Raw genomic sequence first — 230,686 nt, 5'->3', positions numbered from 1 at the left:
GGAATCTTAGTTTTAGTCCAGGGTAAGTTCATTTACATGTGTCAGCTCAGGCAATTGAATAAGCTGTTGAAGAACTTCCTTAGGTGTCTTTTTATCTGTTGACAAGACCATAATGGCCGAGCCGCCAACAACCTTACGGCCAACCTGCATCGTAGCGATGTTGACATCATTGTTGCCAAGCAGAGTCCCTACTTTACCGATGATACCAGGCTTGTCATTATGAGAAATGAGCAGCAAATTGCCGTTTGGTGCGATATCGACCGGATACTGGTCAATTTGTACGATCCGCTCGCCATATCCGGCTAGCAGGGTTCCAGCAACAACACGCACCTCGTTTTTGGATTTCAGCGTAACCGAAACCAGATTAGTGAACGTTTGTGTGGCTGCCGATTGTTGAATCACGATGTTCACATCGCGAGTTTTGGCAAGGTGCATCGCATTTACGATATTAACACCTTCCAGTTGATTAGCAAGAATACCGCGTACGATATAACGGGTTAATGGTGCTGTGTCCACATCAGCCAAATCTCCGGAGTAATTAACTACGATCTCTTTGATCGCAACTTCGGTAGTTTGACCGATAAATTTGCCAAGCTTGTCTCCAAGGTTGAAGTAAGGCTGGAGTTTGCTTAGTACTGCTGGTGGAACCGGAGACATGTTAACAGCATTTTTGAAAGGCTCGTCACGTAAAATATGAAGCACTTCTTCGGAAACGTCGATAGCTACATTTTCTTGAGCTTCAACTGTAGATGCACCCAAATGCGGGGTCACGATGATTTTCGGATTATTCAGGAATGGGTGGTCGGCTTGAGGAGGCTCCTGCTCATATACGTCAAACGCAGCTCCTGCCACGATACCGGCATCAATAGCTTCAACCAAAGCAGCTTCATCGATAATACCGCCGCGAGCACAGTTAATAATGCGTACGCCTTTTCTCATCAATTCAAATTGAGGGCGGGCAATGATATGACGCGTTTCAGGAGTTAACGGCGTATGCACAGTGATAAAATCAGCCTGAGCTGCGATTTCATTCACGGTTCCGAGCTTAACACCCATTTGTTCTGCACGTTCTTCAGTAAGGAAAGGATCATAGCCGATTACGTTCATGCCAAAAACCTTAGCGCGTTTAGCCACTTCACTTCCGATACGGCCCATACCAAGAATACCCAGCGTTTTATTACGCAGCTCAACACCTACGAAAGTTTTGCGATCCCACTCACCACTGACGGTTTTTTTGTAGGCCTGTGGAATGGAGCGTGCTACGGACATCATCATAGCAAAAGTTAATTCACAAGTTGCAATTGTATTTCCATCAGGAGCATTGATGACAACAATACCACGGCTGGTAGCCGCTTGAAGATCGATGTTATCTACACCAACACCTGCGCGTCCTACAACCTTCAGCTTAGGAGCAGCAGCCATAATGTTATCGGTCACTTTGGTTTGGCTTCTTACCATCAATGCGTCATAATCAGCAATAATCTCGATTAATTCGCTTTCCGATAAGCCGATTTTTTTGTCGACTGTTACGTCTGCTGCGTCATTAAGCAGTTGAATTCCCAAATCACTGATTCCATCCATTACTAATACTTTGTACATGTACGCCAACCTCCACTTTTTTCTAGACAAACTAAAAAACTCTCCATCCTCGTACGTTAAACGTATACAAGGGACGAAGAGTTACTTTCGTGGTACCACCCTAATTCACTGTCTGATTGCACAAACAGCCTCATGAGCCGCAAGGACTCAGAAATGTAACGGTTTCTAACCGGCTGCACCTACAGCGTCTGGAATCACGAGATTCAGGCGGCATTCAGAACAGCAACTCTGGAGTGCTCTCTTGTAAACCCTAATGTCCGATTTGCACCTGTTCATCGGCTCTCTGTGCATTAAAGGTGTTACAGGTTCTCCGTCAACGTTTTGTAACAAATTGAATTTTCATAAGCGTAACATGACCCCAAAGGCGATGTCAATAGGGGTAATGGGGTTGTCACAGCTTGTTCAAAAGCTGTCAGATCAATGTCCTTTTTTTAATTTTGTGTAAAAAAGAACGGGAGCTGAGGTAAGGTTTCATTCGGATATAAGCGATTTTTATTGCGAATAAAATCCCCGGAGCGGACGGCATCTGTAGCATTCAGGAGATCAATAATCTGCTGAACATCAGTCAGGTTTAATTTGCTTGATTGTCCAGAGCTTACCATTTCATCAATTCGGCTTGAAAGGTCCTGAGGCGTATATAGTTTGAACAATTTGCCATTCAATAATGCATTGGATATGTATTCATTCTTCATACTTAAACTCAGCGGGGTCCAATCCTTGAGCGACAAAGGTTTACTAACATCGACCTGCTTAAGCTGAGGATTATCAGCCAAATTCCATTTGATGATGGAATCGTAGTAATCTTTTTGGGCTGACAGAGAGAATTTTTTGGCCTCAACCAAATAAGCATCCTTATTCATTTCGGCTACAAGCTCATAGCTTGGAGTACTGTTGGCTTTTCCCTGGATATTACTCATTGCCTCACTGAACAGTTTCAAGCTTTTCAAATAATTTTGCAGACCTTCCTGCAAGAGCGGAGAAGAATCTGGCATTGACTTATTGCTGAGCTCGTTGTATTTTTCTTTGGCAAGCAAGCCGAGATCCTTGAGAATAGCTGATGCGTCTGAGGAGCGGTTGGTCTCTAGCTCGTTCATTTTTTCAAACCATTTCATGTGAAATTCCCTGTAAGGCTGATAAATGGTATGATAGTAGGACACCAGATACTGTTGATGATAAGCGGAATACCCATTCTGGACTTCTGTTTTTTTGAATAGAAGCTCCTCATACTTGGCTGTGGCACGTTCTTGTCCCATTCGAAGACCGAAGAAAAAAGTTCCTAAAGCTAAAACAAGCATAAAAATAAAGGTTAATGCAAACAAGTAATCATAACGTGACAATCGTTTGTTCATAGCCAAGGACACCTCGTTTATTTTCTAATGATAGTATAGGTGATAATGTCGAAAAAGGGAATAATAGATGAAAAAATTTAATTTTAGGCAATTTAAGTTTCAGAAGCTGGATATTACGACTGTTGATGAACGTACCGTTGTTCTCAATGTTTATATCACGCAGTTTCTCGTATTCGCGGCGGGTTGTATTATCATGCTTTTTCAAAAACCTTGGTTTCAACAAATGTTTTCGCTTAATCAGGGAATGCTTTTGCTAGTATGGGGGGCAGCATTTGCTGTTGTGGTCCTGATCGTTGATGTGTTGATTTCGAATTGGGTACCTCCGGAGGTTACAGATGATGGGGGCATCAATGAGCTTATATTTAAAAATCGACCCTTGTGGCATATTATTGTGCTGTCCTTTGTTGTCGCTTTTTGTGAAGAATGGTTATTCAGGGGGGCGATTCAGGCGTCGTGGGGGCCCTATTGGACCAGTATTTTATTTGCCGCGATTCATATACGGTATCTGCAGCACTGGCTGATGACGGGTCTTGTATTCGGGATCAGCTACGGACTTGGATGGATTTACATACAAACAGGTTCGCTGTGGACGCCGATTATTGCGCATTTTATGATCGATTTGATTATGGGTTGTATCATTCGTTATAGGAGAGAGAAATAATGAGTTCCAGCATAACACCGAACCGGCAAGGCCAAGAGGATACAACACCTCTAACAGAGACAGACGAGGATGAAACGTTTCTGCCCCCTCGAAAAGTAGTACACCCGGCGGAAAGCGACAGATGGCTGCGAATTTTTTACTTGTCATTGTTGTGGGTGTTTATATTGTTAGTCGCCGGTTTATTAGTATGGGGCTGGCAGCGTGTAAAAGGAGAGTCTTAACAAAAAGGTGAACCGATCAGCGATGATGCTGAGGGTTCACCTTTTTGTTAAGCTTATAGTGTTGTATCGATCGTTGCGGGGTCTACGAAGCCATAATTTTTTTGTTCCAGCTGTGTCAGCAGCTTATCCATGGCCTGGACAGTCCATTGCAGCTCGTGCATCAGAATATTGCTGCCTGGCCGCAGCTGCTCAAGCACGTTGCTGACAACCTTGTCAGGATTGTTATTCTTGGTGGTCATTTCCCAGTCCAATGAGCCGTTGGACCATGTCATGAACAGCATATTCTCCTGTTTCACCTTTTCACGGACGAGATCTCCACCTGATCCAAAAGGGGGACGGAAAAATTGGGGCGCCTTTCCGGTCAGCTCCGTAATCTGCTTTTGCACATCCCCGATTTGCTGATCGATCTTGTCTTTATTTTCTTTCTTTAAATCAATATGATCCCAGGAATGGTTACCTATCATATGACCGTGGTCCGTAATGAGCTTGATCAATTCGGGCTTTTGCTTGACACGATATCCATTTACAAAAAATATCGCCTTTGCGTGATGCTTGTCCAATGTCTCAAGCAGAGGTTCCAGCATGTCCTTGTCCTTGGGACCATCATCAAAGGTTAATAAAACAACATTTTTATTGGTCGCGGCAGAATCAATCGGCACAATATCATAGGATTTGGGATTTAATTTGTACAGCTTGGCAGCTGCTTGTGGTACTGCTGCCGCAGGCGGTGTGGAAGGTGTCTGTGGGGCTGGCGCCGTACCTTCTGGTGCTGTTTGTATAGGTTTAGCAGGCTCTGCCGGCGTGGCTGGTGGTGGTGACGGGTTGTCAGCAGGCTTGGGAGTTGTGGGAGCAGGGCTGACGCTGCTGGTCGGCGGATTGGCGGATGCAGCAGGCTGCGTAGTGGACCCGCAAGCTGTGGCTGAAGCCAGCAGTGCTGCTGCCGTGAGGCCCATCAGCGTTTTTTTTATCATGGTGGATGTACTCCTGTTCTATGTGAATTTGGGTGTTTCCTGATTTTATCATGCATGGAACGCTAGTACATAGTCAAAAATAAGTATCGTACCTAAATAGATGGAGGGATAACGATGAGAGTAGGGTCTTTTTTACTTGGCGGACTTGTAGGTGCAGCGGCAGTTGTCTATTTAAGCGGCAGGAGCAGGTCGATGTTGATGTCCTCCTTTAGCAGCAATAACCAGTCTATAGGCAATAACGTAAATAAAAATGGCAGCAGCCATCAGTCTGCCGGTCATAATGCGAACAAATCCGCCAGCACGGAGAGGGCCGGGTTAGGACGCGTTGAGGAAATCATTAACAAAGAGCCTGCTTTGAAGGCAACTGTAGACGAAATTTTGCGCGACAGCAAGCATAAAGAGCAGTATCAGACGCAGTAAAACAGGCTTTATACAAGGGATTGTAAGGCATGAATGGGAATTTTCCTGTTCGTGCCTTTCTTTTTTTATAGCCACAATAGATTTATTGTTATGTTGTGATATAATACTCATATAATTGAATACAAGCTTGAAGCTTATTCACCTTTTTAAGCTTACTTCATAAGCTGTTATTAATAGTGGCGGCAAGGGAGGAATCCTGTATGAAAATGGAGCGTTTGAGTCAGGACAAGATACGGATTTTTCTCACTTTCGACGACTTGACGGAGCGAGGTATTCAAAAGGACGACATGTGGAGAGAAATCCCCAGAGTTCATGAGTTGTTCAGTGACATGATGGATCAAGCATACGCTGAGCTGGGCTTTGACCCTACAGGGCCTTTAGCTGTTGAAGTGCTTGCTCTACCCGCTCAAGGGATGGTCGTCATTGTGACACGCGGCAAGATGGAGTTTCATCATACTTCGGAAACATTTGATGAAGAAGTGGAAGAAATGTATGAGCTTGAAGTGACTCTTGAACAAACGGATCAGATCTCCTATGTGTTTCACGATTTTGAAGATTTGCTGCGTATGGCAAAGGTTATTCAACCCTTGCTCACGGATGGAGGCATTTTATTTTCTTATAAAGAGAAATGGTATTTGCAGCTTGATGCTGTCGATATGGAAGAGAGTGGGTATCAATCCATTATTGCCGTCTTGTCCGAATATGGCGATGCTGCTTCGGTAACCCGATCTGTTCTTGAGGTTTATGGCAAAACGGTGATAGCGGCCGATGCCATCAATGTGCTGTGCACGCATTTCAAATAGGGTCAAAGTTATTAAAGCTGTACGCGGCATTCTCAAAAACAGTATTGTTTTTGTGAGTGCTTTTTTTATTGCTTACAACACAGGAGGGCAACATGTCTATCAACCAAATGGGGACGTCCAAATCAGCCTTGAATCTGGAAGAAATGGTCGTATATTATCAAAAGCAGCTTCGTGAGGATGCGTTATATTATCTTGGCAAAAGAGGAATCGAGCAGGAAACGATTGAACTGTTTCGGATCGGTTTCGATCCTGGCAAAATAGGCTTTTATGTGAGTCCCAATCAGTGGGGGGATTATTTTGAAAACCGGATTATTATTCCTGTGACGAACGCGCAAGAGGTCACTGTTGATTTGATTGGCAGGTCCATCGACCATCGGGAACCGAAATACAAATCTCTGACCGGTGAGGATTTTATGTTCAACGAGGAGATATTGGAGGACACAGAGGACGTCATTTTGTGCAACGGCGTATTTGATGTGTTAAGTCTCGCACAAGCAAGGCTGCCAGGGGTGAGTGTCCCTTATTGGCTTGGATTTAAAGAAACACATGTCGAGCTTTTAAAAGATAAACGTGTATTTATATGCATGGGCAACGATGAATTGGGACGGCGGGAAAGCGTAAAAATTCAATCGATGCTTCAGCAATCGGCCAAGGAAACCTATATCGTCCATTTACCGGAAACGATCCGTGATGTGAATGATTTTTTTGTCCGGGTCCAAAACCCGTTGGAAACGTTCATCGAAATTCTCAATCAAACGATGGAAGATACGATGATGGTACCCGTTGCGCCTGACTCGAATCATATCACGATTTATACCGAGGAATATATGAAACGCTATCGTGGACAAGTCTCGGGCACGCCGAGCGGCATTACCAAGCTGGATGAAGCGTTGTTCGGTGGATTTGGTTGTGGGCTGTATTTGTTGACAGGAGCTGCGTCCATCGGGAAAAGCATGCTGATGAAGCAAATGGCTGACCATATTGCTCTAGATGAGACACCCGTCATTTATGTGTCGTGGGATATGACAGGCTTTGAGCTGTGGGCAAGAAGCATTGCGCGTATTCTTGGCGTGGAGCCGCAGCTTGTGATGAGTGGTAAAATGGATCCGGATCAAATCGGTGCGGCCAATGCTCAGTATATCCCGATCAGCAAAATGCTGTGGACACTGGAATGCACGATGGAAACAACACTGGAAAAGGTGATTGCCTCCATAGGTAAAATTGCAATGGTCGTGGGCAAAATGCCGGTCGTGTTCATCGACCATCTGCAGCGGGTGCCGATAGTAGGCGGAAAATCACTTCCTGTAACAACAGCCGATAGCAATGCAATGATCACCTATGCTTTAAAGCAATGGTCCAAGGAAGCTAATGTGACTGTCATTGCCGCTATGCCTGTGGGTGATACGATTCCGATCTCTATTCCCGAGGGTGTTGAAGCCTCCGCTGATGTGATAATGCTGCTTAAGCCGCAAGGTTTGTCCGATAACGGAGAGGAGCAGCGCATTGATCTCCAGCTTCTGAAAAACAGAAATGGCTCCCTTGTGCAAATTCCGCTCGTGTTCCAGCATCAAAAAGCCTTTTTTTCACAATAACTGTGGTGAATAGGGTGAAGGCTTAAGAAGTGATGGAAAAAAGCTTTGAAAATGTCTATAATATTTATATAGTGAAAAATATCGAAATTCGTTTGTATGCTTTGAAAACTTTTAGGAGGTGGCACCTTGAGCATTGTTTCAGTCATCTTGGCAGCAATTGCGCCGGGTGTCGCTCTGCTTGCTTATTTTTATTTAAAGGATCGATATGATACCGAGCCGATTCATCTCGTTGGCAAGATGTTTTTGTTCGGTATTTTACTTGTATTCCCTGTGATGGTGCTGCAGCGGGCTTTTGTTCATGGCTTTGGCGATGATCCATTGGTGTTTTCCTTTTTGATTTCGGCGGGTGTTGAGGAATTCTTGAAATGGTTTTTGGTTTACTTTCTCATTTTCCGGCATGCGACCTTTGATGAGCCATATGATGGCATTGTATATTCAGTAGCGGTTTCGCTTGGGTTTGCTACGCTTGAGAATGTGTTTTATGCACTGCTGAATTCGGCCTCCATCTCCACGCTGCTGATGCGAGCCTTTCTGCCTGTTTCCGGTCATGCGATGTTTGGCGTTATGATGGGCTACCACCTGGGTAAAGCCAAGTTTAATCCGGAGCAGCGAACAAGGCAGCTGTTCTACTCCTGTTTATTGCCTATATTATGGCATGGAGTTTTTGATTATGTGCTGCTTACCGCGAAAACCTACTGGATCTGGATCATGCTTCCTTTGATGGCCTTCCTGTGGGGACGAAGCCTGTGGAATGTCAAACGAGCCAACGCCAGATCACCGCTTCGTGTGCTTAGGCGGGAAGAACGGGTTGAAATGTAATTTGCTTGTCCATACTTATAACACATAAGACAAGCAGGAGGGAAGGCATGATCACTAAGGATCGAATCAAGGTGTTAATTCGCTGCAACCTGTGCGGTGAGCGGTTTGTATTGAAAGGCAAGCAAGATAAAGGAAAGATTGACACAGGCTTCAAGCAATGTTTGTGCAGCAACGAAAAAGATTTTTTCATAGAAACCCGTTGTTTTTGAACATCCTCTTCAAGAAGCCTTGACAGGCTTTTTTTTTATGCATGAATAAGACCGCTTCCTTCGACAAAAGCTAAAACCAATATTGGGTGATGAAGGGGGATTTGCTACCATGTACAGCCGTTTAAGCATTGTTATGTTTCCGATTTTGCTAGTCGTCCTGATTGGTGCCGGAATGTGGGGATATCTGGAGCATCAGGAGAAAAATGCGATTTTAATCAAGGCCGAGAATCAGTATCAGCGAGCGTTTCACGATCTTTCGTTTCATGTGGATAGCCTGCATACTGAGCTTGGCAACACCTTAGCCTTAAACACGGCTTCACAGGATTCTTATAAAAAAGGTCTGATCAATGTATGGCGAATTACGAGTGAAGCTCAAAATGAGATTAATCAGCTGCCTTTGACACTGCTTCCTTTTAACAAAACAGAGGAATTTTTGGCCAACATGGCTAATTTCTCTTATCGCGCAGCTTTACGCGACCTCGGGAAGCAGCCGCTCAATGAACAGGAAATGCAAACGTTGAATGCTCTTTACCAGCATGCCAATGAAATATCTACGGATCTCCGCGGTATGCAAAGTAAGGTTCTGGCGAATAATCTGCGTTGGATGGACGTTGAAACAGCGCTGGCTACACAAAAGGAGCCACTCGATAACGCGATTATTGACGGGTTTCAATCCGTAGATAAAAAAGTCGCAGACTATGCGGATGTCAAGTGGAGTCCTTCCGTCATGAGCACGTATCAAGCCTATGATGCGAAAATGCTGACAGGCAATGATGTTTCTGCAGAGGACGTGCGGCAAAAGGCGGCGAAGTTCTTGAATATCGCTGATCCATCCGCAGTTAAGGTCGTCGAGAATGGAGTCGGCACCGAGTTTGAATCATACAGCGTCACTGCACCCAAAGATAACATACCGGATGGTACACAAATGGATTACAGCCATAAGGGTGGAGAGCTTCTATGGTATTCGGCTGCCAGAGATGTGCCGGATAAGAAGCTTGATATAAGAGGCGCCCGTGATGCGGCTGCCGAATTTCTCGATACACATGGTTACTCCAATATGACGGCCGTTTCCTATGATGAATATAATAATGTGGCTAATGTAACATTTGCGAGCCGTATGAATGACGTCATCAATTTTATTGATAAGGTTGCTGTTAAGGTAGCTTTGGATAATGGCGATGTGACAGGACTTCAGGCTGCTGATTATGTATATAATCATAAAGAGCGGCAGATGAAGTCGCCTAAGATTACCACCGAAGAGGCTCGCAAGGTATTGAATTCGCAAATGCAGGTGGATCGTCAAGCATTAGCCTTGATTCGCAATGATCTGCAGGAGGAAGTGCTGTGTCACGAGTTTACCGGACGCATTAACGGTGGCGTGTATCGTATTTATATTAACGCAGAGACAGGCGTTGAGGAAAAAGTTGAACATTTACGCAAGGAAGAACAGGCTGCAAGTCAAGTCTAATTTATAATATTTAGGGAGAGTCTTCGACAAGACTCTTCTTTTTTTGCTTCCCATCTGTTATTCGCATGTTATAATAAAGGATAGACTCCAGAAATGAAATTCTGGTTGAGATCAAATTGCGGGGGGTGCACATATTGCTTCCAAAGGTGAACCATATTTTACATATACAAATTAATTCAATCGACGAGGATGAAGCAAAACAGGAATATAAATCCCGGATTGCTGATCAGGATGACAATTCGATATTTATGGAAATCCCGATAAATGAGAAAACAGGTCGTTTGAAGAAGCTTTATATCGGTGATGAATTATCGGCTTATTTTATATTGGATGGCGGTGTGAAAAACTATTTTACAACCTCTGTACTGGGTTTTACCGATGATGTGATCCGTCTCGTGCAGATTCGCAAGCCGGCACCCGAATCCATTACCAAAATTCAGCGTCGCAGCTTCCTTCGTGTACCGGCGGAGCTCGAAATGGCAGTGAAATATTCCGATCAATTACAGTTTATTGCGGTTACCGATGATGTGGGCGGGGGCGGCATTTCATTTTTGTGTGACGGCTATATTCCGCTTGCTGCACAACAAATGGTCAGCTGTTGGCTGCTGGCTAACTACAAAAATGGACAAATTGAACACATTCCCTTCAAGGGGGAGATGGTTCGGATCAAAATGCTCGAATCAGGCAGACAACAGGTTATGATGCGGTTTGCCGAAATAACCGACAGAGATCGTCAAAAGATCATCAGATACTGCTTTGAAAGACAGCTGGAATTTCGCAAAATGTGATTATTTCTATGAAAATAGCCCGGGGATGATCCGTACCCCGCATGCGATTTAACAACTGTAAATCAGCAGAAAGGCTCACCTTTCTGTTAATAAGTATGAGACAGCTTTGCAATCCCACTTTCACCTATGGTATAATTTTCATTGGTTAAAGGCGGGGTCTGTTGTCACATGCATGACTTTTATTTCTGGGAGGCCCTTGTTTTGGAGAAATTTAATATTGCTATAGATGGTCCGGCGGGAGCAGGAAAGAGCACAATTGCCCGACTCGTTGCCAATACATTAGGATTTATTTATGTGGATACGGGGGCTATGTACCGCGCGGTCACCTGGAGTATACTGCAAGCCGGCCTTATACCAGAGCAGGAATCTGAAGTTATTGCTATGACCCGTGAGCTTGACATTCGTCTTGAACCTGGCCCAAGTGGTCAACAGGTCATTGTTAACGGAAGAGATGTGACCTTGGATATCCGTACTGTTCAAGTGACGAGCAATGTCTCGCAAATCGCAAGAATTGCTGAAGTACGTCACATTCTGACAGATAAACAAAAGCTTCTTGCAATTGACAAAGGCGTTGTGATGGATGGCAGAGATATCGGTACTCATGTTCTTCCTGATGCAGAGCTGAAGTTTTTTCTCACGGCAAGTGTCAAAGTAAGAGCTGAGAGAAGATTCAATGAAACCAGTGATCGACCAGAGGTAACACTGGAACAGCTGGAGCAGGAAATTGCTGCTCGTGACCAGATGGATGCGCAAAGAACACATGCTCCATTGATCCAGGCCGCTGACGCTGTATTGCTGGACACGACCGACTTAACCATTCCTCTTGTAGTAGAGCGTATTTTGGAGCTATGCAGAACCAAAGTCGGCGGAGGGAAGTAATATGCTTTATTCTACCTTACGTGCTCTATTTCATTTTATATTCCGTTTGATATTCCGTTTGAAAGTAATTGGAATTGAGAATATTCCTGAGGACAAACCTGTTATCTTATGTGCAAATCATACAAGCAATATGGATCCGCCATTATTGGGGAGTCCGCTTGTCACAAGGCGTGTACATTACATGGCAAAGGCAGAGCTTTTCGATTTGCCGGTATTGGGCTGGGTACTTCCAAGAATTAGTGCGTTTCCTGTAAAACGCGGAGGTGTAAGCAAGGAATCGATTCGCCTATCGCTTCAGCTTTTACAAGACAAACAGATCCTTGGAATTTTTCCGGAAGGATCTCGCAGTAATGCGGGTGGAATAGGGAAGAAGGGTGCGGCAAGCTTGGCACTAAAGTCAGGAGCGGTTGTTATTCCTTCTGCTATAGTGGGTGGCTACAAGCCTTTTCGCAGAATGACGCTTGTGTATGGCAAACCTCTCGATATCAGTGAATTTGCTGAGAGCGGTAGCGCGGGCGTGGAAGAAGCAACAAACCGCATCATGGAAGCCATTCGTGAGCTGGTTAAGAAATACGAATCAAAATGAGAATTAGTGGAATACTTAGAAAAACAATTAACCGCGTAATTTTTGCGTTGGTAAATTATATTAGAAAGCAGCAATTGTAACTAATTTATTTGGTTGAGGTTGCTAACATAGGAGGAATTGAACCATGTCCGAAGAAACTAAAGCAGAAATTCAAGTAGAACAATCCACACAAGAGCAAGAGCTTTCCCAAGAGGAATCTATGGGTAACGTATCCATTCTCAAAAAAGGCGACACTGTAAAAGGTAAAGTCATTAAAATTGAGGATGACCAAGCTTTCGTTGATGTAGGCTACAAGTATGATGGTGTTGTACATATTAAGGAGCTTTCTTCTGTACAACTTGGCAGTGCAAGTGAAGGTGTTGAAGTGGGTCAGGAAGTTGAGTTGAAAGTTCTGACTATTGATGACAACAAGGAAAAGCTTGTACTTTCCAAACGCGTAGTAGACAGCGAAAAAGCTTGGGATCAGCTTCAGGCTGATCTTGACAACAAAACCATTCTGGAAGCAAAAGTAGCCGAAGTTGTAAAAGGCGGACTTGTTGTTGATGTTGGTTTGAGAGGTTTTGTTCCTGCTTCTATGGTTGAACGTAATTTCGTTGAAGATTTCAGCGATTACAAAGGACGCACTTTGAAGCTACGTGTTAAAGAAATCGATCGTGAGAAAAACAAAGTTATCCTTTCACAAAAAGACGTTCTGGATGAAGAGTTTGAAGCGAAAAAGAAAGAAATTATCGGTCAACTATCGGTAGGTCAAGAGCTGACGGGAACTGTTCAACGTCTAACGCAATTTGGCGCGTTTGTTGATATCGGTGGTATTGATGGATTGGTGCATATTTCCGAAATGGCATGGCACCATGTTGAAACACCTTCGGAAGTTGTAAAAGAAGGTGATCAGGTAAAAGTGCAAATTCTGAAGCTGGACCCTGCTAATGAGCGGATCAGCCTAAGCATTAAAGCAACTCAACCGGGACCATGGCAGCAAGGAACCAGCAGCTTTAACGTTGGTGATATCATCACAGGAACTGTTAAGCGTCTGGCTCAATTCGGTGCATTTGTAGAAGTGGCTCCAGGTGTTGAAGGTTTGGTGCATATTTCCCAAATCGCTCATCGTCACGTAGCTACTCCGGCTGAAGTATTGAAGGAAGGTCAAGAGGTTCAAGTGAAAATTTTGGATCTTAACCTGGATGAGAAACGTATCAGCTTGAGCATTAAGGAAACTGAAGAAGCTCCTGCTTCAGCGGCTCCTGCTGCAAGAAACGATAAAGGTGGAGACAGAGGGGACAGACCTTCTAGAGCACCAAGAGAAAAAACAGTTATTGCTGAGGAATACCAAAACCAAGGCTTGAACACAACTTTGGGCGAGCTTCTTGGTGAAAAATTAAGCAAATTTAAATAATGGATTGAAATGAGGAGTCACGTTGCGTATTCCGAGAAAGTTGGAGCATGTACATCATGCGCTGAAGCTTGGGCAGAGTGGAGAACAAGGCTTCTCTGACCTTAAGCTGATCCATAACTGTCTCCCGGAAACCTCATTAAGACAAATCTCGTTACAAACCCAGATCGGCGAACTCAAACTGAGTTCGCCGATTATTGTTAATGCGATGACGGGTGGGGCCCAAGAGACGGAAGAAATTAATCGAGAATTAGCAGTTGCAGCTCGGGAATGCGGGTTGGCTATGGCTGTTGGTTCTCAAATGTCGGCAATTAAAAACGCTGAGGTATCCTCAAGCTATCAGATCGTAAGGCAAGTGAATCCGAATGGAATCATTTTTGGTAATCTGGGTAGTGAAGCCACGCTTGATCAAGCTGAGAGAGCCGTAGACATGCTTCAGGCTGATGCGCTTCAGATTCATTTGAACGTCATGCAGGAGCTCATTATGCCCGAAGGTGATCGTGATTTTACAGGGATGCTGGAAAGAATCTCGACTGTTGTTGAGAGGCTGCACGTACCGGTGATCGTGAAGGAAGTTGGCTTTGGAATGGCCCGCGAAAGCGCTTATGCTTTACTGGAGGCAGGCGTGAGTACAATCGATGTGGGTGGTTATGGTGGCACCAATTTTGCAGCTATTGAGAATGCACGGCGAAACGTGCAAATGGATTGGCTCAATGACTGGGGATGCAAAACCACTATAACGTTATTAGAAGTAATCGAGGCTGTCCAAATCATAAGAGCACATTTCGCTCCTCATCAAAAGCTGTCCATTATTGGCTCTGGGGGTATCAGGGGAAGCTTGGAAGCCTGCAAAGCCCTCTCCTTGGGTGCCTCAGCTGTGGGGATTGCAGGGGCCTTTTTGCACATACAGCGAACCGAGGGGACGGCTGCTTTGATAACCAGAATGGATGATATGCATCAGGAGTTAAAGCTGTTAATGACAGCTTTGGGCGCTGGCACCATAGAAGATCTATGGAACGTCCCCCTTGTTATTAGGGGCGAAACTGCAGAGTGGTGCGCAGCAAGAAATATTGATATCAAAAGCTACGCAAGTCGAGCGGGATTGATAAATAACCCTGTAATTAGCCATACTAAGGTCAAGTAAGCGTTAGGTCTATCCTTACACTGCTTACGAAGTTAACTTTACTATGTAAAGTCTTAGGTGGGTGCCAATGAATCCTGGGTATTTATCATGGTTGCTTATGATCATCACGATCATTTTGTTTGTCAGCGGCTGGAAAGATTTTTTGCTGAGAGGTATAACTTCAAGAGTGATACTTCTTTTTTTTGTTTTGTGGATCATCGGGAACTGCTTCGTCATCTCGCTGCCGTTCGGAACCTTGGCTGTTTGGGTTCCTGTTCTGTTGATCATGGTAATGTGTATTTTGTGGAGGCTGCCGGGAGCGATATATCATAAGCTTCATCTTATATCGGTGGGGGCCTTGATGGGGTCATTATCGTTTTTCATGCAGGAAACGGTACAACTGATGCCTGCTACCATATATGGAAACTTGGAGCTTGCTATGGCGCTGGCGATCGGAGTATTGGCGGTTATTACGATCAAGCTCCCATCTGCGCAAATAGCAGCTATCTCAATCGGTTTGCTGCTTGGTGAGGGGTATATGATGTACATCAACAAAGGGCAAGGCGGTATGGAGTTGGGTTCCTTGCGTTTGCAGGACCGTTGGTGGTTAACTCTATTTGTGACTAGAAGCTTATCCATTGGACTGATGTATGCGTTTCTGGCCGGTAAGCACGGTATTATCCGTATGACAAACGTAATTAAGGCAGGAGTCAAAAAAATAAATAATAAAAATGATTAGCAGCGCCTTTCCATTTACATTGATTTCGTATAAGTCAAATGTTATGATGTAAGTTGTGGAATTTTTCGAGTTGCGAAATTTTGCTTCACCCAAGAAAGGAATGAAGTTTAGTGGCGAGACCTATAGTAGCCATTGTTGGCCGACCGAATGTCGGGAAATCGACGATTTTTAACCGTATCGTTGGCGACAGGCTTGCAATTGTAGAGGATATGCCCGGAGTTACCCGGGATCGTTTGTATGGAGTGGGAGAATGGCTGGATCACAATTTCAGTGTCATTGATACCGGCGGTATTGAGATAGATGGGGATAGCGAGCTGTTAAAATCGGTTCGTGCCCAGGCGGAGCTCGCTATCGAGGAATCTGATGTTATTGTTTTTATGGTTGATGGCAAAGCGGGGATTACTGCGGCGGATTCTGAGGTGGCAGAGCTTTTATTTCGTGCCAAAAAGCCCATAGTGCTTGCCGTTAACAAAATCGATAATATCAAGCGTCAGGATGATATTTACGAGTTTTACAGCTTAGGCTTCGGAACTCCATATGGGATATCTGGTTCTCACGGTACCGGGCTTGGAGATTTATTGGATGCGGTTGTTGAAAACTTTCCGGAGGATAATGAAGAGGAATATGGGGAGGATGTTATTCGGGTTGCGCTCATAGGCCGGCCGAATGTAGGCAAATCCTCACTTGTCAATGCGATTCTTGGCGAGGATCGGGTTATCGTCAGTGATGTTGCGGGTACAACTCGTGATGCAATTGATACCCCTTTTGAACGGGATGGACAAAAATATGTCATCATCGATACAGCAGGGATGCGTAAACGCGGTAAGGTATACGAAAACACGGAAAAGTACAGTGTTATGCGGGCGATGAAAGCCATTGAACGGGCTGATGTAGCACTTGTGCTGATCAATGGTGAAGAAGGCATTATCGAGCAGGACAAGCATGTAGCCGGTTACGCGCATGAAGCGGGTAAAGCAGCTATATTCGTTGTTAACAAATGGGATATGGTAGAGAAAGACGAGAAAACGATGAAGGAATTTACTCAAAAGATTCGTGATCATTTTCTGTTCATGACCTATGCGCCAATTGTGTTTCTTTCTGCCAAAACCAAATCGCGGTTACATAAGCTGCTCCCTGTTGTTGTTCAGGTAGCTGAACAGCATGCACTTCGCATTCAAACACACATTTTGAACGATGTGATATCGGACGCAGTAGCTATTAACCCTCCACCAACCGATAAAGGTAAAAGATTAAGAATTAACTACGCAACCCAGGTATCTGTGAAACCGCCGACAATTATTGTGTTTGTCAACGAACCGGAAATGATGCATTTCTCGTACGAGCGTTACCTGGAAAATAAAATTCGTGCTGCTTTTGGATTTGTTGGAACACCAATGAGGTTGTTTTCGCGGAAAAAATCAGATGATGAATAGGGGCGGTGCGTGGTGTGGTATGTCATACCCATCCTGATCGGATATTTGCTCGGTTCGATCAGTTTTAGCTTGTTGGCAGGAAAGCTGCTCAAAGGGATTGATATCCGAAATCATGGCAGCGGTAATGCGGGAGCAACAAATACGTTACGGGTTCTGGGTGTAGGACCTGGGGTTACGGTACTGTTACTGGATGCTTTAAAGGGAGTTATTGCCGTCATGCTCGGAAGCTGGTTGGGTGACGGCAGCTCGTTATTATTGGTGTTATGTGGTGTCGCTGCTATCGCTGGGCACAACTGGCCGATATTTTATGGTTTTCGAGGAGGCAAAGGGATTGCCACCACGATTGGTGTGATGATCACGCTTGCTTTTGTTCCTGTCTTAATTGCTGGTGTAGCCGCTATACTAATTATTGCGATTACTCGATATGTTTCCTTGGGGTCCCTGATTCTTACCGCACTCTTACCTATCCTTACTTGGTCAATGGGCTTCCCTATGGAAATATTCATCGTGAGCTTAATCTTGTTCGTATTTGCTTGGTATCGTCATCGCAGCAACATCGTGAAGCTCCTCAATGGAAAAGAAAATAAGCTGGGTGCAAAAAAATAATCGGAGGTGGGCTCATGCCTCGAAAAGTATCTGTGCTTGTAGCTGGAAGCTGGGGAACTGCCATTGCCTCCGTGCTGGCGGAAAACCAGCTCGATGTTACTTTATGGTCGCGTAATGAAGAGCAGGTAATGGAAATTAATCAGGAGCATCGTAATCACCGGTTTCTAGGGGATACGGTGCTGTCTGATCGGATTCGCGCAACGACCTCGATGGAAGAAGCATTATTTCAGGCAGATGCCGTATTCGTTGTTGCTCCTTCCTCTGCGGTGCGGAGTGTGGCTTCACAAATGAGGGCGTTCTTGTCACAAGAAACGCTTCTTATTCATGCGACCAAAGGCTTCGAGGCAGACAGTCTGAAAAGGATGAGCACTGTATTGGCTGATGAGCTGCCCGATTATGATGCGACTTCAATCGTTGTATTGTCCGGTCCGAGTCACGCTGAGGAAGTCATTAAACAATGTCCGACAACGGTCGTAGTCGCTTCAGAAAGCCCCCTTGCTGCTGAAGCTGCCCAGGATCTATTAATCAATTCTTATTTTCGTGTTTACACAAATCCCGACGTTGTTGGCGTGGAAGTGAGCGGCGCTTTAAAAAATATTATTGCTTTGGGTGCCGGTTTGACTGACGGTCTGGATTTTGGCGATAATGCGAAGGCTGCTTTGCTGACCCGCGGGTTAGCTGAAATATCCCGGCTTGGAACGTCAATGGGGGGGAATCCTCTCACGTTTGCCGGTTTGGCAGGAATCGGTGATCTGGTTGTAACCTGCACGAGCAAGCACAGCCGTAACTGGCGCGCTGGATATTTGTTGGCTCAAGGTAAACCGCTCCCTGAGGTATTGCAGGAAATGGGAATGGTTGTAGAAGGCGTCAAAACGACGCAGGCTGCGTATAAGCTATCCCGACAGTACGAGGTTACGATGCCGATTGCCGAACAGCTGTATGAAGTGTTGTTTAATGGCAAAGAGCCGATAGCGGCCGCGGACGACCTGATGGGCCGTGGACGTAAAGATGAGATCCATACAGACAAGCCTTTATAAACAATCTGGAACCCTTTAGACAGCCGCCTACACGGTTGTTATCCCTCCTTCATAAAATACTTCAGTAGGATTAAGAACAACCTACCAAGCTGCTTTGCTATACAATCTCAGAGGAAGCTCGCGAAGTAAGCATGTCTGGGGATAGCTCAGCGATTGCTTGCGAAGCTGGCTTTCCGCATGAGAAGTTAAGCTGGCAATTGCTTACGAAGTCAGCCTCCCTGATGGGAAGCTTTACGTATGCTTACGAAGATAGCTTCCCCAAAGGAAAGCTTGTAGGAGGGATAAAATGGCTAAGGATGTATCCAAGGATGTACTCAACGCTGTCAAGAAAAAAACCGGTAAGAGTGTCAGCGAGAAGGACATTCATAAACTCGCCAGCGGAGTTAAGCCTTCTACTCTGCAAAGCGATGCACAATTGAAGCAGCTCATTAAGCAGGTATCCGGACTTGTAAATGTACCTGTTTCGGAGGCAACGGTTAATGAATTGATTCATGCTATTAAAAGCAGCAAGATGAGTGCAAGCAACATGGAACAAATGGTGAAAATGATTTCCAAAAAGTAATCACTTTCGGCACGAGCCATTCCTTATCGTTGGGGAATGGCTCGTGCTTTTTGTATGAGATGAATAATATATAGTCCCAGGCATTCTGTCACATAGGCTTCACGGCTTGAAGTCACGTTGCCATGTGAATTATGGTATAATAGGGCATGTTTAGGCCTATTTGATTTATATAAGGAGCAGCGAATAAATGAGTCCAATGGATAAAATGTGGGCATCGTTCGTGGCCATCGGGTTGATGGCAGGAGCGTCCTTCTTGATTTCATACGCAAGAAACCGTACAAAGGGTGTTATACGGATTATTCTGTCTATCATTGCTTTTCTGATGTTTGTACCCATTTTGCTGTATATGGTAGTGTCTATTTTGTAAATGGAGGATTAAACTCGTTATGGTTTTACTTTACGGACGTAAGATACAAAAGCATGTAGAAGGGGAAAGCGGATTGACCGTGCTGGACCTGGCTCTCAAACATGAAGTGGATTGGGGGTTTGCCTGTACTCGAGGAACCTGTGCACGCTGCCGGTGTCTGGTAACAGAAGGACGGGAGCATCTTAAAGAAGTGACGGATGCGGAATGGGATCGTTTGGAGCCGGAGGAATTGGAGGCAGGATACCGTCTTGCTTGTCAGGCAGTTATAAAAGAGGATGCACCTGTAACGATAACGCACAAACCTTATTTTTGAACAAAAGGTCCTGATCTCCAGATACAGGAATGACAAGTTTTGCAGGGGGGAGTACAGATGTACGCATGGGAAACGCTGGCAGGACCGCTCAGAACGATTCAGAGCTGCTTACGGGAGGTTGAGGCGCTGTGGCTTGTAGGTGGCAGCTGTGGGCTGCTGCTGCAGGGTGTTGCTTTAACCGCTGCTCCTCGTGATCTGGACCTGTATGTTGATGCTGAGGGAGCACAGGAGCTTCATCAAGCTTTGTCCGACTATGCTACAGATTCCCAGGTTGAAGACCGTTCCTCCATCTATCGCTCTATTCTGAGTCATTACAGGATTGAAGGGACCAAGGTTGAACTCGTAGGAGGATTTGAAGTTACGAGTAAGGATAGCTTATACAAAGTGGAAGTGGACTATTTACACAAGAATTACAGTCCGATAATTCACTTACCCGGCGAGGTTTCCACTAAAGATTGTTTGGAAACACTGCATTTAATGCCTCTGGAGCATGAGCTTATATTCAATGTTCTTCGCAATCGTCCGGATCGCTATAACGCTATCGCGGAGGTTATGAAAAGCCGACGACCTACATGGAGTCAGGCTATGGAGGCTTTGATAGAGCGCAATACCTGCAGTGAAACCCTCATACAGGAGCTCCAAAGACTTCTGCTAGTGTGAATCGATGAGGTAGGATTAAGGAGTGAAGATGAATGGGAGCTAATGTGAGTTTCGAACCGGATAACAAATCGTTCCAGGCCAAACCGGGAATGTCAATTCTGGAAGCTTCCCGCAAGGCCAGAGTTCATATTCGAACGCGTTGTGACGGTAAGGCGGCTTGTTTAATGTGCAAGGTTATTGTGCCCGATCAGTCTGGGCTCGCTCCACTCAATACGAACGAACGATTAAAGCTGGGAGGGCTGCAGGACCAGGGATATCGGCTTGCTTGTCAAGCCAAGGTGACCGGGGATGTTACGGTAACGATTCCTGAGGACCCGTTAAAGGCTGCGATTCGCAAGCAGCTGGAAGCACAGCGAGAGGACGATTAGGTGATGAGAGATAGAAAAGGCTCAGCTATAGCCTTATTCATACTGGGCTTGTGTATGCTGCTGTTGTCAGGATGTATGTATCCACAGGAGATGCGCAAGGAGCAGCAGGTGGCTTCAGGAGAATTTGTTGTTGTTGTTCAAAGCGCGATTGACCAATTTCAGGCCAAGACGCATGTTTTACCTATTAAAAACAGTGAAGAAACGACCCCGATCTATGAAAAGTATCCGATTGATTTTAAAAAGCTTAAAGAACGTTCGTTAATCAGCAATGTACCGGCGAATGCTTTTGAAAATGGCGGCAGCGTGATTTATGTCCTGGTTGATGTGGAAACCAAGCCGACAGTTAAGATGATGGACCTCACATCCTTTCAAAAAACAGTTGAGGTTCAAAAGCTTGTTGACGAATACAAAGCCAAGAATAATGGGCAGATTCCTAAGGGACAAGCTGTTTCTTCTGCCTTTTATCGGATTGATTTTGCAAAAATGAACAAAAAACCGATTGTGGCGCAAAGTATGTATACGCGACAGGTACAGCTTCCTTTTCTCATGAATGATATGGGGCAGGTAGCTATCGATTATGCTGAGGAAATGATGCGGCTCATTGATAAAAAATCGCTTCAGGCCAGCTTGAATGACAAGCAGGACCTGAGAGAATTGTTAGTCAAGGAATCTTATTATGTACCGGCTCGCTCCTACGCGTACCACTGGATTAATGGACAACCCACACCTGTTATGGGAGTGCCTATGTAAGCTTTCGCTGCACCAAAACGGCTTATTAGCCTCTATCACCTTGGAATCGAAGGGAGATAGAGGTTTTTTGCGTTGTTGCAGAATAATTGGCGAGTCCCGTTCATATAGTTTCAGAGAGATGATGCAGCGGCTTAGCTCATGCCGTTATGAGCAAGGAGTGATAGCAAGAAAGTTCGGTTAAACAATTTATCATAATTGGCTAACTCGTACATATATTTTACTAATCTAAAAGAATAGTACGAGTTTCGCTTTATACCACCTGTAGGAGGGATTCTCATTGGAAAAAGTGGATATTTTTAAAGACATTGCAGAGCGTACGGGCGGGGATATTTACCTGGGGGTCGTAGGGGCGGTCCGTACGGGGAAGTCGACGTTTATCAAACGTTTCATGGAATCCATCGTGCTGCCGAATATTCAAAATGAAGCGGACCGGGCACGTGCAACGGATGAGCTTCCGCAAAGCGCGGCGGGACGCACAATCATGACGACTGAACCGAAATTTGTACCGAACACAGCTGTGCAGCTGCATGTAGCAGAAGGTTTGAATGTAAACGTTCGATTGGTTGATTGTGTCGGTTATGTTATAGATGGTGCCAAAGGCTACGAGGATGAGCATGGACCGAGAATGATTAACACACCATGGTTTGACGAAGCCATTCCGTTCCAGGAAGCTGCTGAGATCGGTACCCGAAAGGTCATTCAGGAGCATGCAACGCTTGGTGTGGTGATTACTACAGACGGCTCTATTGCAGAAATTCCGCGTTCCTCTTATGTAGATGCTGAAGACCGGATTATTAATGAGTTGAAAGAAGTCGGTAAACCGTTTATTGTGATTGTAAATTCAACCAAGCCTAACGGTGAGATTGCTCAGGAGCTAAGAAGCCAGCTTCAGGCAACGCATGATATACCAGTCGTGTCGATGAGTGTAGCCAATATGAATGAAGATGACATGATGTCTGTGCTGCGGGAGGTGCTTTACGAATTTCCAGTGCACGAAGTTAACGTCAATCTTCCGAGCTGGGTTATGGTTCTGTCAGATAGTCACTGGCTGCGCTCCCACTTCGAGAATTCTGTCAGGGAGACGGTTCAGGATATTCGCAGACTTCGTGATGTGGATCGTGTTGTCAGCCATTTCGAGGAATACGAATTTATCGATAAAGCTGCTTTAGCGGGAATGAATATGGGCCAAGGTGTGGCTGAGATTGATTTGTATGCGCCGGATGAGCTGTATGACCGGATTTTGATGGAGGTTGTCGGTGTTGAGATCCGCGGCAAGGATCATCTTCTGCAAATGATGCAGGAATTCAGTCATGCCAAAAGGGAATACGATCATTTTGCGGAAGCGCTGGAAATGGTGAAAACGACAGGGTATGGCATTGCCCCTCCATCACTTGCGGATATGGCGCTGGATGAGCCTGAGCTTATTCGTCAAGGCTCACGCTTTGGCGTAAGACTAAAGGCGACGGCCCCTTCGATTCACATGATCAGGGTTGATGTAGAATCCGAGTTTTCTCCGATTATCGGGACCGAGAAGCAAAGTGAAGAGCTAGTTCGGTATTTGATGCAGGACTTCGAGGACAATCCATTGAAAATATGGGAGTCGGATATATTCGGAAGATCGCTTCATTCCATTGTTCGCGAGGGAATTCAAGGCAAGCTCGCCATGATGCCGGACAATGCGAGATACAAGCTTCAAGAAACACTTGGTCGTATCATTAACGAAGGCTCAGGCGGATTAATTGCCATAATCTTGTAAAATAATAAATAAAAGTGATAAAAATGCACTCTGAGGGGTGCATTTTTTGGTTTGTACTTGATAAAGTGCTTAGGGTGTATTAATATAATCTTGATTTGTTCGGTTTCCTTAATTTCCTATGTATATTTTTGAACATTTCAGTTAACAAAGAAAGTAACGGTATAAATTACTTTTGGGGGGAGGTGAATGGCATGAATAAATCTGAATTGATCAACAAAGTAGCTGAAACATCCGAGCTTTCCAAGAAGGATGCGACAAAAGCGGTTGAAGCTGTATTTGAAGCAATTTCCGAAGCCCTACAAGGTGGAGATAAAGTGCAATTAGTTGGATTTGGAAACTTTGAAGTTCGTGAACGTTCCGCTCGTAAAGGACGTAACCCGCAAACAGGCGAAGAAATCGAAATTCCTTCTAGCAAAATCCCTGCTTTCAAACCAGGCAAAGCTTTGAAAGATGGAATTCAATCATAATGTTTTTTCCTACATACTCATTTCTACATACTTCCATTGTATGAACTGATGGTATGAGCGACACCTTAATCTGAACTGGTTAAGGTGTCTTTTTTGCTACGGCAGCCCGACATTATGGGTATTAGCACAACTCGGCAACGTGGATCCTTGGAGTATCCATTGTATACATGTGCTGTCAGATCGCCAGAAATGGAGTTTTAGTGCGGTTTAACGCATCGACACGTAATCATTCTATGTTCGCAAAGTAAGTCGCTTAGAACGTACACGTATGTGCTCAAATATGAAAGCTGTCCATTCGTAATCTATCAGTGGAGCTTTTTTACGCTATTTGTTAAAAATACCTTGACTAATTGTTGCACGAAATCGATCCTAATGATGGTTATAGACGTATTCGAATTGCTACTAAATACACATAAGTGAACCATAGGTATATCGGTTTAGGTTGCAAGGCTGCGCGCCTACGTGATATAATACACTTCAACGAACAGTAAAGATCGGTTCTCCATTTGAGCGAAAACACCACGTCCGGCAAGCGTTTATGCCCGCAAGGAACCGAGGGAACAACGGATATTAGCGCAGCTTGGTAGCGCGCATCCTTGGGGTGGATGAGGTCGTCGGTTCAAATCCGGCATATCCGATACATGAAGTAGACCTTGCTTATGTGGGGTCTACTTTTATGAGAATATTCATTGATCTAAACAACTTCAAGGCCTGCAGAGGCCTTATAACTTATATCATCTTAAAAGCCTTAGATAAGCTCTTTTTAACGCGGTGATGATTGAGTAGAGAAATATCTCAAACATTCCACCATTTTTCGCTTTATATTATATATGGATTGAACATTTGAACCGTGTTATTCTCATCTTGATAGGACATCGACATGTCGATGTCTTTTTCTGTGCATGGATTGAGAAGCACCTCCTAATATGTTAAAATTTTATGAAGCAAAATAGGCTAATTTTTGATATACTTAGCCGACGGCTATTCATGTGTCATATCACTGTTGCAAAGGGGAAATACTAGACTATGTACAACCGAGCAAGGGGATGGCTCGCTTCCCTGGATTGGACCCATTATGGGATTATTGCATCAATTTATCTGATATGGCGAATCGGTGAGGGTGGAGGCTGGAGTACGGCATGCTGGATGCTGCTCCTGATATGCTTGCTGGGTGTTCGAACGGATCAGATTGATGTTGATTGGAAACGTTTTTTTGTGTTTGGATTACCCCTGCTATATTTATTTTATTATTTTTACGGTTCAGGCAACAGCTTGTGGTGGAGCATTGCGAACTGGATGTTTGAAAATAATCGACATCCATGGACCTGGGATGAGGCGATGAACAGCATTCCACTCAACAATGCGGCCTGGATGCGGATTTATAATTCACCTGCACTGGATCAGGCAATGGTTTGGGTATACAACTACGGCTTTGTATTGTCGCTATGGCTTTGTATCGTTCGCAGCTTCTGGACCCGTAGCATCAAAAAGATGCTGTCCTATGCATTGTCGGGCCACGTTTTGCAATTCCCATTGATTTTGCCCTTTTACAACCTCATTATGCTGCGAGAGGTTTGGTTTGTGAAAGGCCAGCCGGATTTGCTGGGACGTGTATTTGCAAGTGAAAATGAGCTGCTGACCAATGTGATGAACTGCTTTCCAAGTATGCATACATCCATTTCTTTTGCAATGCTGCTGCTGGCCCTTCGTGAGAAGGATCGGATTTTCAAATATATGATGGTCACGTATTGTTCATTGATTATAATATCGACTATGTATTTGCAAATTCACTGGGTTCTGGACGTATTTGCGGGTATGGCCTTCGCATACGGGACTGTCAAGCTGGCAGATTTTCTCATTCGCATTTGCTCGGACAGGCTGCCAGAGTGGTTAAAAGGCTATTACAACAAAAAACAAAAAAAGAAATATCCGGATACGACGATGGTTGCCTGATGGCGGCCATTTTTCTTGTCTCACTGTGATTAAAGAGTTGACATTATCGCTGATTTTCTGCATCATACTAGTAAGTAAGCATGGACAGGAAGGAAGATTACAAATGGATGACAAGCAAAGTCAGGAAGAATATTTTGTTGTTAAAGCCAAGGAGAACGGCGTACAGGTGATCGGCTTGACTCGTGGGCAGGATACGAAGTTTCACCATACCGAAAAGCTGGATAAAGGCGAGATTATGATCGCCCAGTTTACCGCCCACACCTCTGCGGTGAAGATCAGAGGCAAAGCTGTAGTGATGACGAAGCACGGCATTATGGATACGGAGGAATAACTTTTCTTGGATCCTGCAGGCATAGCCTGCTTTTTTTTGTTGTACAATGATAAGAGCAGGATTGTCGCTCTGCGCGCCCGAATGAAGACTAGGGGGTTGTACAATGAAATGGTTGATTCGACTGCTTGCCACTTCGATCTTGACCGTCTGTGTCGTGCTGTCAATTTCATTATTGCCACAGTTGGAAAACGATTGGGATTCACCTGTTTTCAGCTTGGTAAGAGCAGAGCCTTTAACGGAATTAAACGTTGTGGACGTTATGAGCAAATTGCAGCTTCACTTGCGTATACGCAAGGTGGAGGTCAGTCATGCTATTGTGTCGGTTGATTTGTTGGCGTCTCCATCGTCGGACAGGTTGCAGGTACTGAAGGATGTAAGCGGAATCCCGCAGTTATTGTTCAGCCATTCCTCCAACATTAATCAGGTTCTGGTTCGGGTATTGGATGGTTCCAAGCAGGTTGGTGGCAGTACGTCATTACTTATAGCGGCGGATGCACGACGTGAGAAAATGGTTAGAACGGATTACAGGCTGGAGACGAAGACTGCGGAGGAAATGGAGCAATACTTGCAGTCCCATTATCGTATGACCTTTACGCCAAACTGGCGAGAGAAATTTGAAGCAAAAAGTTCAAATTGATATTGTGCGCCAACACATTGATTGTGCTATAATAGTTTGGATTATGATCAAGAGATGTTCTTGTACCGGTTCGGAGGCTAATGATGAATTGTTATCGGATACCAGAGATGGCCCAAAAATATATAGATTATGACATGATACAGAAATACACGGAACTCCCGCATTTCCCCGAATTCCGAACACGGATCTTATATGCATTTCTTAATAGAAATAATGAACTGCAGGGTTACAGTGAATTGTTCAGTCTGGTAACCAGTCTGGTTCAGTTAGGTCTCGACACTCACGATACGGTCAGTATTACGAATCAGGCCAAGGATATGAAGTCGGCCAGATCCAGACAAATCAAGGTGCTGGCAGGTGATTATTTCAGTGCCCGGTTTTATTTTCTTCTGGCAGAGGCCGGACATATTGCTATGATAGGTACACTTTCCGATGCGATTTGTGAAGCAAACCGCTTGAAAATCGTTTTTTATCAAACGTTAAAAAGTGTGCAGATTACTTCGGAAGAGTATGTTCTCCAATCGGTAGAAATCAGATCGCGGATTTATAAGGCATTTTCTCAGTTCATGGAAGGTTCACTCTATAAGGTTTGGCCAGAAATATTGCGGTTATTCACATTATGTGAGCTGCTGCTTCAAGAAATTGGCAAGCCGGATAAACAGCAGCAGCCGGATAGCTGGAGCTTTGGGTATATGCTGCAGCAGATTTCCAAAGAAGAGCGCAAGAACATGCAGCTTGAGGAGCCTGATCCAGGGAAAATACGCTCCATATGGATGAAGTACAAGATATCATTACAATTATATCAACTGCTAGAAACAACGACACGTCAACTGCAGGACAAGCTGCGATCACTCGAAAGCAAAGAGTTGAGTGAAGAGCTCCTGTTGATTGGAGAACCGTTTGCTCGCTACCTGTCGACTCCAAAAGTACTGGAAGAAATTTGAGGTGAACCGAAGTGCAGTCTAAATCTAAAGAAGAGTTTGTTCATTCTGTTTTTGAAAGTATAGCTCCCAAATATGATCTCATGAATGATATTCTAAGCTTTCGCAGACATAAGGCATGGCGGAATTTTACAATGAAGAAAATGAATATGCAGCCGGGCAGTACGGCAATTGATCTGTGCTGTGGCACCTGTGACTGGACGATTAGCATGGCTAAAGCAAGTGGCACGGGGAATATGGTCGGACTTGATTTTAGTCAGAACATGCTTGATTATGGTGCAATCAAAATTCGCGAAGGCGGATTGGACAAGCAAATTAAGCTGGTGCAAGGCAACGCCATGAAGCTGCCATACGAGGATAACACCTTTGACTACGCGACAATCGGATTCGCTCTGCGTAATGTGCCCGACCTTGTGAAGGTGATTGAGGAAATGCAGCGCGTGGTTAAGCCTGGCGGATGGGTTGTTTCCTTAGAATTGTCCAAGCCTACCTGGCAGCCATTCAAAGGGATATACTATTTTTATTTCCAAACTATTTTGCCTTTACTGGGTAAATTAATTGCCAAAAGCTATGAGCAGTATAAGTGGCTGCCGGAATCCTTGATAAACTTCCCTGATCATAAGCAGCTTGCTGAAATTTTCAGAACAACAGGCTTGGCTCAGGTACAGGCGTATCCGCTGACCGGAGGCATCGCAGCACTTCATATCGGCATCAAGAAGCAGGCGGCGGAATGAGAAACGGGAGTGGTGGATTCAGATGCTGTTGAAAAAGACGAAGATTTTTTTGGAAATGATCAAAATTGAGCACACGCTTTTTGCACTGCCGTTCGCATTTATGGGAGCCATATTGGGCTCCATTGTTATGACGAATCATTTACCGGGTTGGGCTGCTATAGGCTGGGTCATCCTGGCGATGATAGGTGCTCGCAGCGCGGCTATGGGCTTGAACAGGGTTATCGACAAGGTATTTGATGCCAAGAACCCGAGGACGGCTGCCAGAGCGATTCCTGCCGGATTGATTTCCTCGAGAGAAGCTATCATTTTTATTGTGATTTCCTTCACACTGTTATTTTGGGCGGCCTCTAATTTAAGCCCGCTTTCCATGAAGCTGCTGCCTATTGCGGTCTTTTTTCTTGTATTATATTCGTATACAAAACGCTTTACCTGGGCTTGTCACTTGATCCTGGGCTTAACGCTTGGACTAGCTCCGCTTGGAGGCTGGGTTGCTGTGACGAACGATATCTCACTGCCGGCTATCATTTTTTATGTGTCGGTTTCCTTTTGGACAGCGGGGTTTGATGTGATCTATGCATGTCAGGATACAGAGTTTGACAAGAAGGAAGGGCTGCATTCGATACCACAACGATTTGGTGTTGCAAAGGCGTTAAAAATTGCCCGTTGGTTCCATTTGGTTACAGCTATCGGATTCATAGTCTTATTTTATTTAACAGATTTAAGCTGGCTCTATTTGATTGGTATTCTTATCGCGAACCTGTTATTGTTTTATCAACATAAGATTGTGACACCTACGAATTTGAGCCGCGTGAATATGGCCTTCTTTACGTTGAATAGTACGCTCAGCTCAGTCGTATTTATCTTTTCTCTGGCAGACTTGGTGGTGCTCCATAAATGAGTCGACCTTGGGTTATTGGTATAACCGGAGCTAGTGGGGCAGCTTATGGTGCACGATTGTGCACCTATTTGCTCTCTATAGGAGTGGAGCTGCATGTGCTGGTTACAGATGCCGGCTGGCGCGTATTAAAGGAAGAGCTGGGCTGGGATGCCAGCAACAGAAAGGCAACGCTTCAACAACATTTTGGTTCCCATTCAGGAAGCTTTCATTATCATCCGATTCAAGATATCGGGGCCAGCACAGCAAGCGGCTCCTTTCGGACGGCCGGGATGGTAGTTGTTCCTTGTTCAATGGGGACTTTGTCAAGTATTGCAAACGGTACCTCGGATAATTTGCTGGAGCGTACAGCTGATGTGATGTTGAAGGAAGGCAGACCGCTAATTATGGTTCCTCGCGAAACTCCTTTACACGCCATACATCTTGAAAACATGCTTAAGCTGTCTCGAATGGGTGTTCGCATGATTCCGGCCATGCCTGCATTTTATCAAGGACCTCAGACGATAGCTGACATGATTGATTTTGTTGTAGGCAAAGTATTGGATGCGATGCAGGTGGAGCATGAACTGTTCAAAAGATGGGGTTCACAGGGAGATAAATCTGTGACGCAGGTGACGGAATGAAGCTGATCGAATTGTACGCCAAAATGAAAAAGGATATTACATATATTGAAAAAGAGCTGGAGCGCAGTATCGACAGTGAGCATGCACTGCTTCGTGAGGCTTCACTTCATTTGTTAAAGGCGGGCGGCAAAAGAATCCGGCCTGTTTTCGTTCTGCTTGGGGCCAAGTTTGGCCATTACGATCTGGAACAGATCAAGCATATCGCAGTTCCTTTGGAATTGATTCATATGGCCTCGTTGGTTCATGATGATGTGATTGACGATGCTTCAACACGCCGAGGTCAAAAGACCGTCAGATCCAAATGGGACAATCGGATTGCTATGCATACCGGAGATTACATATTTGCCAAGGCTTTAACGGTCGTTACCAGGCTGCCGAATGCAGCGATTCATCAGATTATGTCGAAGGCGATCGTCGAGATGAGTATTGGTGAAATGGAGCAAATTCGCTTTTTTTTCAACACCGAGCAAACGTTACGTGATTATTTATTGCGGATAAAGCGTAAAACAGCCCTGCTGATTGCGATAAGCTGCCAGTTAGGTGCGATCACCGCTGGGGTTGAGGACGAGTTATCCATGCGATTGTATCGATTCGGTTACAATGTTGGGATGGCATTTCAGATTCGTGATGACTTATTGGATTTGTGCGGCTCTGAGAAGGAGATTGGTAAACCGCCTGGCAGTGATATTCGTCAGGGGAATATTACAGTACCGGTTATTTTTGCTCTGCAGCAGCCCGAGCTTAGGGAAGTTTTGCTGGAGCAAATGCAGCTAATCAAGGATGCGGACGGTCAAACCGATATTAGTGAGTTTATCAGGCTGATCCGCAGCAGTGAGGGGATTCGTCGGTCAGAGCAGCTGGCTTCAAGCTATATTGACAAAGCGATTGCAGCGCTTCAGGGCTTGCCGGACATTCAGGCCAAGAAGGATTTTGTCGGTGTAGCTCATTTTATCGGGAATCGTTCGTATTAAAATGTTAACTTTTCCCATGGAATGGTTATCATAATACAATAACTATGTTATATTGGGATTTAAAAGGAGGATGGGAATATGGAACGCAGCTTTTTGATGGTAAAGCCAGATGGCGTGCAGCGTGGCGTTATTGGTGAGATTGTAAAACGCTTTGAACAGAAAGGCTTCCAGTTAATTGGGGCAAAGCTGATTCAAATGTCGAAGGAGCAAGCAGAACTTCACTATGTGGAGCATACAGGTAAAGATTTTTTTGACAGGCTCGTTTCTTTCATTACCTCAGGTCCGGTATTTGCTATGGTCTGGGAAGGCGATCAAATTATCGCATTATCCAGAACCATGATTGGTAAAACAAGTGCTGTAGATGCTGCGCCTGGGACCATCCGTGGGGATTATGCGATACATACCAATTTTAATTTAATACATGGTTCGGATTCTCCTGAGAGTGCTGAGCGGGAAATCAATAACTTTTTTACTGAACAAGAATTAGTGAGATACACCAAGTCTATACAAACGTGGATTTAAGGTGGGATGTTGGCAATGGAGGATCAGGATTTTTTGCTATTTGTAAAAAAGGTCAAGGATTACACGTCGATCGATTTGTCTCAGTATAAGGAAGCTCAGATGAAGCGTCGGTTGACCACTTTGAGAACCAAAAAAGGTTATAATACGTTTGTTGCTTTTTTTGAAGCAATGACCAAGGATAAGGAGCTGTTCTACGAGTTTTTGGATCGCATGACGATCAACGTATCAGAGTTCTGGCGCAACCCTAACCGATGGGAAGTGCTGGAACGTGTTTTTATACCGGATATGCTTCGCAAAAACCGTAAGCTCAAGTGCTGGAGTGCAGCCTGTTCCACAGGGGAAGAGCCTTATACGTTGGCGATGATTTTGGCTAAGCTGAACGCATTGAATGATACCCATCTGCTCGCTACGGATATTGATGACGGTGCCTTGGCCAAGGCCAAGAATGGTGTGTATTCAGACCGTTCAATCCGGGATGTTCCTCAGGCTTACCTCGATAAATATTATAAAAAAGAAAATTTGACTTATTTGGTGAGCGATGAGTTGAAAAAAGGTATCCGTTTTCAGAAGCAAAATTTGTTGACAGATAAATTCGATACCCAATTTGATCTGATTATTTGCCGTAACGTGATGATCTATTTTACTGAAGAAGCGAAACACCTGCTGTATCAAAAATTTGCAGATTCCCTTAAACCGGGCGGCATTTTGTTTGTCGGCAGCACGGAGCAAATTTTTTCACCGGGTCAATACAAGCTGGAACCAGCTGAAACTTTTTTTTATCGCAAGAAAGAGTAATTATACATGTATAAACTTTTCCAGTCTTGCCCATACTAAGGAGTAATTAGTATTCGCAATCTCTTAGGAGGGTCAAATGGATAAAAGGAAGGTTATCATGGCTTACCGCAAGGGCTTCATTACCATGCAGGAATGTGCACAGATTCTCGGAATTGACTCTATGCAGATTTTAGGTTTTGTGGATGCGCCCGACCAGACCGTGCATGCGGAACCATACATCAAACAATCGATCCATATATAATTTTGATCTTGCACCATTCATAAGAGTAGGAAAGAAGCGTAACCTCGGTTCTCGTGCCGCTGCTGCGCTTCTTTTTTTGTATACACGTTTCTTGTCAAACTGTGACGCCTATACTATAATTAGCAAAGGAATCGGGTACATACCTACGGAAGAGAATGTCGGAAGGGGATAAACAAGTGAGATATTTAACAGCAGGCGAAACGCACGGACCACAGTTGACTGCAATTATCGAAGGCTTTCCAAGTAATGTCACGATTGACTTCGAGAAGGTGAACTTTCAACTGGGCCGCCGTCAAAAGGGCCATGGTCGCGGACGCCGGATGCAAATTGAGAAGGATACCGCAAGTATTGTTGGCGGTGTTAGACATGGTAAAACAACGGGGGCGCCGATAGCGCTCGTGGTTGAGAATAATGACTGGAAACACTGGACATCAGTGATGAACATTGAACCGATTGAAGGCAATGACGAGTCCAAACGAAGAGTAAACCGTCCACGTCCGGGTCATGCAGATCTTAACGGCGGTTTGAAATATAATCAAAAGGATCTGCGTAATATTTTGGAGCGTTCGAGCGCGCGTGAAACAACGATGCGTGTTGCCACGGGTGCTGTTGCCCGCCAGTTACTGGAAGCCTTCGATATTAAGGTAGCCGTACAAGTTATCCGTATTGGCGATGTGGAAGTGAAGCGTCAGGAACTGCCAATAGATGAGCTGATCCGTATTACAGAGGAATCTCCGGTACGTGTCGTCGATAAAGAAGCGGAAGCTCTTATGATCGCAGCGATTGATGCTGCCAAAGAAGACGGGGACACGCTTGGCGGTATTGTGGAATGCATTATTGAAGGCGTACCCGTCGGATTAGGCAGTCATGTTCAGTGGGATCGCAAGTTGGATGGGCGCATTGCTCAAGCTGTATTATCTATTCAAGCCTTCAAAGGCTGTGAAATTGGTATCGGTTTCGAAGCAGCCAAGCTCAGAGGCTCCAAGGTTCATGATGAAATTATGCATAGCGAAGATCGTGGCTTTTATCGTGCATCGAATCGTGCAGGTGGCTTTGAAGGTGGCATGACAACGGGCGAGCCAATTGTGGTGCGCGGCGTAATGAAGCCTATCTCAACCTTGTACAAAGCTCTGCAAAGTGTTGATATCGACACCAAGGAGCCATTCACAGCCCAAGTAGAGCGTTCCGATACGTGTGCGGTGCCTGCGGCAGGTGTTATTATGGAAAATATTGTCGCCTGGGAAGTAGCCAATGCATTTCTTGATAAATTCGGTGGCGATTCCTTGGAAGAAATTCGCAGCAACTATAACAGCTACCTGGAGCAGATCAAGAACTACTAATTCCGACTGCGGCTAGTAATCAGGTGCACGTAAATAGTTATGCAGATGGGAGCGTTGAAACGAATGAGAGAGCTAAAGGTTGATTTGGGTGAGCGTTCCTACCCTATTTACATCGGACAAGGCATTATTGAACAAATCGCAGATTTATTCAGCAAACACGGGATTAGCAAAGGCTCGCCAATGCTTATCGTTACCGATGATCATGTGGCCAAGCACCATTTGCCTCAGGTGATCAGCCGATTGGAGACAGCGGGCTATAAACCCATCTCCTATACGGTCGCTTTCGGTGAGAAATCCAAGTCACTAAGCGTTATGGAGGATATCATTGGCGTAGCCCTAGAGGCAGGGTTGGATCGTAAGTCTGCCGTTGTCGCTTTAGGCGGAGGCGTGGTTGGCGATTTGGCGGGTTTTGTGGCTGCGAGTTATATGCGTGGAGTCAAATTTGTGCAAATACCGACTACGATCTTAGCGCATGACAGTAGTGTGGGTGGTAAGGTTGCAGTGAATCACCCACTGGCCAAAAATACGATCGGAGCGTTTTATCAGCCGGAGCTCGTGCTCTATGATACTTCGACCTTGCAGACACTGCCAGATCGTGATGTCCGCTCGGGACTGTCCGAAATGATCAAGCATGGCTTGATCTGGGATGCCGGATTTACAGCCTGGTTGGAAGAAAATGCGCAAAAGCTTGTTCATCTGGACCCTGAAGCTTTGGAATACGGCTTATACGAGGGTTGTCGCGTGAAAACAATTGTCGTATCAGAGGATGAAAAGGAGCATGGACTGCGTGCGATTTTGAATCTTGGTCATACGATTGGTCATGCGCTTGAAGCGACAGCAGGGTATGGCGAACTGCTGCATGGAGAAGCGATTTCGATTGGGATGGTAGGTTCAGCCAAGGTAGCCGTTCGTCTGGGTTATTCGGAAGAAATCTACACGACGACGAAACGCATTTTGCAAGCATTTGGCTTGCCGACAAGCATCCCTGCGCACCTGGATACCGATGCGATTATGAGTGCTATGATGCATGACAAGAAATTTGATGAGGGCAATATCGTCTTCATCGTACCAACCGAAATTGGTAAGGTGGAGATTAACAAGAATGTGTCCGCGGCTTTGGTGAGAGATGTCGTGGAGCAGTTGAAACGGGAGGTATAGCACATGTTTGTTCGGGGAATTCGTGGTGCGACAACGGTAGAAAATAATGAAGAAAATGAAATTTTAGCGGCGACAACAGAAATGTTGAATCATATTATTGCCGAGAATGGCATTGTACCGGATGAAATAGCCAGTGTATTTGTGACGGTAACAACCGATTTGACAGCGACCTTTCCTGCGCGTGCCATTCGTGCAATGGAAGGCTGGGAGCTTGTACCGCTGATGTGTTCCTTGGAGGTTCCAGTTATCGGCAGTCTTCCATTGTGCATCCGGTTGATGGTTATGGTGAATACCGAGAAGAGACAGGATGAAATTGTGCATGTTTATTTAAAGGAAGCTATGCGCCTTCGTCCCGATTTATCGAAATTGACAAAATCATAATACAAATAGTATAGTATGGGTAGTAAGTAGCAATACCAGACAAGTAGAGTAGAGTGAGTAGTGAGCAGAGTTGAGATGAGCCGAGTGTAACACCGAATACCGTACAGGTGCTTGTTTGTGTGCGTGTATAGCTGCTGCTGTCAGATTAGCAGTGCTGTTTCGGTATGGTTAATATCATCTGCGATACCCACCTCTACTTGACGTAGAGGTTTTTTGTTTTTTATATGAGATGAGCAGAGGAGTGATCGTACATGTACACACCAGAACTAAAGGAAGTTATCAGCCTATCCAAGCAATATAATTTGGTCCCGATCGTTCGTACATTAATGGCGGACACGGAAACGCCGATACGAGTATTTCAGCATTTTTATCATGAAAAACGCGCCTTTTTGTTAGAAAGTGTGGAAGGCGGCATTAAATGGGCCCGCTATTCTTTTATTGGAACAGATCCTTTTATGATGATCACTGCAAAAAACGGCGTGACCGAGGTTGAAACACAATCGGAGAAAAAGCATACCATCGAAAAACCAATTGATGTGCTAAAGGCTTATCTTCGTTATTACAAAAGTCCGGCGTTACCTGATTTGCCAAGGTTTACTGGGGGCGCGGTAGGTTTCTTCGGTTACGATCTGATGCAATATTATGAGAAGCTGCCTGCTCACAAGGTGGATGACCTGCAGATGAATGATATTCAATTTATGTTCTGTGATCAGGTCATTGTGTTCGATCATTTCAAGCAACAGCTTAAAATTATTGCGAATGTGCACATTCCACAGCAAGGAACGGATGCAGATATAGCAGCGGCTTATGAGGCTACAATTGCCAAGATCGAAGAAACGATCGAACGTCTCAGACGGCCTTTACCAGGTCTTACTTTATCGCAGCAGTCCATCCCTACGGACGTGGAGCTGGGTGAAGTCAAGTCGAATTTGACCAAGGAACAATATATAGCCAATGTTGAGCAAGCGAAGGAATACATTCGTGCGGGAGATATTTTTCAGGTGGTGCTTTCGCAGCGTTTTGAGATCGAGACCGATGTATCCCCACTGCACGTATACCGGATTCTGCGTACGATGAATCCTTCACCTTACATGTATTGCCTCAAGATGGATGACGAGGTGATCGTTGGCACATCGCCAGAGCTGCTTGTCCGCGTAGAAGACGAGAAGGTGGAAACACGTCCAATAGCGGGAACCAGACCAAGAGGGAAAACACCGGAGCAGGATAATGCTTATGAAGCAGAGCTGCTTGCGGATGAAAAAGAACGTGCCGAGCACTTGATGCTCGTTGACCTGGGACGTAATGATATTGGTCGTGTGGCTGAGTTTGGCTCCGTTCATTGTGATACATTCATGCAAATAGAGAAGTACTCGCACGTGATGCATATTGTTTCCAACGTATCAGGTAAAATTGCCAAGGATAAGGACTTTTTTGATGCATTCCTGTCGTGTTTACCGGCAGGTACTGTATCCGGCGCTCCGAAGCTGCGGGCGATGGAAATTATAGCCGAGGTTGAGAATGAATCACGCGGCGCTTATGCCGGTGCTATTGGATATCTTGGTTTTTCAGGAAATCTGGATACCTGCATTACAATTCGTACGATTATTTTCAAAAAGGGCAAGGCATACGTTCAAGCTGGAGCTGGCATCGTATGGGATTCGGTTCCAGAAAGCGAATATCAGGAGACCATTAATAAGGCAACGGGTATGCTCAAATCGATCCGTACTGCGGAAATCGTGTTTGCTCAAAAACCGCTGGTACCTTCCGTCATTAACCATGATTATTACCAATAATTCATATCTATAAGAAAGGAAGTTACGGCTATGGATTCTACAATTACGGTTCAACAGGCGATACAGAAGGTGCTTGACTCCGGGCATTTGACAAGATCAGAGGCATCAGCGGTGATGTCAGATATTATGGATGGCAGGGCAACACAGGCGCAGATTGGCGGACTCCTTACAGTTCTTCGGATGAAGGGCGAGACGATTGAAGAGATCACAGGATTTGCCGAGGCCATGCGCTCCAAAGCAAACCATGTATTGACGGAGCAAAGCCAATTGCTGGACACTTGCGGGACAGGTGGAGATGGTGCGGATACCTTTAACATATCGACGACTGCAGCGATCGTTGCAGCAGCTGGTGGCGTCAGGGTAGCCAAGCATGGGAATCGTGCCATGTCGAGCAAAAGCGGCAGCGCCGACGTATTGGAAGCTCTCGGTGTCAATATTGCACTGGATCCTCTGCAGGCAGCACAATGTCTGGAACAGGTGGGCATATGTTTCATGTTCGCTCAGCTGTACCACCAATCGATGAAGCATGCTGCGGCTCCACGCAAGGAGCTTGGTGTCAGAACAGTATTTAATTTGCTCGGACCTCTGACCAATCCGGCGGGCGCAGATCGTCAGGTGCTTGGCATATTCGATCGTGGCAAGACGGAAACGATGGCTCATGTGATGCAGGCACTGAATGTTAAGAGAGCCTTGGTCGTTGCAAGCTACGACGGGCTGGATGAAATTAGTATCTCCGATACGACTCAACTGACAGAGCTCAGAAATGGCGATATTACCACTTATGAAATTACTCCCGATTTACTAGGACTAAGAAGCTATAGTCTAAACGAAGTTATTGGCGGGGATGCGGTGACGAATGCCGAGATCGTTCGCGATATTTTCCAGGGTTCGCCTGGTGCTTGTCGTGATATCGTATTAGCCAATGCTGCGGCTTGCTTTTATGTAACGGGAAAATGCGCTACACTGCAAGAAGGCGTCAAATATGCAGCCCATGTGATCGATTCCGGACAGGCGGCTTCCAAGCTGCAGCAACTAGTCCAATGTACAGGAGAGCTAAGTCATGTTTCTAGATAATATTGTTGCGACCAAACATAAAGAGATTGCTCGATTGAAAGAGAACCAAACCATCGCTGGCATGGAAAATCAAATTGCTTTGCTTCCTTCGTGCCTTGGGTTTGAACGTGCATTAACTACAAACCGCAAGCGCTCAATGGGACTCATAGCTGAAGTGAAGAAGGCTTCACCTTCCAAAGGCTTGATCCGTGCTGATTTTGAGCCTGTTCAGCTTGCACAAGCCTATGTCAATGCAGGAACGGATTGTATCTCGGTATTGACGGATGTTGAATATTTTCAAGGTTCGAATGAATATCTGCAGGCGGTGCGTGCAGCGATACAAGTGCCGATCTTACGTAAAGATTTTACCATTGATATACACCAAATTTATGAAGCACGAGTGATAGGTGCTGATGCGATTTTATTAATTGCCGCTATTCTGACGACCGAGCAGATGCGGGAATTTTCCCGGACAGCCAAAGCAATCGGCTTGGATGTGCTTGTAGAGGTTCATGATCAGGCCGAGCTTGACCGTGTGCTGGAATTGGATGTATCGTTGATTGGCATTAACAATCGCAACCTGCAAACCTTTGTCACAGATTTGAAAACGACAGAGCAACTCATCGCCCACATGCCTGCTGGTGTGACGGTTGTAAGCGAAAGCGGCATCTCGCTGCCTTCCGAAGTCGCTTATCTTCAATCGGTTGGTGCTGAAGCTCTACTGATTGGGGAGCATTTCATGCGTCAGCCAAGCGTTGAGCAGGGTGTACACGATTTAATGGGTGCATTTGCAATGAAAGGGCAGTGAGGCAAGCGATGAGCAGTGTTAAAATATGCGGGCTGCAGCAGCCGGAGATGGTGCGTTCCATTCTCCATTTGCCTATAGATTATATCGGCTTTCTTTTTGCCAAGAGCAAACGGCAAGTTACGTCGGAGCAAGCTGCTGAGATGATTGAGGTGCTGGCGGAGCAGCGTTCGGCAGGCAGAAGTCATCCTTTGTCAGTGGGAGTTTTTGTGAATCCTTCTCAGTCGGAGCTAACTTCGATCATGCAGGAGGCCCCTCTGGATGTCATTCAATTTCACGGTCAGGAAAGTCCGGAGCAGTGTCAGTGGGTCAAAGATACGTTCCCGGGTGTACAGGTTTGGAAGGTTGTGTCTGTAGCACAAGGGTACCAATCCCACAGTGATCATACTGATGCGAACGGTCAATCGAATACAGCTCAGCATACGGAGGATGGGGCTGCCGCTGGTGTGCCTACAGCTGAAGAGTTGAACCATGTAGATGCCTTGTTAGCCCCTTATAAGTATGTAGTGGACGCAATTCTTTTGGATACATTCGATCCTGAATATGGCGGCGGCTCCGGTAAAACCTTCGCATGGGAGGCAATTACTGCTTATCAAGCATGGTGCAGCGCGGTTAATCTGCGTCTTTTTGTAGCGGGGGGGCTGCTGCCGGACAATGTTGGCGAGCTTCTCGATACGTATGCCCCGGATGGCGTGGACGTATCAAGTGGAGTGGAGACAGATGGAGTTAAGGATTTGGATAAAATTACTCGTTTTGTGGAAAGGGTGAAGCATCGTGATACAAGTGCCGGATGAGCAAGGAAGGTTCGGAAAGTTTGGTGGACGTTATGTTCCAGAAACATTGATGAACGCTCTGATTGAATTGGAGACAGCTTATAAAAGCTTCGTGAAGGAAGACAAATTTCAACAAGAGCTGAACCATTTTTTACACCAATATTCGGGTAGACCGACCTCTTTATTTTATGCGGAGCGATTGTCGGCTCATTTGGGTGGGGCCAAGATTTATTTGAAGCGTGAGGATTTGAACCATACAGGTGCTCATAAAATTAACAATGCTTTGGGACAAGGATTACTCGCTAAATGGATGGGCAAAAAGAAACTGATCGCCGAAACCGGTGCTGGACAGCATGGCGTGGCTACCGCGACCGTGGCAGCTTTACTTGGTTACGAATGTAAAGTGTTCATGGGCGAGGAAGATATGAAACGTCAGCAGCTGAATGTATTCCGGATGAATCTGCTGGGTACGGAAGTTGTTCCGGTTGTATCAGGCACTCGTACTCTGAAGGATGCATGCAACGAAACCCTGCGTTATTGGGTCAGCCATGTTGATGATACGTTCTACATTCTTGGTTCGGCGACAGGTCCGCATCCATATCCAATGATGGTGCGCGATTTTCAACGCATAATCGGAGACGAATCCCGCAGACAGATCTTGGAGCAGGAAGGCAGACTTCCGGATACGATCATTGCAGCAGTTGGTGGAGGCAGCAATGCGATCGGAATTTTTTACCCATTCGTTGGGGATACGAGTGTCCGCTTGATTGGTGCTGAGGCAGCGGGTAAAGGGATTGACACCAAGCTGCATGCTGCAACAATGACGAAGGGCAGTCATGGTGTGTTCCAAGGCTCAATGAGTTACTTGCTGCAGGACCAATTCGGACAGGTTCAAGAAGCACATTCCATCTCGGCAGGTCTGGATTATCCGGGAATTGGTCCGGAGCATGCTTACTTAAAGGATTCCAATCGTGCTGAGTACTATCCGATTACGGATCAGGAAGCACTGGATGCACTGCAGCTGCTCAGCCGCACGGAGGGGATTATTCCTGCACTGGAAAGCGCGCATGCCATTGCACAAACGATCAAGGTTGCACCTACGATGAGCAAGGACGAGATCATTATCGTCAGTTTGTCAGGCCGTGGCGATAAGGATGTAGAAGCGATTATGAAGTATTTGGGAGGCGACGCTAATGAATCGCATTGATCGTAAATTTGCCGAGCTTCAGGAGCAGCAAAAGCCTGCTTTTATCCCATTTCTAACGATTGGCGATCCGGACGTGAGAACCTCGATCGATATCATTAAACAATTGGAGCAATCCGGAGCGAGCATTGTGGAGCTGGGAGTTCCTTATTCGGATCCACTCGCAGATGGTCCTGTCATTCAGCGTTCTTCACAACGCGCTTTAGGCAGCCATCAAATATCGATCAGAGACTGCATTGAAGCTGCGCGCGTGGCCAGAAGCGAAGGCTGTGAATTGCCTTTCATTCTGTTTACTTACTATAATCCAGTGCTGCAGCTGGGCCTGGACAAGATATTTCCGCTGCTGCAGGAAAGCGATATTAGCGGTCTTATTATTCCGGATCTGCCTATGGAGGAGGATCAGGAGGTACAGACATTGGCTAAAGCCCATGGGATTCATCTCATCCCGTTGGTGGCACCAACTTCCAAGGAACGTATTGAGCGGATTGTCACCCGTGCATCGGGTTTTGTTTATTGTGTATCTTCTTTGGGTGTGACAGGTACAAGATCCGAATTTCATAGTGGAATTGATCAGTTTATCGAAACAGTCCGGGCAGCTACAACGCTTCCGATTGCGGTAGGCTTTGGCATATCGACTCACGAACAATTTGCCAAATTTGCGCAAAGCTGTGATGGTATTGTTGTTGGCAGTGCACTTGTGCGTCAGGTTGAAGAAGTGCTGCCTTTATTTGCAGATGCAGCGACTCGACCGCAAGCTTTGCAGCAGATTGATGAGTTCGTGAGCAAATTAATAGGGCCGTAATGATTGGCAAGCGAACCGTAAATAAGTTAAAATAGTGGTTACGAATGGAACATCAATTCTTGAATGGAGTGACCTGCGTGCAACCAAAGAAAAATATTGTCCATCTTCCTGTTTATAAACCGGGCAAGCCCATGGATGAAGTAAAAAGAGAGCTTGGCTTAACCGAGGTTATTAAGCTGGCTTCGAATGAGAATCCGTTTGGCTGCTCACCCAAGGCAAAAGAGGCTATCATCGCGAATATTGATCAAACCAGCATTTATCCAGACGGCGGCGCTGTAGAATTAACGGCTGCTGTGGCCAAGCATTTTAATGTAGGGACAGATCAGGTGATTTTTGGGGCCGGCTCCGATGAAATTATTTTAATGCTGGCGCGTGCCTATCTGGTTCCGGGCGACGAGAACATTATGGCGTTCCCGACATTCCCACAATATAAGCATAATGCCGAGATTGAAGGTGCAGTAAGTATAGAGGTGCCTTTGAAGGATGGTACGCATGATTTGCAGGTGATGCTGGATCGGGTTAACGAACGCACCAAAATTATTTGGTTGTGCAATCCTAACAACCCGACAGGTACGATGAATTCACATCAAGAGGTTGTTGATTTTCTGAATGCTGTACCTGCGCATGTGTTGGTTGTTCTTGATGAAGCTTATGCCGAGTACAATGTAAGCGGAGATTACCCGGATAGTATTGCACTTATAAATCAATATAAAAATGCTATCGTGCTTCGCACCTTCTCCAAAATATATGGACTTGCCTCTCTGCGCATTGGCTATGGCATTGGGCATCCTGAAGTGATTCGTTCGATTAATCAAGTCCGTGAACCTTTCAATACGACCGGATTTGCTCAAAAGGCTGCGCTCGCTGCAATCCAGGATGAAGCCTTTATTAACGACTGCCGCGAAGCCAATGCTCAAGGTATCGTATATTTGTCTGAGCAGTTCAGAGCACTTAAGCTGCCGTTTTATCCTGCGCATGGCAATTTTATGATGGTCGATGTACAGCGCTCAGGTGCGCAGGTATTTGATTCACTGCTACGCAAGGGCATTATTATTCGTCATGACCCGACCTGGCAGCTGCCGACTATGATTCGTGTGACGGTTGGAAGCCAGGAACAAAATGAGAAGTTTATCGGTGCGCTGCAGTTGGCGCTTAATGAAGTAACTGCAGGTGTGTAGGCGGACGGTTTTGGGAGGGTTTGAGCTTCAATGATAAAAATTGCTATATTTGGAGTGGGTCTGATTGGCGGCTCTCTGGCACTCTGTTTTAAAGGAAAACCGGAGCTGTATGTCGTCGGCCATTCCAATAATCCACGGTCCGTGGACAAATATTTGAAGCATGGTGTGGTTGATCATGCTACGGTGTCGATGGAAGAGGCTGCGACTGACGCTGATTTTATTTTTCTATGTGTTCCTGTTGGAAATATGGAAGATTACTTAAATCAATTGTCACGCTTAAAGCTGAAACCGGGATGTATCATTACGGATGCGGGCAGTACTAAAGCTTCCATAAGTGCGTGTGCAGAGCGGCTTGATTTTAAAGATGCCTATTTTATCGGTGGGCATCCTATGGCAGGCAGCGAGAAGACAGGAGTGGAAGCGGCCAGTCCGTATTTGTACGAGAACGCATTTTATGTGCTCACACCGATGGAGCAAACACCCCAGGAGGCTTATGACAGGCTTGCTGCATTGCTTCGCTTCACCAGAGCTCATATTATTAAAGTCGATTCCAGTCTTCATGATGATATTGTAGGTGCGATTAGCCATCTTCCGCATATTATCGCCGTTGCCTTGGTTAATCAAATAGCAGGCTATAATCAGTCCAATAATTTGTATGAGAACCTCGCAGCTGGCGGTTTCAGGGATTTGACTCGAATCGCATCTGGAGACCCGATCATTTGGCGGGACATATTAAGCGATAATCGGGAAGTGCTGTTGAAGCTGCTGGTCGATTGGAACTCAGAAATTGCCCATTTTATTCAACTCTTAAAGGATGATAATGGCCAGGGGATTGAGGCTGAATTCCGTAAAGCCAATGAGTTTCGCAGCAGTCTCCCTGAGCGTCGTAAAGGTGTGCTTTCATCCGTATTTGAAATATATGTGGATGAGGTTCCCGACCACCCCGGGATTATCGGGCAGATTACGATGCTGCTGGGTAATAACAAAATCAACCTGAGCAATATTCATATTATCGAAAGCCGTGAGGATGTCCCTGGCAACTTGCGATTATCCTTCCGTGATGTAGATCATATGGATCGCGCGATCGAGCTATTGTCACAAGAGAATTACACAGTTCATGTGTAGTTCTTTTTTTCTTGCCGTCAAAGAAATTATAAAGCGTTTTCAAAAAACTATTGACAATTTGTAACCGTATACATATAATAAAAGTACAGTATGGTTTCTCTCCACTCCTATCCGAAATCATTGCACTATGTGCAGCCACCTTTTATTGAAAAGGTGGCTTTTTTTTATGAAATATTTTAAAGCATCGTCGAAAAAGCAGGAATTTTGCTCACCATTACCGAATGATATATATTACACCGTAAATTTTTTATTATACGCGCAACTTTTTTGCTCCCGCAAAGTCAAATGTAGTAAGAGTCACTGGGGGTAGCAAGGAATCACAAGGAGGGTCGTATTGAATGACCGATTCCCAGTTGATCAGAGAGATCAAGGATGGTAACGTACAACTTTACGACGAATTAATGCGACGCTACGAACGCAAAATTTTGGCATTTATCTATCACATGTTAAAGAGCGCGCATATGGATTCGATGGCTGAGGACTTATGCAATGAAACCTTTTATAAAGCCTATCGCAGCCTAAGCTCATTTCGAGAAATTGAGGCGACTTTTTCAACATGGCTGTATACGATTGCTAGAAATACCGTGCTTAGCGAACTGCGTAAAAATAATCATGTTAAGGTATCTTTGGATCAGGGTGGTTTTGAGCCTCATGCTGATGCCGATTCGATGCCAGAAGTAAGTATACTACGGAATGAGAAAGTATCTATGGTACGAGATGCCATTAATAATTTACCAGAGAAACAGCGTTCTGCACTCATAATGCGCGAATATGATCAGATGGATTATCAGGAGATTGCCAATATTCTCGGTCAAACCGTAAGTTCGGTCAAATCCTTACTGTTCAGGGCAAGGGCGAGTGTCAAACTTCAATTGGAACCTTACTTTCTTGACCCAGTCTTTGAGGAGTATGAAAGGATGAAACGATGATGAAATGTGAAGAAATTCAAGAGTTACTCGGTGCTTACTGGGATTTGCCTGCGAATGATCCTATCAGAGGCAAAGTCGATGAACATATCAAGCATTGCGAAAGCTGTGCTGCTGAGTTTCAAATATGGCAAGAGAGCACAGATCTGATCCAGAGTGCTGCCGAAATGGGTGAACCTTACTCGAACTCGACCCCAATTTCTCGCAGTGTCATGGATCGTATCTACAAAGATGAATCATGGAGGGTTCCTGTCACTGGCAAAATGTATGCATTTTCTTTCAAGATGCGCAGAAACATGACAGCTATGATAGCGGTTTGCCTCGCATTATTCATTTTCTCATTTGTCTACTCCATAAATAACCAGCCAACTGGAGATACCGTAGCCTTATCTAGCGACTCTTCCGTGATAGGCAGAATGAGTGATCCTGTTGTAGTGGCAGGCGGTAAGGCGGAATCCATGAATGTACGCACAATGCCTTCGGCTGTAGCAAGCCTAAAGGGTTTTAGTGAACCGTTCATGTACCAGGTAGGTCCGATTCATACTTACAAGGATTATCTGCTTTTCTTATCGCTTCTCGGTCTGACTTGTACATTATTGACGATGAACTGGTTGTCCAGAACCAAATCGTAGTTTGAAGCAGAGCCCCTACGGAATAGAAAGAGAGTGACCTCATACATTGATTACAGTAGGATTGATTCGTCACGGGACGACAGAATGGAATATTGCAGGCAGGATGCAGGGCCAAATGGATACAGAGCTTGCGGCCGTCGGAATTGAACAAGCAGAGCTTTTGGCGCATCGACTGAAATCTGAGCTGTGGGATGGCGTCATGTCCAGTGACTTGATCAGGGCCAGGCAAACGGCACACATGATCTCCAATATAACAGGAGTTCCTTTCCTTGGTGAAGACTCTCGTCTGAGAGAAAGACATTTTGGGCAGCTGGAAGGGACGACTTTGGAGGATCGGATTTCGCGTTTTGGTGAAAGCTGGAGAGAGCAGGATTTGGGGCTTGAATCAGATGAGGCCTTATTGGAAAGATGGTTTTCATTTTTTACTGATCTGGAGCTAGCACAGCGTGGGAAACGAGTTCTGGTTGTTAGTCATGGGGGCTACATAGCTCCGGTGCTGGAACGGATTATGGGCGAGCCCGTAGCCTCTCATTTAAGCAACACCTCTATAACCGTCATTGAGCTTACGGCAGATGCTGCGTGGAATTGTCACTTATTGAACTGTACCGCCCATTTGAACAAATAATATTTGGAAATAGGACTGCTGAATTGATTCAGCAGTCTTTTTGCTGTATATCGCAGGTTGCACCGTATAAAAATTTAATCCTTCACGTTTAAATATGGTGTATTTTCCAATAATGGTAGTAAGCCATTATCGGAGGTACTCACGATGAATTTAGCGGACATGTTAAGTTACGCCGATATACACGATCTAAGCCGGATCGCAGGCACCTATAATTGCAACTGTAACGGACATTCCAAAAATGAGCTGATCCAATCTATTTTAGCCACCGTCAGCCGTAAAGATGTTTTTGAACGTCAAGTGACCGATCTGTCGATTGAGGGTATCCGCTTCTTGAATTCGTTGATTTTTGACAAGCGCGGCACTTTCAGTATCGAGGAGCTGGTGGCACGGGTACAGCAGAGTCGTTTCGTTAAGGATGGGGAGGAGACATGGAATCCACGAGAGCTGATTACTCGCTTTAAGCAGCACGGTTGGTTATTTAATGGTCATTCAAGGGATACGCGGTATGTATTTCAGGTGCCAGCCGATTTGAAACAAAGGTTCAGCGCAGCTTTGGCCAAGCAGTTCCAGCAGCATATTCATGTAACGGACGAGCCTGGTGTATACCGTGATGAGCAGAGGCTTATCATTGATGATATCCGCAGCTTTCTCAGCTTTATCAGAGATCAGGATGTGATTCTCTCAGCTGATCACTTCATGTACAAACGACATTTACAGCAGATTTTGGATCGGTTGTCGGTTAAGGAAGAGCCTGTTGGTAAAACCGCCTGGCGATTCGGTTATGGCCGCATGTTTAAAGAGTATCCGAACCGGTTTTCGTTTATTTACGACTACTGTTATTTCAAGGAATGGATTACGGAGCACAATCAGATGCTGGCTCTGACTGCCAAGGGTATCGAAGAGGTTCAGAGTGATCGCCATGAGGATTTACTGCAGGTGTATCGATTTTGGTTGAGACTGTATAAGGGCGCTATTCCTAATGTGCAGTCAATCATGCATTGGCTGGAGACGCTGGTCTCGTCTTGGGTGACCGTAGATTCCTTGAAAACCGCTCTGCTCCCGTTGATCCGCCCCTTTTATTACGACTCGGCGGAGTCAATATTTGAACAGCGGATACTGCAAATGCAGATGCATTTGGGTTTGATTCGGATTGGTGAGCACCATGAGCATGGTCCTGTTATTCAATTAACCAAGCTTGGGAGAAGTGTCATTCAGGGGATTTACAAAGCCAACGAGGATTTGCTTGCGCTGCCATTTGACAAGCCATAGTCAGCTTGCTAAAATCACTCCCATATCGATTGATCAGAGGAGTGAACGCAAATGCTGCATAGCTATAATGGAATTTTTCCTCAGGTGCATCGAACCGCATTTTTGGCAGAAGGTGTTCAAATTATTGGGGATGTCATCATTGAGGCGGAAGCTACGATCTGGTTTAACACGGTTCTTCGCGGTGATTTGGCTCCGATCCGTATCGGACGCAAAAGCAACATTCAGGATGGCTGTATTGGTCATGTGAATGTTGATCAGCCCTTGGTGATCGGGGAAGAAGTCTCGGTTGGACATGGAGCAATCATCCATGGCTGCAGCATAGGTAAAGGCACATTAATTGGTATGGGGGCTATTGTACTTAACGGCGCGGTGATTGATGAATATGCTTTAGTAGGGGCGGGATCGTTGGTCACCGAGAATAAGCATATTCCATCCCGTACGCTATCGCTTGGCTCGCCCGCCAAGGTAGTACGCGAGCTTGCAGAGGCTGACCTGCTTCGTATGCAGCGTACAATGGAAAGCTACGTGATCAGAGGCAATGAATACCGTTTGCAGGTGAAACCTTAGTATTCTCGATACAAATCTGAAGCGACCCAGTTTGGAGGTAGGTTCTATGGGCAAAATGAATATTTCCAACGATAAGATGCTGGGCTTGTTTGCCGAGATGGTGCTGGACGAATCCATCCGCAAATATAAGGAGCAACATTTGTACAAAGAGATTGATTTAGCTTTGGCTAAAGGGGATGAAGAGACCTTCCTGACTCTCACCACAGAACTAAAATCGCTCTATGCGCTTGGATAATAACACCGCCCCTTAGGGTCTAATCGATGGCAGCCGATTCAAGACATGTGAATTTCATTCATATGTCTCTTTTTCTATGTTAAACTGGAACAATGTGTATGATGACGAAGCCATTTTCTGCGGCAATACAAAAGGAAAAGCTTACGAATTAGGGGGAACCAACAATGAAATTCAGTGATGTCAATGAAAAAACATGGGAAGATTTACGTCCATACGTGGATACGTGCCTGCTGCCTGTTACGGGTATTACAGGAGCCGAGCAGCCATGGGAAGCAACCTGCGCGTTAGAGGATTTGAGGGATGCCCTGGATATGTTCGAAATTCCTTATAAGGGCAGAGTCCTGACATATCCAGCACTGCATTATGTTCATGAAGACAATGGGGTGGATCAGGTAAACGCAGTCTGCGAAAAGCTCAAAGCTAACGGATTTGCTTTTGTCATTGTTGTGAGTGCGAAAGCGGAGCTTGCTAATGTATTGGCACAGTCCATTGCGGATCTCGCGTTCACGCTGACGCCCGATTTATTAACCGAATCGCTTCCCGCAGAGAAGAAACGAATAGCAGAACAACTGATGCTATTGTGGGCTGGCAAGAAACAAGAATAATTTGTGTATGATCAGTGGCAATTTTGTTAATTCTATGTATGCAGTGTTCGATTTCAAATGTGTGACGAGATGTGACAAATTCGTTAAAAGTTATTGGAAGGACAAGCTTTAGGGGTCTGAAAATGCAGGCAAAATTCTTGACGCACCTTGACTCGTAAGCTATTATTAATAATGTCCTAGTATGTGTTGTAAAGTAATGTCGAACGACATGATATAGTTGCAAAAGGAGGTAGAACACGAGTGAGTGAGCACAATAATCAGGATGGGCATCACCAAGGTGGTTCGGCGGTCAAGCGTCGCGAGATGTCTCGCAGACAATTTCTTTCTTATACCCTTGGTGGAGCCGGAGCATTCATGGGCGCTGGAATGATCGTTCCAATGCTTCGTTTTGCTGTCGATCCTGTCCTTCAACCAAAGACGGAAGCCGCTTGGGTAAAGGTAGTAGAGGCTGCAAAGATTACAGAAACACCAGCATCTTTCAAATTCAAAGTCCATCAGGTCGACGGCTGGTGGGAAAGTGATCCGGAACTTGAAGCCTGGATTTCCAAAGACAAGGCTGGTAACATTTTCGCATTAAATCCAACCTGTAAGCACTTGGGTTGTACGGTTGACTGGAATTCCAATCCGGCCTATAAGGATCAGTACTACTGTCCTTGCCATGGCGCGCACTACACGGCAGACGGTAAGAACCTTGCTGTTGCCCCATTGCCGCTTGACCAGTATGCGCTTAAAACGGAAAACGGCTTTGTTTACGTAGGCCAGCTCGGTCCGAACAAAAGGGTACAATAAGGAGGCGTAGCATCAGATGTTTAAAAATATGTATAACTGGATTGATGAGCGTCTTGATATCACGCCGATGTGGAGAGATGTGGCCGACCATGAGGTACCGGAGCACGTAAATCCGGCGCATCACTTTTCTGCATTCGTCTATTGCTTCGGTGGATTGACGTTTTTTATCACAGTTATTCAAATCCTGTCCGGTATGTTCTTAACGATGTATTATGTTCCAGATATTATCAATGCTTATGCCAGCGTTGACTACCTCCAACACAAAGTCGCTTTTGGCGTTATTGTACGGGGTATGCATCACTGGGGAGCAAGTCTTGTTATCGTCATGATGTTTTTACATACTCTTCGCGTATTTTTTACAGGTTCCTATAAGGCACCTCGCGAAATGAACTGGGTAGTAGGCATGATGATATTCCTGGTTATGTTGGGCCTTGGTTTCACAGGTTACCTGCTGCCTTGGGATAACAAAGCTTACTTTGCTACACAGGTAGGTATCAAAATTGCCGCTTCCGCACCATATATCGGCGATTACATCAAAACATTCCTGCAAGGTGGAGAAATTGTTGGTGCACAAACATTAACCCGTTTCTTTGCACTTCACGTGTTCTTCTTGCCAGGTGCATTGCTTGCCCTACTGGCAGGACATTTCTTTATGATTCGTAAGCAAGGAATTTCCGGTCCGTTATAGAAGGAGGTGTGAAAAGTGGCACATGGTCACAATTCTGACGAGAAAATTGTTTATGTAGGTGATTCACGAGTACGCGCTAAGACTTCACGTTTACCGCAACCCGACTTTTCCGCTTATCCGGGAAAATCGGAAGTGTTTATTCCAAACTTTCTTCTGAAGGAATGGATGGTTGCGGTCGTTGTTTTGGTAGGAATATTGGTACTGGTTATGACTGAGGCTGCACCGCTTGGTTATCCGGCAGATCCGACCAATACCCAGTTTATTCCAATGCCTGACTGGTATTTCTTGTTTATGTACCAATTGCTGAAGTACCCATATACATCCGATCAATTCGTGGTGTTCGGTACGGTTATTGTTCCGGGCATTCTGTTCGGTGGATTGATTGTTGCTCCTTTTCTGGACACAGGTAAAGAGAGACGCTTTTACAGACGTCCGATTGCTTCAACTCTAATGGTACTGACTTTGGTAGCATGTACGTATTTGACAGTCGTTTCATGGACTCATTATGAGCACGAATTGAAGGAAAAAAATATTATTCCTGAGCACATCAAACGGGAAGAAGAAATGCATGCAGCCAAAAGCGCAGGTCTTCCTGCACCAAGCACGAAGAAAACAGCGACAGCTGTTGCCATTGTGGCGGCAGATGATCCAGGTGCAGAGATCTATAAGAAGGCGACTTGTGTAACTTGTCACGGTGCTGAGCTTAAAGGAATTCCTGCTTCCGGTATCCCGGCGCTTCGTGGTGTGGGAGACAAGCACAATCAGGAAGCGATTTTGGGAATTATTAAAAAAGGTGTCGGCAACATGGGTGCACAATATGATGATAACATCAAAAAAGGCCTCACTGAAGCAGACATCACCAAATTAGCGGAATGGCTAAGTAAACAAAAATCATAATATGTCCAAGACCTGACCGTCAGCAGCATGGTCAGGTCTTTTTTTAAAAATTGTGAAGATATAATTCATGCAGGAGGGGCCCATTTGTTAAGTATGTCAATTCGAACTTATGTATCAAAGGCATTTCTGTCCAGCAGATTTATGCTCTGGACCTTATTTTGGGTAAACTTTCTGGGTACGATTTATGGTTATCAATGGTACTGGAAGCAGCTCGTCTATACAGCAGAAACGATGTCACCTGTATACTTGCCATTTGTTCCAGATAGTCCAACGGCAAGTCTTTTTTTTACCGGTGTGATTACGTACCTGCTGATTGATTCTTATAAGAATCGCAGCCAGAGTCCAAAAAGAAGCAGGTTTCGCAGTCTGATTGAAGCACTTGCTCTTATTACTTCATTTAAATATGGTGTATGGGCTGTAAGTATGATCTGGGCAGGGGTTTATCAGGGCGACTCCGTGAATTGGCAGGATTGGATGCTGACCGTGTCCCATTTGGGAATGGCTGCTGAAGCTATTTTATATATGCGTGTATACACTTACCGGGTTAATGCTATCATTGTCGCAGCACTGTGGACACTTTGGAACGATTATATGGATTATACGGTAGGCGTGTTTCCTTGGCTGCCAGCTTCTTTGGATGATGATATTCCTATCGTTGCCGCTTTCACTGTCCAGCTTAGCTTTGTGAGTATCATACTTGCCTGGGTTCTAATGAAAATTCGCAGACTGATGGAAAAAAGACAGGTCTAAATATGGACATCCCCCCATACCTTGAGGATATACGGAGCTTACGAGGCAAGCTTTGCAGTAGCAAAACTCAGTAACGCTTACGAGGCAAGTTTTGCAGTAGCAAAACTATTAGGGAGGGATGTTCAATGTGGTTTATGAAAAAAGGGAGAGCAGGTTCCTTGGCAATGATCCTATTGCTGGGTATTCAATTGTTGACGGCTTGTTCCCAGACACAGCTACCCACGGATCAGGCACTCACACCCAAACCGGCGAAGGATCAATTGCAAAAGCTAGAGGTGCTTAATCAAACTGCTGATGATATGTACAAGAAGGTCATGCAAGGAGATTTGGCTGGTGGACGAGCTGTTCTTCAGCTTCTGAGCGAACAGATTCCGCTAATCCGCTACGAGGGAATTACAACGGTAGAAGGATTAAATGCCCTGACAGAAACGATTACACAAGCAAAGCGGACCTTTAATGCGGCCAATTTGACTTCTGCTGAAGGACAAGTCTCTGTTGCGACGATTCGCCTGGCTACCGACGCTTTGACGCACTCCAATGAACCGATGTGGCTTCAATATTACAATCCGCTGATGAGCGATCTCAAACAGATGGAGCAGGCTTCACAGGAAAAGAAAAAGCCTGAGCTGGTTCAAGCGGCTAATGCTTTTCGTCAGCACATTGCCATCATTCACCCAAGTCTGCTCATTAGTCGAGACCCGATAGAGATAGAGAAGCTGGATTCCATGGTCATGTTCATGACCGATCAGGTTCGTTCGGAGCAGGAGCCCTACAAACAAGTATTGAACGTGATGCCTACCCTGCGCAATACGATTGATGTATTGTTTCTGAAAAAAGACGCAACTGCGTACTTACCTATTATAGATGACCAAAATCCAATTATTTGGAAGCTGGTGCTTGGAGCGGTGATTTTGGCTGTTTTGGCGTTTGCGGCCTGGAGACTGTCCAAGAAAGACAATGGACTTGTCGTTGTGAACAAAGCTGCAGATGATTGAGTCATTCGGGCTTAAAGCCTTCTCCTAGTACGTCATGGACCTCGTTGATAATAATAAATGCGCGCGGGTCGACAGTACGGATCAAGTCTTTGAGCCTTTTCATTTCTTGTCGATAGACGACACAGTAAACCATGTTCTTTGGTGTCTTGGAATAACCACCATATGCAGGGATTAAAGTGGCTCCCCGATCTGTTTGCGATGTAATGATGTCGACCAGCTTGTCAGCATGGTCAGATATAATCGTAAAGGCATGGGCAGCATATGCACCTTCTATTACGATATCAATCACCTTGCTGGTAATAAATACAGCCACAAAGGTATACAGAATTTGCTCCTTGGCAATAAAAAAGAAGGCGGAACCAATCACAATGGCATCAAATAACAGGATGATCTGCCCGATACTCCAGCCCTTCCATTTTTGAATGATTCTCGCTATAATGTCAGTTCCCCCGGTTGTTCCTCCATATCGAAACACAATACCCAAACCAACCCCAAGCGTGAGTCCGGCATAGGCCGTGACGAGAAAGTAATCCTGCTCTGTTCGAAAAGGTACGATCCATCCACTGGTAATCAAACGTTCCATCACCCATAAAAAAAAAGTAAGCGATAATGTCCCGCTAATCGTATAAACCATAGATTCCCTACCGAAAATTTTCCATGCCGCGATAAATAGAGGAACGTTGATAACTAAAGTCGTTATAGATAGCGGAATATGGAAAATATAGTTGATAAGCAGGGCAGCTCCTGTAATTCCACCTTCCATTAATCGATTCGGTATTATAAAATAGTGCAGGCCGAAAGCGTATACCGCTGTTCCGATCAGAATAGGCAGGATAGACTGCAGCCAGTTGAATCCAGCTTTAATTTGCATGGGTTAATAGGACCTCCTCACAACACAATTGTCCAGTGATACGGTAATGTACAACGAATTCAGTGGTTGTTATTCTTTAGTATGTCTAATAGTAGCTTAAAAAAAATTTGTCATCCTATCCTGTTTGCGATAACATGGTAAGAAGGGCTTATAACGAGGTTCACTCACTCCTTTATGACCCGAGCATGGTGTATATTTGGAATAAGGTTGGTGACGATTTCGCAATGACAGGACGGACGCTCGCAGAGCTGCAGCAGGAAGTTGATGCTTACATATCACAGTATAAAGAGGGGTATTTTAGTCCGTTGTCCATGCTGGCGCGGATGTCTGAAGAGGTAGGCGAGCTTGCTCGCGAGGTCAATCACCAATTTGGTGAAAAGCCGAAAAAATCCTCAGAAGCTGACAATTCGATTGAGCTTGAGCTCGGTGATATCTTGTTTATTACCATATGTTTTGCGAATTCCTTGGGGCTTGATCTTACTGAAGCGCATGATAAAATTATGCACAAGTTTCGGACTCGGGATGCAGACCGTTGGACAAAAATAAACACCGATACGGAGTGATTATCATATGCTAAACCATCACCTTTGTAGAAGGGAATGGGCAGCATGGATGGAGAAGAGCAGATTAAGAAGGCCTATGAGTCAATATTAATGCATGATTTTGAGCAGGCAGTGGAATGGTTTGGGCAGGCGATTGCGATGAATCCTCACAACGCTGCCTTTCATTATAAGTTATCGATTACCTATGCCCGGAGCAATAAGCTTAACAAAGCAATTGAACACGCGAGGCAGGCTGTCAGAATGGATAGTCATGAAAACACTTATAGGCTGCACCTTCAAAATCTTCAAGCCAAGGCATTTATGATAAAGGCAGAACGCCATCTTACTGATAACGAAGGGCAGCTCTGGCTGGCTGTTTCGCTGCTGAAGCGCGCTATAGAGCTGGATTCATTATGTTTGGAGGCTTATTTGCTGCTGGGACACGGGTACGCTATGCTTAAGGAATATGAACAAGCCATCAGTACCATTCACACCTTACTCGAGCTGGATCCGCAGCATGAAATGGGAAGGCGATTGTTACTGGAGTATCAACAGAGATTAAAGGGAAAAAATAATGATTTGAATGAACGACGAAAGGGTTGGGGATATAGATGAGTCAAATTCGTGTTGCTGTAGCTGGAGCGAGCGGCCGTATGGGCCGTGAGGTTGTAAAAATGGTTTTGGAGGATCCGGGTTTGGAGCTGGTAGCTGCAGTCAGCCACTCCGCAGACTCGTCAATAGATGCAGGCCGAGCTGCCGGTCTTGAGCCGTGTGGTATTAAGATCACAAATGACTTGGAGCTGGCTCTTGTTGAAGGCAAGCCTGATGTTTTAGTTGATTTCACAACCCCTCATTCCGTGGTCGCGAATACGGCCTTGGCGATTAAATATAGAGTACGTCCTGTTATTGGAACGACTGGCTTCACACCTGAAGATATTGAAGAGTTTGACAAGCAGTGTAAAGCACACGGTATTGGCGGTATTATAGCGCCTAATTTTTCAATCGGGGCTATACTGATGATGAAGTTTGCTGCACAAGCGGCTAAGTATATGCCGAATCTGGAAATTATCGAGTATCATGGGGATCAGAAGCTGGATGCGCCTTCAGGTACAGCGGTTAAAACAGCCGAGATGATTTCACAGAGTCGAGAAGAGCTGCGTCAAGGTAATCCCAATGAAAAAGAAACGATAGAAGGCTCGCGCGGCGGATTATATGACGGTTTTCGCATACATAGTGTACGTCTTCCTGGAGTGTTTGCTCAACAGGAGGTTATTTTTGGAGCCTTTGGCCAAACCTTGAAAATCAGACACGATTCTTATGATCGTGCAGGTTATATGCCGGGAGTCAAGGTAGCCGTTAACAAAGTGATGGAATTCACGGGTATTGTTTACGGATTTGAGCATTTTATAGATTAAAGGCGCAGAGGAGATTTAATGAGATGAATATCGCATTGATTGCACATGACCGTAAAAAGGACGAGATGGTGAACTTTATCATCGCTTATGAGACGGTTTTTGAGAATCATATATTATACGCAACAGGAACAACGGGCACTCGAATTATGGATGTGACGAAGCTCTCCATTCACCGTTTTATGTCAGGACCGCTTGGCGGTGATCAGCAAATCGGTGCTATGGTGGCAACGAATGAAATGGACCTGATCATATTTTTGCGCGATCCGTTAATGGCTCAACCGCATGAGCCTGACATTACAGCGCTGCTTCGTTTGTGTGACGTGCAAGGAATTCCATGCGCAACGAACATTGCGACCGCAGAAATATTGGTCAAAGCGCTTGAACGCGGAGATTTTGCTTGGCGTGAATTAGTACACAAGTATAAGCCAGGTGAGATCTAATGAGTTCATCCTTGGATATGCTCATTTTTGGTGCACACCCGGACGATGCGGAAATCGGAATGGGAGGAACCATTTGCAAGCATACAGCAGCAGGTTACCGCGTAGGTATCTGTGATTTGACATACGCGGAAATGTCCTCCAACGGTACTGTGGAGATTCGTCAGCAAGAAGCGAACCTGGCATCGGGTACACTGGGGCTGGCTGAGCGTAGTAATCTTGGACTCCCTGATCGTGGTTTATGGGTGAATGCATCAAATGTTGCAGCAATCACACAAGAAATACGTAAGCATAAGCCGCGGGTTGTATTTGCTCCTTATTGGGAAGATCGCCATCCAGATCATATTGCCTGCAGCAAGCTGGTTCAAGAGGCAGTATTTAATGCAAAACTTCGGCGTTATGAGCCAGAAACAGAGGCACATACTGTAGAAGCGCTATATTTTTACTTTATTAATGATGTCTTCGAAGCTGATTTACTTGTTGACATTTCCGGAGTGCATGAGCTGAAAATGAAGGCTTTGCAAGCATATCGCTCCCAGTTTGAAACGGTTGGGAGTCACAATGACTACGTCCACACGCCGCTCAATCAGGGCTATCTGGAAAGAATCATCGCAAAGGATCATATGCTAGGCCAGAAGCGCATGGTCGCTTTTGCGGAAGGTTTCGTCACGAAGGTTCCTTATCTCATTCAACAATTTTAAGTTTATATACTAGCTTGCAATTTTCACGTAAGGGAGGGAGTCCCATGAAGGAACGTCTAAAAATTGGTATTACCTGTTATCCGACGTTGGGCGGCTCAGGAGTTGTAGCAACAGAGCTTGGCAAGCTGTTGGCTGAAAAAGGCCATGAGGTCCACTTTATCACACATAGTATGCCATTTCGTCTCGGTAAATTTGATCGGAATATTTTTTATCATGAGGTAGAAGTTAACGATTATTATGTGTTTAAATATCCTCCATATGATTTATCACTCGCAAGTAAGCTGGCGCAGGTAGCTCAACTCGAAGGTCTCGATTTGCTGCATGTTCATTATGCCATCCCCCATGCGGTATGTGCGTTATTGGCCAAACAGATGGTCGGTGATCATTTGAAGGTTGTGACTACCTTGCACGGTACGGACATTACTGTGTTGGCGCAGGATGAGTCGTTAAGTGATTTGATCCGGTATGCTATTAATCAGAGTGACGCTGTGACGGCAGTATCGCAGGATTTGATTGAAGAAACGCGCAGGCTGCTTTCCATCGATAAGCCGATTGATTTGGCCTACAATTTTGTTGATAAACGAGTGTACTACCCACGAGAAGTGACGGCGCTGCGTAAAGAATTTGCCCAGCCTGATGAAAAAATATTAATACATATTTCTAACTTTCGACCTGTAAAGCGGGTAACCGATGTTGTAGAAATATTCAACCAAGTATCCAAGGATGTACCCAGTCGTCTGTTATTTGTCGGAGAAGGACCGGAGCTTTCAAAAGTATTGTGCAGGGTAAAAGAGCTGGGTTTGCTGGATCGAGTTACATTTTGCGGCAAGCAGGATGATGTGGCTCAACTGCTATCGTTATCTGATGTGATGCTGCTCCCCTCGGAAAAGGAAAGCTTTGGTTTGGTAGCACTTGAGGCAATGGCTTGTGGGGTACCTACTGTTGCGTCCAATACAGGGGGAATTCCAGAGCTGATCGTTCATGGAGAATCCGGATTTTTGGCGGACATTGGTGATATTGATCAAATGGCACATTACACGAAACAGCTGCTTACAGACTCGGCATTATATGAGAAGGTGACAGAAGCCTGTTTATATCGGGCACGCTACACGTTCTGTAATGATCTCATAACCAGACAATATGAAGAAATGTATTATCGTGTACTTGGACTTCCGATTCCGGATGAGATTAAGCTGAGGCCGATAAACTGTTAAGTGAAGGAATGAAGGAAATCATGGAGCAAGGGGCTTATGCCGTTCTTACGAAGCTGCAGGAGCAGGGTTACGAGGCTTATTTGGTTGGCGGCTGTGTTCGCGATAAGCAGCTGCTTCGGCCCGTCAAGGATTATGATATTGCCACCTCTGCCAAGCCCGAGCAGGTGCTGGATCTATTTGAACGCACAATCCCAACAGGGCTGCAGCACGGTACGGTAACGGTTGTTCTTGAGGCTCATCATTATGAAGTAACTACTTTTCGTAAAGAGGCAGCATATGAGCAATTCCGTCGTCCTGCCGAGGTGCAGTTTATTGACAGTTTGCATGAGGATTTGCAGCGGCGTGATTTTACGATGAATGCGATGGCGCTGGATCAGTTTGGGAATTTAATTGATCCATTTGGTGGTTTATCCGATTTGGAGCACGGGCTGCTCCGCTGTGTAGGTAACGCTTCGGAACGATTTACAGAGGATGCGCTGCGTATGCTTCGTTGTATCCGATTTTCTGCTGAATATGGTTTGGAGGTTGAAGCAGCAACGTGGAACGCTTTGTGTGAGCATTCCCTGCTTCTTAAGCATATCGCAATGGAGCGGGTACGCATGGAGCTGGAACGGATGATTGCAGGAGCAGATCCGGTGAAAGCTCTTGGTTTGCTGGTATCGAGCGGCATTCTCCGTGAAACGAAGCAAGCCTTAAAGCTGGCTCAGCTGGATCCGGAGCATATGCCGGCTGCTATCCATTTGCTATTGGAATCGGATGCACGCTGGACCTATTTATTTTTGTCAATGGATTTGAATGCGGCTGAGATCGAAGCAGATATGAGAGTACTCACCTTTTCTGTGCATCAAATAAAACGGGTTTATAAGGCGGCAGCTGCATTCTATATGCTTAGGGAAGGGCTGCTCCTGAATCAGCATGAATGTGTTCAGGACCCTGCACTTGAGAAAAAGCTTGAACTTCTATGGAAGCTCGGTGCCTTGACTTACGGTAAAGCGGCATGGCTTACAATTTATGATATTCTGGCTGTCGAGCCTCGGTGGATGGAGAGTCACGGTGAGGCAGGTTCTTTCATGCTCAGACGTGGGAAGGAATGGCTTGATGCATTGATCGTAGACAGTCTCAAACAGCTTCAGGTCGGGGGTAAGGAGCTTCTCGGACATATGAATAAGCCACCCGGACCTTGGATTACCGAGGTTCTTAATCATTTGTTACAGGAAACGGCACTTGGACGGTTGCCGAATGAAACCGGCTTGCTAATTGCTGAAGCCGTGCAATTCGTCAAACATCATAATCTGTAAGGAAGCGGTACATCTGTATGAATATAAATGAGCAATTGATACATTTATTTGTCAGTAATCCGGATGTATTTCTATCCGGTGAAGAGTTGAGCAACAAGCTGGCATGCAGCCGTACTGCGGTATGGAAGCATATTGAACGTTTACGTGCGGAAGGATATGTCTTTGAAGCTGTTCCGCGCAAGGGCTATCGGTTCATAAGCAAGCCGGACAAGCTGGATATCGGCCATATTTTGGAGCAGCTGCAGACCCGTGTATTAGGGCGCAAGATTCTGTATTATGATGAGGTTGAATCCACGAATACGTTGGCGCATGCAATGGTGCTTGAAGGTGCGGAAGAAGGTACGCTTGTCATTGCCGAGCATCAAACGACAGGTCGCGGCAGAATGGGACGCAAATGGCATTCTCCCAAAGGAAAAGGTTTGTGGATGAGTTTGGTGCTGAAGCCGCAGATTACACTCCAGTTTGCTCCTCAGCTTACGCTTCTGGTAGCCGTCGCTTTATGCAGATCGATTCGTAAGCTCACCTCGCTTCAGGTTGGCATCAAGTGGCCAAACGATCTGTTAATCGATGGCAAAAAAATTAGCGGCATCCTGTTAGAATCCAGTGCCGATGAAGAGAAGCTGCAGCACGTCATAGCAGGGATCGGAATTAGTGTAAATCTGGATTTGGACGATTTTCCTGAAGAATTAAGGTCGGTAGCAACATCCTTATCGATAGAAGCAGCCCAACAGATTGATCGTACTCAGCTGTTATGCCAATTTTTGCTGGAGCTTGAAACCTTGTACGAGCTGTATCATGAGCAGGGCTTTGCGCCTGTAAAGCTCTTGTGGGAAGCACTTAATGTATCGCTTGGCTGCACTGTTCGTTCGCAAGGACCACATGGTGTGATTGAGGCAACGGCAGAAGGCATTGATGACGCAGGAGCCCTCGTTGTCCGACTTGCCGATGGGTCTCTGACTAAATGGTATTCAAGTAATGTAGAATTCGGTTCACGGCAAAAATAACGGCAAAAATAATGTCTGTTCGTTGGATATAAAATTTGTTATAATAGAGCTAATATGAGGCGATATCAGTGATGAATTGCACTCACAAACCGGCTTTTGATTATTGTGAATGGGATTTTCAACAACTGAAAAGCTTTATGGAATATGTCGGATTCTGCTCTGAGCCTAACGGACCGAGACAGAAGGATCATATGATGTTAGTTCATGTGACCTTTTTGCCTATCCTTGGCTGAAAGGTTTTTTTGTTTGTGATAGTGGTAACCTAAGCTACAGGAAAGCAGGTGTTAACATGGAGAAACGTAAAGCGAACACGGTCACGAAATTTAAAAAGATGAAACAAGACGGTAATCCGATATCTGTGATAACGGCTTACGATTATCCTTCTGCACGATTGGCAGAGGAAGCGGGTGTTGATGCTATCCTGGTTGGTGATTCCTTGGGTAATGTCGTTCTGGGATATGAATCCACGATTCCAGTCACATTAGACGATATGATTTATCATTCGCGGTCCGTCGTGCGCGCGGCTACATCTACCTTTGTTGTGACGGATCTACCATTCATGACGTATCGTGGCAGCCTGGATACAACGCTTCGTAATGCAGCTCGTATTATGCAGGAAGGGTTAGCCAACTCGGTGAAGATGGAAGGCGGATTGGAGATCACAGAAGCCGTAGCAGCCTGTACAAGGGCAGGTATCCCGGTTATGGGGCACATCGGCTTGACGCCTCAGTCGATCCATCAAATTGGCGGCTACAAGATCCAAGGGAAAAGCTCGGAGCAAGCCCGCAGGCTGCTGGATGAAGCTAAGGCTTTGGAGCAAGCAGGTGCTTATGCAATTGTACTTGAGCTTGTAACTGACGAACTGTCCGCTCACATCACGGAACAGCTTTCCATTCCAACTATCGGTATTGGTGCTGGTCCACAATGCGATGGGCAGGTTCTCGTATTCCATGACGCTTTGGGCTATGGATCGGATATAGCGCCCAAACGATTTGTCAAGGTTTATGCGGAAACAGGCGAAGCGATCCGCAGCGGGTTAAAGCAATATGTAGCAGAAGTGAAGAACCGCAGCTTCCCTGCACGCGAGCATACTTATCATATGGATGAAGAAGTTGCCGCTGTTCTGTATGGCAGCAGCAAATAGAGGGAGGTACCAGGTTGGAGCACATACATCAAATACAAATTTTGCGGAATACAATAAGCAGCTTAAGAGCTGAGAAGCCCAACATACGTATCGGATTTGTACCAACGATGGGCTTTCTCCATGAAGGTCATGCAAGTCTGCTTCAAGCGGCACGCCAGCAATGTGATATTGTCGTACTTAGTATTTTTGTCAATCCGCTGCAATTTGGACCAAATGAGGATTTTGAACGTTATCCGCGGGATGAAACACGTGATTTGGCGCTGGCGAAGGCAGCAGGTACGGATATTGTGTTTAGCCCCTCAACGGCTGAAATGTATCCACGGCCTAGCAAAACGCAAATACTGGTATCAGGGGTAACGGAACGATTGTGCGGCGCATCACGCCCAGGGCATTTTGACGGTGTTGGCATCGTCGTGACGAAATTGTTCCAAATCATCCAGCCCGACGCAGCTTTTTTTGGCATGAAGGATGCCCAGCAGGTAGCGGTTATTAAGCAGCTGGTTACCGATTTAAATATGCCGGTCGAAATTGTGCCTTGTGCGATCATTCGCGAGCAGGATGGACTTGCGATGAGCTCACGTAATGTTTATCTGCAGCCTGAGGAACGCGAGCAAGCTCTCGTGCTCTCGCGTACGTTAAAGCAGGTGGAGCAGCAGGTTATTGAAATGAATGGAAATTTGCTTGCTTCAGAGCTGCAACAAACGATACGTAAGCAAATTGAGGAAATGCCGTTAGCGGATATCGATTATGTGGAAATATTGGCTTACCCAGATCTGGAGCCCATAGAACGTGTGAAAGAGGCAAAGGAAGCTATTATCGCTTTGGCTGTCCGTTTTGGGAAAACAAGACTAATTGACAATGTAATTATCCAGTTGCAGGAATAGCTTACATTCGATAAGCGGCAACAACCAGGAGGTTATCAACTATGTTCAGAACTATGCTGAAATCCAAAATACACCGCGCTACCGTTACGGAAGCTAACCTTAACTATGTCGGTAGCATTACCATCGACGAAGATTTAATTGATATGATCGATATTCTTCCTAATGAAAAGGTACAGATTGTGAACAACAACAATGGCGCCCGCTTTGAAACCTATGTCATTCCGGGTCCGCGCGGTTCGGGCGTGATCTGTTTGAATGGGGCCGCGGCGCGTCTGGTTCATCCTGGTGATACGGTCATTATTTTATCCTTTGTGATGATGTCTGATGAGGAAGCCAGAAAGCATATCCCGAGTATAGCCATTATGGGCGAAAATAATAAGGTTATCAGCGTTCTTAAGGAAGAAATTCATTCCACCGTGCTATAACGAATGAAAAGAGGCTTTCGAGCGAAAAATGAGGGTATGCTCAAGCTTAAGGTGGGATGCGCTTATGTTTAAACATCTTTTTACCTCGATGAATGAAATGCTCGATGAAGTGGCTGTGCATTATAAGGCGGCAGCTGGTGTGCACAAACAGGAGCTTGAGGAAAAGCTGCATATGCTTAAAACGATGAGTGATACTTTTATTGAGGAGTGGCTGCTGTTTGAGGAGAAGCTTGCTTGCTTTTACAGAGACCAGCAGCCAGCTGAGGCTTTAACCGACGTAATGCAGACGGAATTGGGTGATGTTCGCTCAGCTGAATTTATAAGAGGTCAGGGTTATTACAAGCTGATGATGTTTAGCGATGCAATCCGGGAATTTACGGTATTGGTACGTGAGCAGCCGGACTTCACCTTGGCGAGACTGTATTTAGCCATGAGCTTTTTGCAAAAAGGTGATATATCCGACAGCTATGGTCATTTCATTTTCTTATCCCAATGCACACAAAATCATCAAATCAAAGCTATTTCCTGCAGTGCGATGGGGTGTATTCAAATGCAGGAGCATAATGTAGACAAGGCCTCCGAATACTTCAATTTGGCGTTTCAATCAGATCCTTCCAGTGTAGAGCCTCTTCTCGAAATGGGATTATGCAGTGAAAAAAAAGGACAGCTTGATTTCTATTGGTAATTTTACTATTCCCTTTTTGGATGAGTATTGGTATGCTTAAAAGAAACAAGAACGAAGGAGTATCTGAAGAGTAATGAAATTCGCGGTTTTGGATTTTGAAACGACCGGGAGCCAGACTACGGACCGCATTATTCAGGTTGGCCTCGTCATAATAGTAGATGATACCATCACGGACAGGTATACTTCTCTGGTAAATCCAGGGGTCAGTATACCTTCTTCTATAATATCTTTAACAGGCATAGATGATGAAATGGTTAAAGATGCGCCCGAGTTGGATACGGTAATGGCTCGTATGGTACCGCTTTTGCAGGATTGTGTACTGGTTGGTCATGCGATTGCATTTGATTTGTCATTTTTGCAACGAGCTTTGGATGAGCATGGATATTTTGCGTTTGATGGTAAAGTACTGGATACAATTGATGCGCTTCGTGTTCTGTTTCCATCCTTATCCAGCTTTCAGTTAAGCATGGTTTGTAACAGCTTCGGCATTGAGCATGAGCGACCGCATCAGGCAGATAGTGACGCAGAGGTTACTGCGCTATTATGGATACGCTGTCTGCAGCGGTTCCAGGAATTGTCTCTGCTTACACTGCAGCGCTTATCTATGGTATTTGATGAGGTTACGACCGACTTTGGCTGGTTTGTGCGCGAAATGATTATGTTCAAGGAAATGTTCGCAGGAGAGGAAGAACCGGCAGGTCAAAATTATCGACAGTTTACTCTTGCGGTCAAGGACTGGGGTGAAGAGGATTCAGTTCGGGAAGAGAAAGACTTATTAACCTTGCCAGATGATTTTGCAGTATTTTTTGCTCAACTTAAACAAGCGCTCAAGGAGCGTTTTAAAGCCTACGAGGATCGTGAAGCACAGGAGATTATGCTGGCCGAGGTTGAGGCTGCATTCGAGCAGGAGCGGCATCTGATGATTGAGGCAGGGACGGGCACAGGCAAATCGCTTGGGTATTTAATACCCTCCTTGTTTTACGGGTTAAAGCATGACAAAAAAATGCTCGTCAGTACGCATACGATCAATTTGCAGGAGCAGATCAGGGAAAGGGATATCCCCCTTTTAATGGATTTATTTCCCGTCGGCTTTCGTGCTGCCGTATTCAAAGGAAGAAGCCATTACTTATGCCTGCGCAAATTTGAGACCAAGATGGACCAGCAGGATTTTGAGCATGGCAAGGAAGATCGGCTGACGGCGGGACAAATGCTGGTGTGGCTGAGTGAAACCGAACATGGCGACGATGAAGAGCTGCATTTTAGCGGTAAAGGCACACAGTTCTGGCATTCGGTTGCGAGCGACTCGGATTCCTGCCTGAATCGTGCCTGCCCGTGGTTTAAAAAATGCTTTTACCACCGGGCTCGCAACAATGCTAGCAATGCAGACCTGGTTATTACGAATCATTCGATGCTGTTTACTGATACAAAAGCAGAAAGTCGGCTGCTTCCAAGCTACAAGCATTTGGTCATTGATGAAGCGCACCATTTTGAAGAAGTGGCCAGCAAGCATCTGGGTATCGAAGTCGTGTACGGTGCTTTTGTTGGTACCCTGTGGTGGCTGTACAAGGATAGTCGTAATGGACAGCTGCCCATATTAAGCTCAAAGCTGAGCAGGGCAGACGGCGATAAGGGATTGGCGTGGAGTCAAATTCTGGACGCGATGCTTCCAGTTCTGCTGCAGATTAAAGAGGAATGGGATGAATTGACCGATTTGCTCTTTCAACTGGTGTCAACACGTTCTGATCCTTCCCAGCAAACCGAAGGCGGACAATTGGTTTACCGGCTTAAAAAGGATGACAAACCACCAAGCTGGGATAAGCTTCTGGTGCTGGAAGAGAACATGTATTTAAAGCTGACTGAAATTTTAAAAAAGCTGGATAAAGTGCTTAACGAAGTAAAGGAACAACAAGAAGTGCTGGATGTACAGGGTTTGGTTACCGACATTAGCGGTTCGGTGAAGGAGCTGTACAGGCTGAGAGATAATCTTCACTTTTTTATGGCTTTGACCGACGATAACTATGTATATTGGCTTGAAGCGGGAACAAGCAAGAGTAAGTCCATTCAGCTTATTAGTGTACCTGTCGATGTCAGTCCGATGCTTCAGGAGCATTTCTTTGAAGCCAAGGATAGTGTGATTATGACCTCGGCGACATTATCTGTTGGCAAGTCCTTCGACTATACCTGTGAGCAGTTGGGCTTGAATACCGATGAGCCCGAGGCCAAGCTGAAAACCGTGCAATTGCAATCGCCATTCAATTATCGTCAGCAAGCGCTGGTTGCAATACCAAGAGACTTCCCGAGCATACGCAGCAACTCAGGTGATAAACATTTTCTGGACAATTTATCTCAATCCCTGGCGGAAGTAGCTTTGGAAACGAAGGGACGTATGCTGGTGTTATTTACATCCAACCGGATGCTGAAGCTAACCCACGCGGCTTTAAAAGAGAAGCTGAGTCCATTCGGCATAGGTGTACTAGGCCAGGGTGTAGACAGCAGCAATCGCAGCAAGCTGACGCGGCTGTTTCAGAATAGTCCTTCCAGCGTATTGCTCGGTACGAGCAGCTTCTGGGAGGGTGTGGACATTCCCGGGGATGCATTAACTTGTCTAGCTATTGTCCGTTTGCCTTTTCAACCTCCGAATCATCCTTTGGTCGAAGCAAAGATGGAGAACCTGAAGAAACTGAATTTAAATCCTTTTATGAAATTATCGGTACCACAGGCAGTCATCCGTTTCAAGCAAGGTTTTGGTCGTCTGGTTCGGACAGCTCAGGATAAAGGTATTGTCATTATTTACGATACGCGTGTTATTGATTCGACCTACGGAAAATACTTTTTGTATTCGCTACCCGGACCCAAAATCGAACATATGCCTACGAATCAGCTAGTGGGTAGAATCAAGCAATGGATGGGAGAAAGCGAAGTATGAAAACGATCAAAATCTCGGAAGCAGTTGTTCGAAGACTCCCTGTATATTTGCGTTATTTAAATGAACTCAGTAAAAAAAGTGTGCATACCGTCTCTTCGCAGGATTTGGGTCAAAAGCTTGATCTGAATCCTGCTCAAATCCGCAAGGATCTGGCTTACTTTGGTGAATTTGGGAAAAAAGGAATCGGCTATGATGTAGATTACCTGATAGAAAAAATTCGTCAAATTTTGAAGCTGGATAAAGTAATTCCAGTCGCATTGGTTGGAGCAGGCAATTTGGGCAGAGCGCTGTGCAACTATAATGCCTACCTGAGGGATAATATGAAAATTGTCGCTATATTTGATGCTCATGATTCGAAAATTGGTGAATCCATAAATAATCTCAAGGTTAAGCATATGAGAGAGCTAAAGGAAACCATCAGGAGTCTGCAGGTGAGGATCGGGATCATAACCGTGCCTGCCTTTGAAGCACAAAATGTAGCTAATCAATTTGTCGAAAGCGGGGTAGAAGCGATTCTTAATTTTGCCCCGATCATTATTAAGGTTCCTAATGAGATTCGTGTTCATCATGCTGATTTCACGACCGAGCTGCAAAGCCTGGCTTATTATCTGGATGAAGAATAATCGAAATGAACATAGTAATCTACAAAAAGACCTATCAAAAGCTTTAAGCTTTTGATAGGTCTTTTTGTGCTGTGTAAGCTGATGGAGGATCTACACGAATAGAGCAATGACTTTATAGATAATAAATGAAAGCACCATCGAAATCGGAATCGTAATAATCCAGGTCATAACCATCTTCGTAACCGTAGCCCATTTAACATCGTGAAATCTCATGACAGTACCTGTCCCGATAATAGAGGACGAGATAACATGTGTAGTCGATAACGGCATACCAATGGCCGTTGAGGTTTGAATGATGATTGAAGAATTCAGATCGGATGCGAAGCCATTGATAGGTTCAATCTTTAGCAAGCGGCTTCCCATCGTTTTGATGATTCTGTAACCACCGATAGAAGTACCTAAACCCATCGCAGTTGCTGCGGAAATTTTGACCCATAAGGGTACATCCAGGTCTGTCTGGTAGCCAAGGGTTACAAGTCCGAACACCATAATTCCCATTGCTTTTTGTGCGTCGTTGCCACCATGAGACAGAGAGAGAAGACCCGCAGAAAAGATTTGAAAAAAACGGAACATCCGATTCATCTTGGAACGCGATTGATTGCCATTTACAATGATAAGCTTTCGAATGATCCACATGATCAGAAAGCCTGTTGCGAAGGCAATGATTGGGGAAAGGACCAGGATAATAACAATTTCTCTAAAACCGCCCCAGTTTAATGCGGCAAAGCCTGCACCGGATATAACGCTGCCAGCCAAAGCTCCGATTAAGGTGTGCGATGATGAAGAAGGAATCCCATAGTACCAAGTAATAAGGTTCCATATAATAGCTGTTAGCAGTGCTGCAATCAAAATTTCGACTCCATGTGGAATGGTTGCCGGATTTGCTACCTTACCACCTACCGTTTTGGCTACCTCGGAGGAATATATCGCACCTATAAAATTTAAAACGGATGCAAAAATGATTGCGAATTTGGGCGTCAGTGCTCTGGTAGAGATAGATGTAGCTATTGCATTGGCTGTATCATGAAACCCGTTGATAAAATCAAAGATGAGCGCCAACGCAACAATGATTATTAATGTAGTTAACATAATTTCCTCCTAGCGATTTCACACAGCTTACGAATAACGCATAATGACGCTATCCAGAATGTTGGCTACATCCTCACAGGCATCGGTTGTTTGTTCAAGACGCTCATAAATTTCTTTTAATTTGAAATCATGATAAGGATCCTTCGGATTCATAAAAATTTCTCGAATGCCCTCACGCATTAAACGGTCCGCATCATTTTCAAGTGAGTTGATTTGTACAGTATGCTCACTGATTTGTAAGTATTTTTTCTTTGACAGTAATTTAAAGGAATCGAGAATATGCTGACAGCTGGCAACGATTACGGCTGAAAATTCCTTCATATAATGATCGCTTATATTAATGTTCAAATAGTCAAAACGTGCTATGGAGGCTTCGATACCATCTATGACATCATCAAGCTTGGAGGCGAGTTCCATAATATCTTCACGATCGATGGGAGTAATGAACACTTTATTAAGACCCTTGTAAATTTGATGCGTGATTTGATCTCCTTTGTGTTCCAATTCCTTTAATTGCGGGTAGAAGGAAGCAGGTGGTTGATCTCCCATAACCGCATTGCGAAACATTTGTGCGGCCTCAAGCGTGTTTTCTGAAGATTTCACGAGCAGCAGCAAGAAATCCGCATCATTTTTTTTGGCGAAAAGCATGGAATAGCCTCCTTAAAGTTTTGTGAAGCAAAACTCGCTTCGTAAGCATGTCTTAAGTTTTGTGAAGAAAAAATGAATTTATGAACAAGACTGACAATCACAAAACGAATTTACTTATATATTAACAATAAATCAATAATATATGAAATATTTAGATTCATTATGTAGAATTTTGGCGATAAAAATTCACGCAAAATTAAAAATACCATATAGCAGCAACCGAATGCAATGATAGTTTATCCAATTCAGGATATGTTCATGAAAGTTCATTTATGTAAACGGTTATCTGCTTGTAGGGAGCTTCAATACTTGATTTTAAAACTTTGAAGTTGTACAGTAAAAGTTGAAGCTAAATGCGAGGAAGGATTCGGGTGACAATGACAAAAACAATCATAACGAATGGTGTATTTTTAACATTAAACGAGCAAAAACCAATTATTGAAGGCTATATGACTATTGAAAATAATTTGATTACTTACATAGGGGAAGAGCTTCCGCAGCCGCTTGAACTGTACGATGAGCGTATTGACGGTTCCAAGAAGCTTTTTATGCCGGGTCTTGTTAATACCCATAACCATGCTGCAATGTCATTGCTGCGCGGTTATGGTGACGATCTGGCTTTGCAGGTATGGCTGCAGGAGAAAATGTGGCCGATGGAAGGACAATTTACTGCTCATGATGTACGCTCAGGCACGTTGTTATCCATTTTGGAAATGATTAAAGGCGGAACGACAACATTTGTAGATATGTATGATCATATGAATGAAGTCGCGAAAGCTGTCGAAGAAAGTGGAATGCGTGCGGTTCTGACTCGGGGTGTTATTGGCTTGTGTCCTCCTGACGTGCAAACAGCGAAGCTGGTAGAAGCGAGACAATTTGCTCTGGATTGGCATGGCAAAGCTGGCGGGCGTATCACAACGATGATGTCTCCACATGCTCCTTACACGTGCCCTCCAGATTATATTGAGCGAATTGTTGCCGTAGCCCATGAGCTTCAATTGCCGATCCATACGCATATGTCCGAAACAGCACGTGAGGTTCAGGACAACGTCGAACAATACGGAGCAAGACCTGTAGCTCATTTGGCCAAGCTTGGACTTTTCTCCAGACCGGCGATTGTAGCACATGCGGTCCATCTGACAGATGAAGAGATAGATGTATTGGCCCAGTATGATGTAAGGGTATCCCATAATCCTGGAAGCAATCTGAAACTGGCAAGCGGTGTCGCACGTGTACCCGAACTGCTCCGCAAAGGAATTAAGGTTTCACTAGGAACCGATGGTCCTGCAAGCAATAACAATCTGGATATGTTTGAGGAAATGCGTCTTGCGGCTCTGATTCATAAAGGTGTGAGCGGTGATCCTGTCGCAGTGCCTGCTGAGGCGGCTATTCGGATGGGAACTCTGGACGGAGCCAAGTCTATTTGGCTGGATGATGTCGGTGCACTGCAGACTGGAATGAAAGCCGATTTTATCGCTTTGGATATTGATCAACCGCACTTTTTCCCGAAAACCAACTTTATTTCTCACGTCATTTATTCAGCTTCCGCCAAGGATGTCAGTGATGTTTGGATTGATGGAAAGCGGATCGTGAAAGACGGAGTATGCTTAACCCTTGACGAAGAAAAAATACTGTTTGAGGCTCAAAGCTGCTTTGAACGATTAACTGGAGCTTCGGTACAATGAAAATCAAAATAACAGCAGCAGCGGTCATCATTGCAGCCTTGTTGTTATTTCTCGGTGTACATTTTTATAATACGATTCAGGAAAAAGAATGGCAGATTCAACGTGAAGCAGTGCAAGCTGCTTACCAGAAAACAATTTTAGCACAAGTTACCAATGTGGAAAGATTTGTTGGTGAACAGCCCTTTACAATCATTCATGGGGAAGATAAAATAGGGCAAAAGCTGTTGGTATGGGTTGGTGACGATCAAATCTTCACACAAATGGCTTCCGATGGAATCGATGCTGAAAGAGCGAAAGCTATCACTTTAAGCCGTCAGCCTGCTGCTAGCATCAAACGTGTGGTGCCTGGGGTATGGAACGGCAATCTTGTGTGGGAAGTATTCTACAAAATCGCTGCTGAACAAACCAATCCTGATCGCTATTATTACGATTACTATTTGTTTAAAGATGGCACTTGGCTCGATACGTACCGTCTAAGTATTCAATAACTTCTCATGCCGCACAATTATAGAGGGTAACTTCTATCATCTAAAGTGCGGCTTTTTTGTTACATTTGTAGCAATTTATTCGAATTTCCAACTAGTTTAGCTCTCACTACGTATATAACATGTGATATACTAATAGTGTACAGGTTATCTGAGAATCTTGATTGGAAAGGGGACTGACTGCTTTTATGAAGCTGCGCATATTGCCTTTATTAGTAAGTGTTATTATTTCAGCTACATTACTATTCGGCGGATGGTTTGCTTACCAGAGCTTTGCTATGGAAAATCCTTTGTCTGCAATTGTTAGCAGCACTACTGGTGTAGAACATGTACAAACACATATTTCAAGTGATGCTGCCTCAATAGAATTAAAGCTTGTTCCCGGGACAAGTCTTCGCGAGGTTTATAACCGTATCCAGAATGAAGGCTCAGGCTTGATCGGAAAAAAAGAATTAAAGCTGAAGGTGACGAATGAATCGACGCCGCGAATGGATCAATGGTGGTCCTCCGCTTTGTTCGACGTGGCACAGGCTATGGAAACTAAACAATATACACAAATCCCCAAAACATTACAGGCTCGTGCTCTTGATTCAGAAGGATTGAAGGTCGCTACGGAGATGGACGACAAGTATGTTTATATATCTTTGACAGATGGTGATAAAAGCAAGTATATAATGCTTCCGCGTACGTCTGCCAAAATGGGAGTGTGGACTAATGGATAAAATATATAAAGAAATCATTATTGGCTTTGTGCCTGTATTGATATTGTTCCTCGTTTTTATAGGAATAAACGCAATTCCACTAATTTTTATGATTATTATTATAGGTGCCTTATTCTATATGAACCGGATGCGCGGTGCCAGTATGGGAATAGGTGGCTCCGAGCGCAAATCGCGTAATGTGACGCCCAGCTATATGACTTTTGATGATATTGGAGGTCAACAGCGTGCCAAGACAGAGCTGCAGGAAGCACTTGATTTCCTGATCAGGCATGATGAGATCGCCAAGCTGGGTATTCGTCCTTTGAAAGGAATACTGCTGACGGGTCCACCGGGAACCGGGAAAACGCTGTTAGCCAAAGCTGCCGCACACTACACAAACTCCATATTTATGGCCGCCTCAGGGAGTGAATTTGTTGAAATGTATGTAGGTGTGGGTGCCAGCAGGGTCCGTGATTTATTTAAAGAAGCACGAGCTCGCGCGGTTAAAGAAAATAAAGAGAGTGCTATCGTGTTTATCGATGAAATCGATGTTATCGGTGGCAAGCGTGATGGTGGTCAGCACCGTGAATATGATCAAACCTTAAACCAGCTCTTGACCGAAATGGATGGTATCCATACGACGACTACGCCGCGGGTGTTGATTATGGCAGCTACCAACCGTAAGGAGATGCTCGATAGCGCTTTGCTGCGTCCAGGTCGTTTTGACCGTCATATTGAAGTCGATTTGCCGGATAAAAAGGGTAGACTGCATATCCTGAATATACATGCCAAAAACAAACCTTTAGCAGATACAGTGAATTTGGAGCAGATTGCGGAAGAAACGTTTCATTTCTCAGGTGCTCAGCTTGAGGGTGTGATGAATGAGGCTGCCATCTATGCTATGCGTCAGGATGCTATCACGATTGAGCAAAGTCATCTTTCCCAGGCAGTTGATAAGGTGATGTTAGGTGAGAAAACCGATAGAGAGTCAACAAAGGAAGAGCGGGACCGGGTTGCACTACATGAATTAGGGCATGCGATTGCTGCTGAGGTGGTTCGTCCAGGCTCCGTATCCCAGGTAGCACTCAGTCCACGTGGGAAGGCGCTGGGCTATGTTCGCCATAATCCGCAGCAGGACCAGTACTTGTATACAAAAGAAAATCTGGAGCAGCAAATTATTATCGCTTTGGGTGGTGCGGTTGCAGAGGAAATGTTTTATGGCGGACGCAGCACTGGGTCACGGAATGACTTTGAGCAGGCGCTGCACCTGGTTAGAACTATGATGGATTCAGGCTTGACAAAGCTGGGTATCATTGATCGCGAAATGGTGACAAAAGAAGAATTAATGAAAGAAAATTCAGCGATTTTGGACGAGCTTAATGCGAGAACAAGAGAACTACTAGAGCATCATAGAGTCGTGTTTCAACAATCATTGCATATTCTTGTGAAGGAAGAAACGCTCTCAGGAGATCAATTCCGTGAGTTGCTGGAGCAAGCCAAGGTTCATATCGCGAATTAAACAGACGCACTACATAAGTCCAAAGTGTACAGGCGCTCGCTGCCTGCAGCTTTGGGCTTATTTTGTCGCTTAACGAAACTTTTTTTGATTTTAACAGTCTAATTAAGTGTCGTAAATCGCCGTAGTGACAGTAAAAATTCCAATTTCCTTATAGAACTAATCAAATATACATACATAAAATGAGTTGAGGTGTAGAATGAGAATTATTACTGCGTTGTTTTCCATGCTACTATTGTCTCTCCTTCTTGTACCCCAGATGAGCTTTGCTGCGGAGTCGCAGCCTCTCCAATTGTTCCTAGATGGCAAACAGCTGACAACTGAGGTGCCACCACTTATTAACAAAGATAACAAAGTCATGGTACCCGTCCGAATCATTGCTGAATCCCTGGGTTCCAAGGTACAATGGGAAGAGAAAATCCGTAAAGTGACTGTTAATAAGTCTAATATCAGTATTCAAATGTTTATTGATAAAAAGGAAGTTTATGTAAATAACAAAGCTGTTCAGTTGGACACAGCACCTTCGATCGTTAATGGCAATGCCATGCTGCCTGTACGGTTTATTAGCGAGCAGATGGGAATTAAAGTAACTTGGGATGATCTGACGCGTTCTGTTTTTTTGTTCAATCAAGAAAGCGATAACAAAGGGGCGCCAGCCCCGAAGCCAACCGACAATATTTCCAAGGACAAGCCGGACAAGCCTTCTATTAAACCTGATGATAAAACAATTGATAAGCCTTCGAGCAAGCCGGACGATAAGCTACCTGATAAGTCTTTGGACAAGCCAGACGGTAAGACCACCGAAAAGCCGGATGGCAAAACGATCGATAAGCCTTCGGACAAGCCAGGGACTGATGGAAGTAAAGTGGTAGATTCATCCAAGGATAAACCAACCGAGCAATTACCTGAGCCTAATCCATCCAATGTCGGCACAAAACCTTCTACAGGTGTAGATGCTGGCGGGAAAAAGCCTGATGCCGTCACTGTAATTCAGTCGATATCAATGGAAGGCGACCAGTTTATTGTGAAGACAAGCGGAGGGAAGGCAATTCCTGATGTGACTTCAACAGCGAATCCAAACCGTGTACAAATTGATATTCCTAATGGACAGCTGGCTGCCGGACTCAAGCTAAATTCCAACGGTGAAGGAACAATTACGGAGAAAAATGCGGCAGTCTCTCAAATTCGCTATTTGCTATTTTCCAAAGAATCATCTATCGTAAGAATTATCATAGATTTAAACAAAAAGATAGATTTCAAGACCTCTGCAAGCAGTTCAAGCACACAATTGGTGTGGTCCTTAGCTCCTGCCAAAGAACGATATACGGTAGTTATTGATCCTGGTCATGGTGGTAAGGATGGTGGAACTGTTGCCTATTCAGGCAGACATGAGAAGGAGTTTGTGCTGGGAGTTGGAACAAAAGTATATAATTTACTGTCCAAAGAGCCCAAAATTGAGGTTATTCTTACTCGAAAAAATGATACATTTGTTGAGCTGCCTGGCCGTGTGTCTATCGCCAATGATGCCAAAGCTGATTTGTTTGTGTCTATTCATGGAAATTCAATTTTAGGCAAAGAAGAAGTGAATGGACTTGAAACCTACTATTACACTGAACAAAGCCTGCCATTCGCCATACAAATGCATCAAAAGCTGCTGAAAGCTAGTGGATTTGAAGACCGTAAGGTGAAACAAGAAGATTTTCATGTTATTAAAAATACGACTATGCCTTCGCTCCTGCTGGAGCTTGGCTTTTTGTCTAATAAAGCCCAAGAGATTACGATGTTTCAGGAGAGTTTTCAAAATCAGGTGGCAGCAGCGATTGTGGCGGGTATTAAACAGCAATTGAGACTGGATTAGGGAGTGGGTAACGACAATGCATCACCGATTACTCAGGAATACAATCATTGGTATTGGCATGCTGGGGCTGCTGTCAGCTTGCGGGCAAACCAAATCGCCGGCGCAACAACCTTTGGCAAGTCCGGCTGTGAGCAAACCACAGGTTACAAGTAGTAGTTCAACACCTGCATCAGCAAGTCAAGCTGCACCACCGGCAACGCCCGCTTCGGACAACAAATCGTTGAAAATCAAAGCTTATTATGGTGATGAGTCTGGAGAAAAGCTTGTTGAACAGGAAACGAACATATCCTATCAACAGGATGACGAGAAATATATGGCGGCGCTTAAAGCATTGAGTGGGAGTGCTGATAGTAAAAACATAGCATTGTTCAAAGGTTTTACATTCCATTCGGCAGCGGCCAAAAATGGACTGCTCACGATTAATGTCTCGATGGCTCCCGAAGCCAGACTTGGCTCAGGTGGTGAGGCTTTGCTGCTTCAAGCGCTAAAAAAAACCATTTTTCAATTCTCGGAAATTAATAGTATTGACGTTTTGGTAGATGGTAAATCGCTAGAAAGCTTAATGGGGCATATGGATCTACCACATCCAATTAAGCGATAAGAATAAATCATAGTGAATGAATTATTATCCACATACGCCGGGAGGAACTACTTGCATGAACAACAAGCACAATTATTTGTCTATTAAAAAAATGACTGCCGGTTTGATGGCATTATCCGTAATTATGAGCAGTCCGGCCTATGCTGCCGATCCCGTCATCACACCACCTTCTACATCAACAACTACAACAAGCTCTTCGAATTCGTCATCAACGATTACCCAGTTTTCAGATGTAAGTCCACAGCACTGGGCGATTAAGCATATTACCAAACTGGCTGCGCTTGGAATCATTCAGGGCTATGAAAAGGCTGAATTTCGTCCCGATAATTCCGTTTCCCAGCAGGATGCGATTATTATGGCGTTACGTCTAATGGGTCTAGAAAATGAAGTGTTAAAAATCAAAACAGACACCGTGCTTGGTGGAATTGTGGTTGACAACTATGCCAAAGCTTATATCGCTTATGCGTTGGATAAGGGACTTATTAATTTTAAGGAAGAAACGGAAAGCCTTGGCACTAACAAAACAGCTTGGGGCTCTAGACCCGCTACCCGGGAATGGGTGGCCAAAATTGTCATCAGATCCATAGGCAAAGATACTTTAGCTCAGCAGCAGGCTGCGAATCCTTCCACGTTTACGGATGCCAAGGATTTTTCTTCGTGGGCTGTCGGTTATGTGAATGCAGCGGTCTCATTAAAAATTGTGAACGGCATGGACGACAATAAATTCCAGCCTGCGGGGAATGTCACGCGTGCACAAATGGCCACTTTTTTAAGCCGCGCAGATAAAGAATTGACAAAACGCTCGGATAAGGTTGTTATTGGCTATGTAATGGGTATGAAGGATAATAAATTAACGATTCAAAATGATAAAGGTCAATCCAGTGAGTATACGCTGAATGTAGGTACAGTCATTTATAATGCCAAGGATGACAGTCGAATCCCCTCAACAACATTAAAGGAAACGAATCAGGTCTATATCATTCAATCACTGGGAGTCGCTTCTTATGTTGAGTTAATAAATGATGAGGAAAAGATGGAGTCTTTCGAAGGAACTTTGGATACTTTATTTTTGAATCAAATGACAGTCGCTATTACTCAAGCAGGCACCAAGGTTCTTAAGGAGCTTGCTCCTACAGTAACCGTAACAGACAAGGAAGGTCGAGGATTAAGTCTCGGTACAATTCAGGTTGGCAGTCTTATTGAATTAAAACGTAATATGCTTTTGCCGAATGCCAAAATCAGTCAAATTATTGTGAAGCAGGTTCCTCTAAGTAAATCAGCTGAGGGGACTATAGTCAGTATCCAAAAGGAGCAGAACTCGATTACGTTCCTGGAACAAACCTCGGGACAAAATGAAACCTATCCGATTTCGTCGAAAACTTCAATAACGCTTCCTGATGGTACAACGATATCTGATTTTAGCAAGCTGCGTATTGGTGATATTGTAGGTTTTGAGGTTAAGACCAATGAAGTAACAGCAGTAACCATTCGTAAGCAGGCTGATATTACTACGTCTGTAGCAGGTACATTAACCAGCCTTAGTCAGGACAAGAAAATCTTAACGATTAATAAGCCGGGTAGTTCACTGGGCGCTTATTTTATTGCCGATAATGCACTTGTTACGATTGATGGCTTGCCTAATGCAGGTTTCTTTGATCTTGAGGTTGGTGACGAGCTGAAGCTCGATTTGTTAAATGAGAAAATCGTGAAAGTAACGGTGACCAGTCGTTCGATTAATATGATGACATTAGCGACGATTGTCAGCTATGATCCTGAAGCCAAATTGTTGACTGTTACGAACGATAGCGGCAAACCTTATGCGTTTATTTTAACAGATAATACAGGGCTGAAGGTTTGGGAAGCGGTTCTGCCTTTATCCAACTTTGCTACTACATTTACCAAGGGAAAGAAAGTCGATTTGAAAGTTTCTAAGGACAAAGTACTTACTATTGAGCTTACGACCCAAGTGGAAGGTACGATCACTCAATTAAGTACAACTTCTAATGAAATTACCTTAAGAACAAGTGGTGGTCAAAATATAAATTTCAAAACGAACTCAGGAATGGGCGTGGATATGTATGGAAAGCCAAACGCCTTGTTCTCGGATTTAAGGGTTGGAGACACTATACTTGGGAAATTTAACGGTACACAGGACGTGATCAGTTCGATTGCACTCAAAAAAACGGCAATTTATAAAGTAACAGTGACCAATTCAGGATCCAGGCAGATAAGTGTTAAGGATGAAAATGGTGTTCTAAATACATTTACTGTTGAGAATAACGATAAAATCTTCAATCCGACCAAAACAACGCATAACTTTGAAGATATTCAACAGGACGAATTTATCAAAGTTGCACTCAATGGAAATATACTCGAAAAAGTAGTGATATTAAATACGCTGCGTGGCAAAGTCACAGCATTGGATACAGCTACTGGAACTTTAACGGTTCAAGAGCTTGCGACTGGAACAACGCAGGTTGTACCTGTAGGACTTCAATTCGTGATCAAACAGAATGGTGTAGCACTAGCTGCCCTGAATGCGATAAAGCCTAATGATCGGGTTGAAATTATTAAAGATGCCGGAGACAAGGTGCAGATTACAGTGGCTACCGCTTCCAAGCGGACTGTGGCCTCGTATGACAATGTGCTGAATCAATTATTGCTTAAGCCTAATGCGGCCGGAGATAAATCAACTTATAATTTCTTTGCAAAAGCATACTTGCATAAAGGCACTGCATCTGTAGCCGCCAATGCATTTGTCGAAAATGAAGAAGTGACGCTGTATGTGCTGGATGATAAAATTATTGAAATCGAAAAACTATAAAGCCGTATCAGTTAAATACAGACTCTATGAGCAGGGGCTCTTCCTTTCTTAGAGAGTAATGAGAGTTCCATAAGCACCTAAGCGCTTATGGAACTTTCTGCTAAACAAACAAAGCTGACGCGTAATCTCTCCTATGCGCAAACAATGCTTCGACAAATAGCTGTTTTTACAGATTATTTTATTAAAAAAATAAAAATTCGATAAATGTTCGGTTTTTCTTTCTTCTAAATATTGATTACTTTCCCGAGATTCGGTACACTACAATGTATATCATCAAACAAAGGACTGTTGGCCACTCCATGAACAAGAAGCAAGCCCGCAGCATACTTGATATTATGGCCAGTATGTTTCCGGATGCACATTGCGAATTGAATCACACGAATGCATTTGAGCTTACGATAGCTGTACTGCTATCAGCACAATGTACGGACGAGACCGTTAACAAGGTAACAGCTTCCTTGTTTCAAAAGTACAAACGTCCTGAGGATTATGTGGCGGTCCCGCTGGATGAACTGGAGCAGGACATTCGTCGAATTGGACTTTTTCGTAATAAGGCAAAACATATCCAGGCACTATGCAGAATGGTTCTGGAGAAATATGATGGTTCAATCCCGGAAAAGCATGAGCAACTGGTTGAGCTGCCAGGTGTAGGTCGAAAAACGGCGAATGTGGTCGTTTCGAATGCATTTGGCGTACCCGCTATTGCGGTTGATACCCATGTGGAGCGAGTATCGAAGCGCTTGGGAATGGCAAGTGAAGATGATTCTGTACTTGAAGTAGAAAAAAAACTGATGAAGCTGGTTCCCAAAGAAGAATGGACGGATACGCACCATAGACTTATATTTTTTGGACGCTATCATTGCAAGGCTCAAAATCCTCAATGCAGCATCTGTCCACTGCTGGATGTATGCCGTGAAGGAAAAAAACGTATGAAAATAGTCAGTAATAGGAAATCTATATAAGTGAATCATGAGACCAAGCAACCAAATAAGGATGGGATTAATATGAAATGTATCTCTGTGTATACGAATGATTTTGAAGTATTTTCTGATATTTATGAGAAAATCATTAATTTGAAGCTTGCTGACAATGAAGAAAAGCAAGTGGATGGCATCACTGTTATGGAGTCAGGCGAAGTGCCTGATAATTATCTGGAACGGATGAAAACAAAGCTTGAGGTTGTTGTTATGAAGGTTCGTGACAGGGATATTACGATTCTGCAGCATGGTAATTTGTTCGAAATCTTTATTCCGACTACTGAAAGTGTGGTACACTGAAAACCGAAGCCATTCGGTTTTTTTTGTTGTTTAGATAGACATTTTGTAATGGGGAGATCGAGAATGAACAGCGGAGTAATACTTGAAGAAAACATGGAAAGTGCGATACGCGGCTTGCTGGCCAAGGTACAGGAGACCGAGGATAGGGAAAATGGGAAGAAGATCGAACAGCTTCTGCAAAAGATGGAGAGCGGAAGCTTGTATATAGCGTTTTGCGGACATTTTTCAGCAGGTAAATCAAGCTTGATTAATAAGCTGTGCGGACATCAGCTCCTGCCATCAAGTCCCATTCCGACAAGTGCGAATATCGTAAGGATCAGCAGTGGGGAATCAGGAGCGATTGTTGTCCATCGGGTCCATGAGGGGGATTTGCCGCCAAAAGTTCAGAAGGTGCCGCTTGACGAGCTTGCTGCCTACTGCCGCGATGGAGAAGCGATAGAAACGATTGAGCTGCGTTATCCATTGCCCTTCTTAGGTGAGCATGCATGTTTGCTGGACACGCCAGGAATTGATTCTACCGATGATGCCCATCATTTAGCGACCGAGTCAGCGCTGCATCTGGCAGATGTGGTGTTCTATGTGATGGATTACAACCATGTGCAGTCTGAAATTAATTTTGCCTTCACCAAAAAAATGAAGGAGTGGGGGAAGCCGCTCTATTTGTTGATCAATCAAGTGGATAAGCATCGGGATCAGGAGTTATCGTTTGCTGACTATCGAACAGGTGTAGCTGAAGCATTTGCTAACTGGCATATTCAGCCTGACGGTATTTTGTATACCTCGGTTAAGGTGCCTGACCACCCGTATAGTGAATGGGGCAAGCTCGATTGGCTGCTTGAACGACTTATTGAGCAGCACGCTGCATTATCGGCGCTTAGCCTTGAGAAATCTGCGCAGCATCTGGCCAACATGCATGCTGCCAAAATAGCGGAACGAAACGATACACTTAAAGAGCAGCTGCGCGCTCAATTAGCTGCTGATGAAGAGCTGGAGTCTGCTCAGGTGCAATGGCTGGATATAAGTAAAAAAACTGCGCTTGCTGAAGCCAAGCCTGAGGAATTGCGGACTGCATTACGTAAAGATACGACCGTTTTATTGGACAATGCCAATATAACACCGGCTGTCACCCGAGATCTGGCTCAAGAATACCTGAACAGCCGTAAGCCGGGCTTTAAGGTCGGTCTGTTTGCAGGGGCAGCGAAAACGGCTAAGGAAGTGGAACGCCGCCTGTTGGCGCTTCACCATGACTTTGCTGGGCAATTGGCGACTCAAGTGGAGCGTCATTTGCAACAGGCGCTTTATAAGGGTATGGAGCAAGCGATAGAGATGACTGGTACCCTTGTAAGTGCCGACCTTATCAGGGAGACGGTAGAACGCCTTCATGTACAGGTGGAATCGGAATGGATTGCTTCGCAGGTCAATACAGCGGCAGGGTTGAGCGGTGAGTATACCTTAAATTATATGAAGCAGCTTGCTGCGGAAATGAAGCTGCTGTATCGTAAGCAGGCATTTGAGCTGATTGATGAGCTTATGGCTATGCTGGCAGCGGCACAGGGACCGCAGCTGCTCGCTATGCGTGAGCAGCTCGATGCGCTGAACGGCCGCTTAGGCAGCCTGCGCGAGCTCGAGCGGCTTGCCGCGGCCGAGGCGGCCTACGCAGCAGCGCTCGCTGCGCCGCTTGCGGCAGTGCGCACGCCGGCGCCCGCGCTGCCGGACCCGGCCGCCGCAGGCGAGGCCGCGCCCGGCGCAGCCGCAGCGCCGCAGGCAGCCGCTAACGCCGCAGGCGGTGCCCGCGCAGCGCTCGCGGCTGTTGCCGCCGCCAGCGGCCGCGCCACGCGCGAGGGCGCTGCGCCGCTCGCGCAGGGCGGGCATCGCGCCCGCCTGCAGAGCGCGGCGCAGCGGCTAACCGCCGGCGCGCAAGCGCTCGCGGGCTTGGCGCCGCTGCAAAGCATCAGCCGTTCCTTGCAGGAGAAGGCGGAGCGGCTGCAGCGAAACCGCTTCACGATTGCGCTGTTCGGCGCTTTTAGCGCCGGTAAATCCTCGTTCGCCAACGCACTGATCGGCGAACGCGTACTGCCAGTGTCGCCGAACCCGACGACGGCGGCTATCAACAAGATCATGCCACCGGAGCCGGAGAACGGCTGGCCGCATGGTACAGCCAAGGTACGGATGAAAAGCCGTGACAGCCTTGCGGATGATATCCGATTTTCGCTGGAGATGCTTGGCATCCATACGACAAGCCTGCCTGAGAGCTTGTCCGCCATTCGCGGATTGTCCGCGGATCGTGTAACAGCCAAAGGCAAACCCCACTATACGTTTCTAAAGGCTGTGGAGAAGGGCTGGGGAACTGTTGAGTCCGATCTGGGCAGTGAGCTGCGCGTAGATGCCGATCAGTTCGGTCTGTATGCGGCTGACGAAAGCAAATCGTGCTTTGTTGAGCTGATAGAGCTGTATTACTCCAACCCATTAACCGATCAAGGTATCGTTCTGGTGGACACACCTGGAGCCGATTCGATCAATGCCAGACATACGGGTGTTGCCTTTAATTATATTAAAAATGCCGATGCCATCCTATTCGTTACTTATTATAACCATGCATTTTCTCATGCGGACCGGGAGTTTTTGCTGCAATTGGGCCGGGTTAAGGATAGTTTTGAGCTGGATAAAATGTTTTTTATCGTCAATGCTGCCGATCTGGCATCCTCAGGAGAAGAGTTGGAGGGTGTTGTTACGCATGTAGCTAACAATTTACAGCAGCACGGTATTCGTCACCCGCGGATTTATCCAATGTCCAGCTATTATGCGCTGGAAGGCAAGCTGGCTCGGGAGCAAGAAACCGTGCAGGCTTCCGGGATCTCTGCTTTTGAACAGGATTTTGTCCGTTTCTCATTGGGTGAGCTGACCGATATTGCGATTCGTTCCGGTCAGGCCGATCTGAAGCGTGCTGCGGATGTGCTTCAGCAATGGATTGCGAGCGCGCAAAGCGATGAGCAGGCACGCCTGGCTCGTGCGACTGCGATTCGCAAAGCTTTAGGGGAAGCGGATGCTGTACTGAGAAGTCAGGGAACGGAAGCCGAGGAGCGCGAGCTGCTCAAGGAGATTGAAGAACTTCTTTACTACGTGAAGCAGCGGGCTACGTACCGCTTTGGAGAGCTGTTTAATCTTGCCTTTAATCCCGCTGTCTTTCGCGAGGAAGGACGGAGCGCCTTGGCTATTGCCGGAGCCGCATGGAATGATCTGCAGCAAATGATTGCATTTGATCTTTCTCAGGAGGTACTTGCGATAACCTTAAGGATTGAAAATGCCATTCATAACCGCGCCGCCAAAAGAAGACAGCAGTGGCTGCAGGGTCTTGGTCATGAGCTGGCCGCATTTCAGCCTTCAGACTATGAAGCACGTGCGTTCGAAACCCCACAGGGCGCCGAAGCATTCAGAGCCGATTCGATACAGCACAAATGGATTGCAGGCTTTTACAAAAATGCGAAGCATTTCTTTGAGGGTGATGGTAAGCAGAATTTGCGGAAAGAGCTGGAGGCAGCACTTAACGCGCCGTTAACGGCTTACATGACTGGGCAGACGGCTTGGCTGTATACCGCATATAGTGGACAATTGAAAATCTGGTACGAGGCATTGGCGGAGCACATTCGTCAAGAGCTGCAAGAATATGCACAGGGCCAATTACTTGCTTTGGAAATGCCTGTAGATGTGGCAGCGCTGCAAAAAACGCATACACAGCTAACTGCTTTTTTTGAATAATACGCTAAAAAACGGGTTAGGCAAATCGCGGCTGTTCGAATATGAACAGCTGCTTTTTGCTTATTTCGTGAAAGGGTTTACATATGGCGAAATTAGGTATTATTTGGGCGAGATAAGTGGATTGTTTCCCTATTTTGTGGGGATTCGAGGGTTTTTCTAAGTATAAGGACTATTATGAGAAAAGGGGTTGTTGCCGCTCCCTATGGATGGTGTTAAGATGCATAAAAAAGCAAACGCTTTCGATTACAGGCTTGTCCAATCGAAGGCCATTTTTACAAAGGTGGTCGTTTTCGGATCGCTTTGTTTACAATGCCGTTTTGCAGCAGCACAACCTGAGGAGGGTAACATGGAAGTTTTCAAGCAGTTAAAGGAGTATTATTGGTCAGAAAAAAGATTTTTGGTGGCGTCGATCTTGTCTCTGATGACAGCCACGGCGCTGGGACTGGTTTATCCGAATTTGCTGCGGTATCTGATTGACGATGTGATTGCGAAACAGCAGTTCTCAGCGGTGCCATACCTTTCTTTGGTTGTGGTCGGTGTTATTACCTGTAAAGCGTTATTTCAATTTATGCATGGTGTGTTTAGCTCAAAGCTGGGTAACCATACCGCCTTTAATCTCCGAAATGCATTGTACAAGAAACTGCAGTACTTATCGTTCCAATACTATGACAAAGCAAGAACAGGAGACCTGATGTCGCGGCTGACAGCCGATTTGCAGGCAGTGCGCGATTTTATCGGATTTGGATTTGTACAAATATTAAATGTGGTGATGATGCTTACCTTTGGCTCCATTATGATGATGTCAATCAACTGGAAGCTGACGCTGATTACGTTGATTTCAATGCCCTTTCTCGTATTTACGGCTATTCGTTTTGAGGGGAAAATTCATCCGGCTTTCCGTTCGGTACGTAAATCGATGAGTAACATGACCACATCTGTACAAGAAAATATTACGGGTGTACGTACCGTCAAGTCCTTTGCCAGAGAGCCTTATGAGATCGAAAAGTTTTCTGAGCGCAACGAGGATTACAAGCTGAATAACGTGATGACGTCGGGCATTTGGGCGAAATATTTCCCATTAATGGAATTGTTTGCGAATTTAAGTGTAGTTATCCTGCTGGGTGTCGGTGGTTGGATGGTCATTAACAGCAGTCTCACCTTGGGAGAACTTGTTGCTTTCTTCAGCTTGATGTGGTATATCATCGGCCCTATGTGGCAAATCGGATTTCATATTAATAACTTTACCCAATCGAAGGCTGCCGGTGAGCGGTTGTTGGAAATTTTGCATCAATATGTGCATGTCAAAAACAAGGATAACGCAGTGACACTGCAGGCTGATCAGGTTAAGGGACATGTAAAGTTTGATCAGGTATCCTTTGCTTATACCGATCAACAGCCTGCTTTGCGGAATTTTAACGTTGATGCGCCAGCAGGCTCGGTTATAGGCTTGCTCGGTGGAACAGGGTCAGGGAAATCGACTGTCATTCAGCTGCTGTTAAGGGCATATAACGTCAAAGAAGGCTCCATTACGCTCGATGGCCGTGACATTCGAGATCTTACGTTGGAAAGTTTGCGTGAGCATATGGCGATTGTATTTCAGGAAACGTTTCTGTTCTCCTCTTCGATACTGAACAATATTGCCTATGGGGTAAGAAATGTGTCCATGGAACAGATTATCCATGCATCACGACTAGCCAAAGCACATGATTTTATTATGGAAATGCCGCTTGGCTACGATACGATTGTTGGCGAACGGGGGATGGGACTTTCCGGGGGACAAAAGCAGCGAATTGCGATTGCTCGAGCCTTACTCAAAAACCCTAAAATCCTGATTTTGGACGATGCCACAAGTGCTGTGGACATGGAAACGGAACATGAGATTCAGCAGGGCTTTCAAGAGCTGATGAAAGGCCGAACGACTTTTATTATTGCCCACCGCATTTCGTCATTAAGGCATGCCGATGAAATTATTGTGCTGGACAAAGGGCACATCGTGCAGAGAGGTACGCACAAGCAGCTCATGCAGCAGGAAGGACGTTATTTGGAAACATATAAAATCCAATTCGCTGATCAGCCGCAAGAGGTAGAGTCGGAAGGCAGTATGAAGCTGGAGCCTACAGCCTATATCCATGAGGAAGCTCAAGGGATTCGTCAGGCAGCCGCAACGGGTCAACATAATGGGGGGTATACGCAGTGAGTCAAGAGGACAAATCAACAACGGCAAGCGGGATGGATGAGCAAACAGGCCAACGCTTCATTTATCAGGATGATGAAGTACTGGATAAAGAATTTGATTGGGGACAGGTAAAACGGCTGGGTAAATATCTGAAGCCTTACTCGAAACAAATTTTACCTGTTATTATCACGATGATGATTGTCGGGGCACTGACGAAGCTGTTTAATCCGCTGCTGATTGCTTATGCTATTGATAATGCGCTGCGTGAGGGAGGCGATCCCAAGCTGTTGATTCAGTGTGTGGGCGGGATGCTGCTCCTCTACATTATTCAGTGGGCAGCTAACACGTACCGGATTCGATTTACGAATCAGATTGGACAAAAAGTGATTTATGATTTGCGGCACGATTTGTTCAGTCATATTCAAAAGCTTTCCTTCAAGTTTTTTGATAAACGTCCGGCTGGCTCAATCCTGGTGCGTATAACGAACTACGTGAACTCCTTGCAGGATTTGTTTACGAATGGTGTCGTCAACCTTTTGATGGATTGTGTACAACTGGTCGGTATTATTTTCATACTGCTGTATTTTAATATCAAGCTGGGTGCGGCAATTATTGTTACCGTTCCGATTATGTTTTTCGTTTCCACCAAGCTTAGGGTGCATATCCGGCGTTCGTGGCAGGTTGTACAATCCAAGCAGTCCCGGATCAATGCCCATCTGAATGAATGTATTCAAGGTATCAAGGTGACTCAGGCATTTGCGCAGGAAAAAGAGAACATGTCTTTTTTTGATCATATGAATTTAAGCAATCATAAGTCGTGGAATCGGGCATCGACGCTCAATCAGTCGTTTAACCCTATCATCGAAGTAACGGGAGCGATTGGATATTGTATTTTGTTCTGGTTCGGAGCGTATTTGATTCAATCCCAGGAAATTACAGTAGGCTTACTTGTTGCTTTTGCCACTTATATTGGATTCTTCTGGGAGCCAATTAACCGTTTGGGGCAAATGTATTCGCAAATGCTGATCGCTATGGCTTCATCTGAGCGGATTTTCGAATTTATCGATGAAGAGCCTAACGTACCAGAAGCACTGAATGCCAAAGAACTGCCCAACGTTCGTGGGGATATCGAATTGAAACAGGTTGAGTTTGAGTATGAACCAGGACGCAAAGCGCTGAAAGGAATCGATCTTAGTGTAAAAGCGGGTCAATCCATTGCGCTGGTAGGCCATACGGGATCTGGAAAAAGCACCATCATTAATCTGTTATGCAGGTTCTATGACAGCACTAGTGGCCAAATTACGATTGATGGACACGACATTCGTGAGGTGACAGTTTCAAGCTTGCGCTCGCAGGTGGGGATTGTGCTTCAGGATACCTTTATTTTTTCGGGCACGATTCGTGACAATATCCGTTTTGGCAAGCTGGATGCGACTGACGAAGAGGTGGAATTTGCTGCGAAGGCTGTTCGTGCGCATGACTTTATCGTCAATATGCCGCAGGGTTATGACACCGAGGTGCAGGAGCGCGGCAATATGCTGTCCATGGGTCAAAGACAGCTGATTTCCTTTGCAAGAGCGCTGCTTGCTGACCCGCGCATTCTGATTCTGGATGAAGCTACGGCAAGTATTGATACCGAAACCGAGCTGAAAATTCAGGAGGCACTTAAAACGCTGCTTGCAGGCAGAACCTCCTTTATTATCGCTCACCGTCTTTCGACAATTCGTAACGCCGACAATATTATTGTGCTGGATCATGGTGTGTTGATGGAGCAGGGAGATCATGATGGCTTAATGAAGCAGCATGGGATCTATTATGGTTTAATTCAAGCACAGTATCGTTTCCTGAAGGAAGTAAGCTAAATAGTAAAAAACAATGGCAAGCAGCGAGTTGGAATAAAGTACTTATTTGGATAATTCATACATCTAAAAGGAGGCCTGCGGGCCTCTTTTTAATTGGATTCGATGTATTTTTATGAATATCCAACAGCGTGCAACAAACCCTCATTCTCCCACGTTTAGAAGATAACGAGCTCGCTAAAGCTTATTGCGAAGTGATGTTGCTTTGATTCCAAAACAAATATGGGGGGAATCTGAATGGAACGAAATCAAGACAAGAGCTTGAAGAAGATGAGGGCCAAGCGCTGGATTCTGGCTGCGCTTCTGGTCGTTCTGCTGAGCGGCTGCTCGGCTGCCAGTGAGAAAGGCGAATCCACCGCTTCCGCACCGGGAGCTGCCTCGAGCGCTTTGACGGACCAAAAATCGGATATGCTTGCGGCTCAACCTTCAGGTGACGCGGCGGTACCAACCATGATGGAGACGAACTCGGTGGCAAAGGAAAAAGCGAGTACAGCGAAGCCAGCCGACAGCTTCAACGGAAATGCTTTGGGTGACATCGCAGTCGAACGGAAAATTATTTACAAAGCGAATTTAACGATGCAGGTTGATAAATATGAGGAAGCACAGGCAAAGATCGAGTCCGCAGTGAGCCAGGCGGGTGGTTACATCTTGCAATTTAATGAGAATGAAAATAACTATGAAAAAAGCGGAATGTTCATCATCAAGGTACCTGCGAGTGGCTTTCAATCCTTAATGAAGCAATTGGAAACGATTAATCCGTCTGCAAAGAAAAATATGCAGGGTCAGGATGTTTCCGAGGAATTCGTCGATCTGACCTCCAGATTGAAGGCCAAGCAGGTGGTAGAGAGCCGATTGATCGCATTTATGGAAAAGGCATCAAAAACCGACGAGCTATTGGCATTTTCCAATGAGCTGGGCAAAGTTCAGGAGGAAATTGAACGAATTAAGGGACGGATGAGATACCTGGAGCAAAATGTATCGTATTCAACGATTGAAGTCAGACTTGCCCAGAAGCTGGGATCAGCTGCCGTTATACAGGCTAATGACCGAGGACCGTTGTTCCAACGAATGGCTTCCGCATTAAACGCAAGTGCTGTCGTTCTGACAGTTGTCTTTGAATGGCTCATTGTTGCAGCCGCCGCGGTGCTGCCTGTTGCCCTTGTTCTCTTTTTAATCCTGCTGCCGATTGTTCTTGTGCGGCGCTCCAGAAAGAAAAAAATGGTGGAGATTCGTAAAAAGCTTATAGAAGAAAATGGGGAAGTGCAGCCTGATTTGTCACAGGATAGCACTGAAGAGGATAAATAATAAATAAAAATTTTTATGGCTATCCTGCTAATAAGCAGGATTTTTCTTTTTTCTAGAGAATTAAACTATACAAAGTGGTGGGAAGTGGGGTAAAGTGGTGAAAAGGGGTGAAGGTATATGTTCATGGGCGAATTTCAGCACAGCATCGATGAAAAGGGTCGTATCATTGTGCCAGCTAAATTTCGCGAATCCCTTGGAACAACCTTCATTGTCACACGAGGCTTGGATCAATGCTTATTTGTATACCCTATGGAAGAATGGGTGGTGCTTGAGCAAAAGCTGAAAGCTTTGTCACTCATGAAGTCGGATGCCCGTGCTTTTAGTCGGTTCTTTTTCTCCGGTGCCGGAGAATGCGAGCTGGATAAGCAGGGCAGAATTAATTTGCCTAACAACCTTGTTGAATATGCCAAATTGGATAAAGATTGCGTCGTTATCGGTGTTTCCAATCGTGTTGAGATTTGGAGCAAGCCAATATGGGTAAACTATTTCCAGCAATCGAGCGAGTCCTTCAACGAAATAGCCGAAAAGCTTGTTGATTTTAACTTCGATCTCTAGCCATTGAAAACAAACCATGTTTACGAAGTTTTGCCAAGCAAAACTCAGTAACGCTTACGAAGTAAGTTTTGCTGCGCAAAACTCTGAGGAGGGTAACGATGTTTCATCATATTACTGTATTGAAGCAAGAAGCTGTAGAAGGATTGAATATTAAGCCAGATGGCATTTATGTGGATTGCACACTTGGCGGTGCTGGACATAGCTACGAAATTGCTTCCCGTTTAAGCAGCGAGGGATTATTGATCGCTTTTGACCAGGATGATGCAGCCTTGGATAATGCCAAAGAAAGACTTGCCCCCCTGATGGATAGGGTCAAGCTGGTGCGAAGTAATTTTCGTTTTTTGGAGGAACAGCTGAAGCTTGATCCTCGAGTTATGAAAAGCGGCCAGCCGCAGGTTGATGGGATTTTGTTTGATCTGGGCGTTTCATCTCCCCAACTCGATGAAGCAGAACGTGGCTTTAGCTACAACCATGATGCTGAGCTGGATATGAGAATGGACCGTACTGCGAAATTGACGGCAAGAGACATTGTTAATGAATGGCCAGAGCAGGAAATCATCCGTATTTTGTTTGAATACGGAGAAGAAAAATTTGCAAAGCGTATTGCCGGAAAGATTGTTGCGGCACGCTCCAAAGGTCCTATTGATTCGACGGGTCAACTTGTCGAGCTAATCAAGGAAGGTATCCCTGCAGCAGCAAGACGTAATGGACCTCATCCAGCGAAACGCAGCTTTCAGGCATTGCGTATAGCTGTCAACGATGAACTGGGAGTGTTTGAAGAAGCGTTGGAGCAATCGATTCGCTGCTTGGCGCCTGAAGGTAGAGTGGCAGTCATCACCTTCCATTCGCTGGAAGATCGAATTTGCAAACAAACCTTTGCCAAATATGTGGAGCGTTGTACATGTCCAGGTGATTTTCCGATATGTGTGTGCGGTACCAAGGGAATTGTGAAGCTTGTTAACCGTAAGCCTATAGAAGCTAGTGTTGAAGAATTGGATGAAAACTCCAGATCGCGTTCAGCCAAGCTAAGGATCGCTGAAAAACTGCATAGCTAGGGTTTAACAGGAAAAGCTGCTGCCCAAATTTACGTCGAATGGGCCTCGATAGAGGTTTTCTATATCAAATACTTACTTAGTGAAGGAGGAAATATCTCAATGCCTGCATACATACACGGAAGCTCGGCAACTAAACAACGTCCCGCCCAGAAGGAAAAGGTTACAGTTAAGGAAACCAAGAGAGTCGTTTACCGTAACAGATCGCTTCCGGTTCAGGAGAAGCTGCTCTATTTATTCACGGTACTGGTCTGCGTAGCGGTGGCCAGCCTGATTATTTGGCGCTATGCGCAAATCTATGAAATGAACACAAAGATTTTGAAGTTCGAGACCGACATTCAAAAGCTGCAGGCGGAGAATAGTGTGTTAAAGCATAAAGTGGAAGCTTTATCGAGTCCGGATCGTCTAAGAACTGAAGCTACCAAAGTTGGTTTGGTCCCACCTGAAGATAAACAGATCAGCAAAGTGTCCCTTAAAGAACCGAAAGCTCCATCTAATGCGACTGCAGTGAATCAAAAAACGACGGATATCGCCCCTTAATCATCTATGATAGGAATGGGAGAGAGGAGTCGAAATGACAAAAAAAGTAAAGCTCAGATCATTACTCATTGGAGGGTTGTTTACCCTCTTTTTTGTTGCAATAGTAGGCAGACTTTATTGGGTTCAGGTTGTGCAGGGTGCAGGTTTACTGACATCAGCGCAAGAGAGATGGGCCAAGGAGGATGTGCTTCGCCCTGTCAGAGGAGCGATTGTCGATCGCAATGACAAGGTGCTTGCCGAGGATTCGCCTGCTTATACGATTGCATTGAATCCAATTATAATTCAAAAATATCAATTGGAGCAGAGTGTCGTTAAAGGCTTGGCAGGATTGTTAAAAACATCGGATGATCCAGCAACCATAATGGCTTTAGAGGAAAAAATTCGGACGCTGCTCAATAAAAAAAAGATAGATGAAAAGACACAACAGACGACACTGATGACACAAGTAGAAATTCGCAATGAGGGCTGGAAAATTGATACGGAGGTTGCCGAGCAGGTAAAAACCTTCATTGATACGCTCAAAAGTCAGGCAAATGTTAAAAATGTTGGCATCTATCTGCAAAAGGAACAAAAACGGTTTTATCCAGGTGGCAAGCTTGCTTCTCATGTGCTTGGTTATACGGATAAAGAGGGTAAAGCTTTAACAGGATTGGAGTCTCGCTTTGACAGCTTTCTTAAAGGTATTCCCGGAAACAGGAGCTATGAGAAGGATCGAACCGGAGTCGAACTTCCCGATGCCAAGGTTAATTACCAGCCTGCCGTAGATGGTAGCAACGTTAGACTCACCATTGACAAAAACATTCAGTTCTACATTGAAAGCGCGCTCGAGAAGGTGAATGCCAAGTATCGTCCTAAAAGCTTGACGGCAATAGCCGTTGATCCGCAAACGATGGAAGTTTTGGGGATGGCGAGTACTCCTGATTTTAATCCCAACAAGTACTGGGACAACAAAAACCAAAGTGATTTTATTAATAATACAGTTGCATCCCAATACGAGCCAGGCTCGACCTTCAAGATTGTCACGTTGGCTGCAGCCGTTGAGGAAAACTTGTTCTTTCCCGAAGATAAGTATCAGTCGGGGGCTATTCAAGTGCCAGGGCGGGTTCTACATGACCATAATATTGTCGGATGGGGCCCAATTTCATATCTGGATGGATTAAAGCGCTCAAGTAATGTCGCTTTTGTTAAGCTTGGCTATGAGAAGCTCGGTAAGGACAAGCTTGAGAAATATATCAAAGATTTTGGCTTTGGAGCTAAAACTGGGATTGATCTTCCAGGGGAGGTTCCTGGTATCGTAGCGATGAAATATCCTTCTGATTATGCAACGGCTACTTATGGTCAAGGACGTCTGACGACAACTGCGATACAACAAACATCGGCGTATGCAGCGATTGCCAATGGCGGTAAGCTGATGGTACCGCATGTCGTTAAAGACATCGTGAACCCGAAGACCAAGGAAGTCATTCAGACCTTCGAACCAACAGTGATTCGGCAGGTTGTATCCGAGCGAACAGCCAAGCAGGTAAGTGAATATTTGGAGCAGGTCGTTAGCGATCAGGCTATCGGAACAGGGCGTAATGCTTACATCGAGGGGTATCGAGTCGCAGGAAAAACGGGAACAGCCAATAAGGTTGAACCTGGAGGTAAAGGCTACGCGGATGGCAAGTGGGTTGTATCCTTTATAGGGTATGCGCCTGTGGAAAACCCAAAAATTCTTGTAACGATTATTGCTGATGAACCGGATCTCGGAGGCGATTATCATCGGGGCAGTGAGGTCGCGCCTCCGGCCTTTAAAGAAATTGTGTCGCAAACACTGCGTTATATGGGCGTACCTTCCAATACCCAGCAAATGAAAACAGCGGAGAAGGAAGAAGATATGCTGATGCCCGATCTATCTGGCCAAACCGTTGAGAAATCTAAAAATTTGATGAATAAATTCGGTGTAATCGTCGAAAGCATTGGAAAAGGCAGTAAAGTTATCGCCCAATCACCGGCAGTCGGGACCGATATCAGCTCTGCTCAACGAATTTATGTGGTGCTGCAAGAAGGCGGTGATCTGCCAATTCCAGATTTGACAGGCAAATCATTAAGGGATGCTCTGGAAGTATGCACATTCATTAAAGTGAAATGTCAATCCGTAGGTGAAGGCTATGTTGCTTCTCAAACTTTATCTGGTGATAGTGATGCCAGACAGCTTGTTTTGCAGCTTAAGCCATACAGCGAACTGCTGCAGGGCCCGTCTTCTGATACCGATGCTCCTTCTGCACCCGCTGCTACTACGCCAGCAAAGACGGATAAGAAGGTAACAACTGTCAAACCTAATAACCCCGTCAAAGCGGCAGAATCGACCAAGGTCAATGAAGCTTCTACTAAAAAAAACGACCCTCCAGCGAGGTAGGCTTGTTCTAACTACTGTTTGTCCTGAATAATCTGGATATGAAGCAGTCCCAGATTTATTTCAGGAGGGGAACGGGCAGTCATGAAAGCAACTCAAACAACGGTTCGTCGTCGACTTTTTGTCGCACTTATTATTGGTACTTTTTTGTTCGTCGCTTTGATCATAAGGCTTGGTTTTGTTCAAATATGGTTAGGACCGGAGTTATCTGGAAAAGCAGAGGATTCTTGGCGCCGGAATATTCCTTTTGCTGCCAAACGTGGCGAGATTCTTGACCGTAACGGGATACAGCTTGCCTATAATATCAGTTCACCAACGGTAATGGCCATTCCTGCACAAATCAAAGACGCCAAGTCTGCAGCAGCCCAGCTTGCTTCTACGCTTCAGTTGAACGAGGAGACGCTGCTTAAACAGATTACGCAAAGACAATTAATCGTACGTATCCAACCGGGTGGACGGAAGATTACACAGGAGAAAGCTCAGGAAATCCGTTCTCTGAATCTCCCGGGTATCGTGGTTGCAGAAGACAATAAACGATACTATCCTTTTGGACAGCTTGCCGCACATATTCTTGGGTTTACAGGTATTGATAATCAAGGTTTAACGGGCATAGAATTAAAATATGATAAGCCTTTGACCGGATTAGGTGGCAGCATATCATTTTTGGCTGATGCAGCAGGCAGACAAATGCCGAATTCAACAGACGCTTATGTGAAACCGCGTGATGGGATGAATCTGCAATTGACCGTGGACAGTCATATTCAATCGGTACTGGAGCGCGAGCTGGATCAGGCCATGGTCAAATACCAAGCGGAGCATGCAATTGCTATCGTGATGGATCCGAATAACGGTGAAATTCTCGCGATGGGGGGAAGACCTGGTTATGATCCCGGCAGCTTTCGTGAATTTCCCAAAGAGAGCTACGACCGCAACCTGCCCATCTGGATGACTTATGAGCCTGGCTCGACTTTCAAAATTATTACATTGGCAGCTGCTTTAGAAGAGAAAAAGGTTAATTTGAATGAATCTTTTTATGATCCTGGCTACATTGAGGTTGCCGGTGCGAGGTTGCGATGCTGGAAGCGGGGCGGTCACGGAAGCGAGACCTTTTTGCAGGTTGTCGAAAACTCATGCAATCCGGGCTTTGTTGTAATGGGCCAGCGGCTTGGTAAGGAGAAGCTGTTCGATTATATTTCGAAGTTTGGCTTCGGTACGAAAACCGGGATTGATCTCGGTGGCGAAGAGAATGGAATTATGTTCAAAATGTCACGTGTGGGCCCGGTAGAATTAGCTACAACAGCATTTGGTCAAGGCGTGTCGGTAACTCCAATTCAACAGATTACAGCGGTTTCGGCTGCTATTAATGGAGGGAAGCTTTTCAAGCCATTTGTTGCGAGAGGCTGGTACCAGCCGGGCAGCAGTCAAATGATCGATCAGGTACAACCAGAGCTGGTCAGGCAGGTTATATCGGAAGCAACCTCCAAGCAGGTTAGAGAAACATTGGAAAGCGTGGTTGCAAACGGAACTGGGCGTAACGCATTTATTGAAGGCTATCGGGTAGGCGGAAAAACCGGAACAGCGCAAAAAGTCATCAATGGTCGTTATTCCGCAACCGATCATATCGTTTCTTTTATAGGGTTTGCACCTGCAGACGATCCCAAAATTGTTGTTTATGCCGCTGTGGATAATCCGCAAGGTCTTCAGTTCGGAGGCTTGATAGCAGCACCTATTGTCAAAAGTATTATGGAGGATACTCTTCGTTATATGCAAGTACCTGAGCGAAAGGACCAACTGGAGCGAAAATATGTGTATGGTGATACCCGTTTAGTTGAGGTTCCGAATGTAATTGGTATGAGCGTCACGGATATATACGAAAACTTGAATTCAAATTTCCTGCTTGCCAAATCCGGGGTTGGCTCCTATGTGGTCAATCAGGTTCCGAAGGCAGGCGCCAAGCTGGAGCAAGGCTCTACGATCCGCATTTATTTATCGGAAACTGCTCCTCCTCCTCAAGAAAGTAATTAAATAACGACAATTTAAAAAAGAGGCTTTTCAGCAGCACTTTTTTTGTCCATAATAGATACCATGTGTAAAAAATGGAGGGAAGCTCATGCAGCTGAACGAACTGGCTTCGCAGCTTGCGGTTAGCCGTATTGACGGTGATGAAGAAACGGTATTCAGCGGCTTACAAATGGATTCCCGGCGGGTACAGCCGGGTGATTTATTTTTCTGCATTCGAGGTTTAGTTGATGATGGACATCTTTTTGCAGCCAAGGCCGCTCAGCAAGGAGCGGTTGCTTTGGTTGTGGAGCATGATGTCGATGTCGACATCCCTAAGCTGATTGTTAAGGATTCACGTTACGCTATGGCATTAATCGCCAATCATTTTTATGGATATCCAAGCCGCAATATGAAAGCAATCGGTATAACAGGCACAAATGGTAAAACTACCACTACCTATCTGTTGGAAAGAATCTTGAGCAGTCAGGGACATTCGACTGGACTCATGAGCAATATCGAAGTGAAAATAGGTGATAGGACGATACCGAATAATGGAACGAATACACAGGAGTCCTTGAATCTGCAGCGTATTATGGCTGAGATGCAGGCAGTGGGTACGGAGTTCTGCATCATGGAGGTGACTTCCCAAGGCCTGGATTTGGGAAGGGTGAAGGGTACCAGCTTTCGAACTGCCATATTCACGAATTTAACCCAGGACCACCTGGACTACCACGGATCCATGGAAAACTATAAGGCCTCCAAAGGGTTGTTATTCTCGGGTCTTGGGAATGCATATTCAGCAGCTCCGGAAGGGCAGCGCTATGCGGTACTTAACGCCGATGATTCGGCAAGTGAGGATTTCGTCAAGCTGACTGCTGCTCAGGTTATAACCTATGGGATCAAGCAGAACGCGGATGTACGGGCAGAAGCCATTGAAATTACTTCCAAAGGGACTCATTTCCGTTGTACGACATTTCGCGGAACTGCGGATTTGCATACTCCACTTGTTGGTGAATTCAATGTGTATAATTGTTTGGCTGCTATAACAGCAGCGCTGCTGGAAGGTATTTCCTTGGAAGCGATCAAGCAGAGTCTGGAATCCATAGCTGTAATTGAAGGGCGAATGGAGGTTGTTGACGAGGGGCAGGACTTTTTGGTTCTTGTTGATTACGCCCATACACCGGATGGCTTGGAAAATGCATTATCTACCATCTCCCAATTCGTAGAAGGTCAGATTCATTGCGTCTTCGGCTGTGGCGGTGATCGTGATCGTCTTAAACGACCTGTTATGGGTAAGGTTGCTGCCCGGTACAGCGATTATCTATATGTGACCTCCGATAACCCGCGTAAGGAAGATCCGCAAAGTATTTTGCTGGATATTGTACCAGGGCTTCTGGAGGTTGATTTTCCAGGGGAACGTTATCAGCTTATTGCTGACCGCAGAGCTGCTATTAATCTGGCGATTGCCAACGCTGTTCGAGGTGATGTTGTATTGATCGCGGGCAAAGGTCATGAAACTTATCAGGATATTAACGGGATCAAGCATGATTTTGATGATCGCCTGGTTGCCAAAGAAGCGATAAGGGGAGGACGCCATGATTAAACGAACTTACTCCCAGATCGCAGCGATGTGCGAAGGTATTGCTCGCAGCGACATCAGTATATCTGATATGCAGATTAGCGGGGTTTCCAAAGATACCCGTACTATTCAGTTGGGCAATCTCTATGTGCCATTAATAGGTGAGTCTTTCGATGGACATCGATTTGTTGAAGAGGCTATGAGCCAAGGGGCGGTTGCATCGTTATGGCAAAATGATCACGGGCATCCTCCAGCTGGCGTTCCATTAATTTTTGTTGACGATACATTGGCAGCTCTGCAAACACTGGCTAAATCCTATCTCTCGCAGCTGAATGTGAGGGTTGTGGGGATTACTGGTAGTAATGGCAAGACAACGACAAAGGATATGACTGCGGCTGTTTTGGCAACTACGTATAAGGTGCACAAAACGATTGGCAATTATAACAATCATATCGGATTACCTTTCACCCTTCTGCAACTGGAGGAGGATACCGACATCATTGTGCTCGAAATGGGGATGAGCAACCGTGGAGAAATCCAGTTCTTGTCTGAGCTAGCCGAACCGGAAATTGCTATTATTACAAACATCGGTGAAGCTCATCTGCTGCAACTGGGTACGCGGGAAGAAATCGCGAGAGCGAAGACGGAAATTGTAGCAGGCCTGCAGACAGGTGGCACGTTGATTTACAATGGCGATGATCCGCTGATCGATGCGGTTTTACCTGAATGGGAGTATCGTCGTGGCGGGGAGCAAGGACTTGATTTCAACACGGTCACCTTTGGAACTCGACCAGAAAATGATTTCATACCTGAGCGAGTTCATATGGATGCGACAGGAACTCATTTTCAGTTAAGTGGTTTAGACGTCGATTTTTTCATTCCTGTGTTGGGCTCTCACAATGTGGTTAATGCGCTTGCTACGATAGCGGTAGGCATGTATTTTGATATTCCGCCAGCTGTTATTGCTGAAGGCTTAAGAGCAAGTGTCATGACGGGAATGCGTATCGAGCTTACGAAAACTCCGTTGGGACTGACGGTTTTGAATGATGCTTACAATGCAAGCCCGTCTTCGATGAAGGCCGCTCTACATTTACTGCATGAGCTTCAGGGCTACACTCATAAAATCGTTGTATTGGGCGATATGCTGGAGCTCGGTGAGCGAGAGATTGAATTTCATCGGGAAATAGGCCAAATGCTTGATCCCAACAAAATTGATCGAGTTTTTACGTATGGAGCATTGAGTAAGTATGTAGCGGAGCAAGCTGCCCTTGTCTATGAAACCGAAGGTGTAACACATTTTGAGGATAAAAGCCAGCTCGCACTGGCAATCGCAAACTACGCTACACCGAACGATGTCGTGCTTGTAAAGGGGTCAAGGGGTATGAAGCTGGAACAAATCGTGGATTATTTAACCCTCCCAAAGGTGTAACCCTCCCAAACCCTCCCTTGTAGGGAGGGCCCCAAAGGGCTTGGCCCTCTGGACTCCCTGGATGGTATGCGAACTGTTGTGTTCTCGGAGCGCTTTTCGTCCCTGCGGGACACGCTTGGGCTGGAGTGTAGGGTTCGATCGCATATTAAAAGGGCTTAAAAACTACTTCACAATCATTAGATAGGTGTAGAGACTTTCGTTTTTACGGAATACGCTTTACATTGGTTAATAAACATAGTAATCTTCTTAAGGCGCATATGAACAATGATTCCCACAGCTAAGAGCTTTCTGAACAAGGTTAACTCCAATAGTTAAGCGTGTCCCGAAGGGACGAAAGCGATCTGAATTCAGCAAAGTCTGCCAATATCGTATATCCAATTCCCAAGTCAAGCGTGTTCCATAGGAACAAAGCGGCCCGAGAACAGAGCAGTCTGCATACGACACAGGGAGTCCAGAGGGCAGCGCCCTTTGGAGCCCTCCCATAGGGAGGGTTTGGGAGGGGAATCCCCCTTTGCGGCAGCAAAAAATGAGAGTCCAAAGAGCGCAGCTCTTTGAATTTAAGTGAGTCCAAAGAGCGCAGCTCTATGAATTTAAGTAAAAAGGTGTCCAGAGGGCAAAGCCCTATGGAGCCCTCCACACGGAGGGTGGGAAGGAGTAATGGTTGTGGATTTTAATGTGGTCATGATTACATTGGGGGCATCTTTTTTACTTGCCGTCATTTTGGGGCCATTATGCATACCTTTATTAAAGAGGCTGAAATTTGGTCAGCAAATTCGGACGGATGGTCCTCAGGGGCATCTGAAAAAAGCCGGAACACCGACAATGGGCGGCATTATTATTTTGCTCGCGCTTTCGTTAGCGGTATTGCGTTTTGCTGATACTAGCACGGAGATGATCATCCTGCTGGTAGCCACATTGGGGTATGGTTTGGTTGGATTTATGGATGATTATATAAAAATTATTTTGAAGCGTTCGTTGGGACTCACTGCAAGACAAAAGCTGCTTGGACAGTTGATTGTATCCGTAATTGTCTGTATCCTGCTTTACAAGCTGGGCTTCAGCACGGATGTCCGGATTCCATTTCTTCATTATACAATCTCCATGGGCTGGTTGTATTTTCCATTCGTGGCGGTGATGATGCTTGGAACATCCAATGCCGTGAATTTCACCGACGGTCTTGATGGGCTGCTAGCAGGAACCAGCGCTGTGGCATTTGGTGCATATGCCATTATAGCTATGAACAGTACACTGCCGGATGTGGCGATTTTTTGCGCTGCAATGGTTGGAGCGGTTCTGGGCTTCCTCGTATTCAATACACATCCTGCCAAAGTATTCATGGGGGATTCAGGATCACTGGGTATCGGTGGTGGGTTAGCACTTGTGGCTGTATTGACAAAATCGGAGATTTTGTTGATAGTGGTCGGCGGCGTATTTGTAGTTGAGGTGCTGTCCGTTATTATTCAAGTCGTTTCCTTTAAAACAAGGGGAAAACGCGTATTCAAAATGAGTCCGATCCATCATCATTTTGAATTGGTTGGCTGGTCAGAGTGGCGGGTAGTCGTTACATTTTGGACAGTTGGCATTGTATTGGCAGCAATTGGACTTTATATAAATGAGGTGTTATAGCAATGAAGCATCCGCAGGCATATCGTAATCAGCAGGTAGTAGTTCTTGGCTTGGCGCTTAGCGGCGTTGCCGTTGCCAAGCTGTTTCATGAGCTTGGCGCTATTGTGACTGTCAATGATAAAAAAGAGCGTGACCAGTGCCCTGAGGCCGATGAATTAACGGCTCTGGGTATTTCTGTTATTTGCGGAGGTCATCCGGAGTCTTTAATCCATAAAGATGTGAGTCTGATTGTCAAAAATCCGGGTATTCCCTATAAAATAGAACTAATAAAAAAGGCGGAACAGCTTGGTATTGAGATTGTTACAGAGGTTGAGGTGGCTTATCAGGTATGTACGGCCCCAATGATTTGTATAACAGGCTCTAACGGTAAAACGACAACTACGACGTGGATCGGTCTTATGCTGGAGAAAGCCGGCTTGAAGCCGATTGTAGCAGGCAATATTGGGCGTGCTTTGACTGAAGCAGCTCTTGAGGCCGAGCCGGACAATCATATGGTCGTAGAGCTAAGCAGCTTTCAGCTGAAGGGTACACAGGATTTTCATCCGAAGATCGCTTGTTTATTAAATGTATACGAAACGCACCTTGACTATCATGGCTCGATAGAAGATTATATCGCATCCAAAGCCAAGCTTTTCGCTAATCAGACTGCAGAGGATACAGCCATATTGAATTGGGATGATCCGATTTGCTGTCGATTGGCTTCTGAGGTGAAAGCATCGGTACTATTCTTTTCTCTGAAAGAGCAATTGGAATACGGTGTCTATGTACAAGAGGACGCTGCAGTAGAGCAAGTAGAATCCCGGCTGCAATCAGAAGCGGCGGGGTCAGGGGACAAGCAGGTGGTTTATCGTGATCGTAATGGATTCGTTCATCCGATCATCGCGGTGAAGGATATTGGCATTCGGGAAAGTTTTAACATTGAAAATGCTCTTGCTGCCGCATGTGCTGCTTTAACACTCGATGTACCGTATGCTGTCATTGCAGAAGAGCTTAAAAATTTTCGTGGCGTAGAGCATCGTTTGGAGCATGTGGCCACGCACAATGAGGTGCTTTTTTATAACAATTCCAAAGCAACGAATGCTACAGCTACGATCAAGACGATTGAATCCTTTGAGCAGGATGTTATTTTAATAGCTGGCGGGTTGGACCGGGGCTCTGATTATATGGAGCTGCTTCAGATTTTCAAGGAACGGGTAAAGGGATTAGTCGCTATCGGAGAGACAAAGTATAAAATTGTGGAAATTGCCAAGCTGGCAGGCATGAGTCGGATCAAAATAGTCGATACTGGCAAGCAAGCGCAGGATGCTATAACGGAAGCGGTTCATGAGGCAGCAGCCATGGCGAAGCCTGGTGATGTTGTGCTGCTATCACCTGCGTGCGCCAGCTGGGATATGTTTGCCTCCTATGAAGAGCGAGGAAGCATGTTTAAGCAGTCTGTGCATACCCTGTAAAGTAGGGTGGTATACAAGCCTACCCTACCATTTTACTGGGTAAGAGGTGGCATTTATGGTGAAATCGCGGTCTACTCCGGATATGCTAATGCTGATGTGCACGTTGATTTTATTAACGATTGGCGTGGTAATGGTTTACAGTGCCAGCGCTGTGCTGGCATTTCATGAATTCGGTGACTGGTATTATTATTTAAAAAGGCAGCTCTTGTTCGCTGTTCTCGGTGTTGTGGCGATGCTGTTCACGATGAACGTTGATTATGCACTGTGGAAAAAGCATGCCCGTTTGATTCTGATCATTTGCTTTGTGATGCTGGCTGCGGTATTAATACCCGGTGTGGGTGTTGTTCGGGGAGGCGCGCGAAGCTGGCTGGGGATTGGCTCCTTTGGTATACAGCCTTCTGAGTTTATGAAAATGGGTATGATTTTATTCTTGTCCAAGCTGTTGACCGATCGGCAAAATAAGATTGCCTTGTTCACAGAAGGACTTTTGCCCCCACTGGGCTTGGTCGGACTGGCGTTTGGGCTTATTATGCTGCAGCCGGATCTTGGAACCGGAGTCGTGCTAATGGGTGCAGCTCTGCTTATTATTTATGCGTCAGGTGCCCGATTGCTGCATTTGTCCTACCTGGGCATGGCGGGACTGGTTGGCTTCATTGGACTTATAATTGCTGCTCCCTATCGCCTGCAGCGGATTACAGCATTTCTGGATCCGTGGGCAGATCCGCTTGGGGCAGGGTATCAGGCGATTCAATCGTTATATGCCATAGGGCCTGGAGGCTTTGTGGGATTGGGACTTGGTATGAGTAGGCAAAAATATAGTTACTTACCCGAGCCGCAGACTGATTTTATTTTCTCAATTATTGCCGAGGAGCTTGGTTTCATAGGTGGCGGTTGTGTGCTGATCCTGTTTTTGCTGCTTCTGTGGCGAGGAATGCGTACGGCAATTACGGCACCAGACATGTTTGGAAGCTTGCTTGCAACGGGCATCGTCGGAATGATTGCTGTCCAGGTGATCATCAACATTGGCGTAGTGATCGGGATGTTCCCGGTAACGGGTATTACCCTGCCGTTGATCAGCGCCGGAGGCTCATCCTTGACATTGATGCTGACCTCCATTGGTATCTTACTTAATATTTCCCGCTATGCGAGGTGAGTGAAAGCTATGAAGAAAATTGTATTCACCGGAGGCGGTTCAGCTGGCCATGTAACGCCCAATTTGGCTATTATCGCCAAGTTGAAGCTGCAGGGCTGGGATATTCAATATATCGGCTCGCAGCAGGGTATTGAGCGTGAAATTATCGGTCAAGAGGGAATACCTTTTCATCCGATTGCTTCCGGCAAGCTGCGCAGATATTTTGATTTCAAAAATATGAAGGACCCGTTTAACGTTATTCGGGGGATTGGCCAAGCTTACAGCCTTTTGCGAAAGCTGAAACCTGACGTTGTTTTCTCCAAAGGTGGATTCGTTTCTGTTCCTGTCATTTTGGCCAGTAAGCTCAACCGTATTCCTATTATTATTCATGAATCCGATATGACACCTGGCCTTGCCAACAAAATTTCGCTGCCCTTTGCTGATCAGGTATGTGTGACGTTTCCAGAGTCTCTCAAGCATATTAAAGGCAACAAAGCGATTTGTACGGGCTTACCGATTCGTGAGCATATTTTACAAGGCAATGTGATGAAGGGCCTGCAGCTGTGCGACTTTCATCAGCAAAAACCGATTCTTCTTGTCATGGGAGGCAGTCTGGGAGCGCAGAAAATAAATAATGTTGTTCGAGCTGCACTGGATGTGCTGCTTCAGAGCTATCAAATCGTTCATCTGTGCGGTAAAGGCCATGTGGATGAGGCTTTTCTGGGTAGAAGAGGCTACAAGCAATTTGAATATCTGAATGAGGATCTGCGAGATGTGCTCGCTATGACGAATTTAGTCGTATCCCGGGCAGGTGCTACCTCCATATTTGAATTTTTGGCCTTGGAAAAACCGATGCTGCTCATCCCGTTGACCAAACAAGCAAGTCGGGGAGATCAGATTTTAAATGCAGGCTCATTTCAAGCAAGGGGGTATGGAGAGGTTTTGTTCGAAGAGCAATTAACTGCGGATACTTTAATCCAGAGCGTTGAGCTTCTCCATGTAAATCAAGAGAAATATGTAGCAAAAGCTAAAGAAGCGAAGCACTTGAATGGAACCGACGCTATTATTAAACTCATCAAAAAGGCCGCCCATGCTGCAGATTGACAAAACGATCTGGGCATTTGTCACACTCTATCCGATCTTACATAAACTACACTATAACCGTGACAGACACTCGGTGAAGCGGCAAACAGCTAGCGCAAGCCTATATAAGGTTCAGAGGTGCTTACTGAATTGTTCTTGCGAATGCGGCAGCTAGCCGTTACCTGCGAAGCCCGGAGTTCTGTGAAGGAGGTTTTCCCATGCAACAGGTCATTTCGTTATTGCAAAGCGGTGCGTTCGGTAAATGTTTTTTGAACGAGCCCCTTGCCCCTCATACCACTTGGAAAATCGGAGGGCCAGCCGATATTCTGCTAATCCCTCGCACTCGTGAGCAGCTTATTGATGCCGTGAAGCTGATGCATGCCCATCAGCTTCCCTGGACCATTCTCGGGCGCGGCTCCAATGTACTCATTGCCGATAAAGGGATTCGCGGCGTTGTGATTAAGCTGGGTCCGGCTTTGGAGACCTTGCGATTTGAGGGTGAGACGGTTTATGCCGGAGCGGCTTATTCATTTATCAAGCTGTCCGTTATGGCTGGCAAGGAAGGTCTGACCGGGTTGGAGTTCGCTGGAGGCATTCCAGGGACAGTGGGAGGCGCCATCTATATGAACGCCGGAGCTCACGGATCTGATGTGTCACGCATACTTTTAAGAGCTGAAGTGCTGCTTTCGACAGGAGAGCTGGTTACCATGCAGAAGGATGATTTTGAATACACCTATCGACATTCACGCCTTCATCATCAGCCGGGTATTATCATTGAAGCCGTATTCGGACTGAAGACAGGGGATCGCAAGGAGATTGCGGAAGCGATGGCTTCTTACAAGGAACGTCGCCTACGTACACAACCGCTGCAGCTGGCATGTGCAGGTAGTGTGTTCCGCAATCCACCTGATCAATTCGCTGCGCGACTGATTGAAGAGGCAGGTCTCAAGGGATTCAGGATCGGTGGAGCCGAGGTTTCACCGCTGCATGCCAATTTCATTGTCAACACGGGGCAAGCGACAGCTCATGACGTGCTCGCCCTCATCGAACATGTTCAGCAGTGCGTCATGGCAGCTTATGGCGTAAAGCTGGTTACCGAGGTTCTGGTGGTGGGGGAGCGGTAAATCGGAGGTGGGACTTTGGAAAAGTTGGTTATCGAAGGTGGGAGACCTCTGTCGGGAGCCATCAAAATTCATGGTGCGAAAAATGCGGCGCTGCCCATATTAGCGGCAGGCATGATGGCAGAGGGAACGTTTAGCATTTTGAACGTACCCGATTTGTCAGACATCCAGGTTATGCTGAGCATTCTTCGCGCGCTGGGCTGTCGTACGGAGCATCAAGGTGATACGGTAACCGTAAATTCATCCACAGCACAATCCTATCACATCCCGGAAAGCCAGATGAGCCAGATGAGATCTTCGATTTTTTTGATGGGCCCTTTATTGGCACGATTTGGTCGTGTTCAAGTCTATCAGCCAGGCGGATGTGCCATAGGAGAAAGAAAAATAGATTTACACCTGCGAGGACTTGCCGCTTTGGGAGCAACGATTGAGGAAACTGGCGGGAATACTATCATTTGTACAGCAAAAGAGTTAATAGGCGCTGAGATCGCACTCGATTTTCCAAGTGTAGGCGCAACAGAAAACATTATGATGGCTGCAGCTATGGCCAAGGGCATGACGACTATTTCCAATGCCGCCAGAGAACCGGAGATTCAGGATCTGCAAAATTTCCTGAATGCCATGGGTGCCCGGATTATAGGTGCTGGAACCGACACGATCACGATTGAAGGGGTATCAGTGCTGACCCCATGTACTTATCGTATTATTCCTGACCGAATCGTAGCCGGAACCCTTATGATTGCTGCTGCTGTCACGCGGGGAAACATTACATTGGAGAATGTGTGCCCTGCTCATTTAACATCAGCCATCCACGTACTGAAGCGTGCAGGTGTTCAAATCACGATTAACGGTGATATAATGAATGTAAGCTGTCTTGCAAGATCCAAGTCGATAGAACGGATTATTACATCTCCCTACCCTGCATTTCCGACAGATCTGCAATCACAGATTATGGTGCTGCTTTCATTGGCAGATGGTTTAAGTATCCTCAAGGAAACCGTTTTTGAAGGAAGATTCAAGCATGTGGCTGAGCTGGCTCGCATGGGAGCTGATATTCGGGTAGATTGGAATTCAGCATTTATTCGGGGTGTGCCCAGACTATATGGAGCTACGGTAGAAGCTACCGACTTACGGGCTGGAGCAGCGCTTGTTATAGCAGGTCTGGCCGCTCATGGAACTACGATCATTGAACAAATTCATCATATTGATAGAGGCTACGATCGAATTGAGCATATGTTGAGCTCCTTGGGCGCCAACATTCTTAGAACAACACCTGTAGCAACGGAATAATTACTGTCTATGATTATTATGACCATTGCCGCTGAAATATCCCTATTCTGTTAGCAGAAAGGAGATGTTCGGCGGTTTACATAGTGAAAGCATGTCCGCTCATAGTTAGGCTTTCACATGCTTACGAAGTAGGCTTTCCATAGGAAAGCCCTCAGGAGGTTACCCTTTGCAAGCAGAAGAAAGATTACCTGTCATCAAGAAGCCTAAGGCTCGAAGCCGAGGCAGTAAAAAGCTGCTCGTTTTTTTATTCCTGTTCTTTATAACCTTGCTATGTGTCTTGTTTTTCCAATCTTCCCTGAGCAAAATAACCAAAATCGAAATCGAAGGACAGGAGCTTTTAGCTCCCGAAACTATTGGACAAGCCATTTCTGTTAAAAACGGCGATCACTTTTTCTCACAATCGTCTGCTACTATTGGTAAACAGGTCAGTGCTTTAAAGATGGTAGAGTCGGCAGAAGTGACAAAGCATTTTCCTGGACTGATTCATATACAGATTCATGAGTTTCCCAAGGTAGCCTATCAATTTGATTCAAACAATCAACCTCAGGCAATTTTGGCGGATGGCAGTGTGGTTAGCATTAGCACGCAAACGAACTTTGTTCTGGACAAGCCTATCCTCTCAGGTTGGTCCGATAATGATCCTCTGAAGCTCAAGCTCTGTCAGGTTATTGCCAGCATGGATCCATCTTATTTGGCGGATATTTCTGAAATCAAACCGGATCCGACAGTCTCGTATCCTGATCGTATCAAGATGTATACACGTTCCAAATTTGAAGTGATTACTGTCATCAGTTATTTACCGGACAAGCTCCAATATTTGGACTCTTACATTGCCAATCTAAAGGAAAATAAAATCAATACAGGCGTACTCAAGCTCCTCGAAGCTGATACTCATGCTCCGTTTGAAACGCCAACAGACGCTTCAAAGGCGGGTTCCAAAGCAGCAGCGGGAAAAGATACAAGTAAAACCGACAAAAAAATACAAACCAATACACCTGCTTCCAATGATTCAAAAAAAGATGCATCTAAAGATACACAAAAACGTCCTTAAAGCCAGCAAATAGGACTTAAGGGTAAGAAAATAAGAGAAAATGCTTCTATTCACTCTACTCATTCTGAAAGATTAATGATAGAATGATCTTTGTGGGTGTTTTTACACTTTATCAATCTAGCTAATGAAATTTTTTAAAAAAAGAGGGAAAATCCCAATCGTGTTGAATAAGTACAGAAGATTTCATTTCGTTAATTTACAATTAATTATCAAATCAAACTCAAAAAATGAAGCTCAAATCAATTTTAAGCCACAGGAGGTGCCAAGGGGTTGAGCAGCAATGACATCATTGTTAGTTTGGACATCGGTACATCCAAAGTTCGTGCTATTATTGGCGAAGTCGTTAACGGCGCCATTAATATAATAGGAGTTGGATCAGCCGACTCGGAAGGTATTCGCAAAGGAGCCATTGTCGATATTGACCAAACCGTTCAATCGATTCGTAATGCAATCGATCACGCAGAACGAATGGTAGGTATTCAAATATCAGAGGTTTACGTTGGGATCTCCGGGAGTCATATTTCTTTACAAACCAGTCACGGCGTTGTAGCCGTATCCAATGAAGATCGTGAAATTGGAGACGAGGATATCGAGCGTGTGATACAAGCAGCCAAAGTGATTCCTTTAGCTCCTGAACGGGAAATTATTGGCGTCGTACCTAATCAATATCTGGTTGATGGTCTAGATGAGATTCATGACCCACGCAGTATGATCGGTGTCCGTTTGGAAGTACAGGCTACCATCATAACTGGGGCGAAGACAGCTATACATAATTTACTTCGTGTAGTTGAAAAATCCGGAGTAAAGGTTTCCGGACTTATCCTGATGTCTTTGGCTGCAGGTCACCTGTCTTTATCCAGAGACGAAAAAGCAGTTGGTACCGTTTTGGTAGATATTGGAGCAGGACAAACGACGATTGCTATTTTTGAACAAAATAATTTGGTAGCTACATCGACCTTGCCGATCGGTGGCGAGTATATAACGAATGATATTTCCATAGGTTTGCGGACACAGGCTGATATTGCTGAAAAAATCAAACTAAAATTTGGTTGTGCTGTGATCGAAGATGCAGCAGCTGATCAAGTGTTTAAGGTAAATCGGATTGGAAGCAATGTGGACAAGGAATTTTCGCAAATAGACTTGGCCAATATCGTAGAGCCTCGAGTTCAAGAAATTTTTCATTTAATTGGTTTAGAGGTACAACGTCTTGGGTATATGGGATTACCAGGAGGTTATGTGCTGACAGGCGGAACACTTTCGATGCCGGGTATGCTGGCGATCGCTCAGGCTGAGCTAGCTACTTCCGTACGTATTGCCGTGCCTGATTTTATCGGCGTTCGTGATCCTTCTTACACTAGCGGCGTAGGAATCATACAATATGCCTGCAAATATTTGAGAACTACGAAACAATCGGCAGGCTCGGCTAAGAAATCCGTAACTAAAAAACCAGCTGCAGCTAGCAACAATGAGAACAAACCTTCAGTTATGGAGCGTTTCAAAAATTGGCTGAGCGAATTTATTTAGATGGGATTTCGAGCTAGTGAAGCTCAATGAGGAGGAAAATAACAGCTATGTTTGAATTTGATATGGACGCGGACCAGCTTGCAAAAATAAAAGTAATTGGTGTTGGCGGTGGAGGAAGTAATGCCGTTAACCGAATGATTGAAAACGGAGTCAGAGGTGTAGAGTTTATTACGGTAAACACCGATGCGCAAGCACTTCAATATTCCAAATCCGATCACAAGCTGCAAATCGGCGATAAGCTGACACGCGGTTTGGGGGCGGGGGCTAATCCGGATGTTGGTAAGAAAGCGGCTGAGGAGTCAAGAGAGCATGTAATGAACACACTTAAAGGCGCCGATATGGTATTCGTAACTGCGGGTATGGGCGGAGGAACAGGAACAGGTGCTGCACCCGTAATCGCCGAAATAGCCAAAGAATGCGGTGCGCTTACGGTAGGTGTAGTGACACGTCCTTTTACCTTTGAAGGCAGAAAGCGTGCAGCTCAGGCAGAGCAAGGAATTGCTGCACTTAAAGAAAAGGTAGATACCCTAATCGTTATCCCTAACGATCGATTGCTGGAAATTGTAGACAAAAAAACGCCGATGCTCGAAGCATTCCGTGAGGCTGACAATGTGCTGCGTCAGGGTGTTCAAGGGATTTCTGATTTGATTGCTGTACCGGGGCTGATCAATCTGGACTTTGCGGATGTCAAAACGATCATGACGGAACGTGGGTCTGCTTTGATGGGAATCGGTGTGGCAACTGGCGAAAATCGTGCGGCTGAAGCTGCCAAAAAGGCAATTCAAAGTCCATTGCTTGAAACATCGATTGAAGGTGCGCGTGGGGTTTTGATGAATATCACGGGTGGAGCGAATCTTTCCTTGTACGAGGTTAATGAAGCTGCAGATATTGTAGCCTCGGCTGCGGATTTGGAAGTCAATATGATTTTTGGTGCCGTGATTGACGAGAAGTACAAGGAAGAAATTATGGTAACAGTTATCGCGACAGGCTTTGAGCATAAAGCAACGGCACAGCCTCCTGCTCGTAAGCCTTCGGGAATGTCTTCGCAGGCATCCGAACCCGTTGATAACCGCGTCAACAATTTACGTCCATTTAGTTCCCAACCTTCAAATGATCAATTGGACATTCCAACTTTCTTGCGTAACCGTGGGAAAAACAATAATGATAAATAAGGTTATAAAGCAAAATGACTTCGAGCTGATCGAAGTCATTTTTTTATATCACGTCCCATTTGGCTCCGTTTAGGAGCTTTTCTTTTTTTCAGTAGCTTCAGCATGAATGACTCAAGCCAGTTCCATGGGAGCAGTACTTTACTGAACAGCAAGAAATGAACTCCTGTTCCCATTGCATAACGTAGTTTGGGACGACGGAATCTCGAAATCCGAGCAATGGCATCAGCAATATCTTGAGGATCTGCGCCATTATTGAGTGTGCTCTTGGAATAGTTCAGCACGGCTTCCAGTTGATCCTGATAGGGTGAGTGGGGAGACGTGTGGATCGAATCGAAGCCTTTTTTCCAAATGCTTGTTGGATATGCCCCAGGTTCAATAAGTACGACCTGAACGCCGAAGGGCTTCATTTCCAGACGGAGTGCTTCACTGAAGCCCTCAACGGCGAATTTGGAGGCAACATAAGGGGCATACCCTGGAAAACCGACCCGACCGCTCACACTGCTAATATTAAATATATGCCCACTTCGCTGTTGGCGCATATAGGGAAGTACGGTCTTGGTAACAGCCACTAAGCCGAAATAATTAATGTCCATTTGCTGCCGCCAAGCCTCGATAGGCACTTCTTCAATAAAACCTCCTATGGCCAAACCGGCATTGTTAACGAGAATATCGATTCGGCCATAGCGCTTCATAGTATCGATAATCACCTCTGATATTGTCCCATGGTCAGTTACATCAAGTTTTACACAGTCAATGTGCAGATTTACTTGGGCTGCTCTTGCTTGTTCCATTAGCTGGCTTTGGTTGCTCAGGTCCCGCATGGAAGCGATGACACGATAACCCTTTTTCGCCATGGTGATTGAGATTAAGAGACCAAATCCACTAGAAGCACCGGTTACAAGAACAACAGGCTCAGATGAGGGGAAAGTAGAGGGAGAGTCTGCAGTAGAGTGGATGGAGGCGTTCATAGGTCTTGACCTCTTTCTTTACAATTTATATTTTTTCATGATAGGGACACCAATTTTATTGAGTACATAGCCGAGCAGGGACCAGCCCCATCGGCGATAGCTGGGGAGATGCTGATCATAGATTGCCGTGTACTCAATGTCAGCAGCAGCGCCTCTGTTACGCTTAAACTGAGCCGCTCCAGAGCTTTCATGCAGTAAATAGCCATGCTCCAGAGCCAGACGGATAAGCACGGCTGAAAGCATTCTGTACAGTCCTGTAGCTTGGGGAAGCTGTGTGTCGTAGCCAAAGACAGGAGTCGTCATAATCCCCTCGCGATTAAAATAACCAAGCACTGCATCAATGCGTCCCGTCTCGATATGCCGTAGTGCATACAGGTTTAACAACCGTTCTTGTCTGGCCAAGTCTAGAAAACGTTCGTTAAACCAAGGGTTGCAGCGTGAATATTTATCCAGATAAAGTGCATTGTACAGCTCTTTCAGTCTGGGCATATCGGCTTTTTTTAGCTCATCCGGGCCAATCAATTCGTATCCATTTTTCTGGAGCAAGCTATAATCACGTTTGATGAGCCATCGTGCCTTGGAGGGTAAACCACCCGACTGATTGGTAGGCAGCAGATAGATTTGGCGGCTTGGGACCATTCGACAGCCCAGCGCTGCTAAAGATTCTAATTGTGAGGAAGTCGTTGTACGGTTCAGTGAACGCCAGGCTAGCGAGTGTGCCGGGAAACGTTTTGTTACATAATCGACAATAGCCTTAAGTTGAAGACTGGTCAAATCTTGATACAAATTAGTAGAAAGAAGCCAGTTGTTCATATGGACGATTTGATTAATTCGCCCTATTTTTAATCCTAAACCTATTGCATCCAAAAAGGCTGACAGAATCGTCTCGATAGCAGGCTGCTGCAGCAAGGTCAGCTCTTGCTTGGCATAGGTGACATAGTGAGTGTAAGGTGAGCACACATAGCAATTATCGTATTCCCTAACATTAACGGTAAATGGCATAACGATATTGTCTATAAGTAATATCCAAAGCTCGGTTGTTACATTTTCAACGAAAGCTGTGGATGATTGACTGAGTAAAGGAAGCAGATACCGCTTCGCATAGTTGCCTTGCTCGGTATCAGGCCATTGCAGCAGATGAATCGTTTCGTGATTATAGATTTGAATGACTGGATCCAATGGAGAATCTCCTTTCCACGCGGCGCAATTTTTTTGCTCCAGGCACTATGGCCTCGTAGGGAGTCATGAAGATGCTCGGTTTCCTGCAATGCATCCGTATGAATAAGGTTTCTAAAGCTAGAAGAACGGCGGCATGTATGGCATCTATTGTGGATGGAGTATCGGCTGTAAATTGCAGCGAAAGCTCAATTCGGTCGGGAGCAGACTGCACGATGCGATAGGCGTCAGCAGTGGGAGCAACACCCATAATTGCTCTAGTAATCAGATCGGGAAATACGGGAACAAGCTCCTGCTCCACCGCATGAGGCAAATAAAATAAATCGTCACAGCGGCCCTCTACAGCTTCGATGCCTGTCATAAGGGAACCGCACGGGCAAGGTCTTGAACGTTCAACCAGCAGATCGTTCAGCCTGTAACGGACGAGGGGCTGCGAGAATCGTGTGAAGTCGGTCAAGATCGGAACGAACCTACGTTCACCATCCATAGATTCTTTTTGAAAAGCAACGATATCTTCATTCAGATGAAGGGTTCCATGAGCGCAAGTAGCAGCCAAAAAACCTTCCGTACATTGATAAACCTGATGCACAGGCAGTTGAAAAACAGATTCGATATATTGTCGATCCAGCGGGTCTAGCACCTCGGCTACTGAAATCATTCGCTGCGGCTTGACTGCCAGCCTGCCCTGAAGGCAAGCATCAGCTAATAAACGAAGTACGGAGGGAGGTGCAATCCACAGATTGGGGAGATAACTGTTCAAGCGATGGATATGCTGCTGCATGGGCTCGATTAAATCAAAAAATTCAAAACGAAGCCTCGCCCCGCTGACGGACCCGTACAGGTTGCTATTGGCTCTCAGAAAAAAAGCGATGCGGTGTGAAGCAAGTAGGGAGCCTGGCAGAACCTTGGAGAGCACTCTTCCTGCCCAAGCGTACTGTTCCTGCGGACTAACAACAAATAGCCCCCGATTTCCAGAGGTTCCAGAGGATAAGCCGATTGTAATCCCATTCAGCTGTGGTGTAAAGTTTCTTGTGCTTTCTGCTTTCAGCGCCAAGGCAAAGGCTTCCTCCTTGCGGATGCCCACTGTGTTCAAGCTATCGAAATGATCCATCATGATTTGCTTGTCAATAATGGGAAACTCTCGCCACTTGGATAAAGTGAGGCCGTTCCACAACTCCTGATAAAAGGCTGATGACTCTAGAATAAGCTGTAAATGTGTATTTATTCTGGCTTCCTGCCATTCCTCAAAGGCATGGCGATTAGCCCATCTAAGCAAATAACGATCAAGGAAATAGTGCCAGAGGACAGTTGCTTTGCGATTCAGCATCCTTAACTTCTCTCCTTTGCTTGATTGTCATGTTGGATCCTCAGTGCAATGTGAGGGTACTATTTGTAGAGAAGGAAATTTTTGATTTAATTGGATTAACTTATTAAATGTAGTTAGGTAGTCTTGACGATTGGACATGATTAGTCCTGCTAATGGATGCGGCGGTAAATTGAAGCGGATGGCTTTACTGGACCACGCTGCATCAGCGCACAGGAAATAATCCTGTTGATTCGTAGATACCAGTAATCCGAACTGCCCTACAGCATGACCGGGAAGATCGACAGCGATCAAACTGCCATCTCCGAATAAATCGATGCCTGACGTAAACGGACTTTCTGGCGGGAGAGCGACGTGCATAGGCCAGAAAGAAGGGGCTGGTGTGCTTCCCTTTGATAAAGCGCTCATGGTCATTGAGCGGCTTGATGATACAGCAAAGGATGGATTAAAGGTGATCGCAATAGACCTCTCTTCAAAATCATCAGGAAGCAGTTTCGGTAAATAGCCAGCCCTTACGGCTGTCAACCCACGAAGCTTGCGAACCTGCTCATAGGCTTCTGCTGCATACATAAACTGGGCTCGAGGGAAATCGCGTAAGCCTGCAATATGATCACCATGAAAATGAGAAATAATAATGATAGCGACGTCTTGAGCATCATATCCGATCTGTTGAAGCTGACTAAGAGCACAATCTGCTTCATTGAAATATACAGGAGTCAGATAACGGTACAGGCTTGCTGGATAGGAGGATGTTTCTATCAGAAATCGTTCTGAATATCCTGTGTCAAATAGAATGAGGCCCATTGTCGGATGCTTGATACAAGCAAAGCCAGCGGGAAAGCGAACCGAACGAAAGGAACCCCCACGAATGGTCACCCATTCTCGATGTGTGCAGTAACCGGCACGTAAGAAGTGAATCTGGTGGATAGGAGACAGCTGAAAGGGTTTCAAATGGGTGTCCTCCAAGCCTCAGCAAATGCAAGCAAGCCTTCATCGACACTAACTTGTGGTGTATAACCCAGAATCTGACGTGCTGCGCTAATATCGAGCGTCTGACTCTTCCCCAGGATGCCGACACTGTAGCGGGTTAGCAAGGGTTCACGATTGCCGGGACGCAGATGTGCCGCCAGCTCCAGCATAATCGCCAATCCGTATGCAGCTCTGTAGGATACAGTCTTTGTTCGGAGTGGAACATCAAGCATAGCAAATAATCTCGGTATTAGGGTCGACAGTTGAACAGGCTTACCATTGGAGATATTGAATATGCGTCCCCATGCCAGGTCCGGGGCTTGAAGACAGAGCAGCAATGCATCGACGGCGTTATCAATATAAGTCAGATCCATCCATGCTTGACCCCCATCAATGATAGGAACTCCACGTGAAGAGTTGGCTCTAATGATACGCGGCAGTATGGAGCTGTCGCCCGGACCGAAGATAGCACGAGGACGGATGATCAAAGCCTGAAGTCCCGCTGAAATAGCCTGCAAAACCTCCAGTTCGGCCAGCCGTTTGGTAGCCGAGTAAGCGTTGGCAAATCGCTTCGGAAGCGGGTCAGCTTCTGCTATGTTCAAACGAACTGTAAAATTGAAATAGACGCTTGGTGTAGACACATGTACAAGCCGCTGCACCTTATGAACCCAGCAGCCTTTCAGGATATGTCGGGTACCTCCAACGTTTGTTTCATAGAAGTCGCGATAGGTTCCCCACGGAGAAGACAAGGCTCCACAATGGAAGACCACTTCCTGACCCAGGCATGCGTTGACAATGGTTTGCTCCTCGCGAAGATCCGCCTCTATGAATCTCGCACCTTTGGCTGCGAACTTGGCGCCTATCGCGGCGTTACGTCCAATAATGGTCACTTCCGAACCTGCGTCCAGCAGACGCTCAGCCAAACGACCTCCGAGAAATCCTGTTCCTCCTGTTACGAGTGCTTTCATGCTTCACCATTCCATTCAATATCATAAGTCATCGCTGCAGTGATGGATATCGCTTGCTTGCGGCTCAGCCGCCATGCGTCCAGCATTAGCGGAATTTGCTCCACGAAGGGCAGTGGGTCCCGGACTTGCCATATGACATCTCGTGCCAAGACAAACTGTTGCCACCAGTGACAGATGGCTGTCCAGGTTCGTTGCTTATTGAGTCCATAAGCCAGCATAGGTAGGGCCAGCATGGCAGCTTGATTAGTCTGCGGCTGCCTACATATCTGTTGGGATAAGTTTTCAGGATGGATAAGCGCTTCAACGAGTTTGTCCTCCGGACCAAACAAATGAACGCCACTTGTTGCCCGTGGATTGCATTCGATTGGATACAAGATACCATCTTCATAGGATTCTATAAAGTCAAAAGCGATTTGTCCACTGAAATGCTCTTTTTGTATGAAGGATTGCACCCAGTTCAAGGCATGTGAGTGCTGAAGCTGCTGGTAGTATACACAAGCCCCCTGGTTCGCCGTATATTCCACTTCATAAGCGGAGTGGGCAACTACGACACCCTCCCATGCCACACTATACGTGCAGAGCGGTCTCCCTTTTATATATCGTTGAATGATCCAGGGCTGAGCCGGTGTGGCTGTTATGCCATGGTTGGATTGTAGACGTTTGAGTCTGTCTGCAACCGAGCACTCTGGGCCGAACAACTGGACATTCGCACCAAAACGTGAGAAAACCGGCTTTAATACAAAGCCTGCTTCGAGCCAAGAGTGTTCTACATTACATACATTAGCCCATTCTTTTGTATTATGAAAAATTTGTGTTTGAGGTACTGCCAAGCCAAACGCCTCCGCACGCCGGATAAACTCCCATTTACTGTGAAGCCGTTTTAACTGCTCCAATGGCGCTGAAATGACCTTGCAAAGGCTTTGAAGCTTAGCAAGATCTCGTGCTATCCAAAAGATCTCTTCACAGGTAGGCAGGAGCACCTGAATGTTTCGCTGCCCAATAATTCGAGACAAAGCCGAAATATACGCTTCAGGCTCTTGATTGGGTTTGGGAACGAGAAAGCTTTGGTCAATGGCTTTGGATTTTCTGCAAAGATGATGAGGTACGCTTTCTGCAAGATCGACACGATGTCCAGCCTTGGCTAGTATCCTTGCTAATTCCAATGCAACGGGTGCACGTCCTCCGGTTAGCAGAATGTTCATTCCCGTATTAGTACTCAAGCACAATGCCTCCTATAGAAAGTCCGGCAGAAGTGCCAAGCAGCATTATGCGGTCACCCCTTAATATTTTGCCAAGGCGTATGGCTTCGTGAAGCCCGATAGGAATTGAAGCTGCGATAGTGTTCCCGAACGTTGGTGTGATGTATAGCAGCTTCTCCTCGGAAATATTTAATCGTTTGCGCAGCAATCTCATGGCCATGGCACTGCCTTGATGTGGAATAACCAAGCTTATATCGTCCATACGCAATTGTGCTTTATTGAGCAGCTGCTCGACAAAGCGGGGAAGCAGCTTGGAGGCCATTCTGAATAGGGCTTGACCGTTCATTTGGAACAAATAGTTATCTGCATTGGCAGTTGTATGCTGTTTGGCATGCTGCAAGCTGCCACCTGCTTTAATCTCGGACAGATGGGCCCCGGAGCTGTAGGTTTCCATGGCTGCGTGAAGTATAGCTGAGCTACCGGTTGACCGTTCAATCACGACGGCAGCGGCGCCATCCCCAAACAAGGAAGCACTTTCTTTATCGGTCCAATTAATTCCCTCCGACGCAATCTCTGTGGCTATCAACAGGACACGGCGGTATCTTCCCGCATCGATCAGGTAGGACATGGTGTCTAGTCCAGTAACAAAGCTAAGGCAGGTCGAATTGATATCAAAGCAGGGTACCCCCGAATGCTCCTGCTGCATGGCCTTTTGGATTAATACTGCTGTACAAGGTATCGGCTGCTGCATCGTCCCACTCGTACATACGATGCAATCAATATCTGCAAAGGTGAGTCCAGCGTTTGCGAGTGCTGCATATGCTGCACTCGCCCCCATTTCCGCTGCGGTCTCATCCTGAATGAAATGCCGGGTTCTGACATCTGATTTCCTGAGAACCCAACCAGAAGGAACCTGTAGTTTAAGATCCATGTCATCGCTAGTAATCAACTTTTTAGGCAAATAGATTCCGCTTCCAACGATCTTCACTTTACGTGGTTTCATGATGATTCTCCCTTCCGATGTCCATTTACCCTATATTGTAAAGAAATGCCGGAGAATGAAAAGTACTATATTCATCTAGTACCCAATTCGACATTGTTATAATGAATCCTTTTGAACAAAGCGAGTCATGGATCGCCGCCGTTGTAATACCGACAGTGTTAAACAAAAAAAGCCACATTATGGCTTCACCGTTAGACAGACTTTGGAAATAAACTTATATATACTTGTCTCTGTAGCCGCTTACGAGGAAAGGAAAATAACGATGATCGTTTATGTGGATCTTATTTTCCTGATGAATTTGGTCATTGATGGTTTGCTGCTGTATACGACGGCGCGAACGCGCAAAATTCCGATTGTTTGGTGGAGACTTGTGATCGGAGCAGGCATCGGGGCGATGTATGTCGTGTTTATGTTTGTTCCGGCATTATCTTTTATGTTTACTTTTGTTGTTAAACTGTGTTTTGCGTTAATCATGATTGTCATCAGCTTTGGTTTTGCAAGCCTTCAGCATTATTTGCGTAATTTGGGTGTCTTTTATCTGATTAACTTTGTCGCTGCCGGAGGTATTCTGGGGATCCATTATTTATGGGTAACCTCGAATGAAGTGCTGAACGGTATGGTGATCAGCCAGTCCGGAGGCTTGACGCACGAGCTGCAATTTGGTGTTACTTTCATTGCCATTGCCTTAATCGCGGTGATTGGATTCTACAAGAAGGTTTTTCAAAGTGCAAGGCAGCGAGAGGAGTTGACTTCTTTTTTTGCTCAGGTTCACATTGAGATCGGTGCGGTGCAGCTGCACTGCACAGGTTTGATTGATACCGGAAACCAGTTATATGATCCGTTGACCCGTACACCGGTTATGGTGTTGGAAGTCTCGCAATGTCAGGACTACATTTCTGAATCATGGATGAGGAAAATTCGTGATGCTGAGGTGGATCAAATGATAGCGGCGATCGGGACAGACGATGAGACCGACCCCTTCATATGGCAGGACCGGCTGCGGCTTGTACCTTATCGTGGGATTAATAAATCAACCCAGTTTATGCTGGCCATTAAGCCGGATCGAGTGATTATCAGTTATCAGGACAAGCAAAATGAATCGCACAAGGTGCTCATTGGACTGGATGGAGGCAAGCTCAGCTCTGATAATTCATACCAAGCTATCATACACCCGATGCTGATGCAGAGATAACCTACAACAAGCGTAAGGAGGATAAGGATCATGCTGTTAAAATGGAAGCTGCGTATGCAAATCAGCTACTACCGTCTGATGATGATGCTGAAGCTCAAAAGCGAGGAAATTTACTACATAGGAGGAAGCGAGGCCTTGCCGCCGCCGCTTACCCGTGAAGAGGAAGAATATTTGCTTGGCAAGCTGACGACAGGTGATTCGGCCATTCGAGCCATGCTGATTGAACGTAACCTGAGGCTGGTCGTGTACATTGCCCGCAAATTTGAGAACACCGGCATTAATATTGAGGATTTGGTCTCGATTGGGGCAATAGGGCTAATAAAAGCAGTAAATACTTTTGATCCCGAGAAAAAAATCAAGCTGGCCACTTACGCCTCACGTTGCATCGAGAACGAAATATTGATGTACCTGCGCCGGAATAACAAAATCCGCAGTGAAGTTTCTTTTGATGAGCCTTTAAACATCGATTGGGACGGCAATGAGCTGCTCTTGTCGGATGTCCTGGGTACCGAAAATGATACGATTTATCGCAATATAGAGGAGCAGGTCGACCGCAAGCTGCTGCACAAGGCATTGGATAAGCTCTCCGAACGTGAAAGAACGATTATGGAGCTGCGCTTCGGACTTCAGAATGGGGAAGAGAAGACACAAAAGGATGTGGCGGATATGCTGGGGATCTCCCAATCTTATATATCCCGTCTCGAGAAAAGAATTATTAAGCGTCTGCGCAAAGAGTTTAACAAAATGGTTTAGATTTCAAATCGATTATAGCAGCTCCGGGCTAAATCCGGGGCTTTTTTGCAGTAAAAAAAGTATTTTTTATACTTATGAAAGCGGAACCTTTGTTAATAAACCTAATTTGGTAGCGCTTGCATGATAATTTTATTGAAATGAAGCCACGAATAAAAATACACCTCAAGGAGATAATTAACAGTAATGTTTCTCCTTGGGAGGTAATCACGGTGACCCGAAACAAAGTCGAGATTTGTGGTGTAGATACTGCAAAGCTTCCTGTATTAACTAATGCAGAAATGCGCGAATTATTCGTTAAATTACAGACCCTTCATGAACGGTCGGCCAGAGAGAAGCTGGTGAATGGCAATCTGAGACTGGTGTTGAGTGTGATTCAACGCTTCAACAATCGAGGCGAATTTGTAGATGATCTGTTTCAAGTGGGATGTATCGGACTTATGAAGGCGATAGATAATTTTGATTTAGGCCAAAATGTTAAATTTTCTACCTACGCGGTACCGATGATCATTGGTGAAATCCGCCGTTATTTACGAGACAACAATCCAATCCGGGTATCCCGATCATTGCGGGATATCGCCTATAAAGCTTTACAGGTGCGTGACAGTCTGACGAATCAAAATTCACGCGAACCGACCATTTATGAAATATCTGAAGCCCTGAATGTTCCAAAGGAAGATGTCGTATTTGCTCTGGACGCGATTCAGGACCCTGTATCTTTGTTTGAGCCGATTTATCATGATGGCGGCGACCCGATCTATGTGATGGATCAAATTAGCGATGATCGGAATAAGGATGTGTCATGGATTGAGGGAATAGCCCTGCGTGAAGCAATGCACAAGCTGAATACCCGGGAAAAGATGATTTTGTCCATGCGGTTTTTTGATGGCAAAACACAGATGGAGGTAGCCGACGAGATCGGCATTTCGCAGGCTCAGGTATCACGTCTGGAAAAATCGGCAATATCCCAAATGCAAAAGTATGTCAAAAACTAATCGCTTGTCCGAATCGCCTAATATGGAAGGGGAGCTTTCCCTCCAGCCTCTCTGCTGAAATCAGCAGGGAGGTTTTTTTGTGGAAGATGACATTTTGCCCAAGTCTCACATATAGTAAATAAAAGAGATCAACAATCCAATGAATACGTGGTGGTTACAACGTGAAAATATCAGATTTTCAAACCAAGGACGTAATCAATATTGTGGACGGAAAGAAGCTCGGGCAAATCAGCGATTTGGAGCTTGATCTGCGCAATGGGACTATTGAGTCAATCGTTGTGCCTAACAGCGGCCGTTTTTTTGGCTGGTTTGGGGGTTCGACTGACGTTGTGATTCCTTGGAAAAATATCGTGAAAATCGGAATGGATGTTGTGCTGGTCAAAATTGATGATGTTCGCAGCTTTCGCCAAAAAGAAGAGCCTGAGGCATATCACGAATTTAATCAACAATATCGGGGACAAGGCTAATAAAACGAATGAATATGCGAAGTTACGCTCGTATAAGGGGTGCTGTTTGGTGCGGCTTCGTGTATACTGAAAGAAAGTGGATAAAAGTTGTCAAGCCTGCAGGATTGTTACACTCACCGAAATGGATAACTGACAGATTGACGAAGGGGGTTTTAATACTATGGAGCCGTTCGTGCCGGAGCAAGCTCATAATGGGTGCGAATTGTTGTTAATACGCAGCTGGATGGAACGCGACAGCGGACTTACAGCCGGTTTCACCTCGCGTCATGGAGGCGTTAGCAGCGGTGAGTTTGGCAGCTTGAACTGCGGTCTGCATGTTGAGGATATACATGAAGATGTCGTAACCAATCGTCATAAATTAGCGGAAGCTCTGCACGTTGATTTACAGCAGTGCACGTATGCGGAGCAGGTTCACGGAAACAAGGTGTTGAAAGTAACACGGTCGCATGCCGGGGCAGGTATCGATTCGCGTGAACGAGCGATTCAGGCAACGGATGCTTTTATAACTAATGAGTCTGGACTGTTTCTGCACGTGATGTTTGCTGACTGTGTGCCCCTGTATTTTTACGATCCGGTGGGGCGTGTGGTCGGACTAGCTCATGCGGGGTGGAAAGGGACTGTACTTCAAATAGCAACTCATACGTTGAACCTTATGCATCAGGAATATGGAACGAAAGCAGAGCACGTAATGGCTGCAATAGGCCCGTCGATTCAAGGCTGCTGTTATGAGGTAAATGATACTGTGGTCTCGCAATTTAGCTCGCTCATGCAGAAGTTAGACATATCCAATACAGAAGCAGATGGAAACATCCCTATCTATGAAAGCAAACAAAATGGAAAATACAACTTAAACTTGCAACAAATGAACCGACAAATTATGATAAAAGCAGGAATTATGCCATCCCATATCGAAATGAGTAGTTTATGCACAAGCTGCCGCTCCGATATCTTTTTTTCTCATCGCAAAGAAGCGGGGAAAACAGGCAGAATGGCTGCCTGGATTGGTTTGTATGAATAGAGGTGACCTCCCGTTTGAAGCTGAATCAGCATATTGAATTTGTAGAAGATAAAGTCAAGCAAGCATGTGACCGTGCGAATAGAGACCGTCAAGATGTTCAGATCATTGCTGTAACTAAGTATGTTTCACTTGCGACCACAGGTGAGGCCATCCGTTTGGGGATGAACCATATTGGGGAAAACCGTTGGCAGGATGTTCAGCCCAAGTGGGAAGCATTTCATGATCAGGCAGTGTGGCATTTTATCGGGCATTTGCAAACGAACAAGGTAAAGGATGTCATTGGTAAATTTGCTTACATTCATTCGTTGGACCGGCTATCCTTAGCTACCGAAATTGAGAAGAAGGCTGCTGCTCAGAGTCTGACTGTATCCTGCTTCATCCAGCTGAATGTATCCGGGGAAGAGACCAAATATGGATTGCCTCCTGAGGAGCTGACCTCTTTTGTTGACAAGCTGCGAGATATGCCGCATATCCGAATAGTTGGCTTAATGACGATGGCGCCCTATGAAGCAGAGCCTGAATCGACCAGACCGGTATTTCGTGAGCTTCGTCGTCTGCGGGATGAATTAAATCGTGAACAGGTATTGGGTTATGAAATTGAGCATTTATCTATGGGCATGTCCAATGATTTTGAAGTCGCTATCGAAGAAGGCGCAACCTGGATACGCCTCGGAACCGTATTAGTAGGAAAAGAATAGCCGCGCAGTATGCTTACGAAGTAAGTTGTATACGAAAACTATAAAGTGATGCTTACGAAGACAGTTTTCTACGAAAACTATAAGGAGGAGATTTGTGATGGGTGTGATGAATAAGTTTATGAATTTTATCGGGATTCAGGAAGAAGAAGAGATTACGGAACGTGAGCATGTCACTGAGCATGCTGAAGAACATGAAACCAATCCCGTAGAGCAACGTAAAAATAAAGGAAACATCGTCAGCATACATTCAGCCAAGCAGGTCCGAGTTATACTGAATGAACCAAAGTCCTATGAGGATACACAGGAAATTGCCGACCACTTGCGTTCACGCCGCCCAGTCGTTGTCAATCTTCATTTGGTTCGCCCGGATCAGGCAACCCGTATTGTTGACTTTTTAAGCGGTACCGTCTATGCGCTCAATGGTTCGATTTCCAAAATTGGTCCTAATATTTTTCTGTGCACACCGGACACGGTTGAAATTCATGGCTCGATTTCGGAAATACTGAATAACGAGGGCTAGCACCAACCACATTTTAAATCGAGGTGAATCGTTTGTTTGCTATTGTTGGCTACGTTAACACACTTATTGAAATCTATACATACATGCTGATCGCCTACGTGCTGTTATCATGGCTGCCTAGTGCAAAAGAAAGCTTTATCGGTGAAATATTGGGCAAGCTGTGCGAACCGTATTTGTCCATTTTTCGTCGGTTTATTCCACCTATCGCCGGAGTTATCGATATCTCGCCGATCGTTGCGCTGATTGCTTTACGCTTTGTTGGGCAAGGTATTGCAGCTGTCCTGTTGTTTTTTATTAAGTGATGGAAAAGAACAGGGAACCAGTATACACTCACTTCCATCCGGATGAGCATCGTTTTGTGGATAAGGCTGCCGAATGGATTGCACGCGCGGAGCAGCACATGGTTAAACTAACCGATTTTCTGGACCCAAGGCAGGCTTTCATTTTATCTACGCTTGCAAATCGAAGTCTGGATATCCATATCCGGTTTGATGGTGGACATGAGCAAGCAGAACGAAAGAGAGCTTTTGTAGCGCCTGAATACCGCGCATTGGATAAAGAGGAAATGGGAATCAGCTTGATCTCTGTATCTTCATTAGACAATAAGCTGAAGGATCTGGACCATGGTGATTACATGGGTTCGATTCTGGCGCTCGGTATGAAGCGGGAGAAAATCGGAGATATTTATGTAACCGATCAAGGCTGTCAGTTTATCGTGGCATCGGAAGTAGCTGATTATATGCGGCTGAATTTGCAGCAGGTGCATCGCGTGCATGTTCAGACTCAACAGCTAACACTTGACCAACTGCAGGTGCCACCAACAAGACTTGAAGAAATGACGCTGTCTGTGGCTTCACTTCGTCTGGATGGTATCGTCAGTGACGTATATCATCTGAGCCGTGCCAAAATCCTGATTCCCATTAAAGCGGGACGCTGCAAGCTGAACTGGAAGCAGGAAGAGGATCCGAGCAAGCCTTTAAAGTCTGGTGATGTTATCTCCTTACAGGGCTTTGGGAGGTTTCAGGTACTGGAAATAGAAGGTGTCACGAAAAAAGGAAGATATCGGTTAAGAATCGGCAAATATGCGTGATTGCCGATTTTTTTTGTTAAAATTTTCAGGTTTTTTTAGATAAATGAAGGAAATAACGAAGGTGTCGTCGAATATAGCAATACGCGTCGGACAGCAGGTCTCGGAGATTTCCGGACTGATGTCAAATTTTCAGGAGGTGCAGCAATGGCTTTAACACCGTTGGATATACATAATAAAGAATTTGGCCGATCATTCCGAGGTTATGATGAAGATCAAGTAAACGAGTTTTTGGACCAAATCATCAAAGATTATGAGGCAAATATCCGTGAGAATAAGGACTTGCAAAATCAGCTGGCTGCGATCCAGGAGCGTCTTAATCATTTTTCCAGTATTGAAGAAACCTTGAGCAAGACCATTATCGTGGCTCAGGAGGCTGCCGACGAATTAAGGAACAATTCCAAAAAAGAAGCGCAGCTCATTATAAAGGAAGCCGAGAAAAATGCGGACCGGATTATTAATGAATCTCTGACCAAATCCCGCAAAATTTCTGTGGAAATCGAAGAGCTCAAAAAGCAGGCTTCGATCTATCGTACCCGCTTTCGCACACTGTTGGAAGCACAGCTGGAACTGCTCGGTCAAGAGGATTGGAATGCTATGGAACGGATCGAAATTGAACAAGCTTAAGTTGGCTTGCCTATTGCAAAATAAACTGCTACAATGATCACAAAAAGCGATGAGTGGGAAGAGTAGGTTACGTACGCAAGGAAAAGCGAGTCGGGGATTGGTGCGAGCCCGATCTTTGCAGTAATGGAAAATCACCCAGGAGCATTCTCTTGAACCCGCAGTAGAGAGGATCGGCTAATCCCGTTAACGATTATTGAGTGAAGGCTATTGGGCTGCAAGCCGAAGATTTCTGAACGGAAGTCTGGCGACAGCTGCAAGTCTTAATCAGGGTGGTAACGCGAGGCTTCTCGTCCCTATGGGGATGGGAGGTTTTTTTGTATATAACGAAGGAGATGAACATGAATGGATTATGGTAAAACATTAAACCTATTACAAACTGATTTTCCGATGAGAGGCAACTTGCCGCAAGCGGAACCAGGCATGCAGCAGCATTGGGAAGACATTGATATTTATAGCAAGGTACAGGAGAGCCGGAAGGGAAAACCCAAATTTATTTTGCATGATGGACCTCCTTATGCGAATGGCGATATTCATATTGGACATGCGTTGAACAAGGTACTTAAAGATATTATTGTACGCTTCAAAACGATGCAGGGCTACGACGCTCCTTACGTTCCAGGATGGGATACACATGGTTTGCCGATTGAGCAGGCTGTTGCCAACAACGACAAAATTGACCGTAAAAAAATGAGCGTTCATGAGTTTCGCGAATACTGTAAGGACTACGCACTGCAATCGGTTGAACGGCAGAAGGCGCAATTCAAACGCTTAGGCGTTCGCGGCGATTGGAACAATCCTTATATTACACTACAGCCCAAATACGAAGCTCAGCAGATCCGCGTATTTGGTGAAATGGTGAACAAAGGCTATATTTATAAAGGACTTAAGCCGGTCTATTGGTCCCCCTCCTCGGAAAGTGCGCTAGCTGAAGCAGAAATCGAATATCAGGATAAAACGTCTACCTCTGTGTATGTCGCTTTTCAAGTGAAAGACGGTAAAGGCAAGCTGCCTGAGGATGCTTCGATTGTGATTTGGACGACGACACCTTGGACGCTGCCTGCCAATCTGGGTATTTCTTTGCATCCTGATTTTGAATATGTGCTTGTCGAAGTGGAAGGTAAAAAGTATGTGGTGGCTCAAGGCTTGCTCGAAGCCGTATCCAAGGAAATTGGCTGGACGGATGTTAAGGTATTGTCGCAAATTAAGGGCAGTGAGCTTGAGCATGTGTTGTGTCAGCATCCGTTCTACGATCGGATATCACTTGTCATGGTAGGAGATCATGTCACACTGGAAGCGGGTACGGGTTGTGTACATACCGCGCCGGGTCACGGGGAAGATGACTTTGTGATCGGCCAACGCTACAATCTTGGTGTGCTGTGTCCTGTTGATGATCAAGGTCATTTTACGGCAGAAGCGCCAGGCTTTGAAGGAATGTTCTACGATAAGGGCAATAAAGTGATCACTGAAATGCTGAAAGAATCAGGGCATTTGCTGCATATGAGCTTGATCCAGCATCAATATCCGCATGATTGGCGGACAAAAAAGCCGGTTATTTTCCGTGCTACCGAGCAGTGGTTTGCATCTGTAGACAAGTTCCGGGAAGAAATGCTGGAGGAAATCAAAAAGGTAAAATGGACTCCCGCTTGGGGCGAGGTTCGTCTGCATAACATGATCGCAGATCGTGGCGATTGGTGCATTTCACGTCAACGGGTGTGGGGAGTACCGATTCCGATTTTTTACGGACGAAACAGCAATGTGCCGCTCGTTAATAAGGAAACGATTGAGCATGTGGCTCAAATTTTTGAGCGTGAAGGCTCCAATGCCTGGTTTCAAAAGGATGCATCCGAGCTATTGCCGGAAGGTACGGTTTGCCCAATAAGCGGGGATACTGAATTCCGTAAGGAAACCGACATCATGGACGTATGGTTTGATTCGGGCTCCAGTCACGTAGCTGTTCTTGAAACAAGAGACGAGCTGGAATGGCCCGCAGATCTGTATTTGGAAGGTTCTGATCAATATCGCGGCTGGTACAATTCTTCTTTAATTACGGGTGTTGCTGTGCACAGACAGTCGCCGTATAAAGGAATTTTGAGTCATGGGTTTACGTTGGATGGTGAAGGGCGTAAAATGTCCAAATCACTGGGCAATACCATTGACCCTAATAAAGTATGCGACAAGCTGGGCGCCGATATTTTACGCCTGTGGGTTTCTTCGGTTGATTACCAATCCGATGTGCGCATTTCGGACAATATTTTGAATCAAATTACGGAAGTGTATCGCAAGATTCGGAACACGCTGCGTTTCCTGTTGGGGAATTTATCTGACTTTAACCCGACAGCAGATCGTGTGGCTCCTGACCAAATGAATGAGCTGGACCGTTTTGCACTGGCACGTTTAAACCGGATGACAGACCGTGTTATCAAGGCATACGACGCTTATGAATTTCATATTGTGTATCAGTCTGTACACCATTTCTGCGCAGTGGAGATGAGTGCTTTTTATCTGGACATTATTAAAGACAGACTTTACGCAAGCGCCCCGTCCGATTCGGGTAGAAAAGCAGCGCAAACCGTATTATATGATGCCTTGACGGTAATAACTAAATTAATTGCTCCGATTTTGCCGCATACCGCGGATGAAGTATGGAAGTACATTCCAGGTACTGAGTTGGACAGTATTCAACTAAGCGAGCTGCCTGAAGTGGATGTGACGCTGTTCGATGAAAAGATGGAATCCAAGTGGGAGCAGTTTATCGATGTTCGTGATGATGTTCTAAAGGCTTTGGAGGATGCACGTAAGGAAAAAATGATCGGAAATTCGCTTGGTGCAGCCGTTCATCTGTATCCTAATGCGGAGCAGGCACAGCTATTAGCCGACTTAGAGCAATTGGAGCAATTATTTATTGTTTCTGCCGTTGAGGTTCATGAGGCTGGAGCAACGGCACCAGAGAGTGCTCGTTCATCAAAAGGGCTGTCTGTGCAGGTGAAAGTAGCTGAGGGTGAAAAATGTGAGCGCTGCTGGAATGTTACCAAGGATGTGGGTCTGGATGCGGAACATCCGACCTTGTGCAAACGCTGCGCGGAAGTTATCAAGCTAAGGGTAGAGGTATAACTAGAAAATGGACTCATCCCGGCAGCAGAAGGAAAACAACTCTGCCAATGGGATGAGTCTCATAAGAAAGTCTGGAGGAATGGGTTTGAGCGGACATCAAACATTGCCGGATCGGAAGCTGATGGAAAGTATCCATAAGCAAGTGACCAAGATTGCAAATCAGATGGAACGAACCCAAATTGCCGATTATGTGGATCTGCTCAACAGTCCGCGTAAGCTCATTTTCTCGAATTTACTGGCTGGTTTAGCAAGAGGTGTCGGGATCGCGATTGGCTTTACTGTGTTTGCTACGACGATTCTGTATGTTCTTCAATTGTTGGGCGCCTTGAATTTGCCAATAATCGGAGACTATATAGCTGATATCATCAAGCATGTCCAATATCAATTGGAGGGAAGAACTTATTAGTTAAGTGAGATCCGTATACGTATCATCTTCGCTATCCTGCGGGTCAAGCTCTAGCAAACCTTCACCTTCATTGTTATGGATATACTCGTTATAGGCTCGATTTCTGATCAAAGTAACGTGTTGACCATATATATCCGTTGCCAAAAAGCTTTCAAAAGCTTCCACGTAGCCAACCTGCTCGTCAGCTTCAATTTCCATGTCGTTATAGTTATTAGAAATGTTGGGGTTGTCTGCCATAGCCGGTGAATTGGAGCTGCCCCAGCTTTCAACGATTTGCCAGGCATCTTCGCCATCAAATTCGGTTTCCTTATCAAGTTCGTCCAGACTTGTTCTGCCGAACGGCGGGGCCAGAATATCTTCTTCAACCGGACGATATTCCATGTCAGGAGCGTCAGGAACGTGTTTTTTGCAATATAAGGTAGTAGGCACAGCCTCTAGTCGTTCAAAAGAAATAGGAGCGCCACAGCTCTGGCAGATGCCATATTGACCCTTGTCGATTCGTTCCAGTGCTTCTGCAACTTGGGTAAAATGACTTTCCAGGTTAACGTTTAAAGCTATATCTTTACTGCGTTCAAACATTTCTGACCCTAAATCGGCTGGATGATTATCATTAGTCGATAGCTCGCCCGTCTGATCACGAAGGGAGTCGGAGAGACCAAAATGGCTGTTGCTTTCTCTCTCGTTCTGCAGCCATTGTTTTTCTTCAAGTAAAATTGAGCGTAACGATTGCAATTGCTGAGAGCTGATTGGATGAGGATCATGAGTCATCAAGTACGCCTCCTTTGAAAGCATTGCTGCTATTTTTTGCAGAAACGAAGTTTTTTACATAGGTAAATCATGGGTGTAAGGCGTAAATCTGGAGCAGGAAGCGAAAAAGGAGCTGTAGCGTTGAGATATTATTTATATGCGTTAGTGGTATTGATTTTGGATCAGGTCACCAAATGGCTGATTGTGAATCGATTGGAATTAAATGAAGCAGTTTCGGTGATTGGTGAATTTTTTCAAATTACGTCACATCGGAATCGCGGTGCTGCTTTTGGCATTATGCAGGATCAACGGTGGTTTTTTATTGTGATCACGTTGGTTGTCGCGACTGGAATTATTATTTATCTTCGCAAAAGCTATAAAGAGGGCAAAAAGCTGCTGCCTGTTGCACTAAGCCTGCTATTGGGTGGAGCTTTGGGGAACTTTGTTGATCGGGCTTTATTCGGTGAAGTGGTCGACTTTCTGAAATTTCGTTTCCAATTTAATGGTTTTGGTAGCCCTGTTGACTATACCTATCCAATTTTTAATATTGCGGATTCAGCGATCTGCATTGGTGTAGCACTCATTTTTATCGATTCCATCATCAGCTGGAGAAAAGAAAAGAGAGGCGCGTAAGTTATGTCTGTTTCTGAACAAGAAGAATTGGAGAATCGGAAAGAATGGATTGCAGAGGCTCAGGATCAAGGCGAACGGGTTGATAAATTCGTAACTGAAGCGTCTGATGAGGACGTATCCCGCAGTCTGGTCCAGCAATGGATCAAGGACGGTCATCTGAAAGTTAATGGTGTACCTGTTAAGGCGAATTATAAGCTGTCGACAGGAGACCATCTGGAGCTGATGACACCTGAACCGGAAGAATTGAATCTGACAGCTGAGAACATTCCGCTCGAAGTGGTTTACGAGGATGGAGACATGATTGTCATCAATAAGCCAAGAGGGCTTGTTGTTCATCCAGCTCCTGGCCACTACAGCGGCACGTTGGTTAACGCATTGCTGTACCATTGTCAAGATTTATCCGGGATTAATGGGGTGATGCGCCCTGGAATCGTCCATCGAATTGATAAAGATACCTCTGGATTGCTGATGGCTGCCAAAAATGATTCAGCGCACCAGTCATTGGCCGCGCAGCTTAAGGAACATACGGTGGTCAGAAAATATTTGGCCGTAGTTCACGGAAATGTGACGCATGAGCAAGGTACGGTGGATGCACCAATAGGCAGAGACCCTTTCGATCGTAAATTGTATACAGTAACAGAGCGCAACAGTAAGAAGGCGGTAACACATTTTGCTGTGCTTGAACGTTATGGTGATCATACCTTGCTGGAGCTCAGGCTTGAAACCGGCAGAACCCATCAAATTCGGGTGCATATGAAGTTTATTGGTCATCCGCTTGTAGGAGATCCTGCTTACGGGCCTTCCCGCGGCAAAGGTGCGACGATGGATGGACAAGCGCTGCATGCCGCCATACTTGGCTTCACACACCCAAGAACCGGAGAGCATTTACAGTTTGAAGCGGAAATTCCTGTGGATATGCAGCATTTGATCCATATTTTGAAAAATCGCTAAGATTGGGGAGACGACAATGGAACATTTGATCAATCCCGGTGTGAAGGATATTCAAATATCGGGAATCCGAAAAATCGCTAATCTGGTTAGTCAGATTCCGGATGCACTTTCTTTAACCATCGGTCAGCCGGATTTTCCGACACCTGATCATATATTGCAGGCCGCCAAGCTGGCGATAGATGCACATAAAACGACTTACACGGCAAATCCAGGGCTTCTGGAGCTTCGCCAAGCGGCTGCTGCTTTTATGCGGAACAAATATAGTATGCACTATGCATCGGAATCAGAGATTATCGTCACTACCGGAGCAAGTCAGGCGCTGGATATTACGTTAAGGACGATTCTGGAGCCTGGCAGTGAAGTGTTGATTCCTGGGCCGATCTATCCAGGTTATGAGCCTTTGATTCGATTGTGTGGAGGCGTACCGATCTATGTGGATACACGGAGTCATGGTTTTAAACTGACAGCTGAGCTGTTAGAGCCTCACATTACGGACAAAACCCGCTGCATCATTTTATGTTATCCATCTAATCCGACGGGAAGGGTTCTGAGTAGTCAAGAGCTCGCAGATATTGCAAGTCTTTTGGAACAAAAATCGATTTTTGTTATTTCTGACGAAATTTATAGTGAGCTGATTTACGATCAACCCCATGTTTCGATCGCTACGATTCCTTCCATGCGCGAGAAAACGATTGTCATTAACGGATTATCCAAATCGCACTCGATGACCGGTTGGCGGATCGGATTTGTTTTTGCACCGGAGTATGTGGCTAAGCATATGGTTAAAGTGCACCAGTACAATGTGACATGTGCAAGCTCGATCAGCCAATATGCGGCGCTGGAGGCTTTGACGAACGGTGTGGATGATGCATTGCCTATGAAGGAAGCTTATATGCAGCGTAGAGACTATGTGTACAATCGCTTACTGCAGATGGGATTCGAACTGGAAAAGCCCGAGGGAGCTTTTTATTTATTTCCATCGGTTGAACGTTTCAAGCTATCCTCAATGGACTTTACAATGAGGTTGCTGAATGAGCATAAGGTTGCTGTTGTGCCTGGGGACGCATTTTCCATCTATGGAGAAGGCTACATTCGGATATCCTATGCTTATAGTATGGAAGTTCTTGAGCAAGCGCTGGACCGTATGGACGGTTTTGTTCGCAAAATGTAAATAATTAAGCTCCTTGTACCTGTTAGGGTGTAAGGAGCTTTTTATTTAACAATCGTCGTCAAGCTTGTCTTGCTATGATATGATGGAAATGTCAATCATCTAAATTGTATCGGAGGTGTGAATGAATGGATCAGGATCTGATAAATGCCATACGTATCGTGGTAAAGGAAGAAATTACCGAGCAATTGATTCCAATTAAGGAGCAACTGAAGGACCTGGCACCGATGAAAGAGCAGCTGAAAGAGCTGGAGCCGATGAAAGAGCAACTGAAGGAGTTACCATCAATAAAGGAACAGCTCACACATATGCAGCATCAGTTGGATCGTATGGAATACTCACAAACGCATGATGTATTGTCTTTGTTGACTATGATCGATACCAAGCTGGAACAGACAGCGACAAAAGAAGATATAGCTTATTTGGCTAGAAGAATCGGTGAGCACGATTTGGAGTTAGATAGATTGAAACGTATTAAATAATCAAGTACCTTTTTTAAATAAGTCTGGATCAAGAGAGAACTTGACATACAGCCTATGACCTTGGGTCGCCAAACAGTGCTAACAATTTTCTCTCTTTATTTAATCTTGCTCCGATAACCACCTGAAGTAGCTGCCAATCAGCTCAATCCCGAGATCGATAGCGTGCTCATTGGGTTCGATTTTGGAATGATGAAGACCGTAAGGCGTCTCCACCCCGAGCCAAAACATAAAGCCAGGAATTTTCTCCAGAAAATAACCGAAATCCTCACCGGTCATAGCCTCTGTGCATTCGATTACCTTCATAGTATCCGTTTCACGAACCCAGTCCATAAATGCTTGGGTAGTTTCTGCATGGTTGAATACCTGCAAATAATTGGCTCCGTAATCTATATCGACCTTGCAGTCATAGGCGGTTTTCATACCGTCGGCCAGCGCTTCAATACGCGATTTGATTAGCAGCATCGTTGAGGCGGATAAGGTGCGAATGGTTCCTTCCAGACGTGACTTCTCGGCGATAATATTTTGCTTCGTGCCGCCTTCAATTTTACCAATCGTAATAACGGCAGAATCGAGTGGATTCACATTGCGTGAAACAATAGTTTGAAGCTGTGAAACCAACTGACAAGCAGTAATCACCATATCATTGGCAAGGTGAGGATACGCAGCATGTCCGCCTTTACCTGTAAGGTCTATGAACAGTTCGGATGTATTGGCAAATAAAATTCCCGGCTTTGTAGCGATCGTGCCAACCGGATATTCGGGGGCAATATGGAGTGCTACGATTTGATCAGGCATCCAATCCTGCAGCTCCTCACATTCAAGCATAGGTTGTGCTCCGCCTGGACCTTCTTCTGCCGGTTGAAAAATAAACGTAATATCATCCCTGATCGGAGTCTGTACAATCCGGGTCAAAATACCAAGCCCAATCGACATATGAACATCATGCCCGCAAGCATGCATATACCCATGATGGGTGGATTGAAATTCATAGCTGGTATCTTCCATGATAGGCAGACCGTCCATGTCAGCTCTGTAGCCAAAGCGGCGTTTGGGGTAGGTTCCTTTTACATTCACTAATACACCTGTCCGCCAGGTCCGAATTTGGATACGTTCCTGCGGAAGGGACTGAAGATAATTCAGCAAAAACTGCTGCGTTTTGAATTCAGCAAAACCCGGCTCGGGAATTTGGTGCAGCTGTCTGCGGATTTCTACAAATGGGCTTGGTGCCGCGTTAATGCTCGAAGTCGAATGTGTCATTGAGTGGTCAATCCTCCTAACAGGTAATGAAGAGTAAAAAAAGCCCGGCGATATACGCCGAGCGTTAAGCCTAGCACCTTAAAGGGTGCGGAGGTCTTGCAAAATTTCGGTTTTGGACTTTGTTTTGGCATCCACCATTTTGATAACTCGTGCGGGTGCCCCAGCTACAACCGTATACTCGGCAACGTCTTGAGTAACGATAGCACCAGCAGCAACGACAGAACCTTTACCAATACGAACACCTTCAAGGATAACAGCATTGGCGCCAATTAACACGTCATCTTCAATGACAACGGGTTGGGCGGAAGGAGGCTCAATAACACCTGCAACAACGGAACCTGCACCAATATGACACATAGCTCCAATAACCGCGCGGCCGCCAACGACTACGTTCATATCGATCATAGTACCTGCACCGATAGAAGCACCGATATTGATGGAAGCTCCCATCATGATAATCGCATTGTCGCCGATAGATACTTTATCACGAATGACTGCGCCTGGCTCGATACGAGCGTTAATGCCTTTAAGGTCAAGCATAGGGATTGCCGAATTACGACGGTCATTCTCAACGACATAATCTTCAACTCGGCTCTGATTTTCGTCCAGTACGCGTCTTACTTCAGTCCACTCGCCGAAAAGCACACCGCTTTTGCCGGAAATAAAGGATTGAATCTCGGAACCAAAATCGATGGATTCCAAATCACCTTTGACATATACCTTCACCGGTGTTTTCTTTACGCTGTTTTTAATAAATTGAATAATCTCCAAAGTGTTCATCTCTGTCATTCACATTCCAACTCCCTATATCGTATACCGTGTAATCATTCATGACACGGTTAAATCTCTCTTAATCTTTATAGCATAAAAGACATGTTCAAGCAATATTTAGACTGACAAATTACGTCGGGATTAATCCAAGCCTTGTCTGTTTCGGAACTCGCGAGGACTGATACCATAATACTTTTTGAACGTTTTGGTGAAGTGGGGATAGTCCTCGTAACCTACTGCTTCAGCAACCTCATAGGTTTTGGAATGGGGATTGGACAGCAGGATTTTGGATTGCTCCATTCTAATCTGAATCAAATATTGTACGAAAGAGGCTCCCATAGCTTCTTTAAAAATTTGGCTGACATAAGATGGCGATAATCGGACATAATCGGCCACACTTTGTAAGGAAAGCTCCTTATCCATATATTTCTTTTCCATAAACGCAGCAGCTTGTTTAATCGTATGATAAGCGCCGTGGTTTCGTTTGGTTCGGATCACATTCATCCATTCCATAAGCTGGGACTCCGTGAGCTTGCGGATCGTGTCACCATTTTTGGCTGAACGAAGTGCGTGCAGAGACGGTTGATTCAGTTCAGCACCACCATAATTTTGCAAGTTTTTTAACACCCAGCTTACATATTCCACAGATCGATCCTTACAGCCTGGGTACTTATACGCACCTTCGATCCATTGAGCGTAAAATTGTGATAGTTCATGGTGGATACCGATCTCGTCCATATGCCAGATACAATCGGCCATACGCTTGGCAGCATTAGGATAGTATACGAGCCATAGATCATAGTCCTTCCAGGCGTTATGTTTATGGTCCAAGGCTGTTTTCATCTTAACTAGAGTAAATTCCAATTGTTCGGGTCGTATCGGCTTTAACAAATAATCGGCAACACCGTAACGCAAAGCTTCCTGTGCTAACTCAAATTCTCCATAGCCTGATAAAACAATAAACTGGCAATCCAGATTGGCTGTTCGGGAGTTCCTGATAAAGTCCATACCTCCCATAATCGGCATCTTGATGTCCGTCAAAATGAGATCTGGGGTTAAGGAGCATGCTTGCTCAAAAGCTGCCAGCCCATCTTCTGCTTCACCAACCACAGTAAATCCGATAGGACTCTCCGATATCATTTTGAATAAGCTTCTACGAATCAATTGCTCATCATCTACAATCATTACGCTGTACATAACGGATCCTCCTTCGAATACACAGCTGCTGAGGTGTTCAGGGGGAATGTCAGTGTGATTATGGTCCCATTATCGTCCGATTGTGTAATATGAAGGCCGAAATGGACACCGAACAACAGACGTATCCTCGCATGAACATTCATCAGTCCAACATGTTGTTTTTCTTCGTCAGAAAGCTGATTTCTTTGAGAGATGCTATCTACATCTACGGCTTTAAATGCGGAATTGTAAGTCCTCAGGATATGCGGAGGCATGCCTTTCCCATGATCAACGATTCGAATGATGTATTTGTCATGGACACGTTGTCCAAAAACTCCGATATAAGAAGGCTTCAATAAATGTTCCTCATATCCATGAATAAAGCAATTTTCAATTAAGGGCTGGAGCGTCAGGCGGGCTGTGAAAACGCGGTGATAGCCTTCTTCTTGCTCCAAGTGAATATCTACCTGCAAATCGGGAAAACGTTCCTTCTGGATGTCCAAATAGGTACGGACATGGTCCATCTCATCCTGCAAAGGTATGACATACATAGAATCCTTCATACAAAAACGAAACATATCAGCTAAGGCGGTAGCCATCCTGCTGATGGGCTTAAAGCCTTCGAGAATGGCGTAGGAGTTAATCATCTCAAGGGTGTTATATAGAAAATGCGGGTTAATTTGTGATTGGAGAGCACGGAGCATGGATTCTTTTTGTTTCAGCAGCAGTTCTTTTTCTCGAAGCTGTGAGGTATGAACTTCCTCAATAAGACGGCGCAATTCCCATACCATCTGGTTGAACCCGCTGTACAGGCTTTTCAGTTCCTTGCCGCGACGTAGTGGAGCATTAACAGCTAAATTCCCATCCTGAACTTGACGCATTAATTTCTCCAGCTTGCTTAAGGAGCCTGTTATGTAAAAGGAGTATCCGCCAATGATGAAGCTTGCGACGAGAGTCAGTATGAGTGCAGCCCATATCGTCACATTTCTGAGCTCAATTAAATCCGCATTCAGCTCCTGAATAGGTACTTCCGAGACAATGGACCAATCGGTGTAAGCGGATTTATTGAAAATCACCATTGTATCCGTTTTGTTTTCTTTATGAATAAACGTGTCATTTTCTTGCAGTCCATAAGCTTGGGTTGTAAACCAATCCGGTATTTGGGAACCAAGCTTGTCCAGATCACGATCATAAATAATTCGGTTGTTGGAATCGGCTATCCAAATCGACCCGGTATTTCCCAACTGAACCTGATTCACAATATTCCAGATCTCATTCAACCGAAGATTAATAACCAATAGCCCTGAGGTCTGGTAATGAGTCGTATCTGTAAATTTGCGGGTTATGGTCAACAGTGGTGTATTGTTGATCCAGCGAATGCCCATCACATTAAAGTTGGCTCGATTGGATAACTGCATATAGGTTCCATAATCATCATCACTTAAATAGGCGCCTTGATTGGAGACGTGAAGCCCATTTTCTGAATAAAGAGTGAAGGAAAAGATTTCCGGTCGTCCAAAAACTACTTGTTGAAACAGCTCACTCTCGATCTTGCGGGTAACGACAAAGCGGTTATAGGCCTCATTCTCGGTAATTGACATGAATTCCTTAATAAGGGGATGGGCAATTAAAGGAAGCGTTGATCTTTCCAAATCAGAAAAATAAGCGTTCAGCTGCCCATTCATTTGTCTAACAATTTGTTCATTAAATAACTTGGCTGAGTGCTCAATGGAATCCGTTGTTTTGTCGTACCAGATCTTGCTTAACACAAGTAAGGGTAGACAAAGAAAAACAATAAACAAAATAATTAAATTGGTTCGCAAGTCAACACCCCTTTAACGTAGTAGCTATTATTCTGTGATACTCTGATTTCGATGTCAATTCATTTATTTTTATTATGTAGGATTAACTGACATGAAAAAAGTTTGAACTTGAAAAAACACAGGTTTAGCAGGAAATGACATGTACGATTTAAATGTAACCGCTTAAAATGAGATAAAATCTAATACTGGAGGAAGGTCATGAATACACACTCGCCGCCTGTAAAGCTAACTGAAAGCCAGACACGAAACCGTTCGCGGAGCCGTTATTGGATCAAGTATTGGCAAATCTACGCCATGATCATTCCTGGCTTTATCTATTTTATTCTTTTTAAGTACATCCCCATATCGGGCAGCATCATTGCTTTTCAAGATTATAACTTGTATACAGGTATTTGGAAAAGCCCATTTGTAGGATTCAAGCATTTTGAGACCTTATTCACATATCCCGAGTTTCTCAATATACTCACGAACACTATCCTCATCAGCATTTATCAATTGGTATTTGGCTTCCCTGCACCAGTCCTGCTGGCAATCCTGCTCAATGAAGTGAGGAAAATGTGGTTTAAACGCAGCATTCAAACGATTATGTATCTTCCTCATTTTCTGTCATGGGTTATTGTCGGGGGGCTGGTCATTAATGTCCTGTCTCCGAATTATGGCATTATTAACGATTTGCTTGATTTTTTTGGATTTGAGCGGATCTTTTTTATGCAAAAGCCTGAATATTTCCGGTCGATTGTCGTATGGTCCGGCATCTGGAAAGAAGTCGGCTGGAACACCATTATTTATTTGGCTGCACTTGCGAGTATTAATCCGGAATTGTATGAAGCTGCTGATGTGGATGGCGCAGGCAGGCTCAGAAAAATAATCAGTATCACACTCCCGGCGCTGCTGCCGACGATCATGGTACTGCTGTTGATCCGAATCGGTCATATATTGGATTTGGGCTTTGAACAGGTATATATCCTCCTCAATCCGATAGTGACTGCCAAGGGGCAGATTCTGGATACGTATATTTATAGTATCGGGCTGCTGGGTGGGCAATACAGCTATACAACCGCGATTGGCATCTTTAAATCTGTTGTCGGTTTGATTTTGATCCTTGGCTTCAACCGGATAAGCAAGAAGCTTACCGGCCAATCCCTTTTTTAAAGGAAGGAAGGTGAGTGCAATGAACAAGAGGCTGCAGTGGTTTCCCTATATTAACGGTTTCGTGCTCATTGGTGTAGGACTGCTCATGTTAATCCCGTTTTTAAATATATTGGCGGGTTCGTTCAGCAGTGGGCAGGCAATCCTCCAGGGGAAGGTAACCATATTTCCGGTCAATTTTACGCTGGATAATTACGCTTCCGTGCTGCGCAATGCGGCGATCTGGCAATCATTTGGCATTACAGTCTGGGTGACGGTGGCAGGTACGCTTGTCAGCTTGTTGTTCACCGCTATGATGGGTTATGGACTATCCAAGGAGCAATTGCGGGGACGCGCCGTGATTATGATATTAATCATTATTACGATCGTTTTTCCGGCACCTCTGATTCCTACTTATCTGCTGATCAAATCACTCGGTATGCTTAATTCATTAAACGCCTTGATTATACCTGGTCTGATTAGCGCCTTTAATTTGATCATCATGATCTCCTTTTTTCGAAACATACCTGAAGGCTTAACCGAGGCTGCGACGATAGATGGCTGCAGCGAATTTAAAATTTTCAGGGTTATTGTTTTACCGCTTTCGTTGCCTTCTTTAATGACTATCGGATTATTTTATGCGGTGGGCTACTGGAATGGGTATATGAATGCCATTATGTATTTGCGGGACCCTGATCTCTACACGCTGCAGGTGAAGTTGCGCCAGCTTATCGTGGAAAGTGATGCCGGGAGTATGGTACAGGGGATGCAGCTATCGGTAGAAGGAATCAAAATGGCAACGATTATTGTAGCCACAGTACCGGTGCTGTTAATTTATCCAATGATCCAAAAGCATTTTATCAAAGGTGCCTTGCTGGGATCGGTCAAAGGATAATTTATCATAAAAAAATCGAAGGTGGGGATATCAGTGAGCAATTTCAAAATGGCAATTTGTTTCACACTTGTTACCGCTGTAGCGGTAGGCTGTAGCAATAAACCGGAGAATGCAGCATCAGATGTCAGTAAACCGGCACCATCCATTAAAGTTGCTTTAAGCTCCAAATCACTTCCTTATGTTGAAGCCTCTCCCAAAATAAATGAGGACAAGTACGTGAAGAAATTACGCGAGCTATCCGGAACGAATGTTCAATTCGAGCTGATTCCTCACCCGGACTTTGAACAAAAGCTTGGTTTGATCCTTGCTTCAGGTGAGATGTCGGATCTGCTGGAGATTAGAGGTATCAACACCCCGGTGGCTGCTCCTGCGGTTAACAACGGTGCTTTCCTTGAGTTGAATGATTTAATTGATAAGTTTGCGCCTAACCTCAAAGCCAAAATTTCCAAAGAGGTATGGAACTCTCCAACTCTCAACAAAGAAGGCAAAATCTATGCCATCCCTAACCTTACTGAGGTTACGCACTCCCAGGCCGTTTATGTACGTAAAGATTGGCTGGATAAGCTGGGTTTGAAGGTGCCCAAAACAATTGACGAGTATATCACAGTTATGAGAGCTTTCCGAGATAACGATCCGAACGGGAATGGTAAAGCGGATGAAATTCCATTCTCAGGCCGTAAAAACTTTCGATTTGCCGAGCTTTTCTTCGGTGCTTATGACGTAAGTCCGGGTGACGATCTCAAGCAGGGAGCCTGGAAATATGTGAACAATCAGCTCGTGCCCAACTACGTGCGTCCAGAGATGAAGGAAGCGCTGGCGTTGTACAAAAAGCTTTATCAGGAGAAGCTGATCGACAATGAGATTTTTGTACAGGAAGGCAAGGATTGGGATGCGAAAATTAAAGGAGCCGCGCGTGTAGGAATGTGGATGCATGATCCCAGCTACCCGGACAAATGGCTAACTGAAGTAAGGCAAGGTGATCCCAAAGCGGAAATTCTTGTTATTCCGGCTCCGATCGGTCCGGATGGCAAAGGGGGCACCAGTATTGCATCTCCCATTGGTTCAGCGTTTGCGATCCCCAAATCAAGTAAAAATGCGGAAGCCGTTATGAAATTTTTGAATTGGTTTTATTCGGATCAAGCTGAACAATTCATGACGTATGGTTTGGAAGGCGAAGATTACACGATCAATAACGGCAAAATTGCGTATAAATATCCGACAACACCAGACGGGATCAACAAGGAAAACATGCACTTGAAATTTATTCGGATAACGGGTCCTTCCTATGTGGATAACAAAGCATTCATGAAGGGGCGTAATGAAGGAGAACTCATATCGGCAGCTCTGGATGTTGCCAATGCTGAAGGACGCAAAAATGATGGGATCGATATGCCGCTTCCCCCTACGATGCAATCACATCCCGAGCTTGCCAAAAACGGGCTATGGATGGAGACAGCAGCAAAGATCATCATAGGAACGGAAAGCATTGAATATTTTGATAAATTCGTAGAGGATTGGAAGAAGCGCGGGGGCGATCAAATTATTCAGGAAGCAACGAAGTGGTATGATGCCAACGTAAAAAAATAAAAGCTGACATCCTTAATCCTAAACACAAACCCGGGAGCCTGCTATAGCGGGCTTTCGGAATCCAATCCTCAGGAGGAATCAAGAATGAGAGTTGCCGTAGTCGGTTGCGGAACGATGGGCAAAAGCCATATTGAAAATCTGGCAGCCATGCCAGGTGTGGAATTGGTCGCTATTTGCGACAATAACGAGATTGAAGTCAATAAAACGGCAGAGCACTGGCAAATAAGAGCTTACGTGTCTCTCGATGAAATGATAAACATGGAAAATCCCGATGTAGTGAGTATTTGTCTCCCCACCTACCTCCATAAGGAGTATGTGCTGAGAGTGGCTGCATACGGTAAACATATCATTTGTGAAAAACCGATAGCCCCGTCGATAGAGGACGCAATAGAGATGATTAATACCTGCAAGGAAAAGGGTGTAAGGCTGTTTGTCGGACATGTCGTAAGGTTCTTTCCCAGCTATGCGGACATCAAAGCCAAAGTGGATGCAGGTGTCATAGGTAAAGTAGGCGTGATCCATACCAAACGGATCGGTTCGAATCCAGCGAGAGCACGGGCCTGGTACAAAGACAGAAGTGGCGGCGTCATTATTGATCTGATGATTCATGATATCGATTTTCTTTGTAGCGTGATGGGTGAGGTGGCATCCGTATATGCGCTTCAGACACAATCGGAGCAGAATGATTATGCTCTGGTTACACTTCGATTTGCTGGTGGAGCGATTGCCAATTTGGAGGCTCATTGGGGATATCCCGGACCATTCACGACGGCTGTCGAGTTTGCAGGGACTGAGGGTGTCATTCGGTTTAACAGCGAGGATGCACTATCATTAAAGATCGTAAAGACAGCAACGCCAGAAGACAACCAGACGGCAGCAGTGGCCATTCCCCAAAGCCCTGCATTTCACAATCCGTATTATTATGAACTGAAGCATTTTTTGGCATGTATTGAAAACGATACGGAATCTATAGTTACGGCAACTGACGCATTGAGAGCATTGAAAATTGCTTTAGCGGCTGCACAATCGGCACAAACCGGAATGAAAATTGATATCCATTAATATCATTGGAGGATCCAAGGGATGAACAAAATTAAGGTTGGTATCATCAGCTTTGCCCATTCTCATGCTATTGGTTATTATCATACGCTGACGGCTCGACATGATGTTATTGTGGCAGCTATTGCTGACGAAGTCAGGGAGCGTGTCGAGCCTTATCTTAACAACGATACGAGCTATTATGCCGATTATCATGAAATGTTGAACCAGGATCTGGATGCTGTTGTGATTTGTTCAGAGAATGTATACCACGCCCAAATTACCAAAGAAGCCGCAATCGCGGGCAAACATGTTCTTTGCGAAAAGCCGCTCGGGATCAGCGTTGAAGAGATGCATGAAATGATACAGGTATGCAAGCAAAGTGGAGTGGAGCTGATGACGGCATTCCCTTGCCGTTTCTTACCGCCCGTTGTTAAGGCAAGAGAAGCTGTCCAACGCGGTGAAATTGGCGATATCATCGCGATCAAAGGAACTAATCGAGGCTCGATGCCAGGCAGATGGTTTATTGATCCTGCCCTGTCCGGCGGTGGAGCGATACTCGATCATACCGTTCACTTGATGGACTTGTACAATTGGTTTCTGGACAGCCGGCCAACGGAGGTTTATGCCGAAATGGGCACATTATTTCATAATATTCAGGTTGATGATTCGGGTATGGTTCATGTCAAGTATGAAAATGGCGTATTTGCGGTTATTGACACTAGCTGGTCCAGACCCAAGTCGTTTCCTACATGGGGTGACGTAGGTATGCAAATCATTGGAACCAAGGGAGTTATCACGATTGATTCCTTTGCCCAGAAAAATGATATTTACAGCAATCATGAGACCAAAGCCAAATGGAGCTACTGGGGTGATAGCATGGACCAGTATATGATTGAAAATTTTATTCTTTCAATTAAAGAGGGCAAATCGGTTCCCGTAACCGGTGAGGATGGATTGAATTCGGCTGCGGTTGCTCTTGCTGCCTATGACTCTGTTAAGCAAGGCAAGCCAGTACCAATTCCATATTGAAATATTTCTGCTTAGAGGATTCAATCGTAGGGAGGTTGTCAACGTTGAACTTTGATCCACTTTACTATCCGCATGCATCCAAAAGGAATATCATCTACGCAAATAAAGGAATGGTTGCCGCTTCGCAGCCAATTGCCGCGCAAGTAGGCTTGGATATGCTGAAAAAGGGTGGAAATGCCATAGACGCAGCCATAGCGGTTGCCGCTTGTCTGACTGTGGTTGAACCTACAAATAACGGATTTGGCGGTGACGCGTTCGTATTGGTTTGGCATCAAGGAGAGCTTCACGGCTTAAATGCCAGCGGCCCTTCTCCTCAGAGTATTTCCGTCGAAAAATTGCGTGAATCGGGTTACGATAAAATGCCTTCTCATGGTTGGCTTCCTGTTACCGTGCCCGGGATTCCCGCAGCGTGGTCCGCTTTATCCGAAAAGTTTGGCAAGCTGCCATTTGCCGAGCTGTTTGAGCCCGCTATTCGTTATGCGGAAGAGGGGTATGCAGTCAACCCTACACTTGGATCAGATTGGGCAAAATTGTTTGCAAGGTATCGAGGGGAATTTATCGGAGAGATGTATAAACCATTATTTGACACGTTTGCTCCTGGAGGCTCAGTTCCCGGGATAGGCGAATTGTGGCGCTCACCAGATCATGCCAGAACCTTACAGCTTATTGCAGAGACCAAGGCTGCTAGCTTTTATACGGGAGAGCTTGCCGATCAGATCGATCAGTATTCAAGATTACATGGAGGTTATTTGCGCAAGGAGGATCTTGCTGCATTCTCTACTGAATGGGTCAAGCCGGTCAGTATCAATTATCGAGGTTATGACATTTGGGAAATGCCCCCCAACAGCCAAGGAATCATTCCATTAATGGCTTTGAATATTTTAAAAAACTATGATCTGACAAAAATGAGTCCCGTCGACCTGTATCATACACAGTTAGAAGCTTTAAAGCTTGCTTTTGCCGACGGTGTGAATTACATAACTCAAGAGAATCATATGAGTGTGACGGTAGAGCAGCTGCTCTCTGAGGATTATGCGCTGCATAGAATGAAGCTCATTGGACCAACGGCGATGCAGCCGGAGAAAGGGGATCCGGTGCTTGGCGATACGGTTTATTTGGCTACTGCAGATGGCGAAGGGAATATGGTTTCTTACATTCAAAGTAATTCAGCTGCGTTTGGTTCGGGAATTGTCATTCCGGGAACAGGTATTGGCATGCAAAACCGGGGAAGCCGGTTTACTTTGAATGATAACGACCCCAACCGTCTCGAACCGGGTAAAAAGTGCTACCATACGATCATTCCGGGATTTATTACGAAGGACAATCAGCCCGTCGGTCCATTCGGAGTGATGGGCGGTTTTATGCAGCCGCACGGTCACGTGCAGGTAGTATGCAATACCATAGATTTTGGATTAAATCCACAGTCAGCTTTGGATGCTCCCAGATGGCAGTGGAAACAAGACAAAACGATCGAACTTGAGTATACAGTACCGGAACATCTTGCACTTGCCTTGTCCAACAGAGGTCATGATGTAAGAAGAGCCGTTGGCACCTTTACTTTGGGCCGCGGTCAGATCATCTGGAAAATGGCTAATGGCGTATTGGTGGGCGGGACCGAACCCAGAACGGATTCGAGCATAGCATCCTGGTGAAAATTTTGACAAGATCATTTCGTGCATCCTATTGACACATTGTGTCGAACATGGGATAATACTCGTAACTTAAAAGCACCTTTAAACTCAGTCCAGAGAGACTGGCAAGGTGAACGAATGGAAACAACGGCTATTAGGCACTAATGGGTCAGTCTCATTATGAAGTCTACTATCGTCCGTTATCTCCGTATGTCCGCAAACCTTGCCCTAACGAGCAAGGTTTTTTATTTTGTCTATCACTGGAGCAGGAGGTCGAAGACCTTGAGTCAGGAAGCAGAACGCGAGCATGTGCTCATGGACGAAACGGGGATGCGCCGTGCATTGACACGGATCGCCCACGAAATACTGGAAAAAAACAAAGGCTTTGAGAACTGTATGTTGATCGGTGTTCGTACCCGGGGCATTTACTTGGCGAATCGCATTGCTGAACATATTCTGGAAATCGAGAATGTCCCTGCACCTATTGGTGAAATCGACGTTACCAAGTACAGAGATGACCGATCTGGCAGACAGGATTCAAAAGCAAGCGAAGAGACGCCTGCAGCCATTGATATTCATAATAAAAAGCTGATTCTGTTCGATGATGTGTTGTATACAGGCAGAACGGTGAGAGCGGCAATGGATGCGCTGATGGATATGGGGCGGCCGCAGATGATACAGCTTGCCGTGCTGGTAGATCGTGGACATCGTGAGCTACCGATCCGTCCTGATTACGTAGGCAAGAACATTCCGACATCGCGACTGGAAACGATTGAAGTACTGCTTCATGAAGTCGATGGGGTCGATCAGGTAGTTATTACTCAACAGAGGAGGCAGCAGAGATGACTCAGCTTCAGGTAGCATCACATAAGCATTTGCTCGGCACACAAGGCATGAGCGCTGAAGAAATTACATCCATACTGGATCGGGCTGCATATTGGGAGCAAGCTCCCACGAAGCTGTCAAACCATTTAAATGGCAAGTTTGTTGCCAATATGTTTTTTGAAAACAGCACAAGGACCAGATTCTCCTTCGAGGTTGCCGAGAAACGACTCGGTGCGGAAGTGTTGAACTTTGCTGCTGCAGTGTCGAGTGTTCAAAAGGGCGAATCGATCTACGATACGGTCAAAACTTTGGAATCCATGGGTATTGATGCAGGCGTGATTCGTATGAAACCTAATGGACTGCTTGCTGAGATTGCACAAAAGATTAAAGTGCCTTTAATCAATGCGGGAGACGGCAACAGCGAGCATCCCACTCAGGCTTTGCTGGATCTGTATACGATGCGTAAGCATTTTGGCGAGCTGCGCGGGCTGAATGTATCGATTATAGGGGATATTTTACATAGTCGGGTTGCACGTTCGAATTTGTGGGCGCTGCAGACTCTTGGAGCCAATGTCAGCTTTTGTGCTCCGCAGGTGATGCAAGCGCCAGAGCTTGCTGCTCACGCCCCTTATGTGAGCATGGAGGAAGCGATAAAAGGCGATGTAGTGATGATGCTCAGGGTTCAATTGGAGCGTCATGAAGAAGGATTGTTCAAATCCCAGGAAGATTACAGAGAAGCCTATGGAATGACTGTAAAACGCGAGGCTTCGATGGCGGCTCATGCGATCATTATGCATCCTGCGCCGATTAATCGGAATGTAGAAATTGATGACGAGCTGGTGGAGTGCGGAAGATCAAGGATTTTTGACCAAATGGGAAATGGTGTACCTATAAGAATGGCAGTCATTGAGCGGGCACTGAGCTAAGGTACTTAAACTTAAATTACAGGGAGGCCATTATGGGAATTTGGATATTGAATGCACAAACGGTAGCTTCGGGCAATGAGGTTGCAAAACGTCATATATTGGTAGAAGGCCAACTGATCGAACAGATTATTGAAGCAGGAGATACATTGCCAGATACCGCAGGGCACGAAGTAATTGACGCGGCAGGCAAGCTGGTTACTGCTGGTTTGATCGATATGCATGTGCATCTTCGTGAGCCAGGCTTTGAATATAAAGAGACGATTGCGAGTGGAACACGCTCAGCAGCTCGTGGGGGCTTTACAACGATAGCCTGCATGCCGAATACGCGGCCTGTTATCGATACCGTAGAAACGGTCAAATATGTGTTGGATAAAGCAGAGAATGAAGGCATTATACGCGTGCTTCCTTATGCTTGTATTACCAAAAATGAGCTGGGACGCGAGCTGACCGACTTCGATGCTTTGAAGGAAGCGGGAGCAATCGGATTTACAGATGATGGTGTAGGCGTACAAAACGCGCAAATGATGAAGGATGCCATGACGAAGGCTGCTTCCATTGGACTGCCGATTATCGCACACTGCGAGGACGACACGTTGACAGTGGGAGCATGGGCGAGCGAAGGGGAATTTTCCCGCAAACACGGCCTGAAAGGAATCCCAAATGAATCCGAAGCGATTCATGTAGGCCGCGATGTTCTTTTGTCAGAAGCAACCGGCGCGCATTACCACGTATGTCATGTAAGTACGGAGCAATCGGTACGCTTGATTCGTCATGCCAAGCAGTTTGGCATTAAGGTGACGGCCGAGGTTTGTCCGCATCACCTGCTGTTGTCCGATGAAGATATCCCCGGTCTGGACGATGCCAATTGGAAAATGAATCCGCCGCTGCGCACGCCAAGAGATGTACAAGCTTGTATCGAAGGTTTGCTGGATGGAACTATCGATATCATTGTAACCGACCATGCACCTCACAGTGCTGAGGAGAAAGCAAAAGGAGTTGATTTGGCTCCTTTCGGAATTGTTGGGTTTGAAACGGCATTCCCGCTGCTCTATACCAAGTTTGTTGCAACAGGACAATGGACACTGCAATTCCTGGTGGACAAAATGACCTCTCTGCCGGCACAAGTTTTTGGTTTATCGCAAGGCTGGTTGGAAGCAGGCAAAGTAGCAGATATTACAATTATTGATTTGAATAAGGAACAAGCGGTTGACCCGGCGGACTTCCTGTCCAAAGGACACAATACGCCTTTCATAGGCTGGAGCTTGCAAGGCTGGCCAACGCATACAATAGTTGGCGGCAAGGTTGTTTGGTCAGAAGCATAAACGGAGCGATTGGCGATGAAGCCAATTCTACAACAAACAGGTTAATTTCAGAGTTACCATATAAAGAGCTGGAATCAAGTAGATAAGGAGTTGAAATCGATGCAGGCAAGATTATTATTGGAAGACGGTACATTATTTACGGGCAAAGGCTTTGGAAGTGAAGGTGACTCGATTGGCGAGGTCGTTTTTAATACAGGTATGACAGGTTATCAGGAGGTTCTTTCAGATCCCTCCTACTGTGGACAAATTGTAACGATGACATATCCGCTGATAGGCAACTATGGTATGGCACGTGACGATTTCGAGTCGATTCGTCCTTTTATCCATGGCTTCGTCGTACGTGAGCATGAAGTGGTTCCAAGTAACTGGAGAGCGGAATATTCACTGGACAGCTTGCTTAAAGAATACGGAATTATCGGCATTAGCGATATCGATACCCGGATGCTGACTCGTCGGATTCGCCATCATGGAGTTATGAAAGCTATGCTGACGACTTCTACGAAATCAGTTGCTGAACTGATGGAGCAATTAACAGGCAGTTCATTGATGAATGATCAGGTGTCCCGAGTTTCAACCAAAAGTGTATTCAGTATTCCAGGTCCAAAAGAGCGTGTAGTGCTGGTTGACTTTGGCTCCAAAAGTGGAATTCTTCGTGATCTGGTTAAGCGTGATTGCGACGTCGTGGTTGTACCTCATGACACCACAGCTGAACAAATTCGCCGTTTGGGACCAGATGGCATCCTGCTGTCCAATGGCCCTGGGGATCCAAAGGATGTTCCGCATGCCGTTTCGATGATCGCTGAGCTGCTTGGTGAATTCCCGATTTTCGGTATTTGCTTAGGCCATCAGTTGTTCGCTCTTGCTTGCGGCGCCGACACGGACAAGCTGAAATTTGGACACCGCGGTGGTAACCATCCGGTTAAGGATCTGCAAAGCAATCGTTGTTACATCACATCGCAAAACCACGGCTATACCGTTAAAGATGAATCCGTTGCAAACACAGAGCTTGAAGTGACACATATCAATAACAATGATAGCACTATCGAAGGCTTGAAGCACACCAAGTATCCTGCATTTTCCGTACAGTATCACCCTGAAGCGTCCCCGGGTCCTTTTGACTCCAGCTATTTGTTCGATGATTTCATCCAGCAAATACGCCAGTTCAAAGCGGATCGTCCGCAGCTCCCTAGACAAGCGCAAATTTCTGCGGCTTCCAAGCTAGGATTACAAGCAGCCGGTGCTTCCGGACCTGCAGCAAAAGGAGAACTAGATTATGCCAAAAAATAAAAGCCTCAAAAAAATATTAGTGATCGGTTCCGGTCCAATTGTCATTGGTCAAGCGGCTGAGTTTGACTACGCAGGAACACAAGCTTGTCAAGCATTGAAGGAAGAAGGCATGGAGGTCGTCCTGATCAACAGCAATCCTGCGACGATCATGACTGACACGAACATGGCCGACAAAGTATACATCGAGCCCATCACCCTGGAGTTTGTTACACAAATTATTCGTCAGGAGCGTCCGGACGGTTTGCTTCCAACGCTTGGTGGTCAAACAGGTCTGAATATGGCTGTTGCCTTGGCACGCGCAGGTGTGCTGGAGCGTGAAAATGTTAAGCTGCTGGGAACCCAATTAACAGCTATCGAAAAAGCCGAGGATCGTGACCTGTTTCGTGATCTGATGAGAGAATTAGAGCAGCCTGTTCCGGATAGTGTTATCGTAACGACAGTAGAAGAAGCTATTGATTTTGCAAATGAAATCGGTTTTCCATTAATTGTTCGCCCTGCATATACACTGGGTGGTACAGGTGGAGGCATTTGCGCGGATATGGAAGAACTGGTGGAGACCGTAGCATCAGGAATCCGTTACAGCCCAATTGGACAATGTCTGGTTGAGAAAAGCATTGCAGGCATGAAGGAAGTTGAATACGAGGTAATGCGTGATGCGAACGATAACTGTATCGTTGTCTGCAACATGGAAAACTTCGATCCGGTTGGTGTTCATACAGGAGACAGCATCGTTGTTGCACCGAGTCAAACGTTATCTGACCGTGAATATCAAATGCTGCGTTCCGCATCACTGAAAATTATTCGTGCATTGAATATTGAAGGTGGTTGTAACGTACAGTTTGCCCTGGATCCTTTCAGCTATCAATATTATGTAATTGAAGTTAATCCGCGTGTAAGCCGTTCATCCGCATTGGCTTCCAAGGCAACCGGCTATCCGATTGCCAAAATGGCTGCCAAAATCGCTATCGGTTACACCTTGGACGAAATTATGAACCCGGTAACGGGTCAAACCTATGCTTGCTTCGAGCCTACACTGGATTATATCGTATCGAAGATCCCACGCTGGCCGTTTGATAAATTTACATCTGCTAATCGTAAGCTCGGTACGCAAATGAAAGCAACTGGCGAGGTTATGGCGATCGGTCGTACTTTCGAGGAATCGATTCATAAAGCGATCCGTTCATTGGAAATTGGTGTTCACCGTCTGTACTTGAAGGAAACGAATTTGCTCGATCAAGAAACATTGGAAACGCGTTTGGTGAAACCTGACGACGAGCGGATGTTCCTGATCGCAGAAGCATTCCGCCGCGGCTATACGCTGCAGCAAATTCAGGATCTGACGAAAATTGACTGGTGGTTCCTGAACAAGCTGGAAGGGATGATTCAGTTCGAAAAGCAGCTTGCTGAGCCTGAGTTAAGTGATGAGGTTCTGCGTGAAGCCAAGCGTAAAGGTTTTACAGATCGTGCTATCGCTGAGATTCGTACTGCGGCTAACAGCGGCCTGAAATTCACGAATGAGACGGAAATTCGCGCTTATCGCCTGAGCATCGGCCTTAAGCCTGTATACAAAATGGTAGATACGTGTGCTGCGGAATTCGAAGCTACTACACCTTACTACTACTCAACCTATGAGACTGAAGATGAAGTCAAGGAAGCTGCAAAGCAAAAGGTTGTTGTATTGGGCTCCGGTCCAATCCGTATCGGACAAGGGATTGAATTCGATTACTCCACAGTACATGCCGTATGGGCGATTCAAGCTGCTGGGTACGAAGCTGTAATTATCAATAACAATCCAGAAACCGTGTCAACCGATTTTAATACATCCGATCGTTTGTACTTCGAGCCTTTATTCTTCGAGGATGTTATGAACGTTATTGAGCGCGAGCAGCCAATCGGTGTTATCGTTCAATTCGGTGGTCAAACTGCGATCAACCTGGCTGCACCATTATCCAAAGCAGGCGTACGCATTCTTGGTACCGATCTGGAAAACATTGATGCAGCAGAGGACCGCAAGAAGTTCGAGGCGCTGCTTCGTGGATTGAATATCGCTCAGCCTCCGGGTGGTACGGTAACATCAGTTGACCAAGCAGTTGGTATGGCTGCGATCCATGGTTATCCGGTGTTGGTTCGTCCATCTTATGTACTGGGCGGTCGCGCGATGGAAATCGTATATTCCGATGAAGAGCTTCTGAGCTACATGGAATATGCCGTGAAAATCAACCCTGAGCATCCGGTGCTGATTGACCGTTATATGCTGGGTAAAGAAGTTGAAGTCGATGCGATCTGCGATAAGGAGACCGTCGTTATTCCTGGTATTATGGAGCATATTGAAAGAGCAGGCGTGCACTCCGGTGACTCGATTGCTGTGTATCCAACACAAACGGTTTCGGATTCCATCAAGCAGCAAATTATTGAGATTACAACGAAAATCGCCAGAGGTTTGGAAATCGTAGGCTTGCTAAATATCCAATTCGTTATTTATCAAGATCAGCCTTATGTAATTGAGGTGAATCCGCGTTCGTCCAGAACTGTGCCATTCTTAAGTAAAGTAACTCGCATTCCGATGGCAAATGTAGCGACGCGTGTTATTCTTGGCGAGAAGCTTACTGACATGGGATATGAAACAGGTCTATGGCCAGAGGATGACTTTGTATCTGTAAAAGTACCTGTATTCTCTTTTGCCAAGCTGCGCCGTGTAGATACGACACTTGGACCTGAGATGAAATCGACAGGTGAGGTTATGGGACGCGATAAAAGCTTTGCCAAAGCTTTATACAAAGGTTTAATCGGTTCCGGTATGAAAATCCCGCCGACAGGCTCCATTATCGCGACAGTCGCTGACAAAGATAAAGAAGAAGCTATTGAGATTTTAAAAGGCTTCTACAAGCTGGGCTATAAGATTGTAGCAACGGGTGGTACAGCAAAAGCTTTGGCGGATGCAGGCGTAGTAGTAACGACTGTGCATAAGCTCAGCGAGGGTTCTCCCAATATTCTGGATTTGATCCGCAATGGGGAAGCACATTTCGTTGTTAATACATTAACTAAAGGTAAAACACCGGAGCGCGACGGATTCCGTATTCGCCGTGAATCGGTAGAGAATGGCATTGTTTGTATGACATCACTTGATACGGTACGTGCGCTTTGGCATATGCTGGAGTCCATTAATTTTCAATCCGAAGCGATGCCGGCCAATCATATATAACAGCTTAAATCGATTAGCACAGCAGCCCAAGACTTCAGCGGGAAGCTGTGCTAATCCCATGATAAGGCGGCTGAGCCGCAAGGTGTCAACTGGAACGCAGTATGAATCAGGAGGCGATTATAGAATGACAGTACCAGCTAAAGTGGCAGAACGGATTATGGTGGCACTCGATTATGCAGAAGCGGGTCAGGCTCGTCAGTTAGTGGAAGCGTTACAAGGCATTCCATGCTACATGAAGGTAGGGATGCAGTTATTCTACAGTGCGGGACCCCAGTTCGTGCTCAGCTTGAAGGAACAGGGCTACAAGGTGTTTTTGGATCTGAAAATGCACGATATACCCAACACGGTAAAAGGCGGCTCAGAAAGCATCACAAGGCTTGGAGTCGACATGTTTAATGTGCATGTGGCTGGCGGCAAATACATGCTGGAGTCAGCCATGGAAGGCGTGGATAAGGCATTAAAGAGTGGTACGCATGCTCTTGCACATCCGTTGGTTATTGGCGTGACACAGCTGACAAGTACAAGCCAGCAGGTGATGAACGAGGAAATCGGATTGGCAGGCTCGGTGGAAGCAGCCGTTCTTCGTTATGCGGCCTTGGCGCAATCAGCTGGACTAGCTGGAGTTGTCGCTTCGCCATTAGAGGTAGTTCGGATCAAGGAAGCCTGCGGTTCTGGTTTTGTAACAGTAACTCCGGGTATTCGTCCGGCAGGTTCAGATATTGGCGATCAGTCACGGGTATTGACACCGGCAGAAGCTTTTGCGCAAGGTACGGATTTTATTGTAATTGGAAGACCGATCACGGCTGCTCAGGACCCTCGCGGTGCCCTGGAAAGCATTATTGCGTCGATCTAATGATGTATCGAAAAGCAATAGCAGCTTGGCCATGTTATAACGGTTGCATCGACAAGTTGTGTGGTACCCAATGTATAATGATGGCAGTGTAACAAGACATAGATGAAGCCGGTTCACCACTAATTGACTATTTAAGGAGCGATGTATTTATGAGTACACAATCAATTAAGACGAACCCACAGCTTGCCGAGCAAGTAGCCAGTTCTTTACTTCAGATCGGTGCGGTAGCACTTCGACCTGACCAACCGTTCACCTGGACATCAGGACTTAAATCACCGATTTATTGCGATAACCGTCTGACGATCTCTTATCCGGACATTCGTGAGGCGATAGCAGAAGGTTTTGCTGCTCTGGTTCGTGAGAACTTTCCCGATGCGGAAGTCATTGCAGGGGCTGCTACGGGAGGTATTCCACATGCGGCATGGGTAGCACAAAAGCTGAATCTGCCCATGGTTTACGTTCGTGATAAAGCGAAGGGACACGGCAAGGAGAACCTTATCGAAGGCAGTATTCACCCAGGACAAAAAACCGTTGTTATCGAGGATCTGATCTCTACGGGGGGCAGCTCCTTAAAGGTTGCGCTCGCTGTAAATGATGCTGGAGCTAAGGCGCTGGGCGTGCTTGGTATCTTCTCTTATCAATTCGAGAAAGCAGCCGCAGCTTTTGAAGCGGCAAATATTCCATTCGAAACCTTAACTAATTATTCCATTTTATTGGATGTAGCGTTACAACAGGGCAGTATTCAGCAGCGTGATCTTGAAGCCTTGAGATCATGGAGCAGCAATCCAAGCGAATATGGAAAATAATTGGAATTTATCATAGCTTCTCTATGGAAGTGTGTTCCTTAAAGCAACATACGCATCGAAAAAAGCCCCATTTCTGTTATCGCCATTCATGACTGTGCGATAACAAAAGTGGGGCTTTTATATAGCCATTTGTACTTGTAGAGAATGAACGGGACTATTTTTTCAATAGTTCCATTCGGTAGACGTATTCGAACAAAAATTCGAAAGCCTCCAGATTGCGCTTGGCTTCAAAGCAGTTGGCACCCCATGCGTAAATGCCATGCTTGCGCAGCATAATGCCTGGAACCTTGGGTACGATCGCACCTTCCACCAGCTCAGCAATTCGCGGGATGTCCGCATAGTTAGGAAGAATAGGAATCTCAATATGGGCTTCCTCTTCCCAAATGTTGAAGGCTTTGATCAATTCGACGCCGTCCACAGGAATCGATTTGCGTTCCCAGAACAGCTCCGAGACGATATTGTTGAACACGGTATGAACATGCAAAATAGCGCCACAGCCAGTTAAACGATATATCTCTTTATGGATCAATGTTTCTGCTGAAGGCTTAAGCCCTGTAGCTTCTGTCGGCTTGCCATGTTCATTGACCAACAAAAAATCGGATGGTGTATGTACGGACTTATCTTTACCGCTCGCGGAAATCGCAAAGGTAAATTGATCAGGTGCAAAGTCACCAACACGGATCGAGAGATTGCCGCTTGTTGCTGGAAACCAGCCTTTGTTGGCCAAGGTTGCCTTAATCTCGCGCAGCTCGGCAAAGGCCTGCTGCTTATCCTCCAAGCGAAGCTCAGCTGGATTTGTCATTGTACGCTCATCTCCTCTATACGCTGGATTACCTCATGAAAATCATCAAATGGGAAATAATTCAAACCGAGCTCACTGCACAGATCAATCAGATGGGAACGGGCAAATATCGTTTCAACGAGCTTTGCGCCTTCGAAATCGGTCACACTGTCCCCAATCAGGATACGCTCGTAGTGATCAGGGGAATAGCGTCGTATAATCGTCGTTTTGCACATACCGCAGTCATTGTGACAATGCTCATCGCAAGCATGGGGCCATACAATCTCAATATGGCTTCCATTGAAATTACTGGCGTTGCAATAAATATGGTCATGTGGAATCGGAAAGGCTGACAATACCGGATACACGAAAAAATCGATGCCGCCGCTGGTCACATAAAATTCAATGTGCTGCTCCTTACAGTAGGCTAACAGCTCAGCAAATCCGTCACGAATCGTCACGTTGTTGATCGCATAATCGACGACCTCCTGCCTGCGTGAGGTTGGCAGTAAAGCAAACATCCGCCCAACACCTTCCCGGATCGTCATTTTCTTCGAAATCACGTGTTCGACCAACGATTCCCAGCCTTCCGGCTTAAAGTGCTTCATGATCGCTACGATGTTGTCATTGACGGTAATCGTACCGTCGAAGTCGCAAAAGATAATACGTTGACGACTCATGATTCTCTAAGCCCCCAGGCTTCAATCGCGGCGTTAAGCTCAGGATGCTGAAGGGCGTATGTTTTGAGGGACTGACCTGCCAAGCATCCATCTATCGCTTGGCGAAATGCATGGCCGCCAGCTACTGTACCCATCGGATGGCCATGAATACCTCCGCCAGCGTTAACGATCGTTTGATTGCCAAAATCCTTCAGGATGAGTGGAACCAATCCCGGATGAATGCCTGCGGATGGTACCGGAAAGCTGCTGCGCAGAGAAAGTGGCTGATGTGAGGATGAGTGAAATACGTAATCAGCCTTGTTCTCGGTAAGTAATGCTTGCTTGATCGCCATATTTTCTTCTCGCGGCATGACGACAGAACCGTAAGGGGATGGGAACAATACGATATCGGCTCCCGCCAGACGCATCAGCTTGCCGAGCAGGACATTAGCCGAAATTCCATGATAAGCTGAAGGATACAAGGCTCCGGCCATTGCCGGATGGGCCATGATAGGCACCTTGATGTCAGGATGGCGGCTAAGTTCATTCAATACATCGAAGCCGTAAGCCAATACATTGAACAGCAGAGCGTTGGCGCCAGCTTGTATCGCTTTACGTGCTTGATCTAGAAGACTGAAGGTTGGACCTGTCAGATTAACGGCATATAGCAGCTTTTGTCCGGTTTCTTGTTCGGCTTGTGCTGCAGCCTCCATGCATACCTCAACCCGCTTTTCCAAAGGAGTAAGAGGGTTTTCGAACAAAATTTCATCGTCCTTAATCAGATCGACGCCGCCAAGCGCCTGCAAATAAAATTGCTCACGAAGTGTCGGCAAATCATGACCGATAACAGATTTGAAAATACTCATCAGGAGAGGACGGTCTGGGACTCCAAGCAGCTTGCGAACGCCCTCGAGACCAAATTTCGGTCCCTGGAAGCCGGATATAAATTCCTCTGAGAAGGATAAGTCGATTAGCTTGATTCGACCATCCATCGACAGCTTGCCAAACACGGTCACGAGCAGTGCCGGGATGTCACGGCTGAAGTTCAAGTCTGGATAAGCGATCTGGATATCAGCGTACCGCTCAGAGGCGGTTTCTCCACTGCTGCTGTCAGGTTCATGAACGTCAACACTAATCACTTTACCGAGATGCCGCTCCATATCTGCCTTTTTGGCTTCGGGTAAATCGGTCCAGCTGCCTACGGTCAAGCCGACGGCGATACCGAGCGCTTTTTTATTGAAATCAGCCTTTTCGTCATAGCAGCGATAAGTTGCTGAACAGTAAGAATATGACAAGAGCTTCACCTGCTTAATTAGAATTTGATTTCACTTGCCTGCGCACTGATCGTTTTGCCAAGCTCATTGGCACGTTCTGAAGCGCGTAAAACAGCCTTCGTCACTCCAATAGCAAATTGATGCTGATCCAGCATTTCAATGGCTGCTTGGGTGGTGCCATTTGGAGAAGTTACCTTCCGACGGAGATCAGCAGGCGCTTCACCGGTTTGTTGAACCATTTGCGCTGCACCGAGCACGGTTTGGATCGTAAGCTCTTTGGCAGCTTCCGGCGTGAGACCACCCCGAACACCACCTTCGATCATGGCTTCCATCATATAATAAATATAAGCAGGTCCACTTCCTGACACACCGGTTACAATGTCCAGTCTTGCTTCCTCAACAATCGTGACGATGCCGGTCGAGGCGAACATTTGTGTAGTGAGCTCCCGCTGCTCAGTCGTAACACTTTTGGAAAAGCTGATGCCAGTTGCTCCGAGCCCGATAGCGCTTGAAGTGTTCGGCATGGTACGTGCGATAGGCTGACCCGAAGTACCCAGGATCATTTCCATAGTTGTGATGGACAAACCTGCGATAACGGAGACTAACAGCTGCGAAGGCTTTAATAACGATTTGATCGATAGGAGTCCTTCAATAGCATCCTTGGGTTTAAAAGCTACAAAAACAACATCTGCGGCAGCAATAGCTTCAGCACGCTGCTCTGCATCGACTGCAAGGCTAACCCCGTAACTTTGCTGGAGGAATTGCAGACGATCTACATCTGAGCGATTCAGTACGGTAATTCGCTGTTTATTGCTGTTTTCATCAGCGGTGAGTCCGCGTAAGATCGCTTCGGCCATCGAGCCGGCTCCGACAAACGTAATACGAGCTGTAGATAAAAATGTCAATGTAATTTCTCCTTTAATTGAAACGATTCGTCGAATCGAGACTGCTTGAACACGTTCTACTAGCCGCGGATTTGTCCATTGCCCAAAATACGGAATTTCGTAGAGGTTAATGCAGGAAGTCCCATTGGCCCGCGTGCATGCAGCTTTTGTGTACTGATGCCGATTTCAGCGCCGAAACCGAATTCGAATCCATCAGTAAACCGGGTGGAGGCATTGTGGTATACCGCAGCCGCATCGACTTCCTGCAGAAAACGTTCCGCATTGGCTTCGTTGGCAGTGACAATACATTCGGAGTGCTGGGTGCCATGGAGACGAATATGCTGTAGCGCTTCATCCAAAGAGCTTACGATCCGGATATTCAAAATATAGTCGCTGTATTCCGTATGCCAGTCCTCGTCAGAAGCGGGTTTGATTGCTGAAAACAGGGCTTGAGCCTGTTTGTCGCCACGCAGCTCGACGTTGTTGGCGATAAACTGCTCAGCGATCGATGCCAAGTGCTGTTTTGCAAACCGTTCATGCACAAGCATGGTTTCCATCGAGTTGCATACGGATGGTCGCTGCACTTTAGCATTGATAGCGATTTGCAATGCCATTTGGAAATCGGCAGTTTCATCTAGATAAGTATGGCAAATCCCGGCTCCGGTTTCAATAACAGGAACTGTTGAATTTTTGACAACATTCTGAATCAGGGAGTGTCCACCGCGCGGGATGAGGACATCCAGCAAGCCATTTAACTTCAGCATTTGGTCTACCGAGCTCCGGTCAGGATCTTCGATTAATTGCAAACAGTCGGCAGGGATATCGGAACGGGTGAGCGCTTCATGCAGAACCTCCACGATACGGCGATTGGAGGATAGAGCTGCAGACCCTCCACGCAGTACGACCGCATTGCCGGTCTTGAGGCATAGTGCAGCCGCATCAACGGTGACGTTGGGACGTGCCTCATATATAATCCCGATAACACCGATAGGTACACGTATCTTTGTAATATTCAGGCCATTGGGACGCGTTGTTTGTTCTAATATATCGCCAATAGGATCAGGCAGCGCCACAACCTGACGCAAGCCTTCCGCCATGGCGGCAATACGGTGTTCATTCAGAGCAATACGATCCAACAGGGAATCGCTAGTCCCGTTTTTTCGCCCAAGGTGCAGATCCTCAGCATTAGCTGTCAAAATGGACGGTGTTTCTTCTATAAGAGCGTCAGCTATCAAGAGCAGGGCAGTATTTTTTTGTTCAGTTGTCAGCAGGCTTAAACGGGGAGCAGCCTGTTTGGCTAAAGTTGCTTTTTGTACGACCTCGCTGGTTGTGATTGTTTGTTGATCCAAAGATTCCATGGGAGTTCCTCCTGAGAAAGTTTATTTGTGGACGGATAGGGTGATCCATTCATCCCGATGAATCACTTCGATCCGAGGGACCTCAATTCGTTTTTGAACTTCCTCCGTGCTGAGGCCTGCGACAGCTTTAAGCTGCCAGATCGTGTAATTCACAACGCCTCTTCCAATGATTTGCCGTTGGTTATTGATGACTTCCACCACATCGCCCGGGTGAAAATCACCTTCAACCTCGGTTACTCCTGCGGGGAGTAAGCTTCGGCCACCGTCAACAAGCGCGTTCTCAGCTCCAGCATCGACCATAATATGGCCAAGCGGCATGGAGTGGAACCCAAGCCATTGCTTTTTCATAGGCAAGTTGTGCTGACTCGTATCAAAATATGTGCCTTTGCCCGTGTTGCTGGCAGCAAGCTCCAAATCGCCATCCTCAAGGACACGTCCGACAAATACGGAAACACCGCCGCGCATTGCGATCCTGGCTGCCTCAATCTTGGAACGCATGCCACCGGTTCCCACAGACGAGCCGGAGCCTCCGGCAATACGAATCATTTCTTCATTGATTTCCAGCACGCGTTCAATTCGCTTGGCATCCGCATTTTTGCGTGGATCTTCCGTATAAAGGCCATCTGTATCCGTAATGATGATTAATTGTTTGGCTTTGACCAGGTTCGCGACGAGTGCGGATAGTGCATCGTTATCTCCGAATTTCAAGCTGAGCTCGTCAACCGCTACAGTATCGTTTTCGTTGATAATCGGGAGTATGCGATGCTTTAACAGTTCCTCAATCGTCATGGTTGCGTTATGGATTCGTTTGCGGTTGGAAAAGTCCGAACGTGTCAGCAGTATTTGTCCGACACCAATTCCATGGGCGGCAAAAGCCTCATTGTAAGCCTGCATCAGCAAGGCTTGCCCGACGGCTGCGGATGCTTGCTTTTCATGAACATTCTTTGGACGAGCCGCGTAGCCTATTTCTCGAAAGCCTGCAGCGACAGCACCCGAGGTCACGAGCAGCAGCTGAAACCCTTGACGATGCAGGCGCGCCAGCTCAGCGGCAAAAAATACGATCTTACTTCGATTGATCCCTCCCTCATCGGAGGTAAGAGAGCTGCTTCCAATTTTCACTACAATGGTTTGATACTGCACAGTTCCATCACTCATTTCCCGATTTATGCACAAAAAGCCCCCGTCCTCTAAGGACGAAAGCATGAACTTCCGCGGTACCACCTTAATTGATGATGAACATCCAACTTAATAGGCCTTAGGTAACAGCAAGGCAGGCCGTCCAGCTCGTCACTGGCCGTTCCGGGGCGGGTTCGATAAGTCTTCGCGGTAAATTCTTGCAGCCAGTGGAATTTACTCTCTGTACACGGGGGGCTTTCTACTAATCCCATCATCACGTTTGCTTTTTATAGCATAGCATGAGGCCATTCGGTTGTAAAGGAGCAAGAGTTCGCTAGAAACCGTTAATGGACTGAACTAAATTAGTCAAACAAGTGCAGCTTCGCGATTCGCTCGACGGCTTCCTGCAATCGCGGTTCCGGTGCCAGAAGTCCGAGTCGCACGTAGCCTTCGCCGCTTTCACCGAATCCGATTCCGGGTGCAACCACGATCTTGGCCTGCTCAAGCAGCAGATCGGCGAGCGAGGCGGAGGTGTGGCCCTTAGGTACAGGCAGCCACGTAAAGAAAGAGCCTTGTGAACGTTGTGCTTTCCAGCCAATCTGATCCAGGGAGCTGTATAACGCATCGCGACGACCTTGATATGTGGCAAGCAAGTAGGCGACACAATCCTGTGGACCTGTCAAAGCAGCAGCGGCAGCGGCCTGAATACCGCCAAACAGACTGCAATAATAATGATCCTGAATGAGATTGATCAAACGGACAAGCTCTTTATTACCGAGTGCAAAGCCAACTCGCCAGCCTGCCATATTATACGTTTTGGACAGTGTATAGAACTCTATACCAACTTCCTTGGCTCCGGGCAATTGCAAAAAGCTGACCGGTTTATGTCCGTCAAAACCAAGTGCACCGTAAGCAAAGTCACTCGCAACCACAATACCATTTTGCTCGGCAAAACGAATCGTTTCTTCATAAAACGAAGCTGGTGCTGAGGCTCCTGTAGGATTGTTTGGATAATTAATAAACATCAGCTTGGCTTTGTTAATATCCTCTACGGACAAAGCACTGTAATCTGGCAAAAAGGCATTGGACTCGCGCAAAGGCATGAAGGCCATTTTGGCTCCGGAAAGCGCAACACCTGACCAGTAATCCGGATAGCCGGGATCAGGAACAAGGCAGACGTCGCCTGGATTAAGCAGGCATTGGCTTATTTCCACAAGTCCCGTTTTACCGCCGAACAAGATGGCAACCTCGGTATCCGGGTCCAGATCAACATTATAATCCTCTTTAAACCGCTTGGCGACAGCTTGTTTAAGAAAAGGGAATCCGTTGAAGGGTGGGTACCGATGATACAGTGGATTTTCGGCAGCAACCTGCAATTCCTTGACGATATGAGCAGGAGTAGGCTGATCGGGATTGCCTTGTCCCAAGTTAATGACGTCATGGCCCGCAGCTATTTGTGCGTTAGCTTTACTTACGAGAGTGGCGAAAAACTGGGTAGGAAGCTGCTGCATACGCTGTGCTGGCTGAATGGAAAACGCGGGTTTACTTGATGACGAAGCTGAACTCATCTATAGTCACACTCCAGTAATTGTATAGGATAAGGGTGAATTGCCCAGATAGCCTAAATGTAACATGAAACGCAGGCAGTGTATAGAAGCAAGTATGGATAATGCGTTACGCTATTGTTATTTGGGTTGCTCTGATGATAAAATGATGTTAATACAAGTTTCATTCAACAGTAATCAGTTTCATCTAATGAAAATTCATTGAACGAAGGAGGTTTGCTAGATGTCCATTGATTTTCACGATCCGAAGAACACAACCAGCTATACCAACCGAAGTGTGGATAACGACTGGAAGCAATTGATAGCTAGTAGGGTCAATTTAAAAGGAATTCAGGCTGCAGATGTTGGCTGTGGAGGTGGCATTTATAGCAAGGCTCTAATCGAAATGGGCGTGGAATCCGTCGTTGGTGTGGATTTCTCGCGAGTGATGCTGGAGGGCGCCACGATTAATGCTGCCGGTCATCCGAACCTACGATTTCAACAAGGAAACGCCCTGAGTACAGGCTTGGACGATGAGAGTGTTGGTCTTGTGCTGGAGCGAGCGCTTATTCATCATCTTTCATCAGATGAGCTAGTTGGCTGTATGAAGGAAGCTAATCGGATTTTGAAGCGTAAGGGTGTGTTTATTGTTCAGGACCGGACACCTGAGGACTGTGCGTTAGCTGGAAGCAAGGAGCATGTACGCGGCTATATTTTTAATAAATTTCCAAGACTTCTGGCACAGGAAAGCAGCAGACGCCACAGCTCTGACCGCGTGCTGGCTGCATTAAGGACGGCTGGTTTTAAACAGGTAAAGGAGATTTCGCTTTGGGAAGCGAGGAAATCTTACGATCATTTTACGGAGCTGCGAGAAGATCTGCTGCAGAGGACTGGACGTTCGATTTTACATGAATTGACGGATGAGGAGCTGGAGGATTTAATTGTGTACATTCAGCAGCAGTTGGCTGCAGAAGGCACGGAGGCTCTCAACAAACCACTCGTGGAACAAGATCGATGGACCTTGTGGTTCGCCCGAAAGGATTGAAGTTCAGTCCGTCATCGACTATGATGAACACATGACGATTCGAATCAACACACAATAACGCCATAAGTCGTTATGGATAAATTATAAAAGGGTGAAGGATATGACATTAAATAACCGTAAATGGAACCTTGCTTTACTGCAAATGGACATCGCTATAGGGGAGCCTGAGCTTAATTATGCGAAGCTCGAGAAGCTGCTGGAGCAAGCTGTTGAGGGTGAGATCAAGCCGGATGTTATTATCTTCCCTGAGATGTGGAACACGGGCTATGCATTGGATCGTATTCAAGAGCTGGCTGATGAAGAGGGACAACGCACACATGCGCTGCTGTCCGAGTTTGCTCGCAAGCATCAGGTGAATATCATTGGAGGTTCTATTGCCGAGAAGCAGGGCAGCCAGATATACAATACGATTTATGTGTACAATCGCGCGGGCATTCGTGTGGCGGATTATTCCAAAATCCACCTATTCCGACTAATGGATGAGGAAAAATATTTAGAGGAAGGAACCCATATCGGACAGTTCGAGCTAGACGGTGTATCCTCCGGTATGATGATCTGCTACGATATCCGGTTTCCTGAGCTATCCAGAAAGCTGGCTTTGGGTGGAGCGCAAATTGTGTTTGTCCCTGCTGAATGGCCAAACCCGCGATTGCATCATTGGCGGACTTTATTGATGGCGCGGGCAATAGAAAACCAAATGTTTGTCGTTTCCTGCAATCGTGTAGGAATCAGCGGGACCACCGAATTTTTTGGGCATTCAATGGTCATTGATCCTTGGGGAGAAGCGCTTGCCGAAGGGGATCAGACGGAGCAGGTTATTCGCGCTCAGATTGATTTGGCACTTGTGGATGAGGTGCGAAGCCGTATTCCTGTTTTTGAGGATCGGCGACCTGCGCTATATTAATTTTTGATGACGTCATGGAATGTTTTCATAAAAGCGCCTACGGCTTTAGATAAATAGCGACCTTTGCGATAAGCGATAACGAGTGTGCGTGTAGGCTTGGTAGTAAGGGAAAGATAAGCTGGGGCGTGCTCACTCCAACCGCCTCTGGACACCATATGCGGAACAAAAGCAATTCCCATTCCCGCTGCTACGAGTGATTGTACGGTCTCGATGTTGCTGCTCTCAAACACGATGTTGGGCTTGAAGCCGGATTTTGCACATAGCTCCAAAGCAATCTGGCGGAAGCCCTGTCCTTTCTTAAGCACGATGAACGGTTCGTCGCGGAGTTCCACAATATTTATGGTTTGCTGGGGTGTCAATGCTCTTGCAGCCAAACGATGATGCTGGGGAACTGCGAGCAGTATCTCTTCCTCAATGATGGGCTCATAGGTGAGAGACTCATCCTGAAGGGGGATCGACAGCAGTGAGATATCGATCTGTCCATTGGCTGTCATTTGCTCCAAATGGGCAGAGGTTTCCTCCATCAGCACAATTTCGATCTCTGGATAATTCGCTTGGAATATTGGCAGCACCAGCGGTAGAACATGGGCTCCGGTAATAGGCAAACTTCCGACGACGAGTCTCCCTTTGCGCATTTGAGAAATATCTTCCATCTCACGTTTCAGCTGTTCTATCATGTCAAGAATCGTTTGCGCCTTTTCTACAAACAAGGCTCCGGCATAGGTCACTTCCACGGAGTTGGTTGTCCGCTGAAACAGCAATAAGCCAATTTCCTTTTCCAGCTTGGAGAGCTGCTGACTGAGAGATGGCTGGGCTATGTGCAGCTTTTCAGCCGCTCTGGAGAAGTTTTTGTCAATTGAAATTTGCAATGCATACTGCAGCTGTCTGAGTTCCATAAGAGTGCTCCTTTATATAGCAAAGCTATCACATTTATAATCGTTTCCTATTAAGCTTATTCATATTATACAGGAAACAATCTAAACAGCCTACTATCCATTATTGGAGAGCAGGCTGTTTTTGTGTATTTAAAGGGATAACCCGGTTCAAGGTTTAGCCAGCTTGTTGCGGTCGGGCGCTAAAGGCGGCTGCTCCATCCAGCCATGCTCAATCATGATCTCGGCTCCATCCTCTGCAAAAGCAAGAACCTCAGCTGTCAGTCTAATATAATGTGTGGATAAATCTTTTCTGGCACTCATACCGAGACTCGTTCCATAATGTGCAATTCCTGAGGCATTTAGCGCTGAAACTTGAAACATCATCATTTTATCTGAAAACGGAGGTAGGGTTGAATTTGTAGGAAGAGTGTCCCACACACTTGCTGATGGAATGAATTCCTGACTCAGCATTGAGCCGAAAAGCTCTACATGCTTATCCGCAATATTCCTTCCGCGCAGCATGTAATCCCGGATTTGCTGTGAACCTGCCGTTTGACTGAAACCCATGAGTAGAGAACGACCCAGCTGGTTTTGAGTCAAATTAAAATAAAGTCCGGATATTTCGATTACATTCAATGGTCTATGTGGTCCAAACCATGTATTGAAGTAGCTGTTCTTCTGAACATATTCTTTGGTTGTAGGGCTTGGAATGTATGGAGCTCTTATAAACGTTCCTTTGGCAAGTAATGCATCTGTGGACCGGTTAAATATTTGTACCGATTCGTTCAGACATTCCATGAAATATTGGCTGATATCCGACCGTGCAGAATTGGAAAGAGCCATTGTATACTGGCGCATCCCGACTTTACCAATATTTTCAATATAGAACAAGTAAAAATCATCGGTGTACAAGCGAGGTGCTTGGTAGGTGTCAATGCCCTCTTGAAAGCCATCTGGTATAGGGATATTGCCCTCTTTAAAAAATGTCTGCATTTTTTGAACATGGGTCTGCGATAATTGATACGCGAATTCAAGTATGGATCGGATTTCAGGATCTTCAACATGCTTCAAATAGCTGCCTATGGTGCAAACGGCCAATGTATCACTTAAATAGGAGGTCCAAAGGCTGGCAATTTCAGCTGATGTCAGCTCTACTTTGTGTTCAGTTTGAAGTGCGGGCTGAAGCTGTGCAGGGGTCATGACTGTGTCCTCCAACTGTTGGTTTTTATAAGTAGGTTTCTCAAAAATTCAGAAAGTATGCTTCTGGCCGCAACGTTAATTATTCCTGTTGTCCAATCCAAATCTAGCAATTCTGAATATATTGTATAGATCGTACATGCCTTGCCAGCGGAGGGAAGGGGGGAGTCACTATTGTCCAGAGAAACAGCCTTCAGCAGTGTCATGGCCATTACAGGTTTAATTGTAAATTCATTCCTGGGAGGCTGGGACATCGGATTACAGCTGTTGATTTTTTGTATGGTAGCTGACTATATAACAGGCGTTCTGGGAGCCATCAAGCAGCGTAATCTGAATAGTGAGGTCATGTTCTGGGGAGGGATCCGCAAGAGTGTGATTCTCGTTGTTCTGGCACTTACAATCATGCTGGATGAGTTAGTAGGCAATGCCGCGCCGATATTTAGGACACTGGCTATTTATTATTACGTTGGAAGAGAAGGCTTATCGATCGTTGAAAATTTGGGGGTTATCGGCGTACCGCTGCCGCATTTTATTACCAAAGTACTGAAACAGCTTGAAGATAAGGGTAAAGGGGAGGAGGATAAGAAATGACCCAAGGCTTTGATTGTGCGACACCATTGACGGCGGCTGTTACTGCGGCTTTTCGGTCACAGAATTATGAGTTTGTTGCCCGTTATTTGGTTCCCAGCGGCTGGAAGGCGCTAAGCAGGAAAGAAGCGGAAATTATCACAGAGGGTGGACTGCAAATTGTATCCGTATTCGAAACAACGGCCAATCGGCCTCTGGACGGTCGGGAAGCGGGCTCGAATGATGGAGCGACGTCCTTACAGCTTGCCATTGATATCGGGCAGCCTGCTGGAAGTGCGATTTATTTTGCCGTGGATTTCGACGCCAGCAGTGCGCAGATGAATACAGTTGCGGAATATATAGCTGCTGCCAGTGAGGCAACGCCAGGATACTACACGGGAGTTTATGGCTCCTATGCGGTAATTGAAGAGATGTACAAACGTGGCGTATGCTCCCGATTTTGGCAAACCTATGCCTGGAGCGGGGGGAAGAAGTCAGAGGCAATGAACATTTATCAGTATCAAAATGATATAAGCTTAAACGGAATCAATGTGGATTTGAACGAATCGTACGGTAAAGAGGGCTGGTGGAATACTTATGAAATCCCCGAGGAGGATGAGATGAATATGCCGATGAAGCTGGAGCAATGGCAATGGGATATGCTGTATCAGGTGCTTGGAGCCGCCTATAATGCGGACCAGCTGAGCTGGGAGTGGATGCAGAAAATTGTAGACAAGACATTGACGGTGACCGAATTGGTATTTCTGAACACCGTATTGGATGGCAGGGTGGACCGGGGGATTAAGATCTAAATGGTTTAATCTTATAACAACGAGAAGTCCAAAATGGAGGGACCGCGTCAGCTGCGGTTCTTTTTTCATAACATTAGTATTTATAAGTTTTCAGCGGAGCTGAAGGATTTTTGTGTTTCAAGAAAACCTGCCTTTGAACCGCGGTCGCTCATCTTTGAAAGGCCTCGATAGAGGTTTTCTTATAAAAATCCATTTTGACTCTTGCGCGTTCCCATAATGTTCGTATAAAATGTGTATAGAACTAATGTTCCTATAAGTGGGAGGTAATAAATATGATGAATGTAGCAAAGCGACCAGAAAGAGATGAGTCCGATCTGGAAGAATTGGGAGATAAGCTGGGTGAAGCGAAGTATGAAAGAAGCGAAATGCTGCTCACTGTATGGGGGAAGTCCGAGGTGATTCGGGGGCGGATAGTGGAGTTGGATCCCAACACCAGAAAGGTTCATGTAACCAAATTTGGGGGTGAGATGGTGAAAATTCCATTCATGGACATTATGAAAGCGGAACACACCGGGGCCTAAGAAGTTGTATATGGGTTGTTCGCATCGAGGATACAATAATAACTGGCTTCCTACGAAAAGCTTAGCCTTATAGCTATTGAATTTTTGAAATTAATTTGAGCTACCTTCATATGCAGGTTCATGTGAAATATGGCTGAGTTACATATAATATACCAATCGAGTCCTTGTTAAGGCTCGATTTTTTATTTTTGTTGCTGTTCAAAAAGCTATTATCGTGTTACATTTTAATATATTCGTGTCACAAAATAAAAAATAGGAAAGCCAGGTCGGACAAATGAAGAACAAAGCTAATTTAGCGGATAATAAATCTTGGGTAGGCTACTCGGGTGCTGTTCTCAGTCTGCATATAATAGGGCTGCTGTTTTTGTATGTCGCCGCACGCCATAATGCTGCCCTTTGGGGGATGGGATTGCTTGCTTACACGCTTGGACTCAGGCATGCATTTGATGTGGACCATATTGCTGCTATTGACAATACCGTCCGTAAGCTGGTGCAGCAAAAAAGGAATTCACTTGGTGTTGGCTTTTACTTTTCATTAGGCCATTCCTCGGTAGTGCTGTTGATGGCGATTGTTACTGCTTTTTCCGTCAAATGGGTACAGAGAGAGCTGCCGCAGATGCAAGAAATTGGTGGGTTGATAGGTGCTTCCGTGTCTGGATTGTTTTTGCTCATTATAGGTATCATCAATTTAATCGTACTGATTCAATTATTTCAATTGTTTGTTCAATTTCGTAATGGCGCACACAACCAGGATGAATTTGAGAGGCTTCTCGAATCCAGAGGTTTTTTCTCCCGGCTCTTAAGACCACTGTATAAATTTATAACCCGCAGCTGGCATGTGTATCCGTTAGGTTTTTTATTTGGTCTTGGATTTGATACGGCAAGCGAAATATCGCTTCTTGCGATTTCAGCTGGGGCTGCCAAGGAGGCCATGCCGTTTGTCGGCGTACTTTCTTTTCCAATATTGTTTGCTGCGGGGATGAGCTTGATGGATACTGCGGATGGGATGTTCATGACCAAGGCTTATGACTGGGCGTTTTCCACTCCGCTTCGCAAGCTTTACTACAATCTCTCCGTAACGTCATTGGCTGTCGTCGCTGCTCTGCTCATCGGTATGGTTGAACTCTTGCAGGTGCTCTCCGAAAAATTAGGCTTGAACGGTGTTTTTTGGAGTTGGATTCAGGAGCTTGATTTTGGATCACTCGGATACATGCTGGTTATTTTGTTTGTTCTTGCTTGGGCTGTTTCAGTCGGTATCTGGAAAGGCATGCGTCTTGAGGAACGGTGGGGACCAGGAAATGTGTGAATCAACTGATAGCATGTACATAAGGTACTTGAACAACCCCCGCTAACGATTTTGTTAACGGAGGTTTTTGTTGATAGTAATAGAAGACTCTCACTGAATTTAGCATGTTGAGAAATCTTCTACTCTTTATTCTTGTCACCTTTGTTGCTTTTTTTGTCAGATGTCCGTGTGGTTGTGTTTTGAGCTGCATGGCCCTGTTGTTTACCCATTTGCGTGTCCCTCCTTAATTGGCATGGGCTTATTATTGGTTGAGAAAGTTAGCGCTATCCCATATGTAAATAGTTACTAATGAAAAACCGCCTCCTTTCGCCTTCCTTCTATATATTATGCCAGTGGCTCATGGATTGGACATATCAAAGAAATGTATGTTCTAAACTTGCTTGATTTGTTGAAGAGCGGTAAAAGCAAGACCCGTTAGCAGCAAGCTAACGGGCCCATACCGGTGAAGGGCTAGATGCCTTTCGCTCTCAATTTTTTATTTCGTGACTACTTCTGGTTGTCTTCCTTCCGCTGCTGAATGCTAATACTTCTCCGTGCTAATTCCTTTTCCAATAATTCTATAAATTCTTTATCTACATGATGTTCGAGTTCGATTGCCATACTGTAGTAAACAAGCAAATCCTCGTTATTCAGCTTTTTTAGTATTGAAATCAATCTCCCTGTAGCGAAGGCTCCTATCCCTCCACCTATAAGCAGTATGAATGATTTGGGAAAATATAGGTGTTAAAATTTGCACAAATCTATCGGTTTTTCTATTGCTTGGATACAAGGTACATAGAGTTATATTTTTTCTTATGCTTATTCGATTTACCTATCAATATTATAGCTATTATATCTTGGAACAATGAGTATAGAAATGATAGGATTGGATAATGAAGTACCAAGAGATATTTATTCCTGATAATGAGGTGATACTGATGGCAAAAACATTGTTCGAAAAAATTTGGGACAATCACGTAATTCATCAGGAAGCAGGCAAACCAAGTATTATTTATATCGACCTGCATCTGGTGCATGAAGTTACGTCCCCGCAAGCATTTGAAGGGCTTCGCCTGACTAACCGCAAGGTTCGCCGTCCTGATCTGACTTACGCTACTATGGATCATAATGTGCCGACGAAGGATCGTTTTAATATTACGGATCCAATCTCCAAGCAGCAAATCGATACCTTGTCGCAAAACTGTAAGGATTTTGGCGTTACCTTGTTTGATCTTGATAATATTGACCAAGGTGTCGTTCACGTTATGGGACCTGAGATTGGTCTTACACACCCTGGCAAAACCATCGTGTGCGGTGACAGTCATACGTCTACTCACGGTGCATTTGGCGCTCTAGCATTTGGTATCGGTACAAGTGAAGTTGAGCACGTTATGGCAACTCAATGCTTGCAGCAGTCCAAAGCCAAAACGCTTGAAGTTCGCATCAACGGCAGATTGAAGCCTGGTGTAACAGCAAAGGATTTGATTCTTGGCGTTATCGCTAAGTACGGTACGGATTTCGCAACGGGTTATGTTATTGAATATACAGGCGAAGCGATTCGTGGTTTGTCTATGGAAGAAAGAATGACTGTTTGTAACATGTCCATTGAAGGCGGCGCAAGAGCAGGCCTGATTGCACCGGACGAGATTACTTTTGAATATCTGCGTGGTCGTCAATATGTGCCACAGGGTGCTGCTTTCGACGAAGCTGTAGACAGATGGAAACAACTGACTACCGATGAAGGCGCTCAATATGACTGGGTTGTTGAATTTGATGCGGAAAGCCTGATCCCGCAAGTGACCTGGGGAACAAGTCCTGGTATGGGAACTGATGTAACTGCGCTTGTACCGGATCCGCAAAGCTTTACAACCGAAAATGAACGTAAAGCTGCTGAAAAAGCGATTGAATATATGGGCTTGACACCGGGTACTCCGATGACTGAGCTTGCTGTTGACTATGTCTTTATTGGCTCCTGTACAAACGGCCGCATCGAGGATCTTCGTGCAGCGGCAGCGATTGCTCAAGGTTACAAGGTTTCACCTACTTTGACAGCTATCGTCGTTCCCGGCTCTGGCCGTGTGAAGCTGCAAGCGGAAAGAGAAGGCCTGGATCAAATCTTCACAGAAGCGGGCTTTGAATGGCGTGATGCTGGCTGCAGCATGTGCTTGGCGATGAATCCGGACGTATTGCAACCGGGCCAACGCTGCGCATCGACCTCCAACCGTAACTTCGAAGGACGTCAAGGTCGTGATGGACGTACGCATCTGGTATCTCCTGCAATGGCAGCAGCGGCTGCGATCGAAGGTCATTTTGTTGACGTTCGCGATTGGAAATTTAAAGTGAAGCAGCAAGCTTAATTCAATTACGTGATGTGAGGAGACGAAATCCATGGAACCATTTATTAAGCATACGGGCCTTGTAGGTCCGGTTGACCGTGTGAATGTAGATACAGATGCAATTATTCCAAAACAATTTTTGAAACGGATTGAACGTACAGGATTTGGACAGTTTTTATTTTTCGAATGGCGCTTTACCCCGAAGGGTGAGGTTATCCCTGATTTTTCTTTGAATCAGCCGCGTTACCAGGGCGCTTCCGTTCTGATTTCCCGTGCTAACTTTGGATGCGGCTCTTCCCGTGAGCATGCTCCATGGGCGATTCAGGATTTTGGCTTCAAGGTTGTTATCGCGCCTTCGTATGCAGACATCTTCTTTAACAACTGCTTTAAAAACGGAATCCTGCCGATTAAACTGAGCGAAGAACAGGTCGAAGAACTGTTCCAGCGTACAGCCAAGCAAGAAGGATATAAGCTGACTGTAGACTTGGAAAATAAAAAGCTGACTGATGATCAAGGTCTTGATATTGATATCGAAATTGATGAGCATCGCCGTCAATTCCTGCTGCAAGGGTTGGATGATATCGGTTTGACGCTTAAGCATGAAGCAGATATTACAGCTTACGAGCAAGCGCACACAGCGATCTTAAGCACAGTTAAACATGAAGAAGCTTACAAATAAATTCAAGTGTATACAAACAGGCTGCCTGGTACATTACCAGCACAGCCTGTTTTTGTGGTTTGGAGGGAATAGCAGCAGAACCAATTGACAATCATCAAACAGAGCTGCCTGGCACCAGTTTCTCAATTCCATTCATATAAGGCTGCAGCGCCTTGGGAATGTAGATGGAACCGTCCTCTTGCTGGTGATTTTCGAGCAGTGGTATCAGAATCCGTGGTGAAGCCACGGCCGTGTTGTTCAAGCTGTAGCAATAAGCAAGCTTGCCCTCTGTATCCCGATACCGGATCTGCGAACGCCGGGTCTGGAAGTCGAGCAGGTTGGATGACGAGTGAGTTTCACCGTATGCCTGTCGGCTCGGCATCCAGGTCTCAATATCGTACTGCTTATATGTTTTTTGCGACATATCGCCAGTGCATACGGACATAACCCTATAAGGCAGCTCTAACAGCTGTAATAGCTGTTCAGCATTGTGTGTGATTTCCTGCAAAATAGCGTCAGCTTTTTCCAGACTGGCTTCGCAGAGAATGACCTGCTCGACCTTGGCAAATTGGTGAACACGATATAGACCATGCACATCCCTTCCTGAAGAGCCTACCTCATTACGGAAGCAGGTGGAGACGGCGGCCAGGCGGATTGGCTCTGATACGTCGACAACCTCGTTACCGTAATACGCGACAAGCGGAACCTCTGAGGTGCCTACCAACCACTTGTCTTCACCTTCAATCCGGTAAGTCTGATCCTCCCCAAGCGGGAAAAATCCGGTGTTGGTGAGTGCGGTGCTGCGTACGAGCAGAGGAACCTCCAGTAGTGCAAAGCCTTTTTGCAGGAGCAGGTCGAGTGCCAGCTGCTGTACAGCGCGATGAAGCATGGCTCCTGCGCCTATTAAATAATAATTGCGGGTTCCGGCTGTTTTGACACCACGAGTGAGATCGATGATTTCGTGAAGCTCACCTAAAGCAACGTGATCACGAAGCTCGAAATTGAATTCCGTTATCTTCCCGTGAGCACGAATTTCGATATTGTCTGCATCAGAACGTCCGACCGGGGTATCAGGGGATACCAGATTGGGAACGAGCTGCAGGAGACTGTGATAAGGCTGCTCCACTTCCGCAAGTCTGGCTTCCATCACGGTTATTTGGTTATTGATTTCCTTAACCGTCAATTTTAATTGCCGGGCTTCCTGGGTATCTTGGTTGTTTCCATTGGATGTATGGTTCTGAGTGATTGCTTGAAAGTGTTGTGTGTGCTGGTTTCGGCTCTGCCGCAGCTGTTCCACCTGCTGAAGCAGCTTTCGTTTCTGTTCATCCCATTCAAGTAATTGTGAGATGGACACCTGAATTCCTTTCTGATCAGCTACTTCCTGCAGCCTATCCTTGTTGTCCCGGATCGTTTGAATATTTAACATGACACCGCGCTCCTTATAGTTAGAATGCAAAAAACGCCCTCATCCCATGGGACGAGGAGCGTTGTTCTCGCGGTGCCACCCAATTTGACCAGACAATATAACGCTGTCCGATCTTCTCTGGTTCCGCGATAACGGGCGGGTCCGGTTAACTTAGGGAGAACAGGTCGTCATGTAATGATGGACCGTGATTTCCTTGACGAGAACGCCTCCGAGTTGGATTCTCTTCATCGGCATATTGTTCGGTAATTTACGAGCATGTAGTCTAATTATAACCCCAAATAAAGATTTATTACAATAGATACACCCAAAATGGATAATAATACCATAATCAAAGGTGAATTTAAGGAAATAACGAAAATGCCCTTGATATATACCCAATCTTCATATAATATTAACTTACATACCGAATAAAGTCTAATTTTACGTTACATTACCTAACATTAAGTTTGGGCAGATGAGAAGTGTAATAATCGTTATAGAAGGTGATCACATTCTTTCACTAGATACTAATGAAGGCAAGAAGCAGCTGTGTCACATTTATAATGATATTTCCAAGGAGTTATTCGGTTTTGGAACAACCTTATTAAAAGTTACCTTTGATAATCAGTTGATTACATTTGTAGCGAGGCATCGACGATCACCCCGTTCCGCAGCATTAGAGGGGGAGGCTCCCAATCTTAAGTATGAAGTCGATTTTTATATGTCTTCGATTTATAAGAAGAAATTAAAAGAACGGCTGGAAGAAGAGCTTAAGCTGGATATGGAAGCGGTTTTGAGAGATTATGATCCACATACGCAATGGGCGATTACGAACATCATTGTCAGACAAGCTTAGAACGAATCGAATATGTGAATGATCTCTTTTGATTTATCTTAAGAGGTAGCCACCTTTTTTCCCAACAAATATCGCTTTACTTTGTTTACAAAGAAAAGTGTTCTTGTTAGAAGCTATTTTTCTACCAGGAGTACTTTTCTTTTTTATTTTTATAGCTTGTCAAACTAATAAAAGGGTCAGGTGGAGATTAAATGATGAAGAAAAAAATGATCAGCAGTGCGATTTCGGTTACATGTGTGGCATTAGCTTTAGCAGGATGTGGAACAGATGGGAAGAGCGGCAGCGGGACTCCAGCAGCCTCAGCACCGGAAGCGGCCAAGCCGAGCGGCGAGCCAACCAAATTGGTCATCTCAACATGGGCTAATGATGATTTTACGAATAAAGAAGTGATTGTACCTTTTGAGAAAAAGTTTAATGCCAAAGTCGTGTTTGAAATCGGGAATAATGCGGAACGATTAAATAAGGTACAGCAAGGAAGCTCGGCAGTGGATGTTCTGTTCCTATCCGATTATTTCACACAGCAGGCAATTGATGCTGGGGTTATCGATAAGATCGATGCTGCAAAGCTGACTAACCTGAATCAGCTCTATGATATTGCTAAAGCACCACTTGGCGCGGACTATGGACCGGCCTACACCGTGAATCAACTGGGTATTGCTTACAATCCCAAGCTGGTAAAGACAGAAATTAAATCATGGAAAGACCTATGGAGTCCGGAATTGGCTAAAAAGCTGACACTGCCTGGTATTACAACAACTAGCGGTCCGATGATGATCGATGCAGCTTCGCTGATCGCAGGAAACAGTACCTTTAATGAAGATCAGGCTTTTGCTAAATTAAAAGAGCTGAATCCATCCGTCGTTAAATATTACGGGAAAACAGCGGATTTTGTTACGATGTTTGCGCAAGGCGAGGTTGCCGCGGGTCCTTTTATGGACAGCTACTTTAAGGATCTTCAAGCTGGAGTGCCGGATGCTAAATTTGTGACGCCGCAAGAAGGCGGATATGCAGTTATGAACACAATCAATGTCGTAAAAGGTTCTAAAAACAAACAGCTTGCTGAAGAATTGATCAACTGGTATTTGAGCAAAGAGGTACAAGAAAAAGTGGCTAAAGCCAAAATTACGTCACCGACCAATAAAGAAGTAAGACTGACAGATGAGGAAGCCAAGGGATTAACCTATGGTGCCGACGTTATCAACAAGCTGCGCAAGCTGGACGTTAAGTTTGTTAATGATAACTTGAAAAAATGGACCGACCGTTGGAACCGTGAGCTTGCACAATAAACCTGGAGCATGGGAGCGAAGAGTACAATGAACAAAAAGGTTATCCTCGATGTGGATACCGGTGTGGATGATGCCTTAGGCATCATCCTTGCGGTTCAAAGCGGTGAAATGGATATTGTGGGGATTACGACTGTCAATGGCAATGTATCGGTGGACACAGCGACAACTAATACATGCAAAATTTTGCAGCTGCTTGGAGTTGAGCAGCAGATTCCTGTTGTCAGAGGAGCAGCTAAGCCAATACTAAGGCCGCCTGTTTTCGAGCATCGGGTACATGGTGAAGATGGGATTGGCGGCGCACTCCGTGACATGCCGGTACACACTTCGGTTACGGAAGGGTTTGCGCCTGATTACATTATTGAACAGGTGCAGCGTTACCCGGGAGAGATTACGCTGATCATGACAGCGCCCATGACCAATCTGGCATTGGCCCTGATGAAGCGTCCCCAATTGATACACGAAATCAAGGAAGTTATTTTCATGGGCGGTGTGGTTAAAGGGTTTGGCAATGTGACGCCAGTCGCTGAATACAACATGTATGTCGATCCGGAGGCTGTCAAAATCGTCCTTCATGCGGGATTTCCTTCATTGACGCTTGTTGGGCTGGATGTAACACGGCAGGCATTGCTCAGTGATGCACATATTACAGAGCTGGGTGATACGCCGATCGGACGTTATGTGAGGGAAAGCACCTCCGATTATATGAAGCGATATTTTGAAAGAAACCAGGTTCAAGCCTGCGCGCTCCATGATCCATTGGCTGTAGGTGTGGCCCTGCGTCCTGAGCTGGTTACAACTCATGCTTATTATGTCGATATTGAGACTCGCAGTGAGCTGTGCGACGGTCAAACGATATGTGATTTTCAAAACCGATTAAAGCGGGAGCCTAATGTCCGGGTATGTACGGATGTGGATGCCGATGCATTTTTGCGGCTGTTTGTGCAAACGCTGCGTACTTAAGGAACCGGGAAAAGGGGGTAGCTTCCGTGAAAAAGAAATACGTCTATTTATTAATGCTGCCGGGACTGTTATTCCTGACCCTGTTCATGCTCGTTCCCATCATCATGACGATAGGAACAACTTTTTTTCAAAAAGGGAATTTTACGTTCAACGGCTATATGCATTTTTTGCAGGATCAATATTTTCTGAATATCCTGCTCACAACAATGCAGGTGAGTACGGTTACGACAATTTTATGTATTCTCATCGGGTTTCCGGTTGCTTATTATGTTTCCAAACAAAGCCCCAGGACTAAGGGGATTATGCTTGCTCTGGCGATCTTCCCGCTGCTTACGAGCTCGGTGGTCAGGTCTTTCAGCTGGATTATTATACTGGGCAAAAACGGACTGCTTAATTCTTCCCTGATGTCTCTTGGACTGATCCAGCAGCCGCTGGAAATATTGTATACGCCGACGGCGGTGATGATCGGACTGATTCATCTCTTCCTGCCGTTGATCATTATTTCCTTGGTCGGAGTGATGGAGAATATCGATCCCGATCTGGTCAAGGCAGCGGAAAGCCTGGGTGCCTCCCGATTTACTGTATTCCGCAAAGTCATTTTTCCACTCAGCATACCTGGCTTGATTCTTGGCAGTATCTTGGTGTTTGTGGGAAGTATGACTGCGTATACGACGCCATCCGTGCTGGGGGGCAAAAAGCGGGTCATCTCCACCTTTTTATATCAGAATGCGATTACTTTGAATGACTGGTATTCGGCTTCGGTCGTTGCGACGATCATGATGGTCATTACCTTAATAGTTATCGGCTTGATGACCAAAATTTCGACTAAATTAAGTGTGAAGGGGTAGGGGCATGCAGGAGAAGAATCGAGGGCTAGCCCTATTTACATTACTTATTTATATACTGCTGCTGAGCCCCTTGCTTATTATCGCCGCTACCTCATTCGAGCCGGGCACGATCATGAAATTTCCGCCGCAGGGGTTTTCCTTGAAATGGTACGAAAATATTTTTAAACAATCAATGTTTATGGATACGTTCAAAATCTCGATATTAGTTTCCTTGGTCGGTAACCTGCTCGCGCTGCTGATCGGGATTCCTGCCGCTTATGCGTTAAGCCGGTTTGATTTTAAGGGGAAGGAAGCATGGAACTCCTTATTCATTTCTCCTATATTAATACCGGGAATTGTAATGGGCTTTACGATGCTTAAATATTTGATTGTCGCTTACCAGCTGCCTATGATGGCTGCGCTGTTCATCGGGCACACGGTCATTATGCTCCCATTTACGATTCGTGTTATCGCGTCGAGCTTGTCCAATTTTGATTTTTCGATTGAAGAAGCGGCATTAAGTCTGGGCTCCAGCCGTTTGAAAACCTTTTTTAAAGTGGTGCTGCCTAATATCAAGTCAGGTATTTTGGCTGCTATCATCATTGCTTTTCTGGATTCCTTCAATAATGTGGAAATATCCGTCTTTATGACAGGACCGGGAGTCAGTACGTTCCCCATTCAGATGTTATCATATTTGGAAAATCATTTTGATCCGACGCTCGCGGCGATTTCCGTGCTGCTTATGCTCTTAACTATGGTTTTATTATTCCTCATTGAAAGACTTCTGGGATTAAGCTACTTTACAAAACGATAACGGGGGTTTTTCACTCATGACATTGCTCGCTTTGGAAAATGTGTCGGTTGCGTACAATCATCAGCATTACATTTTACGTGATTTTAATTTAAATATTGACAAAGGGCAGTTCATTTCACTGCTCGGACCCAGCGGCTGCGGTAAAACTACGACCTTACGTTTGATCGCCGGTTTTTTGGAGGCCAAGCATGGCAAGTTTACTTTTGACGGGAAAGATTATACACGGGTTCCGGTTAGCAAACGAAATTTCGGTTTCGTGTTTCAAAGCTACGCTTTGTTTCCGCATCTGTCTGTATTCGAGAATGTAGCGTTTGGCCTGCGCCTCAGAAAAGTGTCAGAGTCCGAAATTGGGAAGCGGGTAGGCCGTATTCTGGAAGTCGTCAGCTTGACCGGCTTTGAGAAGCGGTTTCCCAAGGAATTGTCCGGTGGTCAAAAACAGCGGGTAGCGATCGCTCGGGCACTTGTTATTGAGCCTGATTTGCTGCTGTTCGATGAGCCTCTCAGTAATCTGGATGCCAATCTGCGTACTCATATGCGTGTAGAAATACGTCGGATTCAACAGGAATTGGGCATTACCACCGTTTATGTATCACATGATCAAGAGGAATGCTTCTCGATCTCCGATCAGGTAGCTATTATGAACAATGGGATTATCGAGCAGTTGGATCGTCCGGCAACTATATATAAATATCCGAAGTCCGAATTTGTTGCACGATTCATAGGTTTCAGCAATTTTATTAATTTTAGCGGGCGGATTGATCATGACGAGGAAATCGTATTGAAGGAAAGCGATTATGAGTTCCGCGTGCTGAGACATCAGGGAACCCAAAATACAACGGGCCGCAAAATCGCCATTCGTCCTGAGGACATTCTCATTACAGCCGATTCATTAAAAAGTGCTGCAGATGGTGAAATTTCGGAATTTACCAATACCGTATCAGGCCTCGTCACCGTTAGCACCTTTCTTGGACGCAGCTATCAGTATGTCGTGAAGACGGAGCTGGGTGATTTTATGGTCAATAAGGAAATGGAGGAGCCTTACGGGAATGGTTCCCGGGTTCAGCTTTCGTTTCCCTCGGAAAAACTAGTTATCGTCGATTAACGCAGCAGGAGGTGCACATATGCATGTAGATTTACTTATCGAACAGGTTCGAATGTTTAACAGCTATACCAAAAAGTTTATCAAGGGTAATGTAGCGGTGCTGGATGGCCGTATTCTATATATGGGCGATCGTGGACAGGAAACGTTCGAAGCGGCGGAGATTGTCAAGGGTGAGGATCGTTACTTGCTTCCCGGACTCATCGATATTCATCTGCACATCGAAAGCACGATGGTAACACCAGCAACCTTTTCCTATGGATTGATACGTAACGGAGTGACGACGATCGTACCCGAGCCGCATGAGATCGCGAATGTATTTGGTCTTGCCGGGGTTAAAGAGATGCTGAGAGCCAGCGAGGAATGTGTGGCCGATATGTTCTATGCAGTTCCAAGCTCAGTCCCGGCCACTTCTCTGGAAACGGCTGGCGGGTCCATCGAAATTGCTGATCTGGATGAGCTGCTGCAAACAGAAAGAATCGCTTGTTTGGGCGAAATTATGAATTATGTGGATATTATTTCCAGTTCGGACAGTAAAACCAATCACATTCTGGAGCATATTCGAAGTCATTATCCGGATTTGATTATAGAGGGACATGTTCCCAAGCTGCTGGATTTGGATTTGCACCGAGTCATTTATGCCGGCGTGGATTCAGATCATACCCATCAAACGATTGAAGGCATGGAAGCTCGGATTAATGCCGGAATGTTTATCGAAATTCAGGAGAAGTCGATGACCGATGAAGTCATGAATTATTTGATCGAGCACGATGTATCGGAGCATTTTTGTTTTGTGACCGATGATGTGATGGCGGACTCGTTTCAACGTCGTGGTCATCTGAATCACTTGGTTCGCAAAGCTATAGGAATGGGAATGGACGCTGAAAAAGCGATCTATGCCAGTACCTTTACACCTGCACGTAGAATGAGAATGCATGATCGTGGCGCCATCGCGCCCGGCAAAATTGCCGATTTCCTGCTTGTGTCGGATCTGAAGAGCATGATTATGGATCAGGTGTACAAAAAAGGACAAAAGGTATATGACATTCACGAAGCATACCTGCCCAAACCGAGTAAGCACTCATTTCCTGAGCATTATTACACGAGTGTCAAGCTGCCGAAATTAACGGAACAAGACTTCGCTGTCACCGTACAAGCAGCAGATAGCCGTTACCCATGCCGGGTGATGATGGTTCAGGATGGATCCACCTTCACAAAGGAGCACCATGGCGAGGTGGAGATTCGAGATAACCAGCTGTGCTGGGAGGAAAGTCCATATGGGCTGATTGCTACATTTGAGCGTTACGGGAAAAATGGAAATCGCGGATACGGGTTAATCGGCGGAGATACGATCAAGCGCGGTGCGATAGCGACAACGTATTCGCACGATAATCACAACCTGCTGGTCGTTGGGCACAATCCACGGGATATGATGCTTGCAGCGAATGAGGTTATCCGCAATCAGGGTGGTTTTTGTGTGGTAGACAATGGTACCGTGCTGGCGAATCTTCACCTTCCTGTAGGTGGGATTTTGACAGAGGAACCGCTGGAGCAAACCGCTGCTGAGGTTCATCAGCTTACCCAGGCTATGGAATCGCTCGGTTACCGACACTATAATCCGATTATGTCGATCAGTACACATTCCTTACCGGTAAGTCCGGCTTTGAAAATAACGGATTTGGGCTTTATTGATGTGAATGAAGGCAAGGTTGTTTCTCTGCTCATTCAGGGCTAGCGCCAATTATGAACAAGTTGTGAGGTGTTTGACATGGGCAATCGTATCTATTTAGCGGGATTTGAAGTCTTTTATCCAAATGCACTTGAGATCGGTGCCAGCCTGAAAGCCGAATGTGCGGAGCATGGCTTTGTCGGCTTGTTTCCTATGGACAACGTGATTAACAAGCAGCCAGGACGGAGCAAAAGAGAAATTGCCTCCGATATTTTTCAAGCCAATATTAAGCTGATCGAAAATTCGGATATCATTGCCGCTAATTTAAACAGTTTTCGCGGGGCAGAGCCTGATTCTGGGACCGTTTTTGAGGTAGGCTATGCATGTGCCTTAGGCAAGAAGCTGTACGGGTATATGAGCGACGATTCTCTTATATGGGAAAAGGTAGCCAAACACTGGGGAGATGTCCGTCTCGGAGATAATGGAAGATATGTGGACAAAGCGGGCATGCATATCGAAAATCTGGGTATGCCGATTAATTTGATGCTCGGTGTTCCTGTGAAGATTGTGATCGGTACATTTGAGGATTGTTTGAGGCAGATTGCAAAGGATCAAACGGAGACAGCGCAATAGAGTGGATTCTGAAGATAATAGGGCGCCATAGGTTAACGACTAACTTATGGCGCTTTTTGCGTTGTGATTATTGTCCAACCTATTGCGAACCGATCCCTAAAGAATATCCTCAAACAAATCCGCCTGCTTGGGTGGCAGTGCTTGGGTTTCAAGACCGAGCAATTGCATAAGCTCCTTCGCATTATTTGTTGCGTCGCCGCCGGAGTTGTTATTGAAAACAACGTAAATATGTTTGCAGGACTTCTCCAGCTCAAGAAGCCTGTCCCGCCACTCCGTTAATTCTTGCGTGTTATATCTGTACAAATAACGCAGCTTGCGCCAATCGGGATGGTTGCTTTGGTGCCAGCCTTGCACATTGCGGCCATGCATACGCACATAGGTGATCTCGGGTGAGGTCGCGACGGATACGATTGGAATAGAGCCATCTCCGGCTTGCGGTTCATCGACAATTGTATGAATCCAGTTCTCTTTGCTCATGAAATCAAGGGTTCGCTCGCGAAATTCAGGGGCATACCAGCTCTGATGTCGAAATTCGAGCGCACAAGGCACAGTCCCCATCCGTTTCCGTGTATCGCGAAGTATGGCTACATTTTCACGACTGCATTCGAACCAAGGCGGATATTGGAATAAAACCATTGTCAGCTTTCCGGCATCGATAACCGGTTGGATGGAGATGTGGAAAGCTTCATACATAGCGTCTGCGGTGTCAAAAAAATTTTTCTTTCCCCGAAGGTGTCCCGTCATTCCCTGATATGCCTTTACGATGAATCCAAAATCCTTCGGTGTGTCATTTACCCATTTCAGATAGTTTTTTACCGGCTGCACGGCATAAAATGGGCTATCCAGCTCCACGATGGGGAAATGCTCGCTATAGGTAGGCAGCCGTTTTGCCTGAGTCAGCTTGCCATACAATTCTTCGTGATCACCAAATCCGGTTAGGCCGATTGTAATCATAACTTCACCTCTGCAATGTTTTCGACAGGAAAACCGATTTTGTTAATATCAATTCAGGCAAGAAAATAATGCCAGTTCCTATTATTACACAAAATCGGCGCCATCGAAAACCCATAAGCGGGGAGTTGTCTGGAGAATGGTATGAAACTGACCAAACTCTCTTATTCCGCATTTCATAGTGTTATCGGAAGATGTACATAGATGATGGAACTTAAATTTCGTTATTCCAGGCCGCTTCAAGCAGCTCGCTATTGATCGTAACCGCAGTCAACGCTCCTGCAGCGGCAGCGGCAATCAGCTGATATGCTGCTGAAGCGGAATCCCCGGCACTGAAGACACCGGGTACATTGGTTTTACCGAGGCTATCGACGAGAACAGCCCCTGTTTCTGTTATTTGGCAGCCTATTGCTTCGGGTAAGTCTGATCCGGGTACAAGCGTCGGTGCAAAGAAGATCCCCGTGCACGCAATTTCGTTGCCGTCTTCGAGGACAACCTGCTGCACTTTACCATCCTGAGAATCAATGCGCCGGATCGGACTATTGAAAAATGGCACATTGTGCTTCCTCAGCTCGTCACGCTGCTCCTCTGTCCATTCATCAGGTCCGTTCGTGCAGATGGTATAATGGCGGGACCATCCCGGCAATATTTTGGCCATGTGATGGGCTTTGGCGCCGTTCGCAATCAACACCAGGGGCTGATCTCTTAATTCCCAGCCGTCACAATAGGGGCATACAAAGGCACTGCTTCCATATACATCTTTTAATCCCTCAATGTCGAGGGGGGCATCCTTCATTCCGGTTGCAAAGAGCAGCTTTCTGACTCGAAAAGTAATGTCTTGGGCGGTAGTAATTTGAAAATCTCCATCCGTTCCTGTGATCGTTACCGCACGATCTGCAACAAAATGGACGGAGGGATAGGCGACTGCTTGTTCCCTAGCAATTCTCCGAAACTCGCTTGGTGTGATACCATCTCTGGTCAGAAAACCATGGGATTCGTGTGTTACCCGATTTCTGGGACGATCTTCATCTATGACCACAACTGTTTTTCTTGCTCTTCCCAGCATGAGGGCCGCATTCAGACCTGCCGGACCACCACCAATAATTCCAACATCATGTAAAGCTTCCATTATAATCGTCCTCCCGAAACTGAAATTTATAACTTATTTTCGATGATCAATAGGAACTATTAAAGACCCTTAATATCCATAATAGAAGATTTGAATCCATTATGCAAGTAGAAAAACAACCGCCTCCCGAGAGGAAGCGATTGCCTCATGTTTTATTTGCCACGGTGCTTGAGTTTGGCCTTTTGCGTTCTGAGCTCATATTTGTGAGCCTGAAGCTCTTCGCGCCGCTCTTTGGCACGTGATTGTCGTTCCACCTTCCGATGCTCGTATTCCAATTGAACTACCTGCTGTGCATAAGTCGAGCCTCCACGTTGAGATAGCTCTCTGGCCGCGAGGCGAGCAAGTCTTTTGGGATTTGTGTATCCAGTTCGGCGTGGCTTCACATCAATCGATTGTGTCGTCGCTGACAGCAGCGGAAGCATCTGGAATTGAATAAATTCGAGAATCTCTGCTTCCTTGGGTTCCCTGCCGAACAAGTGGCGGCATGCCTTCAATTGGTTGTGTTCCTCGGCTTCAATCAATCCGACCCACAACTTCAGCTGGTCATCAAAATATACGGTAAGCTTCATCCAGCTTCCCCCTCTAATCAAGATTAGAGTGACGGACATCCCGAGGGGGGAAGGCTACTGACATGGAGGCTCTGCTACTGCAAGCCCTTATGTGCCCGGACTACCGACCGGACTGAATGTTGATCCTGAACGTCTTGGGCGATACGCCGTACTTGTCACGAAACACACGGTGAAAATACGAATAGCTGCCAAAACCGGAGGTTTCTGCAATCTGCTCCAACGTTAAATAGCTGTAGGCCATGCGCTCAACCGAGGTGGACAGGCGAATTTCCTGCGTGTACTGAATGATCGTTTTATTGAAGCATTCCTTGAACAGATGAACCGCTCGGGAGACGCTAATACCTACATGCTGGGCTACATCCTCGACTTTCAATGGTAAAATGGCGTGTTCCTCGATAAAGCTTTTCATTCTTGTCGCCAGAAACGAGCTGCCGTGACGCGAATTGTTTTCGGTAATCGCACGATCTATGTACAGGCAAAGTGCGCGCAGCAAATAATCGGAAAGCTCCTTGTTATCTTCTTCAAACCGTCGTTTTTCCAAAATAATTTGCCGCCAGATCGTAAGTATACGTTCATTGACTGCAATCCGTACCTTTTGTGGTTTCCTGGAATTGGCCCACCACTCGTCAATCCAGTCACCTTTACACATAATATAGTAGTCACCGCTCGAAACGATGGATTGCTGCAGCTTGTTCGTGTGCTCGTCGACCCTTAGATCATATGCATCACCCGGCTTAAATAAGAGGAGATCGCCGGGTTCAATCAATGTCATACTGCCGTTGACCTGTGCATAGCAGCAGCCTTCGGTTTGCAGCCGGAATAAGTAGGTGGTTACGCCTTCTTTATAGCTGTTGGTGAATTTTTGTGAATGATACGAGTAACCGCAGGATAATATATGGGAGTGCACAATAACACCTCGTTTGATTTTGTAGCCAGATCGTTCATGTGATAACCACATCGTTCATAGCTATTATAGGGCATTATTGATTACAATGGAATCAAATACAAATACTTTTGAAGGAGACCTAACCAATATGAGAAGAATGGGTGTTGGCTTACAGCTGTATACGCTTCGTGATGCAATGGCTGAGGATTTTCGCGGAACGTTGCGCCGTGTGGCAGAGCTTGGATATGAAGGTGTTGAATTCGCGGGTTACGGCGGTTTGGAAGCTGAGGAACTGAGAGATCTATTGCAGGAATTAAACCTTAAAGCCATTGGTGCCCATGTAAGCCTCGTTAATTCGCGCGCCCACATTCAAAAAGAAATCGCTTACCTGAAAACGATTGGTGCTGAATATTACATCATTCCGTTTATTGCCGCAGAGGACCGTCAAAGCCCGCAAGCTTGGCAAACGCTGTTCGAGTTTTTTGAGCATGCAGGTCAAATCGTGCGTGAAGCAGGACTTAAATTTGCTTATCATAACCATGCGTTTGAATTCGAAATGAAGATCGGCGACGAGTTTGTTTTTGATGCGATGTATACTTCTACTACTCCTGAGAATGTGCTTGTGGAAATGGACGTTTGTTGGGTGCAGTTCGCAGGTCAAGACCCGCTTCAATACATCAAAAGCTATACAGGCAGACTGCCATTATTGCATTTAAAAGATTTCAAAAGAGGCCCTGAGGCTCAAATGGACACGGTCGAGCTGAGCCAAGGCGAAGTTGATCTGAAAAATGTCATTCAAGCGGCTTCAGATGCTGGTGTTGAATGGCTGATTGTGGAGCAGGATCGCTGCGCGAACCCGCCGATTGAAAGTGTAGAGACGAGTCTGCAATGGGTGAAAGAACATTACCTGTCTGCATTTTCACAATAGAAAATTAACGATATAAATTGTTCAAGCCAACATAGTCGAATGGGAGAGTTGAGAAAATTGAGTAAAATTAGAGTAGCTGTTATCGGTTGTGGTTCCATTGCTGAAAAAAGACATATTCCTGAGTATGCGGACAACCCGAACGTGGAATTGATTGCTTTTTGTGATGTTGTGAATCAACGTGCTGAGCATTATGCAGATTTATACGGAGCCAAAGCTTACACCAATTATGAAGAAATGCTAAGCGCCGAGAAGCCGGATGCAGTTAGTGTTTGTTTGCCGAACATCTTGCATGCTCCTGCTTCTATCGCTGCTGCCAATGCCGGTGCGCATGTACTGGTTGAAAAACCGATGGCAACCAACGAAGCCGACGCACTGGCTATGATTGAAGCGGCTAAAGCCAACAATGTGTACTTGATGGTAGGTCACAACCAACGTTTGATGCCTCCCCATGTCAAAGCCAAAGAAATTCTGGAATCAGGCAAAATGGGTAAAGTATTAACGTTCCGCACATCCTTTGGTCATCCGGGTCCGGAAGGCTGGAGTATCGATGGACGCAACAGCTGGTTTTTCCGTAAAGAAGAAGCCATTATGGGCGCAATGGGCGACCTGGGCGTACATAAATCCGACCTGATCCGTTGGCTGCTCGAAGATGAGGTTGTTGAAGTGGCAGCTTTTGTAGGCACTTTACACAAGGAAGGCACAGACTGCGATGATAACTCAACTTGTTTGCTGCGTATGAAGAGCGGCACGATCGGAACGCTTGTAGCAAGCTGGACTTATTACAAAGGTCAAGATAACAGTACAGTTCTTTGGTGCGAAAATGGCTGCTTGCAAATCGGCACAGATCCCGAGGATCAAGTTATTGTTCTTATGAGAGACGGTTCCGTAGAAAAACATAGAGTAGGCGCTATGGCGACTAACGAGAAGCAGGTAACGAGCGGCGTGATTGATGAATTCGTTGAATGTCTGGTAACCTCGACACCTCCGCGCATTTCCGGAGAAGAAGGCTTGAAATCCCTGAACGTTATTATTGCTGCATTTGAATCACAAGATAATAAAACAATCGTTGCTATTAACGGTGTATAAGACTAGATTTAAATAGAAGATTCATAGAAAAGCTCGTGCTGCTGCGGCAGTTGCGGGCTTTTTGTTTACTTGCCGATTTTCTTGTTTTTTTTTCGACCCTATGTTGTGTATAATGACTCTGATAGGAGTTCCTATAGAGAAAGAGATCATGCGTCCGAGGAGGACTGTTGTATGCAATGGAACAAGGTTGGTGTTGTTGGCGGGGGCACCATGGGACAGGGGATTTCGGAAATGCTGGCGGCCCAGGGCCTCGAAGTGATTTTAATAGACAGAACGACACAGAAGCTGGAGCAAGCCTGGGAGTATATTGAAAATAGTCTGGATAAGCAGATGGAAAAATGGGCGATCACGGCTGCTGAGAAAAAACTGATTTTATCCCGTATTCATAGAAGTACCGATATGAGCTTGCTAACGGACTGCGATATGGTCATAGAGTCGATCAGTGAGGATTTGGAACAAAAGAAGCAGTTGTTTCAACAGCTGGACAGGTTGTGTCCGGCACCAGTCATTTTGGCAAGTAACACCTCGACGCTCAGTCTGACTGAAATTGCGGCATCCACAGCGCACCCGGAACGGGTGATTGGCATGCATTATTTGTATCCGGTATCCCGGATTCATCTTGTGGAAATTATTAGAGGATTAAAAACCTCTGAAGAGACGTTCTCGCAAACGAAGACATTTGTTGAGACGACGATCCAAAAGCACGGTGTACAGGTCTATGAATCTCCTGGCTTCGTGACGACTAGACTGATCTGCGTGCTTATTAATGAAGCTATGCATACGCTGTCTGAGCGAGTGGCAAGCGCTGAAGATATTGATATGGCGATGCGTTTGGGCTACGACTTCCATTATGGACCGTTGGAGCTTGCAGACCGCTTCGGATTAGATTCCGTGCTTGTGGCAATGGAGCGGATGTTCCGCGAGTTCGGAGATGTTAAATATAGACCGGCTGTATTGTTGAAGCAAATGGTCCGGGCGGGGGAGCTCGGAACCAAGACTGGGCAGGGCTTTTTCCGGTATGACAGGGATGGTGATCGTCTATGAATATTTTGGTTATTAATGCGGGAAGCTCATCATTGAAGTTTCTTATGTACAATATGGTTAATGAAGAGGTGCTGGCCAGCGGCAGAGTTGAACGGATCGGGATGGATTCGGCGATTTTAAGCTATGAGCCTTCGGGCAGGACTGAAATTCGCGAGGTAGCCGAGATTTTGGAGCATACTACGGCTATTCGCAAGGTGCTGGATATACTTGTTCACAAGGAGCACGGGGTGCTTGCTGCTTCATCCGATATCGATGCGGTTGGCCATCGCGTCGTGCATGGGGGCGAATCGTTCTCCAGCTCCGTGATTGTCAATGACGAGGTCAAGCGGGAAATCAAGCGATTGTTTGATCTTGCTCCTCTGCACAATCCTGCGCATATGCTGGGTATTAATGCGGTAGAGTTGAATATGCCTGATGTTCCTCAGGTTGTTGTATTCGATACAGCCTTTCATCAGACGATGCCTGCAAAGTCTTATCTGTATCCGATTCCACTCGTTTTATACCGAAAGCATCAGGTCCGGCGTTATGGCTTCCACGGAACCTCTCATGATTATGTGAGCGAACGGGCGGCCAGCTTCATAGGGAAACCGCTTGCGGAGCTGAAAATGGTGACCTGCCATATCGGCAATGGAGCAAGCTGCGCCGCGATACTTAACGGTCAATCCGTCGACACGAGTATGGGAATGACGCCGCTTGAAGGATTGATGATGGGTACTCGCAGTGGAGATATTGACCCCGCTATTGTCCCTTATGTGATGGGCAAAGAGGAATTGACGATGAATGAGGTCAATTCCATGTTGAATAAGCATAGCGGTTTAATGGCGATTTCCGGTTTGAGCAGTGATATGCGGGAAATCCAACACTCGATGGCTGCAGGTGATGGGAGCGCCGTGTTGGCTTTTGATATGTATGAGTATCGTTTGCGTAAATATATTGGCTCGTATGCCGCGGCTATGAATGGGCTGGATGTCCTTGTGTTTACGGCTGGAGTCGGTGAGAATTCATCGATACTTCGTGAAGCGGTATGTCGGAACTTGACGTTTCTGGGGCTGGAGCTTGATGAGGAAGCTAACAGACAACGCGTGCATGGAGATCGGGATATTTCGACCGCCGGATCACGTGTAAAAGTGCTGGTCATTCCTACGAATGAGGAATTGGTCATTGCTCGTGATACATATCGCTTAATATCGGCTCGGCAGAAAGCATAATAAATACATCTGACCACAAGTTTGAATTTGTGTTATGACACTTCGCGATCAAAAGAGGACTTTTTTGAACAAACTTTTGCTGGAAAATGGATATAATGGATGTAGCGGATATGGATTACAGCCTACGGAATAGCATTGTAAATGAATTTCAGGAAGGAAGGGAACAAGCAATGAGTCCACACTTAACGATGATTCGAGAGGTTGAGAAGCACGCTAACGAAACCGTGAAAATGGGTTGTTGGCTGCACAACAAGCGCTCCAGCGGCAAAATCCAGTTTTTGCAGCTGAGGGACGGCTCCGGCTACATTCAGGGTGTAGTTGTGAAAAGCGAGGTGTCGACTGAGGTCTGGGAAGCAGCAGCCAAGCTAACACAGGAAAGCTCGCTGTATGTTACAGGGACCGTGCGTGAGGATACTCGCAGCAAGGGCGGCTATGAGCTGAATGTGACGGGTATTGAAATTATTCAGATTACCGAAGAATATCCGATTACACCCAAGGAGCATGGTGTAGATTATTTAATGGACCATCGCCACTTATGGATTCGGGCGCCGCGTCAGCGCGCTATCCTTGTTGTTCGTGCACAAATCATACGTGCGATTCAGCAGTTTTTTGACGAACGCGGCTTTCAATTGGTCGATCCTCCGATTCTAACCCCTTCCTCCTGCGAAGGGACAACGAATTTATTTGCTACGAAGTATTTTGACGAGGATGCCTTTTTGACACAAAGCGGTCAATTGTATATGGAAGCAGCAGCGATGGCATTGGGACGCGTATATTCATTCGGACCTACCTTTCGGGCGGAAAAGTCCAAGACACGCCGTCATTTGATCGAATTCTGGATGATTGAGCCGGAGATGGCGTTTGTGACCCATGAGGAAAGTCTCGTTATCCAAGAGCAGTTCGTCTCGCATATCGTCCAATCCGTCTTGCACAACTGCCGCAAGGAGCTGGAGGTTCTGGAGCGCGATGTGACCAAGCTTGAAAGCATCACAGCACCTTTTCCAAGAATATCGTATGACGAAGCGGCCCAATTTCTCCAAGCAAACGGACATGAATTTGCATGGGGCGAGGATTTTGGTGCACCTCACGAAACGGCGATAGCCGCTAGCTATGACAAGCCGGTATTTATTACGAATTACCCTACAGAAATCAAAGCATTTTATATGAAGCCAGACCCTAATCGTGCTGAAGTTGTGCTGTGTGCCGATATGATCGCACCTGAGGGCTACGGGGAAATCATTGGCGGCAGCCAGCGGATTGACGATCCCGAATTGATGGAGCAGCGTTTTGCCCAGCATGAGCTTTCGAAGGAAGCTTATCAATGGTATCTCGATTTACGCAAATATGGTACCGTTCCGCATTCCGGCTTTGGTCTTGGTCTGGAGCGGACGGTTGCCTGGATTTGCGGATTGGATCATGTACGGGAGACAATTGCATTCCCGCGGCTGCTGTATCGGTTGTATCCTTAATGGTTTGGCGTGAAGAGGTGGATCGATGAAACAAAATGAAAAGGATCGTGAGCGGCAGGAGCTGCTGAGTGCTTTTGCAGCTGGCTGGAAGGCGGGACATATCGGTGTCCCTTACCTGCTGATCAAGCATTATCATCAGTTGAAGCTGACCGAAGTCGATGTGATGCTGATGATTCATGTATTGGCGTTTATGGAAAAAGAACGCAAGGAGTTTCCGACGCTAGAGGAGCTGCAGGGACGTATGTCCGTAACGCCGGAAAAAGTCATTGCTTCGCTGCAAAAACTGTTGAAGGCGGGGCATCTGACCATTGATGAAGCGGTTGACCCGATCAGCGGCATTCAGGGAGAGAAATACAATCTGGATCCGCTGCTGGAACGGTTGGCCGGTTTCTGGTATGAGGAGGAGCTGCAGCGCAAAAAAGCGTTGGAGCCTGCAGAGCCGGAAAACCGGAAGGATATTTTTTCAATATTCGAAAAAGAATTTGCCCGTCCGTTAACACCGATGGAGCTCGAATCGATCACCGGTTGGCTGGACAAAGATAAATATATGGAGCCGTTGATACTGGCTGGACTGAAGGAAGCGGTATTTGCAGGCAAGGTGCATTTTCGCTACATTGACCGGATTTTGCTGGAATGGAGCCGCAATCGGATTACAACCGTTGAGCAGGCCAAGGAGCATTCACAGAAATTTCGCTCCAGATGATAGCGGTATTCGCTTGATTAAGGCTTTCTTACATGGATGGAACATCATACTAATATACAGATCGTGACCCAGCGGCGGTACGACTGTGATAAGGAGTCATCGGAATGCGTGCACTTCGAGATCTGAGCGCCAACGAATTGGCCGAAGCCGAGTTGAACATACAGGAACAATATGACGGTTACAAAAATCGCAGGTTGAAGCTGGATATGTCCAGAGGCAAACCGTCTCCAGAGCAATTAGACCTGTCGATGCCAATGCTGGATACTGTACGATCGTCCGATTTATTGAACGCTGCAGACGGTACGGATTTGCGTAACTATGGCGGCGTTGACGGGATTCCGGAGGCGAAGGCGTTATTTGCCCGATTGCTTGAGGTAGATTCTAAGGAAGTCATCATTGGCGGCAATTCGAGCCTTAATCTGATGCATGATACGATAGCCAGAGCGATGATACATGGTGTGTACGGCAGTGAGACCCCTTGGGGGAAGCTGCCGGTTGTGAAATTTCTTTGCCCGAGTCCAGGGTATGATCGACATTTTGCGATATGCGAGCTTTTCAATATTGAAATGATCGTGATCGACATGCTGGATGATGGACCAGATATGGATACGATTGAGCGGCTGGTTCGCGAGGATGATTCGATTAAAGGGATCTGGTGTGTGCCGAAATATAGCAATCCCGAAGGCGTCACTTATTCCGATGAAATTGTAGACAGATTGGCAGCGATGCCTGCGAAAGCGGCTGATTTCAGAATTTTTTGGGACGATGCTTATATAGTTCATCATTTAACTGACCGTCCGGATCCGTTAAAAAATATGCTGGCAGCGTGTAAAGCGGCAGGGAATGCGGATCGTGTCTTCGTATTCGCTTCAACCTCCAAAATCACCTTCCCTGGTTCAGGCGTTGCCGTGATGGCAGCCAGTGTCGCTAACATTGGTTATATTCGGAAGCAATTATCTATTCAAACTATTGGACCTGATAAAATTAATCAGCTGCGGCACGTTCGGTTTTTCCCTGATCTGGAGCAGATCGCAGCGCATATGAACCGGCATGCAGCTATAATTAAACCTAAATTTGATAAGGTGTTAAACAAGCTTGAAGCGGAGCTTGGAGGGAAGCAGCTGGCAACCTGGAAAAAGCCGGGCGGCGGATACTTTATAAGTTTGAATACGTTGGATGGCTGTGCCCAAGCCGTGATCAGACTGGCTGCAGAAGCCGGTGTTACCCTGACTCAGGCTGGCGCAACGTATCCGTATGGCAAGGATCCCAACGATAGGAATATTCGGATAGCTCCGACATTTCCTTCATTAGAAGAGCTGGAAACAGCCATTGAAGTTTTATGTCTTTGCATTCAGCTGGTTAGCGTTCGGAAGCTTCGGGCGGAAATTGCAGCAGGATAAATAAGCAGGAACCTTTAGCTCCACAATATTGAACGGTGACCCGTAGGATGGCACTTGTACAAAGTGACCCATTATCAGGTTGCCGTTCATAGAGTGGCCTGAAGGTTCTTTTATTTTCCGGTTCGGTTTGAATGAAGAGGCTATACTTCAATGATTAATTATGTTATTATTAATTTACGTAATAACGTAAATATAGAAATTTGGAGGTGCTCGTGTGACTCGTGATCTGGGATTGGAAATGGATGAATTGAAGAAGCAATTGAATGAATTGCAGAGGTATGTGCAGCAAAGCAGGATGGATACCAGTCGGAGAAGTGAGATTATAAGCGATCCGGCAGACCCTGATGACGAAGCAAATGGGGGTTCTGGCCGCATTTATTATTCCGGCCAATATCGAAATTCCACAATCAAATACAAGTGGGAAGCCCATGAGCAGCAAATTAGCAGCTTGCTTAGCCAGGATGGCGAGAAGCTGGCCAAGATATTGTCAGCACTTGGGAACAAGCAGCGACTCGATATATTAAGGTCTGTCTTACAAGGACCCATCAATGGTACGGATTTGGTGGAGCGGCTTCATATGGGGACAACGGGGCAATTGTATCATCATACAAAAGCATTAATGGGAGCAGATTTGCTCATTCAGGAAGAACGCGGAGGTGGGTACAGCCTGCCGGCACATCGGGTGCTCCCGGTTCTGCTGCTGCTCGCAGCTGCGGCTGATTTGGCGGATACCGGGACTTATATGGATATGGCTGAAGCCAGAGATCACGCAGGTTTATATTTAGGTGCAGGAAAGACGAAGTATGACCCCCACTTGCTCGTTTGGGCGTTAATTGAAAATTCCATTTTGGAGCACCAATCCGGGTATTGCAGTCAGATCGATATTTATTTGCATGATCAACGAAATGTGACTGTTGCAGACAACGGTCGGGGGATTCCGATCAGCGCACTCAGCGCACCTGATAAACCGAATTTACAGGCTGTGCTGACCGATATTCAGCGTCCTGGTTTAAGTGCACCGTATTTTGCAGCAGGCGGTGAAAAAGGGATAAGCGTTGCTGTGGTTAATGCTTTATCGTATCAACTAGCTGTGGAAATACGCAGAGACGGCCATGTGTACAGACAAAATTATAAGCACGGTATTCCGCAAACGGGTGTACGGGTCGTGGGAGCGACAGGTGAAACGGGGACGAGTGTGACTGTTGAGACAGATCCGGATCTGTTTGCAGCCGACTTTGAGCTTCATATTTTGGAGAAAAGAGCGGCAGAGATCCAGATTGTGTACCCACAGCTCACCGTCTTGGTTCACCAAGCAGCTCTTTTTATGAATTGAAAATAGGGAATCAGGAAGAAACGGCATTCGCCTCTAATGAGGAAGGGATGCCGTTTTTTGTAGTGAGCTTGTATTCCTTATACCAAGTCCGTTGTGAGGAGGTTGAGAAGCTTTGCGTTAGCGGAATTTCGGGCCATATCGACTGGTGTTACCCCTTCATCGTTGGCGATTTCAGGGTCCGAGCCATGCTTGAGCAGAAGTGTAACCATCTCGATATGCTGGTTGTGTACTGCTGAATGCAGCGGCGTCCAACCGCTTTGTTGGCGGGCATTCGGGTCTGCGGCATGCAGCAGAAGTATCTCGGCGATAGAAGTATGCCTGCCAGCAGCAGCCGAATGTAGTGGTGTCACACGCATGGTGTTGTAAGAGACGGTATTGACTTTCGCACCGCGTTCGAGGAGAGCTGCGGCTATTGTACTATGCCCGAAGAACGCAGCCAAGCCCAGCGGTGTATAGCCGTCATGCGAATAGCTGTCCACAAGCGCCGGTGACTCCTCAAGCAGATCGACTACAGCCGATAGCTTGCCAATTGCAGCAGCTTCATGAATATTCAAGCTTACATGGAGGTCAAGCAATAAAGTGACTATCGATTTGGCTCCATAGTATTGGGCAATCAGGATGGGGCTGTTTCCTTCCGAATCCTTGTGCCGTGCCACATCTGGATGTTCATTGAGCAAGCTGGCTGCTTGTTCCATATCCTTCGCTTTAATGGCTTGCATGAGCTGTTCTATTAGTGATGATGACATGAATAGTAACCCCCCGAAGTCTTCTATAGCATGGTGAAGCCTGATAGTATGACGTTTTTACAGATAAAGGTGAAAATATGTTGACCTGTAATTATATAACAATTCGCTTTGTTTATCAACGCATGGTTGAAGATTCAACGAAATTCGATAGTATTCATCAGACTAGCTAATTTTTATCCTGTTTCTGTAACCTTTTGCCGATTCGCCTCGTCTAAGATTAGGGGAGATCATTTTGTCATTTGAAGGTCAATCTGCTGTACGTTGGTAGATCAGGAAAAACCAGGTTGGTTCATGGAAACTTGGCGAGACCTGATAAAGCTGGTAGTTTTTATAAAGAGAGCTATTGGAAGCTTACATAGTTCGTTATTCTTATGGTAGCGATACCTGGAGGAACACTTATAGGAGGATCAAAATGATAGGTTGGCTTCGTCCCAAAAACCAAACAAGCAAGGTTTCTGAAGGGCGGGAGCTCGACACAGAAACTGATTTACAACCTGTCATGAATGACGGTGCAGCGGCACAGAAGACGGAAAAGGTTATCATCGAGCAGCGTTTTGACATTACCCAGCCAATTCTTACCGTATCGGGAGTGGAGCGTTCCTTTCCCGTTGGAGGCAGTCAACTGCATGTACTCAAGGGCATCAACATGTCCCTGTATCCGCTGCAGCTGGTCATGCTCAAAGGTCGTTCAGGCTCAGGTAAAACCACACTGCTGAATTTGATCGGAGGGCTGGATCAGCCTAATACGGGTGAGATTATGTTTCTTAACCATCCGTTTCATCGCTGCAGTGACGATCAGCGCACGCAAATTCGTCGCAAGGAGATCGGTTTTATTTTTCAATCGTATGCCTTGATGCCCTTGCTGTCTGCCTGGGAAAATGTTGAACTGGCGCTGCGTATGGCAGGGGTTCCGCGATCAGAATGGAAGCAGCGTGCTGCCCATTGCCTGGACCTGGTGGGTCTTTCCAAACGTATGCATCACCGTCCTTTCGAGTTATCGGGAGGCGAGCAGCAGCGTGTGGCTATTGCCAAAGCGATAGCGCATAAACCATCTCTGTTGTTGGCCGATGAACCGACCGCAGAACTGGATTCCCAGATGGGTGCACAGGTGATGGCGGTGTTTCGTGACATTATTACGACCGAACAAGTAACGATATGTATGACGACACACGATCCGACAATTATGGAGGTTGCCGACCATGTATTCGAAATGGTGGATGGAAAATTTATCAGCACGTAGTCTGTCCGTACGACCTGTCGCAATCGCTTGTTTAGCGGCTGTGCTAGTACTTGTATCGGGCTGCTCCTTGCTGCCGAAGGAGGATGAAGAGGAGAAGCTGCCGGTCATAACAGCTCCCAAGCTATCCAAAAAGCCGGAGTACATCGTGAAAACCGATACACTGGAAACCAAGGTACACGGCTCTGGCAAACTGATGGCTACTCAGGAGGAAGATCTGTATTTTACCGATGAAGCAAGCCGCAGAATCAAGAGTGTGCTGGTGAAGAGCGGCGACAAGGTGGAGCAGGGTCAGCTTATTGCCGAGCTTGATGTGACGGAGCAGGAGAGCCAGCTGAAGCAGAAGCGTCTGCAAACACGCAAGGATGAGCTTGTTATGATCGAAACCTTGCGCAAAGCCGATGAAATGACTGTGGAGTCGCTGGAGCAGGCAAAAATCGATTTTGAGCTGAAACGTGAGGAATTGAACAAGCTGGAAAACACAATTGCCAAGGCGAAGCTGACGGCACCCTATGCCGGTACGATTGTTTCTGTATTTTTGAAAAAGGGCGACACCGCACAAGCGTATGATGCCGTTGCGACGATTGCTGATTTGTCTCAGCTGACCGTTGTCGGGAGCTTAAGTGCCGATGACTTAAAAAAGGTCGCGGTCGGCATGGAGGTAGTTGTAGACATTAATGCCGCAGGTCAGCACAAAGGAAAAGTACTGCAGCTGCCTAATCCTAAGGTAGATACAGGTAATGGCGGCGTTGGTGGTCAGGGAAGCAATGGGCAGCCGAAGACGCCGGATACGATTGACAATTATTTGGTTGTACAGCTGGAGCCTTTTCCGCAAGGACTGAATCGGGGTACCCGGCTCAGTGTGTCCGTCATTATCCAGCGCAAGGAAAAGGCAGTCACGATTCCTTTATCTACCTTACGTTCTTATTCGGGACGAAACTATGTGCAGCTGGTAGACGAGCAGGGGAACAAAAAAGAAGTGGATGTAGAGATCGGCCAGCAAACATCGACGGATGTGGAAATTCTTAAGGGACTAACGCCGGGGCAGAAAGTTGTGGGTCGATAATGTCGATACCGATGCTTCGGTTTTTATACCGCAAGATGTGGAACACGCGCTGGCTAACCTTAAGCTCACTGCTCGGCTTGATCATGGCTGTTGCTTTTACGACAAGCATACCGATGTATGCCGATGGATCCTTGAAGCGAGTAGTCAGCAAATCGCTGGAAGAGAAGAGCAATGGACTGCCGGCAGGCTCACTGCTGATTCGTTATCAGGCAACGGGGAGTGAGAAAGCAGATCTGGACGCACTTGCCGACGTGGATCAATACATCCAAACCGAACTTCCCAAGGACGTTGCCTTTCCTGATCAGGCCTATGTCCGCAGCTATTCGATCCGAGCCTCCCAGCTGGCACCGGAAAATCCACAAACTGTGGATCCGAGCAAAAAACGTCAGATGACCTTGGTGTCACAAAGCGGTTTGAAGGAGCACATCGAGATCGTACAGGGACAATGGTACACGGATCAGATTCAAAACGGTATCGTTGAAGCTGTTATTCTGGAAGAAGCGATGTTCCGTAACGATATGCATATTGGTGATGTATTCAATTATCCGATTAGCGGGGGGTTAGGTATCGCACCGCTCAAGATCAAGATAGTGGGTACGGTCAAAGCGGGCAAGGAAGGCGATCCGTATTGGTTTCAAGGCATGGAGGGGTTGGTTAACACCCTCTTTATGAGCGAGCAGTCATTTCAAACCTACATACTTCAACAGAAAAAAATTCCGCTCAATTTGGCCAATTGGTATTATGCTTTTGACTTACGGGAGATTCAGACAAGTCAATTGTCTCCGCTGCAAAATAAGTTGGAGCGTCTGGATATCACCTTGTTTCAGAAACTGAAAAATACACGGGTCGATTTATCGTTTATTCCTATTCTGCAGGAGTTCAGATCGCAGAGTCTGCAGCTGCAAATTTTGCTATTTACATTAGCTGCACCCATGATTGCGATGGTTTTTTATTACATTGTGATGAATGCGCGTCAATCTCTGGATCGGCAGCGCAGCGTCATTGCTGTTCTGCGAAGCCGGGGCGGCAGTACCCGACAAATTATTGGCATCTATTTGCTTGAAGGGTTTCTGCTGGGGGTGACTGCGTTAATCGTAGGTCCAATGCTCGGCTGGTTCATGGCCAAGAGTATAGGCTCCTCCAGCGGTTTTCTAACCTTCGTTGACCGCCAATCGGTACCGGTAGGTGTCTCGACCGAAGCTTTGCTGTACGGGGGTGTGGCTGTCTTCATAGCGATCCTGGCCAGCGTTATACCGGCCATTGTGTATGCACGATCCTCCATTGTCAGCTATAAGCAGAAGCTGGCTCGTGCTGATCGGTCGCCATTTTGGCAAAAATGGTTTCTGGATGTAGGATTGATCGCTTTAGTAGGTTATGGCTACTACTTGTTCGACCAGCGGCAGCTGCTCACGGCTCAAACAGGACTCACTACCGATCAATTACAAGTGCATCCGTTGCTGTTTTTTGTACCGGCCTTATCGATTATTTCCTTGGGATTGTTTTTTCTGCGGTTATTTCCGTGGCTGCTCCGCTTATGGAGCTGGATAGGCAAGCGATTCCTGCCAGTACCGATTTATTTGACGTTGACGCAGTTGTCACGTTCGGCAGGGTCTTATTACCCGCTGATGCTGCTGCTTATTTTGACCCTGGGGCTTGGTGTGTACAATGCATCGGCGGCCCGAACCATCGATTTGAACTCCACGGATCGCACTTTGTATGCCTATGGTACGGATGTGATTGTGCAGGCGGTCTGGACTGGAGTATCCGATGAGCTTCCACAGGATCAAAGTGCAGGCCAAAATGGTGGAAACAGCGGAAGTGGGGCCGGTGGCTCTCCAGGTGGCGGTAATAGCGGTTCTGGCCAACAGGGCGGAGGCGCACCTGGTGGTGGCAGTGGCATGGAAGGGCCTCCTCCCAAGCTGAGGTATGTGGAGCCTCCATTCATTGTTTTCCAGCAGACGGAAGGCATTGACCACGCAGCGCGTGTGTTACGGACCAAAGGGAATGTTGTGGTTTCCGGAAAATCGTTAGGGCAAGGCATGTTGATGGGAATCGACAACGTGGATTTTGCCAAAGTCGCCTGGTTTCGCAAGGATTTGTTCAAGGCGCATCCCAATGCTTACCTGAATCTGCTTGGCACGTATGAACAGGCTGTTATTATCCCGACCTCCTTTGCCGAGAAGAATCACATCAAGGAAGGGGACATCATTAATATTTCCATTCAGCAGCAGCAGGTGGAATTTGTCGTTGTGGCCACGGTTCCTTATTGGCCGAGTCAATATCCGGATCAAACCCCTTTTTTCATTGCTAATCTGGAATACATCTATGATCAGGCCCCGATCGTTCCTTATGAGGTGTGGTTAAAAATGAAGGACGGGGCGAAGGTTACGCCCATTGTCGAAGCACTGACAGCCAAACAGATTGAAATTGCCAGTGTGAAAGATGTGCGCAACGAACTGATTACCCAGAAAAAGCACCCGTCCCGTGGTGGCGTATTTGGTATATTGAGTCTTGGATTTCTGGTTTCGGTGCTTGTGTCATTAATCGGTTATATCCTGTATTGGTTTTTTAATCTTTCCAGCAGAGTTGTGCAGTTTGGCGTACTGCGGGCGATGGGACTGTCTCGTAGACAGCTTACGGGAATGCTTTTATTGGAGCAAGGCTTTACTGCAGGGCTGTCTATCGCTCTTGGTATTGGAATAGGGAAGCTGACGAGTTATTTATTCCTGCCCTTCTTGCAGACGGCAGAAAACGTGCAGACACAGGTTCCACCGTTCCGTGTTGTTTTTAATGCCCGTGATACCGATCAGTTATATATTGTCGTGGCGTTCATGATGCTGACGGGTGCTGCACTGCTGTTCCTGCATATTCGCAGGCTGCGTGTTCATCAAGCTGTGAAGCTGGGAGAGGAGAAATAAGCGATGATCAGCTGTGAAGAGCTTGTCAAAATATATAAAACCGACGAGATCGAGGTCGTCGCCCTCAAAGGTCTTAATATTTCTGTTGCTAATGGCGAAATGATGGCGATTATCGGCAACAGCGGCAGTGGAAAGTCCACATTGCTGAATATATTGGGAGGTCTTGATCGTCCATCGGCAGGACAGGTTCAGGTTGGAGAGTGGAATTTGCTGAAAATTACCGACGAGGAGCTTGTCCAATACAAGCGTAAAACCGTTGGATTCATTTGGCAAAATAACGCCCGCAATCTGGTTCCTTACCTGACCGCGCTGGAAAACGTTGAAATGCCGATGATGCTGAGTGGACAATACGATAGAGCCTACGCCAAGCAGCTCCTGGAATGGGTAGGCCTCAAGGAGCGAATGGGGAATAAGCTGCAGCAGCTTTCTGGAGGCGAGCAGCAGCGGGTGGCAATTGCGATTTCCTTATCCAACAAGCCGACGCTGCTGCTGGCGGATGAACCGACGGGCTCAGTCGATACACGAACCTCGGATATGATCATGGATATTTTTCGCAAGCTGAACCGTGAGCTGGGGGTTACAATTGTTATTGTAACTCATGATATGGAGCTCGCGAGCAAGGTGGATCGTGTTGTGGCGATTCGCGATGGGATGACCAGCACGGAGTTCATTAAGCGCAATCCGAATCTGGATGAGGCGGGGTCTGAAGAGTCTTCCGGTTTACATTCGATGCAGGATGTGCATGAGGAATATGTCGTGCTGGATCGTGCCGGACGGCTGCAAATCCCGAAGGCTTATTTAGAGGCACTAAAAATTAGTAGCAAGGCGTCAATGGAGTTTGATGGGGAGAAGATTATTATTCGCCCTCCCAAGAGCTTGTCCTGATATATTTCGAAGACTTCATCTGTCTTCATTATATACACATAAATCATAAGTGCTTCAAACAACTACATAAGGCCATTACATAAGGACAACCATTGCAAGCCAAATTTTAAGCAACAACTACTACAAAGGGGGATTTAGTAATGAAACCACGGGTTAAGCAAGCTATGCTGCTGTCCATTTGTGCCGGACTTACGATTCCGCTGCTGGCGGCCTGCACGAAAATGCCGGGGGCATCGGACAATACGGAGCGTGTTCTTCGAATTGCAACGACAATGGGAGGAAGTGAGGATGAATATTTCCGCCAGCAATTTACAGAGATCTTTGAGTATGCCAATCCCAAAATAAAGCTGGAAATCATATCGACCATAGACGAGAGCGCTCGGTATGGCAGGCCGGATCCAAGTAAAAAGCAGGTCGATCCACTCGATAAGCTCAAGGAGGTCATGCAGGGCGACAATCCGCCCGATGTGGTCATGGTCGGTTATGACCAGCTGCCTGAACTGATCAGCAACAACCTGCTGACACAGCTTGATCCGATGATTACCAGGGACAAGTTCGATACCTCCGATATGGTTCCTGCTGTCATCGAAGGCTTAAAAAAATCAGGGGATGGCAAGCTGTACGCTTTGGCCCCAACCTTTAACTCCTCTGCGCTTGTCTATAACAAAAAAATGTTTGATGAAGCCGGAGTAGCCTATCCCAAAGACAAAATGACGTGGGAGGAAGCTTTTGATCTGGGAAGGCGCTTGGGTAAAGGCGAGGGTGAAAACCGCAAATACGGATTTTCCTTCTCGACCCAATCGATGGGCGACTTGTTCTATTCGATCCAGATGTACACAGCTCCTCTTCAGCTAAGGATGTACGATGAGAAGGGCGATAAAATGACGGTTGACACCGATCAATGGGAAAAAATCTGGAAAACGATGCTGCAGCTGAAAAAGGATAAAGTATTGCCAGAACAGCTCGATCAGGCAGCCATGAGAGCTAAAATGTCGAATCCGGGTGGTGCCGATTTTAATCCGTTCCAGTACGATGATTTCTTATCTGGACGTGTTGCGATGTCGATCATTAACTATGGTCAACTGAGTCAAATTACGAACGCCAATAAAAGTGCCCAGAATGTGAAGAGCTTTACGCCGATTGATTGGGATGTCGTCACCTTACCAGTTCATCCTGAGGCTCCTGATGTAGGCGGGTATATGAGTATGAACGGGATTATGGGAGTCAATGCCAAAGCTCAGAACGTAGATGATGCATGGAAGTTTATCAAATTCATCAATAGCGAGGATTGGGCACGCCTGAAAGCAAACAGTTCTTATAATATCGTTACTCGCAAAAAATACATTAAGCCTAAAGACGGTGTGCAGTTCCACATTGATGCCTTTACAACCTTGACTCCTGCACCAATGCCCGATAATAAAGTTTATCGCGACAAGCCGAATATTTACCAGGTTCAGGATATTGGTCGTCGTTTGTTCGAAGATGCATCACAGGACAAGATTCAAATCAGGGATGCACTGAAAAAATGGCAGGCCGACGGCGACGCCATGCTGCAGCAAATGAAGGATAATCCTAATGGACCTGTGGGCACTATGAGCGCTGTCCCAATGATGAGATAAGGAAACAAGTATTTGCTTACGAAGATAGTTTTCCTACGGAAAACTCTAAGGAGGGTAACCCCATCATGATCATGATTAAACAATCCACCGCGATCCTGCTGTTGACAGCTGTTGTCACCTTAAGTACGGTTGTTCCTGCCTTTGCGGCAGATAGCGGCACAACGCCGCCGTCCAGCAGCGCCATACTGACTACCGGATCGGCCCCTGCGCTCGGTACGGTAGAAATTCAGGGAGGCAGCTACTTCGAGCTGAAGAATGTGACGATGCTGACAGAGCAAAGCGGCAAGACGGTTTCCTTTACTTTGAGTGTCCATAATACAACGAGCACTGATCTGCTTTTTATCGACTATTGGGTACGCATGCGGACGCAATCAGGCAACCAAATCTCTGTCAGGGTACTGCCGCAGGATAAAGATAAAAATCGGATTACGCCTCAATCAGTACAGGATATCAGCTTTTATGCAACAGTTAATGAAACGACCGAGCTCAGCGATCTTGTGTTTGAGGTGATCAAATGGGACTTCTCGCAGCCGAACTTTGAGCGAAAGATAGGCGAGGTTGCGGTTCCCGCCGGGTATTCGGTGGTTACACCTGTGAATGAATCTCATATTATTAATATGGCTGGTACTGAGGTTAAAGGCTCGATAAAAAAAGTGTTTATGACCAAAAACGAAAAGAATTACTCCCCTACCGTCGTGCTGAATATGGAAAATGTTGGAAATCGAACAGCTGTTGTGCCTGCATACCAATTTTTGCTGCGTACAAACGAGGGGTATATGTATCCATTGGACGCCAAGAGCTTAAAAGATTTATCGATTAATCCACAAATCAAAAAAGAAATTGAATTAACGGGCTCTGTCCCTATCACGGTCAGCACGGAAGGCTGGCAGCTTGTCATTATCCAGAACGCTGCTGATTTGAAGCTGAACCTGCCAATTGCCTATTTCCAGCTGCCTGCTGTGTCTGCTCCTGACAGCGTCGACGCGGGAACGGAATATCATTTTACGAACAAAGAGGGTACGTATACCTCCAAGCTGAACTCCTTTCAGCGGCTGCCCTGGGAAGATCAGGATATTTTGACGGCGAATTTCACACTGCTGAATCAAGGTGTTGAGGCGCTGCCGATTCCGAATTTGGTAGGCTATTATTTACTGGACGATAACGTCAAGGTAGAAGCCAAGCTGATCAAGACGGACAAAATGATCGGGCTTCCCAAAGGGAGTGAGGCGAATTTTCAGTTTATAGGAAAAATGCCTTATACGTATGAATTTTCTACCATTAAGCTTGTGCTTGAGGAGAAAACCAGCGAAACCGAAAAGGAAGAGCTGCTAAAATTTGCGCAAAGCTCCGAGCTGCTCAATATGCCTTACATTAACGTCGGGGATATGTACAAAAAAGCTATTGTGGGCCGAAGCGCCAGCTACAAAGTATTGGGTGTAAATACCTATACAGGGGATACGGCCGATGTTTTTACCGTACAGATGGAAGCGACGAATCTCGAGAAGCGCTCTACGGACGTATCCAAGCTTGTCGCGCAATTTAAGACGATCGACGGCTCCGTGTATCCTGCTGCCATTTCCGAAATCAAGAATAAGGTAGGTCCTGGCGGCTCCGCTCTGTTATTTGTATCCAGCACATTGCCGAAAACCTTTCCGACAACGAACATGCATGTCATGATTGGGGAAGCGGTAACCGAGGATAAGTATACGGAAAAGGATGCCAAACCGGATGCTTATGTGAATGCCGCAGCATTTTGGCTGCCGAATGAGAACTTTACTGCGAAGGACGATTTTGAAAAAATCGATCTGTTTCCGTATACGCTTCATGTCGGAGGCGTGAATACATGGATCAACCGGGACGAGCTCAGGTTGACCTTTGATTATGAGCTGACCAAAAATAATCGGATTGAATCGAATACCGAGGGACGCAAGCTTGTTTTTGTCTTTGAGGATGAGAAGGGGAATAAGACTTTTACGAAAGAATTTGATTTTAAGGACTTTGATAGTAAAAGCTCAGACTCCAGTGCCGCAGCAGGCGCCGTCTCCTCAGATCCGGCAGTTAATGATGATAAGATCAGACTGGGCAAAAAGGAAAAATTCCGGATTACAGAGCGTGATGCAGATCTGATTTACCATCTGGATACTTTAAAGACGTACAAGCTCAGCATCTATGATTCTTTTCAGGGGCAAAGGAAGCTGTTAGCCAGCAAGAAGATCGATTGGTTTACAACAACGGATTAATTGAACTATAGGGTCAAAAGCCAAACCGTCCAACAGCCAAACCGTCCAACAGCATGTAGAGCAGGCTGGCCAGGGCGGTTTTTGGTTTTTTCGATTATGAACGATTTGTTAAATATTCTCAAAACTATTGACAGTTTTTTCAAAAGCGCTTAATGTTGTTATCGTTAACAACATTGTTAATGATATCAACGATGATTTAAGGAGCTTGCTATGAAATCGCCACAACTGTCCTTTGAAGACTTGAAAACAAACATAAGCAATCATATGTCGCTATCCTTTGAGTCAGAAGGGTTCAGTCCTTTGGTTGGGAAGATTTTTGCCCAATTACTGTTTGCCTCAAGTCCCATGAGTCTTCAGGAGATAGCGGAGAATCTGGGTGTTACCAAGGCGGCAATCAGTGTACAGGCGAGGACTCTGGAAAAGCATATGATGTGCCACAAGCTGCCGACCAGCAGCAACCGTAAGGATTATTACTACATAAGCGATGATTTCAGCATGACTACGGTGCAAATGATGATTATGAAGATAGGTGATATTCAAAAGATGATTGAATCTACCCTGGATGCATTTTCAAATTTGTCTGAATTAGAGGAGTCGGATAAACCTTCACATTTTGCTTCCAAACGCCGTTTTTTGGAAATGCAAGCCCTTCATGAAATCCTATTGGCACGGTTGGATGGCTTGGAGGAGGAATGGGAAGCTCGGCGTGAGCAGCTTTTTTTTGAATCTTGACTAGGCAGGGGATAGGGGTGAATTGCTGATTTCATGACATTTGTCACCTTACATAATCAGGGCTCGAAGCTATACTAAAGAAATGTGGGTTTACAATGAAGGGGTAGCTGGAAGCATGACGTCTAAGAAGTCAGCCAATGTATATGGAGGAGTAGAGAGATGAACAAGTTGACCGAGTTTTCAATGAAAAATATTACGGCTGTCATTATTATTACGCTGCTGTTGCTAGGAGGCGGTATTTACACAGCAACAACCTTGAAGGTAGAGAGCTTTCCGGATATTTCGTTTCCGGTTGTATTGATCAACACCCAATATACGGCTCCCCCCATGGATGTTCTCGATGACATCACCAAGCCTTTGGAAAAAGCGATATCTAGTTTGGATGGAATCAAGAATTTGACTTCGACCTCAAGTGATAACTTTTCATCCATTGTTATTGAACTGGAGCAGGATAAAAAGCCTGACGATGTTAAAAGAGATGTGGAAAGCTTAATCTCCAATGTTATTCTTCCCCAATCTTCGGAAAAACCCAAAGTGCAGACCCTCGGTTTTGCCTCTGAGCCGGTATATTACATATCCGTTTACGGAACGAATGGAATGAGTCAGCAGGATCTTGATAAGGTGTACAAGGATGTTATTTTACCGGGTTATGAATCGATCAAGGGGATCGACCATGTAGATTCCATCGGTAACCAGGAAGCTGTACTGACGATGAAAATGGATGCCAATGCGATCAGCAATTATGGATTATCGCCAGATCAGGTATCCGGCAGCATTAAGGCGGCTTTGCAGACGAGTCCTGCAGGCTCCGTAGACTTTAACGGAAATACACAAATGGTTCGTGTAAAAACGGATTTGAACAGTGTTTACAATCTGGAGAATATGAAAATCACGACACCCTCAGGAACCACACTGCTGCTTAAAGAGCTCGCCAAGATCGAAGCTATTAATGAAGCGACCTTTTTATCCCGTCTGAATGGCCAGCCTGCTATTGGCGTCAACTTGTTCAAAACCAAAAACGCTAATGCGGTTGAATTTGGTGCTGCAGCCGACAAATTGATGGATGGCTGGAAAACACAATATCCAAACATCGTTTTTCATACGATTTATAACAGTGCCGTCGATATCAAGCATTCGATCAATGGAATGGTGCAGGAAGGCGCATTAGGTGCTGTATTGGCCTCACTGATGATTTTGCTTTTCTTGAGAAATGTACGTATGACACTGATTGTACTTGTATCGATCCCGTTATCCATCATTGTAACCCTCCTGTTCATGGGACCTCTTGGTATTTCTCTGAATATCATGACGCTTGGAGGCATGGCGATAGCCATCGGCCGGGTCGTTGACGATAGTATTGTAGTTATCGAGAACATATACAGCGAGTTGGAGAAGGCGCAGCAGCGTAATGAATCGGTTATCAAGATGGCTACGGCGCAGGTTGCCTCAGCAATTACCTCATCTACGATCACAACAGTTGGTGTTTTTGGTCCTATTGCTTTTGTAAGCGGAGTGTTGGGTGAAGTATTCCGACCTTTTGCGATCACACTGGCTGTAGCTTTAATGTCTTCCTTGATTGTCGCTTTGACCATCATCCCGATGCTAGCCAAGATATTGGTTATGAACAGTAAAATTAAGACCCACGATGAAGCTGACTCTCTGGGCGCATTTTCCAGATTGTACAAAAAAACCTTGATCTGGTCGTTAGGAAATAGTTGGAAAACATTGCTTCTAGCCTTTATTTTATTTATTGTAACGATTGTTTCCACAGTACCTTATCTATCCACATCGTTCATGCCAGAAAGTGAATCCGACAAGCTGATGCAGTTCACGATAAAAATGCCACGAGAAACGACGATTGAAACGATGGATGCCAAGGTTAAGGAAATCGAAACGATGGTACGCGAATCCAAGGATGCCAAGGGCGAACCGACCTTTGAATATTTTGAATCCTTGATCGGCTACAACAATGGAACAGACCGGATCGCTTATCGTTCATCGTTTTTTGCATCCGCTTCAGCTGCATCCAATGCTAAAGACGTGGTAAAGGAATTTAAGGAAAAAATCTTATATTCATTGCCTAAAGGCTCGGAAGTGAATGGTTCCGTTCTGTCCGCAGGCGGGCCTCCAGGCTCCGACACCGATTTCTCCTATGCGCTTAAAGGGGACGATCTGAACAGCCTGAAAGCAGCAGCAGAAATCGTGAAAACCAAAATGAGAGAGTTCCCGGAGCTCATAGAAATTAAAGATACGCTCAGTGAATCCAAGACTGAGGTTGAGATCAACGTCGATCAAAACAAAGCCCGTCTGTATGGATTATCTTCGGCACAAATTACAAATACAGTACGAGGCTGGCTTATTGAAGAGAAAATCGGTGATTTGAAATTCGACAATACCACCTTTAAAACTAAAATTATGCTGGATAAATCATTCAAAAATTCGATCGAAAAAATAGGGAGCTTCCCAATCAAAACGACTACAGGCTTTACAGTTAATCTCAATGAGATTGCTAAGATTCGACAAATTGATGCTCCAGTCGCCATTACCCGCGAGAAGGAAGAGCAAATCGTGAAGGTTAATGCCAAAATCGACAGTCCTGATAAAGGCGGTATTAGTGCCAAAATCAGCGAAGCACTTAAAACCGTAGAGCTTCCAAGTGATGTCAGGACCGAAGTTAAGGGCGTAACAGACGATATTGAAACCAGCTTCCAGCAAATGTTCATCGCCATGGGGGCATCGATCTTTATCGTATACCTGGTAATGGTTCTGGCATTTGGTAATGCGAGTGCACCACTAGCGATTCTTGTTTCATTGCCGCTTGCTGCTATCGGAGGACTGCTTGGACTGTTTGTTACCCATGAATCTGTTAATATTACTTCCTTGATCGGCTTCCTGATGCTTATCGGTGTCGTGGTTACAAATGCGATCGTGCTTGTGGATCGAGTGCAGCAGCTGAGGGAGAGTGGTCATTCAGTTCGCGATTCGCTGGTTGAAGCGGGTACGACACGTCTGAGACCGATCATCATGACAGCTGGAGCGACGATTCTGGCCTTGATGCCGCTTGGAGTCGGACTTTCCAAAGGAACGATTATTTCCAAGGGTCTCGCAGTTGTAGTTATCGGAGGCTTAACGACTTCGACGCTGCTTACCCTGTTGATTGTCCCGATTGTATACGCCATGCTCGCTCGCATTAATGACAGAATGGCTCGTTGGTTCAAGAAGAAAGATCATGATGCCAACGATACACAGGTTACAACAGCTTCGATAACACATTAATCATACAGAGATATTGAAAGGGAGAATCGGCCAATGAACTTTACAATGATCAATACCGTCAAAAAAAGTACAAAAGTAGTAGGAGTCGTTATCTTGAGCACGGCGATCATGACAGGCTGCACGAAGCCAGCAGCACCTCCGCAGCCGCCAGCAGCCGCTGAATCCACAATCAAAACGGTTAAGGTAGCCAAGGTAGAGAAGAAATCAATTGGTGCCCCGCTGGAGCAAGTAGCGGACGTAGTTTCCTCGATACAAATGGATGTTGTCACGAAAGTAGGCGGCGACGTTCAGGAAATTTATAAAAAACGCGGTGATATGGTTCAAAAGGGCGAGCTTCTCGTAAAGCTTGATCCTACCGATGTTGAGCTGCAGAAGCAAAAAGGTGTGCTAGGTGTAAAAAGCGCAAGCCAGCAGCTGACAAAAGCAAAGGATGATCTGGTTAACTCGAAGGTCGATTTGCAAAATGCAGTTACGAAAACTGAACAAGCCGTCAAGGATGCTGAGAAAAACTTTAGCAAGGCACGTAATGATTATGACTTGGGCCTGCTTACAAAATTCCAGTTAGATCAAGTAGAAACACAAGTAACAAACCTCAAGCTGGACTTGGAAAGTGCGAAGAACAAGCTGAACACCATTGAAACAACGAACTCCTTGTCCCAACTGGAAACTCAGGTAGAATCATCTAATCTGAGTATTCGTGAAGCAGATCGCACCCTGAACAATCTGGAGCTGAAAGCACCCGTGAGCGGTGTGCTTACCGAACTGCCGATCGAAGTGGGCATGAGTTTGACCGCAGGCTTTAAAGCTGCACAGGTACAGCAGCTGGACCCGATCAAGATAAAAGCTGAATTAACGGAAGCTTCTGCACAGCTGGTTCGCGGCAAGACGGAATTGACGTTCTATGTGCCAGGTACCACTGAAAAGCTGAAGGGCAAAGTCAGTTACTTGGCGGATGTGATGAGCTCACAGTCCAAATCGTATCCATTGGAACTTGAAATCGCGAATGCCGATACCAAGCTTAAACCAGGCAACAAGGTGCAAATCCTGCTGACTGAAGAGAAGGACGAAATCGTTGTTACGGTTCCAACCTTAAGTGTGGTTCGCGAAGGTGGAGATACTTCTGTATTTATACTAGTTGGAGATGTTGCCGAGAAACGCAAAGTACAGCTGGGACGTCTGAATGAGACGGTTCAGGAAGTCATATCTGGTATTAAAGAAGGCGAGCAATTGATCGTTTCCGGTCAGAATCAACTGAAAGACAAAGAAAAAGTACAACTAGCGAAATAATCTGGCTAACTGGAGGAAATAAAAGTGAAAATGAATTGGAAAAAAACTGCGGTATCCGTCCTTATTACATCATCTCTTATGACATCAAGCTACTCGGCAATGGCCGCTGAATTGGCAGGAGCCAAGTCAGGTACAACTGCTGCAGTTACCTATCAGTTGACGAACTCCTTAAGCGTTGATATTAAAACCGTCCTGAACGAGCGTGTGGATGGCGGAACCCGTGTGGGGGTAGTCGTACGCATGAAAAATACCGGAGCCGCCATTGCGCGTGTTCCGGAGTATGAGCTTCGTGTAAAAACGATTGAGGGCGTTGAATATATACTGCAATCAAGTGCTTCCAATCCGCGTTCCATTCAACCTAAGGCAACGACGGAATTAAGCTATTTGGCTGTGATTGATCGCACGGATACGGTTACACTATCAGAAGCAAATTGGACTGATGTAGACTATTACGTATACCCGAAAACAGAGACGAGAATTCTTGCCGTTCCTATCAGCGGCCAGTCCTGGAAGGGCAGCGATATGAAAATTACGGACCCAGCATCAGTAAAGAAATGGGGCGACACGTTCAAAATTCCTTCGTTGACTTCACCACTTGAATACACGCCTGTTAGCATCGACAAGGAAATAACAGATAAAGGCACGATACAAGTGCTGCAACTGCTTGTAAGGAACCCGACGGATCAGCGCGAGACCCTGCCTGAATTCATTATCGATGGCAAGACATCGTCCAAAGTGTTTGAGGGGCAAAAGGTACCTGAAGACGCGGCTGCACCTACAACGGCTGTTACGGGTCAACAGGTGCCGGTTACAGTGAACACGGGTAACTCAGCATCTGAGGGTACAACCGGTGCTGAAGGGACAGGGGCGTCCACGGATAACCCAACTGCTACTACGTCGTCTTCTGATGCTACGACATCAGATAATGGTCAAGCACAATCGTATTACGGGAAAAAGGTTGAGCAAGGGGAGGTTATTCTGGAAGCGAGAGAGCAAAAGTATATTCACTTTGCTATCTCAACGAATAATGATACCATCCTATCCAGCATCAACGTATTGACCCCTGAAAAATTCTCACAGGCAAGCGCAACCGGTGTTCCGACTGTTGTTACCTATAATGTGGGCCGACTTAATATTTTGCTGCCGAGCACGGCTGCAAGGGTTGCTTATCCTGCCTACAAATTGGGCAATCCAATGGCCTTCGATTCCTTGAGCGAGCTAATACATCCGAATCTTGAGGTGTCGGTTGTTGAGTTTCACATGGATGACAACACGGATGAAGGCTCGAAGAATGTAACATCGAAGTTCAAAATTTTCAACAGAAGCGATATTCCAATGGCCGTTCCGGTATTCCAAACCGAGCTTCTCAGCACGGATGGCTATACTTACAGCGGCAACCGTCAAACGGTATCCACGCAAAGAATTTTACCTAACTCGGGATTGGTTGTTAGCTATTCATACACACTGCCACAGTCCGAGAGCGGTAAGGATCTGGTATTGAAAATCAACGATATGGTGAAGGCTGCTCCATACAAAACGAACATTGCTGCTTATAGTATGGAGATTCAACCGGCAGAAACGGAAGAGAAGTTCAGTGTATATCCGTTCGATGCCAAAGTCACTTACTGGACGATTTCACCGATTTATAATCGTACAGGCAATAACAGCTATTCCTACAAAACCCGCTTTAATCTTGATTTGACGAGACAGGAACAAATCCAGATTGATGCCAGCTTCTCCAAGCTGCAATTTGAGCTTTATGATTCAGCAGATCGTTTGATCGGTACAGTATCAGGTAGCTTTATTGGTACTAATCGTCTGGTTAGTGGAGAAAACAACCTTATCTTTGATGCAACAACGGAGCAATTGGATCGTCCGTTAACGATCCGCCTCTACGAATCATTCACTACGCCTGCAGGAGTTTCGAAGCGTCTGCTGGGTGTTTACAAGCAGTAGTTACTGGACTTATTAGTTGCTTCCCATCATTTAAAACAATCTAAAAGCCTTGATAACCACTATCTGCAGTGGGGATCAGGGCTTTTTGCTGCAGGTCTGAACAAAAATAGCATTTATGAGATAAGGATGGCTGATTTGGGTTATGCTACAGGCTAGTAGGCCATTTTATTACAGGTAGGGTGATCATCATGAACTGGGTATATTGGGTCAAGCTGTATGAGAGTAAATTTCAGGCTGGCTGCTTAGCCAAACGAATGGAAGAGGACTGGTGGATCTATGGTTATGAATGTCCGCAGGAGGTGGAAGTGTTCCGATCACAAAAAGGTCGTTTCGGTGTGCGCTATCTCGTGTAAACGATTTTAAAATAGTTCTTGACTTTTCTTTTGGAATTATTGTAGAATAGAAAACGTCGCTAAGAGAGCAAGAACATCATTAACTATCGCGGGGTGGAGCAGCCCGGTAGCTCGTCGGGCTCATAACCCGAAGGCCGCAGGTTCAAATCCTGCCCCCGCAACTTAATTTTATTGTGGGCCTTTAGCTCAGTTGGTTAGAGCGGTCGGCTCATAACCGATTGGTCGGGGGTTCGAGTCCCTCAAGGCCCATATCGAAAATCCCTTAATACATAAGGCTTTTCAAAATAACGACATCAGACAAGCCCGGCATTCTCTCCTCAAATATGGAGCGGATTGCCGGGCTTGCTAATATTTAACCATTAATAAGTGCTGAAACCAAGCATCTATTCCAAATAACCTCGATAAACCTCATGAGTCGGCAGCAAAGGATCGGGAGATCCGCTGAACCAGGCCCACTCGCCTACACGAGGGACACCGCCGTAATAACGTCTGGACTCATCCGGATCGGACAGCAGGCGGCAGCCATACAGGAACGCGATAAAATGGCCTCTATTGATTTTGCTAGTATCCAGATCCTGCACAAAGGTGCGCGGTTCTGGATCATGCTCAAGAATAGCTCCCAGCTCAATTTCACCTACCTTGATGATTCTGTCGCTAAACAGCTCGTTATGACGAATCACCCCTCCAGGCAGATGCCAGCCCTTTCCGAAGATCTCATCATCTCTCCATGTAAATAAAATTTCCTTGGCCTCATTGTGAATAAGCAGATCCACACAAACTAACGGTGTTACACGGCTGACAAATAAAAACAAATCCTCGGGGAGTCCATCCGCTGCTTTATCAATACTATTTTCCAAATACTTGATAGCCTCATCGCTATTCATCCTTCCACACCTCCATATAATAGGCAAGATTCAGCTCGTACTTCAATCTGCAGTACAATCAGGATTTTACTCTATTTAGAAGTTTAATTCATCGTTCTCTTTTTATCAACGAATGTGCATTTTATCAAATTATTCAAAAATCGTAAAACCTATGTTGAATCCTTTGCGTTATCTTCATTAGGTGTAGGGTACATCTAAATTATCTTTGATGGAGGTTGGGATGGTTATGATGAAACGCAGTAAAGCAGCGGCATGGCTGTTAGCAGGAGCTTTTATGCTCGGCAGCGCATTTCCGGCATGGGCAGCAGAGGCTCCAGTGTCAAGCAATGTGAAAACGGATGCACAAATTGTAGAGGCTCTCGGTGTACTGCAGGGGGATGGAAGTGGTGTCAGCGCTGGTTATTTGGCCAAGACTACGACAAGATTACAGTCTGCTATTTTATTTTTGCGATTAAAAGGTCTTGAAGCCACTGCTGTGGCGTATAAAGGGGCGGACAACTTCTCGGATGCGGCTCTTGTCAATGACAGCAATAAAGCGATTCTTGGCTATCTGAAAGCGAATCCTCAGCTGGGTTGGACGGGTACAGGTAATGGCAAGTTTGAGCCTAATGCACAAATTACTGCACAGCAATATTACAAGGTGCTCGTAGAATCGCTTGGGTACAAGCAGGATACTGATTTTAAATATGATGGAGTCATCGCTTATGCAGGCACATTGGGCTTGTCCCAAGTCGCTAAAGCCGGATCTTTACGCAACCTACATATCGCTACAGCAACCGTCGAGGCTCTAAAGAGCAAAGTAAAGGGGGGCAGCAAAACGCTGCTGGATACCTTGGTCGAACAAAAGGTGGTGGATGCTGCGAAAGCAGCGGGTGCACAATACGCTTCCATTAAAATAGCGGCTAATGCCGAGGTTGGTTCTTATTTAACCGATGAAGCTGGTAAAACGCTCTATATGTTCATGAAGGACACACCTGACGTGAGCGCTTGCAAGGATCAATGCGTTACGAACTGGCCGCTTTATGCTGCAGATTCTATTCAAATCCCGAGTGATCTGAATGCTGCAGATTTTAAAACGATTGTTCGTGAGGACGGGAAAAAACAAACGACTTATCAAGGCTGGCCGCTCTATTATTACGTCAAGGATGAAAAGGCTGGAGATACCAAAGGACAAGGCGTAGGCGGCTCCTGGATGGTTATGAACTATTCGGGTGTTAAGACGGCAAAGAACGATACGTTGGGCACGTTCCTGACGGATTCCAAAGGAATGGCGCTCTACTTGTATACCAAGGATACAGCAAGCTTAAGCGTATGCAAAGGAAACTGTGAAGTGAACTGGCCGATTTTTTATACAGAGCATGTTCCCAACATGGGCGATTTGAAAGCTGCTGATTTCGGAACGATTACCCGCGAAGACGGGACGAAGCAAACGACCTACCAAGGCTGGCCTTTATATTACTATATTAAAGATATGAAAGCCGGCGATGTAACAGGTCAGGATGTGGGCAAGGTATGGTACGTTCTTGATCCAGCAGCTACGCCTAAGGTTCCTGCATCGGGAGCACCTGCGCCAGCACCGACACCGGTTCCTGCACAGCCGACTCCAGCGCCAGTACAACCAGTGACGACTCCGGCTTCTCAAGCAGCGGCTAAAAGTTACTCTATCAACATTGATAATTTTAAGTTCTCTGAGCAGTTACTAACAGTTGAAGCAGGCGCTACAATCACATTTACTAATAATCATGCTATCGAGCATAATGCAGTTTCCGATAAGCTGAAAGCGGACGGTTCTCCAGTATTTGAAACCAAGCTGCTGGCTAAAGGTCAATCCGAATCGATTACACTGACTGAACCGGGCGAGTACACGTACTATTGCGCTCCCCATAAAGACTTTATGAAAGCAACGATCATCGTTAAATAAGTCAAAAGCTATGAAGTCCGCAGTCGGGAGTAAGCTCTCAGGCGCTGCGGGCTTTTTTTGTTGCAGGTAGAGCGGCATAGCTCTTGCAAAATATTTCTTATTATAAGAAGATAGGGATAAACCTTTTTCGTTATTTATTCGTTTCTTATAATAAGAGGGTCACAAGCCGACCCGAGGAGCGCAGATTACGTGCAGCCATATCCGGATGAGCAATTAATGCAGCTAATACAAGAGAAACAAAGCTTCGCACTGCGTATTTTGTATGATCGCTATGTGCGGCTCGTTTATTCATACGCCGTAAAATCAGGGGCGGGCAATGACGCCTCTTTTGCTCAGGATATCGTTCAGTTGGTATTCACACGAATTTGGACCTCCAATAAAGGCTATGATCCCGCCAAAGGGCAGTTCGTCAACTGGCTCATTACGGTTACGAGAAACATTACGATAGATCAGCTGAGAAAGCAGCGCAAGCAGGAGGTTCTCGTGTCTTTTGATTATGAGATCCCCGAGACCGAGCATACAGCCCTGTCAGGCAGGAATGAGCTTCAGGAAACGGTTGCCAGACGATTATTAAAGCAGCAGATTGAGGCGGCCTATCCACATTTATCAGATAATCAGGTTCAATTAATACGGCATTTCTATTGGGAAGGCTATACATTAAGTGAAATAGCAGCCCGAAATGGGGAACCGATAGGAACCGTAAAGAGTAGATTGCATCAAGCGCTAAAAACGCTGCGAAAGCATTTGTCGCCGGAAGGAGAGGGGTAAGCTACCATGAGCGAGAAAATAAATGACTGCGATCTAGTATTTCCCTTCTTTTTAAAGGAGCTGTCTCCGGAAGCGGCACATGCTTATGCTGAGCATCTGGCGGCATGCCCACATTGCACAGAAGAGCTGAAGAGCCTTCGGCAGGTGTGGCAAACGCTGCCTTACGAGATGGAAGAGATCGATATACCCGATTCAGCCAAAGGACACATGTTCGATAACATTATGCAAAATGTTCTGGAGCACGAGCGGCAATTAGGGATGAATCAGGCTGATGAACACTTGATCTTGGTAAACCCAGCCCAACAAACGGCTGCAGAGGATCGACCACAACCCACCCAGACAGGCAAAAAGGCCAGACAGTGGTCCTATGTGGCTGCGGCCGTCTTATTTATTGCCATAGGCGCGTCGATAGGCTGGGGACTGAAGGATTACGGCGATAACAGGTCTGCAGGTTCACCCAACACCACATTGCCCGAGGTTCAGCCTGCTCAAGTCGTCAAGCAGTATACACTAAAAGCTTTTGACCCGAGTATGCCGGAGGCTGCAGGTAAATGCTTCATCAAGCAGCAGGGCGATGCCAAGCAATTGGTGCTGCAGGTTAACGGATTGAATACAAACACCGGAGATTGGGCGTACCAGTTATGGTTTGTTAAAGAAGGTGTACGCTACAATGGAGGTACCTTCCGTGTTAATGAGAAGGGAGATGGCATACTTACCTACGATCTCACGCCTGCGGAAAGCACCTTTGAGACATTAGGAATTACACTGGAGCCGGATGCACAAGGAACAAAACCAAGAGGTAAAAAAGTACTGGGTACTTAAAAATAGTAAAGGGGCAAGAATCGCTAATGGCAACAAAAAAGATCGAACACGTCGGTATTATGGTAGCTGATCTGGAACGCTCCATAGCCTTTTATGAAAACATTGTGGGGCTCACCTTAAAGGGGACCCTGCCGCACACCAATGGTGTTATCCGACTGGCATTTATGGGCTTCGGACAATCCGCTGAAACCGAGCTGGAGCTGATCTCTGGCTATAATGACAAGCTTCCGCAAGAAGGTAAGGTTCATCATATTGCATTCACGGTGGACCATATCGAAGAAGAGTTTACGCGCATCCGTACGAACCCTGATTTGAAGATGATTGATTCCGAGATCACAACGCTGCCGAATGGTTCACGCTATTTCTTTTTTTATGGTCCTGACGGGGAATGGATCGAATTTTTCGAGTCAACCCGCTAAGCTTCCATAAGAAAAGGAGAGAGCTATGAAAGCCAAACAGCCGAGAATTGCAGAAATACAGGTTTTACGCGGCTTTGCCTTTTTGGCGGTCGTGCTTCAGCATGCTATTGGTCACTATGCGTATGTGCCCGAGGCTGGCATTGCGGACGGCGCTATGCTGGCCATCGCGCTAATTGCGTCGAAATTCGCCGTTCCTATGTTTATTTTTATAACGGGTCTTGTCTTGTTTTATAATTACCAGGAGCGTGTTCACGCCAGCAGCTTTATCCGTAAACGCTGCAAGGATATTGTACTGCCTTACCTGATCTGGTCAGCGATATATGAGATCGCTTTTCGCGAAGATGGAATTCCGCTCGGACAGGAGCTCCAACGAATTTACGAATACGTGCTAACCGGTACAGCATCATATCATCTGTGGTATGTCATTATGGTTATTCAGCTGTATTTGCTATTTCCGCTGATTCAACAATGGGTTTTGCGAATTTGGGCAGCTTGCAGTGCGAGGCAGCTCACAGCAGGACTTATTGTGCTCACGATCGGATACATATGGCTTACCGGGATGCAGGGTACAATCAGTAATGCTGTAATAGCATGGAATCTCCCGGTGCTGACACCCTTGTTCTCTGAGTATGCTGACCGTAACGCGTTGTACTTTTACATTTATTTTGTTATGGGCATTGTCGCCGGGTTGAATATGAACCGCTGGAAGCAGGTATTGCTGAAATGGAAAACACTTGGAATCAGCCTCTATATGCTGGTTGCCTGTGTATTATTTTATACAATTGTTAGTCACTTTCAAGTCAACGGGAAGATCATTATTCAATATAACGATACCTTGCTGGTACAGCCTTTTATGGCTGTGTTTCTGATGATTTCCGTGGTGGCCATGTATATTGCGGCGTTGGCTTTTCAGGAACGGGCGAGTGAACGCTTCAAGCGGTTTTTTAATTTTCTGGGTCACTATTCATACGGCGCCTATTTGGCCCATGCCTTGATGTTAACCGCGGCTACGTTTGTAACGGATCGCTACCTGCCAGGCTGGAATGTATCGCTGCGGACTCTGGTTGCGTTTATTGTATGTACGCTGCTGTCGGTTTTCGTTGCCCAACTACTCAGCCGGTTTCCGCTGGGCCGCCTAATGACAGGGACTCCGGTCATGAAAAAGATTTAATCTTTATCATCCCAAGGAAGCGTATGCCTCACTCATGTTTGACAGATTTGCCCTTCATTATTAAGATTACTTTACCGATATAGTTCTTAAGTCCCTGGAGCTAACAGGCTTAAGAATTATGATTAAGGAAGTGGTCTGATGAAGATTCCCTTTGCCACCATGAGTGAGGAAGAATTGCTGAAAGAATTCCTTCTCCTGTCCGAGGTTACAGAAAGCCTTGAGCATCTGAAGACCTATAATCCGGCTTTTCAATCGGCGATTGATCAGGTGAACGCAGATATGCAGCAAATCAAAGGGCAGCTTTTTTTCCGATATCAGGATCATCAACGAATAGATCTAAATCATGTTATTGTCAGCAATTTCGAGCTGCAATCCAGAATGAGGAAATATATGACAGCAGTAAATCATGTCGTACATTGATCATCTAATTTGTTATTACCCAATCATAGCGAAAAAGCCCCTTTTCTGATGGATTTAATCAGTTGGGGCCTTTTGTGCTTGCCTTCTTACGATTTGGCTTTAGTTTTTGCGGCAAAAGATTTAAGCTGGTTCATCAAATTTTGACGGGTTTGTTTGTTTCTTAGCAAATACGCAGCTCCCAATCCAATGACAGCCAGTGTTTTTTTATTCATCACTCATTCCTCCTTGGATTATTATGACGTTGACTTTACTTACCCTTTCCTCGTTAAATCAAACCTTGTTTTTCAAATCTTCGATTTTTTCGTAAGCAATCAGCGTGATCTCGTTACCGACCAACTGTGCGATAGATGACTCGGCGTCTTCGATGATTTGCACCGCGCGGTCATACTCGTCGAGCGATGCAACCTTGAAGCTATCGGTATGAATGTTCATGCGGATCATTCCTTTAATTCAGAGTAGCTATAGCTTACCCGAACGATGAAAAGGACATTCATAGCTTGATGGGAGAAGCGGAATGTTCTGGCTGCTTGACCTGAGGTCTTGCAATATCCTTATGTCTTCAATTTGCATGCAGGTGAGTAGCGTTTGGGCAGTTATCTCATACAATATGAATAAATGGGTTATAGGATGGGAGAGGTACTAGCAATGCCTTCAATTGTTGGAAATATCAAAATTAATAGCGTGGGCCCGAGTTCCAATGTGCAAATTGGAGATACAGCTTATATCATCCTTTCCAGTACCACCAAAAATTATGCGGGTGCTAACTCATTTTCGCCGGGCGACAGCTTTGGGTCTGTAACGAATAATCAAAATAACAGTACGAACACCAACGATCCCGACCTTGTTGATGGATCAAGCTCAACGGTTGTATAACATGACGTGATCAGCCCCAAATAACGAACATCCCAAAAAATACCTGTTGAAATACGAATATTTGTTCGGTATATTGAATACAATAAAGAGAACAAATGTTCTGATTTGAATAATTAGCTGATGTGTACCTGTTTACTCAATAACAAGGCGTTCACGGAGCTATGGAGTATTTTGCAGCCACCACAACTCTACAAATCGTTCGGTGAGGTGATAACTATGGAGATGCAGCGTTATATAGGTCAGAGGGTAGAGATCATGTATATGAACAAGCAGGGTGCGATTACGCAGCGTTTTATCGAGGTGCGTTCGATCAAAAATAACTATGTCTGTGCTTACTGCTTCACTCAGAAAGGACTTCGGGTGTTTAAGCAGGACAATGTTCTGGCAATTGCTCCAGCGCAGAGGTGGTCTGTATGAAAGAGCGTATTATCTTATTAGTGGATTGCCAGAGCTTCTATGCAAGCGTCGAGAAGGCTGCCCATCCGGAGTATAGGGATAAGCCGCTTGTAGTTGCTGGTGACCCGGCCCTTCGGTCTGGGATAATTTTGGCGGCCTGTCCCATTGCCAAGAAGCATGGTGTGACTGCAGCAGAGCGCTTGGGTGAGTCTCTAAGCAAGTGTCCTGAGCTGATTATTGTGAAGCCTCGGATGCAGATGTACATTGATGTATCTTTGAAAATCACAGAGATATTCGAATCGTTTACGAATCTTGTCGAGCCTTTTAGCATAGACGAACAGTTCCTGGATGTTACCAACTCGGTCGGGATGTTCGGTTCGCCAACGGAAATCGCCAAGCAAATCCAGACGGCGATCATGCTGGCTACCGGCGTATATTCCAGAGTGGGGATATCGTCAACCAAAATGCTGGCCAAGATGGCCTGTGACAACTACGCCAAAAAGAATTCGGAAGGGATCTACAGGATAGATAAAACAAAACTGGCGAAAGATTTGTGGGAGCTGCCTATTGAAAAAATGTTCGGTGTAGGGAGTCGGATGAAAAAGCATTTTTTTCGTCTGGGCATACACTCTATCGGGGATCTGGCACAAACGCCTTTACCGAAGCTGCAAAGCTTGTTAAAAACAAGATTTGGCAAAAATGCCGATATCCATGCAGAGCTGCTGTGGCAAACGGCGAACGGGATCGATAGCAGCCTGGTAACGCCAAGCACTCACCGGGTAGCCCCCAAATCTGTAGGTCATATGATGACTTTACCGCGGGATTATGCTACGGAGGAAGAAATCGATACGATCCTCCTAGGTATCTATATAAAAATAGATGTGCAAAAAGATAAAAAGCTCTTTAAACGCTATAGGAACAATGTTTTTAGGCGAAATAGAAATTGTGCATAAATAAAAATGAGCATAAATGATTTTAATTATGCTCATTTTTGGGGAGTTGTTATTAGTATTTATGGATAGAAAAAATGTTGAATACATTTTGATTTATAATTACTTGTGCAAGTAGAGTAATTTGATGAATTAAGCACATTTGGAGAAAGAGAACGACCTTCAATTGGACAATAGATGAGACCCATCAAATAACTAGAGGCTTAGGAGTCCATAGTAATAGAGATTCATATTTCGCAGGAACATCGACCCTCTGAAGGCTCCATCTAATGTTTAGGAGCTGCCGTCATTTACATACTCTACTTTTATAAATTTTAAGAAATACGCTATGTTACTGAAGGAGTAAGTATTTTATTTGTGTTTTCGATTTTTTTTTCTGCTTTGTTTTTTCAGAGAGTTTTTTTCGCTTTTTCGCTTTTTTGATGGTTTCGCAAATTTTGTTGATTTATTGGCATCTTGTAGATTTGCTAGCATCTTTTCTAAAGGATTTACTGTTAATGAGTAATCCAGAAATGCCATATTTTCATTATCTTCATCGATAAGCATTATCCTTCTTGGTGTTTCTTCTAAACTGTCATATATATCTTTGATTGCTATAGGCTTCTTTAAAAAATCTATTAGTCCTTCCGCCGTAGGGTACCCCTTATCCCACAGCATTTTCCTCTTTTGTGTACTCTTCTTATCTCCTTCAATCAGGATAGTCTCAATATAAGGATTCAGAAAATATTTTGTTAAGGAAGAAGCATCGGTAATAATTACATCATCCTTAATTTTGGCAGTAAAGTCTAAAATATTCAAGCATACTAATTTAATTATATCTTTGGATTTTGGCGGATTTTCTGGTAATAAGATATTAGATTTTTCTTTTATCTTTTCCCAATCCTTTTGGATAACATCTGCCCTCCTGTTCACTTGATACACCCCATAAAACACATCAGATTCTCTTGAAAAAGTTTCTCTTGGTGAATAGGGCCTTCTTAAACATTTCATTTCTATCAGTAAGATCTTATCTTGGAATTTTGCAAAAAAATCAAATTGAGCATCTTCCCCGTCAAAGGCGGTAATTTTCAAACTACCTTGATTTACTTCCAAAAAGGGACTTGATGATAATGCCATCCTTAGGTAATTTTCTAGATTATCACCTTTAAAGGAATCTTCTATTTTCCAAACACCAAATTGCTGCTCAATAATTCTATTTATATTTAATTGTTTAGTTAATGATGGAATAAATATAACCTCTTCTTTGCCAAAGTAAACTAACGGTTGTGAGAATAAATCTGCAAAATGATCTTCCTCTTGCCCGGGGTTGGGCTGGAATAAAAATATTTCAATTAACTCATCAATCATATTAGGTTCAATTAGAAAAAGATTTGAAAAATGATCGATGATATATTGTCTTTTTACCCTTGGAGCTAGAACTTTATATAATGCCCGGTCATCATCATCAAAAACTTCATGAGTTTTCTGACTGTATATAGAACCTAGTGCTTGCAAATAACAAACAAAATTTACAAGAAGATCAAAATTGATCGTTTTTTCTTTTCCTATACAATTCTTTTTCAAGAAATTATCTCCCAAAAATTCCAACGAATCAATTGCAAGATCATTTAATTTTCTGAATAACTCAATTATATTTTTAAAGTCCTTATCATCAATTTGAAATAAGGATATCATATCATTTACTTGTATTTTATCTGCCAGCTTCTTTATTGACAAAGAGAGTTTATTGAAAAAGGTCTTAGTCATATTAAGATTCTTAAATACATCCACCCGGTCTTTGAATGCATATCTTTCAACAGCTGTTTTTTCAAGCTTTAATTCTTCATAGTCATTAGGACCAAAATAAAATAAATCTTTATCGCCTTCATCTTCTTCGACCACAAAACTCCAGTTTCGATATTTTATGAATTCCCATAAAAGGTTAAGGCTTACTCTGTGCAGTCCCAGTAGTCCAAGTTTTTCTATACTAGGTATCTCATAAGGGGACACGTCGGTCGTTTCCGCCAGTTCTTTATTAAATTGTTTCTTTCCTTTAAAAAATAAATATTTTAAGAGTGTATCTGTAACTTCAATACCTGTTTCTAAATTACTTTGCAATGAAATATTTCCATTCCCGCTATCTTGATCAGCCAATTGCATACTGAATAAATTTAGATAAGGAGTATTACTATTCTTTTCATTAACAAGCTCCGTATCAGAGAGTCTATCTTGATTTTCTAAAAAAACACATAACATGTGAACTATTTGAGGAAAGGGAAATTCAAAAATCCCCTTTTCTTTTAATCGCTGAACATTGCTTTTATTGTGGGCGTAGATATCCAAAATAGTTTTGAATAAACCCATATATTGATTGAAAAAAATGATCTTATCGTCTTCATCTTCAAAACTATCGTTTAAAAAGTTACATGCGCCTAAAAAAGTCTTTAGTGAGTGAAATTTAGTTTCAAAGTCTCTTTGGAGTGGTTCAGGAAGACAACCATTAAGAAGAAGGACCTTTACAAATTTTCTTTTATATTGTTTAAATACTTCAAGAATAATATCGGATGAACTTTTAATATCACCTTCGTTTAAATGCTCTTTTAATTTCATGTAATTTATTTCCAACTATAAACACTCCTATATTAATTCTCAACATTATTATACGTTTGCTGCATTATATCACATTTATTACTTCTTAAATCCAATATTTGGACGATCAATTATATAAATCTATTTACATGCATAATCGGTCGACTAATATTTTTAGTTCCAAGAGATCCGATCCTTAAGTTTGACTTTAGGAGCAGCACTAATATGATGAAAGCTTCCTGAAAGATACTATGCTTTGAGGTTACTTATTTCTAGCTGCCTCTTGAAGTATCACAACTAGACTTTTCACGTACCTTCCAATCTTAACGCTGACCTCAGCTCGCATAAAATCTTTGGTCATGGTAAATTGATCCTCGTGGCCGCGGCAAATAAAACGATAATAAATCGCAGTATCATCCTTTGTATCTTCAAAAACACGGATATTACTTTCAACGAGAGCTTTTTTGGATTTTTGAACATCTTCTCGTATACACTTAGCTAATATTTTTGCAGCTGAGGAGTATAAAAGCTTCAAAGTTTGAGAGGAAATCTCAGCCTCGATGCTTTTCTTTTCTACAATGTTGAGAGCAACAGGAAGGATGACGGAATCTCTCATCATCTCGAGCTCCTTTTTCGTCGGAGGTTCAGGAGCCAGAGGTGGTTTGTCACTTTGATTCTGCATTGATTGTTCTTTATGCTGCGGAAGCATCATGCGGCTTGATTCCCACAATCCATTACCTTCGAGCTTTTTGCTCATTTATAGTGCCCCCCAATTTTTTGTGCCCTCTCGAGCGCCTGCCCCGAAGTGGTTAGCGATGATGCTCTTACGATAGCCGCGCTTCCATAACGATCCTTTATAATATCAGTGGCCTTATCTAAAGCTCTTGACTTCACTTGGTCTTCAAAGAGGGTCAATTGATAGTCTTCATCATCTACTAAGTTGCTGAGCATGATGCCCACGCGGCGTACCGGCATTTTATCCCAGTAACGATAGAACAGTATTTTCGATGCTTCATACACGATGTTTGTGTTATTAGTTGGATCAGGCATCTTCATTTGCCGTGAGAAGCCCGTAGGCGCATCATAAGGGCTGCACATGCAGCTGACTGAGATAACCCAACCCATATACCCCTTGCGACGGCAGTCCCTACAAACCTCTTCTGTGAGCTCTAACAGTATCGTCTCTACCTGTCTATTATCAATGTAATCTCTAGGTAAGGTCATCATGTGGCCGACTGATTTAGGTGGTGTGTTAAATGTACCAGGTGTCACAGGAGAGTCATCCAAGCCGTTCGCGGTTCTCCACATAACCTCTGCGTGGATATCACTTTGTTTGCCAAAACGAGTTCGAAACCTCTCCTTTAACCGTGGTAACGAAGTCCTTGCAATATCCCCGATTGTAGACATGCCGAGCCTTGTAAAATGAGCTGTCATCCGAGATCCAACCCCAAACATTTTTTGTACAGGTTGCGGCCAGAGCAGCTTCTCAATATCTGGTTGATTTAAAGTGAATATGCCGGTTTCACTCTTTTTTGCCCATATGTCTGTTGCAATTTTGGAAAGCATTTTATTTGAACCGATACCCACCCGTACCTTTACTCCCGTTTGTTTGAGTACTTTTTGTTGTATGGATTTAGCAATAGTTATGGAATCCCCAAAAATATGAAGGCTTCCGGAAACGTCAAGAAACTGTTCATCTATAGAGAATATTTCAACAAGATCGGTATACTCCTTATAGATTTGCGTAATCATGAGGGAAACATCAATATAATGCTGCATCCGCGGGCGCATTACAACCAGCTCAGGGCACTTTATCAAGGCTTCTCCTAATCGTTCAGCTGTAGTAACCCCGAAGCTTTTTGCAATGGGGCAGGCGGCTAGTATAATCCCCGAACGGCGTGCTGGATCGCCAGCCACAGCAACCGGTTTGTTTTTACATTCGGGATGATCAGCCTTCTCTACACTAGCGTAAAAACTTTCGCAATCGGCCAAGAAAACGGTCCTTTCACTTTTCCTGATCATTTTAATCGCCTCCGTAAGTTCAGCAGCGTGCTCATGAGTTCTGCTTTTACCAAGCTCCTTAACATCTTAAAATGATGGATATAACCACGAACCTTATACTCAACATCAACACCTAACGAGTTCATGTCAGTATGTAGAATTTTAATGTTTTTTTCTCTCATTTTGTTCTTGATTGTTTGCAATTCTGGATAAATGGAGCTCTCCACTTCTTGTAGATAGAAAATAACGTGGTTATAGATAATTCTATCTTGATTCACCTTCAGTTCATCAATATCTCTCGCTAACATATCCAGTAAAATAGGCAGTAATGTGTATTCTTTAATTAATTGAATATCTTCTTCTGTCTCATTTCTAGGGTTAATGCTCATAATCACACCACCAATACGAACATATATTCTTATTTTATTATATACCGAACATATGTTTGTTATGCAAGTGTAATTTATGGAAATGTTATTTTGATGTTTACACCGAGGGAATTGAAAACTGATGGTATGGGTAACTGATTTTTAAAAATATTAGATTGGCTAAAGGTAATTGTAGAGATTTGTAGAATAATGTAAATTAATACAACTAACTAATGGGTGGGAATTATGACTAATAATAAGATGCCTTCAATATTGGATAGAGAAATACAAGATCCGGAAAATGATGCGTTTGGACACAGGCATTATGCGATAGCTTTACAAAATTTGGTTGAAAATAATACACCTCCTTATAGTATTGGACTATTAGGAAATTGGGGGGTGGGCAAGAGTACGATTAAAGAAATGTATCTAAGCACACTAAAGGATGATTCCATAAGAAGTAAGGAAGTACTTCCGATTACATTTAATTCTTGGCGTTATGGTGGTCAAAATGTGAAAAGAGCTTTACTACGTCATGTATACTTGGAAATTGGCGGAAACGAAAGTGAGCTCAAGGATCGAATGTATCATCAAATATCTGAAGTACTACAAAAACCCAGGAAATGGTCGGAGATCTGGCAAGATATTTATCAGCGATATCTTTTCTATCCGGTTCAACTTTTAATGATTTTTTTAATCATATTGCTCATGTTTATCCTTTTTACTTGGGGTATTGGCGGCAATGTTGAGAAATCCGCCTTGGCTGGTATTTTTGCTGTTGTATTTGCAGCAGTTGTAAGATTTGTCTTTTCCTCAACTGGGATGTTAATGCCAAGACTTACTACTGAAACGAAAGTATACCCTCCAAGTGTTAATGCGGAACAATATTCAGATTATTTAGTAGATCAATTACATACTTTTAAAGACACTTCTGTAGGAAGGAAAACTTCGAAGATTGTGGTTTTTGTTGATGATTTGGATCGTCTTTCTGCGGAAGAAATGGTAGAAGGTTTAGATGCGGTACGCATTTTTATGGAGATACCTAAAGATGAACTACCAAAGGATTTAGGGATCGTCTTTGTATTATCATGCGATGAGGAGAAGATTGCCTATGCATTATCTAACAAAAGAAACGGGCAATATCTTCCTGGATCCGTTTCAAATAAGCAAGATGCCAGAAGATTTTTAGATCGAATTTTTCAATTTAGACTAGAGGTACTTCCATTTCCAAAAAGAGATTTAAGAACGTATGCTACTAATAAATTATTAGAAGTGATGCCACAACTTCAACAAGAACTCGAGCAAAAAGGTATTCACCTTTCTAATGTTATTGATAGACTGATTCATCCAAACGTACAGAGTCCTCGTAATGCACTACAGTTGCTGAATTCATTTATCCAGTCTTGGTGGATTGCAAAAAAGAGAGAGTTCGAAGGGGCGAATAGCAATGTTTCAGGTGGGTTGGGTGAGGGGATGGTCACAGACCACCCGGAAACATTAGCGATAATATGCGCATTGAGAGTCGACTTTCACTATTTCTATGAAGATTTATTACAAGATCATAATTTATTAACTGCCTTTTCCAAGATGTTCATATCCAAACAGGAAGGGGAGGTTGAAATTTCAGAAAGATCAAAAAGAATTCTTTCGCAGTATACGACAAAAAGTGAAAGTGATTCAAGCACTGAACATCTGTTAAAAGATGAATATCATGATCTTAAGCAGTATTTAAAATATATTCAGGGTATAAGGTTACCTAATTACTTACAACCATTATTATTGTTGACACAAGATCCATTAAGTCGGAAAATTGGTAACAATCGAGCCATATATGATGCTTTAATTAATGGAGACTCCATATCAGTTCTGGAAGAACTAGGAGCAAATAGTGATGATAAGTCATTATCGGTAGACACGATGAATGTCTTTAATGATATTATTGAAGACCTGCAAAATGAAACTGAGGTTTATATATTGAATGCATCATTTACGTTAGGACAATTAGTTCATAGATTTCCATCCAACAACTTTCATTCCTCAATTAGTTTTATAATTAACTCCTTGTTGAAATATCCTAATTTCAGATGGAGACTGGGAATAGATGATATTAAAAAAACATTTTTGCTAGCTTCAGTTGAAGAAAAATCAATACTCGGAACCATGCTAATCCAAGAATTTATTCGTGAAGAAACATCTATAGATTTTAAATTAACTACTGGACAAACGCCTTTAATAGATGAATTAAAGATTATTTGTAATAAAGTCATTTTAATTTTACTCGAAGCCAAATACAGCAATAAGATAAATTTTAAGAACGAAGGGGAGTTTTATAGTTGGTTAAAAATCAGAAGGTTTTCAAATGGTAAAAAAGAAGATCATTTCAGTTATGAAGAGCTTGAAAAATGGATCGAAAAATACCCTGAATTATTGAATCAGCTTGGTATGGGCTATATTAATGAAGGTGTTGATCTATTAAAGAGCAATAAAGATATTAATGAAAACTCATTCCTAAACTCGATGAGGCAAGTAATTAAAGCAGAATGGCCGCAAGGAGAAGAAAGTAAAAACAAGGTTTGGGAATTTCTAATAAATGCGCTGACTGTTCGATCTATTAGTATAAATGCTGAGGCATTGAAATTCTCTAATGAAAATGTAACAATCATGATTTCAGAGCAACAGTATAACCATATTATTCTTAGTTTAACTACAAGACTTGTTTTATTTGAGGAAAGTCCAGTTTCATGGTCGTTACAAGATAAGGAATTATATTCAACATCATTGATCAATTTGATTTCAATGTCATATAATCTTAATTCTGATAGTTTTGAAAGTTTAGTGAAAATAATTAACTTGTGGATGGTAAATATAGATACCGTTGAACTCTCCATCAGATTATCAGAGTTAATACGAATTCAACATAAAAGTACATTTAATCAGCTTTATTCTTCTTGGGTGGGCAAACTTTTCAACGAAGCTCAACCACAACTTATTAAATACTTGGGCGAACAGTATTTCGAAGTAACAGAAGACAATAAACAAAAACTTGTAGAACAATTTACCCCACTTTACACATCACAGACAGTAGATGTTACTCAAGTTAATGTGCTGAGTTTATTCCTGAGTGGAGTCAATGAACAATCTGTAAAAGAAGAAAATCTAAGCAACTTATTAAGCACGTTGTTTGGTAGGATATATAGTTGGAATAGTTATACAGATTATATAACTACCATCTTATCAGCTAGTGCACAAGTAATTCGTTTAGGATTTTACAATAATGTTGGTCAAGCACTATATACTATATTTACTCAAACAGCAATAAACGACCCTGCAGTTTATAATAAGTTATGCAATATTATGTTAAAAAGTTTACCAAAATCTCATGCAGCACTTTTACCATATGACCCTGAAGTAATATTTGAACATGCAGCATCTGTCTATGAAAGATATTACCAGTCATATGAGGTACTAAATATCTTGAATATGTTGAATAACATGGTTAAAGAGAACGTAGTTTCAATAGGACAAGGTAAACGTGTGTTAAATTTGGCTGTATTGTCTTGGAAAAATTATAAATATGATGTTAAAGAAATGATCATAGAAAATAAGCATATTCCGTCGGACGACCAAGTGTATCAGTTATTCGCACTAACCGATTTTAATGACAATGATGAAATAAATGTTTTAGTTAACATTATTAATCAGGTTTCCAGCCATTTAGACGATAGTATGTTCACAGTCATTGCTCTCAAAATAGTACGGGAATTGGATTCAACTGATGCAATTAGAATCTGGGTGGAGGCTAACAGACAGAAAATAGAAGAGTTAATTAACCTTATCAACCAAGAAATGAATAATGCTCAAATCATAAAAATGACTAGTCAATTATTAGTAAGTAATCACCATAATATTGATATCACGAAAAAGCTGATTTCTGCCTCGGTGGATATTATTAATCAAAATCCAGAACTTGATGGTGCTTTAAAGTTAGTTTTAAGAGATAAGGAAAACATTAACCGGTTGTTTGGTGAGGATCAAATTTCAAAACTTCATGAAGTACTTTTAACTAATTTAATTAAATCTAATAAGGTCTCTTATAAACGAGAATTCTCTAATTGGCTACTGGAAACAAAAGCAGGTGTGTTCTTAAAGGGAGTTAAAAGATTCAATCCAACAAATGATGACCTACAAATATTACAAGATAATTTTAAAAACAATAGCACAATTAAGAAATTACTTAGCGCATAATTAATGGTGTAGAAAGAGATGGAATTTCTGTCAAAGATACGTAAAAATACAAATATCCGAATTTCAACTGTCAGGAAAATAATAATGATTTTAGACATCTATGCCGCACCGCGGCACCATCAATTGATGATAAATTAGTCCTCGGGAGCCACGGCCAACCTAAGCAGCTACTCCAGATTAGAGTCTAATTCTGGGTTAGAGTTTGAAACTTGCGATAATTCTCGCTCGTTGGGGTAATACCAGCGTAGCTGACACCACCCGCAAACACATGGATTAAATTGGGAATTTATTAATAACCTCGTTATATTCATTTTGAGCATCGGTAATTGCCAACTTTGAGTATATTTCCAAAGATTT

216 protein-coding genes, 3 tRNA genes, 1 pseudogene and 2 other annotated features are annotated in these 230,686 nt (G+C 45.3%); of the genes and pseudogenes, 179 read left to right on the top strand and 41 right to left on the bottom strand.

Features of this window, described 5'->3' with window-relative positions; translation table 11 throughout:
• Window positions 1-12: 12 nt before the first annotated feature.
• Together serA and LRL21_RS01090 are read right to left on the bottom strand one after the other, a co-directional pair.
• Window positions 13-1,599, bottom strand: a complete 1,587-nt coding sequence (gene serA / locus LRL21_RS01095; RefSeq protein ID WP_240413906.1) for a phosphoglycerate dehydrogenase — start codon at window positions 1,597-1,599, stop codon at window positions 13-15.
• A gap of 66 nt (window positions 1,600-1,665) precedes the next feature.
• Window positions 1,666-1,925: a binding site (T-box leader), on the bottom strand.
• Between the two features lie 105 nt (window positions 1,926-2,030).
• Window positions 2,031-2,948, bottom strand: coding sequence for a hypothetical protein (locus tag LRL21_RS01090; protein ID WP_240413905.1), 918 nt, complete (start codon window positions 2,946-2,948; stop codon window positions 2,031-2,033).
• Between the two features lie 67 nt (window positions 2,949-3,015).
• Here LRL21_RS01090 and LRL21_RS01085 point away from each other — a divergent pair, with 67 nt between their 5' ends.
• The gene (locus LRL21_RS01085) at window positions 3,016-3,609 is read left to right on the top strand and encodes a CPBP family intramembrane glutamic endopeptidase (RefSeq protein WP_240413904.1); all 594 of its coding nucleotides are present in this window, start codon (window positions 3,016-3,018) and stop codon (window positions 3,607-3,609) included.
• On the top strand, window positions 3,609-3,830 hold the full coding sequence (locus tag LRL21_RS01080) for a hypothetical protein (protein WP_240413903.1): 222 nt from the start codon (window positions 3,609-3,611) through the stop codon (window positions 3,828-3,830). Before LRL21_RS01085 ends, LRL21_RS01080 begins: the two co-directional genes overlap by 1 nt.
• Window positions 3,831-3,883: 53 nt before the next feature.
• On the opposite strand, the gene LRL21_RS01075 is transcribed toward LRL21_RS01080, so the two are convergent.
• Entirely contained in the window at window positions 3,884-4,801 is a 918-nt protein-coding gene (locus LRL21_RS01075) for a polysaccharide deacetylase family protein (RefSeq protein WP_240413902.1), read from the bottom strand.
• Between the two features lie 114 nt (window positions 4,802-4,915).
• Here LRL21_RS01075 and LRL21_RS01070 point away from each other — a divergent pair, with 114 nt between their 5' ends.
• From LRL21_RS01070 to LRL21_RS00785, 58 genes are all read left to right on the top strand, one after another.
• On the top strand, window positions 4,916-5,221 hold the full coding sequence (locus LRL21_RS01070) for a hypothetical protein (RefSeq protein WP_240413901.1): 306 nt from the start codon (window positions 4,916-4,918) through the stop codon (window positions 5,219-5,221).
• A gap of 200 nt (window positions 5,222-5,421) precedes the next feature.
• Window positions 5,422-6,024, top strand: a complete 603-nt coding sequence (locus tag LRL21_RS01065; RefSeq protein ID WP_240413900.1) for a genetic competence negative regulator — start codon at window positions 5,422-5,424, stop codon at window positions 6,022-6,024.
• Window positions 6,025-6,116: 92 nt separating this feature from the next.
• Window positions 6,117-7,616: a DnaB-like helicase C-terminal domain-containing protein gene (locus tag LRL21_RS01060; RefSeq protein ID WP_240413899.1), complete on the top strand. Its 1,500-nt coding sequence runs from the start codon at window positions 6,117-6,119 to the stop codon at window positions 7,614-7,616.
• Window positions 7,617-7,742: 126 nt separating this feature from the next.
• Window positions 7,743-8,435: a glutamic-type intramembrane protease PrsW gene (prsW, locus tag LRL21_RS01055; protein WP_240413898.1), complete on the top strand. Its 693-nt coding sequence runs from the start codon at window positions 7,743-7,745 to the stop codon at window positions 8,433-8,435.
• A 47-nt stretch (window positions 8,436-8,482) separates the two neighbouring features.
• Window positions 8,483-8,644, top strand: coding sequence for a hypothetical protein (locus LRL21_RS01050; RefSeq protein WP_179097343.1), 162 nt, complete (start codon window positions 8,483-8,485; stop codon window positions 8,642-8,644).
• Window positions 8,645-8,753: 109 nt separating this feature from the next.
• Window positions 8,754-10,112 (top strand): germination protein YpeB, encoded by a 1,359-nt coding sequence (ypeB, locus tag LRL21_RS01045; RefSeq protein WP_240413897.1) that lies wholly within the window; start codon window positions 8,754-8,756, stop codon window positions 10,110-10,112.
• Window positions 10,113-10,246: 134 nt separating this feature from the next.
• Window positions 10,247-10,900 carry a flagellar brake protein gene (locus LRL21_RS01040; RefSeq protein ID WP_240413896.1) on the top strand — a complete coding sequence of 218 codons (654 nt, stop codon included), beginning with the start codon at window positions 10,247-10,249 and terminating at the stop codon, window positions 10,898-10,900.
• A 201-nt stretch (window positions 10,901-11,101) separates the two neighbouring features.
• Entirely contained in the window at window positions 11,102-11,779 is a 678-nt protein-coding gene (gene cmk / locus LRL21_RS01035) for a (d)CMP kinase (RefSeq protein ID WP_240413895.1), read from the top strand.
• A 1-nt stretch (window position 11,780) separates the two neighbouring features.
• Window positions 11,781-12,365, top strand: coding sequence for a lysophospholipid acyltransferase family protein (locus LRL21_RS01030; RefSeq protein WP_240413894.1), 585 nt, complete (start codon window positions 11,781-11,783; stop codon window positions 12,363-12,365).
• A gap of 124 nt (window positions 12,366-12,489) precedes the next feature.
• Window positions 12,490-13,758: a 30S ribosomal protein S1 gene (gene rpsA, locus LRL21_RS01025; protein ID WP_240413893.1), complete on the top strand. Its 1,269-nt coding sequence runs from the start codon at window positions 12,490-12,492 to the stop codon at window positions 13,756-13,758.
• 22 nt (window positions 13,759-13,780) lie between these two features.
• Window positions 13,781-14,899 (top strand): type 2 isopentenyl-diphosphate Delta-isomerase, encoded by a 1,119-nt coding sequence (fni, locus tag LRL21_RS01020; protein ID WP_240413892.1) that lies wholly within the window; start codon window positions 13,781-13,783, stop codon window positions 14,897-14,899.
• Window positions 14,900-14,966: 67 nt separating this feature from the next.
• The gene (locus LRL21_RS01015; RefSeq protein WP_240413891.1) at window positions 14,967-15,617 is read left to right on the top strand and encodes a hypothetical protein; all 651 of its coding nucleotides are present in this window, start codon (window positions 14,967-14,969) and stop codon (window positions 15,615-15,617) included.
• A 110-nt stretch (window positions 15,618-15,727) separates the two neighbouring features.
• Window positions 15,728-17,050 (top strand): ribosome biogenesis GTPase Der, encoded by a 1,323-nt coding sequence (gene der / locus LRL21_RS01010; protein ID WP_240413890.1) that lies wholly within the window; start codon window positions 15,728-15,730, stop codon window positions 17,048-17,050.
• A gap of 9 nt (window positions 17,051-17,059) precedes the next feature.
• Window positions 17,060-17,656, top strand: coding sequence for a glycerol-3-phosphate 1-O-acyltransferase PlsY (gene plsY, locus LRL21_RS01005; RefSeq protein ID WP_240413889.1), 597 nt, complete (start codon window positions 17,060-17,062; stop codon window positions 17,654-17,656).
• Window positions 17,657-17,670: 14 nt separating this feature from the next.
• Entirely contained in the window at window positions 17,671-18,693 is a 1,023-nt protein-coding gene (locus LRL21_RS01000; RefSeq protein ID WP_240413888.1) for an NAD(P)H-dependent glycerol-3-phosphate dehydrogenase, read from the top strand.
• A 286-nt stretch (window positions 18,694-18,979) separates the two neighbouring features.
• Window positions 18,980-19,255, top strand: coding sequence for a stage VI sporulation protein F (locus LRL21_RS00995; RefSeq protein WP_240413887.1), 276 nt, complete (start codon window positions 18,980-18,982; stop codon window positions 19,253-19,255).
• A gap of 187 nt (window positions 19,256-19,442) precedes the next feature.
• Entirely contained in the window at window positions 19,443-19,622 is a 180-nt protein-coding gene (locus LRL21_RS00990; protein WP_240413886.1) for a DUF2768 family protein, read from the top strand.
• A 19-nt stretch (window positions 19,623-19,641) separates the two neighbouring features.
• Window positions 19,642-19,935, top strand: a complete 294-nt coding sequence (locus tag LRL21_RS00985; protein WP_240413885.1) for a 2Fe-2S iron-sulfur cluster-binding protein — start codon at window positions 19,642-19,644, stop codon at window positions 19,933-19,935.
• Between the two features lie 57 nt (window positions 19,936-19,992).
• Entirely contained in the window at window positions 19,993-20,595 is a 603-nt protein-coding gene (locus LRL21_RS00980) for a nucleotidyltransferase domain-containing protein (protein ID WP_240413884.1), read from the top strand.
• A 32-nt stretch (window positions 20,596-20,627) separates the two neighbouring features.
• Window positions 20,628-20,963 (top strand): 2Fe-2S iron-sulfur cluster-binding protein, encoded by a 336-nt coding sequence (locus tag LRL21_RS00975; RefSeq protein ID WP_240413883.1) that lies wholly within the window; start codon window positions 20,628-20,630, stop codon window positions 20,961-20,963.
• Window positions 20,964-20,966: 3 nt separating this feature from the next.
• A complete protein-coding gene (locus LRL21_RS00970) occupies window positions 20,967-21,713 on the top strand; it encodes a hypothetical protein (RefSeq protein ID WP_240413882.1) in 747 nt (248 codons plus the stop codon).
• Between the two features lie 277 nt (window positions 21,714-21,990).
• Window positions 21,991-23,469, top strand: a complete 1,479-nt coding sequence (gene spoIVA / locus LRL21_RS00965; RefSeq protein WP_076227629.1) for a stage IV sporulation protein A — start codon at window positions 21,991-21,993, stop codon at window positions 23,467-23,469.
• 191 nt (window positions 23,470-23,660) lie between these two features.
• Window positions 23,661-23,936, top strand: a complete 276-nt coding sequence (locus tag LRL21_RS00960; RefSeq protein ID WP_076227627.1) for an HU family DNA-binding protein — start codon at window positions 23,661-23,663, stop codon at window positions 23,934-23,936.
• 564 nt (window positions 23,937-24,500) lie between these two features.
• Window positions 24,501-24,574 (top strand) — tRNA-Pro (locus LRL21_RS00955).
• A 388-nt stretch (window positions 24,575-24,962) separates the two neighbouring features.
• Window positions 24,963-25,889: a phosphatase PAP2 family protein gene (locus LRL21_RS00950; RefSeq protein ID WP_240413881.1), complete on the top strand. Its 927-nt coding sequence runs from the start codon at window positions 24,963-24,965 to the stop codon at window positions 25,887-25,889.
• A 103-nt stretch (window positions 25,890-25,992) separates the two neighbouring features.
• A complete protein-coding gene (mtrB, locus tag LRL21_RS00945; protein WP_240413880.1) occupies window positions 25,993-26,220 on the top strand; it encodes a trp RNA-binding attenuation protein MtrB in 228 nt (75 codons plus the stop codon).
• 103 nt (window positions 26,221-26,323) lie between these two features.
• Window positions 26,324-26,857, top strand: coding sequence for a hypothetical protein (locus tag LRL21_RS00940; protein WP_240413879.1), 534 nt, complete (start codon window positions 26,324-26,326; stop codon window positions 26,855-26,857).
• Window positions 26,858-26,991: 134 nt separating this feature from the next.
• Window positions 26,992-27,801: a heptaprenyl diphosphate synthase component 1 gene (locus LRL21_RS00935; RefSeq protein WP_240413878.1), complete on the top strand. Its 810-nt coding sequence runs from the start codon at window positions 26,992-26,994 to the stop codon at window positions 27,799-27,801.
• A gap of 11 nt (window positions 27,802-27,812) precedes the next feature.
• A complete protein-coding gene (locus LRL21_RS00930) occupies window positions 27,813-28,532 on the top strand; it encodes a demethylmenaquinone methyltransferase (protein ID WP_240413877.1) in 720 nt (239 codons plus the stop codon).
• 25 nt (window positions 28,533-28,557) lie between these two features.
• Window positions 28,558-29,430, top strand: a complete 873-nt coding sequence (locus LRL21_RS00925) for a UbiA-like polyprenyltransferase (RefSeq protein ID WP_240414191.1) — start codon at window positions 28,558-28,560, stop codon at window positions 29,428-29,430.
• Window positions 29,427-30,050 (top strand): UbiX family flavin prenyltransferase, encoded by a 624-nt coding sequence (locus LRL21_RS00920; RefSeq protein ID WP_240413876.1) that lies wholly within the window; start codon window positions 29,427-29,429, stop codon window positions 30,048-30,050. The genes LRL21_RS00925 and LRL21_RS00920 overlap by 4 nt, the downstream gene beginning before the upstream one ends.
• Window positions 30,047-31,021: a polyprenyl synthetase family protein gene (locus LRL21_RS00915; protein ID WP_240413875.1), complete on the top strand. Its 975-nt coding sequence runs from the start codon at window positions 30,047-30,049 to the stop codon at window positions 31,019-31,021. The genes LRL21_RS00920 and LRL21_RS00915 overlap by 4 nt, the downstream gene beginning before the upstream one ends.
• A 78-nt stretch (window positions 31,022-31,099) precedes the next feature.
• Window positions 31,100-31,543 carry a nucleoside-diphosphate kinase gene (gene ndk, locus LRL21_RS00910; RefSeq protein WP_240413874.1) on the top strand — a complete coding sequence of 148 codons (444 nt, stop codon included), beginning with the start codon at window positions 31,100-31,102 and terminating at the stop codon, window positions 31,541-31,543.
• A gap of 15 nt (window positions 31,544-31,558) precedes the next feature.
• Window positions 31,559-32,338 carry a CheR family methyltransferase gene (locus LRL21_RS00905; protein ID WP_240413873.1) on the top strand — a complete coding sequence of 260 codons (780 nt, stop codon included), beginning with the start codon at window positions 31,559-31,561 and terminating at the stop codon, window positions 32,336-32,338.
• Window positions 32,339-32,414: 76 nt separating this feature from the next.
• Entirely contained in the window at window positions 32,415-32,579 is a 165-nt protein-coding gene (locus tag LRL21_RS00900) for a hypothetical protein (protein WP_179097340.1), read from the top strand.
• A gap of 176 nt (window positions 32,580-32,755) precedes the next feature.
• Entirely contained in the window at window positions 32,756-33,919 is a 1,164-nt protein-coding gene (gene aroC, locus LRL21_RS00895) for a chorismate synthase (protein ID WP_240413872.1), read from the top strand.
• A 63-nt stretch (window positions 33,920-33,982) separates the two neighbouring features.
• The gene (gene aroB, locus LRL21_RS00890) at window positions 33,983-35,077 is read left to right on the top strand and encodes a 3-dehydroquinate synthase (protein ID WP_240413871.1); all 1,095 of its coding nucleotides are present in this window, start codon (window positions 33,983-33,985) and stop codon (window positions 35,075-35,077) included.
• Between the two features lie 3 nt (window positions 35,078-35,080).
• A complete protein-coding gene (aroH, locus tag LRL21_RS00885; protein WP_240413870.1) occupies window positions 35,081-35,458 on the top strand; it encodes a chorismate mutase in 378 nt (125 codons plus the stop codon).
• 251 nt (window positions 35,459-35,709) lie between these two features.
• Window positions 35,710-37,251 (top strand): anthranilate synthase component I, encoded by a 1,542-nt coding sequence (gene trpE, locus LRL21_RS00880; protein ID WP_240413869.1) that lies wholly within the window; start codon window positions 35,710-35,712, stop codon window positions 37,249-37,251.
• A gap of 30 nt (window positions 37,252-37,281) precedes the next feature.
• Window positions 37,282-38,325, top strand: a complete 1,044-nt coding sequence (trpD, locus tag LRL21_RS00875; protein ID WP_240413868.1) for an anthranilate phosphoribosyltransferase — start codon at window positions 37,282-37,284, stop codon at window positions 38,323-38,325.
• Window positions 38,312-39,112: an indole-3-glycerol phosphate synthase TrpC gene (gene trpC / locus LRL21_RS00870; protein ID WP_240413867.1), complete on the top strand. Its 801-nt coding sequence runs from the start codon at window positions 38,312-38,314 to the stop codon at window positions 39,110-39,112. Before trpD ends, trpC begins: the two co-directional genes overlap by 14 nt.
• 8 nt (window positions 39,113-39,120) lie before the next feature.
• Window positions 39,121-39,903 (top strand): phosphoribosylanthranilate isomerase, encoded by a 783-nt coding sequence (locus LRL21_RS00865; RefSeq protein WP_240413866.1) that lies wholly within the window; start codon window positions 39,121-39,123, stop codon window positions 39,901-39,903.
• Window positions 39,884-41,089 (top strand): tryptophan synthase subunit beta, encoded by a 1,206-nt coding sequence (gene trpB / locus LRL21_RS00860; RefSeq protein WP_240413865.1) that lies wholly within the window; start codon window positions 39,884-39,886, stop codon window positions 41,087-41,089. Before LRL21_RS00865 ends, trpB begins: the two co-directional genes overlap by 20 nt.
• Window positions 41,076-41,888, top strand: a complete 813-nt coding sequence (trpA, locus tag LRL21_RS00855; protein WP_240413864.1) for a tryptophan synthase subunit alpha — start codon at window positions 41,076-41,078, stop codon at window positions 41,886-41,888. The genes trpB and trpA overlap by 14 nt, the downstream gene beginning before the upstream one ends.
• Before the next feature lie 77 nt (window positions 41,889-41,965).
• A complete protein-coding gene (gene hisC / locus LRL21_RS00850; RefSeq protein WP_240413863.1) occupies window positions 41,966-43,066 on the top strand; it encodes a histidinol-phosphate transaminase in 1,101 nt (366 codons plus the stop codon).
• A gap of 30 nt (window positions 43,067-43,096) precedes the next feature.
• Entirely contained in the window at window positions 43,097-44,191 is a 1,095-nt protein-coding gene (locus tag LRL21_RS00845) for a prephenate dehydrogenase (protein ID WP_240413862.1), read from the top strand.
• Between the two features lie 338 nt (window positions 44,192-44,529).
• The gene (locus LRL21_RS00840) at window positions 44,530-45,120 is read left to right on the top strand and encodes an RNA polymerase sigma factor (RefSeq protein WP_240413861.1); all 591 of its coding nucleotides are present in this window, start codon (window positions 44,530-44,532) and stop codon (window positions 45,118-45,120) included.
• Entirely contained in the window at window positions 45,117-45,749 is a 633-nt protein-coding gene (locus LRL21_RS00835) for an anti-sigma factor family protein (RefSeq protein ID WP_240413860.1), read from the top strand. Before LRL21_RS00840 ends, LRL21_RS00835 begins: the two co-directional genes overlap by 4 nt.
• Window positions 45,750-45,795: 46 nt before the next feature.
• The gene (locus tag LRL21_RS00830; protein WP_240413859.1) at window positions 45,796-46,374 is read left to right on the top strand and encodes a histidine phosphatase family protein; all 579 of its coding nucleotides are present in this window, start codon (window positions 45,796-45,798) and stop codon (window positions 46,372-46,374) included.
• A gap of 144 nt (window positions 46,375-46,518) precedes the next feature.
• Entirely contained in the window at window positions 46,519-47,643 is a 1,125-nt protein-coding gene (locus LRL21_RS00825) for a hypothetical protein (protein WP_240413858.1), read from the top strand.
• 51 nt (window positions 47,644-47,694) lie between these two features.
• A complete protein-coding gene (locus LRL21_RS00820) occupies window positions 47,695-48,210 on the top strand; it encodes a gamma carbonic anhydrase family protein (RefSeq protein WP_240413857.1) in 516 nt (171 codons plus the stop codon).
• Between the two features lie 46 nt (window positions 48,211-48,256).
• A complete protein-coding gene (locus LRL21_RS00815; RefSeq protein ID WP_076227555.1) occupies window positions 48,257-48,445 on the top strand; it encodes an IDEAL domain-containing protein in 189 nt (62 codons plus the stop codon).
• A 164-nt stretch (window positions 48,446-48,609) separates the two neighbouring features.
• On the top strand, window positions 48,610-49,050 hold the full coding sequence (locus tag LRL21_RS00810) for a DUF2487 family protein (protein WP_240413856.1): 441 nt from the start codon (window positions 48,610-48,612) through the stop codon (window positions 49,048-49,050).
• A gap of 240 nt (window positions 49,051-49,290) precedes the next feature.
• The gene (locus LRL21_RS00805) at window positions 49,291-49,839 is read left to right on the top strand and encodes a QcrA and Rieske domain-containing protein (protein WP_076227551.1); all 549 of its coding nucleotides are present in this window, start codon (window positions 49,291-49,293) and stop codon (window positions 49,837-49,839) included.
• A 16-nt stretch (window positions 49,840-49,855) separates the two neighbouring features.
• Entirely contained in the window at window positions 49,856-50,527 is a 672-nt protein-coding gene (qcrB, locus tag LRL21_RS00800) for a menaquinol-cytochrome c reductase cytochrome b subunit (RefSeq protein ID WP_240413855.1), read from the top strand.
• Window positions 50,528-50,542: 15 nt separating this feature from the next.
• Window positions 50,543-51,424: a c-type cytochrome gene (locus tag LRL21_RS00795; protein ID WP_240413854.1), complete on the top strand. Its 882-nt coding sequence runs from the start codon at window positions 50,543-50,545 to the stop codon at window positions 51,422-51,424.
• A 93-nt stretch (window positions 51,425-51,517) separates the two neighbouring features.
• Window positions 51,518-52,174, top strand: coding sequence for a DUF1405 domain-containing protein (locus tag LRL21_RS00790; protein WP_240413853.1), 657 nt, complete (start codon window positions 51,518-51,520; stop codon window positions 52,172-52,174).
• Window positions 52,175-52,299: 125 nt separating this feature from the next.
• Entirely contained in the window at window positions 52,300-53,169 is an 870-nt protein-coding gene (locus tag LRL21_RS00785; protein WP_240413852.1) for a sporulation protein YpjB, read from the top strand.
• 1 nt (window position 53,170) lies between these two features.
• Here the strand turns inward: LRL21_RS00785 and LRL21_RS00780 are convergent, their stop codons facing one another.
• On the bottom strand, window positions 53,171-54,040 hold the full coding sequence (locus tag LRL21_RS00780) for a YitT family protein (protein WP_240413851.1): 870 nt from the start codon (window positions 54,038-54,040) through the stop codon (window positions 53,171-53,173).
• 224 nt (window positions 54,041-54,264) lie between these two features.
• On the opposite strand from LRL21_RS00780, the gene LRL21_RS00775 reads away from it, so the two are divergent.
• The 14 genes from LRL21_RS00775 to LRL21_RS00710 all read left to right on the top strand — a co-directional run bounded on the left by LRL21_RS00775 (window position 54,265) and on the right by LRL21_RS00710 (window position 67,338).
• The gene (locus tag LRL21_RS00775; protein WP_240414190.1) at window positions 54,265-54,603 is read left to right on the top strand and encodes a nucleotide pyrophosphohydrolase; all 339 of its coding nucleotides are present in this window, start codon (window positions 54,265-54,267) and stop codon (window positions 54,601-54,603) included.
• A 45-nt stretch (window positions 54,604-54,648) separates the two neighbouring features.
• Window positions 54,649-55,197: a tetratricopeptide repeat protein gene (locus LRL21_RS00770; RefSeq protein ID WP_240413850.1), complete on the top strand. Its 549-nt coding sequence runs from the start codon at window positions 54,649-54,651 to the stop codon at window positions 55,195-55,197.
• On the top strand, window positions 55,194-55,997 hold the full coding sequence (dapB, locus tag LRL21_RS00765; protein ID WP_240413849.1) for a 4-hydroxy-tetrahydrodipicolinate reductase: 804 nt from the start codon (window positions 55,194-55,196) through the stop codon (window positions 55,995-55,997). Before LRL21_RS00770 ends, dapB begins: the two co-directional genes overlap by 4 nt.
• Window positions 55,998-56,020: 23 nt before the next feature.
• Window positions 56,021-56,437, top strand: a complete 417-nt coding sequence (locus tag LRL21_RS00760; RefSeq protein WP_240413848.1) for a methylglyoxal synthase — start codon at window positions 56,021-56,023, stop codon at window positions 56,435-56,437.
• Window positions 56,437-57,135, top strand: a complete 699-nt coding sequence (gene bshB1, locus LRL21_RS00755; protein ID WP_240413847.1) for a bacillithiol biosynthesis deacetylase BshB1 — start codon at window positions 56,437-56,439, stop codon at window positions 57,133-57,135. The genes LRL21_RS00760 and bshB1 overlap by 1 nt, the downstream gene beginning before the upstream one ends.
• Before the next feature lie 44 nt (window positions 57,136-57,179).
• Complete coding sequence (bshA, locus tag LRL21_RS00750; RefSeq protein ID WP_240413846.1) at window positions 57,180-58,349, top strand: N-acetyl-alpha-D-glucosaminyl L-malate synthase BshA; 1,170 nt, start codon at window positions 57,180-57,182, stop codon at window positions 58,347-58,349.
• Between the two features lie 8 nt (window positions 58,350-58,357).
• A complete protein-coding gene (locus tag LRL21_RS00745; RefSeq protein WP_240413845.1) occupies window positions 58,358-59,647 on the top strand; it encodes a CCA tRNA nucleotidyltransferase in 1,290 nt (429 codons plus the stop codon).
• Between the two features lie 17 nt (window positions 59,648-59,664).
• Window positions 59,665-60,651, top strand: a complete 987-nt coding sequence (locus LRL21_RS00740) for a biotin--[acetyl-CoA-carboxylase] ligase (protein ID WP_240413844.1) — start codon at window positions 59,665-59,667, stop codon at window positions 60,649-60,651.
• 289 nt (window positions 60,652-60,940) lie between these two features.
• Window positions 60,941-61,795, top strand: a complete 855-nt coding sequence (gene panB / locus LRL21_RS00735; protein ID WP_240413843.1) for a 3-methyl-2-oxobutanoate hydroxymethyltransferase — start codon at window positions 60,941-60,943, stop codon at window positions 61,793-61,795.
• A 14-nt stretch (window positions 61,796-61,809) separates the two neighbouring features.
• Window positions 61,810-62,679: a pantoate--beta-alanine ligase gene (gene panC, locus LRL21_RS00730; RefSeq protein WP_275900527.1), complete on the top strand. Its 870-nt coding sequence runs from the start codon at window positions 61,810-61,812 to the stop codon at window positions 62,677-62,679.
• 41 nt (window positions 62,680-62,720) lie between these two features.
• Entirely contained in the window at window positions 62,721-63,104 is a 384-nt protein-coding gene (gene panD / locus LRL21_RS00725) for an aspartate 1-decarboxylase (RefSeq protein WP_240413842.1), read from the top strand.
• Between the two features lie 64 nt (window positions 63,105-63,168).
• Complete coding sequence (locus LRL21_RS00720) at window positions 63,169-63,789, top strand: tetratricopeptide repeat protein (protein ID WP_240413841.1); 621 nt, start codon at window positions 63,169-63,171, stop codon at window positions 63,787-63,789.
• A 73-nt stretch (window positions 63,790-63,862) separates the two neighbouring features.
• The gene (gene dinG / locus LRL21_RS00715; RefSeq protein ID WP_240413840.1) at window positions 63,863-66,715 is read left to right on the top strand and encodes an ATP-dependent DNA helicase DinG; all 2,853 of its coding nucleotides are present in this window, start codon (window positions 63,863-63,865) and stop codon (window positions 66,713-66,715) included.
• Entirely contained in the window at window positions 66,712-67,338 is a 627-nt protein-coding gene (locus tag LRL21_RS00710; protein ID WP_240413839.1) for a redox-sensing transcriptional repressor Rex, read from the top strand. The genes dinG and LRL21_RS00710 overlap by 4 nt, the downstream gene beginning before the upstream one ends.
• Window positions 67,339-67,428: 90 nt before the next feature.
• On the opposite strand, the gene LRL21_RS00705 is transcribed toward LRL21_RS00710, so the two are convergent.
• Together LRL21_RS00705 and LRL21_RS00700 are read right to left on the bottom strand one after the other, a co-directional pair.
• Complete coding sequence (locus LRL21_RS00705; protein WP_240413838.1) at window positions 67,429-68,427, bottom strand: inorganic phosphate transporter; 999 nt, start codon at window positions 68,425-68,427, stop codon at window positions 67,429-67,431.
• Window positions 68,428-68,454: 27 nt separating this feature from the next.
• Window positions 68,455-69,075, bottom strand: a complete 621-nt coding sequence (locus LRL21_RS00700) for a DUF47 domain-containing protein (RefSeq protein ID WP_240413837.1) — start codon at window positions 69,073-69,075, stop codon at window positions 68,455-68,457.
• A 377-nt stretch (window positions 69,076-69,452) separates the two neighbouring features.
• Here LRL21_RS00700 and LRL21_RS00695 point away from each other — a divergent pair, with 377 nt between their 5' ends.
• The 29 genes from LRL21_RS00695 (at window position 69,453) to ftsZ (ending at window position 110,119) form a co-directional block, all read left to right on the top strand.
• Window positions 69,453-70,760 (top strand): amidohydrolase, encoded by a 1,308-nt coding sequence (locus LRL21_RS00695; RefSeq protein ID WP_240413836.1) that lies wholly within the window; start codon window positions 69,453-69,455, stop codon window positions 70,758-70,760.
• Window positions 70,757-71,248 carry a cell wall elongation regulator TseB-like domain-containing protein gene (locus LRL21_RS00690; protein WP_240413835.1) on the top strand — a complete coding sequence of 164 codons (492 nt, stop codon included), beginning with the start codon at window positions 70,757-70,759 and terminating at the stop codon, window positions 71,246-71,248. Before LRL21_RS00695 ends, LRL21_RS00690 begins: the two co-directional genes overlap by 4 nt.
• 185 nt (window positions 71,249-71,433) lie before the next feature.
• Window positions 71,434-71,967: a hypothetical protein gene (locus LRL21_RS00685; protein WP_240413834.1), complete on the top strand. Its 534-nt coding sequence runs from the start codon at window positions 71,434-71,436 to the stop codon at window positions 71,965-71,967.
• Entirely contained in the window at window positions 71,960-73,465 is a 1,506-nt protein-coding gene (locus LRL21_RS00680; RefSeq protein WP_240413833.1) for an AAA family ATPase, read from the top strand. The genes LRL21_RS00685 and LRL21_RS00680 overlap by 8 nt, the downstream gene beginning before the upstream one ends.
• A 196-nt stretch (window positions 73,466-73,661) precedes the next feature.
• Complete coding sequence (locus LRL21_RS00675; protein ID WP_240413832.1) at window positions 73,662-75,320, top strand: N-acetylmuramoyl-L-alanine amidase; 1,659 nt, start codon at window positions 73,662-73,664, stop codon at window positions 75,318-75,320.
• 16 nt (window positions 75,321-75,336) lie between these two features.
• On the top strand, window positions 75,337-75,921 hold the full coding sequence (locus tag LRL21_RS00670; protein ID WP_240413831.1) for a GerMN domain-containing protein: 585 nt from the start codon (window positions 75,337-75,339) through the stop codon (window positions 75,919-75,921).
• Between the two features lie 55 nt (window positions 75,922-75,976).
• Window positions 75,977-78,745, top strand: a complete 2,769-nt coding sequence (locus LRL21_RS00665; RefSeq protein WP_240413830.1) for an S-layer homology domain-containing protein — start codon at window positions 75,977-75,979, stop codon at window positions 78,743-78,745.
• Between the two features lie 299 nt (window positions 78,746-79,044).
• On the top strand, window positions 79,045-79,707 hold the full coding sequence (gene nth, locus LRL21_RS00660; protein ID WP_240413829.1) for an endonuclease III: 663 nt from the start codon (window positions 79,045-79,047) through the stop codon (window positions 79,705-79,707).
• A 42-nt stretch (window positions 79,708-79,749) separates the two neighbouring features.
• Window positions 79,750-80,022: an NAD/NADP transhydrogenase alpha subunit gene (locus tag LRL21_RS00655; RefSeq protein ID WP_076228343.1), complete on the top strand. Its 273-nt coding sequence runs from the start codon at window positions 79,750-79,752 to the stop codon at window positions 80,020-80,022.
• A 63-nt stretch (window positions 80,023-80,085) separates the two neighbouring features.
• The gene (locus tag LRL21_RS00650; protein ID WP_240413828.1) at window positions 80,086-83,778 is read left to right on the top strand and encodes a dynamin family protein; all 3,693 of its coding nucleotides are present in this window, start codon (window positions 80,086-80,088) and stop codon (window positions 83,776-83,778) included.
• A gap of 346 nt (window positions 83,779-84,124) precedes the next feature.
• Window positions 84,125-85,975 carry an ABC transporter ATP-binding protein gene (locus LRL21_RS00645; RefSeq protein ID WP_240413827.1) on the top strand — a complete coding sequence of 617 codons (1,851 nt, stop codon included), beginning with the start codon at window positions 84,125-84,127 and terminating at the stop codon, window positions 85,973-85,975.
• Window positions 85,976-86,007: 32 nt separating this feature from the next.
• Window positions 86,008-87,816: an ABC transporter ATP-binding protein gene (locus tag LRL21_RS00640; RefSeq protein ID WP_240414188.1), complete on the top strand. Its 1,809-nt coding sequence runs from the start codon at window positions 86,008-86,010 to the stop codon at window positions 87,814-87,816.
• A gap of 234 nt (window positions 87,817-88,050) precedes the next feature.
• On the top strand, window positions 88,051-89,118 hold the full coding sequence (locus tag LRL21_RS00635) for a DUF4349 domain-containing protein (RefSeq protein WP_240413826.1): 1,068 nt from the start codon (window positions 88,051-88,053) through the stop codon (window positions 89,116-89,118).
• 117 nt (window positions 89,119-89,235) lie between these two features.
• Window positions 89,236-89,673, top strand: coding sequence for a division/cell wall cluster transcriptional repressor MraZ (mraZ, locus tag LRL21_RS00630; RefSeq protein WP_240413825.1), 438 nt, complete (start codon window positions 89,236-89,238; stop codon window positions 89,671-89,673).
• Window positions 89,674-89,771: 98 nt separating this feature from the next.
• On the top strand, window positions 89,772-90,728 hold the full coding sequence (gene rsmH, locus LRL21_RS00625) for a 16S rRNA (cytosine(1402)-N(4))-methyltransferase RsmH (protein ID WP_240413824.1): 957 nt from the start codon (window positions 89,772-89,774) through the stop codon (window positions 90,726-90,728).
• Window positions 90,729-90,827: 99 nt separating this feature from the next.
• Window positions 90,828-91,265 carry a cell division protein FtsL gene (ftsL, locus tag LRL21_RS00620; RefSeq protein ID WP_240413823.1) on the top strand — a complete coding sequence of 146 codons (438 nt, stop codon included), beginning with the start codon at window positions 90,828-90,830 and terminating at the stop codon, window positions 91,263-91,265.
• Window positions 91,266-91,299: 34 nt separating this feature from the next.
• Window positions 91,300-93,663, top strand: coding sequence for a penicillin-binding transpeptidase domain-containing protein (locus LRL21_RS00615; protein ID WP_240413822.1), 2,364 nt, complete (start codon window positions 91,300-91,302; stop codon window positions 93,661-93,663).
• Between the two features lie 81 nt (window positions 93,664-93,744).
• Entirely contained in the window at window positions 93,745-95,685 is a 1,941-nt protein-coding gene (locus LRL21_RS00610) for a stage V sporulation protein D (RefSeq protein ID WP_240413821.1), read from the top strand.
• 85 nt (window positions 95,686-95,770) lie between these two features.
• Window positions 95,771-97,264, top strand: a complete 1,494-nt coding sequence (locus LRL21_RS00605) for a UDP-N-acetylmuramoyl-L-alanyl-D-glutamate--2,6-diaminopimelate ligase (RefSeq protein ID WP_240413820.1) — start codon at window positions 95,771-95,773, stop codon at window positions 97,262-97,264.
• On the top strand, window positions 97,257-98,669 hold the full coding sequence (locus LRL21_RS00600) for a UDP-N-acetylmuramoyl-tripeptide--D-alanyl-D-alanine ligase (RefSeq protein ID WP_240413819.1): 1,413 nt from the start codon (window positions 97,257-97,259) through the stop codon (window positions 98,667-98,669). Before LRL21_RS00605 ends, LRL21_RS00600 begins: the two co-directional genes overlap by 8 nt.
• 663 nt (window positions 98,670-99,332) lie before the next feature.
• Window positions 99,333-100,295 carry a phospho-N-acetylmuramoyl-pentapeptide-transferase gene (gene mraY, locus LRL21_RS00595; protein ID WP_240413818.1) on the top strand — a complete coding sequence of 321 codons (963 nt, stop codon included), beginning with the start codon at window positions 99,333-99,335 and terminating at the stop codon, window positions 100,293-100,295.
• Between the two features lie 2 nt (window positions 100,296-100,297).
• A complete protein-coding gene (murD, locus tag LRL21_RS00590) occupies window positions 100,298-101,746 on the top strand; it encodes a UDP-N-acetylmuramoyl-L-alanine--D-glutamate ligase (protein ID WP_240413817.1) in 1,449 nt (482 codons plus the stop codon).
• Window positions 101,747-101,801: 55 nt separating this feature from the next.
• Entirely contained in the window at window positions 101,802-102,899 is a 1,098-nt protein-coding gene (gene spoVE, locus LRL21_RS00585) for a stage V sporulation protein E (protein ID WP_240413816.1), read from the top strand.
• A gap of 9 nt (window positions 102,900-102,908) precedes the next feature.
• Window positions 102,909-103,982: an undecaprenyldiphospho-muramoylpentapeptide beta-N-acetylglucosaminyltransferase gene (locus LRL21_RS00580; RefSeq protein ID WP_240413815.1), complete on the top strand. Its 1,074-nt coding sequence runs from the start codon at window positions 102,909-102,911 to the stop codon at window positions 103,980-103,982.
• Window positions 103,983-104,179: 197 nt separating this feature from the next.
• The gene (murB, locus tag LRL21_RS00575; RefSeq protein ID WP_240413814.1) at window positions 104,180-105,085 is read left to right on the top strand and encodes a UDP-N-acetylmuramate dehydrogenase; all 906 of its coding nucleotides are present in this window, start codon (window positions 104,180-104,182) and stop codon (window positions 105,083-105,085) included.
• A gap of 15 nt (window positions 105,086-105,100) precedes the next feature.
• Window positions 105,101-106,372 carry a UDP-N-acetylglucosamine 1-carboxyvinyltransferase gene (murA, locus tag LRL21_RS00570; protein ID WP_240413813.1) on the top strand — a complete coding sequence of 424 codons (1,272 nt, stop codon included), beginning with the start codon at window positions 105,101-105,103 and terminating at the stop codon, window positions 106,370-106,372.
• A gap of 166 nt (window positions 106,373-106,538) precedes the next feature.
• A complete protein-coding gene (locus LRL21_RS00565; RefSeq protein ID WP_240413812.1) occupies window positions 106,539-107,423 on the top strand; it encodes a cell division protein FtsQ/DivIB in 885 nt (294 codons plus the stop codon).
• A 270-nt stretch (window positions 107,424-107,693) separates the two neighbouring features.
• Entirely contained in the window at window positions 107,694-108,947 is a 1,254-nt protein-coding gene (gene ftsA / locus LRL21_RS00560) for a cell division protein FtsA (RefSeq protein WP_240413811.1), read from the top strand.
• Window positions 108,948-108,994: 47 nt separating this feature from the next.
• A complete protein-coding gene (gene ftsZ / locus LRL21_RS00555; protein ID WP_240413810.1) occupies window positions 108,995-110,119 on the top strand; it encodes a cell division protein FtsZ in 1,125 nt (374 codons plus the stop codon).
• Window positions 110,120-110,154: 35 nt separating this feature from the next.
• On the opposite strand, the gene LRL21_RS00550 is transcribed toward ftsZ, so the two are convergent.
• From LRL21_RS00550 to LRL21_RS00520, 7 genes are read right to left on the bottom strand one after another with little or no spacing between them, the layout of a single operon-like run.
• Window positions 110,155-111,087 carry an SDR family oxidoreductase gene (locus LRL21_RS00550; RefSeq protein ID WP_275900523.1) on the bottom strand — a complete coding sequence of 311 codons (933 nt, stop codon included), beginning with the start codon at window positions 111,085-111,087 and terminating at the stop codon, window positions 110,155-110,157.
• A gap of 18 nt (window positions 111,088-111,105) precedes the next feature.
• Window positions 111,106-112,266 (bottom strand): GNAT family N-acetyltransferase, encoded by a 1,161-nt coding sequence (locus LRL21_RS00545; RefSeq protein ID WP_240413808.1) that lies wholly within the window; start codon window positions 112,264-112,266, stop codon window positions 111,106-111,108.
• Window positions 112,241-113,590, bottom strand: a complete 1,350-nt coding sequence (locus LRL21_RS00540; RefSeq protein ID WP_240413807.1) for a F390 synthetase-related protein — start codon at window positions 113,588-113,590, stop codon at window positions 112,241-112,243. Before LRL21_RS00540 ends, LRL21_RS00545 begins: the two co-directional genes overlap by 26 nt.
• 27 nt (window positions 113,591-113,617) lie before the next feature.
• A complete protein-coding gene (locus LRL21_RS00535) occupies window positions 113,618-114,538 on the bottom strand; it encodes an MBL fold metallo-hydrolase (RefSeq protein ID WP_240413806.1) in 921 nt (306 codons plus the stop codon).
• A complete protein-coding gene (locus LRL21_RS00530) occupies window positions 114,535-115,524 on the bottom strand; it encodes an NAD-dependent epimerase/dehydratase family protein (protein ID WP_240413805.1) in 990 nt (329 codons plus the stop codon). The genes LRL21_RS00535 and LRL21_RS00530 overlap by 4 nt, the downstream gene beginning before the upstream one ends.
• Complete coding sequence (locus LRL21_RS00525; RefSeq protein ID WP_240413804.1) at window positions 115,521-116,744, bottom strand: ATP-grasp domain-containing protein; 1,224 nt, start codon at window positions 116,742-116,744, stop codon at window positions 115,521-115,523. The genes LRL21_RS00530 and LRL21_RS00525 overlap by 4 nt, the downstream gene beginning before the upstream one ends.
• Window positions 116,734-117,726: a beta-ketoacyl-ACP synthase III gene (locus tag LRL21_RS00520; protein ID WP_240413803.1), complete on the bottom strand. Its 993-nt coding sequence runs from the start codon at window positions 117,724-117,726 to the stop codon at window positions 116,734-116,736. Before LRL21_RS00520 ends, LRL21_RS00525 begins: the two co-directional genes overlap by 11 nt.
• A gap of 202 nt (window positions 117,727-117,928) precedes the next feature.
• Here LRL21_RS00520 and spoIIGA point away from each other — a divergent pair, with 202 nt between their 5' ends.
• The 12 genes from spoIIGA to LRL21_RS00460 all read left to right on the top strand — a co-directional run bounded on the left by spoIIGA (window position 117,929) and on the right by LRL21_RS00460 (window position 128,597).
• Window positions 117,929-118,918, top strand: a complete 990-nt coding sequence (gene spoIIGA / locus LRL21_RS00515; protein ID WP_338044563.1) for a sigma-E processing peptidase SpoIIGA — start codon at window positions 117,929-117,931, stop codon at window positions 118,916-118,918.
• A 30-nt stretch (window positions 118,919-118,948) separates the two neighbouring features.
• Window positions 118,949-119,671 carry an RNA polymerase sporulation sigma factor SigE gene (gene sigE, locus LRL21_RS00510; protein ID WP_076227446.1) on the top strand — a complete coding sequence of 241 codons (723 nt, stop codon included), beginning with the start codon at window positions 118,949-118,951 and terminating at the stop codon, window positions 119,669-119,671.
• Window positions 119,672-119,880: 209 nt separating this feature from the next.
• Entirely contained in the window at window positions 119,881-120,663 is a 783-nt protein-coding gene (sigG, locus tag LRL21_RS00505; protein WP_076227444.1) for an RNA polymerase sporulation sigma factor SigG, read from the top strand.
• A 161-nt stretch (window positions 120,664-120,824) separates the two neighbouring features.
• Window positions 120,825-121,130 carry a YlmC/YmxH family sporulation protein gene (locus LRL21_RS00500; protein ID WP_240413802.1) on the top strand — a complete coding sequence of 102 codons (306 nt, stop codon included), beginning with the start codon at window positions 120,825-120,827 and terminating at the stop codon, window positions 121,128-121,130.
• A gap of 160 nt (window positions 121,131-121,290) precedes the next feature.
• Entirely contained in the window at window positions 121,291-122,148 is an 858-nt protein-coding gene (gene pgeF / locus LRL21_RS00495) for a peptidoglycan editing factor PgeF (protein ID WP_240413801.1), read from the top strand.
• A 14-nt stretch (window positions 122,149-122,162) separates the two neighbouring features.
• A complete protein-coding gene (locus tag LRL21_RS00490) occupies window positions 122,163-122,846 on the top strand; it encodes a YggS family pyridoxal phosphate-dependent enzyme (RefSeq protein WP_240413800.1) in 684 nt (227 codons plus the stop codon).
• A 97-nt stretch (window positions 122,847-122,943) separates the two neighbouring features.
• Entirely contained in the window at window positions 122,944-123,366 is a 423-nt protein-coding gene (locus tag LRL21_RS00485) for a cell division protein SepF (RefSeq protein WP_240413799.1), read from the top strand.
• Window positions 123,367-123,389: 23 nt separating this feature from the next.
• Window positions 123,390-123,668 (top strand): YggT family protein, encoded by a 279-nt coding sequence (locus tag LRL21_RS00480; protein ID WP_372237337.1) that lies wholly within the window; start codon window positions 123,390-123,392, stop codon window positions 123,666-123,668.
• Window positions 123,668-124,456 carry a YlmH family RNA-binding protein gene (locus tag LRL21_RS00475; protein ID WP_240413798.1) on the top strand — a complete coding sequence of 263 codons (789 nt, stop codon included), beginning with the start codon at window positions 123,668-123,670 and terminating at the stop codon, window positions 124,454-124,456. Before LRL21_RS00480 ends, LRL21_RS00475 begins: the two co-directional genes overlap by 1 nt.
• A gap of 144 nt (window positions 124,457-124,600) precedes the next feature.
• Window positions 124,601-125,080 carry a DivIVA domain-containing protein gene (locus LRL21_RS00470; RefSeq protein ID WP_240413797.1) on the top strand — a complete coding sequence of 160 codons (480 nt, stop codon included), beginning with the start codon at window positions 124,601-124,603 and terminating at the stop codon, window positions 125,078-125,080.
• A 40-nt stretch (window positions 125,081-125,120) separates the two neighbouring features.
• Window positions 125,121-125,378, top strand: a binding site (T-box leader).
• Between the two features lie 44 nt (window positions 125,379-125,422).
• Entirely contained in the window at window positions 125,423-128,191 is a 2,769-nt protein-coding gene (ileS, locus tag LRL21_RS00465) for an isoleucine--tRNA ligase (RefSeq protein ID WP_240413796.1), read from the top strand.
• A gap of 79 nt (window positions 128,192-128,270) precedes the next feature.
• Window positions 128,271-128,597: a DUF5665 domain-containing protein gene (locus tag LRL21_RS00460; protein WP_420832417.1), complete on the top strand. Its 327-nt coding sequence runs from the start codon at window positions 128,271-128,273 to the stop codon at window positions 128,595-128,597.
• Here LRL21_RS00460 and LRL21_RS00455 read toward each other — a convergent pair whose 3' ends face one another.
• Entirely contained in the window at window positions 128,598-129,365 is a 768-nt protein-coding gene (locus LRL21_RS00455; protein ID WP_240413795.1) for a TraR/DksA C4-type zinc finger protein, read from the bottom strand. It lies immediately after the preceding gene.
• Between the two features lie 120 nt (window positions 129,366-129,485).
• Between LRL21_RS00455 and lspA the strand changes: the two genes are divergently transcribed.
• The 4 genes from lspA (at window position 129,486) to LRL21_RS00435 (ending at window position 132,578) form a co-directional block, all read left to right on the top strand.
• Window positions 129,486-129,977, top strand: a complete 492-nt coding sequence (gene lspA, locus LRL21_RS00450; RefSeq protein WP_240413794.1) for a signal peptidase II — start codon at window positions 129,486-129,488, stop codon at window positions 129,975-129,977.
• 3 nt (window positions 129,978-129,980) lie between these two features.
• On the top strand, window positions 129,981-130,928 hold the full coding sequence (locus LRL21_RS00445; RefSeq protein WP_240413793.1) for an RluA family pseudouridine synthase: 948 nt from the start codon (window positions 129,981-129,983) through the stop codon (window positions 130,926-130,928).
• A gap of 16 nt (window positions 130,929-130,944) precedes the next feature.
• Window positions 130,945-132,099, top strand: coding sequence for an aminotransferase A (locus LRL21_RS00440; protein WP_240413792.1), 1,155 nt, complete (start codon window positions 130,945-130,947; stop codon window positions 132,097-132,099).
• Window positions 132,100-132,224: 125 nt separating this feature from the next.
• Window positions 132,225-132,578 carry a hypothetical protein gene (locus LRL21_RS00435; RefSeq protein WP_240413791.1) on the top strand — a complete coding sequence of 118 codons (354 nt, stop codon included), beginning with the start codon at window positions 132,225-132,227 and terminating at the stop codon, window positions 132,576-132,578.
• 99 nt (window positions 132,579-132,677) lie between these two features.
• Here LRL21_RS00435 and LRL21_RS00430 read toward each other — a convergent pair whose 3' ends face one another.
• The 4 genes from LRL21_RS00430 to LRL21_RS00415 form a co-directional block, all read right to left on the bottom strand.
• Window positions 132,678-133,835, bottom strand: a complete 1,158-nt coding sequence (locus tag LRL21_RS00430) for an N-acetyldiaminopimelate deacetylase (protein WP_240413790.1) — start codon at window positions 133,833-133,835, stop codon at window positions 132,678-132,680.
• 78 nt (window positions 133,836-133,913) lie between these two features.
• A complete protein-coding gene (gene dapD / locus LRL21_RS00425; RefSeq protein ID WP_240413789.1) occupies window positions 133,914-134,624 on the bottom strand; it encodes a 2,3,4,5-tetrahydropyridine-2,6-dicarboxylate N-acetyltransferase in 711 nt (236 codons plus the stop codon).
• Window positions 134,625-134,747: 123 nt separating this feature from the next.
• Complete coding sequence (locus tag LRL21_RS00420; protein WP_240413788.1) at window positions 134,748-135,803, bottom strand: response regulator transcription factor; 1,056 nt, start codon at window positions 135,801-135,803, stop codon at window positions 134,748-134,750.
• Window positions 135,791-137,605, bottom strand: coding sequence for a sensor histidine kinase (locus LRL21_RS00415; RefSeq protein WP_240413787.1), 1,815 nt, complete (start codon window positions 137,603-137,605; stop codon window positions 135,791-135,793). The genes LRL21_RS00420 and LRL21_RS00415 overlap by 13 nt, the downstream gene beginning before the upstream one ends.
• A gap of 198 nt (window positions 137,606-137,803) precedes the next feature.
• Between LRL21_RS00415 and LRL21_RS00410 the strand changes: the two genes are divergently transcribed.
• The 13 genes from LRL21_RS00410 (at window position 137,804) to pyrE (ending at window position 154,137) form a co-directional block, all read left to right on the top strand.
• Window positions 137,804-138,757: an ABC transporter permease gene (locus tag LRL21_RS00410; protein WP_240413786.1), complete on the top strand. Its 954-nt coding sequence runs from the start codon at window positions 137,804-137,806 to the stop codon at window positions 138,755-138,757.
• A gap of 19 nt (window positions 138,758-138,776) precedes the next feature.
• On the top strand, window positions 138,777-139,628 hold the full coding sequence (locus LRL21_RS00405) for a carbohydrate ABC transporter permease (RefSeq protein ID WP_240413785.1): 852 nt from the start codon (window positions 138,777-138,779) through the stop codon (window positions 139,626-139,628).
• A 33-nt stretch (window positions 139,629-139,661) separates the two neighbouring features.
• Window positions 139,662-141,215: an extracellular solute-binding protein gene (locus LRL21_RS00400; RefSeq protein WP_240413784.1), complete on the top strand. Its 1,554-nt coding sequence runs from the start codon at window positions 139,662-139,664 to the stop codon at window positions 141,213-141,215.
• A gap of 84 nt (window positions 141,216-141,299) precedes the next feature.
• On the top strand, window positions 141,300-142,277 hold the full coding sequence (locus tag LRL21_RS00395; RefSeq protein ID WP_240413783.1) for a Gfo/Idh/MocA family protein: 978 nt from the start codon (window positions 141,300-141,302) through the stop codon (window positions 142,275-142,277).
• A gap of 21 nt (window positions 142,278-142,298) precedes the next feature.
• Window positions 142,299-143,285 (top strand): Gfo/Idh/MocA family protein, encoded by a 987-nt coding sequence (locus LRL21_RS00390; protein WP_240413782.1) that lies wholly within the window; start codon window positions 142,299-142,301, stop codon window positions 143,283-143,285.
• 44 nt (window positions 143,286-143,329) lie between these two features.
• Window positions 143,330-144,937, top strand: coding sequence for a gamma-glutamyltransferase family protein (locus tag LRL21_RS00385; RefSeq protein ID WP_240413781.1), 1,608 nt, complete (start codon window positions 143,330-143,332; stop codon window positions 144,935-144,937).
• 294 nt (window positions 144,938-145,231) lie between these two features.
• The gene (gene pyrR / locus LRL21_RS00380; protein ID WP_240414184.1) at window positions 145,232-145,762 is read left to right on the top strand and encodes a bifunctional pyr operon transcriptional regulator/uracil phosphoribosyltransferase PyrR; all 531 of its coding nucleotides are present in this window, start codon (window positions 145,232-145,234) and stop codon (window positions 145,760-145,762) included.
• Complete coding sequence (locus LRL21_RS00375) at window positions 145,759-146,667, top strand: aspartate carbamoyltransferase catalytic subunit (RefSeq protein WP_240413780.1); 909 nt, start codon at window positions 145,759-145,761, stop codon at window positions 146,665-146,667. Before pyrR ends, LRL21_RS00375 begins: the two co-directional genes overlap by 4 nt.
• A gap of 32 nt (window positions 146,668-146,699) precedes the next feature.
• A complete protein-coding gene (locus LRL21_RS00370; RefSeq protein ID WP_240413779.1) occupies window positions 146,700-147,989 on the top strand; it encodes a dihydroorotase in 1,290 nt (429 codons plus the stop codon).
• Window positions 147,990-148,088: 99 nt separating this feature from the next.
• On the top strand, window positions 148,089-149,276 hold the full coding sequence (gene carA, locus LRL21_RS00365) for a glutamine-hydrolyzing carbamoyl-phosphate synthase small subunit (protein ID WP_240413778.1): 1,188 nt from the start codon (window positions 148,089-148,091) through the stop codon (window positions 149,274-149,276).
• Entirely contained in the window at window positions 149,263-152,478 is a 3,216-nt protein-coding gene (gene carB / locus LRL21_RS00360) for a carbamoyl-phosphate synthase large subunit (RefSeq protein ID WP_240413777.1), read from the top strand. Before carA ends, carB begins: the two co-directional genes overlap by 14 nt.
• Window positions 152,479-152,602: 124 nt before the next feature.
• Complete coding sequence (gene pyrF / locus LRL21_RS00355; RefSeq protein ID WP_240413776.1) at window positions 152,603-153,331, top strand: orotidine-5'-phosphate decarboxylase; 729 nt, start codon at window positions 152,603-152,605, stop codon at window positions 153,329-153,331.
• A gap of 149 nt (window positions 153,332-153,480) precedes the next feature.
• Window positions 153,481-154,137 carry an orotate phosphoribosyltransferase gene (gene pyrE / locus LRL21_RS00350; RefSeq protein ID WP_240413775.1) on the top strand — a complete coding sequence of 219 codons (657 nt, stop codon included), beginning with the start codon at window positions 153,481-153,483 and terminating at the stop codon, window positions 154,135-154,137.
• A gap of 154 nt (window positions 154,138-154,291) precedes the next feature.
• Here pyrE and mtnB read toward each other — a convergent pair whose 3' ends face one another.
• The 7 genes from mtnB to LRL21_RS00315 all read right to left on the bottom strand — a co-directional run bounded on the left by mtnB (window position 154,292) and on the right by LRL21_RS00315 (window position 161,777).
• Window positions 154,292-154,939, bottom strand: a complete 648-nt coding sequence (gene mtnB, locus LRL21_RS00345) for a methylthioribulose 1-phosphate dehydratase (protein ID WP_240413774.1) — start codon at window positions 154,937-154,939, stop codon at window positions 154,292-154,294.
• Window positions 154,936-155,598 (bottom strand): 2-hydroxy-3-keto-5-methylthiopentenyl-1-phosphate phosphatase, encoded by a 663-nt coding sequence (locus LRL21_RS00340; protein WP_240413773.1) that lies wholly within the window; start codon window positions 155,596-155,598, stop codon window positions 154,936-154,938. The genes mtnB and LRL21_RS00340 overlap by 4 nt, the downstream gene beginning before the upstream one ends.
• Window positions 155,595-156,872 carry a 2,3-diketo-5-methylthiopentyl-1-phosphate enolase gene (locus LRL21_RS00335; protein WP_240413772.1) on the bottom strand — a complete coding sequence of 426 codons (1,278 nt, stop codon included), beginning with the start codon at window positions 156,870-156,872 and terminating at the stop codon, window positions 155,595-155,597. The genes LRL21_RS00340 and LRL21_RS00335 overlap by 4 nt, the downstream gene beginning before the upstream one ends.
• Before the next feature lie 17 nt (window positions 156,873-156,889).
• The gene (gene proC, locus LRL21_RS00330) at window positions 156,890-157,756 is read right to left on the bottom strand and encodes a pyrroline-5-carboxylate reductase (RefSeq protein ID WP_275900519.1); all 867 of its coding nucleotides are present in this window, start codon (window positions 157,754-157,756) and stop codon (window positions 156,890-156,892) included.
• A gap of 59 nt (window positions 157,757-157,815) precedes the next feature.
• Window positions 157,816-159,093, bottom strand: a complete 1,278-nt coding sequence (locus tag LRL21_RS00325; protein WP_240413771.1) for a glutamate-5-semialdehyde dehydrogenase — start codon at window positions 159,091-159,093, stop codon at window positions 157,816-157,818.
• A gap of 21 nt (window positions 159,094-159,114) precedes the next feature.
• Window positions 159,115-160,248 carry a glutamate 5-kinase gene (gene proB / locus LRL21_RS00320; protein ID WP_240413770.1) on the bottom strand — a complete coding sequence of 378 codons (1,134 nt, stop codon included), beginning with the start codon at window positions 160,246-160,248 and terminating at the stop codon, window positions 159,115-159,117.
• Window positions 160,249-160,571: 323 nt separating this feature from the next.
• Window positions 160,572-161,777 carry a pyridoxal phosphate-dependent aminotransferase gene (locus tag LRL21_RS00315; protein ID WP_240413769.1) on the bottom strand — a complete coding sequence of 402 codons (1,206 nt, stop codon included), beginning with the start codon at window positions 161,775-161,777 and terminating at the stop codon, window positions 160,572-160,574.
• A 220-nt stretch (window positions 161,778-161,997) separates the two neighbouring features.
• Between LRL21_RS00315 and LRL21_RS00310 the strand changes: the two genes are divergently transcribed.
• Both LRL21_RS00310 and LRL21_RS00305 read left to right on the top strand, forming a co-directional pair.
• The gene (locus tag LRL21_RS00310) at window positions 161,998-162,798 is read left to right on the top strand and encodes a class I SAM-dependent methyltransferase (protein WP_240413768.1); all 801 of its coding nucleotides are present in this window, start codon (window positions 161,998-162,000) and stop codon (window positions 162,796-162,798) included.
• A 100-nt stretch (window positions 162,799-162,898) separates the two neighbouring features.
• On the top strand, window positions 162,899-163,702 hold the full coding sequence (locus LRL21_RS00305; RefSeq protein ID WP_240413767.1) for a carbon-nitrogen family hydrolase: 804 nt from the start codon (window positions 162,899-162,901) through the stop codon (window positions 163,700-163,702).
• Here the strand turns inward: LRL21_RS00305 and LRL21_RS00300 are convergent.
• Both LRL21_RS00300 and LRL21_RS00295 read right to left on the bottom strand, forming a co-directional pair.
• Entirely contained in the window at window positions 163,699-164,598 is a 900-nt protein-coding gene (locus LRL21_RS00300) for a LysR family transcriptional regulator (RefSeq protein ID WP_240413766.1), read from the bottom strand. The genes LRL21_RS00305 and LRL21_RS00300 overlap by 4 nt on opposite strands.
• A 147-nt stretch (window positions 164,599-164,745) precedes the next feature.
• A complete protein-coding gene (locus LRL21_RS00295) occupies window positions 164,746-165,777 on the bottom strand; it encodes a DUF3231 family protein (RefSeq protein ID WP_240413765.1) in 1,032 nt (343 codons plus the stop codon).
• A gap of 171 nt (window positions 165,778-165,948) precedes the next feature.
• Between LRL21_RS00295 and LRL21_RS00290 the strand changes: the two genes are divergently transcribed.
• From LRL21_RS00290 to LRL21_RS00275, 4 genes are all read left to right on the top strand, one after another.
• Entirely contained in the window at window positions 165,949-166,365 is a 417-nt protein-coding gene (locus tag LRL21_RS00290; RefSeq protein WP_240413764.1) for a phage holin family protein, read from the top strand.
• The gene (locus tag LRL21_RS00285) at window positions 166,362-167,153 is read left to right on the top strand and encodes a DUF1906 domain-containing protein (RefSeq protein ID WP_240413763.1); all 792 of its coding nucleotides are present in this window, start codon (window positions 166,362-166,364) and stop codon (window positions 167,151-167,153) included. The genes LRL21_RS00290 and LRL21_RS00285 overlap by 4 nt, the downstream gene beginning before the upstream one ends.
• A 272-nt stretch (window positions 167,154-167,425) precedes the next feature.
• A complete protein-coding gene (locus LRL21_RS00280; protein WP_240413762.1) occupies window positions 167,426-167,674 on the top strand; it encodes a YolD-like family protein in 249 nt (82 codons plus the stop codon).
• 274 nt (window positions 167,675-167,948) lie between these two features.
• Window positions 167,949-168,980: a HoxN/HupN/NixA family nickel/cobalt transporter gene (locus tag LRL21_RS00275; protein WP_240413761.1), complete on the top strand. Its 1,032-nt coding sequence runs from the start codon at window positions 167,949-167,951 to the stop codon at window positions 168,978-168,980.
• A gap of 486 nt (window positions 168,981-169,466) precedes the next feature.
• On the opposite strand, the gene sda is transcribed toward LRL21_RS00275, so the two are convergent.
• Window positions 169,467-169,634 carry a sporulation histidine kinase inhibitor Sda gene (gene sda / locus LRL21_RS00270; protein WP_240413760.1) on the bottom strand — a complete coding sequence of 56 codons (168 nt, stop codon included), beginning with the start codon at window positions 169,632-169,634 and terminating at the stop codon, window positions 169,467-169,469.
• A gap of 263 nt (window positions 169,635-169,897) precedes the next feature.
• Between sda and leuC the strand changes: the two genes are divergently transcribed.
• Together leuC and leuD are read left to right on the top strand one after the other, a co-directional pair.
• Entirely contained in the window at window positions 169,898-171,316 is a 1,419-nt protein-coding gene (gene leuC / locus LRL21_RS00265) for a 3-isopropylmalate dehydratase large subunit (RefSeq protein ID WP_240413759.1), read from the top strand.
• A 31-nt stretch (window positions 171,317-171,347) separates the two neighbouring features.
• Window positions 171,348-171,974, top strand: coding sequence for a 3-isopropylmalate dehydratase small subunit (gene leuD, locus LRL21_RS00260; RefSeq protein WP_240413758.1), 627 nt, complete (start codon window positions 171,348-171,350; stop codon window positions 171,972-171,974).
• Between the two features lie 94 nt (window positions 171,975-172,068).
• Here the strand turns inward: leuD and serS are convergent, their stop codons facing one another.
• Window positions 172,069-173,379: a serine--tRNA ligase gene (gene serS / locus LRL21_RS00255; RefSeq protein WP_240413757.1), complete on the bottom strand. Its 1,311-nt coding sequence runs from the start codon at window positions 173,377-173,379 to the stop codon at window positions 172,069-172,071.
• Window positions 173,380-173,833: 454 nt separating this feature from the next.
• Between serS and LRL21_RS00250 the strand changes: the two genes are divergently transcribed.
• From LRL21_RS00250 to LRL21_RS00215, 8 genes are all read left to right on the top strand, one after another.
• Window positions 173,834-174,214: a DUF2294 domain-containing protein gene (locus LRL21_RS00250; RefSeq protein WP_275900516.1), complete on the top strand. Its 381-nt coding sequence runs from the start codon at window positions 173,834-173,836 to the stop codon at window positions 174,212-174,214.
• A 191-nt stretch (window positions 174,215-174,405) separates the two neighbouring features.
• A complete protein-coding gene (locus LRL21_RS00245; protein WP_240413756.1) occupies window positions 174,406-175,500 on the top strand; it encodes an ABC transporter substrate-binding protein in 1,095 nt (364 codons plus the stop codon).
• A gap of 27 nt (window positions 175,501-175,527) precedes the next feature.
• Window positions 175,528-176,460, top strand: coding sequence for a nucleoside hydrolase (locus LRL21_RS00240; RefSeq protein WP_240413755.1), 933 nt, complete (start codon window positions 175,528-175,530; stop codon window positions 176,458-176,460).
• Between the two features lie 26 nt (window positions 176,461-176,486).
• A complete protein-coding gene (locus LRL21_RS00235; protein ID WP_240413754.1) occupies window positions 176,487-177,308 on the top strand; it encodes an ABC transporter permease in 822 nt (273 codons plus the stop codon).
• Window positions 177,309-177,312: 4 nt separating this feature from the next.
• On the top strand, window positions 177,313-178,101 hold the full coding sequence (locus LRL21_RS00230; RefSeq protein WP_240413753.1) for an ABC transporter permease: 789 nt from the start codon (window positions 177,313-177,315) through the stop codon (window positions 178,099-178,101).
• A gap of 16 nt (window positions 178,102-178,117) precedes the next feature.
• Window positions 178,118-179,203, top strand: coding sequence for an ABC transporter ATP-binding protein (locus tag LRL21_RS00225; RefSeq protein WP_240413752.1), 1,086 nt, complete (start codon window positions 178,118-178,120; stop codon window positions 179,201-179,203).
• A gap of 19 nt (window positions 179,204-179,222) precedes the next feature.
• Complete coding sequence (locus LRL21_RS00220) at window positions 179,223-180,935, top strand: adenine deaminase (protein WP_240413751.1); 1,713 nt, start codon at window positions 179,223-179,225, stop codon at window positions 180,933-180,935.
• Window positions 180,936-180,968: 33 nt separating this feature from the next.
• Complete coding sequence (locus LRL21_RS00215) at window positions 180,969-181,502, top strand: nucleoside 2-deoxyribosyltransferase (protein ID WP_240413750.1); 534 nt, start codon at window positions 180,969-180,971, stop codon at window positions 181,500-181,502.
• Between the two features lie 96 nt (window positions 181,503-181,598).
• Here the strand turns inward: LRL21_RS00215 and LRL21_RS00210 are convergent, their stop codons facing one another.
• The 4 genes from LRL21_RS00210 to LRL21_RS00195 form a co-directional block, all read right to left on the bottom strand.
• The gene (locus tag LRL21_RS00210; protein WP_240413749.1) at window positions 181,599-182,456 is read right to left on the bottom strand and encodes a DUF72 domain-containing protein; all 858 of its coding nucleotides are present in this window, start codon (window positions 182,454-182,456) and stop codon (window positions 181,599-181,601) included.
• 211 nt (window positions 182,457-182,667) lie between these two features.
• A complete protein-coding gene (locus tag LRL21_RS00205; RefSeq protein WP_240413748.1) occupies window positions 182,668-183,582 on the bottom strand; it encodes an NAD(P)/FAD-dependent oxidoreductase in 915 nt (304 codons plus the stop codon).
• Window positions 183,583-183,734: 152 nt separating this feature from the next.
• Window positions 183,735-184,151, bottom strand: a complete 417-nt coding sequence (locus LRL21_RS00200) for a YjdF family protein (RefSeq protein ID WP_240413747.1) — start codon at window positions 184,149-184,151, stop codon at window positions 183,735-183,737.
• A 100-nt stretch (window positions 184,152-184,251) separates the two neighbouring features.
• Window positions 184,252-185,109 (bottom strand): AraC family transcriptional regulator, encoded by an 858-nt coding sequence (locus LRL21_RS00195; RefSeq protein ID WP_240413746.1) that lies wholly within the window; start codon window positions 185,107-185,109, stop codon window positions 184,252-184,254.
• 76 nt (window positions 185,110-185,185) lie between these two features.
• Here LRL21_RS00195 and LRL21_RS00190 point away from each other — a divergent pair, with 76 nt between their 5' ends.
• From LRL21_RS00190 to LRL21_RS00155, 8 genes are all read left to right on the top strand, one after another.
• The gene (locus LRL21_RS00190) at window positions 185,186-185,965 is read left to right on the top strand and encodes a sugar phosphate isomerase/epimerase family protein (protein WP_240413745.1); all 780 of its coding nucleotides are present in this window, start codon (window positions 185,186-185,188) and stop codon (window positions 185,963-185,965) included.
• 57 nt (window positions 185,966-186,022) lie between these two features.
• Window positions 186,023-187,051, top strand: coding sequence for a Gfo/Idh/MocA family protein (locus LRL21_RS00185; protein ID WP_240413744.1), 1,029 nt, complete (start codon window positions 186,023-186,025; stop codon window positions 187,049-187,051).
• A 171-nt stretch (window positions 187,052-187,222) separates the two neighbouring features.
• Window positions 187,223-188,095, top strand: a complete 873-nt coding sequence (locus tag LRL21_RS00180) for a 3-hydroxyacyl-CoA dehydrogenase family protein (protein WP_240413743.1) — start codon at window positions 187,223-187,225, stop codon at window positions 188,093-188,095.
• Window positions 188,092-189,303 carry an acetate/propionate family kinase gene (locus LRL21_RS00175; RefSeq protein ID WP_240413742.1) on the top strand — a complete coding sequence of 404 codons (1,212 nt, stop codon included), beginning with the start codon at window positions 188,092-188,094 and terminating at the stop codon, window positions 189,301-189,303. Before LRL21_RS00180 ends, LRL21_RS00175 begins: the two co-directional genes overlap by 4 nt.
• Window positions 189,304-189,473: 170 nt before the next feature.
• Window positions 189,474-190,772 carry an asparagine--tRNA ligase gene (gene asnS, locus LRL21_RS00170; RefSeq protein WP_240413741.1) on the top strand — a complete coding sequence of 433 codons (1,299 nt, stop codon included), beginning with the start codon at window positions 189,474-189,476 and terminating at the stop codon, window positions 190,770-190,772.
• A 25-nt stretch (window positions 190,773-190,797) separates the two neighbouring features.
• The gene (locus LRL21_RS00165) at window positions 190,798-191,475 is read left to right on the top strand and encodes a DnaD domain-containing protein (RefSeq protein WP_240413740.1); all 678 of its coding nucleotides are present in this window, start codon (window positions 190,798-190,800) and stop codon (window positions 191,473-191,475) included.
• A 104-nt stretch (window positions 191,476-191,579) separates the two neighbouring features.
• Window positions 191,580-192,875 carry an aspartate aminotransferase type Ic gene (locus LRL21_RS00160; RefSeq protein WP_240413739.1) on the top strand — a complete coding sequence of 432 codons (1,296 nt, stop codon included), beginning with the start codon at window positions 191,580-191,582 and terminating at the stop codon, window positions 192,873-192,875.
• Between the two features lie 214 nt (window positions 192,876-193,089).
• Window positions 193,090-194,208, top strand: coding sequence for an ATP-binding protein (locus tag LRL21_RS00155; RefSeq protein ID WP_240413738.1), 1,119 nt, complete (start codon window positions 193,090-193,092; stop codon window positions 194,206-194,208).
• 77 nt (window positions 194,209-194,285) lie between these two features.
• Here the strand turns inward: LRL21_RS00155 and LRL21_RS00150 are convergent, their stop codons facing one another.
• Window positions 194,286-194,954 carry an ankyrin repeat domain-containing protein gene (locus LRL21_RS00150; protein WP_240413737.1) on the bottom strand — a complete coding sequence of 223 codons (669 nt, stop codon included), beginning with the start codon at window positions 194,952-194,954 and terminating at the stop codon, window positions 194,286-194,288.
• Between the two features lie 412 nt (window positions 194,955-195,366).
• Between LRL21_RS00150 and LRL21_RS00145 the strand changes: the two genes are divergently transcribed.
• The 13 genes from LRL21_RS00145 (at window position 195,367) to LRL21_RS00085 (ending at window position 212,772) form a co-directional block, all read left to right on the top strand.
• Window positions 195,367-196,194, top strand: coding sequence for an ABC transporter ATP-binding protein (locus tag LRL21_RS00145; RefSeq protein WP_240413736.1), 828 nt, complete (start codon window positions 195,367-195,369; stop codon window positions 196,192-196,194).
• Entirely contained in the window at window positions 196,154-197,257 is a 1,104-nt protein-coding gene (locus tag LRL21_RS00140) for an efflux RND transporter periplasmic adaptor subunit (protein WP_240413735.1), read from the top strand. The genes LRL21_RS00145 and LRL21_RS00140 overlap by 41 nt, the downstream gene beginning before the upstream one ends.
• Entirely contained in the window at window positions 197,257-200,175 is a 2,919-nt protein-coding gene (locus LRL21_RS00135; protein ID WP_240413734.1) for an ABC transporter permease, read from the top strand. Before LRL21_RS00140 ends, LRL21_RS00135 begins: the two co-directional genes overlap by 1 nt.
• A gap of 3 nt (window positions 200,176-200,178) precedes the next feature.
• Window positions 200,179-201,060 (top strand): ABC transporter ATP-binding protein, encoded by an 882-nt coding sequence (locus LRL21_RS00130; protein WP_240413733.1) that lies wholly within the window; start codon window positions 200,179-200,181, stop codon window positions 201,058-201,060.
• Between the two features lie 140 nt (window positions 201,061-201,200).
• Window positions 201,201-202,679, top strand: coding sequence for an extracellular solute-binding protein (locus LRL21_RS00125; RefSeq protein ID WP_240413732.1), 1,479 nt, complete (start codon window positions 201,201-201,203; stop codon window positions 202,677-202,679).
• 65 nt (window positions 202,680-202,744) lie between these two features.
• A complete protein-coding gene (locus LRL21_RS00120) occupies window positions 202,745-204,919 on the top strand; it encodes a hypothetical protein (protein ID WP_240413731.1) in 2,175 nt (724 codons plus the stop codon).
• A gap of 210 nt (window positions 204,920-205,129) precedes the next feature.
• The gene (locus LRL21_RS00115; RefSeq protein WP_240413730.1) at window positions 205,130-205,651 is read left to right on the top strand and encodes a GbsR/MarR family transcriptional regulator; all 522 of its coding nucleotides are present in this window, start codon (window positions 205,130-205,132) and stop codon (window positions 205,649-205,651) included.
• Between the two features lie 159 nt (window positions 205,652-205,810).
• Window positions 205,811-208,927, top strand: a complete 3,117-nt coding sequence (locus LRL21_RS00110; protein ID WP_240413729.1) for an efflux RND transporter permease subunit — start codon at window positions 205,811-205,813, stop codon at window positions 208,925-208,927.
• Between the two features lie 33 nt (window positions 208,928-208,960).
• Window positions 208,961-210,214, top strand: coding sequence for an efflux RND transporter periplasmic adaptor subunit (locus tag LRL21_RS00105; protein WP_240413728.1), 1,254 nt, complete (start codon window positions 208,961-208,963; stop codon window positions 210,212-210,214).
• 30 nt (window positions 210,215-210,244) lie between these two features.
• Complete coding sequence (locus LRL21_RS00100) at window positions 210,245-212,170, top strand: hypothetical protein (protein WP_240414182.1); 1,926 nt, start codon at window positions 210,245-210,247, stop codon at window positions 212,168-212,170.
• 188 nt (window positions 212,171-212,358) lie between these two features.
• Window positions 212,359-212,523 carry a hypothetical protein gene (locus tag LRL21_RS00095; protein WP_240413727.1) on the top strand — a complete coding sequence of 55 codons (165 nt, stop codon included), beginning with the start codon at window positions 212,359-212,361 and terminating at the stop codon, window positions 212,521-212,523.
• 87 nt (window positions 212,524-212,610) lie between these two features.
• Window positions 212,611-212,684, top strand: a tRNA-Met gene (locus tag LRL21_RS00090).
• Window positions 212,685-212,698: 14 nt separating this feature from the next.
• Window positions 212,699-212,772 (top strand) — tRNA-Ile (locus LRL21_RS00085).
• A gap of 134 nt (window positions 212,773-212,906) precedes the next feature.
• Here the strand turns inward: LRL21_RS00085 and LRL21_RS00080 are convergent.
• Window positions 212,907-213,407: an NUDIX hydrolase gene (locus LRL21_RS00080; protein ID WP_240413726.1), complete on the bottom strand. Its 501-nt coding sequence runs from the start codon at window positions 213,405-213,407 to the stop codon at window positions 212,907-212,909.
• Window positions 213,408-213,633: 226 nt separating this feature from the next.
• On the opposite strand from LRL21_RS00080, the gene LRL21_RS00075 reads away from it, so the two are divergent.
• The 6 genes from LRL21_RS00075 to LRL21_RS00050 all read left to right on the top strand — a co-directional run bounded on the left by LRL21_RS00075 (window position 213,634) and on the right by LRL21_RS00050 (window position 218,928).
• Window positions 213,634-215,328 (top strand): plastocyanin/azurin family copper-binding protein, encoded by a 1,695-nt coding sequence (locus LRL21_RS00075; RefSeq protein ID WP_240413725.1) that lies wholly within the window; start codon window positions 213,634-213,636, stop codon window positions 215,326-215,328.
• 189 nt (window positions 215,329-215,517) lie between these two features.
• Complete coding sequence (locus tag LRL21_RS00070; RefSeq protein WP_240413724.1) at window positions 215,518-216,096, top strand: RNA polymerase sigma factor; 579 nt, start codon at window positions 215,518-215,520, stop codon at window positions 216,094-216,096.
• Between the two features lie 6 nt (window positions 216,097-216,102).
• Complete coding sequence (locus LRL21_RS00065) at window positions 216,103-216,918, top strand: anti-sigma factor (RefSeq protein WP_240413723.1); 816 nt, start codon at window positions 216,103-216,105, stop codon at window positions 216,916-216,918.
• A gap of 26 nt (window positions 216,919-216,944) precedes the next feature.
• Window positions 216,945-217,337 carry a VOC family protein gene (locus LRL21_RS00060; RefSeq protein WP_240413722.1) on the top strand — a complete coding sequence of 131 codons (393 nt, stop codon included), beginning with the start codon at window positions 216,945-216,947 and terminating at the stop codon, window positions 217,335-217,337.
• Window positions 217,338-217,362: 25 nt separating this feature from the next.
• Window positions 217,363-218,508: an acyltransferase gene (locus tag LRL21_RS00055; RefSeq protein WP_240413721.1), complete on the top strand. Its 1,146-nt coding sequence runs from the start codon at window positions 217,363-217,365 to the stop codon at window positions 218,506-218,508.
• A 138-nt stretch (window positions 218,509-218,646) separates the two neighbouring features.
• Window positions 218,647-218,928 carry a hypothetical protein gene (locus tag LRL21_RS00050; protein ID WP_240413720.1) on the top strand — a complete coding sequence of 94 codons (282 nt, stop codon included), beginning with the start codon at window positions 218,647-218,649 and terminating at the stop codon, window positions 218,926-218,928.
• Between the two features lie 86 nt (window positions 218,929-219,014).
• Here LRL21_RS00050 and LRL21_RS45490 read toward each other — a convergent pair whose 3' ends face one another.
• Entirely contained in the window at window positions 219,015-219,140 is a 126-nt protein-coding gene (locus tag LRL21_RS45490) for a hypothetical protein (protein ID WP_275900515.1), read from the bottom strand.
• 58 nt (window positions 219,141-219,198) lie between these two features.
• Window positions 219,199-219,360, bottom strand: coding sequence for a hypothetical protein (locus tag LRL21_RS00045; RefSeq protein ID WP_240413719.1), 162 nt, complete (start codon window positions 219,358-219,360; stop codon window positions 219,199-219,201).
• Between the two features lie 213 nt (window positions 219,361-219,573).
• Between LRL21_RS00045 and LRL21_RS00040 the strand changes: the two genes are divergently transcribed.
• The 3 genes and pseudogenes from LRL21_RS00040 to LRL21_RS00030 all read left to right on the top strand — a co-directional run.
• Complete coding sequence (locus LRL21_RS00040) at window positions 219,574-219,801, top strand: spore germination protein (protein ID WP_240413718.1); 228 nt, start codon at window positions 219,574-219,576, stop codon at window positions 219,799-219,801.
• A gap of 171 nt (window positions 219,802-219,972) precedes the next feature.
• Window positions 219,973-220,218, top strand: coding sequence for a hypothetical protein (locus tag LRL21_RS00035; protein WP_240413717.1), 246 nt, complete (start codon window positions 219,973-219,975; stop codon window positions 220,216-220,218).
• Window positions 220,215-221,057: pseudogene (locus LRL21_RS00030) on the top strand (DNA polymerase IV); the annotation flags it as partial. The gene LRL21_RS00035 and the pseudogene LRL21_RS00030, both read left to right, overlap by 4 nt.
• Window positions 221,058-221,498: 441 nt before the next feature.
• On the opposite strand, the gene LRL21_RS00025 reads toward LRL21_RS00030, so the two are convergent.
• The 4 genes from LRL21_RS00025 to LRL21_RS00010 form a co-directional block, all read right to left on the bottom strand.
• Window positions 221,499-223,751 (bottom strand): hypothetical protein, encoded by a 2,253-nt coding sequence (locus LRL21_RS00025; RefSeq protein WP_240413716.1) that lies wholly within the window; start codon window positions 223,749-223,751, stop codon window positions 221,499-221,501.
• Window positions 223,752-223,977: 226 nt separating this feature from the next.
• Window positions 223,978-224,472: a YhjD family protein gene (locus LRL21_RS00020; RefSeq protein ID WP_240413715.1), complete on the bottom strand. Its 495-nt coding sequence runs from the start codon at window positions 224,470-224,472 to the stop codon at window positions 223,978-223,980.
• The gene (locus tag LRL21_RS00015) at window positions 224,469-225,737 is read right to left on the bottom strand and encodes a DNA polymerase IV (protein WP_240413714.1); all 1,269 of its coding nucleotides are present in this window, start codon (window positions 225,735-225,737) and stop codon (window positions 224,469-224,471) included. The genes LRL21_RS00020 and LRL21_RS00015 overlap by 4 nt, the downstream gene beginning before the upstream one ends.
• On the bottom strand, window positions 225,734-226,105 hold the full coding sequence (locus tag LRL21_RS00010; RefSeq protein WP_240413713.1) for a YhjD family protein: 372 nt from the start codon (window positions 226,103-226,105) through the stop codon (window positions 225,734-225,736). The genes LRL21_RS00015 and LRL21_RS00010 overlap by 4 nt, the downstream gene beginning before the upstream one ends.
• Window positions 226,106-226,330: 225 nt before the next feature.
• Between LRL21_RS00010 and LRL21_RS00005 the strand changes: the two genes are divergently transcribed.
• Window positions 226,331-230,329 (top strand): KAP family P-loop NTPase fold protein, encoded by a 3,999-nt coding sequence (locus tag LRL21_RS00005; protein ID WP_240413712.1) that lies wholly within the window; start codon window positions 226,331-226,333, stop codon window positions 230,327-230,329.
• Window positions 230,330-230,686: the final 357 nt, after the last annotated feature.

Source organism: Paenibacillus periandrae, from assembly GCF_022458865.1.
Taxonomy (GTDB): domain Bacteria; phylum Bacillota; class Bacilli; order Paenibacillales; family NBRC-103111; genus Paenibacillus_S; species Paenibacillus_S periandrae.
The sequence above is the reverse complement of the archived record's forward strand: the minus strand, read 5'-3'. Positions and strand labels throughout refer to the sequence as shown.

Bases quoted from the DNA above. Each gene is read 5' to 3' on its own strand.
- serA (WP_240413906.1), bottom strand. From the start codon at position 1,599: ATGTACAAAGTATTAGTAATGGATGGAATCAGTGATTTGGGAATTCAA.
- LRL21_RS01090 (WP_240413905.1), bottom strand. From the start codon at position 2,948: ATGAACAAACGATTGTCACGTTATGATTACTTGTTTGCATTAACCTTT.
- LRL21_RS01085 (WP_240413904.1), top strand. From the start codon at position 3,016: ATGAAAAAATTTAATTTTAGGCAATTTAAGTTTCAGAAGCTGGATATT.
- LRL21_RS01080 (WP_240413903.1), top strand. From the start codon at position 3,609: ATGAGTTCCAGCATAACACCGAACCGGCAAGGCCAAGAGGATACAACA.
- LRL21_RS01075 (WP_240413902.1), bottom strand. From the start codon at position 4,801: ATGATAAAAAAAACGCTGATGGGCCTCACGGCAGCAGCACTGCTGGCT.
- LRL21_RS01070 (WP_240413901.1), top strand. From the start codon at position 4,916: ATGAGAGTAGGGTCTTTTTTACTTGGCGGACTTGTAGGTGCAGCGGCA.
- LRL21_RS01065 (WP_240413900.1), top strand. From the start codon at position 5,422: ATGAAAATGGAGCGTTTGAGTCAGGACAAGATACGGATTTTTCTCACT.
- LRL21_RS01060 (WP_240413899.1), top strand. From the start codon at position 6,117: ATGTCTATCAACCAAATGGGGACGTCCAAATCAGCCTTGAATCTGGAA.
- LRL21_RS01050 (WP_179097343.1), top strand. From the start codon at position 8,483: ATGATCACTAAGGATCGAATCAAGGTGTTAATTCGCTGCAACCTGTGC.
- ypeB (WP_240413897.1), top strand. From the start codon at position 8,754: ATGTACAGCCGTTTAAGCATTGTTATGTTTCCGATTTTGCTAGTCGTC.
- LRL21_RS01030 (WP_240413894.1), top strand. From the start codon at position 11,781: ATGCTTTATTCTACCTTACGTGCTCTATTTCATTTTATATTCCGTTTG.
- rpsA (WP_240413893.1), top strand. From the start codon at position 12,490: ATGTCCGAAGAAACTAAAGCAGAAATTCAAGTAGAACAATCCACACAA.
- LRL21_RS01015 (WP_240413891.1), top strand. From the start codon at position 14,967: ATGAATCCTGGGTATTTATCATGGTTGCTTATGATCATCACGATCATT.
- LRL21_RS01000 (WP_240413888.1), top strand. From the start codon at position 17,671: ATGCCTCGAAAAGTATCTGTGCTTGTAGCTGGAAGCTGGGGAACTGCC.
- LRL21_RS00995 (WP_240413887.1), top strand. From the start codon at position 18,980: ATGGCTAAGGATGTATCCAAGGATGTACTCAACGCTGTCAAGAAAAAA.
- LRL21_RS00990 (WP_240413886.1), top strand. From the start codon at position 19,443: ATGAGTCCAATGGATAAAATGTGGGCATCGTTCGTGGCCATCGGGTTG.
- LRL21_RS00985 (WP_240413885.1), top strand. From the start codon at position 19,642: ATGGTTTTACTTTACGGACGTAAGATACAAAAGCATGTAGAAGGGGAA.
- LRL21_RS00980 (WP_240413884.1), top strand. From the start codon at position 19,993: ATGTACGCATGGGAAACGCTGGCAGGACCGCTCAGAACGATTCAGAGC.
- LRL21_RS00975 (WP_240413883.1), top strand. From the start codon at position 20,628: ATGGGAGCTAATGTGAGTTTCGAACCGGATAACAAATCGTTCCAGGCC.
- LRL21_RS00970 (WP_240413882.1), top strand. From the start codon at position 20,967: ATGAGAGATAGAAAAGGCTCAGCTATAGCCTTATTCATACTGGGCTTG.
- LRL21_RS00960 (WP_076227627.1), top strand. From the start codon at position 23,661: ATGAATAAATCTGAATTGATCAACAAAGTAGCTGAAACATCCGAGCTT.
- LRL21_RS00950 (WP_240413881.1), top strand. From the start codon at position 24,963: ATGTACAACCGAGCAAGGGGATGGCTCGCTTCCCTGGATTGGACCCAT.
- mtrB (WP_240413880.1), top strand. From the start codon at position 25,993: ATGGATGACAAGCAAAGTCAGGAAGAATATTTTGTTGTTAAAGCCAAG.
- LRL21_RS00940 (WP_240413879.1), top strand. From the start codon at position 26,324: ATGAAATGGTTGATTCGACTGCTTGCCACTTCGATCTTGACCGTCTGT.
- LRL21_RS00935 (WP_240413878.1), top strand. From the start codon at position 26,992: ATGATACAGAAATACACGGAACTCCCGCATTTCCCCGAATTCCGAACA.
- LRL21_RS00920 (WP_240413876.1), top strand. From the start codon at position 29,427: ATGAGTCGACCTTGGGTTATTGGTATAACCGGAGCTAGTGGGGCAGCT.
- LRL21_RS00915 (WP_240413875.1), top strand. From the start codon at position 30,047: ATGAAGCTGATCGAATTGTACGCCAAAATGAAAAAGGATATTACATAT.
- ndk (WP_240413874.1), top strand. From the start codon at position 31,100: ATGGAACGCAGCTTTTTGATGGTAAAGCCAGATGGCGTGCAGCGTGGC.
- LRL21_RS00905 (WP_240413873.1), top strand. From the start codon at position 31,559: ATGGAGGATCAGGATTTTTTGCTATTTGTAAAAAAGGTCAAGGATTAC.
- LRL21_RS00900 (WP_179097340.1), top strand. From the start codon at position 32,415: ATGGATAAAAGGAAGGTTATCATGGCTTACCGCAAGGGCTTCATTACC.
- aroB (WP_240413871.1), top strand. From the start codon at position 33,983: ATGAGAGAGCTAAAGGTTGATTTGGGTGAGCGTTCCTACCCTATTTAC.
- aroH (WP_240413870.1), top strand. From the start codon at position 35,081: ATGTTTGTTCGGGGAATTCGTGGTGCGACAACGGTAGAAAATAATGAA.
- trpE (WP_240413869.1), top strand. From the start codon at position 35,710: ATGTACACACCAGAACTAAAGGAAGTTATCAGCCTATCCAAGCAATAT.
- trpD (WP_240413868.1), top strand. From the start codon at position 37,282: ATGGATTCTACAATTACGGTTCAACAGGCGATACAGAAGGTGCTTGAC.
- trpC (WP_240413867.1), top strand. From the start codon at position 38,312: ATGTTTCTAGATAATATTGTTGCGACCAAACATAAAGAGATTGCTCGA.
- LRL21_RS00865 (WP_240413866.1), top strand. From the start codon at position 39,121: ATGAGCAGTGTTAAAATATGCGGGCTGCAGCAGCCGGAGATGGTGCGT.
- trpA (WP_240413864.1), top strand. From the start codon at position 41,076: ATGAATCGCATTGATCGTAAATTTGCCGAGCTTCAGGAGCAGCAAAAG.
- LRL21_RS00845 (WP_240413862.1), top strand. From the start codon at position 43,097: ATGATAAAAATTGCTATATTTGGAGTGGGTCTGATTGGCGGCTCTCTG.
- LRL21_RS00840 (WP_240413861.1), top strand. From the start codon at position 44,530: ATGACCGATTCCCAGTTGATCAGAGAGATCAAGGATGGTAACGTACAA.
- LRL21_RS00835 (WP_240413860.1), top strand. From the start codon at position 45,117: ATGATGAAATGTGAAGAAATTCAAGAGTTACTCGGTGCTTACTGGGAT.
- LRL21_RS00825 (WP_240413858.1), top strand. From the start codon at position 46,519: ATGAATTTAGCGGACATGTTAAGTTACGCCGATATACACGATCTAAGC.
- LRL21_RS00820 (WP_240413857.1), top strand. From the start codon at position 47,695: ATGCTGCATAGCTATAATGGAATTTTTCCTCAGGTGCATCGAACCGCA.
- LRL21_RS00815 (WP_076227555.1), top strand. From the start codon at position 48,257: ATGGGCAAAATGAATATTTCCAACGATAAGATGCTGGGCTTGTTTGCC.
- LRL21_RS00810 (WP_240413856.1), top strand. From the start codon at position 48,610: ATGAAATTCAGTGATGTCAATGAAAAAACATGGGAAGATTTACGTCCA.
- qcrB (WP_240413855.1), top strand. From the start codon at position 49,856: ATGTTTAAAAATATGTATAACTGGATTGATGAGCGTCTTGATATCACG.
- LRL21_RS00790 (WP_240413853.1), top strand. From the start codon at position 51,518: ATGTCAATTCGAACTTATGTATCAAAGGCATTTCTGTCCAGCAGATTT.
- LRL21_RS00785 (WP_240413852.1), top strand. From the start codon at position 52,300: ATGTGGTTTATGAAAAAAGGGAGAGCAGGTTCCTTGGCAATGATCCTA.
- LRL21_RS00780 (WP_240413851.1), bottom strand. From the start codon at position 54,040: ATGCAAATTAAAGCTGGATTCAACTGGCTGCAGTCTATCCTGCCTATT.
- LRL21_RS00775 (WP_240414190.1), top strand. From the start codon at position 54,265: ATGACAGGACGGACGCTCGCAGAGCTGCAGCAGGAAGTTGATGCTTAC.
- LRL21_RS00770 (WP_240413850.1), top strand. From the start codon at position 54,649: ATGGATGGAGAAGAGCAGATTAAGAAGGCCTATGAGTCAATATTAATG.
- dapB (WP_240413849.1), top strand. From the start codon at position 55,194: ATGAGTCAAATTCGTGTTGCTGTAGCTGGAGCGAGCGGCCGTATGGGC.
- LRL21_RS00760 (WP_240413848.1), top strand. From the start codon at position 56,021: ATGAATATCGCATTGATTGCACATGACCGTAAAAAGGACGAGATGGTG.
- bshB1 (WP_240413847.1), top strand. From the start codon at position 56,437: ATGAGTTCATCCTTGGATATGCTCATTTTTGGTGCACACCCGGACGAT.
- bshA (WP_240413846.1), top strand. From the start codon at position 57,180: ATGAAGGAACGTCTAAAAATTGGTATTACCTGTTATCCGACGTTGGGC.
- LRL21_RS00745 (WP_240413845.1), top strand. From the start codon at position 58,358: ATGAAGGAAATCATGGAGCAAGGGGCTTATGCCGTTCTTACGAAGCTG.
- LRL21_RS00740 (WP_240413844.1), top strand. From the start codon at position 59,665: ATGAATATAAATGAGCAATTGATACATTTATTTGTCAGTAATCCGGAT.
- panB (WP_240413843.1), top strand. From the start codon at position 60,941: ATGGAGAAACGTAAAGCGAACACGGTCACGAAATTTAAAAAGATGAAA.
- panD (WP_240413842.1), top strand. From the start codon at position 62,721: ATGTTCAGAACTATGCTGAAATCCAAAATACACCGCGCTACCGTTACG.
- LRL21_RS00720 (WP_240413841.1), top strand. From the start codon at position 63,169: ATGTTTAAACATCTTTTTACCTCGATGAATGAAATGCTCGATGAAGTG.
- dinG (WP_240413840.1), top strand. From the start codon at position 63,863: ATGAAATTCGCGGTTTTGGATTTTGAAACGACCGGGAGCCAGACTACG.
- LRL21_RS00710 (WP_240413839.1), top strand. From the start codon at position 66,712: ATGAAAACGATCAAAATCTCGGAAGCAGTTGTTCGAAGACTCCCTGTA.
- LRL21_RS00705 (WP_240413838.1), bottom strand. From the start codon at position 68,427: ATGTTAACTACATTAATAATCATTGTTGCGTTGGCGCTCATCTTTGAT.
- LRL21_RS00700 (WP_240413837.1), bottom strand. From the start codon at position 69,075: ATGCTTTTCGCCAAAAAAAATGATGCGGATTTCTTGCTGCTGCTCGTG.
- LRL21_RS00695 (WP_240413836.1), top strand. From the start codon at position 69,453: ATGACAAAAACAATCATAACGAATGGTGTATTTTTAACATTAAACGAG.
- LRL21_RS00690 (WP_240413835.1), top strand. From the start codon at position 70,757: ATGAAAATCAAAATAACAGCAGCAGCGGTCATCATTGCAGCCTTGTTG.
- LRL21_RS00685 (WP_240413834.1), top strand. From the start codon at position 71,434: ATGAAGCTGCGCATATTGCCTTTATTAGTAAGTGTTATTATTTCAGCT.
- LRL21_RS00680 (WP_240413833.1), top strand. From the start codon at position 71,960: ATGGATAAAATATATAAAGAAATCATTATTGGCTTTGTGCCTGTATTG.
- LRL21_RS00675 (WP_240413832.1), top strand. From the start codon at position 73,662: ATGAGAATTATTACTGCGTTGTTTTCCATGCTACTATTGTCTCTCCTT.
- LRL21_RS00670 (WP_240413831.1), top strand. From the start codon at position 75,337: ATGCATCACCGATTACTCAGGAATACAATCATTGGTATTGGCATGCTG.
- LRL21_RS00665 (WP_240413830.1), top strand. From the start codon at position 75,977: ATGAACAACAAGCACAATTATTTGTCTATTAAAAAAATGACTGCCGGT.
- nth (WP_240413829.1), top strand. From the start codon at position 79,045: ATGAACAAGAAGCAAGCCCGCAGCATACTTGATATTATGGCCAGTATG.
- LRL21_RS00655 (WP_076228343.1), top strand. From the start codon at position 79,750: ATGAAATGTATCTCTGTGTATACGAATGATTTTGAAGTATTTTCTGAT.
- LRL21_RS00650 (WP_240413828.1), top strand. From the start codon at position 80,086: ATGAACAGCGGAGTAATACTTGAAGAAAACATGGAAAGTGCGATACGC.
- LRL21_RS00645 (WP_240413827.1), top strand. From the start codon at position 84,125: ATGGAAGTTTTCAAGCAGTTAAAGGAGTATTATTGGTCAGAAAAAAGA.
- LRL21_RS00640 (WP_240414188.1), top strand. From the start codon at position 86,008: ATGGATGAGCAAACAGGCCAACGCTTCATTTATCAGGATGATGAAGTA.
- LRL21_RS00635 (WP_240413826.1), top strand. From the start codon at position 88,051: ATGGAACGAAATCAAGACAAGAGCTTGAAGAAGATGAGGGCCAAGCGC.
- mraZ (WP_240413825.1), top strand. From the start codon at position 89,236: ATGTTCATGGGCGAATTTCAGCACAGCATCGATGAAAAGGGTCGTATC.
- rsmH (WP_240413824.1), top strand. From the start codon at position 89,772: ATGTTTCATCATATTACTGTATTGAAGCAAGAAGCTGTAGAAGGATTG.
- ftsL (WP_240413823.1), top strand. From the start codon at position 90,828: ATGCCTGCATACATACACGGAAGCTCGGCAACTAAACAACGTCCCGCC.
- LRL21_RS00615 (WP_240413822.1), top strand. From the start codon at position 91,300: ATGACAAAAAAAGTAAAGCTCAGATCATTACTCATTGGAGGGTTGTTT.
- LRL21_RS00610 (WP_240413821.1), top strand. From the start codon at position 93,745: ATGAAAGCAACTCAAACAACGGTTCGTCGTCGACTTTTTGTCGCACTT.
- LRL21_RS00605 (WP_240413820.1), top strand. From the start codon at position 95,771: ATGCAGCTGAACGAACTGGCTTCGCAGCTTGCGGTTAGCCGTATTGAC.
- LRL21_RS00600 (WP_240413819.1), top strand. From the start codon at position 97,257: ATGATTAAACGAACTTACTCCCAGATCGCAGCGATGTGCGAAGGTATT.
- murD (WP_240413817.1), top strand. From the start codon at position 100,298: ATGAAGCATCCGCAGGCATATCGTAATCAGCAGGTAGTAGTTCTTGGC.
- spoVE (WP_240413816.1), top strand. From the start codon at position 101,802: ATGGTGAAATCGCGGTCTACTCCGGATATGCTAATGCTGATGTGCACG.
- LRL21_RS00580 (WP_240413815.1), top strand. From the start codon at position 102,909: ATGAAGAAAATTGTATTCACCGGAGGCGGTTCAGCTGGCCATGTAACG.
- murB (WP_240413814.1), top strand. From the start codon at position 104,180: ATGCAACAGGTCATTTCGTTATTGCAAAGCGGTGCGTTCGGTAAATGT.
- ftsZ (WP_240413810.1), top strand. From the start codon at position 108,995: ATGTTTGAATTTGATATGGACGCGGACCAGCTTGCAAAAATAAAAGTA.
- LRL21_RS00550 (WP_275900523.1), bottom strand. From the start codon at position 111,087: ATGAACGCCTCCATCCACTCTACTGCAGACTCTCCCTCTACTTTCCCC.
- LRL21_RS00540 (WP_240413807.1), bottom strand. From the start codon at position 113,590: ATGCTGAATCGCAAAGCAACTGTCCTCTGGCACTATTTCCTTGATCGT.
- LRL21_RS00530 (WP_240413805.1), bottom strand. From the start codon at position 115,524: ATGAAAGCACTCGTAACAGGAGGAACAGGATTTCTCGGAGGTCGTTTG.
- LRL21_RS00520 (WP_240413803.1), bottom strand. From the start codon at position 117,726: ATGAAACCACGTAAAGTGAAGATCGTTGGAAGCGGAATCTATTTGCCT.
- sigE (WP_076227446.1), top strand. From the start codon at position 118,949: ATGCTGTTAAAATGGAAGCTGCGTATGCAAATCAGCTACTACCGTCTG.
- pgeF (WP_240413801.1), top strand. From the start codon at position 121,291: ATGGAGCCGTTCGTGCCGGAGCAAGCTCATAATGGGTGCGAATTGTTG.
- LRL21_RS00485 (WP_240413799.1), top strand. From the start codon at position 122,944: ATGGGTGTGATGAATAAGTTTATGAATTTTATCGGGATTCAGGAAGAA.
- LRL21_RS00475 (WP_240413798.1), top strand. From the start codon at position 123,668: ATGGAAAAGAACAGGGAACCAGTATACACTCACTTCCATCCGGATGAG.
- LRL21_RS00470 (WP_240413797.1), top strand. From the start codon at position 124,601: ATGGCTTTAACACCGTTGGATATACATAATAAAGAATTTGGCCGATCA.
- ileS (WP_240413796.1), top strand. From the start codon at position 125,423: ATGGATTATGGTAAAACATTAAACCTATTACAAACTGATTTTCCGATG.
- LRL21_RS00460 (WP_420832417.1), top strand. From the start codon at position 128,271: ATGGGTTTGAGCGGACATCAAACATTGCCGGATCGGAAGCTGATGGAA.
- LRL21_RS00455 (WP_240413795.1), bottom strand. From the start codon at position 129,365: ATGACTCATGATCCTCATCCAATCAGCTCTCAGCAATTGCAATCGTTA.
- LRL21_RS00445 (WP_240413793.1), top strand. From the start codon at position 129,981: ATGTCTGTTTCTGAACAAGAAGAATTGGAGAATCGGAAAGAATGGATT.
- LRL21_RS00440 (WP_240413792.1), top strand. From the start codon at position 130,945: ATGGAACATTTGATCAATCCCGGTGTGAAGGATATTCAAATATCGGGA.
- LRL21_RS00435 (WP_240413791.1), top strand. From the start codon at position 132,225: ATGGATCAGGATCTGATAAATGCCATACGTATCGTGGTAAAGGAAGAA.
- LRL21_RS00430 (WP_240413790.1), bottom strand. From the start codon at position 133,835: ATGACACATTCGACTTCGAGCATTAACGCGGCACCAAGCCCATTTGTA.
- dapD (WP_240413789.1), bottom strand. From the start codon at position 134,624: ATGACAGAGATGAACACTTTGGAGATTATTCAATTTATTAAAAACAGC.
- LRL21_RS00420 (WP_240413788.1), bottom strand. From the start codon at position 135,803: ATGTACAGCGTAATGATTGTAGATGATGAGCAATTGATTCGTAGAAGC.
- LRL21_RS00410 (WP_240413786.1), top strand. From the start codon at position 137,804: ATGAATACACACTCGCCGCCTGTAAAGCTAACTGAAAGCCAGACACGA.
- LRL21_RS00405 (WP_240413785.1), top strand. From the start codon at position 138,777: ATGAACAAGAGGCTGCAGTGGTTTCCCTATATTAACGGTTTCGTGCTC.
- LRL21_RS00395 (WP_240413783.1), top strand. From the start codon at position 141,300: ATGAGAGTTGCCGTAGTCGGTTGCGGAACGATGGGCAAAAGCCATATT.
- LRL21_RS00390 (WP_240413782.1), top strand. From the start codon at position 142,299: ATGAACAAAATTAAGGTTGGTATCATCAGCTTTGCCCATTCTCATGCT.
- pyrR (WP_240414184.1), top strand. From the start codon at position 145,232: ATGGACGAAACGGGGATGCGCCGTGCATTGACACGGATCGCCCACGAA.
- LRL21_RS00375 (WP_240413780.1), top strand. From the start codon at position 145,759: ATGACTCAGCTTCAGGTAGCATCACATAAGCATTTGCTCGGCACACAA.
- LRL21_RS00370 (WP_240413779.1), top strand. From the start codon at position 146,700: ATGGGAATTTGGATATTGAATGCACAAACGGTAGCTTCGGGCAATGAG.
- carA (WP_240413778.1), top strand. From the start codon at position 148,089: ATGCAGGCAAGATTATTATTGGAAGACGGTACATTATTTACGGGCAAA.
- carB (WP_240413777.1), top strand. From the start codon at position 149,263: ATGCCAAAAAATAAAAGCCTCAAAAAAATATTAGTGATCGGTTCCGGT.
- pyrF (WP_240413776.1), top strand. From the start codon at position 152,603: ATGACAGTACCAGCTAAAGTGGCAGAACGGATTATGGTGGCACTCGAT.
- pyrE (WP_240413775.1), top strand. From the start codon at position 153,481: ATGAGTACACAATCAATTAAGACGAACCCACAGCTTGCCGAGCAAGTA.
- mtnB (WP_240413774.1), bottom strand. From the start codon at position 154,939: ATGACAAATCCAGCTGAGCTTCGCTTGGAGGATAAGCAGCAGGCCTTT.
- LRL21_RS00340 (WP_240413773.1), bottom strand. From the start codon at position 155,598: ATGAGTCGTCAACGTATTATCTTTTGCGACTTCGACGGTACGATTACC.
- LRL21_RS00325 (WP_240413771.1), bottom strand. From the start codon at position 159,093: ATGGAATCTTTGGATCAACAAACAATCACAACCAGCGAGGTCGTACAA.
- proB (WP_240413770.1), bottom strand. From the start codon at position 160,248: ATGAGTGATGGAACTGTGCAGTATCAAACCATTGTAGTGAAAATTGGA.
- LRL21_RS00315 (WP_240413769.1), bottom strand. From the start codon at position 161,777: ATGAGTTCAGCTTCGTCATCAAGTAAACCCGCGTTTTCCATTCAGCCA.
- LRL21_RS00310 (WP_240413768.1), top strand. From the start codon at position 161,998: ATGTCCATTGATTTTCACGATCCGAAGAACACAACCAGCTATACCAAC.
- LRL21_RS00305 (WP_240413767.1), top strand. From the start codon at position 162,899: ATGACATTAAATAACCGTAAATGGAACCTTGCTTTACTGCAAATGGAC.
- LRL21_RS00300 (WP_240413766.1), bottom strand. From the start codon at position 164,598: ATGGAACTCAGACAGCTGCAGTATGCATTGCAAATTTCAATTGACAAA.
- LRL21_RS00295 (WP_240413765.1), bottom strand. From the start codon at position 165,777: ATGACCCCTGCACAGCTTCAGCCCGCACTTCAAACTGAACACAAAGTA.
- LRL21_RS00285 (WP_240413763.1), top strand. From the start codon at position 166,362: ATGACCCAAGGCTTTGATTGTGCGACACCATTGACGGCGGCTGTTACT.
- LRL21_RS00280 (WP_240413762.1), top strand. From the start codon at position 167,426: ATGATGAATGTAGCAAAGCGACCAGAAAGAGATGAGTCCGATCTGGAA.
- LRL21_RS00275 (WP_240413761.1), top strand. From the start codon at position 167,949: ATGAAGAACAAAGCTAATTTAGCGGATAATAAATCTTGGGTAGGCTAC.
- leuC (WP_240413759.1), top strand. From the start codon at position 169,898: ATGGCAAAAACATTGTTCGAAAAAATTTGGGACAATCACGTAATTCAT.
- leuD (WP_240413758.1), top strand. From the start codon at position 171,348: ATGGAACCATTTATTAAGCATACGGGCCTTGTAGGTCCGGTTGACCGT.
- serS (WP_240413757.1), bottom strand. From the start codon at position 173,379: ATGTTAAATATTCAAACGATCCGGGACAACAAGGATAGGCTGCAGGAA.
- LRL21_RS00250 (WP_275900516.1), top strand. From the start codon at position 173,834: ATGAGAAGTGTAATAATCGTTATAGAAGGTGATCACATTCTTTCACTA.
- LRL21_RS00245 (WP_240413756.1), top strand. From the start codon at position 174,406: ATGATGAAGAAAAAAATGATCAGCAGTGCGATTTCGGTTACATGTGTG.
- LRL21_RS00240 (WP_240413755.1), top strand. From the start codon at position 175,528: ATGAACAAAAAGGTTATCCTCGATGTGGATACCGGTGTGGATGATGCC.
- LRL21_RS00230 (WP_240413753.1), top strand. From the start codon at position 177,313: ATGCAGGAGAAGAATCGAGGGCTAGCCCTATTTACATTACTTATTTAT.
- LRL21_RS00225 (WP_240413752.1), top strand. From the start codon at position 178,118: ATGACATTGCTCGCTTTGGAAAATGTGTCGGTTGCGTACAATCATCAG.
- LRL21_RS00220 (WP_240413751.1), top strand. From the start codon at position 179,223: ATGCATGTAGATTTACTTATCGAACAGGTTCGAATGTTTAACAGCTAT.
- LRL21_RS00215 (WP_240413750.1), top strand. From the start codon at position 180,969: ATGGGCAATCGTATCTATTTAGCGGGATTTGAAGTCTTTTATCCAAAT.
- LRL21_RS00210 (WP_240413749.1), bottom strand. From the start codon at position 182,456: ATGATTACAATCGGCCTAACCGGATTTGGTGATCACGAAGAATTGTAT.
- LRL21_RS00205 (WP_240413748.1), bottom strand. From the start codon at position 183,582: ATGGAAGCTTTACATGATGTTGGAATTATTGGTGGTGGTCCGGCAGGT.
- LRL21_RS00200 (WP_240413747.1), bottom strand. From the start codon at position 184,151: ATGAAGCTTACCGTATATTTTGATGACCAGCTGAAGTTGTGGGTCGGA.
- LRL21_RS00195 (WP_240413746.1), bottom strand. From the start codon at position 185,109: ATGTGGTTATCACATGAACGATCTGGCTACAAAATCAAACGAGGTGTT.
- LRL21_RS00190 (WP_240413745.1), top strand. From the start codon at position 185,186: ATGAGAAGAATGGGTGTTGGCTTACAGCTGTATACGCTTCGTGATGCA.
- LRL21_RS00180 (WP_240413743.1), top strand. From the start codon at position 187,223: ATGCAATGGAACAAGGTTGGTGTTGTTGGCGGGGGCACCATGGGACAG.
- LRL21_RS00175 (WP_240413742.1), top strand. From the start codon at position 188,092: ATGAATATTTTGGTTATTAATGCGGGAAGCTCATCATTGAAGTTTCTT.
- asnS (WP_240413741.1), top strand. From the start codon at position 189,474: ATGAGTCCACACTTAACGATGATTCGAGAGGTTGAGAAGCACGCTAAC.
- LRL21_RS00165 (WP_240413740.1), top strand. From the start codon at position 190,798: ATGAAACAAAATGAAAAGGATCGTGAGCGGCAGGAGCTGCTGAGTGCT.
- LRL21_RS00160 (WP_240413739.1), top strand. From the start codon at position 191,580: ATGCGTGCACTTCGAGATCTGAGCGCCAACGAATTGGCCGAAGCCGAG.
- LRL21_RS00150 (WP_240413737.1), bottom strand. From the start codon at position 194,954: ATGTCATCATCACTAATAGAACAGCTCATGCAAGCCATTAAAGCGAAG.
- LRL21_RS00145 (WP_240413736.1), top strand. From the start codon at position 195,367: ATGATAGGTTGGCTTCGTCCCAAAAACCAAACAAGCAAGGTTTCTGAA.
- LRL21_RS00140 (WP_240413735.1), top strand. From the start codon at position 196,154: ATGTATTCGAAATGGTGGATGGAAAATTTATCAGCACGTAGTCTGTCC.
- LRL21_RS00135 (WP_240413734.1), top strand. From the start codon at position 197,257: ATGTCGATACCGATGCTTCGGTTTTTATACCGCAAGATGTGGAACACG.
- LRL21_RS00130 (WP_240413733.1), top strand. From the start codon at position 200,179: ATGATCAGCTGTGAAGAGCTTGTCAAAATATATAAAACCGACGAGATC.
- LRL21_RS00125 (WP_240413732.1), top strand. From the start codon at position 201,201: ATGAAACCACGGGTTAAGCAAGCTATGCTGCTGTCCATTTGTGCCGGA.
- LRL21_RS00120 (WP_240413731.1), top strand. From the start codon at position 202,745: ATGATCATGATTAAACAATCCACCGCGATCCTGCTGTTGACAGCTGTT.
- LRL21_RS00115 (WP_240413730.1), top strand. From the start codon at position 205,130: ATGAAATCGCCACAACTGTCCTTTGAAGACTTGAAAACAAACATAAGC.
- LRL21_RS00110 (WP_240413729.1), top strand. From the start codon at position 205,811: ATGAACAAGTTGACCGAGTTTTCAATGAAAAATATTACGGCTGTCATT.
- LRL21_RS00105 (WP_240413728.1), top strand. From the start codon at position 208,961: ATGAACTTTACAATGATCAATACCGTCAAAAAAAGTACAAAAGTAGTA.
- LRL21_RS00100 (WP_240414182.1), top strand. From the start codon at position 210,245: ATGAATTGGAAAAAAACTGCGGTATCCGTCCTTATTACATCATCTCTT.
- LRL21_RS00095 (WP_240413727.1), top strand. From the start codon at position 212,359: ATGAACTGGGTATATTGGGTCAAGCTGTATGAGAGTAAATTTCAGGCT.
- LRL21_RS00080 (WP_240413726.1), bottom strand. From the start codon at position 213,407: ATGAATAGCGATGAGGCTATCAAGTATTTGGAAAATAGTATTGATAAA.
- LRL21_RS00075 (WP_240413725.1), top strand. From the start codon at position 213,634: ATGATGAAACGCAGTAAAGCAGCGGCATGGCTGTTAGCAGGAGCTTTT.
- LRL21_RS00065 (WP_240413723.1), top strand. From the start codon at position 216,103: ATGAGCGAGAAAATAAATGACTGCGATCTAGTATTTCCCTTCTTTTTA.
- LRL21_RS00060 (WP_240413722.1), top strand. From the start codon at position 216,945: ATGGCAACAAAAAAGATCGAACACGTCGGTATTATGGTAGCTGATCTG.
- LRL21_RS00055 (WP_240413721.1), top strand. From the start codon at position 217,363: ATGAAAGCCAAACAGCCGAGAATTGCAGAAATACAGGTTTTACGCGGC.
- LRL21_RS00050 (WP_240413720.1), top strand. From the start codon at position 218,647: ATGAAGATTCCCTTTGCCACCATGAGTGAGGAAGAATTGCTGAAAGAA.
- LRL21_RS45490 (WP_275900515.1), bottom strand. From the start codon at position 219,140: ATGAATAAAAAAACACTGGCTGTCATTGGATTGGGAGCTGCGTATTTG.
- LRL21_RS00045 (WP_240413719.1), bottom strand. From the start codon at position 219,360: ATGAACATTCATACCGATAGCTTCAAGGTTGCATCGCTCGACGAGTAT.
- LRL21_RS00040 (WP_240413718.1), top strand. From the start codon at position 219,574: ATGCCTTCAATTGTTGGAAATATCAAAATTAATAGCGTGGGCCCGAGT.
- LRL21_RS00020 (WP_240413715.1), bottom strand. From the start codon at position 224,472: ATGAGCAAAAAGCTCGAAGGTAATGGATTGTGGGAATCAAGCCGCATG.
- LRL21_RS00015 (WP_240413714.1), bottom strand. From the start codon at position 225,737: ATGATCAGGAAAAGTGAAAGGACCGTTTTCTTGGCCGATTGCGAAAGT.
- LRL21_RS00010 (WP_240413713.1), bottom strand. From the start codon at position 226,105: ATGAGCATTAACCCTAGAAATGAGACAGAAGAAGATATTCAATTAATT.
- LRL21_RS00005 (WP_240413712.1), top strand. From the start codon at position 226,331: ATGACTAATAATAAGATGCCTTCAATATTGGATAGAGAAATACAAGAT.